This is a genomic window from Plantibacter sp. LMC-P-059a, assembly GCF_030209505.1.
In the GTDB taxonomy this organism is placed as follows: domain Bacteria; phylum Actinomycetota; class Actinomycetes; order Actinomycetales; family Microbacteriaceae; genus Plantibacter.
The window spans coordinates 283,337-506,970 of sequence record NZ_JARVRZ010000006.1 but is presented as its reverse complement, the minus strand read 5'-3'; the positions used below and the strand labels follow the sequence as shown (position 1 = coordinate 506,970).

The 223,634-nt window shown below is 69.5% G+C and carries 214 protein-coding genes and 3 tRNA genes (2 of these 217 running past the window's edge); 111 read left to right on the top strand and 106 right to left on the bottom strand.

The genetic code is table 11. The features are described from left to right. From QRN27_RS15705 to QRN27_RS15690, 4 genes are all read left to right on the top strand, one after another. A protein-coding gene (locus QRN27_RS15705) for an Ig-like domain-containing protein (RefSeq protein WP_285043042.1) crosses the window boundary here: on the top strand, window positions 1-1,274 show its 3' portion. Its footprint begins 1,867 nt before the window's first position; the window shows 1,274 of its 3,141 coding nt (coding positions 1,868-3,141); the start codon falls outside the window, past its left edge; the stop codon is at window positions 1,272-1,274. Between the two features lie 212 nt (window positions 1,275-1,486). Beyond that, window positions 1,487-3,451, top strand: a complete 1,965-nt coding sequence (locus QRN27_RS15700) for an Ig-like domain-containing protein (protein ID WP_285043041.1) — start codon at window positions 1,487-1,489, stop codon at window positions 3,449-3,451. A 121-nt stretch (window positions 3,452-3,572) separates the two neighbouring features. Then, window positions 3,573-4,571, top strand: coding sequence for a DNA-3-methyladenine glycosylase family protein (locus QRN27_RS15695; RefSeq protein WP_285043040.1), 999 nt, complete (start codon window positions 3,573-3,575; stop codon window positions 4,569-4,571). A 121-nt stretch (window positions 4,572-4,692) separates the two neighbouring features. Further along, the gene (locus QRN27_RS15690) at window positions 4,693-8,448 is read left to right on the top strand and encodes a proline dehydrogenase family protein (RefSeq protein ID WP_285043039.1); all 3,756 of its coding nucleotides are present in this window, start codon (window positions 4,693-4,695) and stop codon (window positions 8,446-8,448) included. Window positions 8,449-8,605: 157 nt separating this feature from the next. Here the strand turns inward: QRN27_RS15690 and QRN27_RS15685 are convergent, their stop codons facing one another. Together QRN27_RS15685 and QRN27_RS15680 are read right to left on the bottom strand one after the other, a co-directional pair. After that, the gene (locus tag QRN27_RS15685) at window positions 8,606-8,962 is read right to left on the bottom strand and encodes a GntR family transcriptional regulator (RefSeq protein ID WP_285043038.1); all 357 of its coding nucleotides are present in this window, start codon (window positions 8,960-8,962) and stop codon (window positions 8,606-8,608) included. Continuing rightward, a complete protein-coding gene (locus QRN27_RS15680) occupies window positions 8,962-9,399 on the bottom strand; it encodes an Lrp/AsnC family transcriptional regulator (RefSeq protein ID WP_056010729.1) in 438 nt (145 codons plus the stop codon). The genes QRN27_RS15685 and QRN27_RS15680 overlap by 1 nt, the downstream gene beginning before the upstream one ends. Before the next feature lie 247 nt (window positions 9,400-9,646). Between QRN27_RS15680 and ddaH the strand changes: the two genes are divergently transcribed. The 3 genes from ddaH to QRN27_RS15665 all read left to right on the top strand — a co-directional run bounded on the left by ddaH (window position 9,647) and on the right by QRN27_RS15665 (window position 11,708). Further along, on the top strand, window positions 9,647-10,444 hold the full coding sequence (gene ddaH / locus QRN27_RS15675; RefSeq protein WP_285043119.1) for a dimethylargininase: 798 nt from the start codon (window positions 9,647-9,649) through the stop codon (window positions 10,442-10,444). Between the two features lie 158 nt (window positions 10,445-10,602). After that, entirely contained in the window at window positions 10,603-10,836 is a 234-nt protein-coding gene (locus QRN27_RS15670) for a hypothetical protein (RefSeq protein WP_056782217.1), read from the top strand. Between the two features lie 113 nt (window positions 10,837-10,949). After that, the gene (locus QRN27_RS15665; RefSeq protein WP_285043037.1) at window positions 10,950-11,708 is read left to right on the top strand and encodes a polyprenol monophosphomannose synthase; all 759 of its coding nucleotides are present in this window, start codon (window positions 10,950-10,952) and stop codon (window positions 11,706-11,708) included. Between the two features lie 9 nt (window positions 11,709-11,717). Here the strand turns inward: QRN27_RS15665 and QRN27_RS15660 are convergent, their stop codons facing one another. The 8 genes from QRN27_RS15660 to QRN27_RS15625 form a co-directional block, all read right to left on the bottom strand. Next, window positions 11,718-12,386, bottom strand: a complete 669-nt coding sequence (locus QRN27_RS15660; protein WP_285043036.1) for an NAD(P)-dependent oxidoreductase — start codon at window positions 12,384-12,386, stop codon at window positions 11,718-11,720. A gap of 233 nt (window positions 12,387-12,619) precedes the next feature. Then, on the bottom strand, window positions 12,620-13,960 hold the full coding sequence (locus tag QRN27_RS15655; protein WP_285043035.1) for an alpha-hydroxy acid oxidase: 1,341 nt from the start codon (window positions 13,958-13,960) through the stop codon (window positions 12,620-12,622). Further along, window positions 13,953-14,771: a FadR/GntR family transcriptional regulator gene (locus QRN27_RS15650; protein ID WP_285043034.1), complete on the bottom strand. Its 819-nt coding sequence runs from the start codon at window positions 14,769-14,771 to the stop codon at window positions 13,953-13,955. The genes QRN27_RS15655 and QRN27_RS15650 overlap by 8 nt, the downstream gene beginning before the upstream one ends. A 113-nt stretch (window positions 14,772-14,884) precedes the next feature. Then, the gene (locus QRN27_RS15645) at window positions 14,885-15,817 is read right to left on the bottom strand and encodes a 2-hydroxyacid dehydrogenase (protein ID WP_285043033.1); all 933 of its coding nucleotides are present in this window, start codon (window positions 15,815-15,817) and stop codon (window positions 14,885-14,887) included. Between the two features lie 9 nt (window positions 15,818-15,826). Beyond that, window positions 15,827-17,314: a rhamnulokinase gene (locus tag QRN27_RS15640; RefSeq protein WP_285043032.1), complete on the bottom strand. Its 1,488-nt coding sequence runs from the start codon at window positions 17,312-17,314 to the stop codon at window positions 15,827-15,829. Further along, window positions 17,311-19,350 (bottom strand): bifunctional aldolase/short-chain dehydrogenase, encoded by a 2,040-nt coding sequence (locus tag QRN27_RS15635; protein ID WP_285043031.1) that lies wholly within the window; start codon window positions 19,348-19,350, stop codon window positions 17,311-17,313. The genes QRN27_RS15640 and QRN27_RS15635 overlap by 4 nt, the downstream gene beginning before the upstream one ends. Window positions 19,351-19,535: 185 nt before the next feature. After that, on the bottom strand, window positions 19,536-20,294 hold the full coding sequence (locus QRN27_RS15630) for a DeoR/GlpR family DNA-binding transcription regulator (RefSeq protein ID WP_285043030.1): 759 nt from the start codon (window positions 20,292-20,294) through the stop codon (window positions 19,536-19,538). A 69-nt stretch (window positions 20,295-20,363) separates the two neighbouring features. Next, window positions 20,364-20,963 (bottom strand): TetR/AcrR family transcriptional regulator, encoded by a 600-nt coding sequence (locus QRN27_RS15625; protein ID WP_285043029.1) that lies wholly within the window; start codon window positions 20,961-20,963, stop codon window positions 20,364-20,366. 128 nt (window positions 20,964-21,091) lie between these two features. On the opposite strand from QRN27_RS15625, the gene QRN27_RS15620 reads away from it, so the two are divergent. Beyond that, window positions 21,092-21,925 carry an alpha/beta fold hydrolase gene (locus QRN27_RS15620; RefSeq protein WP_285043028.1) on the top strand — a complete coding sequence of 278 codons (834 nt, stop codon included), beginning with the start codon at window positions 21,092-21,094 and terminating at the stop codon, window positions 21,923-21,925. A gap of 161 nt (window positions 21,926-22,086) precedes the next feature. On the opposite strand, the gene rhaI is transcribed toward QRN27_RS15620, so the two are convergent. Both rhaI and QRN27_RS15610 read right to left on the bottom strand, forming a co-directional pair. Further along, a complete protein-coding gene (rhaI, locus tag QRN27_RS15615; RefSeq protein ID WP_285043027.1) occupies window positions 22,087-23,253 on the bottom strand; it encodes an L-rhamnose isomerase in 1,167 nt (388 codons plus the stop codon). A gap of 181 nt (window positions 23,254-23,434) precedes the next feature. Next, window positions 23,435-23,824 carry an L-rhamnose mutarotase gene (locus QRN27_RS15610; protein ID WP_285043026.1) on the bottom strand — a complete coding sequence of 130 codons (390 nt, stop codon included), beginning with the start codon at window positions 23,822-23,824 and terminating at the stop codon, window positions 23,435-23,437. 174 nt (window positions 23,825-23,998) lie between these two features. Here QRN27_RS15610 and QRN27_RS15605 point away from each other — a divergent pair, with 174 nt between their 5' ends. Then, window positions 23,999-24,901 (top strand): alpha/beta fold hydrolase, encoded by a 903-nt coding sequence (locus QRN27_RS15605; protein WP_285043025.1) that lies wholly within the window; start codon window positions 23,999-24,001, stop codon window positions 24,899-24,901. A 75-nt stretch (window positions 24,902-24,976) separates the two neighbouring features. Next, window positions 24,977-26,299 carry an MFS transporter gene (locus QRN27_RS15600; RefSeq protein ID WP_285043024.1) on the top strand — a complete coding sequence of 441 codons (1,323 nt, stop codon included), beginning with the start codon at window positions 24,977-24,979 and terminating at the stop codon, window positions 26,297-26,299. Window positions 26,300-26,327: 28 nt separating this feature from the next. Here QRN27_RS15600 and QRN27_RS15595 read toward each other — a convergent pair whose 3' ends face one another. Next, the gene (locus tag QRN27_RS15595) at window positions 26,328-27,182 is read right to left on the bottom strand and encodes an NAD-dependent epimerase/dehydratase family protein (RefSeq protein ID WP_285043023.1); all 855 of its coding nucleotides are present in this window, start codon (window positions 27,180-27,182) and stop codon (window positions 26,328-26,330) included. Between the two features lie 39 nt (window positions 27,183-27,221). Between QRN27_RS15595 and QRN27_RS15590 the strand changes: the two genes are divergently transcribed. Beyond that, complete coding sequence (locus QRN27_RS15590; RefSeq protein WP_285043022.1) at window positions 27,222-27,830, top strand: DNA alkylation repair protein; 609 nt, start codon at window positions 27,222-27,224, stop codon at window positions 27,828-27,830. A gap of 317 nt (window positions 27,831-28,147) precedes the next feature. On the opposite strand, the gene QRN27_RS15585 is transcribed toward QRN27_RS15590, so the two are convergent. The 3 genes from QRN27_RS15585 to QRN27_RS15575 form a co-directional block, all read right to left on the bottom strand. Further along, entirely contained in the window at window positions 28,148-29,587 is a 1,440-nt protein-coding gene (locus QRN27_RS15585; protein ID WP_285043021.1) for an L-fucose/L-arabinose isomerase family protein, read from the bottom strand. Between the two features lie 89 nt (window positions 29,588-29,676). After that, window positions 29,677-30,738 carry a LacI family DNA-binding transcriptional regulator gene (locus tag QRN27_RS15580; protein WP_285043020.1) on the bottom strand — a complete coding sequence of 354 codons (1,062 nt, stop codon included), beginning with the start codon at window positions 30,736-30,738 and terminating at the stop codon, window positions 29,677-29,679. A 159-nt stretch (window positions 30,739-30,897) separates the two neighbouring features. Further along, the gene (locus tag QRN27_RS15575) at window positions 30,898-31,827 is read right to left on the bottom strand and encodes an aldo/keto reductase (RefSeq protein WP_285043019.1); all 930 of its coding nucleotides are present in this window, start codon (window positions 31,825-31,827) and stop codon (window positions 30,898-30,900) included. A 47-nt stretch (window positions 31,828-31,874) separates the two neighbouring features. Here QRN27_RS15575 and QRN27_RS15570 point away from each other — a divergent pair, with 47 nt between their 5' ends. Beyond that, window positions 31,875-32,309 carry a PLD nuclease N-terminal domain-containing protein gene (locus QRN27_RS15570; protein WP_285043018.1) on the top strand — a complete coding sequence of 145 codons (435 nt, stop codon included), beginning with the start codon at window positions 31,875-31,877 and terminating at the stop codon, window positions 32,307-32,309. A gap of 168 nt (window positions 32,310-32,477) precedes the next feature. Here the strand turns inward: QRN27_RS15570 and rhaS are convergent, their stop codons facing one another. The 4 genes from rhaS to QRN27_RS15550 all read right to left on the bottom strand — a co-directional run bounded on the left by rhaS (window position 32,478) and on the right by QRN27_RS15550 (window position 37,300). Next, window positions 32,478-33,539, bottom strand: a complete 1,062-nt coding sequence (rhaS, locus tag QRN27_RS15565) for a rhamnose ABC transporter substrate-binding protein (RefSeq protein ID WP_285043017.1) — start codon at window positions 33,537-33,539, stop codon at window positions 32,478-32,480. A gap of 68 nt (window positions 33,540-33,607) precedes the next feature. Then, on the bottom strand, window positions 33,608-34,708 hold the full coding sequence (locus tag QRN27_RS15560; RefSeq protein ID WP_285043016.1) for an ABC transporter permease: 1,101 nt from the start codon (window positions 34,706-34,708) through the stop codon (window positions 33,608-33,610). Further along, window positions 34,701-35,768, bottom strand: coding sequence for an ABC transporter permease (locus QRN27_RS15555; protein WP_285043015.1), 1,068 nt, complete (start codon window positions 35,766-35,768; stop codon window positions 34,701-34,703). Before QRN27_RS15555 ends, QRN27_RS15560 begins: the two co-directional genes overlap by 8 nt. Then, window positions 35,765-37,300 (bottom strand): sugar ABC transporter ATP-binding protein, encoded by a 1,536-nt coding sequence (locus QRN27_RS15550; protein WP_285043014.1) that lies wholly within the window; start codon window positions 37,298-37,300, stop codon window positions 35,765-35,767. The genes QRN27_RS15555 and QRN27_RS15550 overlap by 4 nt, the downstream gene beginning before the upstream one ends. 198 nt (window positions 37,301-37,498) lie before the next feature. Here QRN27_RS15550 and QRN27_RS15545 point away from each other — a divergent pair, with 198 nt between their 5' ends. The 5 genes from QRN27_RS15545 to QRN27_RS15525 all read left to right on the top strand — a co-directional run bounded on the left by QRN27_RS15545 (window position 37,499) and on the right by QRN27_RS15525 (window position 43,672). Beyond that, the gene (locus tag QRN27_RS15545) at window positions 37,499-38,206 is read left to right on the top strand and encodes a response regulator transcription factor (RefSeq protein ID WP_285043013.1); all 708 of its coding nucleotides are present in this window, start codon (window positions 37,499-37,501) and stop codon (window positions 38,204-38,206) included. Between the two features lie 4 nt (window positions 38,207-38,210). Further along, entirely contained in the window at window positions 38,211-39,671 is a 1,461-nt protein-coding gene (locus tag QRN27_RS15540; protein ID WP_285043012.1) for a sensor histidine kinase, read from the top strand. Window positions 39,672-39,859: 188 nt separating this feature from the next. Then, window positions 39,860-40,891, top strand: a complete 1,032-nt coding sequence (locus tag QRN27_RS15535; protein WP_285043011.1) for a LacI family DNA-binding transcriptional regulator — start codon at window positions 39,860-39,862, stop codon at window positions 40,889-40,891. A gap of 244 nt (window positions 40,892-41,135) precedes the next feature. After that, window positions 41,136-42,122, top strand: coding sequence for a C40 family peptidase (locus QRN27_RS15530; protein WP_285043010.1), 987 nt, complete (start codon window positions 41,136-41,138; stop codon window positions 42,120-42,122). Between the two features lie 134 nt (window positions 42,123-42,256). Then, window positions 42,257-43,672, top strand: a complete 1,416-nt coding sequence (locus tag QRN27_RS15525) for a carboxylesterase family protein (protein ID WP_285043009.1) — start codon at window positions 42,257-42,259, stop codon at window positions 43,670-43,672. 16 nt (window positions 43,673-43,688) lie between these two features. Here the strand turns inward: QRN27_RS15525 and QRN27_RS15520 are convergent, their stop codons facing one another. Together QRN27_RS15520 and QRN27_RS15515 are read right to left on the bottom strand one after the other, a co-directional pair. Next, the gene (locus QRN27_RS15520; RefSeq protein WP_285043008.1) at window positions 43,689-44,225 is read right to left on the bottom strand and encodes a hypothetical protein; all 537 of its coding nucleotides are present in this window, start codon (window positions 44,223-44,225) and stop codon (window positions 43,689-43,691) included. Window positions 44,226-44,247: 22 nt separating this feature from the next. Further along, a complete protein-coding gene (locus QRN27_RS15515) occupies window positions 44,248-44,865 on the bottom strand; it encodes a TetR/AcrR family transcriptional regulator (protein WP_285043007.1) in 618 nt (205 codons plus the stop codon). A 44-nt stretch (window positions 44,866-44,909) separates the two neighbouring features. Between QRN27_RS15515 and QRN27_RS15510 the strand changes: the two genes are divergently transcribed. Next, a complete protein-coding gene (locus tag QRN27_RS15510) occupies window positions 44,910-45,278 on the top strand; it encodes a DUF952 domain-containing protein (protein ID WP_285043006.1) in 369 nt (122 codons plus the stop codon). Window positions 45,279-45,311: 33 nt separating this feature from the next. Here QRN27_RS15510 and QRN27_RS15505 read toward each other — a convergent pair whose 3' ends face one another. Both QRN27_RS15505 and QRN27_RS15500 read right to left on the bottom strand, forming a co-directional pair. After that, the gene (locus tag QRN27_RS15505; RefSeq protein ID WP_285043005.1) at window positions 45,312-45,572 is read right to left on the bottom strand and encodes a Txe/YoeB family addiction module toxin; all 261 of its coding nucleotides are present in this window, start codon (window positions 45,570-45,572) and stop codon (window positions 45,312-45,314) included. After that, entirely contained in the window at window positions 45,569-45,820 is a 252-nt protein-coding gene (locus QRN27_RS15500; RefSeq protein WP_285043004.1) for a type II toxin-antitoxin system Phd/YefM family antitoxin, read from the bottom strand. The genes QRN27_RS15505 and QRN27_RS15500 overlap by 4 nt, the downstream gene beginning before the upstream one ends. A 595-nt stretch (window positions 45,821-46,415) precedes the next feature. Between QRN27_RS15500 and QRN27_RS18380 the strand changes: the two genes are divergently transcribed. Beyond that, a complete protein-coding gene (locus QRN27_RS18380) occupies window positions 46,416-46,610 on the top strand; it encodes a YjzC family protein (RefSeq protein WP_502929532.1) in 195 nt (64 codons plus the stop codon). 740 nt (window positions 46,611-47,350) lie between these two features. On the opposite strand, the gene QRN27_RS15495 is transcribed toward QRN27_RS18380, so the two are convergent. Continuing rightward, entirely contained in the window at window positions 47,351-48,370 is a 1,020-nt protein-coding gene (locus QRN27_RS15495) for an LLM class flavin-dependent oxidoreductase (protein ID WP_285043003.1), read from the bottom strand. A gap of 5 nt (window positions 48,371-48,375) precedes the next feature. Further along, window positions 48,376-51,069 (bottom strand): family 78 glycoside hydrolase catalytic domain, encoded by a 2,694-nt coding sequence (locus QRN27_RS15490; protein ID WP_285043002.1) that lies wholly within the window; start codon window positions 51,067-51,069, stop codon window positions 48,376-48,378. A gap of 248 nt (window positions 51,070-51,317) precedes the next feature. Here QRN27_RS15490 and QRN27_RS15485 point away from each other — a divergent pair, with 248 nt between their 5' ends. The 6 genes from QRN27_RS15485 (at window position 51,318) to QRN27_RS15460 (ending at window position 55,876) form a co-directional block, all read left to right on the top strand. Further along, window positions 51,318-52,622 (top strand): Tm-1-like ATP-binding domain-containing protein, encoded by a 1,305-nt coding sequence (locus tag QRN27_RS15485; protein WP_285043001.1) that lies wholly within the window; start codon window positions 51,318-51,320, stop codon window positions 52,620-52,622. Between the two features lie 2 nt (window positions 52,623-52,624). Then, a complete protein-coding gene (locus tag QRN27_RS15480; protein WP_285043000.1) occupies window positions 52,625-53,449 on the top strand; it encodes a phosphoenolpyruvate hydrolase family protein in 825 nt (274 codons plus the stop codon). 47 nt (window positions 53,450-53,496) lie between these two features. Beyond that, window positions 53,497-53,955, top strand: a complete 459-nt coding sequence (locus QRN27_RS15475) for a cupin domain-containing protein (protein ID WP_285042999.1) — start codon at window positions 53,497-53,499, stop codon at window positions 53,953-53,955. Continuing rightward, window positions 53,955-54,350 (top strand): AraC family ligand binding domain-containing protein, encoded by a 396-nt coding sequence (locus QRN27_RS15470; protein ID WP_285042998.1) that lies wholly within the window; start codon window positions 53,955-53,957, stop codon window positions 54,348-54,350. The genes QRN27_RS15475 and QRN27_RS15470 overlap by 1 nt, the downstream gene beginning before the upstream one ends. A 10-nt stretch (window positions 54,351-54,360) precedes the next feature. Beyond that, window positions 54,361-55,224 (top strand): NAD-dependent epimerase/dehydratase family protein, encoded by an 864-nt coding sequence (locus QRN27_RS15465; protein WP_285042997.1) that lies wholly within the window; start codon window positions 54,361-54,363, stop codon window positions 55,222-55,224. 136 nt (window positions 55,225-55,360) lie between these two features. After that, window positions 55,361-55,876 carry a hypothetical protein gene (locus tag QRN27_RS15460; RefSeq protein WP_285042996.1) on the top strand — a complete coding sequence of 172 codons (516 nt, stop codon included), beginning with the start codon at window positions 55,361-55,363 and terminating at the stop codon, window positions 55,874-55,876. Window positions 55,877-55,898: 22 nt separating this feature from the next. Here QRN27_RS15460 and QRN27_RS15455 read toward each other — a convergent pair whose 3' ends face one another. After that, window positions 55,899-57,260: an HNH endonuclease signature motif containing protein gene (locus QRN27_RS15455; RefSeq protein ID WP_285042995.1), complete on the bottom strand. Its 1,362-nt coding sequence runs from the start codon at window positions 57,258-57,260 to the stop codon at window positions 55,899-55,901. Between the two features lie 38 nt (window positions 57,261-57,298). Next, on the bottom strand, window positions 57,299-58,003 hold the full coding sequence (locus tag QRN27_RS15450) for a helix-turn-helix transcriptional regulator (RefSeq protein ID WP_285042994.1): 705 nt from the start codon (window positions 58,001-58,003) through the stop codon (window positions 57,299-57,301). 73 nt (window positions 58,004-58,076) lie between these two features. On the opposite strand from QRN27_RS15450, the gene QRN27_RS15445 reads away from it, so the two are divergent. Continuing rightward, window positions 58,077-58,862, top strand: a complete 786-nt coding sequence (locus QRN27_RS15445; protein ID WP_285042993.1) for an alpha/beta fold hydrolase — start codon at window positions 58,077-58,079, stop codon at window positions 58,860-58,862. Here QRN27_RS15445 and QRN27_RS15440 read toward each other — a convergent pair. Together QRN27_RS15440 and QRN27_RS15435 are read right to left on the bottom strand one after the other, a co-directional pair. Then, window positions 58,859-59,533: an NADPH-dependent F420 reductase gene (locus tag QRN27_RS15440; RefSeq protein WP_285042992.1), complete on the bottom strand. Its 675-nt coding sequence runs from the start codon at window positions 59,531-59,533 to the stop codon at window positions 58,859-58,861. The two genes, QRN27_RS15445 and QRN27_RS15440, sit on opposite strands and share 4 nt — an antisense overlap. Continuing rightward, window positions 59,530-60,573 carry an LLM class flavin-dependent oxidoreductase gene (locus QRN27_RS15435; protein ID WP_285042991.1) on the bottom strand — a complete coding sequence of 348 codons (1,044 nt, stop codon included), beginning with the start codon at window positions 60,571-60,573 and terminating at the stop codon, window positions 59,530-59,532. Before QRN27_RS15435 ends, QRN27_RS15440 begins: the two co-directional genes overlap by 4 nt. Window positions 60,574-60,675: 102 nt before the next feature. Here QRN27_RS15435 and QRN27_RS15430 point away from each other — a divergent pair, with 102 nt between their 5' ends. From QRN27_RS15430 to QRN27_RS15415, 4 genes are read left to right on the top strand one after another with little or no spacing between them, the layout of a single operon-like run. Further along, the gene (locus QRN27_RS15430) at window positions 60,676-61,164 is read left to right on the top strand and encodes a MarR family winged helix-turn-helix transcriptional regulator (protein ID WP_285042990.1); all 489 of its coding nucleotides are present in this window, start codon (window positions 60,676-60,678) and stop codon (window positions 61,162-61,164) included. A 13-nt stretch (window positions 61,165-61,177) separates the two neighbouring features. Next, window positions 61,178-61,621, top strand: coding sequence for a VOC family protein (locus QRN27_RS15425; RefSeq protein ID WP_285042989.1), 444 nt, complete (start codon window positions 61,178-61,180; stop codon window positions 61,619-61,621). 26 nt (window positions 61,622-61,647) lie between these two features. Beyond that, window positions 61,648-61,953, top strand: coding sequence for a DUF3072 domain-containing protein (locus tag QRN27_RS15420; protein ID WP_285042988.1), 306 nt, complete (start codon window positions 61,648-61,650; stop codon window positions 61,951-61,953). 14 nt (window positions 61,954-61,967) lie between these two features. Further along, window positions 61,968-63,224, top strand: a complete 1,257-nt coding sequence (locus tag QRN27_RS15415) for an NAD(P)/FAD-dependent oxidoreductase (RefSeq protein ID WP_285042987.1) — start codon at window positions 61,968-61,970, stop codon at window positions 63,222-63,224. On the opposite strand, the gene QRN27_RS15410 is transcribed toward QRN27_RS15415, so the two are convergent. The 5 genes from QRN27_RS15410 to QRN27_RS15390 form a co-directional block, all read right to left on the bottom strand. Next, the gene (locus QRN27_RS15410; protein WP_285042986.1) at window positions 63,202-66,360 is read right to left on the bottom strand and encodes a glycoside hydrolase family 2 TIM barrel-domain containing protein; all 3,159 of its coding nucleotides are present in this window, start codon (window positions 66,358-66,360) and stop codon (window positions 63,202-63,204) included. The two genes, QRN27_RS15415 and QRN27_RS15410, sit on opposite strands and share 23 nt — an antisense overlap. A gap of 154 nt (window positions 66,361-66,514) precedes the next feature. Next, window positions 66,515-67,519, bottom strand: a complete 1,005-nt coding sequence (locus QRN27_RS15405; protein WP_285042985.1) for an aldo/keto reductase — start codon at window positions 67,517-67,519, stop codon at window positions 66,515-66,517. Window positions 67,520-67,553: 34 nt separating this feature from the next. After that, the gene (locus QRN27_RS15400) at window positions 67,554-68,498 is read right to left on the bottom strand and encodes a carbohydrate ABC transporter permease (protein WP_228507330.1); all 945 of its coding nucleotides are present in this window, start codon (window positions 68,496-68,498) and stop codon (window positions 67,554-67,556) included. A 4-nt stretch (window positions 68,499-68,502) separates the two neighbouring features. Then, window positions 68,503-69,384, bottom strand: a complete 882-nt coding sequence (locus QRN27_RS15395) for a carbohydrate ABC transporter permease (RefSeq protein WP_056010829.1) — start codon at window positions 69,382-69,384, stop codon at window positions 68,503-68,505. Window positions 69,385-69,510: 126 nt separating this feature from the next. Further along, window positions 69,511-70,827 carry an ABC transporter substrate-binding protein gene (locus tag QRN27_RS15390; RefSeq protein ID WP_285042984.1) on the bottom strand — a complete coding sequence of 439 codons (1,317 nt, stop codon included), beginning with the start codon at window positions 70,825-70,827 and terminating at the stop codon, window positions 69,511-69,513. 301 nt (window positions 70,828-71,128) lie between these two features. On the opposite strand from QRN27_RS15390, the gene QRN27_RS15385 reads away from it, so the two are divergent. The 3 genes from QRN27_RS15385 (at window position 71,129) to QRN27_RS15375 (ending at window position 73,433) form a co-directional block, all read left to right on the top strand. Next, window positions 71,129-71,878 (top strand): SDR family NAD(P)-dependent oxidoreductase, encoded by a 750-nt coding sequence (locus QRN27_RS15385; RefSeq protein WP_285042983.1) that lies wholly within the window; start codon window positions 71,129-71,131, stop codon window positions 71,876-71,878. Window positions 71,879-71,895: 17 nt separating this feature from the next. Continuing rightward, window positions 71,896-72,333, top strand: a complete 438-nt coding sequence (locus QRN27_RS15380) for a carboxymuconolactone decarboxylase family protein (RefSeq protein WP_285042982.1) — start codon at window positions 71,896-71,898, stop codon at window positions 72,331-72,333. Between the two features lie 77 nt (window positions 72,334-72,410). Beyond that, entirely contained in the window at window positions 72,411-73,433 is a 1,023-nt protein-coding gene (locus QRN27_RS15375) for a LacI family DNA-binding transcriptional regulator (RefSeq protein ID WP_285042981.1), read from the top strand. A gap of 12 nt (window positions 73,434-73,445) precedes the next feature. On the opposite strand, the gene QRN27_RS15370 is transcribed toward QRN27_RS15375, so the two are convergent. From QRN27_RS15370 to QRN27_RS15360, 3 genes are read right to left on the bottom strand one after another with little or no spacing between them, the layout of a single operon-like run. Beyond that, window positions 73,446-74,354, bottom strand: a complete 909-nt coding sequence (locus QRN27_RS15370) for an SMP-30/gluconolactonase/LRE family protein (protein ID WP_285042980.1) — start codon at window positions 74,352-74,354, stop codon at window positions 73,446-73,448. Between the two features lie 29 nt (window positions 74,355-74,383). Beyond that, window positions 74,384-74,815 (bottom strand): hypothetical protein, encoded by a 432-nt coding sequence (locus QRN27_RS15365; RefSeq protein WP_285042979.1) that lies wholly within the window; start codon window positions 74,813-74,815, stop codon window positions 74,384-74,386. Window positions 74,816-74,867: 52 nt separating this feature from the next. After that, entirely contained in the window at window positions 74,868-75,311 is a 444-nt protein-coding gene (locus QRN27_RS15360; RefSeq protein ID WP_285037607.1) for a GNAT family N-acetyltransferase, read from the bottom strand. 155 nt (window positions 75,312-75,466) lie between these two features. On the opposite strand from QRN27_RS15360, the gene QRN27_RS15355 reads away from it, so the two are divergent. The 7 genes from QRN27_RS15355 to QRN27_RS15325 all read left to right on the top strand — a co-directional run bounded on the left by QRN27_RS15355 (window position 75,467) and on the right by QRN27_RS15325 (window position 82,023). Next, a complete protein-coding gene (locus QRN27_RS15355) occupies window positions 75,467-76,408 on the top strand; it encodes an aldo/keto reductase (protein WP_285042978.1) in 942 nt (313 codons plus the stop codon). Between the two features lie 154 nt (window positions 76,409-76,562). Next, window positions 76,563-77,081, top strand: coding sequence for a hypothetical protein (locus QRN27_RS15350; protein ID WP_285042977.1), 519 nt, complete (start codon window positions 76,563-76,565; stop codon window positions 77,079-77,081). Continuing rightward, window positions 77,071-77,484, top strand: a complete 414-nt coding sequence (locus QRN27_RS15345; RefSeq protein WP_285042976.1) for a hypothetical protein — start codon at window positions 77,071-77,073, stop codon at window positions 77,482-77,484. Before QRN27_RS15350 ends, QRN27_RS15345 begins: the two co-directional genes overlap by 11 nt. A 207-nt stretch (window positions 77,485-77,691) precedes the next feature. Then, on the top strand, window positions 77,692-79,407 hold the full coding sequence (locus tag QRN27_RS15340) for a circularly permuted type 2 ATP-grasp protein (RefSeq protein ID WP_285042975.1): 1,716 nt from the start codon (window positions 77,692-77,694) through the stop codon (window positions 79,405-79,407). Next, window positions 79,401-80,330 carry an alpha-E domain-containing protein gene (locus tag QRN27_RS15335; RefSeq protein WP_285042974.1) on the top strand — a complete coding sequence of 310 codons (930 nt, stop codon included), beginning with the start codon at window positions 79,401-79,403 and terminating at the stop codon, window positions 80,328-80,330. The genes QRN27_RS15340 and QRN27_RS15335 overlap by 7 nt, the downstream gene beginning before the upstream one ends. Next, a complete protein-coding gene (locus tag QRN27_RS15330) occupies window positions 80,327-81,172 on the top strand; it encodes a transglutaminase family protein (protein ID WP_194671313.1) in 846 nt (281 codons plus the stop codon). Before QRN27_RS15335 ends, QRN27_RS15330 begins: the two co-directional genes overlap by 4 nt. Before the next feature lie 38 nt (window positions 81,173-81,210). Then, on the top strand, window positions 81,211-82,023 hold the full coding sequence (locus tag QRN27_RS15325; protein ID WP_285042973.1) for a CPBP family intramembrane glutamic endopeptidase: 813 nt from the start codon (window positions 81,211-81,213) through the stop codon (window positions 82,021-82,023). Between the two features lie 10 nt (window positions 82,024-82,033). Here the strand turns inward: QRN27_RS15325 and QRN27_RS15320 are convergent, their stop codons facing one another. Next, window positions 82,034-82,327: a DUF4287 domain-containing protein gene (locus QRN27_RS15320; protein WP_285042972.1), complete on the bottom strand. Its 294-nt coding sequence runs from the start codon at window positions 82,325-82,327 to the stop codon at window positions 82,034-82,036. A gap of 128 nt (window positions 82,328-82,455) precedes the next feature. Between QRN27_RS15320 and QRN27_RS15315 the strand changes: the two genes are divergently transcribed. Both QRN27_RS15315 and QRN27_RS15310 read left to right on the top strand, forming a co-directional pair. Further along, the gene (locus tag QRN27_RS15315; protein WP_285042971.1) at window positions 82,456-82,836 is read left to right on the top strand and encodes a DUF3054 domain-containing protein; all 381 of its coding nucleotides are present in this window, start codon (window positions 82,456-82,458) and stop codon (window positions 82,834-82,836) included. A gap of 7 nt (window positions 82,837-82,843) precedes the next feature. After that, a complete protein-coding gene (locus QRN27_RS15310; RefSeq protein ID WP_285042970.1) occupies window positions 82,844-83,770 on the top strand; it encodes a methyltransferase family protein in 927 nt (308 codons plus the stop codon). Between the two features lie 115 nt (window positions 83,771-83,885). On the opposite strand, the gene QRN27_RS15305 is transcribed toward QRN27_RS15310, so the two are convergent. The 3 genes from QRN27_RS15305 to QRN27_RS15295 form a co-directional block, all read right to left on the bottom strand. After that, window positions 83,886-85,292: an MFS transporter gene (locus QRN27_RS15305; protein WP_285042969.1), complete on the bottom strand. Its 1,407-nt coding sequence runs from the start codon at window positions 85,290-85,292 to the stop codon at window positions 83,886-83,888. 5 nt (window positions 85,293-85,297) lie between these two features. After that, on the bottom strand, window positions 85,298-85,750 hold the full coding sequence (locus tag QRN27_RS15300; RefSeq protein ID WP_327078820.1) for a MarR family winged helix-turn-helix transcriptional regulator: 453 nt from the start codon (window positions 85,748-85,750) through the stop codon (window positions 85,298-85,300). A gap of 120 nt (window positions 85,751-85,870) precedes the next feature. Further along, window positions 85,871-86,929 carry a magnesium and cobalt transport protein CorA gene (locus tag QRN27_RS15295; RefSeq protein WP_285042968.1) on the bottom strand — a complete coding sequence of 353 codons (1,059 nt, stop codon included), beginning with the start codon at window positions 86,927-86,929 and terminating at the stop codon, window positions 85,871-85,873. Window positions 86,930-87,276: 347 nt separating this feature from the next. Here QRN27_RS15295 and QRN27_RS15290 point away from each other — a divergent pair, with 347 nt between their 5' ends. The 4 genes from QRN27_RS15290 (at window position 87,277) to QRN27_RS15275 (ending at window position 91,493) form a co-directional block, all read left to right on the top strand. Then, on the top strand, window positions 87,277-88,167 hold the full coding sequence (locus QRN27_RS15290; RefSeq protein WP_285042967.1) for an alpha/beta hydrolase: 891 nt from the start codon (window positions 87,277-87,279) through the stop codon (window positions 88,165-88,167). Window positions 88,168-88,355: 188 nt separating this feature from the next. Continuing rightward, window positions 88,356-89,774 (top strand): NAD(P)/FAD-dependent oxidoreductase, encoded by a 1,419-nt coding sequence (locus QRN27_RS15285; protein ID WP_285042966.1) that lies wholly within the window; start codon window positions 88,356-88,358, stop codon window positions 89,772-89,774. A 56-nt stretch (window positions 89,775-89,830) separates the two neighbouring features. Further along, window positions 89,831-90,880, top strand: a complete 1,050-nt coding sequence (lplAB, locus tag QRN27_RS15280; RefSeq protein WP_285042965.1) for a lipoate-protein ligase LplAB — start codon at window positions 89,831-89,833, stop codon at window positions 90,878-90,880. Between the two features lie 67 nt (window positions 90,881-90,947). Continuing rightward, window positions 90,948-91,493, top strand: coding sequence for a HEAT repeat domain-containing protein (locus QRN27_RS15275; RefSeq protein ID WP_285042964.1), 546 nt, complete (start codon window positions 90,948-90,950; stop codon window positions 91,491-91,493). 13 nt (window positions 91,494-91,506) lie between these two features. Here the strand turns inward: QRN27_RS15275 and QRN27_RS15270 are convergent, their stop codons facing one another. The 3 genes from QRN27_RS15270 to QRN27_RS15260 all read right to left on the bottom strand — a co-directional run bounded on the left by QRN27_RS15270 (window position 91,507) and on the right by QRN27_RS15260 (window position 93,352). Beyond that, window positions 91,507-92,007: a hypothetical protein gene (locus QRN27_RS15270; RefSeq protein ID WP_056010879.1), complete on the bottom strand. Its 501-nt coding sequence runs from the start codon at window positions 92,005-92,007 to the stop codon at window positions 91,507-91,509. Between the two features lie 57 nt (window positions 92,008-92,064). Further along, the gene (gene ppk2 / locus QRN27_RS15265; RefSeq protein WP_502929531.1) at window positions 92,065-92,994 is read right to left on the bottom strand and encodes a polyphosphate kinase 2; all 930 of its coding nucleotides are present in this window, start codon (window positions 92,992-92,994) and stop codon (window positions 92,065-92,067) included. A gap of 64 nt (window positions 92,995-93,058) precedes the next feature. Beyond that, window positions 93,059-93,352 (bottom strand): GNAT family N-acetyltransferase, encoded by a 294-nt coding sequence (locus QRN27_RS15260; protein ID WP_285037617.1) that lies wholly within the window; start codon window positions 93,350-93,352, stop codon window positions 93,059-93,061. 69 nt (window positions 93,353-93,421) lie between these two features. Here QRN27_RS15260 and QRN27_RS15255 point away from each other — a divergent pair, with 69 nt between their 5' ends. Then, window positions 93,422-94,291, top strand: a complete 870-nt coding sequence (locus QRN27_RS15255; protein ID WP_285042963.1) for a DNA-methyltransferase — start codon at window positions 93,422-93,424, stop codon at window positions 94,289-94,291. 74 nt (window positions 94,292-94,365) lie between these two features. On the opposite strand, the gene QRN27_RS15250 is transcribed toward QRN27_RS15255, so the two are convergent. The 4 genes from QRN27_RS15250 to QRN27_RS15235 form a co-directional block, all read right to left on the bottom strand. Beyond that, entirely contained in the window at window positions 94,366-95,376 is a 1,011-nt protein-coding gene (locus QRN27_RS15250; protein WP_285042962.1) for a LacI family DNA-binding transcriptional regulator, read from the bottom strand. A gap of 141 nt (window positions 95,377-95,517) precedes the next feature. After that, complete coding sequence (locus QRN27_RS15245) at window positions 95,518-96,966, bottom strand: GH1 family beta-glucosidase (protein ID WP_285042961.1); 1,449 nt, start codon at window positions 96,964-96,966, stop codon at window positions 95,518-95,520. 293 nt (window positions 96,967-97,259) lie between these two features. Next, complete coding sequence (locus QRN27_RS15240; protein ID WP_285042960.1) at window positions 97,260-99,056, bottom strand: MDR family MFS transporter; 1,797 nt, start codon at window positions 99,054-99,056, stop codon at window positions 97,260-97,262. 109 nt (window positions 99,057-99,165) lie between these two features. Beyond that, on the bottom strand, window positions 99,166-100,260 hold the full coding sequence (locus tag QRN27_RS15235) for an alpha/beta hydrolase (protein ID WP_285042959.1): 1,095 nt from the start codon (window positions 100,258-100,260) through the stop codon (window positions 99,166-99,168). An 81-nt stretch (window positions 100,261-100,341) separates the two neighbouring features. Between QRN27_RS15235 and QRN27_RS15230 the strand changes: the two genes are divergently transcribed. Further along, on the top strand, window positions 100,342-101,199 hold the full coding sequence (locus QRN27_RS15230) for a M15 family metallopeptidase (protein WP_285042958.1): 858 nt from the start codon (window positions 100,342-100,344) through the stop codon (window positions 101,197-101,199). 210 nt (window positions 101,200-101,409) lie between these two features. On the opposite strand, the gene pgm is transcribed toward QRN27_RS15230, so the two are convergent. Both pgm and QRN27_RS15220 read right to left on the bottom strand, forming a co-directional pair. Next, window positions 101,410-103,029, bottom strand: coding sequence for a phosphoglucomutase (alpha-D-glucose-1,6-bisphosphate-dependent) (pgm, locus tag QRN27_RS15225; RefSeq protein ID WP_285042957.1), 1,620 nt, complete (start codon window positions 103,027-103,029; stop codon window positions 101,410-101,412). A gap of 79 nt (window positions 103,030-103,108) precedes the next feature. Continuing rightward, a complete protein-coding gene (locus tag QRN27_RS15220) occupies window positions 103,109-104,656 on the bottom strand; it encodes an alpha/beta hydrolase (protein ID WP_285042956.1) in 1,548 nt (515 codons plus the stop codon). Window positions 104,657-104,947: 291 nt separating this feature from the next. Between QRN27_RS15220 and pheA the strand changes: the two genes are divergently transcribed. Beyond that, entirely contained in the window at window positions 104,948-105,910 is a 963-nt protein-coding gene (gene pheA / locus QRN27_RS15215) for a prephenate dehydratase (protein WP_285042955.1), read from the top strand. 14 nt (window positions 105,911-105,924) lie between these two features. Here pheA and QRN27_RS15210 read toward each other — a convergent pair whose 3' ends face one another. After that, window positions 105,925-106,593: a GntR family transcriptional regulator gene (locus tag QRN27_RS15210; RefSeq protein WP_285042954.1), complete on the bottom strand. Its 669-nt coding sequence runs from the start codon at window positions 106,591-106,593 to the stop codon at window positions 105,925-105,927. 91 nt (window positions 106,594-106,684) lie between these two features. Between QRN27_RS15210 and QRN27_RS15205 the strand changes: the two genes are divergently transcribed. The 4 genes from QRN27_RS15205 (at window position 106,685) to QRN27_RS15190 (ending at window position 112,147) form a co-directional block, all read left to right on the top strand. Continuing rightward, window positions 106,685-107,974: an MFS transporter gene (locus QRN27_RS15205; protein ID WP_502929530.1), complete on the top strand. Its 1,290-nt coding sequence runs from the start codon at window positions 106,685-106,687 to the stop codon at window positions 107,972-107,974. 76 nt (window positions 107,975-108,050) lie between these two features. Further along, window positions 108,051-109,307, top strand: coding sequence for an NAD(P)/FAD-dependent oxidoreductase (locus tag QRN27_RS15200; RefSeq protein WP_285042953.1), 1,257 nt, complete (start codon window positions 108,051-108,053; stop codon window positions 109,305-109,307). Continuing rightward, window positions 109,304-110,470 carry an FAD-dependent oxidoreductase gene (locus tag QRN27_RS15195; RefSeq protein ID WP_285042952.1) on the top strand — a complete coding sequence of 389 codons (1,167 nt, stop codon included), beginning with the start codon at window positions 109,304-109,306 and terminating at the stop codon, window positions 110,468-110,470. The genes QRN27_RS15200 and QRN27_RS15195 overlap by 4 nt, the downstream gene beginning before the upstream one ends. Window positions 110,471-110,572: 102 nt before the next feature. Continuing rightward, a complete protein-coding gene (locus QRN27_RS15190; RefSeq protein WP_285042951.1) occupies window positions 110,573-112,147 on the top strand; it encodes an ABC transporter substrate-binding protein in 1,575 nt (524 codons plus the stop codon). Window positions 112,148-112,447: 300 nt separating this feature from the next. On the opposite strand, the gene QRN27_RS15185 is transcribed toward QRN27_RS15190, so the two are convergent. The 6 genes from QRN27_RS15185 to QRN27_RS15160 form a co-directional block, all read right to left on the bottom strand. Continuing rightward, complete coding sequence (locus QRN27_RS15185) at window positions 112,448-113,065, bottom strand: HutD/Ves family protein (RefSeq protein WP_285042950.1); 618 nt, start codon at window positions 113,063-113,065, stop codon at window positions 112,448-112,450. Then, window positions 113,062-114,255, bottom strand: coding sequence for an imidazolonepropionase (gene hutI / locus QRN27_RS15180; protein WP_285042949.1), 1,194 nt, complete (start codon window positions 114,253-114,255; stop codon window positions 113,062-113,064). Before hutI ends, QRN27_RS15185 begins: the two co-directional genes overlap by 4 nt. Next, the gene (locus QRN27_RS15175) at window positions 114,252-115,721 is read right to left on the bottom strand and encodes a formimidoylglutamate deiminase (RefSeq protein WP_285042948.1); all 1,470 of its coding nucleotides are present in this window, start codon (window positions 115,719-115,721) and stop codon (window positions 114,252-114,254) included. Before QRN27_RS15175 ends, hutI begins: the two co-directional genes overlap by 4 nt. Further along, window positions 115,718-116,935 carry an allantoate amidohydrolase gene (locus QRN27_RS15170; RefSeq protein ID WP_285042947.1) on the bottom strand — a complete coding sequence of 406 codons (1,218 nt, stop codon included), beginning with the start codon at window positions 116,933-116,935 and terminating at the stop codon, window positions 115,718-115,720. The genes QRN27_RS15175 and QRN27_RS15170 overlap by 4 nt, the downstream gene beginning before the upstream one ends. Further along, complete coding sequence (gene hutU / locus QRN27_RS15165; RefSeq protein ID WP_285042946.1) at window positions 116,932-118,602, bottom strand: urocanate hydratase; 1,671 nt, start codon at window positions 118,600-118,602, stop codon at window positions 116,932-116,934. Before hutU ends, QRN27_RS15170 begins: the two co-directional genes overlap by 4 nt. A 104-nt stretch (window positions 118,603-118,706) precedes the next feature. Further along, window positions 118,707-119,675 carry a diacylglycerol/lipid kinase family protein gene (locus tag QRN27_RS15160; RefSeq protein ID WP_285042945.1) on the bottom strand — a complete coding sequence of 323 codons (969 nt, stop codon included), beginning with the start codon at window positions 119,673-119,675 and terminating at the stop codon, window positions 118,707-118,709. A 57-nt stretch (window positions 119,676-119,732) separates the two neighbouring features. Between QRN27_RS15160 and serS the strand changes: the two genes are divergently transcribed. The 6 genes from serS (at window position 119,733) to QRN27_RS15130 (ending at window position 125,188) form a co-directional block, all read left to right on the top strand. Beyond that, complete coding sequence (gene serS, locus QRN27_RS15155) at window positions 119,733-120,998, top strand: serine--tRNA ligase (protein ID WP_194671286.1); 1,266 nt, start codon at window positions 119,733-119,735, stop codon at window positions 120,996-120,998. After that, a complete protein-coding gene (locus tag QRN27_RS15150; RefSeq protein WP_285042944.1) occupies window positions 120,995-121,834 on the top strand; it encodes an HAD family hydrolase in 840 nt (279 codons plus the stop codon). The genes serS and QRN27_RS15150 overlap by 4 nt, the downstream gene beginning before the upstream one ends. Window positions 121,835-121,981: 147 nt before the next feature. Beyond that, window positions 121,982-123,211, top strand: a complete 1,230-nt coding sequence (locus tag QRN27_RS15145) for an LCP family protein (protein ID WP_285042943.1) — start codon at window positions 121,982-121,984, stop codon at window positions 123,209-123,211. 96 nt (window positions 123,212-123,307) lie between these two features. Next, window positions 123,308-123,392 (top strand) — tRNA-Ser (locus tag QRN27_RS15140). A 114-nt stretch (window positions 123,393-123,506) separates the two neighbouring features. Next, on the top strand, window positions 123,507-124,844 hold the full coding sequence (locus tag QRN27_RS15135; RefSeq protein WP_285042942.1) for an LCP family protein: 1,338 nt from the start codon (window positions 123,507-123,509) through the stop codon (window positions 124,842-124,844). A gap of 255 nt (window positions 124,845-125,099) precedes the next feature. Further along, window positions 125,100-125,188, top strand: a tRNA-Ser gene (locus QRN27_RS15130). A 203-nt stretch (window positions 125,189-125,391) separates the two neighbouring features. Here QRN27_RS15130 and QRN27_RS15125 read toward each other — a convergent pair. Further along, window positions 125,392-125,640, bottom strand: coding sequence for a hypothetical protein (locus QRN27_RS15125; RefSeq protein ID WP_285042941.1), 249 nt, complete (start codon window positions 125,638-125,640; stop codon window positions 125,392-125,394). 102 nt (window positions 125,641-125,742) lie between these two features. On the opposite strand from QRN27_RS15125, the gene QRN27_RS15120 reads away from it, so the two are divergent. From QRN27_RS15120 to QRN27_RS15110, 3 genes are all read left to right on the top strand, one after another. After that, window positions 125,743-126,633, top strand: a complete 891-nt coding sequence (locus QRN27_RS15120) for a hypothetical protein (protein WP_285042940.1) — start codon at window positions 125,743-125,745, stop codon at window positions 126,631-126,633. A gap of 108 nt (window positions 126,634-126,741) precedes the next feature. Then, window positions 126,742-127,710, top strand: coding sequence for a putative RNA methyltransferase (locus tag QRN27_RS15115; RefSeq protein WP_285042939.1), 969 nt, complete (start codon window positions 126,742-126,744; stop codon window positions 127,708-127,710). Between the two features lie 89 nt (window positions 127,711-127,799). Continuing rightward, a complete protein-coding gene (locus tag QRN27_RS15110; protein ID WP_285042938.1) occupies window positions 127,800-128,543 on the top strand; it encodes an RNase H family protein in 744 nt (247 codons plus the stop codon). Between the two features lie 178 nt (window positions 128,544-128,721). Here QRN27_RS15110 and QRN27_RS15105 read toward each other — a convergent pair whose 3' ends face one another. Then, window positions 128,722-129,432 carry an endonuclease/exonuclease/phosphatase family protein gene (locus QRN27_RS15105; protein ID WP_056010962.1) on the bottom strand — a complete coding sequence of 237 codons (711 nt, stop codon included), beginning with the start codon at window positions 129,430-129,432 and terminating at the stop codon, window positions 128,722-128,724. 102 nt (window positions 129,433-129,534) lie between these two features. Further along, entirely contained in the window at window positions 129,535-131,769 is a 2,235-nt protein-coding gene (locus QRN27_RS15100) for a HelD family protein (RefSeq protein WP_285042937.1), read from the bottom strand. A 179-nt stretch (window positions 131,770-131,948) separates the two neighbouring features. On the opposite strand from QRN27_RS15100, the gene QRN27_RS15095 reads away from it, so the two are divergent. Beyond that, the gene (locus QRN27_RS15095) at window positions 131,949-132,443 is read left to right on the top strand and encodes a DUF4190 domain-containing protein (protein ID WP_285042936.1); all 495 of its coding nucleotides are present in this window, start codon (window positions 131,949-131,951) and stop codon (window positions 132,441-132,443) included. A 42-nt stretch (window positions 132,444-132,485) separates the two neighbouring features. Here the strand turns inward: QRN27_RS15095 and QRN27_RS15090 are convergent, their stop codons facing one another. Continuing rightward, entirely contained in the window at window positions 132,486-133,370 is an 885-nt protein-coding gene (locus tag QRN27_RS15090) for an alanyl-tRNA editing protein (protein WP_285042935.1), read from the bottom strand. Window positions 133,371-133,496: 126 nt separating this feature from the next. Between QRN27_RS15090 and QRN27_RS15085 the strand changes: the two genes are divergently transcribed. After that, window positions 133,497-133,862 (top strand): hypothetical protein, encoded by a 366-nt coding sequence (locus QRN27_RS15085; protein ID WP_194671274.1) that lies wholly within the window; start codon window positions 133,497-133,499, stop codon window positions 133,860-133,862. A gap of 131 nt (window positions 133,863-133,993) precedes the next feature. Here the strand turns inward: QRN27_RS15085 and QRN27_RS15080 are convergent, their stop codons facing one another. The 7 genes from QRN27_RS15080 to QRN27_RS15050 all read right to left on the bottom strand — a co-directional run bounded on the left by QRN27_RS15080 (window position 133,994) and on the right by QRN27_RS15050 (window position 141,163). Next, entirely contained in the window at window positions 133,994-135,022 is a 1,029-nt protein-coding gene (locus QRN27_RS15080; RefSeq protein ID WP_285042934.1) for a YdcF family protein, read from the bottom strand. Between the two features lie 61 nt (window positions 135,023-135,083). After that, window positions 135,084-136,664, bottom strand: a complete 1,581-nt coding sequence (locus tag QRN27_RS15075) for a Na+/H+ antiporter (protein WP_285042933.1) — start codon at window positions 136,662-136,664, stop codon at window positions 135,084-135,086. Window positions 136,665-136,807: 143 nt separating this feature from the next. After that, window positions 136,808-136,978 carry a hypothetical protein gene (locus QRN27_RS15070; RefSeq protein ID WP_285042932.1) on the bottom strand — a complete coding sequence of 57 codons (171 nt, stop codon included), beginning with the start codon at window positions 136,976-136,978 and terminating at the stop codon, window positions 136,808-136,810. 579 nt (window positions 136,979-137,557) lie between these two features. Next, a complete protein-coding gene (locus tag QRN27_RS15065) occupies window positions 137,558-138,397 on the bottom strand; it encodes a class II fructose-bisphosphate aldolase (RefSeq protein ID WP_285042931.1) in 840 nt (279 codons plus the stop codon). Next, complete coding sequence (locus QRN27_RS15060; RefSeq protein WP_285042930.1) at window positions 138,394-139,407, bottom strand: 1-phosphofructokinase family hexose kinase; 1,014 nt, start codon at window positions 139,405-139,407, stop codon at window positions 138,394-138,396. Before QRN27_RS15060 ends, QRN27_RS15065 begins: the two co-directional genes overlap by 4 nt. Further along, window positions 139,404-140,282: an ROK family protein gene (locus QRN27_RS15055; protein WP_285042929.1), complete on the bottom strand. Its 879-nt coding sequence runs from the start codon at window positions 140,280-140,282 to the stop codon at window positions 139,404-139,406. The genes QRN27_RS15060 and QRN27_RS15055 overlap by 4 nt, the downstream gene beginning before the upstream one ends. Next, window positions 140,279-141,163 carry an SIS domain-containing protein gene (locus tag QRN27_RS15050; RefSeq protein WP_285042928.1) on the bottom strand — a complete coding sequence of 295 codons (885 nt, stop codon included), beginning with the start codon at window positions 141,161-141,163 and terminating at the stop codon, window positions 140,279-140,281. Before QRN27_RS15050 ends, QRN27_RS15055 begins: the two co-directional genes overlap by 4 nt. A gap of 176 nt (window positions 141,164-141,339) precedes the next feature. Between QRN27_RS15050 and QRN27_RS15045 the strand changes: the two genes are divergently transcribed. From QRN27_RS15045 to QRN27_RS15025, 5 genes are all read left to right on the top strand, one after another. Next, on the top strand, window positions 141,340-142,128 hold the full coding sequence (locus QRN27_RS15045) for a DeoR/GlpR family DNA-binding transcription regulator (protein ID WP_285042927.1): 789 nt from the start codon (window positions 141,340-141,342) through the stop codon (window positions 142,126-142,128). Between the two features lie 284 nt (window positions 142,129-142,412). Continuing rightward, a complete protein-coding gene (locus tag QRN27_RS15040) occupies window positions 142,413-143,663 on the top strand; it encodes a Gfo/Idh/MocA family protein (RefSeq protein ID WP_285042926.1) in 1,251 nt (416 codons plus the stop codon). A gap of 23 nt (window positions 143,664-143,686) precedes the next feature. After that, window positions 143,687-145,021: an ABC transporter substrate-binding protein gene (locus QRN27_RS15035; protein WP_285042925.1), complete on the top strand. Its 1,335-nt coding sequence runs from the start codon at window positions 143,687-143,689 to the stop codon at window positions 145,019-145,021. Window positions 145,022-145,032: 11 nt separating this feature from the next. Next, window positions 145,033-145,962, top strand: coding sequence for a carbohydrate ABC transporter permease (locus QRN27_RS15030; protein WP_285042924.1), 930 nt, complete (start codon window positions 145,033-145,035; stop codon window positions 145,960-145,962). Next, entirely contained in the window at window positions 145,955-146,884 is a 930-nt protein-coding gene (locus QRN27_RS15025) for a carbohydrate ABC transporter permease (RefSeq protein ID WP_194671264.1), read from the top strand. The genes QRN27_RS15030 and QRN27_RS15025 overlap by 8 nt, the downstream gene beginning before the upstream one ends. Before the next feature lie 81 nt (window positions 146,885-146,965). Here QRN27_RS15025 and QRN27_RS15020 read toward each other — a convergent pair whose 3' ends face one another. The 6 genes from QRN27_RS15020 to QRN27_RS14995 all read right to left on the bottom strand — a co-directional run bounded on the left by QRN27_RS15020 (window position 146,966) and on the right by QRN27_RS14995 (window position 153,773). After that, window positions 146,966-148,162, bottom strand: coding sequence for an acyl-CoA dehydrogenase family protein (locus QRN27_RS15020; protein WP_285042923.1), 1,197 nt, complete (start codon window positions 148,160-148,162; stop codon window positions 146,966-146,968). Further along, on the bottom strand, window positions 148,159-149,373 hold the full coding sequence (locus QRN27_RS15015) for an acyl-CoA dehydrogenase family protein (protein WP_285042922.1): 1,215 nt from the start codon (window positions 149,371-149,373) through the stop codon (window positions 148,159-148,161). The genes QRN27_RS15020 and QRN27_RS15015 overlap by 4 nt, the downstream gene beginning before the upstream one ends. Then, window positions 149,370-150,035 carry a methionine ABC transporter permease gene (locus QRN27_RS15010; protein WP_056011000.1) on the bottom strand — a complete coding sequence of 222 codons (666 nt, stop codon included), beginning with the start codon at window positions 150,033-150,035 and terminating at the stop codon, window positions 149,370-149,372. The genes QRN27_RS15015 and QRN27_RS15010 overlap by 4 nt, the downstream gene beginning before the upstream one ends. After that, window positions 150,028-151,224 carry a methionine ABC transporter ATP-binding protein gene (locus tag QRN27_RS15005; RefSeq protein WP_285042921.1) on the bottom strand — a complete coding sequence of 399 codons (1,197 nt, stop codon included), beginning with the start codon at window positions 151,222-151,224 and terminating at the stop codon, window positions 150,028-150,030. Before QRN27_RS15005 ends, QRN27_RS15010 begins: the two co-directional genes overlap by 8 nt. 60 nt (window positions 151,225-151,284) lie before the next feature. After that, window positions 151,285-152,265 carry a MetQ/NlpA family ABC transporter substrate-binding protein gene (locus QRN27_RS15000; RefSeq protein WP_285042920.1) on the bottom strand — a complete coding sequence of 327 codons (981 nt, stop codon included), beginning with the start codon at window positions 152,263-152,265 and terminating at the stop codon, window positions 151,285-151,287. 236 nt (window positions 152,266-152,501) lie between these two features. Beyond that, window positions 152,502-153,773: a coiled-coil domain-containing protein gene (locus tag QRN27_RS14995; protein WP_285042919.1), complete on the bottom strand. Its 1,272-nt coding sequence runs from the start codon at window positions 153,771-153,773 to the stop codon at window positions 152,502-152,504. 142 nt (window positions 153,774-153,915) lie between these two features. Here QRN27_RS14995 and QRN27_RS14990 point away from each other — a divergent pair, with 142 nt between their 5' ends. Next, window positions 153,916-155,292, top strand: coding sequence for an MFS transporter (locus QRN27_RS14990; RefSeq protein ID WP_285042918.1), 1,377 nt, complete (start codon window positions 153,916-153,918; stop codon window positions 155,290-155,292). Window positions 155,293-155,318: 26 nt separating this feature from the next. Here the strand turns inward: QRN27_RS14990 and QRN27_RS14985 are convergent, their stop codons facing one another. Beyond that, window positions 155,319-155,813, bottom strand: a complete 495-nt coding sequence (locus tag QRN27_RS14985) for a MarR family winged helix-turn-helix transcriptional regulator (protein ID WP_285042917.1) — start codon at window positions 155,811-155,813, stop codon at window positions 155,319-155,321. A 38-nt stretch (window positions 155,814-155,851) separates the two neighbouring features. On the opposite strand from QRN27_RS14985, the gene QRN27_RS14980 reads away from it, so the two are divergent. Both QRN27_RS14980 and QRN27_RS14975 read left to right on the top strand, forming a co-directional pair. Beyond that, window positions 155,852-156,094, top strand: a complete 243-nt coding sequence (locus tag QRN27_RS14980; protein ID WP_285042916.1) for a hypothetical protein — start codon at window positions 155,852-155,854, stop codon at window positions 156,092-156,094. A 104-nt stretch (window positions 156,095-156,198) separates the two neighbouring features. After that, window positions 156,199-157,209, top strand: coding sequence for a DUF418 domain-containing protein (locus QRN27_RS14975; RefSeq protein ID WP_285042915.1), 1,011 nt, complete (start codon window positions 156,199-156,201; stop codon window positions 157,207-157,209). Window positions 157,210-157,246: 37 nt separating this feature from the next. On the opposite strand, the gene QRN27_RS14970 is transcribed toward QRN27_RS14975, so the two are convergent. Continuing rightward, complete coding sequence (locus QRN27_RS14970) at window positions 157,247-158,050, bottom strand: NAD(P)H-binding protein (protein ID WP_285042914.1); 804 nt, start codon at window positions 158,048-158,050, stop codon at window positions 157,247-157,249. Between the two features lie 79 nt (window positions 158,051-158,129). On the opposite strand from QRN27_RS14970, the gene QRN27_RS14965 reads away from it, so the two are divergent. The 5 genes from QRN27_RS14965 (at window position 158,130) to QRN27_RS14945 (ending at window position 163,552) form a co-directional block, all read left to right on the top strand. Continuing rightward, window positions 158,130-158,543: a winged helix-turn-helix transcriptional regulator gene (locus tag QRN27_RS14965; RefSeq protein WP_285042913.1), complete on the top strand. Its 414-nt coding sequence runs from the start codon at window positions 158,130-158,132 to the stop codon at window positions 158,541-158,543. Window positions 158,544-158,582: 39 nt separating this feature from the next. After that, a complete protein-coding gene (locus QRN27_RS14960) occupies window positions 158,583-158,984 on the top strand; it encodes an MmcQ/YjbR family DNA-binding protein (protein WP_285042912.1) in 402 nt (133 codons plus the stop codon). Window positions 158,985-159,068: 84 nt separating this feature from the next. Beyond that, the gene (locus QRN27_RS14955) at window positions 159,069-160,583 is read left to right on the top strand and encodes a hypothetical protein (protein ID WP_285042911.1); all 1,515 of its coding nucleotides are present in this window, start codon (window positions 159,069-159,071) and stop codon (window positions 160,581-160,583) included. Between the two features lie 72 nt (window positions 160,584-160,655). Next, entirely contained in the window at window positions 160,656-162,146 is a 1,491-nt protein-coding gene (locus QRN27_RS14950; RefSeq protein WP_285042910.1) for a hypothetical protein, read from the top strand. Window positions 162,147-162,169: 23 nt separating this feature from the next. Continuing rightward, window positions 162,170-163,552 carry an LLM class flavin-dependent oxidoreductase gene (locus QRN27_RS14945; RefSeq protein WP_285042909.1) on the top strand — a complete coding sequence of 461 codons (1,383 nt, stop codon included), beginning with the start codon at window positions 162,170-162,172 and terminating at the stop codon, window positions 163,550-163,552. A 264-nt stretch (window positions 163,553-163,816) separates the two neighbouring features. On the opposite strand, the gene QRN27_RS14940 is transcribed toward QRN27_RS14945, so the two are convergent. The 3 genes from QRN27_RS14940 to QRN27_RS14930 form a co-directional block, all read right to left on the bottom strand. Further along, window positions 163,817-165,073, bottom strand: a complete 1,257-nt coding sequence (locus QRN27_RS14940; RefSeq protein ID WP_285042908.1) for an acyl-CoA dehydrogenase family protein — start codon at window positions 165,071-165,073, stop codon at window positions 163,817-163,819. A gap of 127 nt (window positions 165,074-165,200) precedes the next feature. Then, the gene (locus tag QRN27_RS14935; protein ID WP_285042907.1) at window positions 165,201-166,463 is read right to left on the bottom strand and encodes an acyl-CoA dehydrogenase family protein; all 1,263 of its coding nucleotides are present in this window, start codon (window positions 166,461-166,463) and stop codon (window positions 165,201-165,203) included. Then, window positions 166,460-167,914 (bottom strand): LLM class flavin-dependent oxidoreductase, encoded by a 1,455-nt coding sequence (locus QRN27_RS14930; RefSeq protein ID WP_285042906.1) that lies wholly within the window; start codon window positions 167,912-167,914, stop codon window positions 166,460-166,462. Before QRN27_RS14930 ends, QRN27_RS14935 begins: the two co-directional genes overlap by 4 nt. 193 nt (window positions 167,915-168,107) lie before the next feature. On the opposite strand from QRN27_RS14930, the gene QRN27_RS14925 reads away from it, so the two are divergent. From QRN27_RS14925 to QRN27_RS14905, 5 genes are all read left to right on the top strand, one after another. Further along, window positions 168,108-168,644 (top strand): TetR/AcrR family transcriptional regulator, encoded by a 537-nt coding sequence (locus tag QRN27_RS14925; protein WP_285042905.1) that lies wholly within the window; start codon window positions 168,108-168,110, stop codon window positions 168,642-168,644. Then, the gene (locus tag QRN27_RS14920) at window positions 168,641-169,003 is read left to right on the top strand and encodes a DMT family transporter (protein ID WP_285042904.1); all 363 of its coding nucleotides are present in this window, start codon (window positions 168,641-168,643) and stop codon (window positions 169,001-169,003) included. Before QRN27_RS14925 ends, QRN27_RS14920 begins: the two co-directional genes overlap by 4 nt. Then, entirely contained in the window at window positions 169,000-169,326 is a 327-nt protein-coding gene (locus tag QRN27_RS14915; RefSeq protein WP_194671247.1) for a DMT family transporter, read from the top strand. Before QRN27_RS14920 ends, QRN27_RS14915 begins: the two co-directional genes overlap by 4 nt. Before the next feature lie 47 nt (window positions 169,327-169,373). Further along, the gene (locus tag QRN27_RS14910) at window positions 169,374-169,985 is read left to right on the top strand and encodes a GNAT family N-acetyltransferase (RefSeq protein WP_285042903.1); all 612 of its coding nucleotides are present in this window, start codon (window positions 169,374-169,376) and stop codon (window positions 169,983-169,985) included. Between the two features lie 120 nt (window positions 169,986-170,105). Beyond that, entirely contained in the window at window positions 170,106-170,621 is a 516-nt protein-coding gene (locus QRN27_RS14905; RefSeq protein WP_285042902.1) for a hypothetical protein, read from the top strand. A 105-nt stretch (window positions 170,622-170,726) separates the two neighbouring features. Here the strand turns inward: QRN27_RS14905 and QRN27_RS14900 are convergent, their stop codons facing one another. The 7 genes from QRN27_RS14900 to QRN27_RS14870 form a co-directional block, all read right to left on the bottom strand. After that, window positions 170,727-171,410 (bottom strand): DUF3226 domain-containing protein, encoded by a 684-nt coding sequence (locus QRN27_RS14900; protein ID WP_285042901.1) that lies wholly within the window; start codon window positions 171,408-171,410, stop codon window positions 170,727-170,729. After that, a complete protein-coding gene (locus tag QRN27_RS14895; RefSeq protein ID WP_285042900.1) occupies window positions 171,407-172,483 on the bottom strand; it encodes an AAA family ATPase in 1,077 nt (358 codons plus the stop codon). The genes QRN27_RS14900 and QRN27_RS14895 overlap by 4 nt, the downstream gene beginning before the upstream one ends. A gap of 127 nt (window positions 172,484-172,610) precedes the next feature. Next, on the bottom strand, window positions 172,611-173,417 hold the full coding sequence (locus QRN27_RS14890) for an ABC transporter permease (RefSeq protein WP_285042899.1): 807 nt from the start codon (window positions 173,415-173,417) through the stop codon (window positions 172,611-172,613). Window positions 173,418-173,426: 9 nt separating this feature from the next. After that, window positions 173,427-174,281: an ABC transporter ATP-binding protein gene (locus tag QRN27_RS14885; protein ID WP_285042898.1), complete on the bottom strand. Its 855-nt coding sequence runs from the start codon at window positions 174,279-174,281 to the stop codon at window positions 173,427-173,429. A 293-nt stretch (window positions 174,282-174,574) separates the two neighbouring features. Beyond that, window positions 174,575-174,937 (bottom strand): DUF1048 domain-containing protein, encoded by a 363-nt coding sequence (locus QRN27_RS14880; protein WP_285042897.1) that lies wholly within the window; start codon window positions 174,935-174,937, stop codon window positions 174,575-174,577. Window positions 174,938-174,939: 2 nt separating this feature from the next. After that, window positions 174,940-175,269: a PadR family transcriptional regulator gene (locus QRN27_RS14875; protein WP_285042896.1), complete on the bottom strand. Its 330-nt coding sequence runs from the start codon at window positions 175,267-175,269 to the stop codon at window positions 174,940-174,942. A gap of 222 nt (window positions 175,270-175,491) precedes the next feature. Then, complete coding sequence (locus tag QRN27_RS14870; protein ID WP_285042895.1) at window positions 175,492-177,192, bottom strand: hypothetical protein; 1,701 nt, start codon at window positions 177,190-177,192, stop codon at window positions 175,492-175,494. A gap of 340 nt (window positions 177,193-177,532) precedes the next feature. On the opposite strand from QRN27_RS14870, the gene QRN27_RS14865 reads away from it, so the two are divergent. After that, a tRNA-Arg gene (locus QRN27_RS14865) sits at window positions 177,533-177,605 on the top strand. A 143-nt stretch (window positions 177,606-177,748) separates the two neighbouring features. Here QRN27_RS14865 and QRN27_RS14860 read toward each other — a convergent pair. After that, on the bottom strand, window positions 177,749-178,531 hold the full coding sequence (locus tag QRN27_RS14860; protein ID WP_285042894.1) for an HNH endonuclease family protein: 783 nt from the start codon (window positions 178,529-178,531) through the stop codon (window positions 177,749-177,751). Between the two features lie 179 nt (window positions 178,532-178,710). On the opposite strand from QRN27_RS14860, the gene fdhA reads away from it, so the two are divergent. The 9 genes from fdhA (at window position 178,711) to QRN27_RS14815 (ending at window position 185,368) form a co-directional block, all read left to right on the top strand. Beyond that, window positions 178,711-179,931, top strand: coding sequence for a formaldehyde dehydrogenase, glutathione-independent (gene fdhA, locus QRN27_RS14855; RefSeq protein ID WP_285042893.1), 1,221 nt, complete (start codon window positions 178,711-178,713; stop codon window positions 179,929-179,931). Window positions 179,932-180,224: 293 nt separating this feature from the next. Next, entirely contained in the window at window positions 180,225-181,262 is a 1,038-nt protein-coding gene (locus QRN27_RS14850) for a helix-turn-helix transcriptional regulator (RefSeq protein WP_285042892.1), read from the top strand. 172 nt (window positions 181,263-181,434) lie between these two features. Continuing rightward, window positions 181,435-181,854, top strand: a complete 420-nt coding sequence (locus QRN27_RS14845) for an Asp23/Gls24 family envelope stress response protein (RefSeq protein WP_056011060.1) — start codon at window positions 181,435-181,437, stop codon at window positions 181,852-181,854. Continuing rightward, entirely contained in the window at window positions 181,851-182,039 is a 189-nt protein-coding gene (locus QRN27_RS14840) for a DUF2273 domain-containing protein (protein ID WP_056011063.1), read from the top strand. The genes QRN27_RS14845 and QRN27_RS14840 overlap by 4 nt, the downstream gene beginning before the upstream one ends. Continuing rightward, on the top strand, window positions 182,036-182,389 hold the full coding sequence (locus tag QRN27_RS14835) for a hypothetical protein (protein ID WP_285042891.1): 354 nt from the start codon (window positions 182,036-182,038) through the stop codon (window positions 182,387-182,389). Before QRN27_RS14840 ends, QRN27_RS14835 begins: the two co-directional genes overlap by 4 nt. Continuing rightward, window positions 182,386-182,961 carry an Asp23/Gls24 family envelope stress response protein gene (locus tag QRN27_RS14830; RefSeq protein ID WP_285042890.1) on the top strand — a complete coding sequence of 192 codons (576 nt, stop codon included), beginning with the start codon at window positions 182,386-182,388 and terminating at the stop codon, window positions 182,959-182,961. The genes QRN27_RS14835 and QRN27_RS14830 overlap by 4 nt, the downstream gene beginning before the upstream one ends. Beyond that, window positions 182,961-183,563, top strand: coding sequence for a hypothetical protein (locus QRN27_RS14825; RefSeq protein ID WP_285042889.1), 603 nt, complete (start codon window positions 182,961-182,963; stop codon window positions 183,561-183,563). The genes QRN27_RS14830 and QRN27_RS14825 overlap by 1 nt, the downstream gene beginning before the upstream one ends. A gap of 94 nt (window positions 183,564-183,657) precedes the next feature. Continuing rightward, window positions 183,658-184,926 (top strand): Asp23/Gls24 family envelope stress response protein, encoded by a 1,269-nt coding sequence (locus tag QRN27_RS14820; RefSeq protein WP_285042888.1) that lies wholly within the window; start codon window positions 183,658-183,660, stop codon window positions 184,924-184,926. Between the two features lie 25 nt (window positions 184,927-184,951). Then, complete coding sequence (locus tag QRN27_RS14815; protein ID WP_285042887.1) at window positions 184,952-185,368, top strand: hypothetical protein; 417 nt, start codon at window positions 184,952-184,954, stop codon at window positions 185,366-185,368. A gap of 71 nt (window positions 185,369-185,439) precedes the next feature. Here QRN27_RS14815 and QRN27_RS14810 read toward each other — a convergent pair whose 3' ends face one another. From QRN27_RS14810 to QRN27_RS14800, 3 genes are all read right to left on the bottom strand, one after another. Beyond that, complete coding sequence (locus tag QRN27_RS14810) at window positions 185,440-185,730, bottom strand: DUF1905 domain-containing protein (protein WP_285042886.1); 291 nt, start codon at window positions 185,728-185,730, stop codon at window positions 185,440-185,442. Window positions 185,731-185,980: 250 nt separating this feature from the next. Further along, complete coding sequence (locus QRN27_RS14805; RefSeq protein ID WP_285042885.1) at window positions 185,981-187,516, bottom strand: CoA-acylating methylmalonate-semialdehyde dehydrogenase; 1,536 nt, start codon at window positions 187,514-187,516, stop codon at window positions 185,981-185,983. A gap of 109 nt (window positions 187,517-187,625) precedes the next feature. Continuing rightward, window positions 187,626-188,984: an aspartate aminotransferase family protein gene (locus tag QRN27_RS14800; protein ID WP_285042884.1), complete on the bottom strand. Its 1,359-nt coding sequence runs from the start codon at window positions 188,982-188,984 to the stop codon at window positions 187,626-187,628. 26 nt (window positions 188,985-189,010) lie between these two features. Here QRN27_RS14800 and QRN27_RS14795 point away from each other — a divergent pair, with 26 nt between their 5' ends. Next, window positions 189,011-190,573 carry a PucR family transcriptional regulator gene (locus QRN27_RS14795; protein ID WP_285042883.1) on the top strand — a complete coding sequence of 521 codons (1,563 nt, stop codon included), beginning with the start codon at window positions 189,011-189,013 and terminating at the stop codon, window positions 190,571-190,573. Window positions 190,574-190,987: 414 nt separating this feature from the next. On the opposite strand, the gene QRN27_RS14790 is transcribed toward QRN27_RS14795, so the two are convergent. From QRN27_RS14790 to QRN27_RS14780, 3 genes are all read right to left on the bottom strand, one after another. Continuing rightward, window positions 190,988-192,367 carry an NAD-dependent succinate-semialdehyde dehydrogenase gene (locus tag QRN27_RS14790; protein WP_285042882.1) on the bottom strand — a complete coding sequence of 460 codons (1,380 nt, stop codon included), beginning with the start codon at window positions 192,365-192,367 and terminating at the stop codon, window positions 190,988-190,990. A 145-nt stretch (window positions 192,368-192,512) separates the two neighbouring features. Further along, window positions 192,513-193,946, bottom strand: coding sequence for an NAD(P)/FAD-dependent oxidoreductase (locus QRN27_RS14785; protein WP_285042881.1), 1,434 nt, complete (start codon window positions 193,944-193,946; stop codon window positions 192,513-192,515). Window positions 193,947-194,008: 62 nt separating this feature from the next. Then, a complete protein-coding gene (locus QRN27_RS14780) occupies window positions 194,009-195,478 on the bottom strand; it encodes an APC family permease (RefSeq protein ID WP_285042880.1) in 1,470 nt (489 codons plus the stop codon). A 242-nt stretch (window positions 195,479-195,720) separates the two neighbouring features. On the opposite strand from QRN27_RS14780, the gene QRN27_RS14775 reads away from it, so the two are divergent. The 7 genes from QRN27_RS14775 (at window position 195,721) to QRN27_RS14745 (ending at window position 202,041) form a co-directional block, all read left to right on the top strand. Further along, a complete protein-coding gene (locus QRN27_RS14775; protein WP_056013552.1) occupies window positions 195,721-197,178 on the top strand; it encodes an aldehyde dehydrogenase family protein in 1,458 nt (485 codons plus the stop codon). A gap of 189 nt (window positions 197,179-197,367) precedes the next feature. Then, window positions 197,368-197,820 (top strand): Lrp/AsnC family transcriptional regulator, encoded by a 453-nt coding sequence (locus QRN27_RS14770; protein WP_285042879.1) that lies wholly within the window; start codon window positions 197,368-197,370, stop codon window positions 197,818-197,820. 54 nt (window positions 197,821-197,874) lie between these two features. Further along, window positions 197,875-198,225 carry a cupin domain-containing protein gene (locus QRN27_RS14765; RefSeq protein ID WP_285042878.1) on the top strand — a complete coding sequence of 117 codons (351 nt, stop codon included), beginning with the start codon at window positions 197,875-197,877 and terminating at the stop codon, window positions 198,223-198,225. Between the two features lie 317 nt (window positions 198,226-198,542). After that, the gene (locus QRN27_RS14760; RefSeq protein WP_285042877.1) at window positions 198,543-199,811 is read left to right on the top strand and encodes a GNAT family N-acetyltransferase; all 1,269 of its coding nucleotides are present in this window, start codon (window positions 198,543-198,545) and stop codon (window positions 199,809-199,811) included. A gap of 52 nt (window positions 199,812-199,863) precedes the next feature. Continuing rightward, window positions 199,864-200,409: a CPBP family intramembrane glutamic endopeptidase gene (locus QRN27_RS14755; RefSeq protein ID WP_285042876.1), complete on the top strand. Its 546-nt coding sequence runs from the start codon at window positions 199,864-199,866 to the stop codon at window positions 200,407-200,409. 174 nt (window positions 200,410-200,583) lie between these two features. After that, the gene (locus QRN27_RS14750) at window positions 200,584-201,261 is read left to right on the top strand and encodes a hypothetical protein (protein WP_285042875.1); all 678 of its coding nucleotides are present in this window, start codon (window positions 200,584-200,586) and stop codon (window positions 201,259-201,261) included. A 27-nt stretch (window positions 201,262-201,288) separates the two neighbouring features. Next, entirely contained in the window at window positions 201,289-202,041 is a 753-nt protein-coding gene (locus QRN27_RS14745) for an SDR family oxidoreductase (RefSeq protein WP_285042874.1), read from the top strand. 3 nt (window positions 202,042-202,044) lie between these two features. On the opposite strand, the gene QRN27_RS14740 is transcribed toward QRN27_RS14745, so the two are convergent. Together QRN27_RS14740 and map are read right to left on the bottom strand one after the other, a co-directional pair. Beyond that, window positions 202,045-202,545 carry a hypothetical protein gene (locus tag QRN27_RS14740; protein WP_285042873.1) on the bottom strand — a complete coding sequence of 167 codons (501 nt, stop codon included), beginning with the start codon at window positions 202,543-202,545 and terminating at the stop codon, window positions 202,045-202,047. A 61-nt stretch (window positions 202,546-202,606) separates the two neighbouring features. Then, window positions 202,607-203,383: a type I methionyl aminopeptidase gene (map, locus tag QRN27_RS14735; protein ID WP_285042872.1), complete on the bottom strand. Its 777-nt coding sequence runs from the start codon at window positions 203,381-203,383 to the stop codon at window positions 202,607-202,609. Between the two features lie 111 nt (window positions 203,384-203,494). Between map and QRN27_RS14730 the strand changes: the two genes are divergently transcribed. Then, complete coding sequence (locus tag QRN27_RS14730) at window positions 203,495-203,776, top strand: helix-turn-helix domain-containing protein (protein ID WP_285042871.1); 282 nt, start codon at window positions 203,495-203,497, stop codon at window positions 203,774-203,776. Between the two features lie 131 nt (window positions 203,777-203,907). Here QRN27_RS14730 and QRN27_RS14725 read toward each other — a convergent pair whose 3' ends face one another. Both QRN27_RS14725 and QRN27_RS14720 read right to left on the bottom strand, forming a co-directional pair. Continuing rightward, complete coding sequence (locus QRN27_RS14725; protein ID WP_285042870.1) at window positions 203,908-204,366, bottom strand: hypothetical protein; 459 nt, start codon at window positions 204,364-204,366, stop codon at window positions 203,908-203,910. A 29-nt stretch (window positions 204,367-204,395) separates the two neighbouring features. Next, window positions 204,396-205,028: a hypothetical protein gene (locus tag QRN27_RS14720; RefSeq protein ID WP_285042869.1), complete on the bottom strand. Its 633-nt coding sequence runs from the start codon at window positions 205,026-205,028 to the stop codon at window positions 204,396-204,398. 109 nt (window positions 205,029-205,137) lie between these two features. Here QRN27_RS14720 and QRN27_RS14715 point away from each other — a divergent pair, with 109 nt between their 5' ends. From QRN27_RS14715 to QRN27_RS14705, 3 genes are all read left to right on the top strand, one after another. Further along, a complete protein-coding gene (locus QRN27_RS14715) occupies window positions 205,138-206,094 on the top strand; it encodes an alpha/beta fold hydrolase (protein ID WP_285042868.1) in 957 nt (318 codons plus the stop codon). Window positions 206,095-206,341: 247 nt separating this feature from the next. After that, window positions 206,342-206,821 (top strand): GNAT family N-acetyltransferase, encoded by a 480-nt coding sequence (locus tag QRN27_RS14710; RefSeq protein ID WP_285042867.1) that lies wholly within the window; start codon window positions 206,342-206,344, stop codon window positions 206,819-206,821. A gap of 9 nt (window positions 206,822-206,830) precedes the next feature. Further along, window positions 206,831-207,193: a hypothetical protein gene (locus QRN27_RS14705; RefSeq protein WP_285042866.1), complete on the top strand. Its 363-nt coding sequence runs from the start codon at window positions 206,831-206,833 to the stop codon at window positions 207,191-207,193. A 99-nt stretch (window positions 207,194-207,292) separates the two neighbouring features. Here the strand turns inward: QRN27_RS14705 and QRN27_RS14700 are convergent, their stop codons facing one another. Beyond that, the gene (locus tag QRN27_RS14700; protein ID WP_285042865.1) at window positions 207,293-207,940 is read right to left on the bottom strand and encodes an NADPH-dependent F420 reductase; all 648 of its coding nucleotides are present in this window, start codon (window positions 207,938-207,940) and stop codon (window positions 207,293-207,295) included. Between the two features lie 209 nt (window positions 207,941-208,149). Here QRN27_RS14700 and QRN27_RS14695 point away from each other — a divergent pair, with 209 nt between their 5' ends. Further along, entirely contained in the window at window positions 208,150-208,908 is a 759-nt protein-coding gene (locus QRN27_RS14695; RefSeq protein WP_285042864.1) for a hypothetical protein, read from the top strand. Window positions 208,909-209,056: 148 nt separating this feature from the next. Here the strand turns inward: QRN27_RS14695 and QRN27_RS14690 are convergent, their stop codons facing one another. Continuing rightward, window positions 209,057-210,166: a DNA alkylation repair protein gene (locus QRN27_RS14690; RefSeq protein ID WP_285042863.1), complete on the bottom strand. Its 1,110-nt coding sequence runs from the start codon at window positions 210,164-210,166 to the stop codon at window positions 209,057-209,059. A 57-nt stretch (window positions 210,167-210,223) separates the two neighbouring features. After that, window positions 210,224-211,147 (bottom strand): ketopantoate reductase family protein, encoded by a 924-nt coding sequence (locus tag QRN27_RS14685; RefSeq protein ID WP_285042862.1) that lies wholly within the window; start codon window positions 211,145-211,147, stop codon window positions 210,224-210,226. A gap of 86 nt (window positions 211,148-211,233) precedes the next feature. On the opposite strand from QRN27_RS14685, the gene QRN27_RS14680 reads away from it, so the two are divergent. From QRN27_RS14680 to QRN27_RS14665, 4 genes are all read left to right on the top strand, one after another. Next, window positions 211,234-211,782, top strand: coding sequence for a TetR/AcrR family transcriptional regulator (locus QRN27_RS14680; protein ID WP_285042861.1), 549 nt, complete (start codon window positions 211,234-211,236; stop codon window positions 211,780-211,782). 192 nt (window positions 211,783-211,974) lie between these two features. Then, window positions 211,975-212,502, top strand: a complete 528-nt coding sequence (locus QRN27_RS14675; RefSeq protein ID WP_285034960.1) for a cytochrome C5 — start codon at window positions 211,975-211,977, stop codon at window positions 212,500-212,502. Window positions 212,503-212,560: 58 nt separating this feature from the next. Continuing rightward, window positions 212,561-212,902 (top strand): hypothetical protein, encoded by a 342-nt coding sequence (locus tag QRN27_RS14670; RefSeq protein ID WP_285042860.1) that lies wholly within the window; start codon window positions 212,561-212,563, stop codon window positions 212,900-212,902. A gap of 120 nt (window positions 212,903-213,022) precedes the next feature. Next, complete coding sequence (locus QRN27_RS14665; RefSeq protein WP_285042859.1) at window positions 213,023-213,580, top strand: OsmC family protein; 558 nt, start codon at window positions 213,023-213,025, stop codon at window positions 213,578-213,580. Between the two features lie 96 nt (window positions 213,581-213,676). On the opposite strand, the gene QRN27_RS14660 is transcribed toward QRN27_RS14665, so the two are convergent. Continuing rightward, a complete protein-coding gene (locus tag QRN27_RS14660) occupies window positions 213,677-214,180 on the bottom strand; it encodes an MmpS family transport accessory protein (RefSeq protein WP_285042858.1) in 504 nt (167 codons plus the stop codon). 130 nt (window positions 214,181-214,310) lie between these two features. Between QRN27_RS14660 and QRN27_RS14655 the strand changes: the two genes are divergently transcribed. Beyond that, window positions 214,311-216,143, top strand: coding sequence for a DUF4209 domain-containing protein (locus QRN27_RS14655; RefSeq protein ID WP_285042857.1), 1,833 nt, complete (start codon window positions 214,311-214,313; stop codon window positions 216,141-216,143). A gap of 213 nt (window positions 216,144-216,356) precedes the next feature. On the opposite strand, the gene QRN27_RS14650 is transcribed toward QRN27_RS14655, so the two are convergent. After that, window positions 216,357-217,064, bottom strand: coding sequence for an MmpS family transport accessory protein (locus tag QRN27_RS14650; RefSeq protein WP_285042856.1), 708 nt, complete (start codon window positions 217,062-217,064; stop codon window positions 216,357-216,359). Between the two features lie 167 nt (window positions 217,065-217,231). Here QRN27_RS14650 and QRN27_RS14645 point away from each other — a divergent pair, with 167 nt between their 5' ends. Continuing rightward, window positions 217,232-217,846, top strand: a complete 615-nt coding sequence (locus QRN27_RS14645; protein ID WP_285042855.1) for a suppressor of fused domain protein — start codon at window positions 217,232-217,234, stop codon at window positions 217,844-217,846. Between the two features lie 182 nt (window positions 217,847-218,028). On the opposite strand, the gene QRN27_RS14640 is transcribed toward QRN27_RS14645, so the two are convergent. The 3 genes in view from QRN27_RS14640 to QRN27_RS14630 are tightly spaced (at most 60 nt apart) and all read right to left on the bottom strand, a layout consistent with a single transcriptional unit that may run on beyond the window. Further along, window positions 218,029-221,010 carry a restriction endonuclease gene (locus QRN27_RS14640; RefSeq protein WP_285042854.1) on the bottom strand — a complete coding sequence of 994 codons (2,982 nt, stop codon included), beginning with the start codon at window positions 221,008-221,010 and terminating at the stop codon, window positions 218,029-218,031. Continuing rightward, a complete protein-coding gene (locus QRN27_RS14635) occupies window positions 221,010-222,890 on the bottom strand; it encodes a site-specific DNA-methyltransferase (RefSeq protein WP_285042853.1) in 1,881 nt (626 codons plus the stop codon). The genes QRN27_RS14640 and QRN27_RS14635 overlap by 1 nt, the downstream gene beginning before the upstream one ends. Window positions 222,891-222,950: 60 nt before the next feature. Then, window positions 222,951-223,634: the end of an SNF2-related protein gene (locus QRN27_RS14630; protein WP_285042852.1), read on the bottom strand. The gene runs 2,229 nt beyond the window's last position; only the last 684 of its 2,913 coding nucleotides appear in the window; its start codon lies off the right edge, out of view — the gene reads right to left on this strand; its stop codon occupies window positions 222,951-222,953.

The window sequence follows — 223,634 nt, the reverse complement described above, 5'->3', positions numbered from 1 at the left end:
CGCTGCTCGGTGAGACCGAGGTCCTGTCCGACGGCTCCTGGTCGCTGACCTGGAACACCTCGCTCACCCCGGGTCGCTACTCGGGTGGCACGGTGCGTCAGTACGTCGGCGCCAAGCCCTACACGAGCGTGACGTACGACTTCACCGTCAAGGCCACTGAGGTCGCACCGCTCGTCGTGACCTCGCCGAAGGTCGGCGAGACGATCGAGGAGACCACCCCGGTGTTCACCGGGACCGCCCAGCCGGGCGCACGGGTGGAGATCCGTGGCGGCTGGGGTGACGTTCTCGGCAGTGTCGACAGCGTCGCGTCCAACGGTCAGTGGAGCATCACGTGGAACAAATCAGTGATGCCTGGTCGCTACTCGGGTGGCACGGTGAAGCAGTTCGTCGGCGACGTCGAGCGTGGCAAGTTCGTCTACGACTTCACAGTCGAGTCCGCCGAGGTCGCGCCGCTGGTGGTGACGGCGCCGAAGGTCGGTGCGACGATCGAGGAGCGGACGCCGGTGTTCACCGGGACCGCTCAGCCGGGTGCGAAGGTCGAGATCCGTGGTGCGTCGGGGAGTCTCCTCGGCAGTGTCGACAGCGTCGCCTCCAACGGTCAGTGGAGCATCACCTGGAACAAGACGGTGGTGCCTGGCCGCTACTCGGGCGGCACGGTGAAGCAGTTCGTGAACGGTGTGGAGCGTGGCAAGTTCGTCTACGACTTCACCATCGGTAGCGCGAACGTGGCACCGCTCTTGGTGACGTCGCCGAAGGTCGGCGAGACGACCCACGAGACCACGCCGGTGTTCACCGGTTCGGCGCAGCCCGGTGCGAAGGTCGAGATCCGTGGCGCATCGGGTGCGATCCTCGGCAGTGTCGAGAGCGTCGCGAGCAACGGTCGGTGGAGCATCACGTGGAACAAGACCGTGTTGCCTGCCCGCTACTCGGGCGGCACGGTGAAGCAGTTCGTGAACGGTGTCGAGCGTGGGAAGTTCATTTACGACTTCACCATCGTCGCGTCCCAGCTCGTGGTGAGCTCGCCGAGGGTCGGCGAGACGATCTCGGGCACCCGCCCGGTGTTCACCGGCACGGCGATCCCGAACGCGGAGATCCAGATCCGTGGTGCGTGGGGGACCGACCTCGGTCACACGACCGCGAACGAGCACGGTGAGTGGACGATCACCTGGCCGAGCGACTACAAGCCGGCCCGCTACTCCGGTGGCACCGTGACGGAGTCCGTGAACGGCAAGGTCATCGGCACGTTCACCTACGACTTCATCCTCGAGAAGTAGCGGTCAGCACCACCGTTCAGCCGCCGGTCCCACCCCTGGGGCCGGCGGCTGCTGCTGTCCGCCGGGGTTGCGAGTTGTCCACAGTTTCGACATAGCCAACAGATGATCAACTGGTATATCTGTAGGCTCACGGAGTTCAGCTGAACGCTCTTGCGTGCCCCGACGGTCTTCCAGCCGGCGCACAGATCACCGTGAAAGGTCGACTCCCGCCTATGAAACGCTTCGCCCCCTTATCCGCCATCGGGCTCGTCGGTGTCCTCGCCGCCAGCCTGTTGAGTACCTCGGCCTCAGCGGCCACGGCCCACGCCGACGCACCCGACATCAGTATCGCCGAGTCGGTCTCCGGCCGGTTCGTCGGGCAGGCCCGTGCCGGCGGTGTCGGTTCGTACTTCGCCGTGGGTTCATCCGGGAACACCTCGAACCCGATACCCGCGTCCGTATACGGCTCTGTCGGCGAAGCGCTCGTCGCTGCCACGGAGTGGACGTTCCCGGCGATCGACGGCGTCGGCCCGATCCGGGGTGTCGTGAACGGGTGGGAGCGCTGCCTCGAGCCCAATCCGTTGCAGCGGTACAAGTACGTCTACCCGGCGAGCTGCAACGGCTCGCTCGCCCAGGAGTGGGCATGGCAGGACATCGAGACGTCGGAGCTGTCCGGCTCCGGTCTCGTGTCGAGTGGCGGCCAGGGCGGCTTCCTCCGGCAGTTCGCCGGCATGCTGGCCGTCGGCGGCATCGGCCTGCCTGCGGAAGGCGCGGTCATCCTGCCGGACGGACATGAGCCCCAACCGGACATCGAGCCACTCGTGCTCACCGATCCTGCTGTCGGCTCGACCATCCGTATCCCTCAGCCGACCTTCAGCGGCACCGGGCACCCCGGCTCGGCGATCGAGGTCGTCGAGGCTCGTGGCGGTGTCATCGCTTCCGGTGTCGTGAACCCGCAGGGGTCGTGGACCGCGCCGGTGTCGGCGGCACTGGCCGCCGGTGCGCACGCCGGCACTGTCCGGCAGGTGGCCGACGACACGACGGTGCCCTGGTCGCTCACCTACGCCGCGGTCCGCGCGATCACGGTGGAGTCACCGGCACTGGACAGCACGGTCGAGGTCGACCGCCCGATCTTCTCCGGTCGCGGAGAGCCCGGGGCGTCCGTCACCGTCGTGGACGACCGCGACGGTGTCACACTCGTGGACACGGCGGTCGGCAGCTCGGGCACCTGGGAGCAGCAGTCGCTCCGCGCCCTGGAGGAGCGCGACTACGTCGCGACCGCGACGCAGCTGTTCGAGCAGCAGCGCACCACAGCACCGGTGCGCTTCACCTACCGTGAACCCACGCCGGAACCGGGTCCGGTGGTCGACGTGACCCTCGAATCGCCCGCCATCGGTGCCGTCATCACCACGCCGGTCCCGGTCTTCACCGGGCGTGGCGAGCCCGGCGCCACGGTGCGGGTCATCGGCTCCTGGAACTCCGAGCTCGGCAACGGCCTCGTCACGAAGGAGGGCACCTGGCGCGTAGAGTGGAACAAGTCGATCACCCCTGGCACCTACCGTGGCGGTCGCGTCGTGCAGGAGATCTCGGGCGTCGAGCAGTCCCGAGTGCCCTACGACTTCGTCATGCGCCCGGAGGCAGGGGCCGCGCCGCTCGTCGTGACCTCGCCGAAGGTCGGCGGTGCGCTGCTCGGTCCCGTCCCCGTGTTCACTGGTACCGCTCAGCCCGGCGCGCGCGTCGAGATCCGCACCCAGTGGGGGCGCGTGGCCGGTGCGGTCGAGCACGTCGACAGCTCCGGCGTCTGGTCGATCACCTGGAACCAGGCACTCCTGCCCGCCCGCTATGTCGGCGGCACGGTGAAGCAGTACATCGGAGGCGTCGAGGCCGGGCGCGTCACCTACGACTTCACGATCGCCAAGCCGCTCGTGGTGACCTCCCCGACGGTCGGCGAGACCATCTCGGGCACCCGGCCGGAGTTCACCGGCACGGCGACGCCCGGCTCGACCATCTCGATCGTGGGCGCTTGGGGCACCGACCTCGGTTCCGATGTCGTCCGTCCCGACGGGACCTGGAGCATCCTGTGGCCGACCGACTACCAGCCCGGGCGGTACGCGGGCGGGCACGTCAAGCAGGCGGTGAACGGGACGGTCATCGATCAGTTCGCGTACGACTTCATCCTCCACGGCAGCAGCGACTAGCCGTCGAGCCCTCGCGCCCGGGTGGCGACGCGGCACCGGATCCATCCGGTCCGCGTCCGCCACCCGGGCGTCGTCGTGCGGTGCGCTCGGATGTCGGTGGTCACCACGTAGGGTGAGCGGCATGTCAGCAGTCGCACCATCCATCCAGCAGGCCCCGAGACCCTCGGCGCCGCCGCTGGCCGTCGTGCCGAGCGAGGGGGCGACGACGTCGACGAGCGTCCGGACGGTGTACCGGCCGACCGGGCCACTGGATGTCCACGCGACGCTGCGCCTGATCTCCCGCGGTGGCGACGGCCCCTGCTACCGCAAGACCCCCGGCGGTGTCTGGTTGACGGCGCGCACACCCCAGGGTGGGGCGACCCTGTACGTGTCGACCATGCGTGACGGCGAGGTCGAGGCGACGGCCTGGGGACCCGGCTCCGAGTGGATGATCGACGGCGTGCCCGAGCTCCTCGGTCGCGACGACGACTGGAGCGGGCTCGACGTCAGCCGAAGCCCACTGCTGACGGAGGTGCTCCGCCGGAACCCGGGCATGCGCCTCAGCCGCAACCGGCTCGTGTTCGAGATGCTCGTGCCGTCGATCATGGAGCAGAAGGTGACCGCCATGGAAGCCTGGCGGGCGTGGCGGCAGCTCGTGCGGCGGCACGGCGAACCCGCACCGGGCCCGGCGCCGGAGGGCATGATCGTCGCCCCGGCGGCCGACACCTGGCGCATGATCCCGAGCTGGGAGTGGCACGAGGCCGGGGTCGGGCCGCAGCGCTCCGAAACGGTGGTGCGGTCTTCCCGTCTCGCGAGCGCGATCGAGCGGACGGTCGACGAGCACCCGGACGACGCCTCCCGGCGGCTGCGCAGCCTCCCCGGCATCGGGGTGTGGACGGCCGCAGAGGTGACCCTCCGCGCGCACGGCGACCCGGACGCCGTGAGCGTCGGCGACTACCATCTGGCGGCGTCCGTCGGTCAGGCCCTCACCGGTGCGCCCGTGGACGACGACGGCATGCTCGAACTCCTCTCGCCGTGGAACGGGCAGCGGCAGCGAGTGCTCCGGCTCATCGGCCGGAGCGGGATCCACAAGCCGCGCCGAGGGCCGAAGATCACGATCCAGGACCACCGCCGACACTGAACGGACGCGGGTCGCCTCATCGGCAGCCTCGGGGGCCGACATGGGAGCGGGCGTGCCACACACGCACGACCCCTCGCGAGCCTCGGGAGGGAACGCCGGATCCGCGAATAGGCTGAGCGGCATGGCGAACGAAGCGTACGAGGACCCCACCGAGACGGTCGGCCTCGCGGATCGTGCGGTCGCCCTCGCCGCGAAGTGGGTGGACGAGGGGGCGAAGGAGCCCGTGTACCCGGCGGCCGCTCGGCTCGCCGGTGTGCTGCGCGATCCCAATGGGCTCGAGTTCACCGTCGGCTTCGTCGACGGGGTCATGCGGCCGGAGGACGGCTTCGTGGCCGGTAACGCCCTCGCGGCCCTCGCCTCCCGGACGCCGAGTTTCCTCCCCTGGTACGAACAGGCCGCCATCCGCACCGGCGGCCTCGTCGGGCCGGTCCTACCGTGGGTCGTCGTCCCGGCTTCCCGTCGAGTGCTGCGCGGCATGGTCGGCCACCTCATCGTCGACAGCCGTCCGCGTGAACTCGGTGCGGCCATCGCGAAGTTGCGGGCCGACGGCTCTCGACTCAACCTGAACCTCCTGGGTGAAGCCGTCCTCGGCGAGGGGGAGGCCGCCAAGCGACTCGCCGGCACCCGCGAACTCCTGCAGCGGCCCGACGTCGACTACGTGTCGATCAAGGTGTCGTCCATCGCCAGCCAACTCTCCATGTGGTCGTTCGAGCAGGTCGTCGACCGCATCGTCCGGCGCCTGGTCCCGTTGTACGAGGAGGGCCTGGCGACCGGCACCTTCATCAACCTCGATATGGAGGAGTACCGCGACCTCGACCTGACCATCGCGGTCTTCACCCGCCTCCTCGACCACCCTCAGCTGCTGCGGTTCGAGGCCGGCATCGTCATCCAGGCGTACCTGCCGGACGCCCTCGAGGCCATGATGCAGCTCACCGCCTGGTCGAAGCAGCGCGTGGCCGCCGGCGGAGCGCCCATCAAGGTCCGGCTGGTGAAGGGCGCGAACCTCGCGATGGAACGCGTCGACGCGGCGATCCACGGGTGGCCCCTCGCGACGACCGCCTCCAAGCGGGAGACCGACACCAACTACAAGCGCGTCCTCGACTGGGCACTCACCCCCGCGCGCACCGACGTCGTGCGGGTCGGCGTCGCCGGGCACAACCTGTTCGACATCGCCTACGCCTGGCTGCTGGCGGGCGACCGCGGCGTGCGCGACCGCGTCGACTTCGAGATGCTCCTCGGGATGGCCACCGGCCAGGTCGAGGCCATCAAGCGCGACGTCGGCGCAGTGCTCCTCTACACGCCGGTCGTGAACCCGAAGGAGTTCGACGTCGCGATCTCGTACCTCGTCCGGCGGCTGGAGGAGAACGCGAGCGAGGAGAACTTCATGTCGGCGGTGTTCGATCTCGCCGAGAAGCCGACCCTCTTCGCGCGGGAGCGGCGTCGCTTCCTGGCCTCGGTCGAAGCGCTGCACGAGACCCCCGGACATGTGCCGGCCCCCAACCGGACGCAGGATCGTTCCCAGGAGGCGGTCGAGCCCGCCCGCGACGACAGCGAGGTCGATGAACGGTTCCGCGACCCCGCCCAGGACTCGGACGCCGGCCTCACCCAGCAGGTCCTCGGCCTGGATCGCGGATCGGACCGCGAGGACCGGTTCCGTACCGAGTCGTCGAGCTACGTCGAGACCGCGGTCTTCTCCCGCTCGGAGCGCGGCGGCATCGTGGACGGCGCACCCGGCTTCGAGAACACCCCCGACACCGATCCGTCCCTCGCGGCGAACCGTGCCTGGGGCGCGGCCATCCTCTCCCGGGTGCCGGCGTCGACCCTCGGGAACACCGCCGTCGCCGCGGCCGCCCTCACCGACGAACGCGTCCTCGAGCGCACGATCACGATGGTGCAGGCCGCCGGAACCCGATGGGGTGCCCGTCCGGCCGCCGAGCGCGCGGCCGTCCTCCACGCCGCCGGGCGCGTGCTCGCCTCCCGCCGAGCCGACCTCATCGAGGTCATGGCCAGCGAGACGGGCAAGACGATCGCCGAGGCCGACCCGGAGGTGAGCGAGGCGGTCGACTTCGCCCACTACTACGCGAGCACGGCGCCGGACCTCGAGCGGGTGCGCGGCGCACGCTTCGTCCCCTCCCGCCTCACCGTCGTGACGCCGCCCTGGAACTTCCCTGTCGCCATCCCGGCGGGCGGTGTCCTCGCGGCGCTCGCGGCCGGCAGTGGCGTCATCATCAAGCCGGCCCCGCAGGCCAAGCGTTGCGCAGCGGTGGTCGTCGAGGCCCTCTGGGACGCCGGCGTCCCCCGCGACCTGCTCGTCCTCGCCGACGTGGAAGAGGGGGAGCTGGGTCGCCGACTCATCTCGCACCCGGCCGTCGACCGCGTCATCCTCACCGGTGCATACGAGACCGCGCAGCTGTTCCGCAGTTGGCGGGCCGACCTCCCGCTCCTGGCCGAGACGAGCGGCAAGAACGCCATCATCGTCACGCCGAGCGCCGACCTCGACCTCGCGGTCGCCGACATCGTCAAGAGCGCGTTCGGGCACGCCGGTCAGAAGTGCTCCGCCGCGTCCCTCGTGATCCTCGTCGGGTCCGTCGGCCGCTCGGACCGCTTCCTCAGGCAGCTGGAGGACGCCGTCCGTTCGCTCCGCGTGGGATGGCCGTCCGACGCGCGCACGCAGATGGGGCCGATCGTCGAGCCGGCGGGGGCGAAGCTGCTCGCGGGGCTCACCGAGCTGCGGCTCGGCGAGAAGTGGCTCGTGGAGCCGAAGCTGCTGGACGACTCCTCGGTCAACTTCGGTGCGCCGAGCGAGCGCCTGTGGTCGCCGGGGGTGCGCACGGGGGTCCAGCCCGGTTCGCCCTTCCACCTGACCGAGTACTTCGGTCCGGTCCTCGGTGTCATGCGGGCCGCGACCCTCGCTGAGGCGGTCACCATGCAGAACGCGACGCCGTACGGACTGACGGCCGGACTGCACACCTTCGATACCGCGGACCTCGACGAGTGGCTCGACACGGTCGAGGCTGGCAACCTCTACGTCAACCGGGGGATCACGGGTGCGATCGTCCAGCGGCAGCCGTTCGGCGGGTGGAAGCGTTCCTCCGTCGGCACCGGCGCGAAGCCCGGCGGACCGAACGCGCTGTTCGGGCTCGGCGACTGGCAGCCCGATCCCGGTTCCGCCAGCCAGAGTCTGCATCTCCGCGGCCTCGACACCCGCATCGTCAAGCTCATCGAGGCGGCGCAGCCGTCCCTCACCTACGAGGCCTTCGACGTCCTGCGGCGCTCTGCGCTGAGCGACGCCGTCGCGTGGGGGAACGAGTTCGGCGAGGTCACGGACGTGTCGCAGCTCGGCGTGGAGCGGAACCTCCTCCGATACCGGTCGGTCGCCGTCTCCGTGCGCGTGGCGGCGGGTGCCGACCTGGGCGACGCGCTCCGGGTGCTCATCGCCGCGGTGCGGTCACGGTCGCGGTTCACCGTGAGCCTCGGTGGGCGGTTGCCGCGTGAGGTCCGCGACTGGTTGTCGGAGCTGAACATCCCGGTCTCGCTCGAGACCGACGACCAGTGGCTCACCCGCATGGCAGCCCGTGGCTCGATCGACACCGGCGAACTCGGCCAGGAGGCCCCGTTCGCGACGCGGGTGCGGATCGTCGGGCCACGCCCGGAGACCGTGGCTGAAGCCGAGCCGGGCTCGGAGGTCTCGGAGCCCGAACCGTTGGCGAAGCGACTCGCGGAGGCGCTCGGCGGCGACCCGGACATCGCGATCTGGGCAGGGCCGGTCACCCAGGCGGGGCGGGTGGAGTTGCTGCCGTTCCTGCACGAGCAGGCGATCTCGATCACCGCGCACCGGTTCGGCACGCCCGACCCGTGGTCCCACGGCGTCATCTGAGCCCGAGGCCCTCGGTCCCTGAGCGCGGATCCGGTCCGTGAGCGAACCTCTGGTCCCTGAGCTTGTCGAAGGCATTTCGACAGGCTCAATGACCGGGGTGCGGCTCAATGACCGGTGGATGGCTCCATGACCGGGGCGCGGCTCGATGGCGGAGCGCTCAGGCCCGAAGGGCCGCGACGACGAGCTCCAACGCCTCGTCGGCCGGCACGCCGAGCGCTCGGATCCGGTCCGCGTACGCGGCCGCCGCACGCTGCGCCTGTTGCTCGACCGCGTCGCCGTGCGCCGACACGAACGTCCCGGCGCGGCCGCGGGTCTCGATGATCCCGTCGGCCTCCAGGAGCCGGTAGGCCTTCGCGACCGTGTTGGGCGCGATGCCGAGCTCGTCAGCGAGCCCACGCACCGTCGGGAGCTTCGCCCCGGCCGGTGTCGAGCCGTCGCGCACCCCGTCGATCACCTGGGTCCGCAGCTGCTCGAACACGGCGACCCCGGACGTCGGTTCGATCCGGAACCGCATCAGTCGACGTGCCGGTGGATGAGGCGGGTGAGGACGATCGCGCTGCGCGTGTGGTCGACGTTGGGCGCGATCCTGACCCGCTCCAGGGCGTCCTCGAGGGCGGGGATGTTGCGGGCGCGCATGTGGACGATCGCGTCGGCGCTCCCGGTCACGGTGCCGGCATCGACGACCTCCGGCACCCCCGACAGGATCCGCAGGAGTTCGTTGGGGGAGACCGTGCCGCGGCAGAAGAGTTCGACGTAGGCTTCTGTCTGCATCCCGTCCACCGTGGGGTCGACCTGGATCGTGAACGACTGGATCACACCGTCGGCCACCAGGCGGTCGACGCGTCGCTTCACCGCGGAGGCCGACAGCCCGACGACCGCGCCGATGTCGCCGTAGCCGGCGCGTGAGTTCTGCCGGAGCAGGTCGATGATGCCGCGGTCCAGGTTGTCCATGGAATCAGTGTAAGCGCAATCATTGCGTGAGAATCTGCCATTTCGCAGCAATCCTGCGCCAAAGTCCGTGAAAACGCTGCGAACCGCGTGCCATGATGAACGTGGCGTGCCTCCGGGCCCCTGGACATCGTCCGCCGTTCCTCGCTCACATCTGGAGGCCGACGTGTCGTCGACGCTCAACCACCCCACCCCCGCGCCGCTGGCATCCGCGACCACGGATCGGATCGCGAATCGCCGCCGGTACCTCATGTGCCGCCCCGACCGCTTCACGGTCAGCTACCGCATCAACCCGTGGATGAACCCGGAGGACCCCACCGACACCTCGCTCGCCGTCTCGCAGTGGGAGCAGCTGCACCAGGCGTACCTCGACCTCGGGCACACGATCGACCTCATCGACCCCATCGACGGCCTGCCCGACATGGTGTTCGCGGCGAACGGCGGGTTCACCCTCGACGGTGTCGCCTACGGCGCGAAGTTCACGTACGACGAGCGCATCCCCGAGGGTCCCGCCTACATGGACTGGTTCGAGGCCAACGGCTTCCGCGTCGAGCGCCCCGAGTTCGTGAACGAGGGCGAGGGCGACATCATGCTCGTCGGCGACACGATCCTCGCGGGGACCGGCTTCCGCACCGACCCGCGCAGCCACGACGAGGTGCGACGCATCTTCGACCGTGAGGTCGTCACGCTGAACCTCGTGAACCCGAGTTTCTACCACCTCGACACCGCGATCGCCGTGCTCGACCCGGTGACCCCCGCCGACGGTTCGCCCGCGAACATCGCCTACCTGCCGACCGCATTCGACGAGGCGAGCAACCGCATCCTCGAGGAGCGGTACCCGGACGCGATCCACGTCAGCACGGAGGACGCGGCCGTGCTCGGCCTCAACTCCATCTCGAACGGCCGCGAGGTCGTCATCGCCGCTCGCGCCGTCGGGTTCGAGCGCCAGCTGCGGGAGCGCGGCTACCGCCCGATCGGCGTCGACCTGTCCGAGCTCCTGCTCGGTGGTGGCGGCGTGAAGTGCTGCACCCTCGAGCTCCGCAGCTAGGCCCTTCGACAAGCTCAGGGACCGGAGTCGGTCTCAGGGATCGGAGTCGGGCTCAGTGACCGGAGTCGGACTCGGGGACCGGCTGTCGAGGGGTTGCGGGTCACGCGCGGCACCGCGTATACCTGCTGTGAACGATCGACCGCCGACGGAGGGCACCCATGGACGCCGCAGAACGACGTGACCACGAACGAGACAAGTCGGGACGGACGAGCACCCTGGGGGACGCGACCGGATTCTGGGTCGTCATCGCCCTCGCGCTCTTCGCGGGCGGCATGTGGTCGTTCGGTGAGGCGTTCCGCAACGAGGCCTTCCAGACGGTGTGGTTCCTCGGCGGCATCCTCATGATCGCGCTCGCACTCTTCGTGCCGGCGCACTTCGCCAGCCGGAACTGACGCTCCGCCGCACGTTCGCCGATGGTTGGCTGAGCGTTCGATCGACCGCCCCGTACCGCCGATACCGTCCTGTCCAGCGCGCTACGCTGACTGAGCAGACACGAGGACGGCACATGGATTCCACGGTGGTCATCATCCCCACCTACAACGAACGCGAGAACCTGGAACGGATCGTCGCGCGCGTCCGCGTCGCCACCCCCGACGTCCAGATCCTCGTGGTCGACGACAACTCGCCCGACGGCACCGGCGACATCGCCGATCGCCTCGCCGCAGCCGACAGCGCCGTGCACGTGCTCCACCGGACGGGCAAAGAGGGCCTCGGCGCCGCTTACAAGGCCGGCTTCGCCTGGGCGCTCGGGCGCGGGTTCGGCAGCGTGGTCGAGATGGACGCAGACGGTTCGCACGCCCCGGAGCAGCTGCCGTCGCTCCTCGCCGCCGCCGCGACCGCCGATGTCGTCCTCGGATCGCGCTGGGTGCCGGGCGGCTCGGTCGTGAACTGGCCCAAGCACCGCGAGGCCATCTCGCGGGTGGGCAGCGGCTACGCCCGATTCGCGCTCCGGCTCCCCGCACGCGACGTGACCGGCGGCTACCGCGTGTTCAGTGCGGATGCGCTGCGCAGGCTCCAGCTGGACGAGGTCCACTCCCACGGCTACGGGTTCCAGGTCGACATGCTGTGGCACGCGAACCGGGCGGGCCTCAGCATCGTCGAGGTGCCCATCACCTTCACGGAGCGGGCGCTCGGAGCGTCGAAGATGACGGGTGGCATCGTCGTCGAGGCCATGCTGCGCGTCACCTGGTGGGGGATCTGCGAGGCGACCGACCGGGTCATCGGCCGACACCCCGAGGCATCGCGCGCCGCCGCCCGTTCCTGAGCCGAGGCGTCAGACGCGGGAGGGGCCCGAGGAGATCACGGGCGCGGAGCGGATGAGCGTCTCGTCGTCGATCGCGTCGACGAGGTAGCCCGCGACATCGGTGCGGCTGATCCGCACCGAGCTCGGCCAACGGCCGGCGGGTGAGGTCACGACCGGTCGGCGACGGTCGCTCGCGGACAGCATCGTCGGGCGCACGATCGTCCAGTCGAGGGTCGAGCTCCGCAGCGAGGCGTCGGCGCGTTCGTGGTCGGCGTAGACGGTGCCGAGTCGCAGGAACCGGGTCGTCCACCGCAACGGGGACGGCACGTTCCACCGCGACTCCCCGGTGCCGAGGGCGGAGAGCAGCACGATCCGCCGGAGGCCATGCGCGCGCATGGCGGCGGTGACCGTGTCGACGGCGCTCGTGATGAGGTCCGGCGGGCTCACCTGGCGAGCCCACGGCCAGTCGGAGGTGCCGAGATTGGTGAGCGCGACCACGACCGCCTGGGTGCCGCGCATGGCCGCCTCGACGTCGTCCATCCGCAACGGTGATCCCTGGGTGATCGTCAGTCGATCGCCCGGGACGACCCGTGTGGGGTCGCGGACGAGGGCGGTCACCGAGTGGCCGGTGCGCAGCGCCTCCGTGATGACGAGTCGGCCGGTGCGTCCGCTGCCGCCGATGACGAGGAGGTGGGCCACAGCGCTCCTTCCGGGAGTCGGGCCCGGCTGGACGCGGGCGGCTCGGACCGAGGGATGCTCCCATCGTGGACCAGAGCACGCCGGGCGGGCATCGGGGACAACCCGCGACGTGACAGCGCCGCAGGAGCGCACCACCACGATGATGCGCATGCCGCCGCGGTGGACGCCCGTCCTCTGCCGGAACGAGGAAGCCCCGGACCGTGGTGGTCCGGGGCTTCCTCGTGTCGCTCGGGCTAGGCCTTCGCTGCGGAGGCCGGCTTGCGGGCCGGTGCCTTGCGCGGCGCCGGAGCCGCCTTGGGCGCGGCCGGCCGAGGCGTGCTCAGCGTCGACTGCTCCGGCAGCGGCTGCAGCGTCGTGAACCGCGAGAGCTGAGTCACGTGGTGCGGCTGCAGCTCCTCGAGGGAGGCGACGCCCAGGAGCTTCATCGTGCGCACGATCTCGCCCGAGAGGATCTGGATCGCGCGGTCCACGCCCTCGCGCCCACCCGCCATGAGTCCGTAGAGGTACGCACGGCCGATGAAGGTGAAGCGGGCACCGAGGGCCACGGAGGCGACGATGTCGGCACCGTTCATGATGCCCGTGTCGAGGTGCACCTCGGCGTCCTTGCCCACCTCGCGGACGACGCTCGGCAGCAGGTGGAACGGGATCGGCGCGCGGTCGAGCTGACGACCGCCGTGGTTGGACAGCTGCACGGCGTCCGCACCGAGGTCGACGGCGAGCTTCGCATCGGCGACCGACTGGACGCCCTTGACGATCAGCTTGCCCTTCCACTGCTCGCGGATGTACTTGACCTCCTCGGGCCCGACGGTCGGGTCGAACATGGTGTCGATGAGGGCCGCCACCGTGCCGGACCAGCGGTCGAGGCTCGCGAACGCCAATGGCTCGGTCGTGAGGAAGTTGATCCACCAGGCAGGCCGGGGCAGGGCGTCGACGATGGTCTTCGGGGTCAGCGACGGCGGGATCGTCATGCCGTTGCGGACGTCACGCAGGCGAGCGCCACCCACCGGGGTGTCGACCGTCACCACGAGCGTGTCGTACCCGGCCGCGGCTGCGCGGTCGACGAGGGCCATCGACCGCTCGCGCTCGCTCCACATGTAGAGCTGGAACCAGTTGCGGCCGCCGGGAGCCGCCGCCTGCACGTCCTCGATCGACGTCGTGCCCATGGTGGAGAGGGTGAACGGGATGCCGGCCGCCGCGGCCGCCGACGCACCGGCGCGCTCGCCCTCCGTCTGCATCATGCGGGTGAAGCCGGTCGGTGCGATGCCGAACGGGAACGCGACGCGCTCACCGAGGACGTCCCAGCCGGTGTCGACGTTCGCCACGTTCTTGAGGACGGCCGGGTGGAACTCGATGTCCTGGAAGGCCTGACGGGCGCGGGCCAGCGAGATCTCGCCCTCGGCTGCGCCGTCGGTGTAGTCGAACGGGGCCGTCGGCGTGACCTTCTTCGCGATGGTGCGGAGGTCGCTGATGGTCGTCGCCGCGGCGAGACGGCGGCGGCGCGTGTTGAACTCGGGCTTCTTGAACTGCATGAGGGGCAGCAGGTCGTGGGGCTTGGGGATGCGGCGTTCAACCATGGGTCTGTTCTTCCTTCTCACGGGAGGGTGCGGGGTTCAGGGCGTCGTAGTAACCGGTGATGTGGGAGCGCACGGACTGGCGGGCCAGGTCCGGATCGGCGGAGCGGATCGCCTCGACGATCCCGCGGTGCTCGGCTCGGAGCCGGTCCGCGGTCGCGGACCAGGACGACAGTTGAGGTACACCGGCGAGGACGTAGCGTTCGATCGAGTCGCGGAGACCGGACATCGTGGCGACGAGGACCTGGTTGCCCTCGGCCTCGGCCAGCGACAGGTGGAACTGAGCGTCGAGCGCGAGGAACTCGGCCTCGGTGAGTGTCGGCTGGTCCATCGCGTCGAGGAGCGATTCGGGGTGCTTGAGGTCTGCTGCGCGCTCGCCGGCGCGCGTGGCGAGGCTGTGGACGACGGCGGTCTCGATCACGAGTCGGGTGTCCACGACGTCCTGCACGGCGAACCCCTGCGCGGCGACCTGCAAGCGCATGAGCGTCGCCATGCCACCGGAGGGCGTGGCGACGATGATCGCCCCGGCGGTGGGGCCGGAACCGGTGTGCGTGCGGATGAGGCCGAGGACCTCGAGGACGCGGATCGCCTCACGGACGCTCGACCGGCCGACGCCGAGGTCGATCGCGAGCTGACGTTCGCCGGGCAGGCGGTCGCCGGGCTTCAGGACGCCGCTGAGGAGGTCCGACTCGATGCGGGCGAGGACGACTTCCCACGCACGGGGCTCGGGACGCTGGGGTGTGGACGCCGGTGCCGCCGGAGCAGCGGGCCCCGGTGCGGCCTCCGTCGTCGGTGCGGGTGCTGCTGCGCTCATCGGTCCTCCTTCGTCACCTCGATGTGGTCAGACCACAAACCATACCTCTTGAACCGATTCAAGGCGAGCCCTGACGGCAACTTTTCCGATCCGGGTTCCGCCGCTGGACCGGGTCAGGTGCGGAGGACGATGTTCTCGGGTTCCTCGCCGGCCTGCAGGTGCTCGATCTGCCGACGCAGCAGCCGCGCCATGCGGGGGAGCATCGCGCTCGTCGCGCCACCGATGTGGGGCGAGACGAGTACGTTCGGCAGCGACCACAGCGGGTGGTCCGCCGGCAACGGCTCGGGATCGGTGACGTCGAGGGCGAGGCGGATCCGGCCGCTGCTCGCGTGCCGGACCAGTGCCTCGGTGTCGGCCACCGGTCCCCGGGCGACGTTCACCACGAGGGCGTCGTCGGGAAGCGCCGAGAGGAACGTGTCGTCCACCAGACCGCGGGTGCCGTCGGTGAGCGGGACGACGACGATGACGATCTCCGCTTCGGGCAGGAGCGCCGGCAGCTCGTCGATGCCGTGGATGTGGCCGCGCTCGTCCTCGCGAGCCTTCGACGCCACGCGGGTCACCTCGACCTCGAACGGCAGGAGCCTCGCCTCGATGGCCGCTCCGACGCCGCCGTAGCCGATGAGGAGGACCCGACGGTCTGCGAGGCTCGGACGCTGGCTCTGCAACCACTCGCCCGTCCGCTCGGCGCGCACGAAGTCGGGGAGACCACGCTGCGAGGCGAGGATGAGGGCCACCGTGAGCTCCGCCGTCGATGCCTCGTGCACGGTCGCCGCGTTCGCCAGCACGACACCCTCGGGGAGGAGGTCCTCCAGGCCGTCGTAGCCGATCGACTGCACCTGAACGAGCTGCGGCGTCACGGCGGCCACGTTCGCGAGCGGCTTGTTGGAACCGAGGTACACGGGCACCACGAGGTCGATGTGTTCCACCGGCGGCTCGGTCCGGAGGTCCCACTCGATGAACTCGACCCCCTCGGGGGCCGGACCCTGCGACAGCACCTCCTCGCGGAGGTCGGAGGGCAGGCTGACGATGAGCGGAGAAGCAGTCATGCTGCGACGCTACCGGGTGACCGCGCCGTGGCCCGAAGACTTGCGCGGCTCGTAGCGGGTCGGCTCGAAGCTCCGCGCGACGAGGGCACGTAGGGTCTCGAGGTCGCCGTCGATGATCCCGACGGCACGCGCCTGCACGAGCACGTTCCCGAGGGCGGTGGCCTCGACCGGGCCCGCGACGACCGGGATGCCGGCGCGGTCGGCCGTGAGCTGGCAGAGCAGGGCGTTCTGGGATCCGCCGCCGACGACGTGGATCGTGCGGACCCGGACGCCAGACAGCTCGGAGGCCGTGTGCACCGCATCGGCGAACGCCTGCGCGAGGCTCTCGACGATGCACCGGACGAACTCGGCGCGCGACTGTGGCACCGGCGAGCCCTGCTCGACGAGGGCCTCCGCGATGCGGGCCGGCATGTCGCCAGGGGCGAGGAAGCGCGGGTCGTTCGCATCGAACACGGAGACCGCGGTGTCGACGGCGGCCGCCTGGGCGATGAGCCCGGGGAGGTCGATGGTCTCGCCACCCCGCTCCCAGGTGCGCACCGACTCGCTCAGGAGCCAGAGCCCCATCACGTTGTGGAGGAAGCGGGTGCGGCCGTCGACCCCGCCCTCGTTCGTGAAGTTCGCGGCGCGGCTCGCCTCGGTGAGCACCGGACGCTCGAGCTCCACCCCGACGAGGCCCCAGGTGCCGCAGGAGATGTACGCGGCGTCCTGGCTCGTCATCGGGACGGCGACGACCGCCGACGCCGTGTCGTGCGAGCCGATCGCCGTGACGGGCGTCGAGGACGACAGGCCGACCTCGGCGGCGACGCCCGGCAGCAGTGTCCCGATGCGATCGCCGGGCTGGACGATGGGCGGCAGGATCGCGGCCGGGATGCCGAGTCGGGTGAGCAGCTCCGTGTCCCAGTCGGTCGATCCGCCGGCGCGGACGAGTCCCGTCGTCGACGCGTTGGTCGCCTCGGCGACGCGTGCACCGGTCAGCCAGTGCGCGATGAGGTCCGGGACGAGGAGGGCCGTGTCGGCGACCTCGAGCATGCCGGCGTCGCGCTCCGTCGCCAGCTGGTAGACGGTGTTGAACGGGAGGAACTGGAGCCCGTTGCCCCGGTAGAGCTCGGCGAACGGGACGCGCGCGTGCACCGCCTCGACCCCGGCCGCCGTCCGATCGTCGCGGTAGTGGAACGGTGCGCCGAGCAATCGCCCCTGCCGCAGGAGGCCGTAGTCCACCGCCCACGAGTCGATCCCGATGCTCGCCAGGTGCGGTTCCTGCCTCGCCGCCCCCGACAGTCCGGCGACGACCGAGCGGTACAGCTCGAGGATGTTCCAGTGGAGCCCGTCCGGCGTGCGGACCGGGGTGTTCGGGAACCGGGCGACGGGCACGAGGCGGAGCTCGCCCGGACCGACGTGACCGAGCATGACCCGACCGCTCGTCGCCCCGAGGTCGACCGCCGCGACCGTGCCGCTGGAGCCGACGGCGCTCGCCGCACCCGTCGCCGTGGCGCTCATCGCAGGAAGGCCGCAGCGACGCCCGCGTCGACGGGGATGTGCAGGCCGGTCGTGTGGCTGAAGTCGCTCGTGCAGATCGCGAAGACCGCGTTGGCGACGTTCTCCGGGACGACCTCGCGCTTGAGGATGGTGCGCTGCGCGTAGAACTTGCCGAGGTCCTGCTCCTCGATGCCGTACGTCTTCGCCCGGTTCGCGCCCCAGCCGGAGGCGAAGATGCCGGAGCCGCGCACCACGCCGTCGGGGTTGATGCCGTTCACCTTCACGCCGAACTCACCGAGCTCGGCGGCGAGGAGGCGGACCTGGTGTGCCTGGTCGGCCTTCGTCGCGGAGTACGCGATGTTGTTCGGTCCGGCGAAGACGGAGTTCTTCGACGAGATGTAGACGATGTCGCCGCCGAGCTTCTGATCGATGAGGACGCGCGCCGCCGCCTTCGAGACGAGGAACGAGCCCTTCGCCATGACGTTGTGCTGCAGGTCCCAATCGGCCTCGGTGGTCTCCAGCAGCGACTTCGAGAGCGAGAGGCCGGCGTTGTTGACGACGAGGTCGAGCCCGCCGAACGCCAGGACCGTCTCCTCGATCGCGGCCTGCACGGCTGCCTCGTTCGAGACGTCGGCGGCGATCCCGATCGCGACGTCGGTGGTGCCGAGTTCCGCAGCGGCCGCCTGTGCCTTCTCGAGGGAGAGGTCGGCGATGGCGACGACCGCGCCCTCGGCGACGAGGCGGGTCGCGATGGCCTTGCCGATGCCCGACGCGGCGCCGGTGACGAGCGCGATGCGCGTGGCGAGCGGCTTCGGCTTCGGCATGCGCTGCAGCTTCGCCTCCTCAAGTGCCCAGTACTCGATCGCGAACTTCTCCGCCTCGTCGATGGGTGCGTAGGTGGAGAGGCCCTCGGCGCCGCGCATGACGTTGATGGCGTTCACGTAGAACTCACCGGCGACGCGCGCGGTCTGCTTGTCCTTGCCGAAGCTGAACATGCCGACACCGGGGACGAGGACGATGAGCGGGTCCGCGCCGCGGATGGCCGGGCTGTCGGCGGTCGCGTGTCGGTCGTAGTAGGCCTGGTAGTCCTCGCGGTATGCCGTGTGCAGGACGCCGAGTCGCTCGACGACCTCCTCGATGCTCGCCGCGGCCGGCAGGTCGACGGTGAGTGGCTTCACCTTGGTGCGGAGGAAGTGGTCGGGGCAGCTCGTGCCGAGCGCGGTGAGGCGAGGGTGCTCCGCTGCAGCGAGGAAGTCGAGGACCTCGGGGCTGTCGGTGAAGTGCCCGACGACGGGGCGGTCGGTGGAGGCCAGTCCGCGGATGGTGGGGGCGAGGGCCGCGGCCTTCGCGCGTCGCTCCGCCTCGGGGAGGGCGGCGTAGCCGTCGAGCGCCGGACCGAAGGGCTCGGGACGCGAGTTCGCCTCGATGTAGGCGGCCGCGGTGTCGATGATCCAGAGCGAGTTGGCCTCGGCCTCGTCGGAGGTGTCGCCCCACGCGGTGATGCCGTGGCCGCCGAGGATCGTGCCGATCGCCTCCGGGTGTTCGGCCTTGATGGCCGCGATGTCGAGACCGAGCTGGAAGCCGGGGCGACGCCACGGGACCCACACGACCTTGTCGCCGAAGATCGTCGCGGTGAGCTCGGGGCCGTCGGTGGCGGTGGCGATGGCGATGCCGGAGTCGGGGTGGAGGTGGTCGACGTGTGCCGCATCGACGAGGCCGTGCATGGCGGTGTCGATCGAGGGAGCCGCGCCACCCTTGCCGTGAAGTGTGTAGTCGAACGCCGCGACCATCTCGTCCTCGCGGTCGAGGCCGGGGTAGACGTCCTGGAGGGCGCGCATGCGGTCGAGGCGGAGGACGGCGAGGCCCTCGGGCTTCAGCGTGCCGAGGTCGCCGCCGGAGCCCTTCACCCAGAGCAGTTCGACCGGCTCGCCCGTGACGGGGTCGATCTCGGTGCCCTTGGCGGAGGTGTTGCCGCCCGCGTAGTTGGTGTTCTTCGGGTCGCTCCCGAGGCGGTTGCTGCGGGCGATGAGCTCTGCAGCTGTCGGGTTCACGGACATTCGCACTCCTTCGTCGGGGCACGTCCGTGCCCGATGTTCATTCGTGTTAAGTATGACAAGAAGTGACAGGCGACGCAATGGCGGAAGTCCGTTCGCAATTCAGGAACGCTCCGGCGTGTCGCCCCCGGTGTCCGTGGGGTCACGCGTGGCGCGCAGCAGTCGTCCTGAATTGTGGACGGGGAGGGTCAGAGGAGGTCGACGGCGTCGCGGTAGGCGTCGAGGCGAGGATCGGTCGGGTCCAGCTCGGTGACGAGGAGGTCGATGTCGGCCAGCGCGAAGCCGGTCGCCATCGCCCGCTGGTCGAGCTTGGCGGAGGCGGCGACGAGGATCGTCTCGTCCGAGGCGCGAGCGAACGCCTGCTTCACCTGCGCCTCCTCGAGGGTGACCTCCGAGCTGCCGATCACGGGATCGACCGCCGCGGCGGAGAGGAAGAACCGCCGGTACAGGAGTGACGACGCCGCCTGGCAGGCGATCGGGCCGATGAAGCTGTCGGTTCGCGACTCGGCCTGTCCGCCGACGAGGATCGCCGAGATGTCGCGGTTCGCCGAGGCCAGCAGGAAGTTCGGGTAGGAGTTCGTCGCGACCGTGAGACGCGAATCGCCGAGCAGGCGACTGACGCCGCCGGCGGTGCTCGACGCGTCGATCGCGATCGCGCCGTCGGTCGGGAGCAACGCGCGGAGCTTCTCGACGATGACGCCCTTCTCCCGGACGCCCGTTGCGGAACGCTCGGTGAAGGTGCGCGGTCGCAGGGTCGGGATGGCTCCGCCTCGAACGCGACGGACGATGCCGGCCTGTTCCAGGTCGGCGAGGTCGCGGCGGACCGTCATCGACGAGACGTCCAGCTCGGTGGCCGCGTCGTCGAGTCGGATGCTGCCGTCGCGCTCGAGGATCGCGGTCAGGCGGGCGCGTCGCTCCTCGGCGCCGAGCGTGCCCGTCGTTGCCATGCAGTCCCCTGTCCACTCGCGTCGGACGTGTCCGTTCCTGTCCGTCTCAACAGGATGTCACAGCGGGTGTCAGGTGGAGGCATCGATCAGCGTCTCGGCCGCACGTCGGGCGTGCAGGGCCGCCTCGGGGGAGCCGGTGATCGCCGCGGTCGTCTGGGCTCCCTCGGCGAGGATCGCGAGTTGAGGTGCGAGTGAGGCTGGAGCGCCCGCGTCGGCGACGAGGTCGGCCACGTAGGCCTGGAAGGAGGCCTTGTGCTCGCGGGTGATCGTCGCGACGGCCGGGGAGACGCCGCCGAGTTCGCCGAAGGTGTTGATGAAGCCGCAGCCACGGAACGAGTCCTCGCTGAACCAGCCGGCCAGGTAGTCGTACACGGCGAGGATGCGGTCGCGCGGGGTGTCTGCGTCGTCGACGAGGGCGCTCACGCCCGTGGTCCAGAGGCGGTGCCGGTGGTCCATCACGGCGAGGACGATGTCCTCCTTGCTCGGGAACTCGGCGTACAGGCGCTTGAGGGAGACGCCGGCCGCGGCGCGCAACTCGTCCATCCCTACGGCCTGGATGCCCTTGGCGTAGTAGAGGCGGTCGGCCGCGTCGACGATGGTATCGCGGACGAGCGCGGGTGCGGCGGCGGCGGTCGGGCGGGCCGCGGTCGTCGGCTGTTCGGTCGTCATCCCCTCAGTCTACTTGCATTGAGAACGATCGTTCCCTATGCTGGTGTTCATCGAAGAGAACGAGCGTTCTCATTCGAGGCGCGGGACCGGGCGATCAGCTCGGGCGTCGAGACGAAAGGAATCGAACCATGTCGTTCATCACCGTCGGAACCGAGAACAGCGGCTCAGTGGAGCTCTACGTCGAAGACCACGGCACCGGTCAGCCGGTCGTCCTCATCCACGGCTACCCGCTCGACGGCTCCTCGTGGGAGAAGCAGACCGCCGCACTCCTCGACGCCGGCTACCGCGTCATCACCTACGACCGTCGCGGCTTCGGCAAGTCCTCGAAGCCCACGGTCGGCTACGACTACGACACCTTCGCAGCCGACCTCAAGGCCGTCGTCGACGGACTCGAGCTGCAGGACGCCGTCCTCGTCGGCTTCTCGATGGGCACCGGCGAGGTCGGCCGCTACCTCGGCACCTACGGCTCCGAGCGGATCGCCAAGGCCGTGTTCCTCGGCTCGCTCGAGCCCTACCTCCTGCAGACCGACGACAACCCGACCGGCGTGCCGCAGGACGTGTTCGACGGACTCCTCGCGGCTGCCACCGACGACCGTTACGCGTTCTTCACGAGCTTCTTCGAGAACTTCTTCAACACCGACGAGAACCTCGGCTCCCGCCTGAGTGAAGAGGCCCTGCGAGCCAACACCCAGCTCGCGTACAACGCCTCCCCGTTCGCCTCGCTCGCCGCGCAGCCCACCTGGCTGACGGACTTCCGAGCCGACGTCGCGAAGATCGACGTGCCCTCGCTGATCGTGCACGGCACGGGCGACCGCGTCCTCCCGATCGACTCGACCGGCCGCGTGTTCGCGAAGGCGCTGCCGTCGGCCGAGTACGTCGAGATCGAGGGCGCGCCGCACGGCATGCTGTGGACGCACTACCGCGAGGTCAACGAGCAGCTGCTCGCCTTCCTCGCGAAGTAGGCGGCGCTGTCGGTTCGCAATTCAGGACCGCTCCGGCGCGTCGGCGACCTCGGCCGGCGCGCCGCGCGTGACACGCCGCGCGCGTCCTGAATTGTGAACGTCTGGATGCACATGAAGCCCCGCGACCGGGATGGTCGCGGGGCCTCGTCGTACTCGGGTGCCTACGCGCCCCAGCCGGCCTGCGTGCCGCCGACGCGCTCCTCGGCGATCCGCTGCTGGTAGCCCGAGGCGAGGTAGGCGGCGAAGGGGTCCGCCGGCAGTCCGCGGCTCTCACGCCACGCGGCGAGCGGGCCGCGGACGTCGGTGTAGAACGCGTCCATGAGGATCCCGTTCGCGCCGAGGACGTCGCCGGCCTCCTGCGCCGTGGTCAGGGCGTCGCGGTCGACGAGCAGCGCGCGGGCCGTCATCTCCTGCACGTTCAGCACCGAGCGGATCTGACCGGGGATCTTGTCCTCGACGTTGTGGCACTGGTCGAGCATGAACGCGACGGGGGAGTCGTCGTCCAGACCGCCGCCGCGCACGACCTCGTAGAGGATGCGGAACAGCTGGAACGGGTCGGCCGCGCCGACGATGAGGTCGTCGTCGGCGTAGAACCGGGAGTTGAAGTCGAAGGAACCGAGCTTCCCGAGGCGAAGCAGCTGCGCGACGATGAACTCGATGTTCGTGCCGGGCGCGTGGTGTCCGGTGTCGAGGCAGACGAGCGCCTGGTCGCCGAGCTCGACCACCTGGGCGTAGGACGTTCCCCAGTCGGGGACGTCGGTGTGGTAGAACGCCGGCTCGAAGAACTTGTACTCGAGCACGAGGCGCTGCTCGTCGCCGAGTCGCGCGTAGATCTGCTGCAGCGAGTCGGCGAGGCGGTCCTGTCGGCCGCGGATGTCCTGCTGGCCCGGGTAGTTGCTGCCGTCCGCGAGCCAGATCTTGAGGTCCTGCGACCCCGTCGCGTGCATCACGTCGATGCACGCGAAGTGGTGGTCGATCGCCTTCTGGCGGATCTTCGGGTCGCTGTGCGTCAGGCTGCCGAACTTGTAGTCCTCGTCCTGGAAGGTGTTCGAGTTGATCGTGCCGAGGGCGACGCCGTGATCCTCGGCGTACGTGCGCAGGGCGCCGAAGTCGTCGACGAGGTCCCACGGGATGTGCAGGGCGACCTTCGGCGCGAGGGCGGTGAACTCGTGGACCTTCGCGGCGTCGGCGATCTTCTCCTCGGGGGTGCGCGGGGTGCCGGGCGTCGTGAACACCTTGAAGCGCGTGCCGGAGTTGCCGAACGCCCAGGAGGGGAGCTCGATGGCCTGCTTCTCGAGCAGGGGGGTGATGGTGTCGAAACGGGTCATGATCACTTCTCTGTGGGTGTTCCGGTGGTCGGTGTGCGCCGCGATGGCGTCGGTTGCAGCATACGTGAATCGTTTCAACGTCGCTACTCGTGCTGCCTGTTCTGCCCTAACTCAGGACGGGTGCGGCGTGTCGGGTGCCGCGCTCGCCGCGTTGGGGGCGACACGCCGATCGCATCCTGAGTTAGGGAAGTGGTTCGGGCTCGGCGATGGTGGCGGTGGGGAGGGCGGCGAGTTGGTCCTCGAGGTGGAAGACCTCGGTCAACTGCAGGAAGCCCTGGTCTGGCGGGAGGTCGAGGTCGACGAAGAACTCACCCATCTCGGCCTGCCAGCGGGTGTTCACCTCGGTCGCGGCCATGCCGGCCTGGGCCGCCTCGAGCGAGGGCGTCTCGAGGTACCCGATGAGGAGCCCGTCGTCTCTGATGAACAGTGAGTAGTTCCGCCAGCCGGTGTCGGCGAGGGCTCGCAGCATCTCGGGCCAGACGGCCGCATGACGCTCGCGGTACTCGGGGAGCCGTTCCGGCTTGACCTGCAGTTGGAAGCACACGCGGTGCAGGGGCTCGGTGCTCGTCATCGAGGCTGGCCTTTCGGTTAGGGTGCCACGCGCCCATGAATCGATTCATCGACCGCTCGTTCAGGCTATCGACGGCGTCCCTCGCGGTCAATCACTCCGCCGATGGTGGTGCGGGCGCCCGGTCGGCATCCGACGGCTCTGGTGTGCCCGCCGCCCGCTGTCTACGGTGAGTGCATGGATGCTCACGGCGGCACGACACCCGTCACCATCGCCCGTCTCAACGGCGTCGGCCTCGCCTTCCAGTCGTTCGGCGACGAGGCGGCGCCGACGATCGTGCTCGTGGCGGGCGCGTCGAGTTCGATGGACTGGTGGGACGAGTCGTTCTGCGCCCTGCTCGCCGCGGGGGATGCGGGTTCGGGTCCGCGACGGGTCGTCCGCTACGACCTCCGCGACACCGGCGAGTCCGAGACGGTCGCGCTCGGCGAAGCCGCCTACACGGGCGACGATCTCGTCGACGACCTGGCCGCGTTGATCGAGCACCTCGACGCCGCACCGGCGCACGTGGTCGGCCTGTCGATGGGCGGAGGTCTCGCGATGCAACTCGCCCTCCGCCGCCCGGAGCTCCTCGCATCGATCACGCTCATGTCGACCTCGCCGGGCGGGCGCACTGGTCAGGGCGACGAGCTGCCACCGCCGATCCCTCGGCTGCAGGCGGCGTTCGCTTCGATGGGGGCGGCGTCCGGCGATGCCTCCGACGGCGCGCCTGTGGACGTCGATCCCGTGGCGGCCATCGTCGACTCCGAGCGGCTGTTCTCCGGTTCCATCCCGGTCGACGAGGAGCGGGTCGCCCGCATCGGCCGGGCCGTGCTCGCGCGGACGCCGTCGCCGCGCTCGTCCGAGAATCACTGGACCCTCGAGTCGGGGCCGGGTGCGCGTGAGGACCTGGAGTCGATCGCGGTGCCGACGCTCGTCGTCCACGGATCCGAGGATCCGCTGTTCCCGCTCGCACACGGCGAACGGCTCGCGGCGCGCATCCCAGGGGCGAGCCTGCTGGTGGTCCCCGGCATGGGGCACCAGAACCCGCCGCCGCCGACATGGGCACAGCTCGTGCCGGCGCTCCTGGCGCACACCGGCTGAGTCGACGCCGTTGCGGCCACCCGTGCCCACCGACTGGGTCTGGACAGGCGAGCCGTCGATGTATACGGTGTCCACATGACTCCCGACGACGGGCAGGCGGACCGGCCGACGACCGCGGGTCCGTCGGCGCCTGATCCGACCGCGTCGACCGACGATCTCGCGGTCGACGCCTTCGACGCGGCCGACCACCCGCGCTGGCGACGCGACGTCGCCGTCTTCCTGTCCGGCCAGACCGTCTCGCTGTTCGGCTCGATGCTCGTGCAGTACGCGATCATGTGGCACCTCACCCTCGAGACGAAGTCCGGGGTGGTGCTGGCGTTCGCCGCGGTCGCCGGGTTCCTGCCGCAGGCCGTCGTGTCCATCTTCGGCGGGGTCTGGGCCGACCGGATGAACCGCAAGCTGCTGATCATCGTCGCCGACGGCTCCATCGCGATCACGACGCTCGCCCTCGCGATCTTCCTCATCACCGGCGCCGCCGACCTCTGGCTCATCTTCCTCACGCTCGCGATCCGCTCGGTCGGCGCCGGCATCCAGATGCCGGCCGTGTCCGCGCTCATCCCGCAGATCACGCCGACGGACAAGCTCATGCGCGTCAACGGCATCAACGGTTCCATCCAGTCGGCGATGATGCTCGTCGCCCCCGCGGCAGCCGGCGCGCTGTACGCGAGCGCGTCGCTCGTCGCGATCTTCTTCGTCGACGTCGTCACGGCGGCGATCGGGATCGGCCTACTGCTCCTCGTCCCGGTGCGCACGCTCGTCCGGAGTGGCGAACGTCCCGGCTACTTTGCCGACCTCACCGAGGGCGTCCGCTACGTGTGGCGTCACGGGTTCGTGCGGTGGCTGCTGATCCTCTTCGCGATCGTGTTCCTGCTGATCGTCGCTCCGTCCTATCTGACGCCGCTCATGATCGCGCGCTCGTTTGGCGACGAGGTGTGGATGCTCACCGTGAACGAACTCGCGTTCAGCGTCGGCATGGTCGCCGGCGGCGCGATCATCGGGATCTGGGGTGGCACGAAGAACCGGGTGCTGCTCCTCGTCGGCTCGTCGGTCGTGTTCGGGGTGCTCTCGATCGGCCTCGGGCTGTCGACGAACCTCTGGGTGTTCTTCGGCTTCATGCTCCTGCTCGGCCTCGCGGTGCCGTTCTTCTCGACGACCTCCATGACGCTGCTGCAGGAACGCGTCGAACCGGAACGTCAGGGCCGCGTCTTCGGCTTCGTCGGCATCGTCATGGCGGTGTCGATGCCACTCGGGATGATCGTCTTCGGACCGCTCGCCGACGTGGTCTCGGTGGAGCTGCTCCTCGTGGTCGCGGGCGTGCTCACCTTCGTCGTCCTCGCGGTCGCCGTGCTCGTGCCGTCCGGTCGTCGTGCCATGGCCGAGGTGTCGAAGCCGGCGTGACCGGCGTGACCGGCGTGACCGGCGTCGATCAGGGGAGCTGCGCCGCGTAGCCCTCGCGGTACGTGGGGTAGCGGTAGGAGAACCCGGTGTCGCGGAGCGCGGCGGCGACGATGCGCTTGCCACGATGCGCTTCCTCGGGCGTGCGGCCGGCGTCGTCGAGGACCGGTGGGGCGACGCCGAGGCGCTCGGCGATGAAGTCGGCCGCCGTCGACAGGAGGACCGGCTCCTCGTCGATGCCCGCCACCACCGGACGCAGGGCCGTCGCCGGTAGGTCGAGGAGGTGCAGGATCACGGCTGCGGCGTCGTCGCGATGGATGCGGTTGGTCCACCCGGACGGCCTGGTCACGCGGCCGTCGCGGACCTGGTCGACGAACATCGTCGACGTCGGCCCGTAGAGACCACCGAACCGGATGAGACTCACCTCCGGCACGGCGGCACTGACGGCCTCCTCCGCGGCGACCAGTGCTCGTGCGGTCCCGGTCGTCGGGACGGCGGGCGTGGTGTCGTCGATGCGCTCGCCGCCGTCCTCGCCCCACACGGCGGTCGACGAGACGAAGAGGATCCGCGGTGGGGTGCCGGGGAGCGCCGCGACGGCGGCCAGCAGGTGCGCGATCCCGTCACGGTAGAGGGCGTCGTAGGCCTCGACGGACCGCTGGTGTGGAGCGAGGGCGATCACGATCGCGGCCGTGTCCGTCGGGAGCTCGGGGCTCGTGGTGGTGAGATCGCAGAGCTGGAGGGTGAAGTGCCCCGAGGTGGTCTCGGTGGCCGGGATCGCGGTCGTCGGGGCCGTGCGCTTCACGCCGACCACGTCCTCGCCGCGGGCCAGGAGCCTCCCGGCGACGTCCGAGCCGAGCTGTCCGAGTCCTACGATCACGATGGTCATCGCCCCACCGTACCCGGCACCAGGAGGGAGAATGGTGGGATGGGTGCTGCCGGGGAGTTCATCGACGCCGCGCTCCAGTACGAGGGCGACGGGTACCGTGCCGCGGACGTCGTCGAGCGGCTCGGCGGCGGGCTCGAGTCCTACGGATCGTCCGTCGGAGCGGTCCGCGGCACCGTCCGGGACGCCCTGCGGAAGTTCCGCGGGATGGAGCACGACGAGCTGACGGCCCTCGCATCCGAGCTCTGGTCGGTGCCCGTCTTCGAGCGTCGGCTCGCGACGGTCGTCCTCCTGCAGGCGAGCGTCGCCGTCCTCAAGCACACGGATCTCACGCGCATCGAGGGCTTCGTGCGCAGCGGTCGCCATGCCGAGCTGGCCGATCCGCTCGCGACCGACGTCGTCGGCCCCCTGCTCGACCACCTCGACGGCACGGCGCGGGCGAAGGCCGAGACCGTGCTCGACCGGTGGATGCAGGATGAGCCGTGGTTGCGACGGGCTGCCCTGCTCGCGCCGATCCGTGAACTGGGTGCGGGCGGTGGCGACGTCGATCGCGCGGCCCGTCGCCTGTCGGTTGCACTCGACGGGCTTCAGCGACCGGCGCCGATCGCGGTCGTGGAGCCCGCGGCGGAGCGGCTGCGCGCCGTGCTCTGAGGCGGTCGGTCCGTGAGCCCTTCGACAGGCTCAGGGACCGGGGTGTGGTTCGGATGCGAGGTTCGTTCGGTCACTGAGCTTGTCGAAGTGCTCCTGAGCGGCGTCGTGTTCCGGGACTGTCCGCTGCCTGGCTGCCCTTCGACAGGCTCAGGGACCGGGGTCGGCTCGGGGATCGGAGCGGTTCGGATGCGAGGTTCGTTCGGTCACTGAGCTTGTCGAAGTGCTTCTGCGGGGCCTGGGGTTCCGAGGGTGCATCGGCCTGGCTGCCCTTCGACAAGCTCAGGGACCGCGGGGTCGGCTCAGGGACCGGCGCCGCGTCACACCTGGCGGAAGTCGATCCCGAGGAGACTGGCCGCCGCGCGGTAGTCGGCCGCCCGATGCCCGAGCGACAGCGACCAGTGGTGGCCGATGCCGGTCGCGCTCCACTCGTCGACCCAGACGCCGGGGTCCCGACCGAAGTCCACGCGGCTCGTCGTGTTGCCGATCGCGAGGAGCGGGCCCGGCACGACCGTCCCCTCCGACGCGACGAACGCGAGTGAACCGTCGCGGTCCTGTCCGAGTCCCAACAACGTCACCGGACCGTGGCGCACGTCGAACTCGACGCTCACGCCCCAGCCGCGCTTGCCGTGGTACACCCCGAGGCCGCGCAGCAATGGGTCGCGGGAGCTGACCGCGAGGTGCGCCGGTCCGTCGTGGCCCATCTCGACGACCCCGTCGACGAAGTCCAGCGCCTGGATCTCGCAGAACGAACCACCGGCCCCGACGACCTGGGTCGCGAGTTGCGCGACCGTCGTCCGCAGCTCGTACTCACCGGTCGTCGGGACGCCGCGCGCGGTGAGCAACGAGGCGCCCAGGATCATGCCGGCACCCAGTCGTTCGTGCTGCTCGCCGTCGCGACCGCGGTGGTAGTAGGCGAGGCTGTCGAGCGCGAACTCCTCGACGAGGCGGTCGAGGCCCACCGAGACCTTGGCGCCCCACGCGAAGTCGTCCTCCACCACGGTGTCGTCGAGCGTGAAGACCTCACGGGCGAGGGCCATGCGGTCGGCCACCTGGGCGTCGGTGACCTCGTCGACGAGGACGCGGAGGTCGTCGAACTCGAGCACCTCCACGTGCGATCCGAACGTGGTGGGGAGCAGGGTGAGGTCCGTCGAGACGTCGAGCATGCCGGGATAGACGTGACCCATGAGCCCGTGCCGTGCGTGCCGGAGAGCGGCGCGGACATGGGCCGCCTGGATCCACCGACCGATGCGCTCCCAGGCCGACTCCTGCTGCAACCACCCCGAGACCGAACGGAAGGGGATGCCGGCGCGGCGGAAGACATTGCCGACCTCGGGTACCGGGCACTGTCCGCAGTAGGCGAGCCAGGCGCCGGTGTCGAAGTTCGCGTGGTCCATGCGCTCGGTCGGCTGCAGGTCGATGACGAGTACCGGGGTGCCGGTGCGCTGGGCGATGGGGAGGACCATCGACGACGTCAGGTAGGTGGTGAGGAAGAGGACGATGAGGTCGCAGTCGCCCTGGCGGAGGCGCTCGGCGGCGACCTCGCCTTCCTGGGCGTCGGAGATGAATCCGACGTCGACGACCTCGGCGTCCATGCCTTGGAAGCGTTCGGAGACGACGCGCGCCGACGCCTGGAGCTGGGGGAGGAGGTCGGGGAACTGTGGCCAGTACGTCCCGAGTCCGCCGGCGACGAGGCCGACGCGGGGCTTGCGGCGTGCCTTCGGCGCGAGGAGCGGGTGCGCGGCGGGGGTGTGGGTCATCGGTGATCCTGTTCGTCCGGCGGCGATGCCGTTTAATCGATTAAATCCGTGATCCGACTGTAGCGCCAACCGCCTCGCCGCGTCGAGGATCAGGAAGCGGAAATCGACTCGTGCCGAGTCATCGGAGCAGATTCGCGCACGACGATGCGCGGCTCGAGGGTGCGCGCCACATGCGTGTGCGAGGAGCGATCGGTTCCGAGCTCAGCAAGGAGTTCGGCCAACAGGATCTCCACGGCGACGCGTCCGAGCTCATCCTTCGGCTGCTCGACCGTGGTGAGCGGCACCCGCCCGTCGGCCGCGAGCGGCAGGTCGCCGTAGCCGACCACCGACACGTCGCCCGGCACGTCGAGACCGCCGTCGTTCAGGCCGCGGATGACGCCGAGGGCGAGCTGGTCGTTCGTGCAGAAGACCCCGGCGGCGTCCGGTGTGCGGGTCGCGATGCCTCGGCCGGCCTCACGTCCGGCATCCACGGTCATCTCCCGGGCGGTGACCTCCACCAGCTCGTCGGGATCGATCCCCGCCGCGACGAAGGCGTTCCGTGCCCCAGCGCGACGGTCCTCGCACTGGGGGATCGCGCGGTCGCCGTTCACGAGCACGATCGGTCCTCGCCCGCCCGTCGTCGCCAACAGGTGGGCCACCGCCAGCTCGCCGCCGCGGACGTCGTCGATCGCCACGGAGCACCCGGTTCCCTCGGGGGCGGTGCGGTCCATGAGCACGAGGCGGCTGCCGACCCGGCGGAGCTGGGCGAGGCGCGAGGCGTCGGCCGTCAACGGAGCGACCAGGGCGCCGGCGGCCCGGTGCTCGGCGAGCATCTCGAAGTGCTGCAGCTCGAGGTCCGGGTCGTCGTGGCTGACGCAGAGGGCGACCGTGTACCCGTGCTCGGCGGCCGCCTCGGTCACGCCGCGGGTGATCGCCGAGTAGAAGGGGTTCACGATGTCGGGGATCACGAGGCCGATGAGCCGGTTCGTGCCCTGGCGGAGTGTCGCCGCAGCGCGGTTGGGCACGAAGTCGAGTTCGGCGATCGCCGCGAGCACCCGTTCACGCGTGGCCGGGGCGACGATCTCGGGGCGGTTGAGCGTGTTCGAGACGGTCGCGTTCGAGACCCCGGCGAGCCTGGCGACGGCGGCGAACCCGATGTCGTGCTTCGCCATGTCCGTCCTCCCGGTTCCCTCCACGAGCGTACCCGTCCACAACTCAGGACGACCGCGGCGTGTCGACGCGACAGCCGGCCCGGCGGACGCGCCACGCGGGGTCGGTCCTGAGTTGTGGACGGTGCGGCCCGCCGATGGCGACCCGCGAACCGCGAGGGTCTACGGCAGGGTGTGACCGGCCGCGGTGAACAGGCGGTACCACTCCTGGCGCGACAGCGTCACGTCAGAACCCGCAGCAGCCTCCTCCACGCGCGACGGCTTCGTGGTGCCGAGCACCACCTGGATGTTCGCCGGGTGACGCGTGATCCACGCCGTGGCGATCCCCGTCGGCGTGACGTCGTGCGTCGCGGCCAGCTCGTCGAGCACGTCGTTGAGCTCCGCGTAGTGCTCGCGGTCGCCGAGGAAGACACCGGTGAAGAAGCCGGCCTGGAACGGCGACCACGCCTGCAGGGTCATGCCGGTGAGGCGGCTGTAGTCGAGGATGCCGTTGTCGCGGTCGATCGACTGGTCGAGGCCGGCCATGTTCGTGGCGATCCCCGACGCGATGATCGGCGCGTGCGTGATGCTCAGCTGCACCTGGTTCGCGATGAGCGGCTGCTCGACCGAGGCCTTGAGGAGCTCGACCTGCGCCGGCGTGTGGTTCGAGACGCCGAAGTTCCGGACCTTGCCCGACGCCTGCAAGCTGTCGAACGCGGACGCGACCTCCTCGGGCTCGACGAGGGTGTCGGGCCGGTGGAGGAGCAGGAGGTCGAGGTAGTCGGTCTTGAGCGCGGCCAGCGACTCGTCGACCGTGCGGAGGATGTGCTCCTCGGAGAAGTCGAAGAAGCCCGGGCGGATGCCGACCTTCGACTGGATGACCACCTGCTCGCGCTCGGCGGCGGTGAGGGTGACGGCGTCGCCAAACCGGCGCTCGCAGCCGTGGCGTTCCGAGCCGTAGATGTCGGCGTGGTCGAAGACGGTCACGCCGGCGTCGCGAGCGGTGTGGAAGAGGGTGCGGATGGCCTCGTCGTCGAGGGGCTCGATGCGCATGAGGCCGAGGACGATGCTGGACGCGGTCAGGTCGGTCTGGGGCAGGGGGATGGTCTTCATCGTCCCATCCTGGCCGAACGCACCGACAGCCTGCCTAGGATTGACGCATGTTCGTGTTGTCGTTGTTGCTCATCGTCCTCACGATCGTCGCGCTCATCGATGTGGTCGGCCAGCCGGAACCCGTCGTCCGCAACCTGCCCAAGATCGTCTGGGTCCTGCTCATCGTCTTCATCCCCCTCATCGGCGTCGGCCTGTGGTTCCTCCTCGGCAAGGACTGGTCGAACAGTCGCATCAAGCTCCCCGAACGCCGCGGCCGGAAGCAGCCGCGGACGTCCGGCTCGTGGGGCCCGGCCCGTGGGTCGTCGTCGACCACGCCGCCGTCGCCGTCGCCGTCGCAGCCCGACCGCGCCGTCAGCAGCACCGAGGAGCAGCTCGCCGCCCTCGAGCGCGAGATCCAGGCGGCCGAGGACGCCGAGCGCATCCGCAAGCTCGAACTCGAGATGCAGCGATCCGATCCCCCCGCCGACGACAAACTGCCCTGACGACCGACTGCCCGAACCACCGACTGCCCGAACGACCCACTGCCCTAACTCAGGACGCCGTCGGCGTGTCGGCGGTGGCGCGGGCCCCGGTGAGGCGACACGCCCAGCCGCTCCTGAGATAGGGCAGTGGTGGTGGTTCGTGTGGTGGTGCGTTGACGCGGGTGACTCCTAGAAGTCGTAGTCGTCGATGTTGTCCGCGGTGAAGGTGGTCGGCGGGCCGACGATGACGGTGCCGTCGGCGCCGACCTCGCGGTCTCCGAGGTCGCCGGCCTTGAAGGTGTCGCCCTCCTTGCCCGTGATGGTGCCCTCAGCGAGTGCCTTACCGGCGTACGCGGCGACGTAGCCGAGCTGAGCCGGGTCCCACAGCGCGAACGCGGTGACGGTGCCGTCCTTCACGAACGGACGCATCTCGTTCGGGAGACCGAGGCCGGTCAGTGCGACCTTGCCCTTGTACTCCGAGGTGGAGAGGTAGCGGGCGGTCGCGGCGATGCCGACCGTCGTGGGCGAGATGATGCCCTTGAGGTTCGGGTGCGCCTGGAGCAGCCCCTGGGCCTCCTGGAAGGACTTCGTGTCGTCGTCGTCGCCGTAGACCTTGGCGACGAGCTTGATGTCCTTGTACTCGGGGTTCGACTTGAGCTCCTCCTCCATGAAGGCGATCCACTCGTTCTGGTTCGTCGCGTTGGCCGTGGCCGAAAGGATCGCGATCTCGCCGGATCCGCCGATCTGCTCCGCGATGAGCTTCGTCTGGATCAGCGCGACGTCCTTGGCGACGACCTGCGAGATGAAGACGTCGCGGCAGTCCTTGCTGGTGTCGGAGTCGAACGCGACGATCTTCGCGCCGCCCTCGCGAGCCTCCTTGAGGGCGGGGCAGACGGCGTCGGGGTCGTTCGCCGCGATGACGATGACGTTCGTGCCGGCCTGGGTCTCCGCGTTGATGAAGGACACCTGGCTGGACGCGCTCGCCTCGAGCGGACCGACGACCTCGGTGGCCGAGAAGCCGGCCGCCTTCGCGCCGTCCTCACCGCCGCCGAGCACGACGTCCGTGTAGGGGTTGTTGAGCTGCTTCGGGATGAACGTGATGCTCTCGGCGCCGCCCGCGCCACCACCGGAGCCGGCGGAGTCGCCGGTGGCGCACCCCGTCGCGATGAGGGCGAGTGATGCTGCTGCGGCGATGAGGGCCGCTGCTCGACGGGCCGGACGGCCTGTCGCGTGGTTTCGAATCGACTGCATTGTCTGTTCCTTTCTGGATACGCCTGGTGCTGTGGCGTGGGATCGCCCGGGTGCGCGCTGATCGGGGATCAGTGCTGGGGCAGGCTGCGTCGGATTCGTCGGTGGTGGTTCCACTGCTTGACGGATTCGAAGATACTGGGGCCGACCACCGAGGCGATCAGCAGGGTGCCGGTGACGATGATGAGCACGACGTCGGAGACGCGACCGAGTCGGAGCGCGTAGTTGATCGTGCCGATGAGGAGGACGCCGGCGACGACGCCGGGGATCGATCCCTTGCCGCCGAAGATGGAGACACCGCCGAGGAGGACCGCCGCGATGACGGCGAGTTCGAGGCCCGAGGCGTTGTCGCTGCGGGCGCTGGAGTAGCGCAGCGTCCAGAAGATCCCGGCCAGGGCCGAGACGCCGCCGGTCGCGACGTACAGCCAGAACTTCGAGCGGGCCACCTTGATGCCGACGAAGCTCGCCGCCTCCGAGCTGAACCCGAGGGCGTAGAGGCCGCGACCGAACGGGGTGAGGTGCAGGACCACGCCGAAGAGGATCACGACGAGGAGCACGCCGACCATGACGACCGGGATACCGGTGGAGCCGATCTTCGAGGTGAAGAACGCGGTGAGTTCCGCGGGGAAGTTCGCGACGGCGTTGTCGCCGATGACGACGAGCGCGAGCCCGCGGAACAGGGCGAGGGTACCGATGGTCACGGCCAGCGAGGGGAGCCCGACCACCGCGATGAGGAAGCCGTTGAACGCTCCCGCGACGACGCCGACGAGCAGGCCGATGAGGAGGACCACGCCGATGTCCATCCCGCCGCCTGCCCACAGCACACCGATGACGGCGCTCGTGAGGCCGGCGGTGCTCGCGACGGACAGGTCGATCTCGCCCGTGATGATGACGAGGGTCATCGGCATGGCGATGAGGAGGATCGGGATGACGTCGAGGAGGAGGAAGCCGACGGTGACGGGCGAGGCGAAGCGCGGGATGAGCAGGCAGGCCCCGATCACGACCACGAGCAGGGCGTAGATCATGATCGCGTCGCGACCGAGCAGGATGCGGGAGAGTCCCGTGCGTCCCTTCGGCTCTGCGACGAGCACGCCGGTGGTGTCGGTGCCGAGCGGGCCGGAACCCTTCGTGAACGGCGCCTTCGCCGGTGCCGGGGTCTTCAGATCAGACATCGCGTGCCTCGCTCATTCGCAGTTTCTTGGCCGTACGGAGGCTGGCGACACGATCGATGATGATCGCGGCCAGGATGAGGACACCGACGATCGCCTGCTGCCAGAACTTGTCGACGCGCAAAGCGGTGAGGGCACTCGTGATCGTGGTGAGGAGGATCGCGCCGATCGCTGCTCCGGCGACCGAGCCGCTGCCGCCGAAGATGGCGACACCGCCGACCACCGCAGCGGCCACGACGTCGAGTTCCATGCCGGACCCGGTGGTCGCACCGACCGAGTTGAAGCGGGAGGCGTAGAGCACCCCGGCGAGCCCGGCGAGCACCCCGTTGGCGAGGAAGGCGAGGAACACCCGGCGGCCGACGGGGATGCCGAAGAGCTTCGCGGCGTCGGGGTCGGACCCGATCGCGTACAGGTCGCGGCCCGAACGGGCACCGGCCATGAACACGGCGACGACCACGACGACGAGGATCGCGATGAGGGTGATGACCGGGAACCCGAGGACCGTGTCGACGGAGAGGTTGCCGAAGGCGTCCGGCCGGTCGTCGGCGAAGTACTGCGTGCCGCCGGCCCAGGCGTTGTTGAGGCCGCGGTAGATGTACAGCGTGCCGAGCGTGATGACGAGCGCCGGCACCTTCGCGATCGTGACGAGCGCACCGTTGATCGCACCGAGGACCGCGCCGAGCAGCATCGCGATGAGGAACACGGCGACGATCGGCAGCTGGGGCATCGTCGCGAACATGGTGCCGGTCGCGAAGGCGACGAGTCCGAGGATCGATCCGACGGAGAGGTCGACGTTGCGGGTGATGATCACGAGCGCCTGGCCGACGGCGAGGATGATCATGATCGTCGCGTTGAGGAGGAGGTCCTTCACCCCCTGCGCCGAGAGGAAGAGCGGGTTCGCGAGGTACGTCACGAGCACGAGGACGACGAGGGCGACCGTCACCGGTAGCTCCCGGAGCCGCACGATCGACGCGATCGGGTTCGTCGTGCGCTCGGTCGCGACGGTGACGGGGGTGCCGCCGGGTCGCGTGCCGCCGCCCGGCTTGGTGGTGGTGTTCGTCATCGTGCGCCTTCCAGGGATCCGGTCGCCGCGTGCATCACGGTCTCCGGGGTCGCTTCTTCGCGGGTGAGCTCGGCGGTGATCCGGCCCTCGTGCATGACGAGCACGCGGTCGGCCATGCCGAGGACCTCGGGCAGTTCGGAGGAGATCATGAGGATCGCGATGCCACGGCCCGCGAGTTCGGAGATGAGGCGGTGGACCTCGCTCTTCGTGCCGACGTCGATGCCGCGGGTCGGTTCGTCGACGATGAGGAAGCTCGGCTCGGTGGCGAGCCACTTCGCGAGCACGACCTTCTGCTGGTTGCCGCCGGAGAGGGTGGAGACCGCGTACTCCTGCGAGCCCGTCTTCACCTGGAGTCGGGTCGACCACTCCTCGGCGGCCTGTCGTTCGCGGCGGCCGGAGATGAGGCCGAACCGGGCGAGCCGGTGGCGGAGGGTGAGGGTCGCGTTCCGGGCGACGGAGAGGTCCATGACGAGGCCCTGCTTGCGGCGGTCCTCCGGGACGAAGCCCATGCCCGCCGTGATCGCGGCCTGCGGGTCGCCGGCCTTGACCGGTGCCCCGCCGAGCGTGACGCGGCCGGAGTCGTACGGGTCGATACCGAAGACCGCGCGGGCGACCTCGGTGCGTCCCGCGCCGACGAGTCCGGCCAGAGCGACGATCTCGCCCGATCGCACGGTGAAGGAGATGTCGGAGAAGACGCCCGCCCGCGACAGGTGCTCGACGGTGAGGACCGCGTCGCCGATCTCCGCGTCCTGCTTGGGGAAGAGGGTGGCGATGTCCCGTCCGACCATCTGGCGGACGATCGCGTCGACGGTCGTCTCGGCGGTGACGTGGGTGGCGATGTAGCGGCCGTCGCGCATGACCGTGATGCGGTCGCACAGCGCGAAGACCTCCTCGAAGCGGTGGGAGATGAACAGGATCCCGGCGCCCGCGTCGCGCAGGGAGCGGGCGACCTGGAAGAGGCGGTCGACCTCGACACCCGAGAGGGCCGCGGTGGGCTCGTCCATGATGAGGACCTTGGCGTCGAGGGAGATGGCCTTGGCGATCTCGATGATCTGCTGGTCGGCGATCGACAGGCCCTCGGCGACGCGGTCGGGGTCGATCTGGACGCCGAGGCGGTCGAAGAGGCCCTTCGCGGCCTTCCGCATGGCGCTGGTGCTGATGAGGCCGAGGCTGTTCTTCGGCTGGCGGCCGATGAAGATGTTCTCGGCGACGGTGAGGTCGGGGAAGAGGGTCGGCTCCTGGTAGATCACGGAGACCCCGGCGGCCTTGCTGTCGGCGACGCCGCGGAAGGCGACGGGCTTGCCGGCGAGGGTGAAGTCTCCGGCGTCCGGCGTGTAGAGGCCGGCGAGGATCTTCACGAGCGTGGACTTGCCTGCGCCGTTCTCGCCGACGAGGGCGTGGATCTCCCCGGCCTCGACCTGGACGGTGCCGTCGGCGAGTGCGACGACGGGGCCGAAGGTCTTGGCGGCTCCGATGAGGGAGAGCGCGGGCTGCGCTGAGCGCGCGGGCTGCGCTGGCGGGTCGATCGTCATTGAGGGTCCGTTCCTCCACGGTGAGGGGTTCGTCTCCGACCGGCTTCATGAATCGATTCATGGTCGGGAGCACTGCACTGTACGGCCGGCTTCTCGCGAGCGGCAAGACGCACAGGCCGTTCCTGACAGGACCTTCAGAAACACCGTCGGGGTCGGCTCGCCTAGGCTGTGGATGCTCGATGGCGAAGGAGGACGACCGTGCGGATCCTCGTGGTCGACGACGAACGCGAGATGGCGGCCCTCCTCTCCCGCGGCCTCGGTTCCGACGGACACGAGGTGACGACCGCGTTCGACGGCCCGAGTGCGCTGGCCCTCGCCAGGCAGGCGGTCGCGAACCCGGCTGCGGGTGGCGAGACGGGGTACCAGGTCGCCGTCGTCGACGTCATGCTGCCCGGGCGCTCCGGCTTCACCGTCTGCCGCGAACTCAAGGACCTCGACCCGACGCTCGCCGTCATCCTGCTCACCGCCCGTGACGCCGTCGACGACCGGGTCCGCGGCCTCGACGCGGGAGCCGACGACTACATGATCAAACCGTTCGCGTTCGCCGAGCTCGCCGCCCGCATCCGCGCCGTCCGGCGACGCGACGCCCTCACCGCGCAGCCGCGCTTGGACGTCGGCGGGCTGACGCTCGACCTGCACCGCCATCGGGCACGCGTGGGGGAACGCGACGTGCCGCTCAGCGGGACCGAGTTCGACGTCCTGCGCGTCCTCGCGAGCGAGCCTGGGGTCGTGGTGTCCCGTGCGGCCATGCTGCGCGAGGTCTGGGAGACCTTCGACAACATCGACCCGAACGTCGTCGACCAGTACATCAGCCGGCTCCGACGGAAGCTCGAGCTGGCCGAGGCAGGTGTCCGCATCGTGACGAGCCGGGGCGTGGGGTTCTCCGTCGTCCCCGCGGAACGGTGAGCCGATGACGGGTGGGCCCGGCGGGGATGAGCGCGGCGGACGGGCCCGCGGCGGACGCGGGCGGCACCACGGCATCCGCACCCGGATCGCGGGCGGCAGCCTCCTCATCGCGGTCGTCGTGTCGCTCTTCGCGGGCCTCGCGATCAACGCCCAGTTGGAACGCATCGTCCGCGACGGCACCGTCCAGGCGCTCCGCAGCGACGGCGCGCAGTACGTGTTCGCGCTGCAGGCGAGGCCCGACGACCCGTTGCAGGGTCCCGGCCTCGGTACCCGGATCGCGGTGATCGCCCCCGACGGCTCGATCCCCGTCTTCAGCCTCCCGACGACCTTGGCGGGGCAGCTCCCCGCGCTCGCGGCGACCCGCGAGGTCACCATCGTCGACGCCGGCCGGGCCACGTACGTCCTGCTGTCGCAGCCCGTGACCGTCGGCGGCGACACCTGGTACGTCATCGCCGGGCGGGACGAGGCCGAGGAGACCACCGTGCTGGTCCAGATGCGGCTCCTGCTGGTCGGATCGTTCGCGCTCCTCGTCCTCGGCGTCGCGGCCGGGGGCTGGATCCTGACGACCGTGTCGCTTCGCCCGGTCACGCGGCTGCGGGTGAGCGCTCAGCGCCTGAGCGGTCGCTCGACGGCGGAGCTGCTTCCGGTGGGGCGGGCGGACGACGAGATCGCGCAGCTCGCGATCACCCTCAACGACCTCATCGAGCGGCTGCGGGCGTCCGCCGACCGCGAGCGACAGCTCGTCTCCGACGCGAGCCACGAACTCCGGACGCCGCTCGCGATCCTGCGGACGCAGCTGGAACTCGCGAGGCTCGAGGACTCGTCGCGGGAGCAGCTGCTCGCCGACATCGAGGGTGCCGAACGGAGTGCCACCAGGCTGTCGGCGCTCGTCACCTCCCTGCTCGAACTCTCGCGGATCGAGGCCGACGCGCCGGTCGGGCGGTCGACCGCGGCCGCCCTCGACGCCGAGGCGCTCGAAGCGGTCGAGCGGGCCAGGTTCCGCGTCGCTTCGGACGACACCCTGGCCGGTGTGGAGGTCGAGGTCGTGAGCGCGCTCGCCGACCGTGCACCGGACACTGCGGCCGCATACGCCGTCCGCGCCGACGACTTCGGCCGACTCGTCGACAACCTGCTGGGGAACGCGCTGCAGGCGTTCGCCGATCGCGGCACCGCTCCGCGCCGGGTGTCGGTCCTGCTCGACGACGCCGGCGACCTGCTCACCCTGCGGGTGTCGGACACCGCGGGCGGGCTCGATCCGGCCTTCGAACCACGCGCCCTCGAGCGGTTCAGTCGTTCGGACGCGACGCGGTCCTCCGGGCACGGATCGGGACTCGGGCTGGCGATCGTCGCCGCCATCGCGCGCAACGCCGGGGGAGCGATCCAACTGCTGAACCGTCCCGGTCACGGCCTGGAGGTCGTCGTCACCCTGCCCATCGCCCAGGTCCTGCCGACCGATCCGGTGTGAGCATCGCCCGTTCTCAGGGGTCGGTCGGTGTGTCGGTCTCGGGTGAGTGCGCCGCGCCGGGGGACTCCTGAGAACGGGACAGGGGTGGACGTCGGCGGTGGGCTGGGCGGGCGGGCGCAGTCGCTGCGTGCAACAATGAGCCAGCCCGACCGGCGTCACCTGGCGGGACCGACCGGCAAAGGGGAACCGTGAGTGCGAGCGTGAAGGACGTCGCGGCGAGGGCCGGCGTCTCGGTCGGAACCGTCTCCAACGTCCTGAACCGCCCCGAGAAGGTGTCGCCCGTCACCGTCGAACGCGTGCACGCGGCCATCGACGAGCTCGGTTTCGTGCGGAACGACGCGGCCAGACAGCTCCGCGCCGGCCGGAGCCGCAGCATCGGCCTCGTCGTGCTCGACGTCGGCAACCCGTTCTTCACCGACGTCGCCCGTGGTGCCGAGGACCGCGCCGACGCCGAAGGACTGTCGGTCCTGCTCGGCAACAGCGACGAGAGCCTCGACCGCGAGCGCGCCTACCTCGACCTCTTCGAGGAGCAGCGCGTCGCCGGCGTCCTCATCACCCCGCTCGGCGACGACCTCGACCGCCTCGCCCGACTCCGCGACCGCGGGACGCCCACGGTGCTCGTCGACCGGCAGACCGACGACGCGAGCTTCTCCTCGGTCGCCGTCGACGACGTAGCCGGCGGCCGGCTCGCGGTCGAGCACCTCGTCTCGCTCGGCCGTCGTCGCATCGCCGTCGTCGGTGGCCCCGCGTCGCTGCGGCAGGTCCGCGACCGACTCGCGGGGGCGACCCAGGCGGTCGAGGCGGCGGTGGCGGGTGGGGTCGACGTGCAGTTCGAGACGCTGGAGACCACGTCGCTCACGGTGTTGCAAGGGCGCGCGGCCGGCGAGGCGATCACGGGACGTCCTCGTGACGAGTGGCCGGACGCGGTGTTCGCGGCGAACGACCTCCTCGCCATGGGGGTCCTGCAGGCGTTCAGCATGCTCGGCTCGGTGCGGGTGCCGGAGGACATCGCGCTCATCGGATACGACGACATCGACTTCGCGTCGGCTGCGGTCGTGCCGCTGTCGTCGATCCGCCAGCCGAGCGCCCTCATGGGGCACACGGCCGTCGAACTCCTGCTCAGCGAGGCCGCCGCCGGGGTGGGAGGCGTGCCGGAGCAGATCGTGTTCCAGCCGGAGCTCGTCGTCCGGCAGTCGACGGTCGGCGTCCAGGCCGACTGATCCGGCGGGTGCTGCGAGGGCGGTGACGCCTCGTGCTCCGTCGTTCATCGCCCGTCCACAGGGCGTCCCAAGCGGAGGTTCCTCTCAGGGAAGCCCACGTAGGGTGGCCGTTTCGTCTCCCTCGGACCGGGCAACCGGTCGACCGCGGTCATCGAGGGAGGGGCTTCCCCGGCCCAGCGACACCCACCGAGCATGAACCGAGCGCACCCCCGACGCGCACGAGACCCAGGACGGTACCCCACTCATGACCAGCACCACGCCCGCGCGCGCCGTCGAACGACTGCACGTGGACACCCCGGCCACCACTCTCGCGCAGACCTCCGGCGCCGCGCCGACCACTTCGGCGTCGACGCCGTCCCGGCCGTCCCGCGGCGGTGGCGGCCGTCACGTCGCCCTGAGCCCTCGCGCCGCGCGTCGGGCCGCCCGAATCGAGGACGACCGCTGGACGGCGTCCGCCGAGGACGAGCGACGCCACGTCGACCTCGTGCCCGTGAAGCGCCCGTCCGCCAAGCGCGGCAAGGGCTCGTTCGCGAAGCGTGCGAAGCCGTTCGCCACGCTCGGCGTCATGACCCTCGCCACCGGCTTGTTCGTCTCGGTCTCGATGCCTGCCGCCGCGGCCGGAGTCGACGTCGACGCCGCGACGGGTGGCGCGATCCCGTCCGCCGCGACCATGCAGTCCGTGTCCTACTCGGTGCCGTCGACCGCCACGGCCGCGCCGTTCACGCGCGACGGCTACGGCGCGACGAGCCAGGAGGAGCTCGACGCCTCCGCAGCGGCCGCCGCTGCAGCAGCCGCGCAGGCCGCCGCCGCCGCCGAGACCGCCTCGGCCTCCGCGTCCTCGTCCGCCTCCGCGTCGTCCGGCCGTACCTTCCCGGCACCGAACGTCGCCCGCTCCGGCGAGGCGATCCTCAACTACGCGGCGCAGTTCGTCGGTGTCGTGCCCTACGGCAACGGCAACGACCCGTCGGACAGTTTCGCGTGCGACGGCTACGTCCAGTACGTGTTCGCGGCCTTCGGTGTCTCCCTGCCGCGCGGGGCCGGTGCGCAGGCGGCGTCCGGCGTGCAGATCTCGGCGTCCGAGGCCGTGGCCGGCGACCTGCTCTACTGGCCTGAGGGGCACATCGCGATCTACGACGGCAACGGTGGCATGTACGACTCGCCCGACTGGGGTCGGTACGTCCAGCACCGCCTGACCATCTGGGGCGACCCGGTCTACATCCGCATCCCGTAGGCAGGCCCGTCGTCCACAACTCCTGCTCGACCCGCCCTCGGCCGGCAGCTCGGCCCGGTTCGGGCTGCCGTGTCTTCGGTGTGAGCCCGTCGGGCAGGAGTTGTGCACAGGCCGCTCGGGGATAGCGTGGACAGATGACCGAGTTGCACGCGAGCCCGACCTCCGACGCACCAGGTGCGGAGGCGTCCGCGCCTCCGGTGTCGCCGGCGGACGAACGTGGCTTCGAGACCTCGCTCGGAACCATCTTCGCGAAGGTCGACGGCCCGGTCGTGCGGGCGCTCGGCATCCCCTACGCCCGTGCGGGTCGCTTCGAGGTGCCGGTTCCGACCGGTCTGCCCGTCGCCGCCGACGGCGATCCAGTGCCGTTCCGGGCCTTCGAGCGGGCACCGGCCTCGCCGCAGCGGCCGTCACGGGTGCTCGAGGCCGTCCTCGAGGGGGCAGGCGAAGGGATGGTCGACTCCGAGGACTGTCAGGCGCTCTCGATCACGATGCCCGCCGACGTGCAGCCCGGCGAGGCGCTGCCCGTGATGGTCTGGATCCACGGCGGGGCGTACGTCACGGGCGCCGGCGACCTCGACGTGTACGACCCGAGCGCGCTCGTCCTCGAGCAGCGGGTCGTCGTCGTGTCCGTCACCTACCGGCTGGGCATCCTCGGCTTTCTCGGCGACGGCGAGACGCTGCCGGCTAACCTCGGTCTCCTCGACCTCGTGCTCGCGCTCCGCTGGATCCACGAGCACATCGCGGCGTTCGGCGGCGACCCCGGCCTGGTCACCCTGTTCGGGCAATCGGCGGGTGCCGACGCGATCGCCCACCTGATGATCAGTGACGGCACCGCCGGGTTGTTCCGCCGGGTGATCCTGCAGAGTGCGCCGCTCGGCATCAGCAGCGGCCGGGCGAAGATGGCGAGCGCCATGATGCGGGCTGCCGGGGCGCCGGGCCGCGAGACCCCGGTCGTCGAGCTGATGGCCCTGGAGGAGCGGGTGGAACGTGCCGCGAGGCGCTTCGGGCTGCGCGGTGGCATGGCGTTCGGCACCCAGTACGGGCACGCGCCGCTCCCGGCGGAGGCCGATCGCGACGCGGCTTGGCGGGAGGCCGCATCGCACATCGACGTGCTCATCGGTTCGACGACCGAGGAGACGCGTCTCTACGTGCCGCTCATCCCGGTGTTCGCGCGGCTCACCGCCATGCCGCTCGTCGGGGTCCCGATCCGACGGGCGCTCGTCGGCGCGACGACGCACCTGACCTACACCCGTGACGCGAAGGCGTTCGTCGAACGGCACCGGGCGTCCGGCGGTCGGGCGACCCGGTACGAGCTCAGCTGGGCACCGCCGGGCAGTCCCTACGGTGCTTCACACGTGACGGATCTGCCGCTCCTGCTCGGCACCGAGCGGGCCTGGAGCCGGACGGCGCTCATCGGCACGTCGAGCTGGTCGGAGGTCGACCGTCGTGGTCGGTTCCTGCGTCAGATGTGGGCCGACTTCGCCCGTGACGGCTCGCTCGCAGCCGACGCGACCGCCGGCGTGAGCGACATGGTGACGCTCGACCGCTGAGCGTGCGGCCGGGTGGCTACTCCTGGAGGGCCTTCACGGAGGGGAGCAGGTTCGCGACGCTGGCGTAGTAGACGACGCCATCCCGGTAGGTCACGACGGGCAGGTAGTCGGGGTCGTTCCCGTCGGGGGCCTGGAGGGCACCTGCGACCGACGCGTCGGTCTCGGTCCATCCGGCGCCGATGAGCGACTGCTTCTGGGTGTCCCACTCGGCACTGGTCTTGGCTCCCTGCGCGTACCAGACGCGGATGTCGCCGCCGGAGCGGGCCCAGTAGCAACCGAGGCCGCCGGCGTCGATGATCGACTGCATCGTGTCGTCGAGGACGTAGATGTCGGGGTCCAGGACCAGCCCGTCCTCCGCGAGGCTCGCGTACTCCTCGTCCGTCAGGACGGTTTCGCAGCTCGCGTCGCTCATGGGCTCGGAGGTCGCCGAGGGCGTGGCCGTCGGTGCCGCGGTGGTCGCGGAGGGGGCGGACGTCTGAGTCGGGGTTCCTGCCGAACAGCCCGCGAGGGCGAGGAGGACGACGGCGAGGGCGGGGAGAGTGGAACGCTTCATGATCGTAAGTGTGTCAGACGACTTACACGGTCGGAATCGGGGTCGTCCCGGGTTGTGTGGCCGATGGGTCGTGGACTAGGTCCTCGTCGACGACCAGTGCCAGGCACGCGCGGGCATGCGCCCGTGCTTCGGCCGGCGTCGGCGCAGCGGACAAGCCGAGCAGCCTACGTCGATGCGGTTCGCCGAGGAGCAGGGTGTAGAGCTGCTCCGCCTGCTCGCCGACGTGGCCGGACAGGAAAGCGATCGAGCGAGCCGGACCCGCGGCGTAGAACCCGGCGGCGACCTCGGGGAAGCGCGGAGACTCCGCGATCACGAGGCGGTGCAGCGCGACCGAGACGTCCGAGTGCAGCGCCAGGACCAGCCGGGTCGCGGCGTCCTCGAGGGACTCGGCGTCGGACCCAGGGGTGTCGACCGCGATGAGGTAGGCGTGCTGCCGCTCGACGGCGGCCGACAGCACGCCGGCGAGATCGCCGAACCAGCTGTAGATCGTCCGCTTCGTCACGCCCGCGTCCGCGGCGATCGCCTCAATGGTCGTCCCGCCGTACCCGTGCGCAGTGAAGCGTCCGATGGCCGCGTCGAGGATCGCATCGCGGCGGCGGTCCCGTTCGGCAGCCGTCGGGCGACCTCGTCTCGTGTCCATGCTCTAATGATACGGTAGCGTCTCATTCAAGCGAAAGGGTGGAGATGACGAAGATCCTGCACGTGGCGATCGTCGACGACTGGGAGGCCAGCAGGCCGTTCGGCGAGTACGAGGTGTCGACGAGGGCGGTGCCCTTCGTGGACGCCGGGTTCGTCCACGCGACGACCGCCGACGGTCTGCTCGAGGTGCTCGACCGCGTCTACGGCTCGCTCCAGCTCCCACTGCTGCTCATCGTGCTGGACGCCGAGGAGTTGCAGGCGGCGGGCATCGAGGTCACCTGGGCTCCGACGCCGCACGTCATCGCCCCGCTCCCGACCGCCGGCCCGGCGATCACGGCCGAGCTCCCGCTCGAGCGCGATGCGGCCGGCGCGTGGCAGGTGCCCGCGGCGCTCGCCAGACTGACGGTGGACTAGGCGGTCATCACCTGGCTCGGTGTGTACCCGCGGTTAGTAGTGGTCGCGTGCCTGCAGGATGACGATGTGGGTGTCGGTCACCAGGTATACGAGTCGGTTCGCGTCGTCGATCCGCCGGGACCAGGCTCCCGACAGGATGTGCTTCAACGGCTCGGGCTTCCCGATGCCCACGAACGGATCCCGGATGATGTCCTGGATGAGCAGGTTGATCCGCTTGAGTGTCTTGCGGTCTTGGCTCTGCCAGGAGGTGTAGTCCTCCCAGCCGCTGCGGTCGAAGGCCAGCTGCCGGGTCACGCGTCGAGCAGCTTGTGGGTCTCGAACTCCCCGTTCCGAGCGCGTTCGAGTGCAGCGAGGAGGCGTTCGGCGCCCTTGGCGTTGCGGAGCAGGTACGCCGTCTCGACCATGGCGTCGTAGTCGTCCTTCGAGACGAGGACCGCGTTTCCCCGCTTCGAGACGACCTCGACCGGGACGTGGTCGTCGTTCACCTGTTGGATGAGACCGAACAGGTTCTTGCGTGCATCGGTCGCGGTGATCGCTGACATGAAGAGCCTCCTGGAGTGGTACATAAAAGCGTACCACTCCAACTGGCCGACGACCGCCTTGGACTAGCCGAGCGCCGACTTTACGTCCTTCGTGATCGACTCCAGGATGCGGGGGTTAAAGACCGCACCCAGCTGGTTTGGCACTCCCAGGCATATATGTTCCTTTCCGACACGCCGGGACGACACTCTCCCTCGGGCCGGTTTGGAAATATTCTGGAACGGAACATCTTTCTAGCAGACCTGTGGATAACTCACCTGGATTATTGCGAGTTCCCTGGATTCCTGCGGATGTTGTCAACGTCCCTCCGCTGCTCGCCTGTGGATGAGTCGGTGGAAAAGCTGTGGATAAGCGCGTCGGCGCTACGCCGGAACTACACGGCTGTAACTACCCCCGATGCCGAACCCTCAGAATGTCGGGCACCCGCGGTAGAATTGGTTCACCGAGGGCAGTACACGGAAAAAGCCCCTCAAGCCAGTTAGCGCTGGCCGAGGGGCGGGAGCATCCTTGTTGAGGGGAGACTTCCTCCAAGGTACGCCCCTCGGGCGCGTTCACCAAACCGTTGGGCGTGTCGCACAAAGGGCCTTGGAGGCTTTTATGACAAACAGCAACAGCCGGGCGCTGCGCCCGGGCCAGACAGCGCCCCGGTCGGGGCAGTATGAGCAGATCGGCCCGCGTGGCGGACGCACTGGGGACGAACGGTCCGTGACCCGAGGGGAACCGCTTCCCCCGACACCACGGGCTGGCATGAGCTACGAGCTCGTGGACGCCACGAAGCACGGGAAGCGCTGATGGCGACCAGGCGGGTCAGTGGCCCGATCTATGTGACCTGTCCTTACTGCCGCGCACAGTACGGTCCGTTCCAGAAGGTGATGCTCGGCGCTCGGTCGTGTTCACGCTGTGGGCGGTCCTTCAACCTGCGGTAGTCGGCCCAGCATGAGCATGAGGGCACCGACCTAGGTCGGTGCCCTCACTTGCGCGTGCGACCTTCCGCTTCCGGTCCAAGGTGTCTCCCCGTGAATACCACACGCAGGACAGGCGCCAATCTGTCTCGCCTGCATTCCGCGTCGCCCAACACTTACAGCGGCATCACCGAGCGGCGATGACATTGATTACGAGCCCCAATACAACAACGAGCAGCGCCTCGCACGATCGGAGCCGCAGGGCCGGTCGAGCTTCGTGGCCAGCAGCGTGAGCTGACGGTTGTGGGGAGTGTTTTCACCGCTTCCAAACTCATCCACGCGTCCAGGAGTCACGCCCGTGGCATTGGCGAGCTCGGCGTTGCTCAGATGGCTGACCTCGCGGGCCCAGACTAGAGCGGGGGGTCTTGCCATCGCTCAACCCCTGGTCCACGGTCGCGCAGAGTGCCCGCCGAACGTCTGTCAATCTAGGGTCTTCCCCAACCAGCCGTCGCGAACGCCGGCATAGGTGTGTTTAGCGCTCTGTAACTGCGATCTAAGACCGATTCGTGCTTTCCACACAACCAGTCGAGAATCGGCTAGGAACGCGTCAGATCTCGGTGCTTGCGCGGATCATCGCCATGCTGCTGCTGGCGCAACATCCTTCACGATCGCCTCGAGGATGCGGGCGTTGAATTCGACGCCCAGCTGGTTCGGCACGGTGACGAGGACGGTGTCCGCCGCCTGGACGGCCGCATCGGCCGCGAGCTCGGCGGCGATGACGTCGGGTTCACCGATGAAGCTGCGACCGAAGCGCGCGAGCCCGCCGTCGAGGTGACCGACCTGGTCCTTCGAGTCGGCCTGCGCGCGCAGCCCGAAGTAGCGTCGCGTCTCGTCGTCGATGAGCGGGAGGATGCTACGGCTCACCGAGACCCTCGGCTGCCACTCGTGCCCGGCCTCGGCCCACGCCGCACGGAACATCGCGATCTGCTCGGCCTGCAGCTCGTCGAACGGCACGCCGGTGTCCTCGGTGAGGAGCGTCGACGACATCAGGTTCATGCCCTGCTCCGCCGTCCAGACAGCCGTCGACCGCGAACCGGCACCCCACCAGATGCGCTCGCCGAGGCCCGGCGACTGCGGCTGGATCGCCAGCAGGCCGTTCGTCCCGGTCATCTGCGGGTTCGCCCTGGCGACCCCGGCTCCGGCGATCGCCGCGCGGAACACCTCGGTGTGCGCGCGGGCGACATCGGCGTCCGTCTCGTCATCGCCGGGTGCGTACCCGAAGGACTCCGAACCGCGGAGCGCCGTCTCGGGTGATCCCCGGCTCACACCGAGCTGCAGTCGCCCGTCGCTGATGAGGTCGGTGGCCGCAGCCTCCTCCGCCATGTAGAGCGGGTTCTCGTACCGCATGTCGATGACACCGGTGCCGAGCTCGATGCGCGAGGTCTTCGCCGCCATCGCTGCGAGCAGCGGGAACGGCGAGGCGAGCTGCCGGGTGAAGTGGTGCACGCGCACGTAGGCGCCGTCGACACCGACCTCCTCCGCGGCGACCGCGAGGTCGATGCTCTGCAGGAGCGCGTCGCGCCCAGTGCGCACGCTGGAGCCCGGAACGTCTTGCCAGTGTCCGAAGGACAGGAACCCGATCTTCTTCACGCTGGCTACAGCGTCGCGCGCGCCGGTTCTATTCCGGTGAATGGATCTGTCGTGCCGGTGGTGGACGGCTGCGCATCGACCCCGACCGCGAAGCGATGTGTCCCGCTCGTCACCGACACCGGCTCGGCACCCGGGAGGTCGACGACCGCCGAGGTCCCCGTCGGCACCTCGACCTCGACCTGCAACGTGCCGTCGGCGATGGTCCAGGCGATCGACGCGCGCCCGTACGGCGTCAGGTGCACCGCCGAGGCGTGGGTGAGCCCGCCGCCGGGCCGCGGCTTGAACAGGATCGAGCGGTACCCGGGCGCGGCCGGCGCGATGCCGGCGACGACCCGGTGCAGCCAGTCGGCGACCGCCCCGAGCGCGTAGTGGTTGAACGAGGTCATCTGCCCGGGGTTCACGGTGCCGTCCGGCAGCATGCTGTCCCAGCGTTCCCAGATCGTCGTCGCCCCCTGCTCCACCGCGTACAGCCACGACGGGCACTCGTCCTCCAGCAGGAGGTCGTACGCGCGATCGAGATGACCCGACGAGGTCAGCGCGTCGCTCACGATCGGGGTACCGACGAAGCCCGTCGCGATCCGGTTGCCCGCGCCGGCGACGAGGGCGCTCAGCCGGTCGCCTGCGCGGTCCACCGCCGCCGGATCCGGCAGGAGTTCGAAAGCGATCGCGAGCGAGTACGCGGTCTGGGCGTCACTCGTCATCACCCCGTCCTGGCCGACGTACTCCGCCAGGAACGCCCGCCGGGTCGCCTCGGCGAGGTCGGCGTAGTGCTCGGCGTCGTCGGAGCGTCCGAGCACGGCGGCGGTCTTCGCGAGGTGCGCCGTCGACCAGGCCGAGTACGCGGTGGCGACGAGGTACCGGTCGGTGAGCGACTCGGCAGGCCGGTCCGGCGGGGCGGCGGGATCGAGCCAGTCGCCCAGCTGGAAGCCTTCGTTCCACAGGTGGCCAGGGCCCGAGAGGCGGTGCACGAGGTCGACCCACCGCTTCGCACTGTCGTACTGGGCCGCGAGGACGCCGAGGTCGCCGAAGCGCTCGTAGAGGACCCAGGGCGTGAGGACGGCGACGTCGCCCCACACCGCGCCGGGCCGGTTCGGCGTCCACTGCCCGTCGTCGGGGATGAACGGCACGTACCAGGGCACGGTGCCGTCCTCGTGCTGCTCGACCGCGACATCGCGCAACCAGGAGCCGAGCATGCCCGACACGTCGTAGAGGAAGGAGGCGGTGCGCGCGAACACCTGAAGGTCACCCGTCCACCCGACGCGTTCGTCGCGCTGCGGACAATCGGTGGGGAGGTCGACGAAATTGCCACGCATGCTCCAGAGCACGTTCTCGTGGAGCCGGTTCACGCGCTCGTCGGAGCTCTCGAACCAGCCCGTGCGTTCGAGGTCCGAGTGGTAGACGCGCGCGACGACGTCGCCGTTCGCGATGGCCGCGTCGAGGTCGCCCGGCCACCCGCTGATCTCCGCGTACCGGAACCCGTGGATGGTGAACCGCGGCTCCCACACTTCGGCGGCACCACCGTCCGGCGGGACCGGTCGGCCGGCGAGCGTATAGCTGTCGGTCGCCTTCGCCTCCCGCAGCGGACGCGTGTAGATCTCGCCCGCCTGCATGACCTCGGCCGTGCGGATCACGACCGTCTCGCCCGCCGTCCCCGAGAGTCGGATCCTCAGCCGACCGACGAGGTTCTGCCCGAGGTCGAGGATGCGTCTCCCGCTCGGGCTCGTGAGGACCGCGATGGGCGCGACCTCCTCGACGGCGCGCACCGGCGGACCCTCGGGGGCGACGAAGGTGGACGGGTCGCGGGTGCCGATGCGGACGCCCGTCCACGCGCTCGCGTCGAAGCCTGGCGACGACCATCCCGGCCGTTCCTCGCGGGCGTCGTAGTGTTCGCCGTCGTAGTTGCCCGAGCTGATGATGGGACCGACGGACGCGCGCCACCGCTCGTCCGTCGCGATCGTCTCGACGCGGCCGTCGTGGTACCGCAGCTCCAGTTGGGCGATGAGCGACAGGTCTGAGCCGAACAGGTTCCGGAAGCCGCCGCGCCAGCCGAGGCGCCCCCGGTACCAACCGTCGCCCATCCACGAGCCGATCGTGTTGTCGCCGGCCTGCAGGAGTGCGGTGACGTCGTGCGTCGCGGTGCGCAGGCGATTGGCGTAACTCGTCCAACCCGGGGCGAGCGCTTCGTCACCGACCCGACGACCGTTGATCTCCGCCTCATAGACGCCGTGCGCCGTGACGTACAGGCGGGCGGACTCGAGGCCCGCGCCGACGGTGAAGTCGCGCCGCAGCAGGGGTGGCCGACGCGTGTCGCTGTCGGGATCCTCGTCCCAATCCGCGGCGATGGGCTTCGCGACCCAGTCGCCCGGCGACAGCAGACCGGCCTCGACCGTCGCCGCCGGCCCCCAGTCGGCCACGTCGGCGGCGTGGGTGTCAGCCCTTGCGGCGCCCCATACCCGGACGCGAACGGAGGCCACCTCGCGGGAGCGGAGTGGTTCACCCGGCCAGGCGACGAGGACCGATTCGCCGGTGGCCATCCGTCCGGTGGTGGTCACCCGATCGCCTCGCGTGATCTCGATCTCGGCGGCGCGCTGCTCCCAGCCGGCAGGGCCGAGGTTCGTCCAGCTGAGCCGGGGCTTCGCCACACCGATACCGCGGGCCTCGCGGAGATGCTCGAATCGGGGAGCGCTCGTGGTCACCATCGTGGCTGCTGGTCCTTTCGTCAGGCAGGGCGCGTCGCAGCTCGCGAGGCGATCAACTCTGACACGTTTCAAAAACCGATCGTACAACGCGTGCAAGCGCAAAAGCGAGAGCTGCAGGCCACTTCTTGACACGTTTCAAAACCTGGAGCAGGATGGAGGCGCTGGCGGGGTCGGAGCGGATCCGCCAGGTGGGACAGGCCCGGAACGAGGCCGTCCCGCGCTCACGACGACGACGATGGAGAGCGACGATGACCACACCCGAGGAAGCCAGCGGAACCGAGACGGGCGGAGCGGGACGACCTGCCGTCGCGCTCGTCGGCACGCTCGACACCAAGGGGGTCGAGTACGCGTGGATCGCCGAGCGGCTCGGGGAACTCGGTGCCGACGTCGTGGTCGTCGACGCCGGGACGCGCGAGCCCCACGGCTACCCGGCAGCCGTCGATCACCCGAACCACGAGGTGGCGGCTGCCGCGGGGACGGACCTCGAGACCTTGCTCGCAGCGGAGGATCGCGGCGCGGCCGTGAGCGCGATGGGCGAGGGTGCCGCGGCCGTGGTCGGCCGACTGCACGCCTCGGGGCGCATCGACGCCGTCCTCGCGCTCGGCGGGAGCGGTGGATCGGCCATCGCCGCCCGGGTCTTCCGCGATCTGCCGATCGGGACGCCGAAGCTCCTGGTCTCGACGATGGCGTCCGGCGACGTCGCTCCCTATGTTGGAGCGAACGACGTGACGCTCATGTACAGCGTGGTCGACATCGCCGGGATCAACCAGATCTCGCGCGCGGTCCTCGGCAATGCGGCCGCCGCCGTCGCCGGCATGGCCGCGGCCGCGAAGACACGCGGTCTGGCCTCCTCCGCCGAGCGCACGGACCGGCCGCTCATCGGGGCGTCGATGTTCGGGGTGACGACCCCGGCGGTCGACGCGGCCCGGGAGCGTCTCGACGAGCTCGGCTACGAGGTGCTCGTCTTCCACGCCACCGGGTCGGGCGGGCAGGCGCTCGAGTCGCTCGCCCGCAGCGGCATGCTCGCGGGGGTGCTCGACCTCACGACCACCGAGCTCGCCGACGACCTCGTCGGCGGCGTCCTGACCGCCGGTCCCGACCGCCTCACCGCAGCCGGCGCGGTGGGCGTGCCACAGCTCGTCAGTCTCGGCGCACTCGACATGGTCAACTTCGGACCGCGCGACACCGTGCCGGAACGCTTCGCCGATCGCGACTTCTTCATCCACAACGCGACCGTCACCCTCATGCGCACCACGGTCGACGAGAACCGCGAGCTGGGTGCCCGCATCGGCCGGAAACTCGCCGCTGCGACGGCCCCGACGACGCTGCTGATCCCGCGCGGCGGGGTCTCGGCCCTCGACGCCGACGGCCTGCCCTTCCACGACCCGGAGGCCGACGCCGCGCTCGTCGAAGCGGTGCTCGCCGGCCTGAACGGTAGTGCGGTCACCGTCGTCGACCGCCCGGAGCACCTCAACGACCCGGCGTTCGCGAGACTCGCCGCCGACACCCTGCACGCGCTCATCGAGGACAGCAGCACCACGGAGGAGGACTGACCATGGACAGGACCATCGCACTCGAACGGCTCCGCGCCACCGTCGCGCGAGGGCAGGCCGTCATCGGTGCCGGAGCGGGCACCGGCATCTCGGCGAAGTCCGCGGAGGCCGGCGGCGTCGACCTCATCATCATCTACAACTCGGGGCGGTACCGGATGGCCGGTCGCGGCTCGCTCTCCGGGCTGCTTGCGTACGGGGACGCCAACCAGGTCGTCGTCGAGATGAGTCGCGAGGTGCTGCCGATCGTGCGCGACACCCCTGTGCTCGCGGGCGTGAACGGCACCGACCCGTTCCGCATCATGGAACGCTTCCTCGACGAGCTGAAGACCATGGGGTTCACGGGCGTCCAGAACTTCCCGACCGTCGGTCTGTTCGACGGCGTGTTCCGCCAGAACCTCGAGGAGACGGGCATGGGCTACGACCTCGAGGTCGACATGATCCGACTCGCGGCCGAACGCGACCTCCTCACCGCCCCCTACGTCTTCGACATCGAGTCGACGGTCGCGATGACCGAGGCGGGAGCCGACGTCCTCGTCCCGCACATGGGCCTGACGACCGCCGGCACGATCGGTGCGACCACGGCGCTCTCCCTCGAGGAGTCCGCGCACCGGGTGCAGGAGATGCGGGATGCTGCCGTCGCGATCAATCCGGATGTCATCGTGCTCTGCCACGGCGGCCCGATCGCGGAACCCGAGGACGCGGCCTTCATCCTCGCCAACACGACGGGCGTCGCCGGCTTCTTCGGCGCGTCCTCGGCGGAGCGGCTGCCGACCGAGCGCGCGATCAAGCGCCAGATCGAGGACTTCAAAGCCATCCAGACCCGCTGACCGACCCGCGGCACCTGCCGCACCACCCACTCGACGAGGAGCACCCCATGACCGACACCCAGAACACCGCTGCACGACCCATCACCCCGGCCACCGCCGGTCGCCGGCCGGACGAGGTCCCCACGCGGGTCTTCGACTGGGGCACCATCAAGTGGCTCGTCACCCCGCACCTCGACGAGGGTGCCGGCCTCACGGTCGGCGAGGTCATCGTCTACCCCGGGCAGGGCCACGCACCGCACCAGCACCCGGGCGAGGAGGAGGTCATCACGGTCATCTCCGGCGAGGGGGTCCAGACGGTCGGTGACGGCCCGGCCTTCCCGATCCGCGAGGGCGACGCCGTCTACATCCCGAAGGACACGGTGCACTCCACCTACAACACGACGTGGCGTCCCCTGCGGCTGTCGGTCGTCTACACGCCTGGTGGGGCCGAGACAGGTCTCGACGGGCTGCCCGATGCGCGCATCCTCGACGCCGGTGAGGCCCCGAGCTGGAAGCAGGACCGCTGATGCCGGTGATCGAACCGGGTTCCTGGGTGCATTCCGGCTCGAAGCCGGACTGGAGTGAGATCGGCACGATCGGTCGCTTCGCGGTGTCGGTCGACGGTGGCCGCTTCGACCGGCACCACCACGACGACCATGAGATCTGGTTCATCGCCGAAGGCAAGGGCAAGGTGTTCGTCGACGGCGCGGAACGCTATGTGCAGTCGGGCGACATCGTGCTGACGCAGGCGGGCGACACCCATGACATCGTCGAGGTGTACGAGACGATCCGCGGGTTCTTCACCGAGACGGGACTGCCGACGGGTGGTCGTGTCGGTCATCTGCACGCGGACGAGTCGGACGCCGCCGGGCACGTGGTGACCGCGCTCCCGCTGCCGGCCGACTTCCCGGCCCGAGCCTAGGATCGTCGGTATGCGCATCGCCGTCACCGGGAGTTCGGGCAAGCTCGGGTCCGCCACCGTCGAACGCCTGCGCCGGGACGGCCATACGGTGCACGGGCTCGACCTCGCGGGTGCTGCCGGGCCCGGGTTCACGCGCGTGGACCTGACCGACTACGGGCAGACGATCGACAGCCTGCTCGGTGTGACGGCCCGGTTCTCCGGCCTCGACGCCGTGGTGCACCTGGCGGCCATCCCGGTGAACGGGCTCGTACCGGACGCGGCGACGTTCCACAACAACCTGACGGTGTCGTTCAACGTGCTGCATGGGGCGTTGCGCGCGGGGATCCGGACGATCGTGACCGCGTCGAGCATCACGGCCATGGGCTTCCCGTTCGAGGAGGCGCCTGAACTCCTGCCGATCGACGAGACCGTCAGCCGAGCCAACAACACCTATGCGCTGGGGAAGGTCGCCGAGGAGGCGATGGCGGCGCAGCTCGTGCGGTGGGCCGAGGGCACGTCGATCACGGCGCTGCGGTTCACGAACGTGGTCGCGCCGGGGGAGTACGGGACGTTCGCCCGCGCGTCGGAGCCCGGGTATCGGCGCGATCTCCTGTTCAGCTATGTCGACGCGCGTGACGGTGCGCAGGCGGTCGCGCTCGCGCTGGCCGGGGCGGAACCCGGCTTCGAGGTGTACGACGTGTGCGCCTCCGACACCGGGACCACGGTTCCGTCGGCGGAGCTCGCGGCGACGCACTTCCCCGGGGTCCCGCTGCGGGAGGGGCTCGGGGAGTTCGAGACGCTCATGTCCATCGACAAGGCCCGTGCGCGCCTCGGCTACGAGCCCGAACATCTCTGGCGGGACGAGTTCGAGCGCGAGCAGATGGCGCGGGGCTGACCTGCGGCCTCGAATCCGGTGCGAGGTAGGGTGAGTGGGCGGCGGTCCGGGGGTGGGCCGCAGCTTTGGGGGAAGTATGACCGGGTCACCGAGCGAACCGCTGCCGGGGGAAGCCGGGCCGGATGAGGTCGAGTCCGTGGCTGATGGGTTCTTCCGCGAGCGGGAGTATCCGAGGACTCCGTTCAGGCAGGCTGCTCGCCGGTTCGCAACCACGCTCGCGATGCTCGTGGCCGGTGTCGCCGCGGTGATCGCGGTGATCGGGTTCGGTATCGGATCATTCCAGGGCACCTACCCGACTCTCGACGGGCAGGTCAAGACGTGCGGTTACGCGTCCGTCGAGTCCGAATGCCAGGTGGAGCTGCGATCGTCGGTCGAGACGGTGTTCGGTGTCGGCCTGGGCGACGACGTGCGGGTCAGTGAGTTGCGGAGATCGGGCATCCTGTCCATCACCTATACCGCCAGGCTCGAGTTCGCCTCCTCCGCCGAGGTGCCGACGGCCGCGACCGCAGTGACGGCCTCCGAGGGCTTGAACGCCAAGCTCGGGCATGAAGGAGCGACCGGCGTGGGCCCGATCCGCTTCGGGAGGGGACAGGCTGCGCGTGGCGACATGGCGGACGGTACCGTCGTCGTCTACCTCAGGACGATCGTCTGAACGCCGCGCGGCGTTCACCGCGTCATCCGGTCTCGGCGAACGCCGGTCTGGTCTCATGTTGGCGTCCGTCAGGTGTCGTCCAATGGAGTGTGCCGTCCGGGCGATGCTCGACCTCCCACCTGGGTAGGTGTTTGAGTCGATGATGATGTCGGCAGAGGGCGGCGAGGTTGTCGATACTCGTGGTGCCACCGTGCTCCCACGCCGTGGTGTGGTCGAGGTCGCAGTTGCGCGCCTGCGGGCCGCATCCCGGTGCCCGACACGTGACGTCGCGCAGACGCACCGCGCGCTGGAGATCGGCCGGCACCCGGTACTGCTCGCGGCTGACGGAGAGGACGGCGCCGGTCTCCGGTTGGGTGAGCACTCTCGTCATGGACGGGGCTGCGACCGCGAGCCGGGCGGCGGTGTCGGGGTCGATCGGCCCGTAACCGTCGAGGGTGCTGGGCTCATCGGTGACGCCGAGGAGTGAGAGGACGGGGACATCGAGCTGGACGGTGGGCCGGATGTGCGCTTCGACGTCGACGGGGCGCTCGATGAGCACGCCCTGCTGGGTCGATCTGGCAGACCAGTCCCTCGGGGCACCCGAACCCCCGAGCCATACCACCTCCCCGCCAGTCTCCGGGTCGGCGGAAATCGCCTTGTCGTCGGCGCTGACGGTGCCCGCCACGGCGAGCGAGGACAGCGCGTCGGCGCGCAGCTGCGCGAGCGTCCGGTCGTCGCCCGCGGCGCGAGCCGGCACGGCAACACCGTCGAGCCGGGACATGATCGCGTACGCGATGGGCGCGGTCGTCATGAGGTTCAGCCAGGCCATGCCGTCTGCGGCGGGCTCGATCGTCACGCGGCGGTCGGCTTGGGAGCGGCGCGCTCGTACGGTGATCGACTCGGGGTGCAAGCGTTCGCGCAGCACCCGGGCGCGTCGCTTGAGGAGCGCCGGCGTGGTCCGCTCGGCGATCGGGAGCACCTGCTCCACGAACATCTCGCGCCCGACGGCCGGCACGTCGCGCAACTGGTCGGTCACGACCCTGGCGTGACCGACGCTGATCGTGCCGCGTTCCAGCGCCTCGAGTACCGACGGCGCCTGGTGGACGAGGGTCTCCGCCTCACCGATGCGGTGCTGCAGCGTCGGCTCGGACATGCGCGTCGCCATGGCGAGCGATGCGCAGATCGAACGCCGTGCGAGGTCGCGTCCTTCCGACTCGGACATGCGCGATGACATCACTGCGGAGGTGGTCGCGTCGGCGTATGCTGCCGCCTCCGCGAGGAGTCGGGCTTCCTCGGCATCGAGCGCGGCTCGTCGCCGGGCGAGCTCCGCGAAGCGGTCCGAGAACGAGGCGAGGCGCGCTGCGAAGACGTCGCTCGGGTGCTCGCGGCGCTCTGTCGTGGTCATGACTTCAGTCCATCACGGACCACTGACATTCGAGATGGTCAGTACTGATTTCCGCGGCCGTGGACCGGGTTCGCGTGCGCCGGAGGCTCGCCGACCTCCGCCACGGTGTGGCCGCTGCAGCTCACCGAGGTCACGCTGGCCCGCTCGACCCGCGACACGGTGAACCACCGCATCGCGTCGCGCATCCGGCACCACCCGACGAGGTACCACTGCCCGTTCGTCGACGCGAACAGCACCGGCTCGACGTCTCGGGTGGTCGTGCTCCCCGTTCCCGAGGTGTACCGGATGCGCATGACCCGTTGGTCCGCCATCGCCTCCTCGAGCGCGGACCGGACGACGCGCGAGGTGGTCGGCGGTGCATCGACCCAGATGCGGTCGGCCAGCGCGTCGGCCCGGGCGCGGGTCCTGGGGTCGAGGACGTCGAGGATCTTCGCGACGCCGGCCGTCGCCAGGTCGGCGTAGGGGGCGTCGGGTGCTGCCGCCGCTGCCGCCATGAGCGCCACCGCCTGCACCGGGGAGAGACTGACCGGCGGGAGCGTGGTGCCGAGGGCCAAGCCGTACCCGCCGCCTGGACCCGGGCGGGACCAGATGGGCGCGCCGCTCCGCTCGAGCGCCTGGAGGTCCCGCTTGACGGTGCGCACGGAGACCTCGAAGTCGCGTGCGAGTCGCTCGGCGGAGGTTCCTCGCGATCCGCCTCGACGCAGCGCCTCGGACAAAGCATGCAGCCGCTCGGCTCGCTTCATCGGTCGACGGTTTCAAGATTCATGACAGAAATAGTGACACACACGTGCCGAGGGAGCGCGTCAGGCTGGAGACATGACCACACCGAACACCACCCCCGCCATCATCCTCATCGCCGGCCACTGGCTGGGCGCCTGGGCCTGGGACGAGGTCGTCGAGCAGCTCGACCTCGACCACTCGCGCGTCTTCGCGATCACCCTGCCCGGCGTCGACGACGCCGATCCCGACCGCGCGACGAGGACCCTCGACGACCAGGCCACCGCGATCCTGGACACCCTCGATCGGACGGACGTGTCCGCGGAGCATCCGGCGGTCATCGTCGCGCACAGTGGAGCGAACGGACCCGTCAGCCTCGTGCTCGACCGGCGCCCCGATCTCGTCGGCCGGGTGGTGTGGGTCGACTCCGGGCCGATGGCCTCCGGAACAGCCTTCGCCCCGGACCTTCCGTTGGAGGTGATGGAGCTCCCGCTGCCCGCCTTCGACGTCCTCGCGCAGCAGGCGAGCCTGGACGGCCTGAGCGCCGAGGTCCTCGACCGGTTCCGGGCCAGGGCGGTCCCTGAGCCGGGGCCCGTCCTGCGTCAGAGCATCGAGCTGACGAACGCCGCCCGCAACGCCGTGCCGACGACCCTGGTGTGCTGTTCGATCTCCAGCGCGCAGGTGCTGGACATGGCTCGTGGTGGACACCCGATGTTCGCCGCGGTCGCCGAGCTCGAGACCGTCGACGTCGTCGACCTCCCCACGGGGCACTGGCCGATGTGGAGCCGTGCCGGCGACCTCGCGGAGGTGATCCGGTCGGCAGCGCTCAGCCCCAGTCCGGCTCGTCCTGGGTCGTCGGAGACCGCGTCGGACGGGACCGCCTAGCTGACGCCCTGGCCGGCCGTCGCGAGCGCCCGCACCTCGGGGACCTCGCGGATCTCGTCGGCGCCGATGTTCGCGCCGAAGAGTTCGTGCCCCGGCTCGAGGACGACACCCGCATGCAGCGGCCCGATCTCGACCGGGTCGAAGCCGAGCGCGTCCACGACCGCGGCGACGGCCAACCGGTCCTCCGGGGCGTCGCCGGCGATGGCGATGCCCTTGCGTCCCGGCGCGCCGGCCGGGCGGGGCTCGCCGTCGAGGTCGTGGTAGCCCATGTGGTTGAACGCCTTCACGACGCGCGACTCCGGCAGGAATCCGGCGATCAGTTCGCTCGTGGAGGTCGCCGGACTGCTGAGGTCCTCGCGGTGCCCGTCGACCTCCCACCAGTAGTTCATGGCGTCGAGCACGAGCTTGCCGCGCAGCTCCTCGACCGGCAGCGTCCGGTACTTGCCGAGCGGGAGGGCGAGGATCACGAGGTCGGCCCGTGCTGCAGCGTCCGCCGAGGTCGTGGCGACCGCACCCGGAGCGAGCACGTCGATCGTGAGAGCGATCCGGGCGGGGTCGCGCGAGCCGCTGATGAGCACGCGGTACCCGGCTCCGACCGCGAGCCGAGCCAGGACCGTGCCGACCTTGCCGGCCCCGAGGATGCCGATCGTCGGCGTCGTGAGCGCGCTCATGCCGCGACCCGCTCGGCCAGGAGCTCGCGCACCATCGGGATGACCTCGGTGCCGTACAACTCCACGGTGCGCAGGCGGTCGGCCATGGGGATGGTCCCCGCCGAGTAGATGAGGTCGAACCGGCCGACCCCGAGTGCGGTGATGGCGTCGGCCATGCGGCGTGCGACGGTCGTCGGCGAGCCGACGTACATCGACCCGTGTTCCACCTCCTGGTCGAACTCCGCGCGAGTGACGGGCGGCCATCCGCGGAGCGCGCCGATCCGGTCACGCATGACCTTGTACCGCGGGAAGAAGATCTCGCGCGCCGACTCGTCGGTGTCGGCGATGAAGCCGGGGGAGTGCATCCCGATGGGGTGCGCGGTCGTGCCGAACTGCTCGGACGCCCGGCGGTAGAGGTCGGTGTACGGGGCGAAGCGGGCCGGCGCGCCACCGATGATCGCGAGCATGAGGGGGAATCCGTACTTCGCGGCTCTGACGACGGACTGCGGTGAGCCGCCGACGCCCACCCAGGTCGACAGGTGGCCGGAGGCGGTCTTCGGGAACACCTCGGCCTCGCGCAGGGCGGGCCGCATGGTGCCGCTCCAGGTGACGGGACCCTCCGTCAGGAGCTGGGCGAACAGGTCGATCTTCTCCTCGAACAGGATGTCGTAGTCGCTCAGGTCGTATCCGAAGAGCGGGAACGACTCGGTGAAGGAGCCGCGGCCCAGGATCACTTCCGCGCGGCCGTTGGAGAGCGCGTCGACGGTGGCGAAGCGCTGGAACACGCGCACCGGGTCGTCGGAGCTGAGGACGGTGACGCCCGAGGCGAGCCGGATCCGCTCGGTCTGCGTGGCGATGCCCGCGAGGACCGTCTCGGGGCTGGAGATCGCGTACTCGGGTCGGTGGTGCTCGCCCACGGCGAAGACGTCGACGCCGAGCCGGTCTGCGAGGACCGCCTCGGCCACCACCTGCCGGATGGCCTCCGGGTGCGTGGCGAGGTCACCGGACGCCGTCTCGGGGAGGTCTCCGAAGGTGTCGAGTCCGAATTCGAGGTCAGGCATGGGGTCTCTTTCGTATGCGATGCGGCCACTCGACCGCGGGACGGCGGTGGTGTCCGTGACCCGTGGTTGAATGTAGTTGACATGTCAAACAGGAGGTGGCCCATGGCTATTCCCGACGCCCGCGACCGGCGCAGACGATCTCCCACGCACGACGAACTCCGCACCTGGCGGTCGTTCATCGAGACGTCCGAGCGCGTCAAGCGGGTGGTGGCCGACCGCCTCCAACAGGACTCCGGCCTCTCCACCGGCGACTACGCCGTGCTCCTCGCCCTGTCCGAGGCGCCGCAGCGGCGCCTGCGGTCGTCGTTCCTCGCGACCGAGGTCGGCTGGGAACGCAGCCGACTCTCCCACCACCTGGGCCGCATGGAACGCCGCGGCCTCGTCCGACGGGAGCCGGTGCCGTCCGACAGTCGCGGGGCGGAGATCGTGCTGACCGAGGAGGGGGCGCGACTGTTCCGCGCCGGGTCGGCACCCCATCTGCGCGCCGTCCGGGCGGTGTTCGCCGAGGCCCTCTCCGCCGGGCAACTGGCGGCGCTGGAGGACGCGATGGGCTCGCTCGATGCCCACCTGCGCCGGGAGGACATCGGCTGATAGCGTCTCGACTATGACCCGCATCGCGCTGGAAGGCATCACCCTGCTCGCCGACGACGTGGCGGCCATGGGGGCGTTCTTCGAAGACGTGCTCGGGTTCGAGGTCGCCGTCCGTGAGTCGGACTATCTGGCGTTGGCCACCGACGGTGTCCGGCTGGCGGTCTTCCGTCGCGCGGGGCTGGCCGACCACACCAACGGACATCCCTCCTTCACCAGCCCGCGAGGCGGCCAAGCCGTGGAGCTGAACTTCGAGTGCGACAGCCCCGCCGAGGTCGCCACCGAGTTCGACCGCATCATCGCCGCGGGCGGCACGGAGATCGCCTGCCCGACCGTGCAAGCCTGGGGCCACTTCACCGGGTTCTTCGGCGACCCGGCAGGCAACATCCACTCCTTGTTCGCAGTGATCCCCGTCGAGGAACGACCCGCTCCGGGTGAACGCGCAACCCCTCCTGCCTGAGCCGTCCGGCGACGTACCGTTGCCGCATGACTGACGCAGAATCCACCGACCAGGCGACCCCCGACACCACGGGCACCGGCGCCCCCGAGACGATCGGCGCGACCGAGGACACCCTCGGAGCCCGCGGCGACGACAGCTCCACCAGCGCGAGCAAGGACCCTGAGGACTGGGTCACCGGCGACGAGCCGATGACCGGACCGCAGCGCAGCTACCTCGACACGCTTGCCCGCGAGGCCGGCGAGGAGCTCCCCGCCGACCTCACGAAGGCGCAGGCTTCCGAGAACATCGACCGGCTCCAGAACGCGACCGGCCGCGGCCAGTCCGCATCCTGAGCGCCGCCGCCGCCATGAGCGACCACAGCACGGCACCGCTCCATCATGAGGTGGTCGTCATCGGCGGCGGCAACGCCGGTCTCTCCGTCGCGGGCAGGCTCCGCCGCTACGGTGTTGACGACGTCGCGGTCATCGAACCGCGCGAACACCACCTGTACCAGCCGATGTTCTCGCACGTCGCGGGAGGTACGGCGGCCGCATCGGTCGCGACGCGCCCGCAGGGGTCTGTCACGCCGAAGGGTGTGACCTGGATCCAGGACCGGGTGCAGACGATCGACCCCGTCGCGAAGACGGTCCTGCTCGAATCCGGCACCCGGGTCGAGTACGAGCAGCTCGTCGTCACCCCCGGCATCCAGAAGGACTGGGACGCGGTGCCCGGCCTCACCGAGGCGATGGCGACGCCCGTGGGGATCTCCAACTACGAGTTCGAGTTCGCGCAGAAGGCCTCACGCGTGCTCCGCGAGGTCCGCTCCGGCACCGTCGTGTTCACGCAGCCGGCCGGCCCGGCGACGTGCTCCGGTGCGGCGCAGAAGCCAATGTACCTGGCGTGCGACTACTGGCGGCAGACGGGCGTCCTCGACGACATCCGGGTGATCCTGGTCGTCCCCACGCCGACCATGTTCGGGATGCCGATGATCGACGCCGAACTCGACCGGAAGGTCGCCGAGTACGGCATCGAGGTGCGGTTCTCGCGTGAGCTCGTCGCCGTCGACCCGGAGCGGCGCGTCGTGACCATCGCGGAGACCGCCCCGCAGGACGGCCCCGACCGGGGTCAGGACGGTTCGACGGGCGGGCAGCACGAGGAGATCGCCTACGACGTCCTCCACGCCGTGCCGCCGCAGTCCGCACCCGACTGGTTGGCCGCCACCGCGCTCGCCGACCCCGGCAACCCGGGCGGATTCGTCGAGGTCGACTCCCTCACCCTCAGGCACCCGCGGTTCCCCGACGTCTGGACCCTCGGCGACGCCGCCGCGGTCATGAGCTCCAAGTCCGGTGGGGCGCTCCGCCAGCAGGCGTTCACGCTGGTGAAGAACCTGACCGCCGTGCGCGCGGGGAAGTCTCCGAGCCACGTCTACAACGGGTACTCGGTGTGTCCGTTCACGGTGTCACGCGGGACGGTGGTGTTCGCCGAGTTCGACGACCGCTACCGGCCGATGCCGACCATCCCGTTCTGGAAGGGGCTCGCGAAGGAACGACGCTTCACGTTCCTCGCCGACCGCTACCTGCTGCCGTGGGTGTACTGGAACCTCATCCTGCAGGGTCGGGCGTGACCGTCCGCAGGCGAACGCCGAACGTCGTCTCGGTGACCGGCACGCGATAGCGCTCCGGGAGGGCCGGACCGCAGGAGGAGCTGCCGAGCCCCTGCTGCGCGTGGTCGAGGTTGAGCCAGACGCGGCCGGAGTCGCGGAGGTCCTGCGGGTGACGGGCCTCCTCCAGTGCTTCGCTCGTCCAGCGTCGCGCGGTGAAGTCGAAGCCGGCGGGGTCCAGCTGCTCGGCTCGTAGGGTCGGCACCTCCTCGCCCGCCAGCTCCAGCCATCTCGTGCCGACGTGGTTGCCGTTCTCCTCCGGCACCGGGTAATCGGTCTGCAGCGCGTCGATGCTGCTGGTGAACCGGCCGAAGCGCGCCGCGGCGAGGCTGTCGACGTACGACTCGCCCGGGCCGCGGCCGAACCACGTCGCATCCGCGTAGCTGCGCGGGAGTCCGAGACGGAGGCCGAGTCGCGGGAGGGTCAGCAGGTGGTCGCCGATCGGCGTGTGCTCCCACACCCCCTCCGGGACGACGGTGACCAACAGCTCCAGGGCGTCGCCGAGCGTGGTCCAGTCGAAGGTCCAGCGCAGGCCGAGGCCGTGGGCGGCAGGGGCGCTCCTGCCCCGCACGCGGAGACCGGTGCCGCCCAGCCCGTCCTCGACGCGTTCGACCGCGTCGGTCCGGTGCAGGAAGCGGTCGAGCCCCGTGAGCTTCCAGCTCGCCGCCGCCGTGTTCCGTGGCCCCTGACCGCGGTCGTTCTCGGTGGGTGCCCGCATGATGTCGAGGACCGGCCCGTCGAGGTCGAGCCCACCCAGGGAACGGAGCCGACCCGTGCGGGCGTCGAAGGACGCCGGCCCGAGGGCGATGCGCTGTCCGGCCGTGCGGTCGACCGGTGCGAGCACGCGGCGAGCGTCGTTCGGCGGAACCGCGCCTCGGTGTGGTTCTGGCACCGGGTCGCCGGGGATGAGCACCTGACCGAAGGCGACCTCGTGTCCCGCACCTGCCCACGGTTCGTCCGTCGCGAGGACCGCGCGCACCGTGAGCCAGCGCTCCACCGGCGCGCCGGAGACGGGGTCGGTGCCCGTGACTGCCATGAGCGCGTCCGACGGCAGGTCGACGGTCGCCTCGCTCCGGGCGCCCACGTCGGGCGTCGCCAGCTCGCCGTTCGCCACGACCTGGCCGTCGTCTTCCAGCTGCCAGCGCAGCGCCAGGTGGCCGAGCGACCGCACGTCGTGCTTGTTCCGGACGGTCAGCGTGCCCGCGGTCTGGTGTCCACAACTCCTGTTCGCCGTCCCGGCCCTCGTGTCCGCCCGCGGTGAGGCCGGGCCGGAATCTCGGTTTGATGGGCAGGAGCAGGAGTTGTGGACGTCGAGGCGGAGCTCGACCGGGCTGATCGCGGCGCACAGCTCCGCGAGTCCGGGCGACGGGGTGCGGTCGGCGAACACGAGTCCGTCGAGGCAGTAGCGCCCCCCGTTCGGACGGAACGCCACGTCGCCGCCGTGCATCACGAACTCGCGACCGGCGGCGTCGGTGCTCCGGAAGCCGTGGTCGATCCACTCCCACACGAAGCCGCCGCAGAACCGGTCGGACGACTCGAGGATGCGCTGGTAGTCGACGAGCGATCCGGGTCCGTTGCCCATCGCGTGGGCGTACTCGCAGAGGAGGAACGGGAGGCGGCGTCGGCGCACGTCGTCCGGTGACCCGGGGACGACGCCGGCGGGGGTCGGCTCCTCGCGCCGACCGATGGCCTCCAGCAGCTCCTGGTCCGGGTACATGAGGCTGGAGAAGTCGGAGTTCCGGTACGACGGGTCGCGCTCGTACATGATGGGGCGGGACGGGTCGCGCTCGCGGATCCACTGCTCCAGCACGTCGAAGTTCTCGCCGACCCAGCTCTCGTTCGCCATCGACCACACGACGATCGAGGGATGGTTCTTGTCGCGCTCGACCATCCGCTGGACGCGGTCGAGCATCGCGTCGCGCCAGACCGGCTCCGTCGGCGGGTTGCCGGCCCAGTCGGTGTAGATGAAGCCGTGGGTCTCGAGGTCGCACTCCTCGACCACCCACAGCCCCAACTCGTCGCAGAGGCGCAGGAAATCGGGGTGCGGCGGGTAGTGGCTGGTGCGCACGGCATTGAGGTTGTGCTGCTTCATGAGCAGGATGTCCTGCCGCATCGTCTCCGTGTCGAGCGAGCGACCGCGGTCCTGGTCGTGCTCGTGGCGGTTCACCCCGCGGAACAGGATCGGCACGCCGTTCACGAGGAGCCGGCCGTCGTCGATGGCGACGGTGCGGAAGCCGATCCGCAACTCGATGGTCTCGGGGACGCCGGGCGCGGCGTCGGTCGGCCGCGGTCTGAGCCTGGCCGTGTAGAGGCGCGGTTCCTCGGCGCTCCACGGTTCGACGGGCAGGGCGGTCGCCGTGCCGGTCGGGAGGTCGCGGATGCCCAACTCGGGGACGTCGACGAGGCCGGGGATGTCGGTGTCCACGCGGAGCACGCCGACGCCGTCCCGGTGGTCGTATCGCGCCGTGACCTGGACGTCGTCGATCGATCCCTGCGGGCGTTCGAGGAGGTCGACGTCGCGGAAGATCCCCGGCAGCCACCACATGTCCTGGTCTTCCAGGTAGGTGCCGCTCGACCACCGGTGCACGCGCACGGCGAGGACGTTGTCGCCGGCCACGAGGTGCTCGCCGACCTCGTACTCGACGGGGAGCCGACTGCCCTTGCTGTGCCCAAGGAGCACGCCGTTCAGCCAGACGGTGCCGCAGGAGTCGACGCCCTGGAAGCGCAGCACCGTGTCGTCGTGCCGCCAACCCTCCGGCAGGGTGAAGTGGCGCCGGTAGTCGCCCGTCGGGTTCTCCTCCGGGACCCGGGGCGGATCGATCGGGATCGGGAACGCCGTGTTCGTGTACAGCGGCTGCCCGTGGCCCTCGAGGACCCAGTGTGCCGGGACGCGGATCCGGTCCCAGCCGGAGTCGTCGAGGTGTGGATCGCCGAACGTGTCGCCCGTGCCGTCCGCCGTCGGTGCGAGCGTGAACGCCCACTCGCCGTTGAGCGACAGTCGACGCGCGTCGCTCAGCTCGTCGGCACGGGGTCGCCGCCGCCCGGTCCCGGGCATCGGGTCCTCCACCCACGAGGCCGCGAGTCCTGCTGAGTCGTTCATCGTCGTGCAACCTTCATCGTCGTGTGGTGTTCACCCCGTCGCGTTCCCCCATTTCCCTAACTCAGGAACCGCTCTGCGTGTCGCGGGTCACACGCCGCGCCGCGGACCCGACACGCCGGAGCAGTCCTGAGTTAGGGAGAAGAGGTGCCACCGCTCAGTCGGTGAGGGTGCTCGGCGGGGTGCCGAGGGCGTCGAGGTCCGACCAGAAGTCCTCGGGGATCGTCGTCGTCCGCAGGACCTCGACCTGCTCGAGACGCTCGAGCCGGTTCATCCCGACGACCGTCGAGTCGACGAGCTCCGAACGCGTCGAAAACGCGAGCGCCGCCGCGGCGAGCGGGATCCCATGCCGTGCGGCCACCTCGTCCGCGCGCGCCACCCAGTCCAGCAGCTCCGGCGACCCCGCCTGGTAGGCGTACGTCGACGGCTTGCCGCCCGTGCCGCGGCGCCCGGCGAGCAGTCCGCCACCGAACGGAGCCGCATTGAAGACACCCATCCCGCGGGAACGCGCCTCCTCCAACAACGTCGTCGCCGAACGATCGACGAGGGTGAAGCGGTTGTGCGTCAGCACCACGTCGAACGCCCCGCTCTGCACGTACGGCAGCATGACGCTCAGCGGACCGGCCGCGATCCCGATCGCATCGACCACGCCCTGCTCCTTGAGCGCCAGCATGCCCTCGATCGCCCCGCCCGGTGCCGACGCCTCCTCGAACGACACCGAGTACGGGTCGTGCAGGTGGAAGATCGGGATGCGGTCCACCCCGAGACGTTCGAGGCTCTCCTCGAAGGAGCGCAGCACCCGGTCGCGGTCGAACACCGCCGTCGACGGATCCTGGTCCGCCTTCGTCACGACGCCGCGCCCCGCAGGCAAGCCGCTCGCACGGATCGCGTCGCCCAGGGCGGTCTCGCTGCGTCCGTCCGAGTAGTTGTTCGAGGTGTCGACGAGCAGGTTCGGTCCGCGCAGCGCCGCGGTGGCGAACGCCGTCGACCCCGGCCCGGGCGATCCGTCGGCGCTCGCCGGGGTGCCGAGCCCCGAGGTGCCGACCGTGACCGGGCTCGCGAGCAGGCCGGTCGAGCCGAGGGGGCGCAGGTCGGCTGGCGCCGGAGCGCCGGAGGTCGTGGAGTCGCTGTGGTCCGTGTGGGTCGTGTCGTCGTGGGTCATGTCGTCCATCCTGCGCCCGCCGTGTCGTCCCGCGTCACCCCTTGAGTGCACCGGACGCCAGCCCCTTCATGATCCGTTGGTTGAGGAAGACGAACACCACGAGCAGTGAGAACACGTTGATGCAGATGCCCGCGAAGAGCGGCCCGTAGTCCACCTGGCCGAACTCGCCGCTGAAGTTCAGCAGGCCCGCCTGGATGGTGCGGAGGTCCGCGTTCGTCGTGAAGGTCAGGGAGATGAGCAGGTCGTTCCAGATCGACAGGAACTGCACGAGCCCGATGGTGAAGAGCGCGTTCCGCACCATCGGCAGCCCGATCGACCAGAACGACCTGATGATGCCGGCGCCGTCGATCGTCGACGCCTCGAACACCTCGCGAGGCACGGCCCGGAAGTAGGCCGTCATCATGAACACCGTCAGCGGCATGCCGAGCGCCGTGTAGGTGATGATCATGGGCCAGTAGGTGTTCGTCAGGCCGAGGTTGAAGTAGGCGACGAAGAGCGGCACGAGGATCATCTGGCCGGGGATCATGATGCCCGAGATGAACAGCAGCAGGGTCAGGTTCCGGCGCTTCCACACCATCACCTCGAGGGCGAAGGCCGCGGCGACCCCGAAGATGAGGATGAACACGAGCGACGGCAGGGTCACGATGACGCTGTTGAGCAGGTTCTGGGAGATATTCCCGGTCGTCCAGGCCGTGACGTAGTTGTCGAAGCTCCACGACTCGGGCAGCGAGAAGGTGGACTCCTGCAGGAACTCGCGCTGGTTCTTGAACGAGGACAGGAACAACCACACGATCGGGTAGATCTCGATGACGAGCAGGAGGCCGATGAGGATGACCGACGGCAGCTTGCGCAGGTAGTAGGCGCGCGAACGTGGAGCGCGACGCATCTTCGGTCGGCGGACGGCGGTGCCGGATCCGTCGCCGCTGCCGCTCGATGCCGGGGTGGTGGCGCCGGGCGCCGGGGTGATGGCGGTCGTCATGGCGTCAGTCCTTCGTCAGGTCTCTGCGGGAGGTCTTGAAGATCAGGAGCGTCACGAGGAAGCACATGATCGTGAGCACGAACGCGAGCGTCGAGCCGTATCCGTAGTTCTGGTACGTGAATGTCGTGTTGTACATGTACAGCGTCAGTGGGGTCGTGGCCGTCCCCGGCCCGCCGCCCGTCAAGGCGAGCACCGAGTCGAACACCTTGAGGGTCGCGTTGAAGCTGAAGATCACCGCCGACAGCAGGACGGGGAGGGACAGCGGCACGATGATGTAGCGGACGAGCTTCAGCCCGCGGGCGCCGTCGATGCGGGCCGACTCGATCACCTCCTCGGGGATGTCGAGGAGCCCGGCGTAGAGCAGCACGGCGTAGAAGCCCATGGACCGCCAGAGGTCCATGATGATGATCACGACGAAGGCGCTGTCCGGCGAGCTGAACCAGTCGACCGAGTCGATGCCGAAGCCGTTCAGGATCGCGTTCACCGGGCCGGTCTGCGGCGCCACCTCGAACAGCCGCTTGAACAACAGGCCGACGGCGACGGTCGGCAGCACGACGGGGAAGAACACGAGCGTGCGGACGAGCGTCGACGCCTTCTTGAGGACGAAGACGTAGAAGAGGGAGAGCCCGTAGCCGAGGGCGATCTGCGCGACCGTCGCGATGAGCGAGTACTTGATGCTGAAGAAGATCGCCTCGGGGGCGGTCGGGTCGGCGAACAGCTGGGCGAAGTTGTCGAGGCCGACGAACTCGAAACCGCGCAGGTCGCCCTGGAAGAAGGTGAGGCCGAACGACCACATCACCGGCACGAGCTTCACCAGGGTGAAGATGAGCAGGGCCGGGCCCAACAGGATGGCGATGGCCTTCCTGTCGCCGAGGACGTCTTTCATGCTGTGCTCCTGAGTCGGTCGGGGGACCGTGAGGCTGGGCGGCGGGGTGCGTGACCCGCTGCGGGGAGGTGTCCGCGGACGGACGGATCCGGTCGCCGGGCGGGTGCCTGGCGACCGGATCGCCGGTTACTTCTTGAGGCCCGCGTCCACGCCGGCCTGGACGAGCGCCGCGAAGTCCTCGGGGGAGATGCCGCCGGTGAGCAGCGGGGCGGCGTTCGTCTGCGCGTCGACGCCGGCCTTTTCGGGGAGGAAGGTCTCGAACCAGGTGACCGTCTCGTCGGTGTCGGCCATGATGCCCTGCACCTCGGCGGTGAGCGCCGGGACGTCGGTGACCTCTTCGTTGAGCTTGAAGCCGGAGATGACGCCCTGGTTCTTCAGCACGCTGGAGCCGTAGTTCTCGGCGATGCAGCTGAGCCAGCCGCCGACCTTCTCCTCGTCGTACCCCTTGGTGGAGAACGAGGTCGCCGCGCCGGTGTTGGCCGGGTACTGGTCGATCGAGCCCTTGCCGCCCTCGACGGTCGGGAACGGCATGAATCCGACGGCGTCCTCACCGATCTGGTTGAGCTCGGTGTTGTAGACGTCGGCGAGCATCCAGGTGCCGTTGTACATCATGGCCGCGTTGCCGGTGAAGAACTCGCTCGTGGCGGTCTGCATGTCCATCGTCGTGATGCCTGGGCCGAAGTACTTGCCGAGGTTCGCGACGGCGGTGATCGCCTCGACGTACTCGGGGTCGGTGAGCTTGGCGTCGCCCGAGGCGATGTCGTTCATCGCCTCGGTGCCGAGCGACCGGAAGAGGTAGGTGCTGATGTAGCGCGTGATCGTCCAGCCCTGGGCGCCGGAGACGGTGAACGCCGACTTGCCGGACGCCTGGACCGTGTCCGCCGCGTCGAGGAGCTCGTCCCAGGTCTGCGGGATCTCGATGCCGAGGTCGGTGAACATCGTCTTGTTGTAGAAGAAGCCCTCGACGTTGTACTGGTACGGCATCGAGACGAAGCGGTCGCCGTAGATGTTCTTCACGGTGGCGACGGCCGAGGGGAGGATGTCGTCCATGACGCCCAGCTCGGTGAGGGTGTCCTCGAGGTCGAGGACGGTGTCGTCGTCGCCGAGGGTGCCGCCTGGCCGCAGCGGTGCGGTGGGGGCGGTGAAAGTGGTGGGCAGGGCGTTCTGGCTGGCCAGCAGGGTGACGCGCTGGAGCACGTCGGCCTGGGGCAGGGTCTCGACCTTGAGCGGGAGCGCCTTCTCGTTCGCGGAGCAGGCGCCCTCGCCGAGGGCGGTGAGTTCGTCGCGGACGATCGAGTTCTCGACGGCCGCGAGGTAGTCGAACGAGGTGGCGCTCGTCGCGCCTCCGTTCCCTGCGCAGGCGGTCAGGGCGAGAGCGGTGACGCCGAGAGCGGCGATGGCGGTGGCCGACCGACGTTTCGGGGCCCGGTGCGCTGTGGACACATTTCCTCCTTGAGATGTGGCAGTGATGGTGAGACGCGAGCGATGACCGTCGCGAGCAAAGTTGAAGCGTTTCAATGGCCGAGGCTAACCGCGCTCAGCTTGCATGTCAAGCATCGGATCGGTCCCAATCGCGGCGGCGGTTCGGAGGCGATGACGTGAAGCGGGAGTGGACATTGACACGTTTCAAGTCTGGGGCGACAATGGGGGCGGTCGCCTCGTGGTCTCGATACCGCGCGGACGGTCCAGATCAACGACGATGCACGGCGCCTGAATGCGCCGGACGAACGGAACGGAACCGCACATGAGGTTGCAGGGCAAGCGAGCGATCATCACCGGAGCAGCGGGAGCGCTCGGCCGGGTGATCGCCCAGAAGCTCGCCGCCGAGGGCGCCGACGTCGCCGGCCTCGACCTCAACGCCGCCGGCCTCGAGGAGACCGCGGAACTCGTCCGGGCGCATGGGGTGCGCGCCGCCTCGGCCACCGCCGACCTGACCGACTTCGACGCCGTGCAGGCCGCCGTCGGGGGCATCGTCGACGAGTGGGGTGGCGTCGACATCCTCCTGAACGGTGCCGGTGGCGGGGCCGTCAGCTTCTTCCACGAGATGACCTCCGAGACCTGGACGACGCAGATCGACCGCAACCTCAACTCGGTCTTCAACGTGACCCGTGCCGTCCTGCCCTCGATGCTCGAGCAGCGCTCCGGTCGCATCATCAGCATCGCGTCGATCGCCGCCGTCAGCGGTGGCCGTCTCGTCCGCGGGGCGACCGCCTACGCCGCAGCCAAGGCCGGCGTCGTCGGGCTCACGAAGGCCCTCGCGATCGAGGTCGCCGAGCAGGGCGTCACGGTGAACGCGCTCGCGCCCGGCGCGCAGGCGACGCCCGGCCGCGACAACGACACCCCGGAACGCCGCGAGGCCCTCCTCGCGCAGATCCCCACGCGGCTGCTCGGCGAACCGGAGCACCTCGCGGAGACCGTCGTCTTCCTCGCCTCGCCCGCCGCCGTGAACATCACCGGCCTGATCCTGCCGCTCGACGGCGGACACTCGATCTAGGCGACGGGGCGACGACGATGACGACGGGAGACGACATGACGCGGCTCGAGCGCGGCAAGGCGAAGTTCGACGAGGTGTATGGCGAGGGGAAGTCGGAGGGGCTCGTCGCGATGCAGACGGGCCTCGCGCAGGACCTCGCCCGCTTCGGGATCGAGTTCAACTTCGGGGACATCTACTCGCGCCCCGGCCTGTCGCTGGCGCAGCGGGAGCTCATCACCCTGGCGGCGCTCGTCGCGCTCGGCGGCTTGGAGCCGCAGCTTCGCGGGCACACGCGCGGTGCGATCAACGTGGGGTGCTCGGCCACGGAGATCCTCGAGACGGTCATCCACACCGTCCAGTACGCCGGGTTCCCACGTGCGCTCAACGCCATCCGGGTCGTCACGGACGCCCTCATCGAGTACGGCGTGGAGATCCCCGAACCCCTCGGACCGGAGCCGCACCGCGGTCAGGACTGACCGAGACGGGGCGATCTAGACTGAGCCGGGCCGCGGGAACGCTCCCGGGGCACGCAGCACGAGGGCAGGGGTGAAGCATGGGACGAGTCGGCATCCGCGAGGTCGCGACGCTCGCCGACGTCTCCATGGGCACGGTCTCGCACTACATCAACCACCCCGACCGCGTCTCGCCCGAGAAGCAGGAACGCATCCAGCGCGCCATCGACCAGCTCGGGTTCGTCCGCAACAACGCCGCCTGGCAGCTGCGTCTCGGACGCAGCGGCACCATCGCCTATATCGCGCCCGACGTCAGCAACCCGTTCTTCGCGACGATCGCCGAGGGGGTCGAGCAGCGCGCCGCCGAGGACGGGCTCTCCGTCTTCATCGCGAACTCCAACCGCAGTCGTGAGCGCGAGGACGCCTACCTCGGCATGTTCGAGGCGCAGCGGGTGCAGGGCATGCTCGTCGCCTCGCACGAGTCGGTGGAGGAGCGGCTGACGAGCATCCGGCAGCGGGGCATCCCCTCGGTCCTCGTCGGGCAGTTGGCCTCCTCGCCGGACCAGCCTTCCGTGTCCGTCGACGACGTGCGCGGTGGGTTCCTCGCGGCCGAGCACCTGCTGGCGACCGGCCGTCGCCGACTCGCCTTCGTCGGTGGTCCACTCGGCATCCGTCAGGTCGCCGACCGGTTCGAGGGGGCGAGCTCCGCCGTAGCCGCCGTGCCCGGGGCGACCCTCGAGGTGATCGCGGGCACCGAGCGCACGATCGCCGAGGGCCGCGAGCTCGGCCGGGCCATCGCCGCCCGCCCGCCCGAGGCTCGTCCAGACGCCGTGTTCGCGGTGAACGACCTGCTCGCGCTCGGCATCATGCAGACGCTCGTCGTCGAGCACGGCCTCCGCGTCCCGGACGACCTCGCGATCGTCGGCTACGACGACATCGAGTTCGCCGAGTCGTCGATCATCCCGCTCACCTCCGTGCGCGCGCCGCACGAGGGGTTCGGCGTCGCCGCGGTGGAGCTGCTCCTGGGCGAGTTCGCCGTCGCGGAGGGGGCGCCGACCCCGCCGCCGTCCTCGCGCCACCTCGTCTTCCAGCCCGAGCTCGTCGTCCGGGCCTCCTCCGTCTGAGCGGCGCGACCGTCAGGGCCGCGGCGCCTGCCGGGTGGCCGTGCGGATGCGGTACAGGGAACTCGACGCGGTGATGTAGAGCGTCATGCCGTCCTCGCCGCCGAAGCAGACGTTCGCGGTGCGCTCCGGGACCGGGATGCGCAGGATGGTCGCGCCGGTGGGGTCGAAGACCTCGACGCCGTCGCCGGCCGACGACCACAGGTTGCCGTCGACGTCGATGCGGAAGCCGTCCGAGGCGGGGACGGCGGTCGCGGCGAAGGTCCGGCCGGGGGTGTCGCCGTGCTCCACCGAGACCCCGTCGGCGGCGACGTCGTACGCGCCGATGCGCTGCGCCCCGTCGCCGGTGTCGGAGACGTAGAGGACGGATTCGTCGGGGGAGAACGCGAGCCCGTTCGGGTGCACGAGCGCGGTGATCACGGGTTCGACCACACCGGTCGACGGGTCGAGGCGGAAGACGAAGCAGCCGTCGTACTCCTGCTCGCCGGGGTGACCCTCCCGGCCGCTCGCGTCGATCCCGTAGGGCGGGTCGGTGAACCAGATCGACCCGTCGGAGTGCACGACGACGTCGTTGGGTGAGTTGAAGCGCACGCCCGCCCACCGGTCGACGAGCGTGACCGGGCCGTCGGAGCCCTCGATCTCGACCGCGCGCCGCCCGTGGCTGCACTGCACGACGCGACCCTCTCGGTCGATCGTGCGTCCGTTCGTGTACTCGGCGCCGTCCCGGAACACGGCCGTCTCGCCGCTCGCCGCGTCGAACTCGAGGATGCGGTCGTTCGGGATGTCGCTCCATCGGAGGCGTCCGGTTTCGGCGATCCACGCCGGTCCCTCGCTCCAGATCGCGCCCGTGTAGAGGTGTTCGAGCTCGGCGCCCTCCGCGAGCAGCGGCGAAGGATCGGTCATCGTGACATCGTCGTCGGTCATGACATCCAGCCTATTCGGCAGGTGCCGGTTTACGCCGGATCGATGGGGGAGGAGCCGAGGTTGCGGGCGGTCGGGCGCGTGACGGGCGGTTCGACGATCGACTCGAGGAACGCCCACGCGTCCATGCGCCAGCGGTCGCCGGCGACGTCGATCGCCTCGATCCGGAACGGCGGGGTGAGGATCGCGTCCCAGTCGATGGAGTCGAGCACACGCCGCGGGATCATCTCGTCCACGTAGGGGGCCTCGCGCTCCGGATCCGGAGCCACCTCGGGTGCGTCGCCGTCGACCAGGCCCTCGAGCCGGTCGATCATCGCGTCGTCGAACGCCTGCATGCGGGTGACGAGGGTGTGGAGCTCGTCGGATTCGAGCCCGGCGACGAGTTCGAGGAGGTACGCGCGCCCGGGATAGGCGTCCGCCGGCACATCGACGATGTTGTACCGGCCGTCATCGGAGATCCACATGCGTCAACGGTAGCCCGTCATCGCTGGGGGCCGGGCGAGAGTGCGCCGTCGCTCAGGATTCCGGCGGCCGCTGCGTCGGGTGCACCGGGAGCTCGGCGGCCGGCCTGACGAGGGCGGTCCGGCCGGGTTCCGCGAATCCGAACTGCTCGTAGAGCCCGTGCGCGTCGCTCGTGAAGAGCGTCCAGCGGAAGTGCGCGCCGGGCCCGTCGTCGATCATCGCCTGCACGATGCGTTTGCCGAGACCGCGACCGCGGTGCGCTTCGAGCACGACGACGTCCGCGAGGTAGGCGAAGCCGAGTCCGTCCGAGACCGCGCGGGCGAAGCCGACCTGCGCGCCGGTCTCCTCCTCGTACACGCCGATGACCCGCCACGCGTCGTCGATCTGCGCCTCGACCTCGGCTCGGCTTCGCCACTTCGCCCAGTAGACCTCGCGGAGCGCGCCCCACACGGCGTCGCGGTCGATGCGGTCCTTCGAGTCGTCGACGAGGTAGCCCATCCGCCAACTGTATGGCGGCGTGGAGCGGGGTTTCGAGTGCCGATCCGGGGTCGGTGGACCGACCGTCATCCGACGACACGAGGAATAGCCGCGCGGCCCTCCGCCTTACCGTGAGAGAGGCATACGCCTGAACCGAACCTCTGGAGGATCATCAGATGACTCACGCCCGCACCACCCTCGGAACGTCCGACCTGTCCGTCTTCCCGCTGAACCTCGGCGGCAACGTGTTCGGGTGGACGGCCGACCGGCAGACCTCGTTCGACATCCTCGACGCCTTCGTCGCGGGCGGCGGCAACTTCATCGACACCGCCGACGGCTACTCGGCGTGGGTCCCCGGCAACACCGGTGGCGACTCGGAGCGCCTCATCGGCGAGTGGCAGGAGCTGCGCGGCAACCGCGACGAGCTCGTCATCGCGACGAAGGTCAGCCAGCACCCCGACTTCCAGGGACTCGCCGCCGACAACATCCTGAAGGCCGCCGACGCGTCGCTCGAGCGCCTCCGCACCGATCACATCGACCTCTACTACGCGCACTTCGACGACGAGTCCGTCCCACTGGAGGAGACGGTGACGGCGCTGTCGTCGCTCGTCGACGCCGGCAAGGTCCGCTACCTCGGCATCTCCAACTACTCCGCCGCCCGCATCGCCGAGTGGTTCGAGATCGTCGAGGCCAAGGGGCTGCATCGCCCGATCGCCCTGCAGCCGCACTACAACCTCGTCGAGCGTGACTTCGAGGGGGAACTGCGCACCATCGCCGAGCGCGAGCAGCTCGCCGTGCTGCCCTACTTCTCGCTCGCGAAGGGCTTCCTGACCGGCAAGTACCGCGAGGGTGCGAGCGTCGACAGCGTCCGCGCCGAGGGCGCCCAGGCGTACCTCGCCGACCACGCGGCGCTCCTGCCCGTGCTCGACGAGGTGGCGTCCGCCCACGGAGTCTCGGTCGCGACCGTGTCGCTCGCGTGGCTCCGTTCACAGCCGACCGTCGCCGCGCCGATCGCGAGCGCCCGCACCGTCGAGCAGCTGCCCGACCTCCTCGCCTCGGCGACCCTCGAGCTCTCCGACGACGAACTGGCCGCCCTCACCGCCGCCTCGGTCGCGTAGGGCATTCGATGGCGCACGTGGCGCGCACGAGTGCCGGTGCGAGCCGGATCGGTCCGGACATCGCCGCCCTCAGCTGACGGTTGAGTCAGCCCGAGTCGCTTTAATTCGCTGATTGTCGGCTATTCTCATAGCACTTATGCAGGGATGGAGCGGGATGTTCGATATACAAACAACCTTCGGGTGGTTCGATGTCGTTGGTCTCGTATTGACTCTGGTTGGCTTACTCCTGGCGTGGCTGCAAGCGCGCCGAGCTCGGAAAGCTGCCGAGGCCGCTGAAGACGCAGTGGAAGCCACAGAGCATAAGCTCAGTTTGAGTCAACTACTCCTAGTTCTCGGCGCCGTTCAGCAAGTAATTGGCGACCTGGAAAACGCGGCGGATAACGAGAACAAGCCTGTTGCGCAGTTTCTGCTGCTGCGTTTCGGCATGCTGGCTGCTGAAGCGGCTACGCTGCTAGCAAGGCAGGAGCGGGACGTTGGAAACCTGACCGATGATCTGCGCAAGTTTAGTGAGCAGGCGTTGGACGCAAAAGCGCTGCTCGCACGAAGCTCGAGCCCTAAGGTGGCTCGAGCCACCTCAGAAATCCGCAGTGATCTGGGGAGGGTTGGGCTTCAGATTGCCACTGCGGTGACAGAACTTCGATTTAGAACGGGAGCTAGCAGCAATGCTCAATGATGAAGAGTGGCAAACGATCGTGCGCCGATTGGTTGATCTGACCAAAGCGCAGAAGCTTCAGTGGTCCGTGTTGCAGCCCGAGATCGAGACGGACCCAACCTATTTCGCTGAGGTTGGTGCTGAAACGCAGTACCGCGTTTGGGCGGACGACGACGACGGTCGGCTGCCTTACAGGTTCACGATCAGTCGCCGAAGTGAATCGAGTGGCGCCTACCATGCCGTTGAGTCATTCCTCACGGACGAGTTTCAAGACAATGATGGGTCGACGTCCGACTGGATTAATGACCTGTACACCTTGGCGGCCAGATCCGCCAGTGGAAGCCCGCAGCTGGTCTCCACGCTTCTCGAAGAGCTCAACCTCCTAGGCGGCTCCGAGGATGGTCAGAGCATTATTCGCTTCTAGTATCTTCAGCCTGGTGGGTTGGTTGATTGCGGACGCCATCACATCTGCGACATCGGAGCTTTCCGACGATGTGGTCCTCTCACCAGGATGCCGGTAGCCTCGGCGCTCTCGAGCGGGCTGCGGATCCGCAGCCTCGGCGCTCTCGAGCGGGCTGCGGATCCGCGCTCCGAAACACCCCGGCAACATGTGTCCCGGTAGAGTCGGCCCATGGGTGACCTGTTCAACGGCTATGGCGGCACGCTGGCCCCGCGCAAGACGGCTAGCGGTGTACCCGCGTTCGACGAGATGTTCGGCGAGGCGGCGGAACACGCCGGTGGCGCGACGGCCAGGCGGGCGTATCAGGAGATCTACACCTCCCTCGCACGCATGACCCAGGAGGAGCTCCGCGGGCGCACCGACGCCCTCGCCAGCTCCTATCTCGCGCAGGGTGTCACCTTCGACTTCGCCGGTGAGGAGCGCCCGTTCCCGCTCGACGCGGTCCCCCGGGTGATCGAGCAGCAGGAGTGGACGCAGGTCGAGGCCGGCATCAAGCAGCGGGTCAAGGCGCTCGAGGCGTTCCTCGCCGACGTCTACGGCCCGCAGCTCGCCGTGCGCGACGGCGTCATCCCCGCCAAGCTCATCTCCTCGTCCTCCCACTTCCATCGGCAGGCCTACGGGATCCAGGCGGCGAACGGCGTCCGCATCCAGGTCTCCGGCATCGACCTCATCCGCGACGAACACGGCCAGATGCGCGTCCTCGAGGACAACGTGCGCGTCCCATCGGGCGTCAGCTACGTCATCTCCAACCGCCGGGTCATGGCGCAGACCCTCCCGGAGCTCTTCGTCTCGATGCGGGTGCGTCCCGTCGGCGACTACCCGAACAAGCTCCTGCAGGCGCTCCGTGCTTCGGCCCCGCCCGGTGTCGAGGACCCGAACGTCGTCGTGCTCACCCCCGGTGTGTACAACTCCGCCTACTTCGAGCACACCCTGCTCGCGCGCCTCATGGGTGTGGAGCTCGTCGAGGGCCGCGACCTCTTCTGCTCCGGCGGCAAGGTGTTCATGCGCACCACGGCCGGCCCGACCCGCGTCGACGTCATCTACCGTCGCGTCGATGACGAGTTCCTCGACCCGCTGTCGTTCCGCGCCGACTCCATGCTCGGCTCGCCTGGCCTCATGCTCGCGGCCCGCCTCGGCAACGTGACGATCGCGAACGCGGTCGGCAACGGCGTGGCCGACGACAAGCTCGTCTACACGTACCTGCCTGATCTCATCAAGTACTACCTCGCCGAGGACGCGATCCTCCCGAACGTCGACACCTGGCGTCTCGAGGACCCGCTCGCCCTGGAGGAGGTGCTCGACCGGCTCGACGAGCTCGTGATCAAGCCCGTCGACGGCTCGGGCGGCAAGGGGCTCGTCGTGGGGCCGGACGCCTCGAAGGAGGAGCTCGCGACCCTGAAGACGAAGCTGCAGGAGGACCCTCGCGGCTGGATCGCGCAGCCGGTCGTCATGCTGTCCACCATCCCGACGCTCGTCGAGGACGGCATGCGCCCACGTCACGCCGACCTGCGGCCCTTCGCCGTCAACGACGGCAACGACGTCTGGGTCCTGCCGGGTGGCCTGACCCGCGTCGCGCTGCCGGAGGGGCAGCTGGTCGTGAACTCCAGCCAGGGTGGTGGCTCGAAGGACACCTGGGTCGTCGGCCGCGCCTACGACCCGAACGCCGCTCCCGAGGCGTCGTCGCACGACATCCAGGGCCTCGTCGCCGAGCAGGCCACGACGGAGACGACGTCGATCCCGATCATCTACGACCACGGCACGACCCCGGAGCACTCGCCCCAGGACCGGCCCACGGGCAATCAGGACCAGCAGGAGCAGCAGCAGCAGCAGGCGCGTGCGGACGCACCGTCTGAGCGGGTCGACGGGCAGGAGGACGCAGCATGCTGAGCCGGATCGCCGAGAGCCTGTTCTGGATCGGTCGCTACATCGAGCGGAGCGACGGCACCGCCCGCATCCTCGACGTCCACCTGCAGTTGCTGCTGGAGGATCCGTGGATCGACGAGGACACCGCCTGCCGTTCGCTGCTGTCCGTGATGGGGAGCGACGCACCGGCCGACCATGAGCTCACGCGCCAGGACGTCCTCGCGCAGCTCGCCGTCGACCGCACCCACCCGGCGTCGATCGCCTACTCCCTGGGTGCCGCGCGGGAGAACGCCCGTCGTGCCCGCGAGATCGTGTCGACCGAGCTGTGGGAGTGCCTCAACACCACCCGGGCGCGGATGCCGCGACGGGTCGCGAGCGACAAGGTCCACGAGTTCTTCGGCTGGGTCCGCGAACGCTCGGCGCTCGCCGTCGGCATCGTCGACTCGGCCACCAGCCGTGACGACGCCTGGCGGTTCTTCACCCTCGGCCGCAGCCTCGAGCGTGCCGACATGACCGCCCGCCTGCTGGCGACGCGGTCGCTCACCGAGGCCAGTGGTCCGTCGTGGACGACGATCCTCCGCTCCTGCGGCGCGTACGAGGCGTACCTGCGTACCTACCGCGGCATGCCGAGCGCGAAGAACGCCGCCGAGTTCCTGCTGCTCGACCAGCTGTTCCCGCGCTCCGTCATGTTCTCGATCAGCCGGGCCGAGGAGTGCATGCGCGACCTCGAACCGCGGCGCGGTCGCGTCGGCACGGTCGACTCCGCCCAGCGGTTGCTCGGCCAGATCCGCAGCGACCTCGAGTACCGCCCCATCCAGGACACCCTCGGCGACCTCCCCGGCCGGATGGACGCCGTGCAGAACGTCACGAGCCAGGTGTCCGAGGCGATCCGCGAACGCTACTTCCCCACGCATGCGGTGCCCGCGTGGATCGGAGAGAACTCATGACCCGTCTGCACATCAAGCACAGCACCGGCTTCTCGTACGGCGGCAAGGTGAACGCCTCCTACAACGAGGCGCGCATGCTCCCCGTCACGACCGAGGACCAGTACGTGCTGTACTCGCACATCGACATCCAGCCCGGTGCGTCGCAGTCGACCTACACGGACTACTGGGGCATGAAGGTGTCGGCCTTCGAGGTGCTCACGCCGCACGACGAGCTGTCGCTCACGGCCACGAGTCTCGTGGAGGTGCGCCCTCGGAAGCACGAACCGCACCCGACCGGCTGGGAGCAGCTCGACATCGCGACGCAGGCGGCCGTCACCCGGGTGGAGCACCTGGAGCAGACCCGCCGCACGACCCCGCCGGACGACCTCGTCGAGCTCGCCCGGACCATCGCCGACCGCCACGAGAGCCCGTGTGAAGCCGCGATGGCGATCAGCCGTGAGATCGGCGAGCAGATGGACTACGTGCAGGGCGTCACGAGCGTGTACTCGACGGCGGCCGAGGCGTGGGCCAACCGCAAGGGGGTCTGTCAGGACATCACGCACATCGTCCTCGGGGCGTTGCGGTCCGTCGGGATCCCTGCGCGGTACGTGTCCGGGTACCTGCACCCGAAGCCGCACGCGGCGATCGGTGAGACGGTGACCGGGGAGTCGCACGCCTGGGTGGAGTGGTTCTGTGGTGACTGGCGCGGGTTCGACCCGACCAACATGGTCGACGTCGGCGAGCGTCACGTGCTCATCGGGCGTGGTCGTGACTACGGCGACGTGTCCCCGCTCCGTGGTGTCTACGCGGGTCCGTACCGGTCCAAGCTCTTCGTGAAGGTCGAGATCACCCGCGAGGCCTGACCCGGGGCGGTGTCACGCCGCCCCGTAGGATCGTCGGCATGCAGACCGAGATGATCGTCCCGGCCCGCCGCCCGATGAAGCTGATCCCCGCGGTGCTGCTGGCGGCGTCCGCGTTCTGCCTCTTCGGCCTCATGCAGCCCCTCGCCGGGTACCCGTTGCTCGTCGCCGCGCTGGTCACTGCGATCCTCATCGATCGCGCGCTCGCGCAGGATCTGTTCCTCATCGCGATCGGGATCGGCATCGTCTCGACCACCTCGGTGGAGGCGGACGTCTCCTGGCCGAGCTTCTTCCGCATCGGCACCGTCCTCCTGCTGGCGGTCGGCGTGCCGTTCCTCATCGACCGCTTCGTCTACCGGCGGAAGGCGATCATCTTCCCCTGGCGGAGCCGCGAGAAGAAGACGAAGGGGGAGATCGCCTACCTGTTCGCGGTCCCGCTCCTCGGGTGGGCGATCCTGCCGTTCTACTTCATCCGATCCGGTGCCTACGAGAACTGGCCGGTGATCAGCGACGCCGGCGAACTCGGGCGGTTCTTCGTCGGGGTGAACGCGGTCGGCACCTGGGACGAGCTCTTCTTCGTCTGCACCTGCTTCGCGCTGCTGCGACGGCACTTCCCGGTCTGGCAGGCCAACCTGCTGCAGGCCGTCATCTTCGTCTCGTTCCTCTGGGAGCTCGGCTACCGCTCGTGGGGTCCGCTCCTGACGTTCCCCTTCGCGCTCCTCCAGGGGTACCTGTTCTCGAAGACGCGCTCACTCGGCTACATCCTCGCCGTGCACCTGCTCTTCGACGCGATCGTGTTCCTCGCGATCGTGCACGCGCACCACCGCGACTGGATCCCGATCTTCTGGTACTGACCCGAGCGGGTCAGGGGGCGGCGGGCTTCGAGGCCTTGCCGTCGAGCCAGAGCTCCGTCGATTCGTCACGGTGCACGCCGTCGGTGCCCACGTGCTTCTCGCTGATCGTGGGACCGTTCTTGATGACGTGCACGAGCGCCATGCCATGACCTCGGCCGAGCTCGTAGTCGGTCTTCAACCACTCGAGGATCTCGCCGGCCTTCGTGGACCCGTCGAACCCACGGGCGCGCGCCTCGTCCACGAGCTCGCGGGGGGTCTTGCCGGTCTTGGCTTCCGCCGCGTCGAGGTAGGCCTGGAACGACATGACTGCTCCTTCGTCGGTGGGATGTCAGCGACATCGTACCCAGCACCGGTGGCGCCGCGACAGACCCGGTTCCGCGCCAGACGGCGACCCTCCAGGATGGGCGCCCGGCGCGCCAATAGGGTGAGGGGATGGAACGCCCCCGCAGGACCCCAGCAGGTTTCGCCGCGACCGTCGGCATCGACCTCCTCGCCGTCATCGTGTTCGTCCTCATCGGCCGGGCCAGCCATGGCGAAGGGGTCCTCGGCATCCTCGTGACCCTGTGGCCGTTCGCCGTCGGCTTGCTCGTGGGCCACGTGCTCGCCCTCGTCCTCGGCCAGCGGGAGACCCGCGCCGTGCGCTGGGCGGGCGTCATCGTCTGGGTGTCGACCGTCGTCGTCGGCATGGTGCTGCGAGCGGTCTCCGGCCAGGGCGTGCAGCTCAGCTTCGTCATCGTGACCGTCATCGTCCTCGCCGTCCTGCTCCTCGGCTGGCGCCTGGTCGCCTGGCTCATCGCTCGCCGGCGCCACTGATGCGCGCATGAGCGCCGTCGCCTGGGGGCGCTGGTACTTCGGCGTCCAGGCCGTCGCTGGCGCCGTCTGGTGGGTGTCGGTGTTCCTCGTCCCGTTCGTGCGCGACGCGACCCTCGGTTCCCTCGATCCGGTGATCATGGCGATCTTGGACGTGCCGCTGTTCGTCGTCGCCTCGGCGCTCGCCGCGATCGGGATCCGCTGGGCGGCGATCCTGGCGACGGGATGGACGCTGCTCGTCACCATCGCACTCGGCGTGTTCGCCGCGGTGACCGGGGAGGCGGGCATCGGAGCCCTGCTGATGGTCGGTGCAGCCGTCGGATCGGTCACGGCACTCGCGCTCGTCCTCACCGGCGGGATCCCGAGGGCGTGGATCGCGATCGGACCGTTCGCGTTCCGCCCGGCGGACCCGACGGCGTCGACCGGCTCGCAGCTCCGGCGGACGGCGATCGAGATCGTCGCGTTCTGGGGCGTCTTCCTCGCGGTCATCCCGGCCGTGCTGCGGTTCTTCGAGCTGCGGTGGCAGGTCGCGATCACGCTGCCCGGTGCTGAGCCGTTGGCCGTCGTCGCCGGGGTCATCGTCCTCGTGCTCGGCAGCATCGTCGGCCTGTGGTCGGCGGCGGCGATGGCGACCACCGGAGGTGGGACACCGCTGCCGGCCGCGATGCCGAACCGCCTGGTCGTCGCCGGACCCTACCGCTTCGTCCGCAACCCGATGGCGGTCGGCAGCATCGTCCAGGGGATCGGGGTCGGCCTGCTGCTGTCGTCGTGGATCGTGGTGGTCTACGCCGTGTTCGGCGCGGTCGTCTGGAACGTGCTGGTCCGTCCGGTCGAGGAGGCCGACCTCGAAGCCCGCTTCGGCGAACCGTATCGTCGCTACCGCGAGGAACTGCGGTGCTGGGTCCCGAGCCTTCGGCCGGTGCCGGCTCGTTCGTAACTCCTGCTGACCGGGACGACCGGCCGAGTCACCCGCCGCTCCGCGCGACCGGTGGCCTCGGCGGTCGCAGGATGCAGGAGTTGCGATCGCCGAGTGGATCGGAGCGGAGAGCCGCCTAGCGGCGGGAGCCGCTGAGTGAGCTGCGATCGTCGACCGGCGACGGCTCCGGACGGGGTTCGGCTGCTGCTGTCGCGCGCGGCTTCGCCTTCGGCAGTGGGATCGGCGAGGTGAGCGCGATCTGCTCCGAGAACTCCTCGGGAGTGACCGGTGCGACGACGCCGTCGTGGGTGAACTGCAGCCGCCAGCGGGAGTCCGGGGCGACGCGCAGGCGCAGGTGGTGCCGCACGACCCCGTAGAGCAGACCGGTGGCGCAGGCGACGAAGCCCGCCAGGGCCCCGAGTCCGAGCGCCCACCGCGGCCCGAGGGTGTTCGCGACCCACCCGACGATCGGCGCACCGATGGGCGTGCCACCCATGAGGATCGCCATGTACAGCGCCATCACCCGGCCGCGCACAGCGGCCTCCGTGGTGGTCTGGACGAGTCCGTTCGCGGTGGTGAGCAGGGTCACGGTCGAGAAGCCGACGAGGATGAGCACGGCGGCGAACGTCCAGTAACTCGGCATGAACGCGGCCGTCAGGGCGGCGACGCCGAAGAGCCCGGCCGCACCGACGATCATGCGCATCTGCGCCTGGGCCCGCCGCGCGGCGAGCAGCGCTCCGGTCAGTGAACCGATCGCGAGGACGGAGGAGAGGATCCCGTACTCACCGGCGCCCTTCCCGAACTCGACCGCCATCGTCGAGGCGAAGATCGGGAAGTTCATGCCGAACGCGCCCATGATGAAGACGATCACGAACACGACCATGAGGTCGGGGCGTCCGCGGACGTAGCGGAAGCCCTCGACGAACTGCCCGCGGGCGCGCGGTGCCCGCGGCGGCCTGCGGAGCTTGCCCGTGCGGAGGGCGAGCAGCGCCCCGATGACGCCGAGGAAGGTGAAGGCGTTGACGACGAAGACCCACCCGGACCCGATCGCGACGATGAGGAGACCGGCGATCGCCGGGCCGACCATACGGGCCGCGTTGAACGACGCCGAGTTGAGGGCGACCGCGTTCGACATGTTGTGCTCGTCGACGAGCTCCGAGACGAAGGTCTGGCGGGCCGGGCCGTCGACCGCGTTGATGATGCCGAGCGCGAGCGCGAAGAGGTACATGTGCCACAGTTCGGCGTGCCCGAAGATGAGCAGCGCGCCGAGGGCTGCGGCCAGGAGCATGAGGCTCGACTGGGTGAGGATGAGGATCTTGCGCTTGTCGAAGCGGTCCGCGATGAGGCCGGTGATCGGCACGAGCACCAGCTGGGGCCCGAACTGCAGGGCCATGGTGGCGCCGACGGCCACGGCGTCGTTGTCGGTCAGGTCGGTCAGGACGACCCAGTTCTGGGTGGTGGCCTGCATCCACGCGCCGACGTTCGACACGAGGGCGCCGATGAACCAGATGCGGTAGTTGACGCTGGACAGGGAACGGAACATTGCACTCACTGGGTGGCGAGTCTCCTCATGATCTCGGCTGCGCGGGCGAGGGTGTCGCGTTCGTCCGGGGTGAGCGCGCGCAGCTGCTGGGTGATCCACGCGTCGCGTTTCCGGACGGTCTCGGTGACGGTGGTGTGGCCCGCTTCGGTGAGGGCGATGGTGACCTTGCGGCGGTCGGCCGTGTCGGTCTCGCGGGTGACATACCCGGCCTCTTCGAGGCAGTTGACGGTGCGGTTCATCGATGGCGCGGACACGCGGTCGCGTTCGGCGAGCGCACTGAGGGTCGCGGAGCCCTCTTTGTAGAGCCCTCCGAGCACGGAGAACTGTGGATCGCTGAGGTCGTCGACGCTCTTCTCGCCGCGCAGGCGCCTCGCCAATCGGAAGGTGCCCATGCGGAGTTCGGAGGCCTGCTCCGCGATCGTCCGTGCTGTCGTCTTCGGTGCCGCTGTGCCTGCCACGAATGCTTAGCCTAGCTCATTAGTGAGGCTAAGTAAAGAGGTGGGCCCTTCGACAGGCTCAGGGACCGGAACCCCCTCCGGTCCCTGAGCTTGTCGAAGGGCGGCCAGTGACCAGCGCCGTCACAACCAGCGACGGAACCGGAAGATCGCGTACAGCGTGCCCGAGAGGGCGAGCATCGCACCGATCGCGACGGGGTAGCCGAACTGCCAGTGCAGCTCGGGCATCGCGTCGAAGTTCATGCCGTAGACGGTGCCGATGAGCGTCGGTGCGAAGAGGATCGCCGCCCACGAGGAGATGCGCTTGATCTCCTCGTTCTGCGCCAACGCCGTCTCGCTCATGCGGCGCGACTCCTCGTTCTGCGCGAGGCTCGCCTCGGAGAGTCGCCGCATCTCCTCGTTCTGCTGCTGCGTCATGAGGGTCGCGTGCACGGTCAGCGCGTTCCGGAGCAGGTGGCGGAACGAGTCGACGCGCTCGGCGATCCGGAGGACGTGGTCGAGCACGTCCCGGAATCCGTTGCGCAGTTCCTCGTCGAGCCCGTACTTGTCGGCCCCCTGCAGGAGTCCGTGGAGGACGGCGCGGAGTGGGGCGGTCGCGCGCTGGAACGCCATCACCTGGCGCAGCAGTTCGTAGATGCGGCGCGAGACGTCCGCAGCGTCGCCGAAGAGCTCGTCCTCGATCTCGTCGATGTCGTTCTCCAGCCCGGCGACGACGGGTCCATAGCCGTCGACGACCTGGTCGACTACGGCGTGCAGGACGGCGTCGGGGCCGAGCGCGAGGATGTCCGGCCGTGCCTCGAGCCGCCGACGCACCTGGCCGAGGTCGGGCTTCTCAGCGTGCCGGACCGTCACCACGAAACCGGGGCCGACGAACAGGTGCACTTCGCCGAATTCGACCCGCTCCTCGGCGTCCAGGTAGTGGGCGGGACGCAGGACGACGAAGAGGGTGTCGCCGTAGCGCTCCAGCTTTGCCCGCTGGTGGCCCTTCAAGGCGTCCTCGACGGCGAGCGGATGCAGGTCGAACTCCTGCGCGACGGAACGGATCTCCGACGGTTGCGGGCGGTACAGCCCGATCCAGGCCATGCCGCGCTGCTCGTTCAGGAGTTCGTACGTCGCGTCGAGGGAGCGCGGGCTCGCCGACCGTCGCCCGGTCACGTAGATGCCGTTGTCGATGAGTGCCATGAGGTCTCCGTCCGTCGATGGACGGGAGCGTGCGGCGGCCGCGCGGGTGCGGACGATCCTGGGGGACCGCACCCGGGGAGGTGTGAGTGGGCGCCTCGGCGCCGGCGGGGCAGCGCCTACCGGGTGGGGGAGGCGGAGCGGTTCGTCGACGCGATGGCGCGGGTACTGTCACCAGCCATGGCCGCTCACCTCGCTTCCGTCGATCCCTGCGGCCCGCCGTTCGGGCCTCGATCACCGTACGCCTGCCGCTGACGAACCGCAAACCCGCATCTGTGGGCTGATCGGGACCTGCCGCGCGGTGTGGAGGAGGCGAGGCGTCGAGCGTGCGGAAGGCCTACGCTGGCGGGATGAGCGAGCAGACCCCGCCACCTGTCGACGCCGACGACGCGAACCGGCCGTTCGAGCCGAGGCCGTACACGACCGAGACGATCGTGGACGACGACGGCGTCACGATCTACCTCTACATCTGGGAGGTGGCGAACCCGAAGGCCGTCGTACACATCGCGCACGGCGCCGGCGAGCACGCCCTCCGCTACGGCCGCCTCGCCGCGGCACTCAACGACGCCGGCTACACGGTCGTCGCCGACGACCACCGGGGCCACGGCCGGACCGGCCTCGAACATCTGGGTCTCGGCAAGCTCGGACCCCGCACCACCTGGGGTGCGATCGCCTCGCTCGCCGCCGTCGGTCGCCACCTCCGCACCCGGTTCCCCGAGTCGGCGTTGGCGCTCCTCGGCCACAGCTGGGGCTCGCTCATGGCGCAGAAGGTCGCCGCGCACCACGACCTCTACGAGTACCTCATCCTCTCGGGGACCTCGCTGGCCATGCCGGGCGTCATCAACGCCGGCGACCTCAACAAGCGGTGGCGGAAGACCGGCACCACCGGCCTCGAGTGGCTGAACCGGGATCCGGCCGCCTGGGCCGCCTTCGCCGCCGACGAGCGCAACTTCGACATCGGCGTCACGCCCGTGTGGAACCCGATCCAGGCGTTCGCCTTCCTCGGCCGGCCGCCCCGCCACATGCCGCGCAAGCTGCCCGTGCTCATCATCGGCGGCTCCGACGACGCGCTCGGCGGCGTCCGCGGGCTCACCCTCCTGCGCGACGCCTACGTCAAGCGCTCGAAGCTCACCGACGTGACGCTCATCATCTACCCCGACGCCCGACACGAGATCTTCAACGAGCTGAACCGCGAGGACGTCGAGCGCGACGTCGTGCAGTGGCTCGACAAGCGCACCTGAGTCGGCGCCCCGGTGCCTGAGCCAACCCCCTCCCGGCCCCTGAGCCGACCCTCTCCCGGTCCCTGAGCACGCCCCCTCCCGCTCCCTGAGCCCACCCCTCGCGGTCCCTGAGCCTGTCGAAGGGCGGGACAAGCGCGACGCCCACGGGGTACAGTCGCGGCATCCACTCTCGACGCGGAGGAGACCCGGTGACCTCGGACGGCCCCACCTACAGCCATCGTCGGCGCAACCCGGCCGAGCGCATCGCGCGGTCCCTCGCCGGCGCGAGCACCGTCCCGTACTGGCTCGACACCCCGGAGCGTCCGACACCCGAGCCCCGCCTCGTCGGCCACGTCGACACGGACCTGCTCGTCGTCGGTGGCGGCTACTCCGGGCTCTGGACGGCGCTCATCGCGAAGGAGGCGGACCCCTCGCGTGACGTCGTGCTGATCGAGGGCAAGGAGGTCGGCTGGGCGGCGAGCGGCCGCAACGGTGGCTTCTTCGAGGCGAGCCTCACCCATGGCGAGGACAACGGGGAACGCCATTTCGCCGAGGAGTTGCCGCAGCTCGAACGGCTCGCGGACGAGAACTTCGACGAATTCGTCGCCACGCTCGACCGCCTCGGGATCGACGCCGAGTTCGAGCACACGGGCGTGCTCACGGTCGCGACCGAGCCGCACCAGGTGGACGCCCTGCGCGAGGTCTCCGGCGACGGCGTCTTCCTCGACTGGGAGGCGGTCCAGGAGCTCGTGCACTCCCCGGTGTATCTGGCGGGCCAGCGCGAGTGGAAGAGCACCGCGCTCGTCCACCCGGCGAAGCTCGCCTGGGGCTTGAAGCGCGCCTGCATCGAGCTCGGCGTTCGCGTCTTCGAGCACACGCCGGCGATCGGTCTCCGACGCTCGGGCGACGGCGTCGCGGTGACCACGCGGCAGGGGAGCGTGCAGGCCCGCCGGGTCGCGCTCGCCACCAACGGCTTCCCCTCGCTCCTCAAGCGCACGGAACTCCTCACCATCCCGGTGTACGACTACGTCCTCATGACCGAGCCGCTCACCGCCGAGCAGCTCGCGAGCATCGGCTGGACGGACCGGTTCGGCATCGCCGACTCGAGCCGCGAGTTCCACTACTCCCGCCGCACGGCCGACGACCGCATCCTCTACGGCGGCTTCGACGCCGTCTACCACCGCGGTGGCCGGATCCGCCCTGAGCACGACCAGCGCCGCGAGACCTTCGAGACGCTCGCCGACCACTTCTTCACGACCTACCCGCAGCTCGACGTGCGGTTCACCCACGCCTGGGGCGGCATGATCGACATGTGCTCCCGCCTCTCGGCTTTCCAGGGCTCGGCACTCGGCGGTCGTGTCGCCTACAGCGCGGGGTTCACCGGTCTCGGGGTCGGGGCGACCCGGTTCGGGGCGAAGGTCATGCTCGACCTGCTGAGCGGTGAGTCGACGGAGCTGACCCGGCTGCGGATGGTGCGGTCCAAGCCGATCCCCATCCCACCCGAGCCCATCGCGAACCCCGCCATTCAGCTGGTCCGCCGCGCCGTCGCCCGCTCCGACGCGAACGAGGGCCGCGACGGCCTGCTCCTGAAGGTCATGGACCGCTTCGGCATCGGGTTCGACTCCTGAGCCGATCGGCACCGCTTCCGGGGAATCCGGACGCCGTCCAGGAATAGGCTGGGGGCATGCATGGTGAGTACAAGGTCCCGGGCGGCAAGCTCGTCGTCGTCGATCTCGACGTGGTCGACGGTCGGATCGCCGACTTCCGCCTGGCGGGCGACTTCTTCCTCGAACCGGACGACGCGCTCGCGCTGATCGACCGCGCGGTCACCGGCCTGCCGGCCACGACCGACGCCGCCGGGCTCGCCGCCGCCATCCGCGGCGCACTGCCGGAGAACGCCGTGCTCCTCGGCTTCACCCCGGAGGCCGTGGCGACCGCCATCCGCCGCTCGCTCGCGAAGGCCACCGGCTGGGGCGACTACGACTGGCAGCTCATCCACGACGGCTCCGTCTCCCCGCAGCTCCACCTGGCGCTCGACGAGGTCCTCACGAACGAGGTCGGCGAGGGCCGTCGCGGTCCGACGCTGCGCATCTGGGAGTGGGACCAGTCGGCCGTCGTCATTGGCAGCTTCCAGTCCCTCAAGAACGAGGTCGACCTCGACAACGCGAAGGCGAACGGCTTCGAGGTCGTCCGCCGGGTCTCCGGTGGCGGCGCGATGATGATGCAGCGCGGCGGGATCATCACCTACTCGCTCTACGTGCCGGCGGAGCTCGTGAACGGCATGACCTTCGCCGACTCCTACGCCTACCTCGACGACTGGGTGCTCGTCGCCCTCCGCTCGCTCGGCATCGAGGCGACGTACCAGCCGCTCAACGACATCACGAGCCCATCCGGCAAGATCGGCGGGGCGGCGCAGAAGCGCCTCGGAAACGGCGCGGTGCTGCACCACGTCACGATGAGCTACGACATGGACGGCGAACTCATGACGCAGGTGCTCCGCATCGGGCGCGAGAAGCTCAGCGACAAGGGCACCACCTCGGCGGCCAAGCGCGTCGACCCGCTCCGCAGCCAGACCGGACTCTCGCGTGCCGAGATCATCGACCGCATGAAGGACACCTTCGTGGAGATCACCGGCGCGACCCCCGGCCACGTCACGGAGGCGGAGCTGGCGGCGGCCGAGTCGCTCGTCGAATCGAAGTTCGACACCGAGGCCTGGCTCACCCGCGTCCCCTGACCCGGCCCTGCGTCGGTCGCCACGCGACCACCACGCCCCGGAGCCCGCGGACTAGGGTGGGGGAACGATGACAGCGCAGAACGAGACACCCGACACCCCGGTCCCCGCCACCCAGGCCTCCCTCGAGCAGCGACTCGCCGACGCGGTCGCCGCCGAGAGCGAGCCCCGCGTCGTCGAGCGCTGCGTCTCGCTCCTCGCCGGCCGGTACGAGGGTGAGGACTTCCTCCGTGTCGTCGGTGGTCACCACGCCGAGGGCATCCTCGGTGGCGCGCCCGCGTTGTACTGGCCGGAGCTCTGGGGCACCCGCGCCCTGCTCCACGTCTGGGACGACTCCGCGACCTCGGCCGTCGTCGCCGCACTCGGCAACCAGGCCTGGCGTGTTCGCGAGATGGCCGCACGGGTGTGCGCCGAGCGTCGCATCGGTGACGTCGCCACGATCGCCCCGCTGCTCAACGACGACCACGCGCGCGTCCGTGCCGGTGGCGCCAGGGCGCTCGCCGCTGTCGGGGGCGACGAGGCCAAGCCGCTGCTCGAAGGTCTCCTCCGCGACCCCGACCGCGAGGTCCGTCGCGCCGCCCAGCAGTCGGCGAAGGCGCTCAGCACTCGCAGCTGAACCGCGGACGGCGCTAGTGGGTCGCCGCTTCCAGCACGATGATGACGACGCCGAACAGGGCGGTCGCCACGCCGCCGAGGAGGCACCACCACCAGCGTGAGCCACGCACCACGAAGGCCGCGCACCCGAGCACGAAGAGCATCAGCGTCGACACCTGCAGCGCGAGGTTGACCGCCTGCTCATGGGCGAGGCCGCCGGCGACGCCCACGATGAGCGGGATGGTGGGCAGCACGGCGGAGAGCAGCATGCCGAACGACTCCTCGAAGCCGTGCCGGATCGACGCACCGAGGGTGACGGTGCCCTCGTGCCGGTCGTCACCGTGGTGGGCGAGCGCCGCCGAGTAGACGTGCGCCAACCAGAACACGACGAGGGTGATCGCGCTCGTGAAGAGCACCTGCTCGACGTCGTCCTCCTCGTACACGCTCGACGCGCCGACGAGGCCGGCGTAGACGATGGTGCCGTAGATCGCGCTCGACGACGTGAGGCGACGCAACGGTGACGAGTTCGGCTGCATGGTCCAGAGGATAGCGGGCCGGACGGCACCGCGTCCGGCTTCCGGCGACGCCCGGGATCAGACCGTGTCGCTCCGCTCGCCGCGCTCGCCGCGCTCGTAGACCGAGGCCGCCGGTCCGACGATGTTGGTGTCCGGGGTCCCCACCACCTCGTGGTCCTTGTTCGCGTAGTCGAAGCGGTGCAGCACGTGCCGCATGGCCTCCACGCGGGCGCGCTTCTTGTCGTTGCTCTTCACGATGGTCCACGGGGCGTCCGGCGTGTCCGTCGCTTCGAGCATCGCCTCCTTCGCCCGCGTGTAGTCGCCCCACTTGTCGAGCGAGGCGAGGTCCATCGGCGACAGCTTCCACTGCCGGACGGGGTCCACCTGGCGGATCGCGAAGCGGGTGCGCTGCTCGTCCGCGGAGACGGAGAACCAGAACTTGACGAGGTCGACGCCGTCGCCGACGAGCATCTGCTCGAACAACGGTGCCTGGCGCATGAACTCGTCGTACTGCGCCGGCGTGCAGAAGCCCATGACCCGTTCGACGCCCGCACGGTTGTACCAGGAGCGGTCGAACAGCACGATCTCACCGGCGGCCGGCAGGTGCTGCACGTAGCGCTGGAAGTACCACTGGGTGGACTCGCGGGCCGTCGGCTTCTCGAGCGCGACGACACGGGCACCGCGCGGGTTGAGGTGCTCGGTGAACCGCTTGATCGTCCCGCCCTTGCCGGCGGCGTCACGCCCCTCGAACACGACGACGAGGCGCCGGTCGTTCGCCTTGATCCAGTTCTGCAGCTTCAGCAGCTCGATCTGCAGCAGCCGTTTGTCGCTCTCGTACTGCTCGCGCGACATGCGCTCCGCGTACGGGTAGCCCTCGCGCCACGTGTCGATGTGGGAGCCGGCGGCGTCGAGCAGGATCGGGTCGTCGTCGTCGACGTCGATCACCTGGTAGCCGTCCATCCGGTCGAGCGGGGGCGGCGGAGCGTAGTGCGAGACGAGTTGCTGCATGGTCGGGACGCTAGTCCCCGTGCGTAACCGTCAGGTGGACGGTGGATGACGCGTGGGGGTCCGGTCAGCTCGCCGAGCGGGTGAGGAGGTCTTGGCGCTCCGGGTGGGCGTCGAACCACTCGCCGACGTACCAGCACATGGGCACGATCCGCCGCTCGCTGTGCTGCTCGACGTCGTCGACCGCGTAGGCGACGAGCTCGCCCGCGTAGCCCTTGCCGCGGAACGGCGGCGTCGTGAAGGTGCGGGGGAACGAGATCGAGTCGCCGGAGATCCGGTAGTCGACGACGCTCACCAGCTGGCCGTCGACGTGCATGGTGTAGCGCTGGGCGTCGGTCTCGTTGGCGAACTCGGTGGTCATACGGGGTGCAACGCGCGGGCCGGGTCGTTCCTTCCCGCCGCCACGGGGCCGGACTGCCAGAATGGGCACATGTCCCTCGCCGCCGCAGCTCCCGACGGGCCGCCGCTGTGGACGCCGGACGGGCCGGACCTCGTGCTCGAAGGCGACAACCTCGACGTCGTGGCGCAGCTGCCCGACGAGGCGTTCACGCTCATCTACCTCGACCCGCCGTTCAACACCGGTCGCGTGCAGCGTCGCCACTCCTCGACCTCGGTGCGCACGGCCGAGACGGGCGTGAACCGGTTCGCCGGGTTCAAGGGGCAGGCCTACGAGCGCATCCGCGGGGACCTCCGACGGTTCGACGACGCCTTCGACGACTACTGGGGCTTCCTCGAACCACGGCTCGTCGAGGCCTGGCGGGTCCTCGCCGCCGACGGCACGCTCTACCTCCACCTCGACTACCGCGAGGCCCACTACGCCAAGGTGCTGCTCGACGCCCTCTTCGGCCGCGAGTGCTTCCTCAACGAGATCATCTGGGCGTACGACTACGGCGCGAAGGCGCAGAGCCGCTGGCCGACGAAGCACGACACGATCCTCGTCTACGTGAAGGACCCGAAGGGGTACCACTTCGACAACGCGACCGTGGACCGCGAGCCCTACATGGCGCCCGGGCTCGTCACGGCGGAGAAGGCGGCGCGCGGCAAACTACCGACGGACGTCTGGTGGCACACGATCGTGTCACCGACCGGCCGCGAGAAGACCGGCTACCCGACGCAGAAGCCGGAGGGGATCCTCCGCCGGATCGTGCAGGCGTCCTCTCGCGAGGGCGACTGGGTGCTCGACTTCTTCGCCGGCAGCGGCACGACCGGTGCGGTGGCGAAGGCGCTCGGGCGTCGGTACGTGCTCGTCGACGAGAACCCGCAGGCGCTGGAGATCATCCGGGCCCGCCTGGCCCGGTAGGGAACCCGACCCGGTCCCTGAGCCCCACTCCGGTCCCTGAGCCCCAGCTCCCGGTCCCTGAGCCTGTCGAAGGGCTACACCGAGGCGCGCGACACGAGCCGGGTCGGCATCACGGTGACGCGCTCGACCGGCTCGCCCGCGAGGCGTCGCACCAGCACCCGGGCCATCTCGGTGCCGAGGTCCACGGGCGACTGCGCGACGGTCGTGAGCGGCGGCGCAGCCGTCTCGCCGTAGCGGTCGTCGTCGTACCCGACCACGGCGATGTCGCCGGGGATCGTCAGCCCTGCTTCGCGGATGACGGAGTAGGCGCCGGCGGCCATCTGGTCGTTCGCCGCGAAGAGCCCGTCGATCGGGACGCCGCGCGCGAGGAGACGGCGCATGGCGGCGGCGCCGTCGGCGGGGGAGAAGTCGCCCACCTCGATGAGGTCGGCTGGCAGGCCTGCCTCGGTCAGTTCGGCGCGCCATCCCGCGAGGCGGTCCACGCCGCCCGGCATGTCCTGCCGGCCGGCGATCGTCGCGATGTGCGTGCGACCCGCGTCGATGAGGCAGCGCGCCGCGCTCCGCGCACCCGCCACGTTGTCGACGTCGACGTAGGTGCTGTCGACGACGTCGGCCCCCATGGGGCGACCGCCGAACACGATCGGCAGCTCCCGGCCGAGTCGCGTGTACGAGTGGTCGCCGCTGTGGTGGGAGACGACGAGCGCCCCGTCGACGTTGCCGCCGAGCAGGTAGCGACGGGTCTTCTCGGAGTTCGCCTCGGAGGCGATGAGGAGGTTCAGCGTGTAGTCGGTCTCGGCGAGCTCGAGGGCGACCCCCTGCACGACGGAGGCGAAGAACGGGTCCGAGAACACGCGGGCGGTCGACTCCGGGACGACGAGCGCGATGACCTGCGTCCGGCGCGAGGCCAGCGATCGGGCGGCGCGGTTCGGCACGTAGTCGAGCGCCGCGATGGCCTCGTTCACGACGGCGACGACCTCCGGCGTGACCTTCGGGGAACCGTTGACCACCCGGGAGACCGTGGCGCGCGAGACACCCGCGCGGGCGGCGACCATCTCGAGCGTGGGGGCTCCTCGACCGGACAGCATCATCGTCCCCTTCCGAGCGGGTGTGCGTGGCCGAGTGCAGTGTATCGCCGCCCGTCTGGACGGCAGCGGCCGGTGACCGTTCTCAGGAGGTGACCGGCGTGTCGCGGCCTCGCGGGCGCGACACGCCGGGTCGCTCCTGCGTCAGGACAGTTTGGCGACGGCGGGTGCCGTGCGTGAGGCGGCGATGCGACGCGCGTAGGCGAGTCCGCTGTCCTTGATCGTCCGCACCTGGGTGTCGTAGTCGACCCGCACGATGCCGAAACGCTTGTCGTAGCCGTACGCCCACTCGAAGTTGTCGAGCAGCGACCAGACGAAGTATCCGCGCACGTCCGCGCCGTCGGCGATCGCCAGCTCCACCTGGTCGATGTGGTCCTGGATGAAGGCGTCGCGGTCGACGTCGTGGATGCGACCGTCCTCGGCGACGACGTCGTCGTACGCCGCACCGTTCTCGGTCACGTACAGCGGCGGCAGCGTCGGATACTCCCGGCCGAGCCGGACGAGGAGGGTGCGGAGCCCGGCGGGGTGCACCTCCCAGTCCATCGCGGTGCGCGGCAGGCCGCGGCTCGGGAAGGAGATCCCGGTGGAGGCGAGCCAGGGGGAGCCGACCTCGCGTTCGGTCGCGCCCGAGTGGCCGCCGTCGGCACCGGAGTCGTCGGGGTGACCGGAGACGAGGTCGTCGTGGTAGTGGTTCACGCCGAGGAAGTCGATGGGCGCTGAGATGGCCTCGAGGTCGCCGTCGTGGACGAGTTCCTCGAGGCCGAGGCCGGCGAGGTCCTCGGTGACGTCGGCCGGGTAGGCGCCGAGGACGATCGGTTCGAGGAAGATGCGGTTCATGATGCCGTCGACGCGGCGCGCGGCGTCGACGTCGGCCGGGTCCGTCGGGTCGGCCGGGATCGCGTTCGTGAGGTTGAGGGTGATGCCGATCTGCTCGGCGCCCAGCTCGCGGAGGCGGGTGGTCGCCAGCCCGTGCGCGAGGTGCTGGTGGTGGATGGCGGCGAGGGCGGCTGCCTCGTCGCGACGGCCGGGGGCGTGCACGCCGACCGCGTAGCCGAGGAGGGCCGAGCAGAACGGCTCGTTGAACGTCGTCCAGTGCTGGACCCGGTCGCCGAGGGCGGCGTAGGTGGCCTCGGCATAGTCGACGAAGCGGAGTGCCGTGTCCCGGTTGGCCCAGCCGCCCTGCTCCTCGAGGGCCTGCGGCAGGTCCCAGTGGTAGAGCGTCAGCCAGGGGAGGATGCCCGCCTCGAGCAACTGGTCGACGAGGCGGCTGTAGAAGTCGAGGCCGGCGGGATTGACCTCGCGGTCGCCCGGCTTGATGCGCGCCCAGCTCGTCGAGAAGCGGTAGGCGTCGAGGCCCAGCTCGCTCATGATCGCGACGTCGCCGGCGGAGCGGTGGTAGTGGTCGACGGCGACCTCGAGGTCGTCGCCGTTCGCGATCGCCCCCGGCACGCGGGCGAAGGCGTCCCAGATGGAGTCCTCCTTGCCGTCCTCGTGGGCGGCGCCCTCGACCTGAGCGGCGGCCGTGGCCGAACCCCAGAGGAACGGCGGCAGGATCAGGGCCGGGCGGCTGGTGGGCTGGGGGGCGTGCGTCATCGGAGCTCCTCGTGGCTGGGTGCTAGGCCATGCTATCGCCCCCTGAGAGCGCTCTCATGCACGGCGGGGTGCTCGTGCCGGCGCGGTGCGCTGACGTGAGCGCGGTGCACACGCGTGAGCGCGCCCCTCCGGAGGGGCGCGCTCACGTGCTGGGATCGCGGTCACGCCGAATCGGCAGCACTCGTGTCGGCGCACCGCGCCGGCACCGGGGTGACCACGTCAGCGCGGTGCGCCGGCGCCGGTCACCCCGCGGTCACGTCAGCGCGGTGCGCTGGCGAACCGACGAACGACGGTCAGCGCCTGGTGCTCGGGTCGACGACGCGGTTGCTCGCGGTGTCGGGCGACAGCTGCGACCCGGCCAGCTCGGCGGCGCGCTGCGCGGAGAGCGACAGCTCGTCCTCCGCATCCACGGCGGCCTGGGCGTCGGTCCGCTCCTGCAGGGCCGACTTCGCCCGCAGCGGCGGTGCCTTCAGGAACCAGCTCAGGACGAACGCGACGGCGACCACCGCGAAGCTCACCCAGAAGACCGTGACGGTCGCGTCGGCGAAGCCGGTCAGGAACGGCGCGGCCAGATCGTGGTTCGCGCCGACGAGGAACGAGGTGTCGCCGTCGAGCGCGGTACCCGCCGAGCCGCTGTTCTCCTGCGCCTGCTGCAGCACCTTCAGGATGCCCTCGTTCGCCGGATCGGACAGCACGGCCGGATCCTGCGCCGCGGTCCGGACGCGCTCACTGAGCGTCGGGTCGGCGAAAGCCGCCGCGATCGTCGTCGGGATCCGCGTGTAGAGCACCGAGAAGATGACCGCCGTGCCCAACGTTCCACCGATCTGACGGAAGAACGTCGACGAGCTCGTCGCCACACCGATGTCCCGCGCCTCGACGGCGTTCTGGCTCGCGATGGTCAGCGTCTGCATGAGCTGACCGAGGCCGAGGCCGACGAGCAGCATGCCGCCCATCATCCACCAGACCGGCTTGTCGGCCGTCGCGAAGCTGAAGTAGAAGAATCCGCTCAGCAGCAGGAAGGTGCCGACGATCGGGAACGCCTTGTACTTGCCCGTCCGGGCGATGATCTGGCCGCTCGCGATGGAGGAGATCATGAGGCCGAGGATCATCGGCAGCATGAGCAGACCGGACTCGGTCGGCGTCGCGCCCTCCACCAGCTGGAGGAACAGCGGCACCGTCATCATCGCGCCGAACATGCCGAACCCGACGAGGACGCCGAGGATCGTGGCGACCCGGAAGGTCGAGTTCTTGAAGAGCTTCAGCGGGATGAGCGCGTCGTCGCCCATCGCCCGCTCGACGAGGATGAACCCGACGATGCCGGCGACGCCGATCGCGTAGCAGGCGATGGAACCGGCCGAAGCCCAGCCCCAGATGCGGCCCTGCTCCGCGACGAGGAGGAGCGGCACGACGGCCAGCACGACCGTGGCGGCACCCCACCAGTCGATGCGGACACTGTGACGCGTGTGCGGGATGTGCAGGAAGCGCAGCACGATCGCGAGCGCGATGACGCCGATCGGCAGGTTGATGAGGAACACCCAGCGCCAACCGGTGATGAACAGCAGCTCGGGCGCACCGGCGAACAGGCCGCCGATCAGCGGGCCGATGACGCTCGAGACACCGAAGACGGCGAGGAAGTACCCCTGGTACTTCGCGCGCTCGCGAGGAGCGAGCATGTCGCCCATGATCGTCAGCGGCAGGGCCATGAGCCCACCGGCGCCGAGTCCCTGGATGGCGCGGAAGATCGCGAGCTCGTACATCGAGCCCGACATGCCGGCGAGCAGCGAGCCGATCAGGAAGATCGAGATCGCGATGATGAACAGCGGGCGACGGCCGAAGATGTCGGACAGCTTGCCGTAGATCGGCGTGGAGACCGTCGAGGTGATCAGGTAGGCCGTCGTGACCCAGGCCTGCAGGGCCATGCCGTCGAGGTCGTCCGCGATGGTGCGCATCGAGGTGCCGACGATGGTCTGGTCGAGGGCGGAGAGGAACATGCCGGCCATGAGGCCGAAGATGATGAAGAGGATCTGCCGGTGACTGAGGACGGGCGTGGATCCCGACCGCTCGGTCGAGGCGGGGGAGCTGGATGACATGCGGTCTCGTTCGACTCTGGGCGCGCCGGTTCACAGGCGCACCGACGTTGGGGATTTTGCGTAGTGTGCAAACTTACACCCGGCGCAAGTTCCGCGGCAACCGACCCGGTCAGGGCGCCGTGGTCGCCGCCGCGTCGAGCCCGGCGTCGAGCGCCGAGAGGTAGTCGAGGGTGGCGGTGAGCGCCACGTGCGCGTCGTCCAGGTCGAGGTGGAACTGGTACTCGTGCGGCAGCGCCGGCTCGTGGTCGGCGGCCCAGAACAGCTTCGTGACGGGGACCTCGGCGGCTTCGAGGGCCTGGCTCATCGGCACGGACTGCAACCAGGTGAGGGCGTCGCCGTTGCCGCCGGTGATGAAGGTGGGCGGGAAGTCCGCGGTGATGAAGTCGATCGTGGACATGAGGGCGCCGGTCGAGGTCTCCGACCAGTCCTTCGTCCCCGCATAGGCCCAGAGCGCGGTCTGCAGGCCCCAGGCGCCGATGCCGTCGAGCTCCGCCATCGCCGTCATGTCGTAGACGCCGCAGTTGAGGATCGCCCCGACGAGCTGATCCGCGCGGATCCCGGGAGTCATGCCGCTGAGGGCGGCGTAGTCGGGGTTCGTCGTGAGGACCGCCAGCTGACTCGCGAGCTGCGACCCGGCCGAGTCGCCGGCCAGGACGATGCGGTCGGGATTCCCGTTCCACTCCGACGCGTGCTCGGAGATGTACGCGAGCGCGTCGTTCAACTGGTCCACGGCCGTCGGGTAGATCGCCTCCGGGGCGATCGTGTAGTTGACGGCGATCGTCGTGTAGCCCTCGGCCGCGAGGATCCGCAGGTACGGTTCGACGTTGCCCTTCTCGCCGGAGATCCACGCCCCGCCGTGGATCCACACGATCGTGGTCAGCGGCTCCGTGCCGTCGGCCGGGGTGAAGACGTCGAGGGTCGTGTCCACCTGGGGGCGCCCGCCACTCGGCGCGGCGTAGGCGACGTCGCGGTACTCGGTGAGCTTCGTGTCCGGGACATACGGCTCCATCTCGGCGACCGTCGCGGCCCCGCCACGCTCGAAGACCGAGCGGATGAGCAGGGCGGACGGCCACGGGGTGATCGCCGCGACGACCGCCACCACGAGCCCGAGACCGACCACGACGGCGACCGCGGTGAGCAGCCGGCGGAACCGCGGACGCCTGCGGTGCGTGGGCGCGTGGTGTGCTGGCGTCGCTGCAGTCATCGTCGGGCCCCTCGTCCGGTGTGCGTGCCTGTCGACAGTGTGGCAGAGGCGGACTCGGCGTGTCACGGTTAGGCTCGACGGGTGACCGCAGCCCACCAGCCCTCCCACCGACGCCCGGTCTCGCCGCGCGTGCGTCGCAACCGCGTGATCGCCTTCGGGGTGCTCGCGGCCGCGCTCGCGATCCTGCTGGTGGTGCTCGTCGTCAACATCGCCGGGGGAGCGACGCCCACTCCGGTCGCCGCCACGAAGACGCCGAGCGCAACGCCGACGGCCACACCGACACCGACTCCCACCGCCACGCCCACCCCGACCGAGACCACCCCGGTCGCCCCGCCGGCGCCGCCCGCGTTCGACAAGGCGGCGTTCTCGATCGACGACCCGCTGAGCCCCTGGGTGGTCGTCAACAAGACCCGGCCGCTCAACCCCGTCGACTACACCCCGCCGGACCTCGTCACCGTGCCCGTCGCGCACACCTGGGACCCGCTGCTGCGTGCCGAGGCCGCCGCGGCGATCGTGCAGATGTTCGACGCCGCATCGGCCGAGGCCGGCCTGTCACTCGCCTCGAACAGCGCGTACCGCAGCTACTCGAGCCAGGTGTCCGTGTACGACAGCGAGCCGGATGACGCGACGACCGCGCGACCCGGCTACAGCGAACACCAGACCGGCTGGACGATGGACATCGGCGCCGCGAGCGGGAACTGCTCGCTCAACACCTGTTTCGGCGACACGACCGAAGGGCAGTGGTTGGCCGCGAACGCGTACCGTTTCGGCTTCCTCCTGCGGTACCCGGCCGACAAGGTCGACGTCACCGGGTTCTCCTTCGAGCCGTGGCACTACCGCTACATCGGGGTGTCGCTCGCGACCGAGATGCACAATACGGGCGTCACGACACTCGAGGAGTTCTTCGGACTCCCGGCCGCGCCTGGATACCTGAACTAGCCCTTCGACAAGCTCAGGGACCGGGGCGGGGACGACTCAGGGACCGGGACGACTCAGGGCCGGGACCGCGCACGAAGCCGACCACCGGTCACTGAGCCTGTCGAAGTGCGCCCTTCGACAAGCTCAGGGACCGGGGATGGCTCAGGGACCGGGAGGGTGCGGCTCAGGGACCGAGGGTACGGCTCAGGGACCGGTCGGACCGGCCAGCGCCTACGCGCCGAGGGCGTCGTCGACGATCCGCTTCGCCTCGGCCTGCACGAGCTTCAGGTGCTCAGCGCCCTTGAAGGACTCGGCGTAGATCTTGTAGACGTCCTCGGTGCCGGAGGGGCGGGCCGCGAACCACGCGTGCTCGGTCACGACCTTGACCCCGCCGATGGCGGCGTCGTTGCCCGGTGCGTGGCTGAGCTTCGCGACGATCGGGTCGCCCGCGAGTTCGGTCGCCGTGATCGCGTCGCCGTCGAGCTTGCCGAGGCGTGCCTTCTGCTCCTTCGAGGCCGCGGCGTCGACACGCTCGTACACCGGGTCGCCGAAGCGCTCGGTGAGTTCGCGGTACAGCACCGACGGGGTCTTGCCGGTCACCGCGAGGATCTCCGCGGCGAGCAGGCACAGGAGGATCCCGTCCTTGTCGGTCGTCCACACTGAGCCGTCGAAGCGCAGGAAGCTCGCGCCGGCGCTCTCTTCGCCGCCGAAGCCGACGGAGCCGTCGACGAGACCGGGGACGAACCACTTGAACCCGACCGGGACCTCCCACAGGCGACGCCCGAGCGACTCCGCCACGCGGTCGACGACCGACGACGACACGAGGGTCTTGCCGACCGCGGCGTCCTCGCGCCAACCCGGACGGTTCGCGTACAGGTAGTCGATCGCGACGGCGAGGTAGTGGTTGGGGTTCATGAGCCCGGCGTCGGGGGTGACGATGCCGTGGCGGTCGGCGTCCGCGTCGTTGCCGGTGAGGAGGTCGAACTCGTCACGACGGGCGACGAGCGCGGCCATGGCCGACGGCGACGACGGGTCCATGCGGATCTTGCCGTCCCAGTCGAGCGTCATGAACGCCCACGCCGGGTCCACGTGCGGGTTCACGACCGTGAGGTCGATCTCGTAGCGGTCGGCGATCGCCTGCCAGTAGTGCACGCTCGCGCCACCCAAGGGGTCGGCACCGATGCGGATGCCGCTGCGCTTGATGGCGTCGAGGTTGATGATGTGCTTCAGGTCGTCGACGTAGTTGCCGCGGAAGTCGTACGTCTCGACGGCCGACGGCTCGGCCATCTTCACGTCCTGCAGGCCGCCCGCGATGAGCTCGTTGGCGCGGTTCGCGATCCACGAGGTGGCGTCGGAGTCGGCCGGCCCACCGTGCGGCGGGTTGTACTTGAAGCCGCCGTCGGCCGGCGGGTTGTGGCTCGGCGTGACGACGATGCCGTCGGCCTGGTCGCCGTTGCCCTCCGCGTTGTACTTGAGGATCGCGTGGCTGAGGGCCGGCGTCGGGACGAAGTCGTCGAACTCGTCGACGAGCACGCGGACCCCGTTCGCGACGAGGACCTCGAGCGCGGTCGTCTGCGCCGGGCCGCTGAGCGCGTGCGTGTCGGAACCGATGAAGAGCGGACCGGTGATGCCCTGGCCGGCGCGGTACTCGACGATCGCCTGCGTGGTGGCGGCGATGTGGTCCTGGTTGAACGCCGTGTTCAGCGAGGAGCCGCGGTGTCCGGACGTGCCGAACACGACCCGCTGCTCCGGGATCGAGACGTCCGGCTTGAGCGTGTAGTACGCGTCGATGAGCGACGGCACGTCGATCAGGTCGGCTTCGGTGGCGGGGGTCCCAGCGCGATCGTTCATCGCCCCAGTCTGGCAGCAACCGATCGGGTCAGGAAGGCGCTTGACCTCCGGATGTCGGGCACCTGTGGATCGGCGACGGTCAGCGGGTGGCGAGGACCGCGGCGGCGCTCGCCGAGGCCGACGTGGTGGTGGCGGGGTCGGTCGTTCCCGAGGCCGCGGTCGCACCGGGGTGCCGCGCGCCGGTGGGGGTCGTGAGGTCGGGCAGGGCGTAGGCCTTGCCGGTCACGATGCGCTGGATCGCGTAAAGGCTCTCGGTCGCCGGCCCGAGGTACTTGCCCCGGTCGTCGGCGTTGCTCGAGCCGACCGCGTTGTGGCCGTCGACGGCGCCGAGGTGGTCGCCGTCGCCGAGCGTCAGGCCGTCCGAGCCGAACACGGTCGCTCCCCAGGTGTCACCGGTCGGGTTCGCCCGCCCGGACAGGACCTGGCCGAGGCCCGCGAGGGTGTCGGCACTCGCCTGCGAGGCGTACACGCGACTGGCGGGGACATGGAGGTCGGTGATCGCGATCTCGGAGGGGATGCCAGCCGAGCCGAGCATCACGAAGTCGTCGACGTGGTAGTCGCCGGAGGCCAGCGCGAGCGAGGCCGTCGCCGTGCCGTAGGAGTGCGCCACCACGCTCAGCTGCGAGGAGAGACCGTGCGTCGTCCGGTAGGCGTCGTAGCCGGCCAGCACGCCGGCGAGCAGCGGTGCCCCCTCGATGGCGCGGTCGTTGGACGGCACTTCGAGGGCGGTCGGGCTGTGGCCGCCGATCCAGAGGATCACCGCGCTGTCCGCCGCGGCCGTCTGGATGCGCTTCGCGCCGCGCAGGTAGTCGTCGAGCTCGAGAGCGCTGCTGTTCATCCCCGGGACGAACACGGTGACGTAGGCGGCGGTGTCGACGTCGCCCACCGCGACCGCGACGCGAGGAGGACCGGCACCGGCCGACTGCAGCGTGATGAGGTACTCGGGCTGGAGTCTGGCGGCGACCGCCTCCGGGGAGTACCGGTCGACGAGCAGTTTGATCGCGTCGAGTCGCGACACGGTCGTCGCGAGGGCCGTCGAGGCCGCCTCACCGTCGACCTGGTCGGAGCCAGCCGTCATCGCCCGGTAGCTCTCCTCGGTGTCGGTGAGGAGTCCGGCGAGGCGGGACACGTTGGCGGTCGCGCGGTCCGTATAGGTGACGCCCTCGAGGTTGCCGATGATCGCCGGGTAGCCGGTCATGAGCAGCGCACGGTATCCGGGCGGGAAGGCGGTCCAGAGCTGGGCGACCTGGATCGACGACATCGTCGTGAGGGCGGACGCCGCAGCGGCGAGGTCGCCCACGTAGGTCGCGGTGAAGGCCGCTGCGCTCATGGTGGGGACTGTGGACGCCGCCGGTGCGAAGTCGGAGGCGGCGATCGCGCTGGCCCCGGCGGTCGAGGTCTGCGTCACGGTGACGACGCCGGCGAGGATCGCGGCGATGGCGACGGTCATGACGACCGACTTGACGAGCGTGGCGCGCGCTGCGGAGAGCGGCCGCCCGACCCACGTCGGGAGCCGCCAGGCCGGCAGGGTCCAGGAGGGTGCGATGTCGAACGCGGCCTCGGCACCCGCCGCGAGGTTCAGTCGAGGAGTGGTCCGCGAGGCGGCGTCGGTGAAGACACTCGTCACGTCACTCCTGTTCGTCGTCTCAGGCCATCGGGTGGAGCCTCGCGCGACGTCGGATCACGCATCGAGATCGGGGAGACGAACGGCCGTGAACTCGCATCCCGAGACGAGCGGCAGCGCCCAATACACCCTTGTATCCATTGTGACGGGTATTGGCGTGTTTTGAATAGCTCAAAACGGGGGGTATCCGGGCTGAAACAGCCCGTTTTTCCTGAATATCAGCCGGATGTGACCTGGATGGGAGTCAACACGACGTCGGAGGCGTGTCGCGAGCCACGCGGTACGCTCGGAGGCATGTCTGCCGCACCCCCCGAAGACGCCCGTCGGAGCTACAGTTTTCTCGGTCCGAGCGGGACCTTCACCGAGGTCGCCCTCGGTCAGGTCGAGGAGGCGAGAGGCCAGATCTGGAAGCCGGTCAGCAACGTCGGCGAAGCCCTGGGCGACGTGCTCGACGGGCGCAGCACGGCCGCCGTCATCGCCATCGAGAACTCCGTCGACGGCGGGGTGTCCGTGGCGCAGGATGCACTGGCCACGATGCCCGGTCTGCGCATCGTCGGCGAGGTGCTCGTCCCCGTCAACTTCTTCCTCGTCGCCCGCCCCGGAACCCGCCTCGAGGACGTCGCGGTGGTGAACGCGCACCCCGTCGCCTACGGGCAGTGCCACCTGTGGCTCGACGCGAAACTGCCCTCGCACGGGCACATCCCGGCATCCAGCAACGTGGCGGCCGCGGCGTCGCTGCTCGACGGCACCTCGACCGCGGACGCCGCCGTCGCCCCGCCCGGCATCGTCGACCACTACGAGCTCGACGTCCTCGCGGAGAACATCGGTGACAACCCGAACGCCGTGACGCGCTTCGTCGTCGTCAGCCGCTCCCGCGAGATCCCGGCGCGGACGGGTGCCGACAAGACGAGCCTCATCGTGGAGCTCCCGAACGACCAGGCCGGATCGCTCCTCGACATGCTGGAGCAGTTCTCCACCCGTGGCGTGAACCTGAGCCTCATCGAGTCGCGACCCATCGGCGACGCCCTCGGGCGCTACCGCTTCGTGATCGACGCCCTCGGGCACATCGAGGACGAGCGGATGGCCGACGCGCTGCTCGGGCTCCGTCGGTTCAGTCCGAACGTGATCTTCCTGGGCTCCTACCCGAGCGCGGACCGCACCGCCGTCGACTACCACTCGCGGTACAACGACGAGGTGTTCATCGAGGCGCGCGACTGGCTGCGCGGGTTGCTCTCGGCGGAGCCGCTCGAGGACTGAACCGTGGCGGTCGCTCAGGCGACGATGTCGACGCCGTGACCGCGGAGGCGACGCTGCTCGGCGGTGAGCGAGGCGATGAGTCGTTCGTTCGTGCCGCGGATGTGGTCGGCGACGAGCTCGGCCGCGCGCGTCGCGTCGCCGGCCACGACTGCATCGAGGATGGCGTGGTGCTCTCGGGAGGCCTGGTCGCGGGCCTCCGGTGTGCGGACCTCGAGCCAGCGGGTGCGGGCGAGTCTGACCATCGCCCCGTGCACGCCCTCCGCCAGCATGCGGTTCCCGGAGAGCGCCGCGAGCTCCTCGTGGAAGTCGCCGCCGACCCGCAGCACGGTGCGCTCGTCGTCGGGGCGCGGTTCGTCGAGGAGGGCGCGGACGGCGGCGAGCTGTGCCTCGGTGGCGCGTTCGGTCGCGAGCCGCACCGTCGCCGTCTCGAGGGCTTCGCGGTACTCCGCGATGAGGCCGATCTCCTCGAGGTCGATGGGGGCGACGATCCACCCGCGCCCGTCGCGCTTCGCGAGCCCTTCGGACTCGAGCCGGGTGAGCGCCGCGCGCACCGGTGTGCGTGAGGCGGCGAACCGCTGCTCCAGTCCTCGCTCGGTGAGTGATTGACCGGGTGCGAGGTCGAGCGTGAGGATGGCCGCTCGGAGGCGGTCGTAGAGCTGCGTCGTCTGCGTCGGGGTGCTCATCCGTGCCCTGTTCTCGTCGGCTATTTTGGTATACCAAAATGGTGTACCGTCATGCTAGCAGCCGGAGGGACCGGTCGCAGGAAGCGGTTCGATGACCGGAACGACCCCGCCCACGACGGCCCCTGCGGCCACCCGCGGAGGCCGCCCACCGATGCCGAACGCCGGCCGCGCCTGGACGGTCCTCGGGCTCGGTGTGGCAGCCCAGACCGCCGGGACGCTCTTCGTCAGCACACCGGCGTTCCTCATCCCGCTCCTGCACGCCGAGCGGGGCATGTCGCTCGCCGAAGCCGGCGTCCTCGCCGCAGCGCCCACCCTCGGCATGGTGCTGACGCTCATCGCCTGGGGCTGGCTGGCCGACCGCATCGGTGAACGGGTCGTCATCGCCGGAGGCCTCGCCCTCACCGCGCTGGCGGCCGCCGGAGCGATCGCGGCGGACGGGCTCATCCCCTCGCTCGGCTATGGTCCGCTCGGGATCCTGTTGCTCCTCGGTGGCGCCGCATCCGCGAGCACGAACTCGGCGAGCGGTCGGATCGTCGTCGGCTGGTTCCCGAAAGACCGTCGCGGGCTCGCGATGGGGATCCGCCAGATGTCGCAGCCGCTCGGGGTCACGGCCGCAGCGGTGACGGTGCCGTCGGTCGCTGCGGCGTCCGGCATCTCCGCGGCACTCACGATCTCGCTCGTGGCGACGGGCGTCCTCGCGGTGGCGTGTGCGATCGGGCTCCGCAACCCGCCACGGACCGTCGCTCCGAAGCCGGTGCCGACCGGGACGACGCCGAACCCGATCGCCGTACGACCACGCAACCCGTATCGCGGCGACGCCTTCCTCTGGCGCATCCACGCCGTGTCGATCCTGCTCGTCGTGCCGCAGTTCACCCTGACGACCTTCGCCCTCGTGTGGTTGGTGTCCGACCAGGGGTGGAACGCGCTCGCCGCGGGCGTCCTCGTCGGCGTCTCGCAGTTCGTCGGGGCTGTCGGACGGATCGGTGTCGGCGTGCTCAGCGACCGGGTCGGCAGCCGGGTGCGTCCGCTGCGCTGGGTCGCCGTGTCCGCGGTCGTCGTCATGCTGCTCCTCGCCGGGGCCGGGTTCCTGCAGTGGCCGGTCGTGGTCGCCGTGGCGCTCGTGGTGGCCAGTACGGTGACGGTCGCCGACAACGGGCTCGCCTTCACCTCCGTTGCGGAGATGGCCGGTCCCGCCTGGGCGGGCCGTGCGCTCGGGGCGCAGAACACCGGACAGTTCATCGCCGCGTCCGTCGTCGGTCCGGCGGTGGGCGCGCTCATCGGCCTCGTCGGGTATCCCGTCGCGTTCCTGGTCGTCGCGGTCCTGCCGGCGGTCGCGATCCCGATCATCCCGAGCGAGGCCGCCGAGCACGACCACCTGTAGCCCGAGGTCGGCTTCACGGGTGTCGGAAAACGACGGCGTGGTCGGTCCGCGGGTGAGGAGTGAGTAGCCTCGAATGATGACCGACTCCCGCCCTGCGACCACCGTCATCGTCGGTGCCGGCCTGTTCGGCCTGTCGACCGCCGTCCACCTCGCCCGCGCCGGACGACGCGTGACGGTCCTCGAGTCGGGTGAGGCCGCCGACGCGACCACCGCCGCGGGAGCGGGCTTCGTCGGGCTCTGGGCGGCCGGGTACGCCTGGTACTGGAACGAGTCGGAGCTGGCCCTCGAGCAGGCCGGCATCGACTTCTACCGCGGCCTCGACGCGGCCGGGTACGACATCGCCCTCCGCGACACCGGCAACGTCTGGCTCGCCCTCACCGAGCAGGCCGTGCTCGACCACCTGCTGCCGTTCGCCGAGCACCCGCTCCGTCCCGAGGACGCCCGCCTCCTCACCGCCGTGGAGACCGCCGAGCTCGTGCCTGGGCTCGACCCGGAGGCGATCGTCGGCGCGTTCATCCACCCGGACGGCATCCAGATCAGCGCGCCGGACGCCGGGCTCGCGCTCGCGGAGCTCGCCCGAGCGGAGGGCGTCGAGATCGTCGAACACATGCCGGTCGTCGAGCTCCTCATCGAGGACGGCCGGGTGGTCGGCGTGCTGACCGCGGCGGGCGATCGGGTGCTCGGCGACGAGGTCGTCCTGGCCGCCGGCTCCTGGACGAACGAGCTGCTCAGCACGACCGGACGCGAGCTGCCGTTCGCCCGCGTGATCGCGAGCCGACTCACCACCGCGCCGTTCGGCCTCGGCGAACTGCCGACGCTGATGATCCCGGAGCTCGGCGGCCTGTGGATCAGGGAGCACCTCGGCGGTCTCACCTACGGCAACGGCGTCGGCTATGAGGCGCTCGCGGTGCATGACAGCCCGGCCGACCGCCGCCCAGACCGCCCGGACCTCATCCAGGCGATGCGCGAGCACCTGACCCCGATCCTCACCGAGCTGATCCCCGCCGCCGCACCCGTCCTCGACGCCGCGGAGGCCGTCCAGGGCGTCGTGTCGTACACGGCCGACCGACGGTTCATCGCCGGGCCGGTCCCGGAACTCGCCGGGCTGTACGTCGTCGCCGGAGACAACGAGTCGGGCGTCACCCACGGTCCCGGCCTCGGCCGCATGCTCGCCGAACTCATCGTCACCGGCGAGAGCCCCTTCGTCGACGCGTCGCGATACGCGCCCGATCGCTTCCCGACCCGACCGTTCGCCGACGAGGCCGCGGTGGCGGCCGCCATGCCTGCACGCCGGGAAGTGGACGCCCGAGCCAGGGCGGAGCAGGCCCGATGAGCGACCCCTCGCCGACGTCCGGACCGACACCCCTGCCCGAGCGGGTCGAGGTCGTCGTCATCGGAGCCGGCGTCGTCGGTGCCGCCGCCGCGCGTGCGCTCGCCGAGCGTGGCCGGGAGGTGCTGCTCGTCGAACGCTTCGAGCGCGGTCACGAGCGCGGCTCCTCCCACGGCGCGACCCGCATCTTCCGCCAGGGGTACGACGTCGACGACTACGTCGCCCTCACTTCGGAGGCCCTCGCCGGCTGGCGCGAGCTCGAGGAGCGGAGCGGCCGGACCCTGCTCGAACTCACCGGCGCACTGGACCACGGCCGCCCGGAGATGCTCCGCGGGATCGAGGCCGCGATGACCCGAGGTGGGATCGCCTCGGAGCGTCTCTCCCCGGAACAGGCCGCGGAACGTTGGCCCGGGCTCCGGTTCGAGCAGGACGTCCTCCATCACGCGACCGGCGGGCGACTGTCGTCGGCCGAGGCGATCGAGGCGTTCCTCGACCTCGCCGTGGTCGCCGGGGCGACGCTCCGCTTCGGCGTCCGGGTCACGGGGGTCGAGCCGATTCCGGCGACCGGGACGACCGGTGCCGGTGCCGTGATCCGCACCGAGCTGGGAGACGTCACAGCCGACCACGTCGTCGTCGCCGCCGGATCGTGGACGCCGGACCTCGTCGGAGCGCTCGCAGCGAGCGTCGGTCGCCCGCTCCCCGAGATCGTCGTCACCCAGGTGCAACCCGCCCACTTCCCGACGGCGCTCGCCGCAGAGGCCTGGCCGAGCTTCGTCCACTACCCGGACGACGGCTCGAGCGTCTACGGCCTCCTCACCCCCGGCGAGGGCGTGAAGGTCGGTCTGCACGGTGGTGCGGTGCACGTGCACCCCGACGCGCGTGACGGCCTGGCCGAACCGGAGGAGCTCGCGCGCCTCACCGCCTACGTCGCCGAGTGGGTGCCAGGGGTCGACGCGTCGGCGCCGCATACCATCAGTTGCCTCTACGACCTGAGCCCGAGCGAGGATTTCGTGATCGACCGGATCGGCCGGATCATCGTCACGACGGGATTCTCCGGTCACGGGTTCAAGTTCGGACCCGTGCTCGGGCGACTCGTCACCGATCTCGTCGACGGCGACGCCCCGCACCCGCGGTTCGCCCTCGCAGCCCACACCCCACCCGCGTAACGCCGCCTCCCTCGGGCGGACCTCCCGCCCAGCGCCACAGCACCCGGCGCCACCCACCCGCACCAGCACCCGCACCCGCAGCCACCCGAAGGACCCCCCCCCATGAACCGATCCACCCGATTCGCGGCCATCGCCGTGAGCCTCGGCGTCGTCGCAGCCCTCGCCGGTTGTACGGCCCAGGGCGGCACGACGACCACGACCGCGCTCGTCATCGGGACGACCGACCAGATCGTCTCCCTCGACCCCGCCGGAGCCTGGGACCGTGGATCGTTCACCCCCCAGAACCAGATCTACCAGCACCTCCTGAGCTACGACGAGGGTGACGTGGCGCCTGCGCCCGATGCTGCGGAGTCCTGCGACTTCACCGAGGCGACCACCTACGTGTGCACGGTCAAGGAGGGTCTGACGTTCTCGAACGGGCACGCGCTCACGGCCTCCGACGTCGTCTTCTCCTTCACCCGCGTCCGCGAGATCGCCGCCGACAACGGCCCGTCGCCGCTGCTCGCGAACCTGGAGAGCGTCGAGGAGGGTGACGACGACCAGGTGGTCTTCACACTCAAGGTCCCGAACGACCAGACCTGGCCGTACGTCCTCACGAGCATGGCCGGACCGATCGTCGACGAGGAGGTCTTCCCCGCGGACAAGCTGCTGAGCGATGACGACGTGATCGGCTCGGGTCCCTACGAGGTCGACAGCTACCAGTCCGGCGGGCTGCTGTCGCTCGAGGCCAACTCGCGCTACGCCGGCGACCGGGCGAAGACGCAGCACGTGGTGCTCAAGCCGTACACGACGGCGTCGAACCTGCGACTCGACCTGGAGAAGGGCGACATCGACATCGCCTACCGCTCGTTGACCGCGACGGACGTTGCCGATCTGCGTGGCAATTCCGATCTGCAGGTCGTCGACGGTCCCGGTGGTTCGGTGCGCTTCCTCACCTTCAACCTGAACACCCAACCGGGCGCGAACGACGCGCAGAAGCTCGCGATCCGGCAGGCGGTCGCTTTGCTCGTCGACCGGAAGGAGATCGCCGACCAGGTCTACAAGGGCACCTACGCGCCGGCCTATTCGGTGGTGCTCGACGGCCAGACGGGCGCGACGCCCGCGTTCCAGACCGCCTACGGCGACGCCCCGGACCGGTCGAAGGCCGCCGCCATCCTCGCCGCCGCCGGGGTCAGCACCCCGGTCGCCCTGCCGATCCAGTACACGAGCGACCACTACGGCCCCGACTCCGATCAGGAGTACGCGCTCATCAAGTCGCAGCTGGAGGAGTCGGGTCTGTTCTCCGTCGACCTGCAGTCGACCGAGTGGACGAGCTACGTGAAGGAGCTCAACCCGGAGTCCGGCTACCCCGCCTACCAGCTCGGGTTCTTCCCCGACTACCCGGACCCCGACAACTTCATCCGCTCGGCCTACTCGACGACCGGTGCGTCCGTCGCCAACGGGTACTCCGACCCGGCCGTCGACGCGCTCATCGACACCGAGGCCACGGCGACGGACCCGGCGGCGCGCATCGCCGCGATCGAGCAGATCCAGGCGCTGACCGCGGAGGCGGCACCGATCATCCCGCTGCTGCAGGGCACGGAGACGGTCATCGCGCAGAAGAACGTGACGGGGCTCGAAGAGACGCTCGACGCGACCTACGTCTTCCGCTTCGCCGTCCTCGACCGCACGAAGTAGTCCGCCAGCTGGGGTGTGCGTCAGCGCGGTGCGCTGACGCGAGCGCGGGTCTGTGAGGTGAGCGCGCCCCTCTGGAGACCCGCGCTCGCGCGCCTGGGGAGCGCTCACGCCGGGTGTGCGTCGCTCACGCGGACGCACCGCGCTGGCACCCCGTGGCGAGGTCTCATGCCAGCGCGGTGCGCTGACGCGAGACCTGTCGAATCGGCTTGAGCGCGGGTCTGTGAGGTGAGCGCGCCCCTCCGGAGACCCGCGCTCGCGGCTATGGGGCGCGCTCGCGTCAGCGCACCGCGCTGGCGCCCATCACCGGCGGGGGTGGATTCTCGCGATCGCGATCGTGGCGGCACCGGTCAGGGACAGGGAGCCCGTTTCGAGGCGCAGGGTGTCGTACTGGGCGAGCGAAGAGCGGTCCAGGCCGGGGCCTTCCGCCGACACCGCGCCGTCGAGCAGCACGACGAACGTGGTGGCACCCGGCGGGGTCGTGACCGTCGATGAGCCCGAGACGACGACCGCCTCGAGCGATCCACGGAACCGGTCCCGCGACACCATCAGGTTGAGATCGAGCGTCGGACCCACCACGCCCGTCGATGCCACCGCCGCAGCACCGTCGAAGGCGGCGACCTGCCACCGGTCCAACTCGACCGGATCGCCGTCGATCACGAGCCCGAGGCCGCCGGCCGACAGCGCCATCAGCTGTCGGTCGACGCCCGGGAATGCGGAGAAGGCGACGTCCGACTCGACCGTCGCGATGCTCAGCGTCCAGCCCGGGCCGTCAGGCACGTCGACGTCGCCCTCGGCCTGGCGCCGGACGGGCTCGGCGGCGATCTCCGTCGCAGTACCGAGCCCGTTCCGCCAGCGATAGCTCCGATGCCCCGCGGCCGGCAGCAGCACGACGCCCGGTGCCTCGGCGGCATCGCTCACGGTCGGGCGCCCGACGCGACGCGCTCACCGCGCTGCCACACGCCGACCGTCAGCGGCACCCCGGGTCGGTAGGCGAGATGCGAGACCGAAGGGGCGTCGAGCACCTGCAGATCGGCGAGACCGCCCACGCGGAGCGATCCGACGGCGTCGGCACCGTGCTCGCGCCCGACCGCCACCGCGGCACCCCGCGTCGCCGCCCAGACCGCCTCGGCGATCGTCAGCCGCATCTGCAGCACGGCGGTCGCCACGCAGTACGCCATCGACGTCGTGTACGAGGTGCCCGGGTTGCAGTTGGTGGCGAGGGCGATCGCGGCACCGGCGTCGACGAGCGCGCGTGCCGGGGGGAACGGTTCGCGGGTCGACAGGTCGCAGGCGGGCAGCAGGGTCGCCACCGTCGACGAGCCGGCCAGGAGGTCGACGTCGGCGTCGGACAGGTGGTTGCAGTGGTCGACGCTCGCCGCCCCCAACTCGACCGCGAGCCGCACCCCGCCGCTCTCGCCGAGCTGGTTGCCGTGCACGCGGACCCCGAGGCCCGCCGCGCGACCGGCGAGGAGCACCTCCCGCGACTCCTCGATGTCGAACGCGCCGACCTCGCAGAACGCGTCGACGTACGACGCGAACGGCGCGACGGCGTCGAGCATCGGGCCCGTGACGAGGTCGAGGTAGTCGCGGCGATCGACGCCGGCCGGCACGAGGTGGGCGCCGAGGAAGGTGACGACGTCGGCGACCTCGGCCGCCGCCCGAGCGGACCGCGCCTCGCCTTCGACGTCCAGCGCATACCCCGTCTTCGCCTCCAGGAAGGTCGTCCCCTGGGCGAGCGCCTCCGCCCGCAACCGCTTCGCGCCCGCGACGAGCTGCTCCTCCGAAGCGGCGCGGGTGGCGGCGACGGTCGTGGCGATCCCGCCCGCCGCGTACCGGCCGCCGGCCATCCGCGCCTCGAACTCCGCAGAGCGGTCGCCCGCGAACACGAGGTGCGTGTGGGTGTCGACCCACCCGGGCAGCACGGCGCGTCCGCCCACGTCGGTCCGCGCGTCGGCGTCGGGGGCATCGGACGCCGAGCCCAGCCAGGCGATCCGACCGTCCTCGATGACGAGCGCCGCGTCGGTGATGCGGTTGCCGTCGGTGTCGCCGGGCCCGGAACCCGCGTTGGTCGTGAGCTCGGCGATGCCGGTGATGAGTTCGGTCGTCATGGCTGCATCTCCTGCGAGGGGTGATCAGGTGTCGGGGACGAGGTGGCGGCTCGGGGCGTCCCTGTCGATGCTGCCAGCTCGGCGAGCGCCGCCGTGAGGAGCTGTTCCGGCGTGGTCTCCTGCGTGGTCGCGAGCAACCGGCCGCGTTCGGCCACGAGTCGCCCGCCGACGATCACCCGCTCGACGTCGGACGCGGTCGCGACGAGGGCGAGCTGGGCCGGGTCGGCGCCGGTCGTGCGCGGACTCGACGTCGACACCTCGACGAGGTCGAGCGGGTCGCCGACGGCGAGCGTGTGGCGCCCGAGTCCGAGCGAGCGGTAGCCGCCGGCGGTCCCGGCCTCGAAGAGCTCCGCGGGCGAGAACCGACCGCGTCGGCCGGACGCGAGCCGTTCACCGGCCTCGAGGCCGCGCAGTTCGAGCAGGGGGTCGACGACGGCGTTCTGGTCGGATCCCACGGCGATCCGGGCGCCGGCATCCGCGAGGCGGCGTGCCGGTCCGATGCCGTCGCCGAGGTCGGCCTCGGTCGTCGGACACATCACGACGGTCGCGCCCGACCGCCCGATCGCCGTGATGTCGGCGTCGGTGAGGTGGGTGGCGTGCACAAGGCTGATGCGCGGGTCGAGCGCTCCGAGGGCGGCCAGCACGCCCGTCGGTGTCCTACCCGTCTTCGCGAGGGTGTCGACGTTCTCCTGCGGTTGCTCCGAGAGGTGGACGTGTAGAGCGACGTCCTCCGGCAGTCCGGCGAGGATGGTGCGCATCGCTTCGACGGGCACGGCCCGCACCGAGTGCAGGGCGGCACCGAGGGTGACCAGTCCGCTCGTGCCCAGGGACGTGGAGAGCGCCGTGCGGAGTCCGTGCCAGCGGTCGAGCCAGCCGGCCGCGTCGCCGTCGCCGAACGCGCGCTGCTCCGGGAGGAGCGGCGCGGCCGGACCACCGGCGGGTCCGAGACCGCTCGCGAGGTAGGCCGTGTCGAGGAGGGTGAGCCGGATGCCGATCTCGGCGGCGGCCTCGGCGACCGCGAGTTCCATCGCGTGGGCGCTCGGGTACGGGGTGCCGTCGGCCTGGTGGTGCACGTAGTGGAACTCGCCGACCGCCGTCCAGCCGCACACGAGCATCTCGCCGAACACGGCGCGAGCGACCCGACCGTAGTGGTCCGGGTCGAGGCTGGCGGCCGCCGCGTACATCGCCTCGCGCCACTGCCAGAAGTCGCCGCCGTCGGCATGGGTGCGTCCGCGGAGCAGACGGTGGAACGCGTGCGAGTGGGCGTTCCCCATGCCGGGGACCACGGTTCCGAGGCGTCGGTCGTCCGCCTGCGGGTCGACGTCCCGCTCGACGGTGGCGATGCGTCCTGCGTCGTCGGCGGTGAACCGGACGCGGTCGATCGGTCGGCCGTCGATGATCGCGGTCGCGGCCCAGACGGGAGCCCGCACGGCCGCTGCGCCGGGATCGACGCTCGCGCCCGTCACAGCACGCTCCGCAGCAGGGTCTCGAGCGCTTCGACCCCGGCGACGCAGTCGGCCGTCTCGGCGAACTCCTCCGGCGAGTGCGAGACACCCGTCGGGTTGCGGACGAAGACCATCGCCGTCGGCACCGCACCGTTCAGGACGCCCGCGTCGTGACCGGCTCCCGTCGGCAGCAGCGGGACCCCGCCGAGCGTGCCGGCGAGCCGGGCGGCGAGCTCGGGGTCGAACTCGACGACCCCCGACCACGACTCCTCGATCAGCTCCGCCGCACATCCGGAATCGGCGACGGCCTCCTGCACGCGGGCGCCGATGTCCGCGACGAGGGCGCGTGTCTCGGCGTCGGTGGCCGCGCGGGCGTCCACCCAGGCGTCGACCTCCGAGGCGATGACGTTGGTACCCCCGGGCACGATCCGCATGCGGCCCACGGTGGCGCGGGCGTCGTCCGTCGCGAGGGCGGCCTGCTCGACCGCGAGGATCGCGCGGGCTGCGGCGACCACCGGATCACGGCGCTCGCGCATGCCCGTGGCGCCGGCGTGGTTGCCCTGGCCACTCACGCGGAGCCGCCACCGGCCGTGGGCGAGGATCGACGACGCGACGGCCGTGGGCGAGTCCAGGTCGATGAGGCCGCGTCCCTGTTCCACGTGCAACTCGATGAAGAGTCCGATGCGCGCGAGGGCCTCGTCGTCGCGACCGAGGTGCTCGGGAGCGAGCCCGGCGGCGGCTGCCGCTTCGGCCACGGTGATCCCGTCGGCATCGGTCAGCGCCCGGGCGGCGTCCGCGGTGATCGCCCCGGACAGGAGCCGGGATCCGAGGCAGGCGACACCGAACCGCGATCCCTCCTCCTCGGCGAACACCACGACGGCGACGGGACGGGACGGCTGGAAGCCGGTGGCCTGCAGGCGTGCCACGGCGTCCAGGGCGGAGACGACGCCGAGCGGCCCGTCGAAGGCGCCGCCGCCCGGGACGGAGTCGAGGTGGCTGCCGGTGACGACCGCGTCGGGCCCCGGGGTGCCCCACCACGCCCAGAGGTTGCCGTTGCGGTCCGTCTCGACGTCCAGACCGAGCCGGGCGGCGCGGGCCGTGAACCACTCGCGCAGCTCGAACTCGACCGGTGTCCAGACGTGCCGGGAGTATCCACCGCGTGCCGGGTCGACCCCGACACCGGCGATCTCGTCGAGTCCCGCGAGCCGGCCGTGGGCGAGCAGGCCGTCGGTCACTCGCCCTCCCACATCGGCACCCGCAGGCCGCGTTCGCGGGCGACCTCTGCTGCCCGCTCGTAGCCGGCGTCGACGTGCCGCATGACGCCGGTGCCCGGGTCGTTCACGAGCACGCGCGCGATCTTCTCGGCGGCGAGCGGTGTCCCGTCGGCGACGATGACCTGACCGGCGTGGATGGAACGGCCGATGCCGACGCCGCCACCGTGATGGATCGACACCCAGGTCGCGCCGGACGCCGTGTTGAGCAGGGCGTTGAGGAGCGGCCAGTCGGCGATCGCGTCGGAGACGTCGGCCATGGCCTCCGTCTCCCGGTAGGGCGATGCGACGGAACCGGAGTCGAGGTGGTCGCGGCCGATGACGACGGGCGCGCTCAGTTCACCCGAGGCGACCATCTCGTTGAACTTCAGACCGGCCAGGTGGCGCTCCTGGTAGCCGAGCCAGCAGATGCGCGCCGGCAGCCCCTCGAAGGCGATCTTCTCGCCGGCGGAGGTGATCCAGCGGCGGAGCTTCTCGTCCTCGGGGAACAGCTCGAGGATGGCGCGGTCGGTCGCGGCGATGTCGGCCGGGTCGCCGGAGAGCGCGGCCCAGCGGAAGGGCCCCTTGCCCTCGGCGAAGAGGGGGCGGATGTACGCCGGGACGAAGCCGGGGAAGTCGAATGCGCGTGCGTAGCCGCCGAGCTTCGCCTCCGCACGGATCGAGTTGCCGTAGTCGAAGACCTCGGCACCGGCGTCCTGGAAGCCGACCATCGCCTCGACCTGCTTCGCCATGGCGAGGCGGGACCGCGTCGTGAAGTCGGCGGCGTCGGTGGTGGACTCGCTCTGCCAATCGGCGAGCGCCGTGTCCTCGGGGAGGTAGGCGAGCGGGTCGTGTGCGCTCGTCTGGTCGGTGACGATGTCGATCGCGACGCCGCGACGCAGGAGTTCGGGGAAGACGGTCGCCGCGTTGCCGACGAGGCCGACCGACAGCGCACGGCGCTCGGCCTTGGCGGCGAGCACCCGGGCGACGGCGTCGTCGAGGTCGTCGGTCATCTCGTCGAGGTAGCGGTGTTCGACGCGACGCTGCAACCGGGACGGGTCGACGTCGACGATGAGGACGACGCCCTCGTTCAGGGTGACGGCGAGCGGCTGCGCGCCGCCCATGCCGCCGGCGCCGCCCGTGAGGGTGAGGGTGCCGGCGAGGGTCCCGCCGAAGCGCTTGTCGGCGATCGCGGCGAAGGTCTCGTAGGTGCCCTGGAGGATGCCCTGCGTGCCGATGTAGATCCACGAGCCGGCGGTCATCTGTCCGTACATCGTGAGGCCCTCGGCCTCGAGCTTGCGGAACTCGGGCCACGTCGCCCAGTCGCCGACGAGGTTGGAGTTCGCGATGAGGACGCGCGGTGCCCACTCGTGCGTGCGGAAGACGCCGACGGGCTTGCCGGACTGCACGAGCAGGGTCTCGTCGGACTCCAGGCCTTCGAGGGTGCGGACGATCGCGTCGTACGCCTCCCAGTTGCGGGCCGCCTTGCCGGTGCCGCCGTAGACGACGAGGTCCTCCGGGTGCTCGGCGACCTCGGGGTCGAGGTTGTTCATGAGCATCCGGAGCGGGCCCTCGGTCTGCCAGCTCTTGGCGGTGAGGGTGGTGCCGCGAGCGGCGCGGATGGTCCGGGGAGCGTGTGCCGAGTCGGTCATGCGCTCAGTCCACTCCGCCGGGGGCCGCCCGGCGAGTGCCGACGACGACGAGGTGTCTGGGGGACCAGACATCGGGTCGGCACCGGGTGGGCCAGGGATCGCGGCTACGGCAGGGTGACGAGCAACCCGCCGCGGTGCGCGTCGAACGCGACCATGGTCGCCATCCCGAAGGCGTCACCGTCGAGTTCGAGGTCCTGTGCCTCCTCCACCCGCAGGGTCAACGCCTCCGCCCGCAGGTTCGTCACCGTGTTCGCCCCGCGACCCTCGGTGAACCGGATCATCCGACGCCCGACCGCCGTCCGTCGCAGCACCCGGTTCTCCCACGTCACCTTCCGCCACACGAGCAACCAGCCGAACGCGCCCTTCGGCTGCAGCACCGCCACGTCGAGGAAGCCGTCGTCGAGTTCGGCGTCCGGCATGAGCTGCACCCCGCCCTGGAGCGTGCCGCAGTTGCCGACGAGCACGGAGCTCACGGTCGCCGCATGCTGCCGGTGCCCGCGCAGCTGGTAGTGGATGCGGAACGGCGCCGCGGTGATGATGGAGCGGAGTCCGGACTCGACGTATGCGAGCCAACCGAGCGACTTCTTCAGGTCCGGGTTGGCGGTGGAGATCATCATCGCGTCGATCCCCATGCCGGCCATCACGACGAACGCGTGCTCCTCCTCGGATCCGTCCGGGCGCGTGATCATGGCCACGCCGATGTCGATGGCCCGCGTCTCGCCCGTGAAGGCCGTCGCGATCGCGGCCGCCTGGTCGCCGAGCGGCAGCTTGAGGTTCCGCGCCAACAGGTTGCCGGTGCCCGAGGGGATGAGGGTCAGCGGCACCCCGCTCCCGCGCAGTCCCTCGGCGACGGCGCGCACCGTCCCGTCGCCACCGGCCACGAGGACCACCCGTGCGCCGTCGAGGACTGCACGTCTCGCCTGCCCGACGCCGGGATCTTCGACACTCGTCTCGTAGAGGTGCGGAGCCGCCCACCCCGCCTCCTGCGAGCGGGCCTCGAGGGCGCTCCGCAACCGGGTGGCGTCGACCTTCACCGGGTTGTACACGAGCGCTGCGTGCGGGGGAGTCGGCATGGCCCAACGGTACTGTCCCGGGGCCCTGGCGCCGACCTCGATCGCTAGACTTGCCGGGTGATCGATCCCGTACTCCTCCGCGAACAGCCAGAAGTCCTCCGAGCGTCGCAGCTGAAGCGAGGGTCCTCCGTCGACCTCGTCGATCAGGCGATCGACGCCGACACCGCACGCCGCTCCGCGATCACCGGGTTCGAGGAGCTCCGCGCCGAGCAGAACGCCTTCGGCAAGCAGGTCGCCAAGGCCCCCAAGGAGGAGAAGGCGGCACTCGTCGCCCAGGCGCAGCAGCTCTCCGCCCGCGTGAAGGAGGCCCAGCAGGTCGCGACGGAGGCCGAGGCCTACTTCGCCGATGTCGCCGGGCGCATCCAGAACCCAGTCCTCGACGGCGTGCCCGCCGGTGGCGAGGCCGACTTCATCACGCTCCGCGAGGTCGGTGAACGCCCCACCTTCGACTTCACCCCGCGCGACCACCTCGAGCTCGGCGAGCTCCTCGGCGCCATCGACATGCAGCGCGGCACCAAGGTCAGCGGCTCGCGCTTCTACTTCCTCCGCGGCATCGGCGCGCGTCTTGAGATCGCCCTCATGAACCTGGCCCTCGACCGCGCGATCGAGGCCGGCTTCGTCCCCCTCATCACCCCGACGCTCGTGCGCCCCGAGATCATGAAGGGCACCGGCTTCCTCGGCGAGCACGCCGACGAGGTCTACCAGATCGCCGGCGAGGACCTCTTCCTCACCGGCACGAGCGAGGTGGCGCTCGCCGGGTACCACTCCGACGAGATCCTCGACCTGGAGCAGGGTGCGCTCCGGTACGCCGGCTGGTCCACCTGCTACCGCAAGGAGGCCGGCTCGTACGGCCGCGACACCCGCGGCATCATCCGCGTCCACCAGTTCAACAAGCTGGAGATGTTCGTCTACACCAAGCCGGAGGACGCTGCGGCGGAGCACGAGCGCCTGCTGTCCTACCAGGAGGCCATGCTGCAGTCGCTCGGCCTCAGCTACCGGGTCATCGACACGGCCGCCGGCGACCTCGGGTCGAGCGCCGCCCGCAAGTTCGACGTCGAGGCCTGGGTGCCGACGCAGGACGCGTTCCGCGAGCTCACCAGCACCTCCAACTGCACCACGTACCAGGCTCGCCGTCTCGACACCCGGTACCGCACGGAGTCGGGCAAGACGACCCCGGTCGCGACGCTCAACGGTACGCTCGCGACGACCCGGTGGATCGTCGCGATCCTCGAGACGCACCAGCAGGAGGACGGCAGCGTCGTCATCCCCGAGGTGCTCCGGCCCTACCTGGGTGGGCTCGACGTCGCGCGGCCGATCCGATGACGTTCGAGACGACGCCTGAGCAGCCGGTCGCGACCTCGCCCCGACTCCTCGTCGCGCTCGACATCGACGGCACCGTCCTGCACGAGGACGGCTCGCTCAGCCTGTCCGTCGCCGACGAGGTCCGCCGCGTGGTCGCCCTCGGCCACGTCGTCACCCTCGCCACCGGCCGGAGCTGGGAGAGTACCCGTCCCGTCCTCGAAGACCTCGAGTTGACCCCGCAGTACGTCGTCTGCGCGAACGGTGCGCTCATCATGAAGCGCGACGAGTCGAAGCCCGACGCCTACGAGCGGTTCTTCATGGAGACCTTCGACCCCACGGAGGTGCTCGGCCTGATTCAGCCGCACCTGTCCGAGGGCAGCTACATGGTCGAGTACCCCGACGGCTTCCGGAAGTACACGGTCGGCATGGAGGACTGGAACCTCGAGAACGCCGTCGAGGTGCCGTTCGAGGAGCTCGTCACGAGCCCGGTCACCCGCGTCGTCGTGGTGTCGCCGAGCCACGACGAGGAGGAGTTCCTCCGCATCGTCGACCGCATCGGACTCAGCCAGGTGAGCTACGCGATCGGCTGGACGGCGTGGCTCGACATCGCTCCGAAGGGCGTCAACAAGGCGACCGCGCTCGAGCGGGTCCGGCAGTGGCTGGGCTTCGAGCGTTCGCAGATGGTCGCGGTCGGCGACGGCCGCAACGACGTCGACATGCTCGGCTGGGCTGCCGACGGTGGCCGCGGCGTCGCCATGGGTCAGGCGCCCGAGGAAGTACTCGCCGTCGCGTCGGAGGTCACCGGCACCGTGACCGACGACGGTCTCTCTCAGCTCCTGAGGAGCATTTCGGGTTAACATCGTCCAAAGCTCTGTGCCTGCACGTCGTTTCCGGTGCGCATGGGGCGTCGGGTCGTGCCGGTTCCATCGGTCGCCTCCCGCGTCGCTGCAGCCCGGTCCGCCCGGGTTGGGGCCAGCCCTGTTCCTGAGATGAGAGCGAGATCCATGACCCGCCACGCCGACGCGTCCAAAGCGCGCGCCGCCGTCCGTCACGGCAGGCTCCGCAAGTCGAACCCGTTCGCCACGGTCGCGAAGGTGATCGCCGCGACGGCCGCCGTCGTGGGCGTGAGCGGCATCGCGGTCGCCGGTGTGGCCGCCCTCGACCTGGCCAACAGTGTGAAGCCGGTCGCGCACCTCGACAACGAGACGCCCGGCGCCCCGCCGCCCAACATCGGCGCGATCGAGGGTGGCGTCAACCTGCTCCTCGTCGGCAGCGACTCGGGCGACGGCAACGAGGCGTACGGCGAACGTGACGAGAACCTCAACGACGTCACGATCCTCATGCACATCTCCGCCGACCACTCGAGCGCGACGGTCGTCAGCTTCCCGCGCGACATGTACGTGCCGATCGGCGACTGCGCGAACGGCGGCAACGGCCGCGACAAGATGAACACGGCCCTCATGTACGGCGGTGCCGACGGCGGGCTGGCCTGCGCCGTGTCCACCGTCGAGGGCATCACCGGCCTCTCCATCCCGTTCGCCGCGCAGATCGGCTTCGACGGCGTCATCTCGATGTCGAACGCCGTCGGCGGTGTCCCGGTGTGCGTCACCGAACCGCTGAACGACGCCTGGAGCGGCATCAACCTCGACGTCGGCACCCACGACCTCTCGGGCGCCTCCGCGCTCGCCTTCCTCCGCTCGCGTCACGGCGTCGGCGACGGCAGCGACCTGTCGCGCATCTCGAACCAGCAGGTCTTCCTGTCCTCGCTCGTCCGCACGCTGAAGAGCAGCGAGACGCTGTCCGACCCGATCAAGCTCTACTCGATCGCCCGGGCCGCGCTGAAGAACGTGACCCTGTCGAACAGCCTGAACAACATCGACACGATGGTGTCGATCGCGGCGGCGTTGAAGGACATCCCGCTCGACCGGGTGGCGTTCGTCCAGACGCCGACCGCCACGGTCGAGGGCGGTGTCGAGGCGACCTCTGACGCCGACGTCCTGTGGACGGCACTCCAGAGCGACCAGGCGGTCGCGCTGTCGGCGACCGGCAAGTACGTCGTGACCGACCCGAACGCCCCCGTCACGCCCGACCCCGCGGCGACCGATGCGGCGGCCGATCCCGCTGCGCCGGCCGACCCGTCGGCGGCCGGTCCGGTGGCGCTGCCCGACACGATCACGGGCCAGAACGCGGCACAGAACACCTGCACGGCGGGTCGTCCCGAGGAAGACCAGTAGTCACCGGGTGATCGGATGGGGCCGCTTCGCCGTTGGCCCCATCCGATACACTCGATCCTGGTCGGCCGCAGCGTCATCGCGGGCGATCGACCATCAGGAGGGCTGTCCGAGCGGCCGATGGAGCCAGTCTTGAAAACTGGTGGGCAGAAATGTCTCGTGGGTTCGAATCCCACGCCCTCCGCACTGTTCGCCACACCGTTTTGCACCGCCCTCCACACCCGGATCGGTTGGCCTCGCCGTCGGTTCCGGGGTATCCGGCTGTGCGCTGCACATGCTCCCGTGGTTGAATCGACCAATGCCCCCGCATTCGCCCGACATCGACGAGCCCGCCGGCGACCCCGCGGCTCGACGCACGGCAGCTCGTGGGCCACGCCCGAAGAAGCTCGCGACCATCGCCAGACACGGCCGTCTGAAGCGCTCGAACCCGGTGGCGACCGGCCTGAAGATCCTCGCCTCGACCCTCGCCGTCGCACTCGTGAGTGGTGGCATCGTCGCCGGCATCGCGCTGTGGGACGTCGCCGCGACGGTGAAGCCCGGTGTCGCGCTCGTCGACGCACAGGGTGAGACGGTCACCGACCTCCCCGCGATCGGCGCCTACCCGGGCGGCGTGAACCTCCTCATCGTCGGCAGTGACTCCCGTGCCGGCCAGGACCCGGTCTTCGGCGACGCCGAGGAGGAGACCGGCAACCTCAACGACGTCACCATGCTCGTCCACATCTCCGAGGACCACAGCAACGCGACCGTCGTCAGTTTCCCGCGCGACATGTTCGTCTCCATCCCCTCCTGCCCCGACCCGACCGGCGGGTCGTTCGACTCGATGAGCCGGCAGAAGATCAACACCTCGCTCAGCTACGGCGGCCTCGCCTGCACCGCGTTGACGGTGTCGCAGCTCACCGGCCTCGAGATCCCGTTCGCCGCCGAGGTGCAATTCAGTGGGGTGATGGCGATGTCGACCGCGCTCGGCGGGGTGACGGTGTGCGTCGCTGACCCGATCGAGGACGAGTACACCAACACCTTCCTATCGGCGGGCGAGCACACGCTCGAGGGCTATGAGGCCCTGCAGTTCCTCCGGACCCGTCACGGCGTCGGCGACGGCAGCGACCTCAGCCGGATCAGCAACCAGCAGGTGTTCCTGTCGGCGATGATGCAGCAGGTGAAGAGCGCCGAGACGCTCACGAACCCCGCCATCCTCTACTCGCTGGCCAAGGCGGCGGCGCAGAACATGCAGCTGTCCGACAGCCTGACGAGTCTCGACACGATGATCGCGATCGCCATGACGCTGCGCGAGGTCGACCTGTCGAACATCGCGTTCGTGCAGTACCCGAACGAGGCCGTCGAGGGCGGGGTCGAGCCGATCGACGACGCCGCGACCGCCCTGTTCGCAGCGCTCGCCAACGATCAGCCCATCCAGCTCACGGGTGCCACGGGTGCCGGCGCGGTCGCGAACCCGGCCGACCCTGTTCCCGCGGACCCGGCGGAGGGTGCCGATGCCGGTGCCGATCCTGCGGCGACGGCTCCGCCCGCGGATGCGACCGACACCTCGGCCGGCGCCGTCGTGCTGCCCTCGTCCGTGCAGGGGCAGACCGCCGACCAGCGGACCTGCTCGCGCGGCCGGACCCTCGAGAACCAGTAGTCCGCGCAGACTGCGGTCTCTGGGGTGACTCCGGTCCCTGTCCTTCGACAGGCTCAGGAACCGATGCCCCGGTCCCGGCCGCGCGACCACTCCGGTCCCTGAGCTTGTCGAAGGGCGTCGCGTCTTCGGTGCCTGTCCTTCGACAAGCTCAGGAACCTGCGTGCGACCGTCCCGCCCTCGATTGAATCGGGGGATTCGTCTCCACGCCCATCTCCGGTTATGCTGGTCGTCGTGCGTCCGTTCGCGAGCGCACATGGAGACGTCGCATAGTTCGGCCTAGTGCACCACCCTGCTAAGGTGGAGTCCCCGTAAGGGGACCGCGGGTTCAAATCCCGCCGTCTCCGCGCTAGATCTTCAGCTCGAAACCCTCGCCTCGGCGGGGGTTTCTGCGTTGCACGGCATCTGTCGGGGTTGTCAGCGCGGTGCGCTGGCGTCGCCGCGCCCCTGGCGCGTGAGCGCACCCCTCCGGAGACCCGCGCCCACGCGTGTGGCCCGCGCTCACGTCAGCGCACCGCGCTGGGCAACCCGGCAGGTGCCGGGTGGTGGGTCAGGCGGAGTGACGGAGCTCGCCGTGGTGACGCAGTTCACGGAGGATCGCGAACGACCCGGCGTACCGCTCTTCGGTGAGCGTGCCGAGTGCAGCGATCGTCCCTCGGTCGAGGCCGGAGCGGACGGCGATGGCCTGCAGCTCACGACGGGAGAGGGGGAACTCCACCGTCCTGAGGAGGCTCTTGAGGTCGGTGCAAGCGGCGGTTTCCGGCGGCTCCACCGTGTCTGGGTAAGGTCTGGCATCCATGTCCACATTGTCTGCACGACCCCCCGAAAAGGCGACAGCGCGGCTCGGTTCTGGCGCGAGAGGGCGCTAGCCTGACGTGAAATGATGCGAGGGAGCCGCGCCATGCCTGAGGATCGCGACGACACGCCGCCGCCGACCGACCTCGTCGCCGCCGCGGTCGCCCTCCTACGCCGACCGCTCCCGACCTTCGTCGCCGAACGGAAGAGGCTCGCCACCGCAGCGCGCGAGCACGGCGACACCGATCTCGCCACCGCGATCCTCGCGCTCCGGAAACCGTCGGTCGCCGCCTGGGCGCTCAACGTGCTGGCTGCCCACCAGCCGACAGCCCTGGACGAGCTCGAGCAGCTCGGTGCGTCGCTCGCCACGGCCCAGAGCGCAGGCGATGCAGCAGCACTCCGATCGCTCGGCGCCGACCGGCGCGCCCTCGTCGCGCGGCTCGTCGACACCACCGTCGCCGCGGCCGCCGAGGAGGGGGCGACGCTCTCGCCGACCGTCGTCGAGACGGTGCGCCAGAGCCTGCAGGCCGCGAGCGCCGATGCGGACTTGGTCGCGCAGCTCTCATCCGGCCGGCTGACCGACGCTCCGACCTCGAGCGGCTCGGGATGGGGCGGCGTCGTCGGCGGGCCAGGCGCGCGACGCGATGATGCCCAGGCGACATCGGAGCGCGATCGGCAGACGCAGGATGACCCGGCGGAGGCCGATGATCGCCGCCGACGGCTCCTCGCCCGCCTCGACGCGGCCGAGCGCGAGGCGGGCACCGCGGAGGGAGCGAGCGAGGAGGCGAACTCGCTCCTCGACGACGCCGCGGTCCGCCGGGCAGGCCTCCTCCGCGATCGCGAGGACCTCGCCCGGCGGCTGGAGGAGCTGGATGCCGAGCTCACCGACGCCGCTCGCGAACTGGCTCGTCGACAGCGCGAGGCCGATCGCGCGCAGCGTTCCCTGGACGCGGCCCACGAGGAGACGGAGCGCCTCCGCGCGGCACTCGACGAGTGACCCCGCCGGGCTTCGGTCAGTCGACGCCCGGTGGTCCGCCGGGAAGCGTCTCGCGCACCGCGACATCCCGGCGACCACGGACACCCGACACGCGCCTAGACTCACCGTGTGGGTGAAGTGCGACAACCGGAAGCCGTCTGGCAGCAAGGGACACAGCAGTTGGAAGCGGAGCGTTCCGAGCGGATGCCGGTCCTCGGGGACGTGCAGCAGCACGATCGCCTGACGCTCGTTGCACCGGATCTCGCGTGCACGATCTGCTCCGCCGCGCTCGCCCTCGGCGACCGGGTGCTGCGCTGCCCGGCCGGACACAGTTTCGACATCGCGCGCCAGGGGTATGCGTCGCTCGTCGTCGGTGGCCGGACGCCCAAGACCGGCGACACGCAGGAGATGGTCGCCGCCCGCGCGGCCTTCCTGGAGGCGGAGCACTACGAGCCGATCGCCGACCACGTCGCCAGGACGTTGCCGCTCGCCCGCTTCCTCCCGGACGGCTCCGTCGACGACGACAGCGTCCCGCTCGTCGTGGACATCGCCGGAGGGACCGGCTACTACCTCGGTCGCATTCTCGATGCGCGGCCCGCCTGGCGCGGGTTCGGCTTCGACCTCTCGCCCCTCGCCGCTCGTCGGGCTGCGCGCGCTCACGGCCGGGCCGCCGCCGCGACGGCTGACGCGTGGGCGCCGTTCCCCCTGCAGACGGCGTCGGTCGACCACCTGCTCAGCATCTTCGGTCCACGCAATGGCGCTGAGATGCGCCGCGTGCTGCGGCCCGACGGACTGCTCACCGTCGTGACACCGCAACCCGGCCACCTGGCCGAACTGCGCGACCGACTCGGCATGATCGGGATCGCCGAGCGCAAGGACGCCCGACTCGACGCCCAGCTGGACGGCTTCGAGCTGCGCTCCCGCGAGACCCTCGACTACGCCGTCGAGTTGATGCCCGAAGAGGTGCGCGACGAGGTCCAGATGGGGCCGAGTGCCCACCACCTCGACGACGACGTCTTCGAGCAGGCCATCGCCGACCTGCCCGGATTCACCCGCGTCACCGTCGCCGTCACCGTGAGCGTCTTCGCCCCCGCCTGATCGTGGCCGCGGCGACCGATGACAGCGGCCGGCGGCCGGGCCGTCGGTGGTGCGTCGATACGATGGAGGGCACTCATCGAAAGGCGCTCATGACGATCACCGCTGCCGCAGACGGCTCCGCCCTCGGCAACCCCGGACCCGCAGGCTGGGCCTGGTATGTCGACGACGACTGCTGGGCGGCTGGCGGGTGGCCGCACGGCACGAACAACATGGGTGAGCTCCGCGCCGTCCTCGAACTGTTCCGGGCGACCGAGCACGTCGACGACGACCTCCACATCCTCTGCGACAGCAAGTACGTCATCGACTCGATCACGAAGTGGATGCCGGGCTGGAAGAAGAAGGGCTGGAAGAAGGGCGACGGCAAGCCGGTCATGAACCTCGAGCTCATGCAGGAGATCGACGCCGCCATCGCCGGCCGGCGGTACCGGTTCGAGTGGGTCAAGGGACACGTCGGTCACCGGCTCAACGAGGCCGCCGACATCCGTGCCCGCACCGCCGCCGAGGCCTACCAGCGCAAGACGCCGGTGCCGGAGGGACCAGGATGGACCGGTGCCGGGGCTGCGGAGACCTCGTCGACCCCCGAGGCCGACGCCGTCGCTGACGCCGCCTCCGAGACGACCGAGCCGGAGCTGTTCGCCGACCTCGAGGTGGAGGAGGAACGCACCGCCCCCGTGTTCGACGCCGAGGACGACGGTGCGCTGTTCTCGCTCGACGTCGAGCCGACGTGGCACACGCTGACCCTGGAGGTCACCGCCGATGAGCACGAGCGTCTCGTCCGCCGCGCCCGCGAGGCCGGCACGAGCGTCGAGGACCTGCTCCGCAGCCTCATCTGACCCGGCCCGCGGGTCCGCGTCGGGCCCACGGCTGGGTCCCTAACTCAGGAATGCCTCGGCGTGTCGGAGCGATATACGGCGCCGACCTCGCGACACGCCGACGTCGTCCTGAGTTAGGGAACGAGGAGAAGAAGGCGTGAGGAGACGGACGAGGCGCGCACAGGGGCAGGCGACCGGATCAGCGGGCGGCGGACTCCGGTGCGCCGTCGTCCTCGGGCACGGCGAAGCCGTAGCTCGCGTCGACGAGGATCGGCAGGTGGTCGGAGATGCCGCGACGCAGCGTCTGCACGCGGTCGATCTTCAGGCCGACGGACGTCGCGAAGTCGAAGTGTCCGCGGAACATCTTGTAGCGCGTGTAGGTGCTGCGGTCGCTCAGGCTGAGGTCGTAGCCGCTCTCCTGCATCTTCGTGCCGAGCCCCTTCTGGAAGAGGGGGTAGTTGTAGTCGCCGACCATGAGCGTCGGGACGTCGCCCATGGCGTGCAGCTGCTCGTGCGCGGCCTTGATCTGGTGGCGTCGTAGTGAGTTGAGCGCGGTGAGGGGCGCGGCGTGGAAGGACGCGACGATGAGTTCGCGGCCTGCCTCGACGTCGGTGAGGCGCGTGCCGATGAGCCGCTCGTGCGCGGGTGCCAGCACCATGTCGTGGAGTGACTTCTTCAGCGCGAAGGTCTGCGTCGACTCGGCGGTGAACCGGTCGCGGCGGTAGTAGATCGCGAGGCCAAGCCGGTTGCGATGGGTGCTGTCCGCGAGGTGCAGGCTGCCGAGCTCGGCAGGGAGCTGCAGGGTGTCCGCCTCCTGCAACGCGAGGACGTCCGGCCCGAACTCTTCGGTGAGCGCGACGAGTTCGCCGCTGGCCTTGTTCTTGCGGAGGTTGTAGCTGATGACCTTCATCCCAGCCTCACATTCTGTTGGCAGAGCTCAAGACTACGGTCCTCACCGCCGTCGGATGCTCTGGACGGGCCCGGACGACGGTGCGTCGCCGGACGAGGGCGGTCAGGAGGGGGTGTCGACGACCGTGAGTCGTTGGGTGGCGCGGGTGAGCGCGACGTAGCGGAGCGACAACGCGGACCGACCGGAGCCGCCCAACTGCTCCGGCTGGACGAGGACGACGCTGTCGAACTCGAGGCCCTTGCTCTCGCGCGCGGTTCCGCTCCACACCCGGCTGCGATCGGCTCCCGCGTCGGCGAGCAGGGCGTCGATGTCCGCCAGCAGCGGGCGGGGCGCGATGACGCCCGCGATCCCGACGTGCGCGGTGATCGCCTCGATCGCCGCCCGCACGGCCGTCGCTGCGAGCTCGTCGGGGCCGACGGTGAGCTGTACGGGCTCCTCCTCGCCGCGACGGATCGACACGGGGGCGGGGGACTCCGGGTCGAGTTCGAGACGCACCGGGTCGGCGAGCTCCATGATCTGCTCGGGCGTCCGGTAGTTGACGGTGAGGAGCTCCTGCGTCCACCGGGGGAGCTGCGGGCCGAGCAACTCCTGCCAGCTGGAACGCGTGGCCGAAGTGCTCTGCTGGTTGATGTCGCCGACGAGCGTCATGGACCGGTTCGGCCCGCGGCGCAGGATCGCGCGCAGGAGCATCGGGGTCAGTTCCTGCGCCTCGTCGATGATGACGTGGCCGTAGACCCAGGTGCGGTCGGATGCCGCGCGGTCCGCCGGGCTCCGGTCGTCTTCGATGGTCTGCCGGTCGGCGAGGTCCTGCGCGGAACGCAGGTAGTCGTCGTCCTGAGCCTCGTCGTCGATGCTGATGTCGCCGATCATCTCGAGCACGCTGCGCGCGTACTCCACGTCGTGGCGGCGCTCGTAGGCGGCTCGACGCTGGCGTTCCAGCTCGGGCCGCTGGTCTTCGCCGATGAGTTCGGCCGCCTCGTCGACGAGGGCGATGTCGCCGGGGGTGAGGCGGTCGGCCCAGGCGGTCTCGCCGGCGGCGCTAGGGTCGGCGGGCGCACGGAGCAGGAGTCGACGCTCTTCGTCCGTGTGGTCCGGCGTCACGCGCGCGAGCAGCTCGGCATCGGTGAAGAGGCGGTCGACGATCTCGGCCGGCTCGAGGATCGGCCACATCGTGTCGAGCAGCTCCTCGACCTCGGGTTCCTCGCTCAGCTCCTGGCGACGCTCGTCGGCGTCCTCGCCCGTGCGGGGTTCGAAGCCGTCGCGCTTCGCCTCGAGGCCGATGAGGTGCGTCAGGACGGCCCGGTCGAATCGCAGCTTGGCCTCGTTGTGGGGCGTGCCGGAGCGTTCGATGCCGGCCTTGATCCGGCGCAGGACCCCCGGGGTCACCCGCAGCGGGCCGTCGCCGGCGATGCGGATCGTCACCGCTTCGTCGAGCGGCACCTGTCGTTCGCGGACGGCGCGGGCGACCACATCGGCCATGCGCAGCTGACCCTTGAGCTCAGCGACGTCGAGCGAGTCCTCGGCATGTGCGTCGAGGCCGGGGACGAGCGTGGCCGGCGTGACGAGCACGACGGCCGTCTCACCGAGCGAGGGCAGCACTCGACTGATGTAGTCGAGGAAGGTCGAGTTCGGCCCGACGATGAGCACGACGCTCCGCATGAGGCGCTCGCGGTGCTCGTAGAGGAGGTAGGCGGCGCGGTGGAGGGCGACGGCGGTCTTGCCCGTACCCGGCCCGCCCTGCACGAGGAGGGTGCCGGGCAGGGGTGCGCGGATGATCGCGTCCTGCTCCGCCTGGATGGTGTCGACGATGTCGGCCATGTGCTTGGTCCGTGCACGACCGAGGGCGGCGAGCAACGCGCCGGACTCGCCGATGCCGCTCGGCTCGTCCTCGCTGAGCAGCGTGGTGTCGAGGACCTCGTCATGCACCTCGGTGACCCGGCGACCGGCCGTCCCGATGCGTCGACGCAGGCGCAGCCCCTCGGGACGCAGGGGCGTCGCGGTGTAGAACGGTCGCGAGGCCGGGGCGCGCCAGTCGAGCAGCAACTGGTCACCGCTCTCCGGGTCGCGCAGGCCGATGCGTCCGATGTGGTGACGTTCCTCGGTCTCGCGTTCGAGCAGGCCGAAGAGCAGACCGTAGCTGGACGACCGCAGCTCGACCATCCGCTGACGGTGGTGGGCGACCAGGGCGTCGCGTTCCGAGAAGCTGGAGTCGTCGTCGCCGTCGAAGGCCCGGAGGGCGAGCTCGGAGCGCCGTTCCTCGAGGTCCGACTGCGTCCGGATCACGTCGTGCAGCCGATCGAGGTGGTCCTGTTCCTCGGCGATCGCGTCGTTCTGCACGGTGCTCCTTCTGGGTGTGGCGCGGTCCGTGTTCCGGGTTCCCTGCGAGGACCGCACGAATACGGTAGTCGCTTTCCAGCGCCTCGCCGTCCCTGGAGGCGAAGCTCCCAGAGAGCTGACGGGTGCAACCGGCCCCAGGCATCGGCCCCGGATCGCGGCGCATCGGTAGGCTGGCGGGCATGAGCGCACCGGACGGATGGAAGCCGCAACCCCCTGCACCGCACGAGGCGTACCCGCAGCAGCCCGCTCCGCCGCAGTCCGGCGCCGTGCAGCCGTACGTCCAGCCGTATCCGGTGCAGCCGTACGCCCAGCAGTACCCGGTGCAGCAGTACCCCGTGCAGCCCTACGCACAGCAGCCGTATGCGCAGCCGATGTACCCGGCTCCCTACCCCTACCCGCAGTCACCGCCGCGTGGCCTGAGCATCTCCAGCATGGTGATCGGCCTGGTCTCGCTGTTCTTCGGGTTCACCTTCGTGCTCCCGATCGTCGGGTTCGCGCTCGGACTCATGGCGCTCAAGCGGGAGCCGACCGGTCGGGCCATGGCGATCACGGGTGTCGTCCTCAACGGACTGTTCCTCCTCGGGTGGGCGGCGCTCGTCGTGCTCTGGGTGTTCGTCATCGGCGGTCTGCTGGCCGGCGTCGGCGGCGCGGCCTCAACCGGCATCAGCGCGTAGCGGCATCAGCGCGTAGCGGGACCGCTCCGGTCGGCGGCGCGGTCAGCCGGCGGGGACGACCGTGCTGACCATCGAGAGCACCACGGCGCCGTCGACCTCTTCGCGTTCGAGCCAGACCGCGATGCTCGAGAACTCGGTGAGCGAGGCGGCGTGCGTCCCGCCGCACGCGAGGACCGCAGGCCCGCCCGGCACCTCGCAGTGCCACCGGCGGCGATCCGTGAGCCCGTCGCCGTCACGGTCGATCCGGACCGCCGCACCGCTGTCCAGCCAGCCGTCGAGGGTCTCGCGGATGCGAGAGCCGAGGGCCTCCAGGTCGTCGAGGGCGGCCGGGTCGAAGCCCTTCCGCCGGAGTGACTTGCCGATGCGGTAGCGGTCGGTCGACGCGTGCGGCGCGATCCTGGAGGACTCGCAGGCGAGCGCGTCGAAGTCAGGTGCGCCCAGGGTGTCGAGGGCGACCTCCTTCCGCCAGGCGCCGACGAGCGCCGCGTTCAAGGCGAGGGAGGCGAGGTGGCAGCCGGTGTGCCCGGCCGACAAGGCGTGACGGGTGGCGGCGTCGACCTCGACGCGTGCCGTCGCGCCCTCGACCGCCGCGGCTGCAGCGTCGCCGGCCACCAGGTGCACGACGAGGAATGCCCAGCCCTCCGTGCCCTTCTTCACGGGGACGGCGTCGCCGAGGTACAGCTCGGTGCCGTCCGTCGCGCCCACGACACAGTCGAGCACCGTGACCTCGCCGTCACCGTCGCCGAACCGGATGGTGGCCTGGTCGGCGGGCTGGTCGGGCCAGGCGGCGTCCACCGGGTGGCAGGCCGTCTCGTCGAGCACGACGGCGAGGCGGTCGCCCACGGGTTCGACGTGCAGCACCGTGCCCGTCGAGACGAGGGCTCCTGCGGGGTAGGTGACGCGAGTGTCCGAGGTGGGAAGGGTCATGCCTCCACGCTAGCGCGAGCATCTCCGATGCCCGGAGCCCACTGTCAACCCCGGGAAACCGTGGAGGGTCCCCACGTAGAGTCACGGGACACGGAGCGCGACGCGCTCCGCGGAGAGGAGTGCATCATGACGGATCAGCAGGACCAGCGTTCAGACGACGACCTCGCCACCGGAGAGGCCGGAGCCGACCAGGAGGCCTGGGAAGGCGCCGACATCGACACGGCCGAGCTCGTGAGCTCCGACCAGACGACCGCCGGCTCGGGCTCGGACGGCTCGAGCCAGACCGTCGACGGCACGGGCTCCGAGGACGCCGCTCCCGCCGAGGAGCAGGCGACCGAAGAGGCCGTCGAGACCCCGGAACCGTCGACCGAACTCGACGAGCCGCTGGGCGACGCCGACGCCGACGGTTCGACCGATCACCAGCCCGACTCGGGGCCGGCCTCCGAGGTCACCGATGACGCGCGTGAGGTCTACGACACCGCTCCCGACTGAGCGACCACCGGAACGACGCCCGACGGGCCGTCCTCGTGCCATGCACGATGGCGGCCCGTCGTCTCGTGTCGTGAGCTCGTGGCGTGGGCGTCCGGGCCTGCGTGAGCGGGTGCTCCCCGCAGAGGCCCCGCTCAGATCGGGAGCAGCGACCAGACGACGGCGAGCGCGACGAGGCCGGCGACCCCGGCGATCGCCAGCGCGTTGAGCATGCGGTGCTCCACCATGATCGCGATGTACTCGCGCAGGAACGCACTCGGCACGTAGTATGCGGCCGTCGGCGACCCGATCACCTGCGCGTCACTGCCGATGGAGCGGGCGAGGAGTGCGGCCCGGAGCACGTGGTAGTTGTTCGTGACGACCAGGGTGTCACCGGTCCGGCCGCTCGACTCCTGCAGTTCGCGCGAGCGCAGCAGGTTCTCACGGGTGCTCGTCGACTCGGTCTCGGGGAGCACGTCCGCCGGCTCCGCGCCGTTCGCGATGAGGTACTCCGCCATGGCGACACCCTCGGGCCTCGGCTCGTCGTCCCCCTGGCCACCGGAGGGGATCAGCAGGGGGCGGCGCGTGCCCGGACGCGCTGAGCGGTGGATGCGGAGCGCGAGGTCCAGACGGCTGCGCAGCAGGGGAGGGACCTGTCCGTCGATCAGACCGGAGCCGAGGATGACGACCACGTCGGGGGCGACGGTGTGTCGGAAGCGGCTGTAGACCAGCGAGTACACGCCGAACGCGGCGAACGTCGCCGCCGCGTACAGGCAGGCGAAGCCGAGGAGGACCCCCACCGCGACGAGGAGGATCGCTGCCCAGGACGGCAGGGGACTCAGATCGAGTCCGAGGACGAGCAGGACGGCGAGCACCGGGAGGACGAGGATCGCGACGCCGGCGAAGAGGGAGAGCAGGTTGCCGAGACTTCGTCCCTCGAGGCGGATCATGGTGATGCCGTTCCCGACGAGGAGCACGGCGAGGACCCCCACCAGCACGACCGCACCGAACGTCGCCAGCAGGACGGTGAACGGCGTCGTTCGGGCAGCCTCCGTGAGGAGGGCGCCCAACGCGCAGGCGATGGCGGCGACGAGGAAGACCCCGTTGCGCAACCGACGTGCGTCGCGGCGTCGACTCGCGAGGTACAGCACGGCGAAGACGGCGGCCGGGAGCAACAGGATCATGTCCTCATCCTGCCCGACCGCCGGTCGGGACCTGACCCTCGGCGTCCGATCGCGTCGACCGCTACGATCGCGGTGGTTTCGGCGTCATCGCCTTGAGGGTCGCCTCCTCGGCGTCGATGGCCGCCAGGACCGCGGCGACGGCCGGCTCCTGGTAGCGGCCCTCCGCGCGCGCGGCGAGCAGCGCCTCCCGCTCGGCGGCGATCATCTGTCGTCGGAGGCGTGCGAATGCGACGGTGCGGAGCTCCGAGCCCTCTCCGGTGTACTGCTCGAGCGCGTTGGCCACGAAGCTCGCGTTGGTCCGCAGCCGGGTGAGGACCTGTTCCTCGTCGTCCTCCGTGGTCAGCTCGTCGAGGCGCGACAGACCGGCCGTCTGGACCTCCGCCATGAGCATCAGCTGCTCGACACGCTCCTGGCTGTGGTTCGGTGGCGGCAGGTGGAGCGCCCGGATGATCGCCGGTAGAGCGAGTCCCGAGAGGAGGGTGCCGACGACCACGACGAACGCCAGGAACTGCAGGAACTCCCGGGACGGGGTGTCCTCCGGCAGCAGGAACACGGCGGCGAGGGTGACGACGCCACGCACCCCGGCAGCGGAGACGGCGATCCCGTTGCCCCACGACCAGCTCCGCTCCCGGAGCCGTCTCGGCCCGAGGCGGTAGATCGCCGTGACCGCCATCTCCCACACGAAGCGGGAGACGATGAGTGCCGCGAGCACCCCGACACTGATGAACACGGTCGGCCAGAGCCCCGGCCCGGTCTGGATCGCGCCCTCGAGGATCCCCGCCAGGTTGAGGCCGATGAAGAGGAATACGGCGTTCTCGAGCAGGAACTGGATGGTGCGCCAGTTGAGCGACTCGGCGATGCGCGCTTCGGCCGACTGCACGATGGGCGCCCGGTAGCCGAGCAGCAGGCCCGCCGAGACGACGGCCAGCACGCCGGAACCGTGGATCGACTGGGCCAGGAGGAACGCGAGGAACGGGGTGATCAGCGACAGACAGGTGTCGAGCACTGGCGCGCGCAGGCGTCGGCGGACCTGCGAGAGGACCCAGCCGACCGCGAGCCCGACGCCGACACCGGCGACGACCTCGATGACGAACTCACCGGCGATCATCACCGGATTGACGACGCTCGTGATCGCCAGGATCGAGGCGTTGAGCGCGACGAGCGCCGTGGCGTCGTTCAGCAGGCTCTCACCCTCGAGGATGGTGAGCACCCGTCGGGGGAGTCCGAGACGGCCGGCGATCGCGCTCACGGCGACGGCGTCGGTCGGGGCGATGACCGCCGCGAACGCGAAGGCGGCGGCCAGGGTGATCGAGGGGATCAGCAGCCAGCTCGCGAAGCCCACCGAGACGACGGTGAAGGCGACGGCGCCGACGGAGAGCAGGATGATGCCGTCGTTGCGGGCGCGGATGTCGATGAAGGAGATGCGGATCGCGGAGGCGAACAGGAGCGGTGGCAGCAGGCCGTAGAGGATGAGGTCCGGTTCGATCTCGACGGTCGGGACAGCGGGGATGAACGACGCGACACCGCCGACGAGCACCAAGGCGACCGGGGCGGAGACGCCGGCTCGGCCGGACAGACCCGACACCGTGACGGTGACGACGACGAACACGACGATCCACGAGATGAGGGCGACCGGATCCATGTGGGGATTCTCCCACCTGGTGACGCGTCAGGACCCGTCCGATCGTCCGGACTCATGCCGGTGTCGGCTGCGCTGCCGGGGACACGACGAAGCCCCCGCGCGGTCTCACCGTGCGGGGGCGTCGGGTGAAGCGGTGCGGCGGCTCAGCCGCGACGGTTCGAGGCGCTGCTCGAGGTGCGCGACGCGGAGCCGGTCTCGGGCGTGCGGAGGCCGAAGCGGTAGGTGAGCTTGTCGGTCGAGTGACCGCGGCCGTGGACGCCGGTACTCGAGGAGCGGTTGGAGGACGCGGGGGTCCGAGTCTGGGTGATGGACATGGTGGATCTCGTTTCTGATGTTGCGGATGATGGATGAGCCGGATCCAGAAGGGGAATGCGACGACGATCGCGGCTGGTCGCATGGATGAAGCGACGAGACCGTCCGGAGTGCAGCTGGGCCGTCATGCGGCCGTGCTGGTCGGCTGGGGCCGTCCGGTGGATCGTTGTTCGCCCTTCTGGGAAGCGGCAGGTGGTGTAGATGTCGGGAGCATCGGCGGATCCGTGGAGGTGTGGACTCTGCACACGGAAGCCGGTTGTGACATCGGCACTCAGGGAAGAACATTACGTCTCGAAGCTGTGAAAGAGCTGCGAGCGCGGATTCCGGACCGGTGCCGGTGTCGATGCCCGAGCCCGGACTCGGGCATCGACAGGCGACCGACGGTGTCGCGAAGCTTCGGGTCACCGAACCTAGGGGAAGGGGTGACCCTATCTCCCGCGCGCTCGAAAGGGTATCGAGCTCGGGAGGCCGGAGGGTGATCGCGGGGGGTCGATCGGTTACCGGCGGGCTGTTGGAAGAACTCCAACAGCAGATATATTAACACCTCAGCAGGGTGGTCTACTGTGCGTTGGCTGGGAGCCTCAGTCGGACGCGAGGAGCCGCAGGATCCGAGCAGTCTCGTCGGCCACCGCCTGGCGTCCGGCCCGGACGTATGTGCGCGGGTCGACCAGATCCGGCCGCTCGTCGAGGACGCCTCGGACGGCCCGCGTGAACAAGCCGTTCAGGTGCGTGGACAGGTTGATCTTCGTCATCCCGGACCGCACGGCGGCACGGAGCTCGTCGTCGGGGAGGCCGGAGGATCCGTGCAGGACGAGCGGCACGGCGACCGACTCGCGGAGTCGGCGGATGAGGTCGTGGTCGACGGCCGCCTCCCGGCTGGTCATGGCGTGCGACGTCCCGACGGCCACCGCGAGGGCGTCGACGCCGGTCGCGGCCACGAACGCGGTCGCCTCGGCCGGCACCGTGCGGGCACCGGGGGCGTGGACGCCGTCCTTCCCGCCGACCTCTCCCAGCTCGGCCTCGACGGCGACGCCCCGCTCGTGGCAGAAGTCGACCATCTCCTTGGTGGCCCGCACGTTGTCCTCGTAGGGGAGGGTCGAGGCGTCGAACATGACGCTGTCGACGCCGAGCTCGACGCCCTCGCGGATGAGCTCCGCCGACTCGACGTGGTCGAGGTGGACGAGGACCGGCACGGTCGCCGCCCGCGCGATCGCCAGCGAGGCGAGGGTGATGGGGGCGAGGGAGCCGTGGTACCGCACACAGTTCTCGCTGATCTGCAGGATGACCGGGAGCCCCGCTTCCTCGGCTCCGGCGACGATGGCCTCGGCGTGCTCGAGCAGCACGACGTTGCACGCCGCGATCCCCGCGTTCGACGTCGATGCGTGGCCGAGGAGGGTGGTGAAGTCGATGGCGGTGGTCATGGGGTCACTCCCGAGTGGTCTGAGGCGGCTTCGGACGGTGTGGTGGACGACGGTGTCGGCACCGTGGACGGTCCGGTGGTGGAGCGGGCGGGTGGGGCGAGGAAGCTGCGGAACGCGTCGAGGTCGATCGAGCCGGCGACGGGCTCCAGCACGGCCGCTGCTCCGGCGGCCGCGGCGGTCCGGAGTGCCTCGGGGAGGGTGTCTCCGGCGCGGAGGGCTGCGACGAGTCCGGCGGTCGCGGCATCGCCGGCCCCCGTCGGATTGCCGCTCACGCCGGGGACGGCCGGCACCTCGTGCTCGGCCGTCGCGTCGCCGGCGGTGAGGCCGTCGGCGCCGCGCGAGATGACCACGGTGCCGGCGCCGAGCGCGAGGAGGGCCGCGCGCGCGTCGGTGAGCGTGGACGTACCGGTCGCGTCGAGAGACTCCTCGAGGTTGGGCTTGAGGATCGTCGCCCCCGCTCTCGCCGCGGCGAGCAACGCCGGTCCGCTGACGTCGACGACGACGGGGACTCCCGCATCCAGACCCACCCGCACGATCGACTCGACGACGGTGTCGGGGGTGTTCGGCGGCAGGGAGCCCGAGAGGACGAGCATGCTCGCGCCCTGGACCGCGTGCGCGAGTTCGGTCGTCACTGCGGTCCACTCCTCGGGCGTCACCACCGGCCCGGCTTCCGCGAACAGCGTGGGGTGATGGTGGCCGTCGACCACCGCGACCGTCGAACGCGTCTCACCGGCGAGTTCGACGACACGGGTCGGAAGGCCGTCCGCCTCGAGGGCGGTCCGGAGCCATGAGCCGGACGGGCCACCGAGGGGCAGCACCTGCACGGTCGGGACGCCCAGCGCGGCGAGGACCCGAGCGACGTTGACGCCCTTCCCTCCGGCGCGGCGGACGACGGAGTGCACGCGCTGCGTCACGCCGATCTCCTGCTGTGCGACCTCGTACGTGATGTCCACGGCGGGGTTCGGCGTCACGATGACGACCTGACCGCCGTCGCGGCTCAGCGTCGTCATCGTGCCGACACCAGGCGTCGGGCGAGGATCCCGGCGCCGACCGTCGCCGCCTCGTCGCCATGACGGGCGGGCAGGATGGCGGGCACACGCACGATCGCGAGGCGGTCCCGCAGGGCGCGTTCGAGTGGTTCGAAGAGGGCTGGGCCGGCGAGGGCGAGTCCGCCGCCGACGACGATGGCGGCGGGCGCGGCGACGACGGTGATGCCCGCCAGCGCCTCCGCGAGCGCCTCGACGGCGTCGTTCCAGATCGCGACGGCCGGAGACTCACCACGAGCGGCCGCATCGGCGACGGTCTTGGCGTCACGGGCACCCGCACGCCGCGCGATGCCGCCGGCCGACGCGAGTTCCTCGACGCGGAGTCCGCGGTGCGGTCCGTCCTGGATCACCCGCTGCCCGATCTCGCCCGCCCAGCCGCCGCCAGCGAAGGGGAGGCCCCCGATGACGAGCGCCGAGGCCAGGCCGGTGCCGACGGGGACGAACGCGATGGTGCCGTCGATCCCTGCCGCGGCCCCGGACACCGCCTCGGCGAGGGCGCCGGCGCGGACGTCCTGACCGAATGCGAGCGGGACGTCGAGCGACGGGCGGAGCAGCTCCGGGAAGGCGAGGTCGCGCCAGCCCAGGTTGACGGCGTGGATACAGACGCCCTGTTCCTCGTCGACCACGCCGGGGACGACCACGCCGACCGCGACCGGTGGCGAGACGGCGTGCGCGGTCTCGACGAGGCGGAGGACGACGTCCCTCGTCCGGCTGCCGGACGGGTCGTCGACCGGGGTCGCTTCGCGCCAGCGCCCGAGGACCGTGCCGTCGGCCGCCGTCAGTGCAGCTTTGACGCCCGTCCCGCCGACATCGACCCCGAGGGCCGCTCCGGCGGTCACGGCGTCAGGATGACGGAGCGCGTGAGCGAACGGGGGTGGTCCGCGTCGAGACCGCGGGCCTCCGCCAGGGCGATCGCGAACCGCTGGGCGACCACGAGCCCTGCGATGGGGTCGAGGTCGTGCTGGACGAACGTCGCGCCGGTGGCCGCGACGTCGTCGGGCAGGCCGGCGGGGGTGGGGCCGAGCGACCAGACGAGTCGGCCGGGCTGTGCGATGGCGATGGGGCCGTGGCGGTAGTCCATCGCCGGGTAGGACTCCGCCCAGAACTGGGCCGCCTCCCGCGTCTTGAGCGCGGCCTCGAAAGTGAGGCCGACCGCGTGCCCGAGCCCGATGAACGACACCTGGTCGGCCGAGAGGTAGTCGTCGATCGGGATCGTCAGGGCCTGTTCGGCCTCGACGGCGAGGGCCTCGACGTCGTGACCGAGCGAGCCGCGGAGGAGCGCGAGCGTCGTCGTGGCGAAGCGGGTCTGCACGACCGAGCGTTCGTCGGCGAAGGGGAGCGCAACCACGTGGGCTGCCGGGATCGTCGCCGGGGAGTCGTCGACCGCCGTGATGACGACGGTGGTCACCGACTCGCCCACGGCCTCGAGCAGCTGTACGATCTCCGTCGTCGTGCCGGAGCGCGAGATGGCGACGATGCGGTCGTAGTCGCGCACACCGGGGAACTCGGAACCGGCGAACGCATCGGTGATGCCGAACCCGGCCTGCTCGCGGAGCACGGCGTAGCTCATCGCGATGAACCAGCTGGTGCCGCAGCCGACGACCGCGACGCGCTCGCCCGGCTGCGGCAGCACGGCGGAGAACTCCGGGACGAGGGCGGCTGCGGTGCGCCAGGATGCGGGCTGCGACGCCAGCTCGGCGGCGACGAAGGTGTCGGGCATGAAGTGCCTTTCGCGTGGAGGGACGCGATCGCGACGGGGCGATGCGTTGGGAGCAACCATACCGGATCGAATCTGATCGATACCAGAGCAAATCATCAGAATCGATCACACAGGCGCTCGCCGAGCGCCCATATGATGGTCACAGTACGCCCGACTCGATCCGGAATGCAGGACAGATGACGCAGCAACAGCGACTCAACGCCCTGCTCGAGCTCGTGAGCGAACGCGGCAACGTGACGATCGCCGAGATCGGTGAAGCGCTCGGCATCTCCGCCGCGACCGCGAGACGCGACCTCACCGCACTCGCCGAGCAGCGTCTCGTCACCAGGACCCACGGCGGCGCCGCCGCGCTCGGCACCGGCTACGAGCTGCCGCTGCAGTACAAGATCGCGCGGCAGGCCGACGCGAAGCGGGCCATCGCGAAGGCGGCGGCCACCCTCATCAACGTGGGTGACGCCGTTGGACTGAACGGTGGCACCACGACCAGCGAGGTCGCGCGGGTGATCGGTCGGAGCGAGCACCTCGTCCGTTCCGACGGCGACGCGTCCGTCACGATCGTCACGAACGCGCTGAACATCGCCTACGAGCTCTCCGTGCGGTCGCACGTGAAGATCGTCGTCACCGGTGGTGTCGCCCGTCGGCAGTCGTACGAACTCGTGGGCTCGCTCGTCGCCGGTGCGCTCGCGGAGATCGCCCTGGACGTGGCGATCCTCGGCGTCGACGGGCTGAGCGCGCAGTTCGGCGCCACCACCCTGCACGAGGGTGAGGCCGCTGTGAGCCAGGAGTTCGTGAAGGTGGCGAAGCGGGTCATCGTGGTCGCCGACAGCACGAAGATGACCAAGGCGACCTTCGCCCGCATCTGCCCGCTCGACCGCATCGACGTGCTCGTCACCGATGCGGCGGTGGATCCCGCCCTGGCCGAGGCCCTTGCCGTGGCCGGCGTCGAACTCATCATCGCCGACTGACCGCAGCCGGTCCGCCCGTTCCCGGGTCCCGCAGTTTCCCGGTTCCCTCCGGTCGCTGAGCCTCCTTCCGGCCACCGAGCCATCCCCTCCTGGTCACCGAGCGATCCCCTCCTGGTCACTGAGCCTGTCGAAGTGCGACCCCGCTCCACATGTTTCGGCGCGGTAAAACCTCCGCACCCCATCCGCCGAGCCCCTTGCGTGATCGCTGTGATCGCCTATTGTCATTTCATGATCGTTTTGGCATCATATGAATCAACTTCACGCAAGGAAGCGGATGTGATCGAGTGAGCAACGCACCAGCCACCACCCCCACCGGGCTCCGGGTCGCCGTCATCGGCACCGGTCAGCGCGCGTACATCGCGGAGCACGTGGCCGCGAGCCCGACGCCGGCGGCAATCGTCGCAGCGGTCGACACCACCGAGATCGGTCGCAGCCGCGCGCGGCAGATGTTCGGCGACGACCTCGACGTCTTCGACTCCCACCAGGCGCTCATCGCGCAGGGCGGTGTCGACGCCGCGATCGTCACGACGCCGGACTGGACCCACAAGGAGATCGCGGTCGACCTGCTGCGCGCCGGTATCGCCGTGTACCTCGAGAAGCCGCTCGCGATCACGCTGGACGACGCCGATGCCGTGCTCCAGGCCGCCTACGAGTCGCGGACGCCGCTCTACGTGGGCCACAACTTCCGGCACGCGGCCGTCGTCCGGCTCATGCACGAGATCATCGAGCGTGGCGAGATCGGCGCGGTCAAGTCCGTCTGGGTGCGCCACTTCGTCGGCAACGGCGGCGACTACTACTTCAAGGACTGGCACGCCGACCGCTCGCGCGTGAACACCCTCCTCCTGCAGAAGGCGAGCCACGACATCGACGTGGTCCACTTCCTCGCGGGGGCCTACACCCGGCGCGTCGTCGCGATGGGCGACCTCGCGGTGTACGGCGAGGTCGAGGACCGCGAGGACCGCAGCGGCCAGACCATGGCCGACTGGTTCTCCTACGACAACTGGCCGCCCGAGGCACAGCGCGGACTCAACCCGGTGGTCGACGTCGAGGACGTCTCGATGATGCTCATGACGCTCGAGGGTGGGATCACCGCCAGCTACGAGCAGTGCCACTTCACCCCCGACTACTGGCGGAACTACACGGTCATCGGCACCCACGGCCGGCTCGAGAACATCGGCGACACCGCCGGTGGGACGGTCAAGGTCTGGAACCGCCGACGCACCTGGAGCACCGAGGGCGACGCCGAGTACCCGATCGCGGGCGTCGAGGAAGGGCATGCCGACGCCGACGTCGACACGATGAACGAGTTCCTCGCCTTCGTGGCCGACGGGACCCCGACCACGCTGTCGCCGATCGCCGCACGGCAGGCGGTCGCCGCCGGTGCGCTCGCCGCGCACTCGCTCCGGAACGGTTCGATCCCGCTCGACGTGCCTCCCCTCGACCCGACGCTCGTCGAGTACTTCTCCTCCCTCACCACCAGCACCGCGACGCCTTCCAGCACTGCACCGCACTCCCTCGACGCCGCCACCCGGTAGCGCACCTCGAAAGGACTCCCGTCATGCCTTCGTTCTTCACGAACCGCACCTCATCACCCGGTGGCCGCGCCCGTCGCCGAGCGGTCTTCAGCGGCATCGGCCTGCTGGCCGCCGCAGCCCTCACCGCGGGATGCAGCACCGGCGGTGGCGGCGCCACTGGCGGCGAGTACGCCGCAGCCCCGAAAGACCTCAAGGCCGAGATCACCTACGGCGTGTGGGATCAGGCCCAGGTCGCGGCGATCGACGCCAACATCGAGGCGTTCAACGAGGTCTACCCCGACATCACCGTCAACGTGAACGTCACGCCGTGGGCGTCCTACTGGTCGAAGCTCCAGACGCAGGCCTCGAGCGACACGCTCCCCGACCTCTTCTGGTTGAACGGCCCGAACTTCCAGGTCTACGCGGCCAACGGCAAGATCGAACCGATCACCGGCGCCGTGAAGGCGGGGGACATCGACCCGAAGAACTACCCTGAGGCCCTGAACGAGCTGTATTCGCTCGAGGACACGCAGTACGGCGTGCCGAAGGACTTCGACACCGTGGGCGTCTGGGTCAACACGGCCCTGTTCGAGCAGGCCGGCGTGCCCCTGCCCGCTGACGACTGGACCTGGGACGACTTCGACACCGCAGCACAGACGATCTCGACGAACCTGAAGGACCAGGGCGTCTACGGGGCCGCCGGCGGTATGGACGGCCAGACCACGTACTACAACACCATCCTGCAGGCGGGCGGGGAGGTCATCAACGCCGACCAGACCGAGTCCGAGTACGACAGCCCCGAGGCACAGGCCGGACTCCAGTTCTGGACGGACCTCATCGCGAACGGTTCCTCGCCCAACATGCAGCAGCTGACGGACACCCCGGCCGACCAGTGGTTCACCTCCGGCAAGGTCGCCATGTACTGGGGCGGCAGCTGGCTGCGGCCCCTCGTCGGTGAGTCCGACGTCGCCGCCACCACGCAGGCCTTCCCGCTGCCGATCGGCAAGGAGCAGGCGACGGTCATCCACGGCGTCTCCAACGTCGTGGCGTCCGCCAGCAAGAACAAGCAGGCCGCCCAGGCGCTGCAGGTCTTCCTGGCGAGCGAGGAGGCGCAGCAGCAGCAGGGCGACCTCGGTGCTGTCATCCCCGCGTTCACCGGTACCCAGCAGTCCTTCGTCGACTCCTACCCCACGATGAACCTGCAGGTCTTCCTCGACGCCCTCGACTACGCCAAGCCGCTGCCGGTCTCGGAGAACACCGCGGCCTGGAACGCGCTCGAGGTCGAGCTCCTGCCCGACGCATTCAGCGGCGACAAGCCCGTCTCCGACGTGGCGAAGGACATCGCCGAGCAGATGAACGCCGCCCTGGCCAAGAAGTGACCGGTCAGACCGTGACGCGCACCCCGTCGGCGCCGCTCTCCTCATCGAGAGCGGCCCGGCGGGGTGCCGCCCGCGGCGACGGCGCCTGGCCGTGGGCGTTCGTCCTCCCGCTCCTCACCGGCATCGGCGTCTTCTTCATCTGGCCGATGATCCAGACCGCCTACTACTCGTTCACCGAGTGGGGCGTCTTCGGCGGGACCACCTTCACCGGTGTCGAGAACTACGTGCGACTGTTCGCCGACCCGCGGCTCTACGCCTCGCTCGGCAACACCCTGATCTACACGGCCGTCGTCCTCCTCGGCATCCCGATCGCCGTGTACCTCGCCAGTCTGCTGAACCTCCCGGGCCTCCGCTTCGCGAGCTTCTACCGGGTGCTCTTCTTCCTGCCGTACGTGGCGATGCCGACCGCCGTCGCGATCGTGTGGCGCATCATCTTCAACGGCGACTTCGGCATCCTCAACTACACGCTGTCGCTCGTGGGCATCGACGGTCCGTACTGGATCAGCACGCCGGGGACCGCGATGTTCGCCGTGGCCATCGTCGGTCTGTGGTCCTCGCTCGGCTTCTCGATGATCATCCTGGCCTCCGGTCTCAAGAACATCGCGCCCGAACTGTACGAGGCGGCCGAGCTCGACGGGGCGACCCGGTGGCGCCAGTTCCGCTCCATCACGGTGCCGTTGCTCACCCCGAGCATCTTCTTCGTCACGATCATCACGGTCATCTCGAGCTTCCAGCTCTTCGACCTGCTGTACGCGATCCTCGGCAGCACGAACCCGGTGCTCTCGAAGAGCATGTCGCTCGTCTACTTCTTCTACGACCAGGGCTTCGTCCAGAACGACAAGGGCTACGCCTCGGCCATCGCGATCGTGATCTTCCTGATCATCGGACTGGTCACGCTCCTGCAGTTCCGGCTCCAGAAACGATGGGTGAACCATGACTGAGCAACTCACCGCGACGGCGCCGCTCACCACCCGCGCCGTCACCGTCCCGGGATCCGGCCGCCCGACCGCCGCCTCCGCCCGCCGCCGCGACGCCGGTCGCCCCGGCCAACGGCGCGGGTCCCACGTCGTCGCCCACATCGTCCTCGGTGTCGGCGGGCTCATCATGGCGTTCCCGTTCATCTGGCAGATCATCATGTCGCTGTCGACGAACGCGGAGGTGCAGAGCGTGGTCCCCACGTTCTGGCCGGCGGAACTGCAGTGGCAGAACTACGCCGCCGTGTTCGAACGGCTCCCGTTCCTCGACCAGCTCCGTACCTCGATCCTCATCACGGTCATCAGGACGATCGCGCAGATCGTCCTCTGCACCATGGCGGGGTACGCGTTCGCCCGCATGCGGTTCCGGGGGCGCACGATCCTGCTCGCCGTGACGCTCTCGATCCTCATGGTGCCGTCGCAGGCGTACCTCATCTCGCAGTACCAGATCGTGCAGGGCTTCGGCTGGTTGAACACCACCCTCGGCATCGTGGCACCGGGCCTGTTCAGCGCGTTCGGCACCTTCCTCATGCGGACGGCGTTCCTGAACCTCCCGACGGAACTCGAGGAGGCCGCCCGGATCGACGGGGCCGGACCGTTCCAGATCTTCTGGAAGATCATGCTCCCGCTCGCGAAGCCGAGCATCAGCGTGCTCGCCATCACAACGGTGCTGTGGTCGTGGAACGAACTCCTCTGGCCGCTCGTGGTCTCGACGTACGCGAACTCCATGCCGCTCGCCGCCGGGCTCGCGACGCTCTCGAGCGACAAGACCACGGACTACCCGGTGATGATGGCGGCGTCGATCCTCGCCATGGCGCCGGTACTGATCCTGTTCATCGTGCTGCAGCGCCGGGTCATCGACGGGCTGGCGTTCTCCGGGCTGAAGTAGTCCGCCCCGGTCCCGGGCCGCAACCCGCTCCCTGAGCCTGTCGAAGGGCCACCCTTCGACAGGCTCAGGGACCACCTGGCGTCAGGCCTCGCCGGTGCTCCACCAGGAGACGATCGGCGTGCCGTTGACGAGGTGGTCGCCGATCGCCCGCGCCTTGAATCGGGCCGGGTTGTGCGAGGCGATCGTGCGCGCGTTCCGCCAGTGCCGATCGAGCGCCAGGTGTGTCTCGACGGCGCTGGCGCCACCCACGTCGAACAGGGCGGTCGCCGCGTCGAGCACCGCGGGCAGGATCACGAGCTGTGCCCGGGCCGTGGCGAGCTCGACGGCAGCGAGCTGCACCGGGATCCGTTCCGGGTCTCCATCGAGGATCGCCCTCGACGAACGCTCGAGCGCGGTCGTCGCCGCAACCAGCGCCGCGTCGGCCGCGAAGGACTTCGCCGACAGCTCGCCGACGACCTCCTGCACGATCGGATCGCCCTGTGCGGTGGCGGCAGCGCCGTGGCTGTACGTCCTCGTTCGCGCCCGGACGAACGCGGCGGCGTCATCGACGATCGCTCGCCCGATGCCGGTGACCGCGGCGAGGAGGACCAGCTGCACGAACGCGCCACCGTGTGACGGCCGGTCCGGTTCGCGTCTCACCACGGTCGACGGATCGACTGCGACATCGGTGAACACCGTCGTGCCGCTGCCCGTCAGGCGTTGACCGAATCCGGTCCAGTCGTCGATCCGATCGACGCCCGGGGCGCCCGTGTCCACGAGCACCGAGACGAACTCGCCGTCCTCTTCGGCCGCGACCCCGACGAGGTCGGCGAACAGCGTGCCCGTGCTGTAGAACTTCGTCCCGTTCAGCCGCAGTCCCTCCGGCGTCCGGGTGAGCCGCGTGGCGAGCGACCCGACCTTGGCGGTCGAACGCTCGTGGCTCGCGTTGCCGACGATGGCTCCGTCGGAGAGGCGGGCGAGGCGTGCCTCCCGGTCGTCGGACGACGGCGCATGGAGGGTGCGGTCGATGTAGGAGAAGTGGGAGCGGAACAGCTGCGCGAGGTTCGGGTCGCGTCTGGCCAGTTCCGCGAGCAGTTCGAAGAACTCGCCGTGCGTTGCACCCTCGCCGCCGTGTTCATGCGGCAGGGTCACCCGGGTGAAGCCGGCCGCGCGAAGCGCTTCGACCTCGGCATACGGCAGGCGGCGCTCGCGCTCCCGCTCGACGGCGTCACGCCCGAGTTCGTCGAAGAGCGGAGCGAAGCGCGACACCAGATCCCGGTCGACGGTCGTCGCGCTCATGACGCCTCTCCGTCCACCGTGACCGCCGCCGAAGCCGGCACCGGGGCCGTCGTCGTCGGTTCCGCGTCCGACCGGGCGCCGGGGGCCTCCCACTCGGGCAGGGTTCCGAGGAGTTCGAACTGCCCGAGGGCCGCCGCTCGTTGGACGGCCGGGTTGTGCGAGGCGATCGTGCGGACGTTCCGCCAGTGCCGATCGAGCGCCGACGCCCGACCGACGGCGGAGGCCCCGCCGACCTCGAAGAGTCGGCTGAGCGCGTCGAGGACGAGCGGCAGGACGATCTGCTGGACGCGGAAGACCTCCAACAGCGTCTCGCGGGCGGCATCCGGACCGCTGTCCGGCTCGCCGAGGGTCCTGGCGGCGGCGAGGACCAGTGCGCGGGCGGTGTGGACGACGCTGCTCAGCTGACCGACGATCGCCTGCACGAGCGGATCCCGGCTGGGAAGGTGCTCGCCAGCGTGCCCGACCGTGCGCCGCCTGGCGCGCACGTAGTCGACGGTGTCCTCGAGCGCGCGCTGCGCGATCCCGGCGACCACGCCGAGCAGGATGAGCTGCTGCAGGGCGCCGGTGCGGTGCCATGCCGTCGCATCGCCGCGGTGGACGACGAGGTCCCGAGGGTCCACCGGCACCCGGTCGAACGTCGTCGTGCCGCTCCCGGTCAGCGGTTGGCCGAAGCCGTCCCAGTCGTCCACCGAGCGGGTTCCGGGGTCGTGTGCCGAGACGGTCGCGCCGACCCGGTCTGCGCCGTCGAGGGCGGACAGGTGGATCCAGTCGGCGTAGATGCTGCCGGTCGTGTAGTACTTGGTGCCCGTGATCGTCAGGCCGTCGCCGTCGCGGTCGAGGACGGTCTCGAGGTGGGCCGTCGCGTGGCGCTCGGACTGCGCGTTCCCGACGAGGTCGCCGTCGCGCAGTCGGGCGAACCAGAGTTCGCGGTAGGCGGCGTCTGGCGAGGCGAGCAGGGACTCGACGAACAGGATGTGCCCGCGCCAGACGTGCCCGAGGCTCGAGTCCGCGGCGGACAGGGCGATGAGCCGGGCGAAGAGCTGCTCAAGGGTGAGCCCCGCGCCACCGGACTCCCGCGGGACCCGGGCGGCGGCGAAGCCGAGCCGCCGGAGCTCGGTGACCTCGTCGAACAGGAGGCGTCGGTCGGTCTCGCGCGCCACGGCGCCGCCGCGGAGTCCGGCGAGGAACGCGTCGAAGTCGGTGTCGTTCATCGGTGCAGCACCCGCTTCGCGAGGACGTTGCCGAGCAGTTGCGCGAGCTGCACGAGGACGACCAGGGTGATGACGACGAGGCCGACGACGATCCAATCGAACCGCTGGTAGCCGTAGGTCATGGCGAGGTCGCCGAGCCCACCGCCACCGAGCACGCCGGCCACGGCGGTGGCGTCGACGAGGGCGACGAGGATGTACGTGAGTCCGAGGATGAGCGGCCCGAGCGCCTCGGGGACGACGATCGTGAAGAGCACCCGCGCGGGGCTCGCCCCCATGGCGGCTCCGGCCTCGATGGCGCCCGGCGAGACGGCGACGAGGTTCGACTCGGAGACGCGCCCGATCGCGACGCTCGCGACGAGGATGAGCGGGATCGTCGCGGGCAGCGGGCCGAGGCCGGTGCCGAACACGAGCCGCGTGAGCGGGATGAGCGCGATGGCGACGATGAGGAACGGCACCGGCCGGATCACGTTGATGATGAAGTTCAGGACACCGAACACGAGGCGGTTCTGCAGGAGGTTGCCGGGACGGCTCGCGTAGAGCAGCAGGCCCAGCAGGATCCCGATGACGGTCGCGACGGCGAAGGCGACGGAGACCATCAGCCCCGTCTCGCCGATGGCCTTGAGGAGACGGGGGAAGAACGCCTCCGGGTCGAAGTCACGCATGGGTGTGCTCCTTCAGGATGGTGGGGTCCTCGGTGCGTGGCCCTTCGACAGGCTCAGGGACCGGGGTGTGGGCGTCAGGGACCGAGGTGAGGGCGTCTGGGACCGAGGCGAGGGCGTCCGGGGCCGTGATGTTGGCGTCAGGGACCGCGTGGTGCGGCGTCGGCCCCGGGTCGATGGCGGTGACGGTCGCCGTGGCACGGAGCCCGTCGATGGCGGCGTCGACGCGGTCGTCCGGGCCGAGGAGTTCGACCGTGAGACTGCCGAACAGTCGACCCTGGAGTTCGTCGACCCCACCGAACACGACGTTGAAGTCGATGTCGTTGTCGCGGGCGACCCGCGAGAGGAACGGGTGGTTGGTGTCGCGATCCTCGACGTGCAGCTGCACGAGCCGACCGTGGTGCACGGCCCGGATCTTCGTGAGCACCTCCTCGGAGGGGATGTGGTGCAGGACGGAGGAGACGAACCGGCGCGCGGTCGCCGTGCGCGGTGCGGAGAACACTTCGTAGACGCTGCCCTGTTCGACCACCTCGCCGTCCTCCATGACCGCCACCCGGTCGGCGAGCTCGCGGATGACGTCGATCTCGTGCGTCACCAGCAGGATCGTCACCCCGTACTCGGCGTTCACCCGTCGGAGCAGCTCGAGGACCTCGCCGGTCGTCTGCGGGTCGAGAGCGCTCGTCGCCTCGTCGGAGATGAGGATCTCCGGGCGCGTGGCGAGGGCACGTGCGATGCCGACGCGCTGCTTCTGCCCACCCGAGAGCTGCGAGGGGTAGGCGAGCGCTTTGTCGCTCAATCCCACGAACGCCAGGAGTTCCTCCACGCGGTCGAGGATCTCGGCGTCCGGCACCTTCGCGAGCTTGAGCGGGTACGCGATGTTCTTGTAGACGGTGCGTGACTCCAGGAGGTTGAACTGCTGGAAGATCATGCCGATCCGTTGGCGTGCCGTGTAGAGCGCCGATCCCGTGAGCGCCGAGATCTCGAGTCCTTCGACGATCACCCGCCCGGTCGTCGGGCGCTCGAGCGCGTTGACGGTGCGCAGGAGCGTCGACTTGCCGGCGCCGGAGTAGCCGACGATGCCGAAGATCTCACCTCGCTCGACCGTCAGGTCGACGTTCCGAAGCGCCTCGAAGGCGCGGCCCTGCACCTCGAACGTCTTGCTGACGTCCTCGAAGGTGATCGCGGTACTCATAGCTGCTCCTCTCGCGGGAGGGCCGCCCGGGAGACCCCGGGCGGCCACTGCGTGGTCGTCCTATCCGGCTTCGGTCTGGAGCTCGGCGAGCTTGTCGCGGAGCTCCTTCACCGGCACCTGGACGAGGATCGAGTTCCCGGCGAACTCGTCGTCGAGGGCCTCGGCGACGCGCGGGTCGGCGTAGGTCTCCTCGAGGATCTTCCAGGCCGGGTTGTCCTTGTCGTCCTCGCGGGTGGCGACGACGTTGACGTAGGGCAGGTTCTTCTCGGAGAGCGAGTCGTCGAGGAAGAGCGCGTCGTCCTTGGTGATGTTCTGGCTCGGGTCGAAGTACGAGGTGCCGACGACGACGGCGGCGAGCGACGGGTCGTCGAACTGCTGCGGGATGCTCGTCGCCGGCAGCGGCACGAACTGGAGGTTCCGCTCGTTCGCGGTGACGTCCTCGACGGTCGGGAAGTTGCCGGCGTCAGCGGCGATCTCGATGAGGCCGGCCGCAGCGAGGATGTTCAGCGCACGCCCACCGTTGGACGGGTCGTCGGGGATCGCGATGCGGGCACCGTCGGCAAGGTCCTGCACGTCGCCGAGCGTCTTCGAGAAGATGCCCCACTGCGTGATGACGGTTGAGAACACCGGCGTGAGGTCGGCGTCGTTCTCGGCGTTGAACGCTGAGAGGTAGAGGATGTGCTGGAACGCGTTCGCGTCGACGGTGCCGGCGACGAGCTCGGTGTTCGGGAGTACCCAGTCCTTCACGTTGACCCACTCGACGTCGAGCCCCTTCTCGGCGGCGACCTCCTTCACGGCGTCCTGGAACTGGGTGTCCTCGGAGACGGCGATCTTCACGCTGAGCCGTTCGGCGGGTGCGCCGGATCCGGTCGCGGCGTCGGCGGCGCCGTTCTGTCCGCCGACGACGACCGACACGGCGATCGCGATGGCGGCGACGGCGACGGCCGCGATCCCGCCGATCAGGAGGGTTCGACGCTTCCGTTTGCCGGCGGCGATCGACTCCCGCAACTCGCTCGGTCCTGGTCCGGTGTGCTCGGTCATGAGTGGTCCTCGAATCTGTCTGTGGGTGCACTGGTGCGTGCACGGGGACAGTCTTCACAGGAGTTCGAGACGACGCTCGTCACGTTACCGAGGGAGGGTCACAGTTCGAGATGAAACGTAAACGCCGGGCGCTCGACGACGGAACGACCTACACTGCGGCGCGACGACGAGCCCGGCGGCGGCGGCCTTCGGCGACCCGGTCTTGTCGGCCGCGGCAGTGTCGGCTGCGGCCGCCCTCAGCTGAGGTCGTACCGTGCGAGGGCGTCCGCGTCCTGGGCGATCCTCGATGCCCGGCGAGCGGCGTCGAGCGCCTCGACCGGATCGTGCGCCGCAGCCGCCTCGGCCAGCGCGAGTTGGCGCTTCGCCTCGGCCAGCCGGGTCCTGGCGTCGGCGCCCACCCGGTCACGGTGCGCCGAGATGACGTCGGCCGCGATACGCAGGTTGCTGTCGGCCGTGAACATCGCCCCACGCATGGCCTCACGGGCGTTGTCGAGGCGCCGTCGTTCACTCCGAGCCGTCGCGAGGGCGGCGTCCAGCTCGATGTCGGCGGCGCGCACCGAATCGAGGCGGCGAGCGGGATCCGGCAGGATGCGTTCGCCGTCCGGTGAGGTCGAGGACTCGGCAAGGAGGAGGGCACGGTTCGCGCGATCGATCGCTCCGGCGATGACGTCGGCCGTCTCCGGTCGCTCCGCCGACGCGCGGAGCTCCGCCGCCTCGACGACGACCGTCCGGAGTTCCCGCGCCGCTGCGGTGAGCTCGGCCTCCGCGGCACCGATGCCCGCGAGTGCACGTTCGACGGCGTCGAGCCGGTCCTCCGCCTGCTGCAGCTCCCGACCGAGGCCGTGGAGTGCCGCAGCCGTCGGGCGCCCGTCCGTGATCCGCTCGGCGGCGTGCCGCGCGTCCTCCGCCGCCTGGTCGACCGTCGTCTGCGCTGTGCGCCGGAGCACCCGGGCGTCCTCGACGGCGCTCGCCGCGTACCGTTCGGCGGCCGACGCGATCGCGAGCCCGGTCGTGGTCAGTCGTTCGCGCGCTCGGTCGATGCGTCGCTCGAGGTCTCCGAGGAGCTCGGGGGCTGAGCGCTCGGCACCACGCCGTTCGGCGAAGCCGCGCAACCGGGCGGTGAGGGTGCGTTCGACGTCCTCGCAGAGGTGGACGATGCGTTCGTTCCACTCACGCCGCTGCCGCTCGGTGTCGGCGACCTCGTCCTCGAGGGCCTGGCGCAGGCGGAAGGCCTCGCCGAGTGCGGCCCGCGCCGCGGCGACGTCGGCGGCGTATCCGCGTGCGGCCTCGCGTCCGAACTCGGCTTCGGCAAACCCGACCTCGTCTTCGGCCTCACGGACCGCGTCGTCGGTGCGGACGAGCGCGATGCCGGCGCGTCGGTGGAGGTCGTCGATCGACGCGATCGGGGTCTTCGGGGTGCGTCGGCGCAGGAACGCGAGGAGGAGCCAGACGATGATGCCGACGCCGCCGAAGACGATCAGCGAAGGGAGCCACCACAGGTCGACCATGGTCTCCAGTCTACGAACGCGGGGCGGAGGATGGGCTGGGAGGGGGAGCTGCGGACGGCGGGCCGAGCGGGTCGTTCCGACGACTGTCGAGCTTCCTCGCGCTGGCGGCTGGAGCGTCGGAACCCGGGTCTACGCTGAGGCCATGACCCGCCAGCAGCGCCTCGTGCTCACGATCGCGATCCTCTCCTCGTTCGTGGCGTTCCTCGACGGCTCGGTCGTGAACGTCGCACTGCCGGCCATGACGAAGGAGCTCGGCGGTGGCCTCATCGTGCAGCAGTGGGTCGTCGACGCCTACCTCATCACCCTCGGTTCGCTGATCCTCCTCGCGGGGTCCCTGTCCGACGCGTTCGGGCGCATCCGCATCCTCCGCATCGGGCTCATCGGCTTCGGCGTGACGTCGATCCTCTGCGCGGTCGCGCCGTCCGCCGAGGTGCTCATCATCGCCCGTCTCCTGCAGGGCGGCGCGGCGGCCCTGCTCGTGCCGAGCTCGCTCGCCATCATCATCTCCACCTTCAGCGGCGTCGCGCAGGGCAAGGCGATCGGCACCTGGACGGCGTGGACGGGGGCCGCCGGCATCACCGGTCCGCTGCTCGGCGGGGTGCTCGTCGACACCCTCTCGTGGCGGCTCATCTTCGCGATCAACATCATCCCGATCCTCGTCACGCTGTTCCTCATGATGCGTGCCGACCGGGTGCCGGAGCCGGAGCGGCGTCCGCGCATCGACGTCGTCGGTGCCGTGCTCGGGGCGGTCGGGCTCGGCGGTCCGGTGTTCGCCCTCATCGAGCAGGAACGCTACAGCTGGGACAGCCCCATGCTCCTCGTGCCGCTCATCGTGGGCGTCCTCTCGTTCATCGCCTTCCTGTGGTGGGAGCGCCGGCACCCCGATCCGATGCTGCCGCTGTCGTTGTTCCGCGTGCGCAACTTCGGGTTCGGCAACATCGCGACGGTCTTCATCTACGGGGCGTTGTCGCTCGGGTTCTTCGCGATCGCCGTGTTCATCCAGCAGACGGCCGGCTTCAGTGCGACCCTCGCGGGGATCGCGACGCTGCCGCCGACGCTCGTCATGCTCGCGTTGTCGTCCTGGTTCGGGAAGCTCGCCGGGACGCACGGACCGCGCCTGTTCATGACCCTCGGGCCCATCGTCGCGGGTGTCGGCTTCCTCCTGATGATGGGTGCCCAGCAGGATCTCGACTACTGGCTCCAGTTGTTCCCGGGCATCCTCCTCGTGGGACTGGGGCTCGCGATCACGGTCGCGCCGCTCACCGCCGGCATCCTCGGGTCGATCGACCCGGCCCATGCCGGCATCGGCTCGGCCGTGAACAACGCGGTGTCGCGGGTGGCCGGGCTCGTGACGATCGCGCTCGTCGGCATCATCGCCGGTGGTGCGCTCGGCGTCGGCGGATTCTCGCGGGTGGTGCTGGCCACGGCCGTCTTCATGTTCGTGGGCGGCCTGGTCTCGTTCGTCGGCATCCGGAACCCGAAGGCCGCGGCGGAAGCTGCGCCGGTGCCCTCGGCCTGACGCGCTCCGACGGCTCGCCGCGTCGCTCAGCTCGGTTCGACGGTGGTCCCCGTGACGGCCGGGGCTGTGGTGGCCGCACCGATGACGGCGTGGAGCATCTCGCGGAGCTGTGTCAGATGGTCGGCGTCCATCCGTAGTTCCTGCATGACCCGGTGCGGGATGGCCTCCGCCTGTGTGCGGAGCTCGCGGCCGGCGGTCGTGAGGGAGACGTCGAGGACGCGCTCGTCCAACCGGCTGCGATCGCGACGGACGAGCCCGGCCGCCTCGAGTCGCTTGAGGAGCGGCGACAGCGTGGCCGGCTCGAGCTGCAGCGCACCGCCGAGGTCCTTGACCGACCGCGGGCTGTGCTGCCACAGCGCGAGCATCACGAGGTACTGCGGATGGGTGAGCCCGAGAGGCTCGAGGATCGGTCGGTAGAGCGAGATGACGCTTCGTGACGCGACGGCGAGGGCGAAGCAGACCTGGTTCTCGAGCTGGAGGAGGTCGTCGGGCGTCGTGGTGGAGGATTCGGTGGCGGTCACGGTCCCATCGTACCCAAATGATTAGTACACTTATCAATATGAGTGAGAAGCGATCGTTCCGGGAGTCCGTCCGAGAGGCGGGTGGCCTGTACGGCTGGGTGAACGGACGGATGTGGAAGGTGCTCGGTCCGCCGCCGCTCGGTCCGTACAACGAGGAACCCCTGCCGCCCGCGGCCCAGTCGGGGTGCCCGATCTGCGGGCATGCCATGTCCGAGCACATCGTCGACCGCACCACCGGCCCGCGCACGCAGCTGCACTGCCCCAAGCCGCCGATCGCCTGACGCCCGCCTCCGGATGGACCGAAATCATCCTCCGGTCGCATGCGCCTCCCGGGGTGAGCTGGTGTACTACTGATATGTCTCATACGTCTTCCGGTAGCTCCACCATGCCCAGTCCATCCGCGGCCCCGACGGTTTCACCGGCTCGTCGGTGGCAGCTCATCGACGCACTCCGCGGCTTCGCGCTCGCGGGCATCCTCTTCGTCAACGTCCCCGACATCACCCGGCTCGGTCAGGACATCCCCTTCGACGAGCGCCACACGACCACCATGGACCTCGTCCTCGAGTTCGCCGTGCAGACCCGGTTCGTCCCGATCTTCGCCTTCCTCTTCGGCATGAGCGCCATGTTCGTCATCGAAGGTGCGCGCCGACGTGGGGTGCACCCGCTCCTCCCGATGCTGCTCCGCTACCTCGCGCTGTTCGCGATCGGCTTCGCGCACGCCTACGTCTACCCGGGCGAGATCCTCCGCGAGTATGCGATCTGCGGTCTGCTCGTGCTCCCGATCGTCCTGTGGGTGCCGCGCCGGGTGACGCTCGGCCTCGGCATCGCCCTCACGGTCGCCGCCTACGCGCTCACCGGTGGTGGGCTCGCCTCGCTCCCCGGTCTCCTCCTCGCCGGTGCCGGCGCGGCCGCGTACGGGCTGCCCAAGCTGCTCGACGCGGGCCGACGCCCGGTGTGGATCGCGTTCGCCGCCGCAGTGGCGCTCGCCGTCCCCGCGCTGTGGTGGCAGACGACGCAGCCGGGCGATCCCCGCTTCACGAACGCCGGCGGCATCGCGGGCGGCGTCCTCGCCGTCGTGTATGTGACCGGGTTCGCCCTGCTCTGGCAGACGCTGGTCCGTCGCGCACTCGCCCTCGTCTTCGAACCGCTCGGGCGGATGGCACTCAGCAACTACCTCGGTGCCTCCGTCGTCCTCGCCCTCGTCGCGCTGGTCGTGCCCTTCCGCGACTCCGACGACCTCGCACTCGTCAGCCTCGGCGCGCTCGTCCTCATCGCCATCCAGTCGGTGCTCAGCCGCCTCTGGCTGCGCCGGTTCCAGTACGGTCCGATCGAGTGGCTCTGGCGGATGGCGACCTGGCGTCGCGTGGTCCCGTTCCGCAAGCCGGCGCTCGTCTGAGGCACCCCCTGTTCGGTGCCGCCCCGAGAATCGGGTCTCACGGAGAGGGCACCGCGACGGAGGCCGCTGCCACCGGCACGGTGTCGGCCGGTTCGCGACCGAGGAGGTCACGGAGATCGTCGCCCGTTCCCGCGAGGAACCCGTTTCGGACCGCACTGAAGATCGACAGCAGCATCGGTGGCTGGAACGGTTTGAGCGGAGCGTGCCTGAGCGCTTCCCGGCGTTCGGCGAGCGAGGTCGAGTGGAGCCCGACGCCCAGGCGATCGGCCACCTGACCGGCGGTGATGGGGTCGCTGACGAGGTCGTACCGGCGTCCGACGTGGTCGCCGGGCGTCATCGCGACGATAGCAGCGGCCTCGGCGAGGTCGGCTCGGGTGACGGCGGCGAGCGCCCCGTCACCGAAGGCCGAGTGGAGTGATCCGCCGGACCACTCCAGCAACGAACCGAAGAGCTCCGCGTACAGGCCGTTCCGCAGGATGGTCCAGGAGAGCGGGCTGCGTTCCAGCCGCCGCTCCGTCCACCGGTGTGCGAGCGCGAAGGCGAGGTGGTCGCCGGCCGTCGCGAGGCTCGTGTAGACGACGTGTCGGACCCCGTCGCGTTCGGCCGCGGCGATCGCCGTCTCGTGGCGGGCGATCACGACGTCGTCTTCGGCTTCGCCGGCCGAGACGAGCACGAGCGTGTCGACGCCGAGGAAGGAGACGCTGCCGGGGTCGTCGAAGTCGATCCGCCGGGCACCGTCACGCCCGCTGCGGTTGCCCGCCAGTGGCGTAGTGCCCCGAGCGGTGAGCGCGTCGAGGATGGCGCTGCCGAGTTGGCCGGTGGTTCCGGTGACGAGGATCATTTCAGGGCCTTTCGGTGTTCACGATGATGACTCGGACGAGTCTGCGACCCCCGCCGAACACCCACAAGAAGGCACTTGCATGTCACTCACGCACACCGCGGTAACCGCCGACCTTGAGCCCTGCGGCAAAGAGGGTCATCCGGATTGCGGCATCCGCGACGTCCTCGACCGCATCGGCGACACCTGGTCCGTGCTCGTCGTCGTCGAACTCGCGTCGGGTGAGCGGCGGTTCCGCGAGCTGCAGCGCGCGATCGACGGGATCTCCCAGCGGATGCTGACGCTGACCCTCCGTCGACTCGAACGGGACGGGCTCGTCGAACGGACGGTCTTCCCGACCGTGCCGGCGCAGGTGTCCTACGCGCTCACCTCCGCCGGCGCCGCACTCTCCCACCTCGTCAAGACGCTCGCCGACTGGTCGCTCGAGCAGCGGCCGGCGATCACGGCGTCCCGCGCCGCCTACGACGCGGCGCACCCCGGTCACCGCATTCGATGACCGCTGTCGTGGGACGCCGGTGAGGAGTAGCGTCGGCGCATGGAGCATCCGATCGTGCACGACGCCGACGACCTCTTCGTCGAACGCGTCAGGCGGATCTGCCTCGCCTACCCGGAGGCGGTCGAGACGTTCGGCCACGGCCGCCCGCGGTTCAAGGCAGGGTCGCGGGTCTTCGTGACCGTCGGGTCGGAGATGCGCATCCCACACAGCATCACGTTCACCCCGGCCGAAGAGGAGCGAGGCGCCTGGCTCGAGGACGAGCGGTTCTGGTCGCCGAAGTACGACGGGCCGTCGGGGAAGCTCGCGTTCGACGCGGGACTCGACGGCGACGACGGAAGCACGCTCGACGACGTCGACTGGGCGCTCATCGCCGAACTCATCGACACCTCCTACCGGCAGGTCGCCCTCAAGCGGCAGCTGCGCGCGCTCGACGCCCGCTGACGGCGGAGACCTCGCCCCACGGACGGCACCATGCCAGACTGACGACCGGGGGAGCCGTGCGCTGCGGTTCGAGGACGGGGAGCTGTGAGCGACGACGGATCCGGGACGCGGATCGCCGATCCCGAGCCCGACGCGGCGTCGTCCGGGAGTCTGACGCCGGCCGGTCGAGCCGGAGCCGGAAGCCTCGCCGTGTGGCTCTCGCGCATGAGCGCCTACCTGCGACGCAGCGCCGTGCTCGCCGCATCGACGACCGTCGTGGTCTCCGTCGTCGTCGGTGGTATCGCCGCGTGGGGGATCCTCGACCGGCAGATGGATTACCGCGACGGCGACGGGTACCGGATCACGGGAGGTGGCAACCCTGCGTCGTGGTCCGACGCCGTCTCCTTCTCACCCGCGGGCGAGTGGTACAGCGTCCTCGGCACCATCGGCGCCACCCTCTGGCTCGCCCTCGCGGTCGTGCTCCTCCTCGTGCAACCGGCGGCCGAGCTCGGCGGACGATGGGCCAGGTCCCGCGGATTCGGTGCGTTCTTCGGACTCGTTCCGGTGGCCGTCGTCGGCCTCGTGATCTGCGTCATCGCAGCGCTCCGGATCGACGGGATCAATTCGACCGGCTGGCTCGTGGCTTGGACCTCCTTCGGGACCGTCGTCTGGTTGGCGGTCGCCTACGGGCTGCCGATCCTGCTCGTCGTCGCGGCGATCGTCGGCCTCGCGAAGTTCGCCGACCGCGGGAGGCGGCGTCGGTTCCTGCTCGTCATCGGAGCCGTCCTCGCGGTCGCGGTCATCGCCGGATCACTCGGGCTCTTCCGCCCGCCCCCGCTCGAGCCGGTGGCCGGGCCACCCGTCGGCGGGGAGGCTGCGGCGTTCACGGAGGCCCTCGAACCCCTCGACGGCGTGGCGTCCGTCGACGTCGTCGGCGCGGGGGCCACGGTCCTCATGGACGCCGACGCCGGTGCCGGGGAGGTGCTCGCCGCCGCCCTGGCCGCGCGGCAGGTCTCGGAGGAGCAGGCCGCCGCAGCACAGGCCGCCGAGGTCCAGCCCGCCATCGTCATGGTCGTCCTGGCCCGCGAGCCGAGCGGCACCGATCAGGCCGCCGACGACCCGCAATCGGCGCCCTGGCGGCTGCAGCTCGTCCCCTCCGAGTTCCCGGCAGACACCCTGCCCGTCCAGGTGGATCGGGTGCTGCGGGCGGAGGCGCTCGGGATCCAGATGGTCATCACGGGCGATCGGCCGGCGATCACCGTCCCCTCGATCACCGCGTTGCCGGGCGTCGTCGCCACCTTGGCCGAGATCGCTCCCGACGGAGCCTACGTCTCGGTCCCGGAGCGGTTCTCGATGGTCTTCGACCCGCTCGACCTGAGCCCGGCGATGGTCGACGCGATCGTCGGTGTCGTCGTCGCGAACCCGAACGCCGAGTTCGAGCTCACCGCGCAACCGAAGCTCTACGTGAACCATGTGACCCCCGAGGCCGCGGCCGCGATCGACGCGATCCTCCGGGACCCGGCGCTCGCCGAGACGAGCCCCTCCGGGTACCCCGCCGAGTACCAGATCCACACGATCGGCCCCGACGGCGACGTGTACCTCGAGGGCACCTTCGGCTGACGGCCTGCCGGTGACGGCATGCCAGACTGACCGCCAGGGGAGCGCCACGGCGGCGTGTTGAAAGCGGGGACCATGGACGACCGAGGAGCGACGGGCGACGAGCCGAGCGTCGCCGGAACCGACGTTGCGACGTCGAGCACGTCGTTGACGGAGCCTGGCCGTCCGCAGGAGTCCGCCCGCCGACCGTCCCGCCGCTCGCTTCTGCTCAGCTACCTCTCCCGCTCGCTCGACCTCGCGTTGTCGGCCGTCCTGATCGTCGCCGTCGCCGGCGTCGTCACGACGCTCATCTCCATCATCGGAACGGCGATCCCAGCCGATCAGGCCACCGGCTCGTATGGGCTGGAAGCGCCCATCGTGGCGAACGGGCCGTCCGAGGCGGAGCTCTGGTACCAGATGCTCGGTTCGCTCGGCGGCTGGAGCCTCGTCGCCGTCGGGGTCATGTTGCTGCTCGTCCAACCGGTGATGGAGGCGGTCCGGCGGGCGACGCCGTCGCGCGGACTCGCCGTGCTTGCTGCGGTGGCTGCGGTCGCTGTCGCGGGGGTCGGGTTCGGCGTGCTGGCGATGCTCGGGAACCTGCCCTGGATGGTGGTGACGGGAAGTGTGCCGAACACCACCGGGTCCGCGTTCGTGTTCCTCGTGTTCGGCCTCGCCGTCTACGGCATCCCCGTCCTGATCGTCGCCGCCGTCATCGTGCTCCTGACGTTCGTGATCGGTCGCCGTGGGGTGCGGATCGTGACCACGGTGCTCGCCGGTCTGGTCGTCGTCGCCGTCATCGTGGCGTCGACCGGAGCGTTCCGCCCACCGCCCGCCCAGGCCGTTGCCGCGGCACAACGCGCGGAGGCCGTCGACGGCTTCACCGACGCCCTCGCCGACGTCGACGGGATCGCCGACATCGACGTCGAGGGTCACGGCGCGACGGTCACGATGTCGCTCGACGCCGGAGTCGGCCAGGTGCTGGCTGCCGCCAGCGCGGCGAAGCGCGTCGGCGACGACCTTCGGGGCATCGCCATCGTCGTCATCCAGAGCGAGCCCGACCCGACCTCGCCGGCCCAGCAACAAGACCCACCGCGCGGCCCCTGGCGCGTGCAGCTCGTACCGAGCGACCGCAGCATCGACGAGATCGCCGATCAACTGCAACGGCTGATGCTGACGGAACGGTTGCAGGTCGACATCGACATCGATGTCGCCGATGGGACGCCGCGCGTCACCGTCTTCTCCATGGAGGCCTTGCCGGCCGCGGTGCGCGAACTCCGGGAGCTGTATCCGGACGGCGCGTCCTACAGCGTGCAGGACCGCTTCTCGATGGTGGACGATCCGAGTGAGCTGAGCCCGGCGATGGTCGACGCGATCCTCGCCGTCGTCGAGGCCTACCCGGGCGTCGAGATCGAGGTGACGACACAACCGAAGCTGTGGATCACCGACGTCACGCCCGAGCAGGGCGCGGCGATCGTCGCCATCCTGCAGAACCCGGCGCTCGCCGGGACGAGCCCGTCGGGGTACCCGGTCGACTACTCGATCAGCACCTCCGGCCCCGACCAGGACCTCGAGGGCACCTTCGGCTGACGGCCTGCCGGTAGCGTGAGGGGATGACCTCCGAGCAGCCCACCCGTCTCCAGTTCGGCGCCTTCGTGATGGACACGGGGTCGCACATGCAGCACGGGCTGTGGCGGCACCCGGACGCCCGACAGCACACCTTCGACGACGTGCAGCTCTGGGTCGACCTCGCGAAGACGCTCGAGCGCGGACGCTTCGACACGATCTTCTTCGCCGACGTCGTCGGGGTCTACGGCGGCGCCGGTGCGTCGTTCGACGTGAACGCCCGCGAGGGCATGCAGCTGCCGAGCAACGACCCCTCGATGCTGCTGGCGGCGCTCGCGATCAGCACCGAGCACCTCGGCCTCGCCTTCACCTCGTCGATCCTGCAGGAGCACCCGTTCACGTTCGCGCGGAAGATCTCGACGATCGACCACGCGTCCGGCGGTCGGGTGGGCTGGAACATCGTCACGAGCTTCCTGGAAAACGCCGCCCGCAACTACGGCCTCGACCGCCTCGTCGACCACGACGAGCGGTACGCGTGGGCGGAGGAGTACGTCGAGGTCGTCGGCAAACTGTGGGAGGGATCGTGGGACGACGGTGCACTCCTCGCCGACAAGGCCAGCGGCGTCTTCGCCGACCCGTCGAAGGTGCACCGCATCGACCACGTCGGCGAACGGTACCGCGTCGAGGGTCCGCACCTGTCGTCGCCGTCACCACAGCGCTCGCCGTTGCTGTTCCAGGCGGGCTCGTCGGGCGCCGGCAAGGCGTTCGCCGCGAAGGTCGCCGAGGTGCAGTTCATGATGGCGCCGAGCATCGAGGCAGCCCGCGCGTCGGCGGAGTCGACGCGCGCCCTCGTCGCGTCGACCGGCCGCGACCCGCGCGACGTGAAGTTCTGGCAGGCGATGTCGTTCATCGTCGGCAGCACCGAGGAGGAGGCGAAGCGCATCGAGGCCGAGTACGACGAGTACCTCTCGGCGGACGCGTTCCTCGCCCACTCCAACCTCGGGACGGACCAGGCGACCGGGAAGCCGATCGACCCCGAGACGCCGCTGAAGGACGTCGAGACGCAGGGCGGCCACAGCATGCTCGAAGCGCTCAAGGCCCTGTCGCCCGATCGCGAGCCGACGGTGCGCGACCTCGCGAAGCTCACGGCGAAGCTCCGCGGCCGCGTCGTGGGGACACCGGAGCAGATCGCCGATCACCTCGCCGAATGGCGGGCCGCGGGGATCGACGGCATCAACGTCGCCAACTGGATGATCCCGTCGAGCTACGAGGTCTTCGTCGACGAGGTCATGCCGGTGCTGCAGGAGCGTGGGCTCGCGCAGCGCGAGTACGCCCCGGGGACGCTCCGGGAGAAGCTGTTCGGCGCCGAGCCGACGCTGCCGGAGACGCACCCGCTGCGCGCGTACCGCGGGGCGTTCGCCGGGCGCTGAGGCCGGCGGCCGCTCGGCGCGGGAGCAGGATATTTGCACGAGAGCCGGACGTTTCGGATGATTGCGTCCTGCTCTCGCGCGAATGTCCGCCTCCCGTGCGCCGCTCCCCGAGCGAGTCGCGGGTGGCGGGCCGGACGAGCATGGGCCCTTCGACAGGCTCAGGGACCGGTGGGTTGGGTTTGGAGGCAGGGCGGCGGTTCGCCAGGTGGGCCCTTCGACAAGCTCAGGGACCGGGGACGTGGGCTCAGGACCGCGTGACTCGGGTCAGGGAGCGGCAGGCGCGTCCGGCTTCGCCGTACCGACCGCCCAGACGAAGGGCGGCGGGGTGCCGTTGATCGACCAGTCGCCGACGATCCGCGTCTTGTAGATCACCGGGTTGTGGGAGGCGACGGTGCGCGCGTTCCGCCAGTGCCGGTCGAGCGCGTTCGTGCGGCTGACCGCAGAAGCGCCCAGGGTGTTGAAGAGCAGCGTCGCCGATCGCGGAACGAGCTCCGACAGCACCACCTGCGCCTGAGCCGAACGGATCTCGGCCTCGATGTTCGCGTGCAGGTCGTCCGCGGAGTCACGGTCGGCGGCGGTGACGGATGCCCGCTCGATGGCCGCGGCGACGCCGAGGACCGTCTGCTTCGCGACGAATGCGATGGACGAGATCTCGCCGACGACCGCCTGGATCTGCCCGTCGTCCTTCACGAGCGGCGCGAGCCCGTGGCTGTAGACGCGGGTGCGGGCGCGGATCTGCTCGCCGGCCTCGCGCTCCACCGCGGCAGCGATGCCCGCGTGCACAGCGATGAGCACGTGCTGGTAGAGCGCCGTCTGGTACCGGAAGCGGTCGCTGAACGCGTGCACCTGGTCGGCGTCGATGACGGCGTCCTCGAACACGATCGTGCCGGTGCCGGTGAGCTGCTGGCCGAAGCCGTCCCAGTCGTCGGCGATCGAGACGCCCGGCTGGTCGGTGCGCACCAGGACGGTGACCTCGGTGTCGGGCCGCCCCTCGACGACGAGGCGCGCGGTCGCGTCCGTCCAGTCGGCGTAGATGCTGCCCGTCGTGTAGAACTTGCGGCCGTTCACGACAAAGCCGCCGTCGCGCTCGGTCACGACCGTGCCGGACACGCCCAGCGCGCCGGAACCGACCTCGCTCCAGGCGTTCCCGACGATCTCACCGGCGACGAACCGTTCGAGCCACGCCGTGCGCCGGTCGCTCGGCGCTGCGACCAGCTGGTCCTCGACGAGGGCGATGTGGCCGCGGAAGATCTGCGGCAGGTTCGAGTCCGCGGCGGCGAGTTCGATGAGCAGCTCGGTGAACTCGGGGAAGGTGAGGCCCGAGCCGCCGAACTCGGTGGGGACGCGGAGGGCGCCGAAGCCGGCGGCGGCGAGCTGTCGTACCTCCTCGCGCGGGAGCCGGTGCTCGAGCTCGCGCTCGACGGCACCCGCCTGGATCTCCGCGAACAGCGGGAGGAGGCGCTCGCGGGCGGCCGCGAAGCCGACCGGGCGGGCGGTGGAGGTGGTGGGTGCGGAGGACATCTGGTTCCGTTCCGTTGGCGGCTGGTGGCCCTTCGACAAGCTCAGGGACCGGGTGTGGGGCGTGCTCCGGGAACCGGCGGTCGTCCGGTCCCTGAGCCTGTCGAAGGGCGGGGGAGGAGCGGGCGACCTAGGTGTACAGCGAGATGGGCTGCAGCTCGCCGTTCAGGTGGTTGGCCCCGACCTCGAGCTTCTTGTAGTCGACCGGGTCGTGGAGGGAGTGCGTGCGCACGTTGCGCCAGAACAGGTCGAGGCCCACGGACGCCTTCGCCGAGCTGGAACCGGTGACCTCGAAGATGCGGTTCGAGACCTCGATGCCGAGCTCGGTCGACACGACCTTCAGCTTCGCGATCTCGATGGCGATCGCACCGCGGTCCGCGGCCGTCACCTCGGCACCGCGGGCGATGATGCGGTCGAACCGGGCGTTGGTCCGGTCTGCGAGCGCTTCGACGGCGGCGATCGAGGAGACGAACTCACCCACGACGCGCTGCACGAACGGATCGTCGCGGTAGGTTTCGGCGTGGCTGAGGAACCAGGCGTTCTTGCGGGCGCGGACGAGCTCGGTGCCCTGCGCCAGCGCGCCCTCCGCGATGCCGAGGTAGAGGTTGCCGAAGGCGAGCTGGATGCCGGGCGTCACGAGTGAGGAGAACGGTTCGTCGCCGACGGTGCCGAGGATGTCGGCCTGCTCGACGAGGACGTCCTCGAACCGCACCGAGCCGGAAGCCGACAGTCGCTGCCCGAGTGCGTCCCAGTCGCCGAGGTAGGCGATGCCGTCGCGGTCGTGGTCGAGGACGAACTGGAAGATCGTGCCGTCGAGGTCGCCGCCGCGGACCACGGCGTTGACGAGGATGACGTCGCCCGCCGAGGCGCCTGTGGAGAAGCGCTTGAGACCGTTGAGGCGGAAGGCGTCGCCGTCCTGCGTGAGCGAGAGGTCGGGGTCGGTCGGGTTGACGGAGTCGCCCCAGATCCACCGGCCGGCGACCGTCTTCCGGTGCCACTCGGCCTGGGCGGCCGGCTCCGCGGTGAAGCCGATGTTGCCCGCGTTGATGTAGTGGTACGCGAGCAGCTGGCCGATCGAGGCGTCCACCCGGGAGAGGATGCGGATGACCCGGAAGGCGCTCTCCCAGTGCCCGCCGCCTCCACCGAACTCGGCCGGATCGAGGAGGTTGACGAGGCCCGCGTCGCGGAGGAGGTCGAGCTCGTTCGTGGGGTCGAGGTTGGCGCGGTCGCGCTCGAGGACGTCGACGGCGAGCCGGGTCGCGACCTCGGTGGCGACGGCGTCCCAGTGCGCGAGCTCGGCCTCGTCGGCGTTGCCCGACCAGAAGGTGCGCCCCCCGGGGACCTGCCGCCCGGTCACTGAGCCTGTCGAAGTGCTGATCGTGTCGATGCTCATGCTGAAGCTCCTTCAGTGGCGTACGCGGTGTCGGTGTCGAACAGGGAAGGTGCGGTGTCATCGGCGGCACTCGGCAGGCCCGCGTAAGCGCCGCGGTACCGGTGGGCGGGGTGCCACTCGGGGATCACGGGCGAGCCGGTGCCGTTGAGGCGCCCGCGGAGGGTGCCCTCCGGGTACTCGTCCCACACCCGGCCGCGGCGGCGGAGTTCCGGCACGAGGAGGTCGACGACGGCCTCGAACGTGCCCGGCGTGATGACGTAGGCGAGGTTGAACCCGTCGGTGCCGGCCACGTCGATCCAGCGCTCGATCTCGTCGGCGACCGTCGCCGCGCTGCCGACGAACACCGGGCCGATGCCGCCGATGCCGATGTAGTGGGCGATGTCGCGTGGCGTCCACTCGCGGTCCGGGTCGGCGAGCGTGAAGATCGCCAGCGCGGACCGGGCGGCATCGGTGTCGACGTACTTGAGCGGCTTGTCCGGGTCGAAGGAGGAGAGGTCGAGGCCCGACCAGCCGCCGTACAGGGTGAGGGCGCCGTCGAGGGAGACGTACTGCTGGTACTCCTCGTACTTCGCCTGGGCCTCCTCGTCGGTCTCGGCGACGATCGCGGTGGCGAGCGTGAGGATCTTGACGCTGTCGCGAGGGCGCCCGAGGGCTTCGGCGCGGTCGCGGATGTCGTCGGTCGTCTTGCGGGTCAGCTCCGGGACGAGCCCGTTGATGAAGACGGCCTCGCCGTGGGTCGCGGCGAACTGGCGGCCGCGGGCGGAGGCGCCGGCCTGGAAGATGACGGGCGTGCGTTGCGGGGAAGGCTCGGAGAGGTGGATGCCGGGCACCTGGAAGTGCTCGCCCCGGTGGTCGATCGGGTGGACCTTCGTCGGGTCGGTGTAGACGCCGTTCTCCCGGTCGATGACGACGGCGCCGTCCTCCCACGACCCCTCCCACAGCTTGTAGGTGACGTCGAGGAACTCCTCGCCGATGCCGTAGCGGTCGTCATGCCCGATCTGCTGGGTGAGGCCGAGGTTGCGGGCCGCCGAGTCGAGGTAGGAGGTGACGACGTTCCAGCCGATGCGCCCCTTCGTGAAGTGATCGAGCGTCGAGAACCGACGGGCGAGTGCGTAGGGGAGTTCGTAGGTGGACGCGACCGTGACGCCGAAGCCGAGGTGCTCGGTCGCCTTCGCCATGGCGGACACCTGGATGACCGGGTCGCCGACGGGGAGCTGCGCGGAGTCGATGAGCGCGGGCGCGGAGGAGTGCCGGTAGACGTCGTAGATGCCGACGACGTCGGCGATGAACAGGGCGTCGAAGGTGCCGCGCTCGAGGAGTTTGGCGAGGTCGATCCAGTAGTCGATGTCGTTGTACCGGTGGGCCTCGTTGGCCGGGTGCTTCCACAGGCCGGGAGCCTGATGGGTGACGCAGCTCATGTCGAACGCGTTGAGGATGATGCGCTTGCTCACAGGGATACCACCGGGTCGTCTCGTCGAGGCTGGGTCCGGCGGCCGGTCACGGCGCCGTCCAGCACGACGGTACTCGCGGGGTCCGAAGCTCGCGAGGGGCCCGAAACAGTGCGTCACATGGTGCGTCGGAACCGCCTCGGCGCTCGGCTGCTTCCCAGCATTACTTTACCTTACGTAAGCTAAAGTAACTCGCATGAGACCCAGTGCACGGAACGAGATCCTCGACGCGGCCGTCCGCGTCGTCGACGCCTCAGGCGAGGCGAACATCACCTACGAGGCGGTCGCCCAGGAGGTCGGCCTGACGAAGGCCGGACTGCGATACCACTTCCCCTCGCGCGACGCGATGATGATCGCGGTCATCGAGCACGTCGTCGGCCGCTGGCAGCGGGAACTCGTCGAGGAGCTCGGCAGGCCGCTCGAGGAGTCCACGCTCGAGGAGCGGGTGCGGGCCTTCGTCACCTTCGCCGGCGACGGCGGTGCGAGCCAGGGCGAGTTCGTCGTGTTCGCGGAAGCGGTCCGTCGGCCGGAACTCGCGGCTCCGTGGCTCGAGTACCTGCGCACCTGGTTCGGCTTCGGTGAGGACACCGACGCCACCACCCTGCTCCTCGTCTGGCTGGCGGCGAACGGCCTCTGGATCGCCGAGGCGACCGGCATCATCGACGTCGGACGCGAGCAGCGTGCCGAGCTCGTCTCCCGGCTCCTCGCGCTCGCCGGAGGTGGTTCACGATGAAGAAGTGGCTCATCCTCTCCGGCGCCATCCTGCTGGAGGTCATGGCGACGCTCTCGCTCCGTGGCGCGATCGACGACCCGCGGTGGGTGATCCTCGCGGTGGTCGGCTACTCCGGTTCCTTCGTCGCGCTGTCCCTGCTGCTCCGCATGGGCGTGCCGATCGGTGTCGTGTACGGCATCTGGGCGGCCGCCGGCGTCGCGCTCACCGCGGTGCTCGCCTCCGTCGTGTTCGGTGAGCAGTTCACCCTCCCGATCGGGATCGGCATCGCGATCGTGATCGCCGGGGTCGTGCTCGTCGAGACCGGCCACGGGCCGGACGCGGCCAAACCCGCCGCATCGACCGAGGAGGTCGGCGCATGATCTGGTTGCTCCTGGCCGGTGCCATCGTGACCGAAGTCACCGCGACGCTCTCCCTGCGCGCCTCCGAGGGTTTGCGGAAGAAGCGCTGGATCGCGCCGGTCGTCCTCTCCTACCTGACGGCCTTCGGGCTCCTGACGATCGCCCTCGCGAACGGGATGCCCGTCGGGATCGCCTACGGCATCTGGGCCGCCTGCGGTGTCGCGCTCACGGCGATCGGTGCGCGTGTGCTGTTCAAGGAGAAACTCACCCCGCGCATGATCGTCGGTATCGGCCTGATCGCCGTCGGCGTGCTCGTCATCGAACTCGGATCGCAGGCCCACTGACCTGCACCGCTCGTCGCTCCCCACCCCTCCCACCCGAACGGAGTCCCATGTTCACCATCGCCCCCGCCTCGCCCGCCGACCTGGAGGAGGCCGCGGCCGTGCTCGCGACCGCCTTCCGCCAGGACACGGTCACCTCCACGCTCGTCTCCGGTGCCGACCGGGGGCGACGGCTCGCTCTTCTATTCCAGGCGATGCTGCGCTCGGGGGCCGCGTCGAGCAGCCGGGTCGACCTGGCTCGACGCGACACCGACGGCGTCGTCCTCGGTGTCGCCGTGTGGGAGATGCCGGACGCCCGTCACTCCCTGCTCGACCAGGCGCGGCAGCTGCCGATGTTCGTCCGCGCGCTGGGCCTCCGCGGACTTCCCCGAGCCATGCGCCTGCAGCGGACGCTCGCGGCGCACCGCCCGGCCGAACCGCACTGGTATCTCGCACAGATCGGTGTGGGCGACGGCGCTCGCGGAGCCGGTGTCGGGGGTGCGCTGCTCGAATCGCGGCTGCGTGCCATCGACGCCGCCGCGCTCCCCACGTACCTGGAGTCGTCGAACGAGCGCAACCGCGCCCTGTATCGGCGGAGCGGGTTCCGGAGCATCGCCTCGATCACGGGCATCCCGGGCGTAGCGCCGGCCGCGATGTGGCGGGACGTCGTGCGGCCTGCCTGAGCGGCTTGCCTGAGCGCGGTCGGGCGGGGTGGGGACCGCTCCCCATTGAGTCGGTGGCCGGTCTGCGCCATCCTCGTCGTGGGTGGAACAACCTGCAACCAACAGCCTTGGGGGGCTCCTGTGGACAGCAACACGCTCGCGATCATCGCCATTCTCGTCCTGCTCGCCATCGTCGGGTTGGGGGTGTTGAAGGGGCTCGGGCGTCGGAAGATCCGCGAGGCCGGCGAGAGCAAGCAGGCCAGGATCCCCGCAACCCTGCAGGAGTTCGGCCGCTCCGTCATCCTCGGCACCGACGCTGCGAGGGCCGTCGCGCTCGTCGGGGGTCTGCCGAAGAGCCGGTTGAAGTCACTGCGTCCGGGCGTCTGGGGACTGAATCAGATCTCGAAAGAGGACGCCGTCATCGAGGTGTGGCCGGCAGGCTCCGGATCCGAGGTGCTCGTCACCTCGCTCGAGGAGAACTTCGGGTTCCCGCAGGGCCTCGACGGGTGGCAGAAGTTCGCCGCGCAGCTGGAGGCCGCCGCGACCGCGCAAGGCGTCTCCGTCCAGCGTGGTGCGCGTGCCTTCCGCTACCAGCCGGCGCCCGCCAACAGTCTCGACCGCGCGCACTGGGTGCTCGAGAAGGTCGTTGCGCGATAGGGGGCCAGTAGTAGCGCCAGAAGTTCCAGGTACCTGGCAGGGCCCCGGTTAGAAAATGAGGGCTTCAGAGTGTCGCGCGCGGTCCGAGTGCCTACTGCGCTGGGTTCATTCGGCCAGCTTGAGCAAGAAGTCTCGATATAGCTTGAAGGCGTCGCCGTCATGATCGAATACTCCGGTGATCTGCACGGCCAACGGAACGTGACTAACCATCTGAGCTTGCCCGTGACCAGCAAAATATGCCAAAAGTAGACTTTTGTTTTTCCACTTCATTTCCCCAAACGTATCTGCTACTGCATCGATATACGCCTCAGCGGCTTCGAGTCGGGCGGTGTCTGCTCCGTCGATAAGCAATTCCTCGAGCGCACCACGGCGAGCGCCATCGGGCATGATGAATGCACCCACTGCCCACCGGCCATCCCGCACGACCGTCCCGTGTGCTGTTGGCACTGGGAGCCCGTTATTTGTGCACCACAGTGCGACGCGGGCTAACGCGGCGTCTGGATCGTCATCGGCGTCGAGAACGAAGGCGATTGATCGACCCTGTTCGTGGAACCAGTCGTCATCTAATGCGACCTCCAGCATGTCGGCCCAGGGGGTTCGGTTTCCCCCCATCTCATGTATCTGCCAATCCAGCGGCTTTCCAAATCGCGCAATAGTTGCAGCTGTGAAAGCTTGATCATCCGCGCCCTCGACGAACACTAGCAGGGGCCGGTCGAAGCGGCCGGACTTATCGTCGAATGGAGTGCGTTTCACTTGCTTGACTAAAGTCCGAATATCTGGCTTCTTCATCTCAGCTCAGTGTGGTACTGGAGGGCGGTAGCCAACTTACTGCCGCCATACCTGGCAACTCGGATGTCAGCACTATCGGACGCGCGCCTCAGACGATAGACAGCCAAGTCGTTCGGGCGTGTCAACGCAGAATTTGCGGCGATCACAGACTCTTGGCTATGGGTTGTGGCAAAAAGCTGCACATTATTGTGCTCAGCCGCCCGATTTAGGATGGCCCACATTTTTTCGAGGAAGCTAAAGTGCAAGCCGCTGCCTACCTCGTCAAGTAGGACAATTCCGTCGTGGGCATCACCGATGGCCACCAGATAGCGCGCCAGCATAACTGCGCCGTCACCAAGCAAATTGAACGGTATTAGAACGTCGTCAATCTCCGCATGTAATTGAGTCCTGCCGTCGCTAACGAGCACCTCTAGGCCCTGGATTCGAGAGTCGAGCATCTTCAGCGCATCGATTAGATGTTTTCCGTGCGAACCTCTCTTTCGAAGAGATGAATATCCGCTTGCTAGGTCGGGACCCAAGGTGCCACGAACTAAGGAGCCGCGAGAGAAAGGTGTATCCACTGGTGGATCAAGACGAAGGTCAACTGTGACGGATTCGGTCGACCCGGAGACTGAACGAACGTTAATGGATTGCGTGTACGAACGCTCAGGTCCGCTGCCTGCCCGAGTTGTCAATTTGACCGCGGAAGACTGGTGTGCGCTGTTATCCGAGCGGGCTCCCGAGGCTTCGAGCTGGACGCTTCCGGGCGCCTCCTCAATTGCGACGGAGTACTTGCCCAATTTCGTCGATGCTGACATCTGAATGGGCAACTTCATGTCCATATTGCGAAAAAGGGAGGCCCAGGGGGTTTCCATTTCCGCCCCGAGCGCTATTTCCGATTGGCCGCGGCCGGCTCGCAGCGTCTGGACTGCCGAAATGCCTGCTAGCGGGCCGCTGGCATGAAGAAAGATGGCTTCAAGCATCGAGGTTTTACCGGCGTCATTCAGGCCCGTGAAGATGTTGATCCTTGCCAGATCGTCAAGCTCGGCAGAGACGATGCCACGGAAGTTTGAGACCGAGAATGACCTGTACACGGTTCTCAGCATAGAGGAGAGGTGCCAGTTCAATACAGAGTAAGTTGCGCTAGCAAAGAGTAGGCAGTCCGAGGCTGGTAGCCAGAATCAACTGCGAGATCGTGCGGTGTGATGGTCGCGCCACGCGCTACCGCATCCGGCGGCGATAGACGATCATCGCGAACCCGTAGGCCACCACGAGGATCCCGACGCACCAAGCGAGGGCGATCCAGATGTCGCCACCGATCGGGCCCGAGGCCAACAGTTGCCGGATGGTGTCGACGATCGAGGTCACCGGCTGGTATTCCGCGAACCAGCGCACCGGTCCTGGCATCGTCTCGGTCGGGACGAACGCCGAGCTGATGAACGGTAGGAAGATCAGGGGATAGGCGAACGCGCCGGCACCGTCGGGGCTCTTGGCCGCGAGCCCCGCGATGACCGCCACCCACGTGAGCGCGAGGGTGAAGAGCGTCAGGATGCCGGCGACGCCGAGCCAGGCGAGCGGACCCGCCGGTGAGCGGAAGCCCATGACCAGCGCGACCGCGACGACGATGACGAGCGACAGCCCGTTGGAGACGAGCGAGGTCAGCACGTGTGCCCAGAGGATCGACGACCGCGAGATCGGCATCGAGTGGAACCGCTGGAAGATCCCACTCTGCAGGTCGGTGTAGAGGCGGAGCGCCGTGTACGCGATGCCCGACGCGATCGTGATCAGCAGGATGCCGGGCAGGAGGTAGGTCACATAGGTGTCGGTGCCTGTCGCCAGCGCGCCGCCGAACACGTAGGTGAACAACAGCATGAGCGCGATCGGGGTGATCGTGACGGTGACGATCGTGTCGAGGCTGCGCGTGATGTGCCTCATCGAACGGCCGGTGAGGATCCAGGTGTCGGCGAAGAAACGGGAGGGCCGAGCCGCGGTGGACGGGTGGGCTGCGGATGCTGCGAGGGTGGTCATGATCGCTCCCTAGTCGGTGGTGGGGTCTGCGTTACCGGTGGTGGATGAGGTGGTGTCCGACGCGGCGGCGTCCGTCGTCGTCGGCGAGCTCGGAGCGCCGTCGCGGCGGCCGATGATGGCGAGGAACACGTCCTCGAGGCTCGGCTGCTTCTCGACGTACTCGACGGCAGCCGGTGGGAACAGCTGCTTGAGCTGGGCGAGGGTGCCGTCGGCGATGATGCGGCCCTCGTGGAGGATCGCGATGCGGTCGGCGAGCTGTTCCGCCTCGTCGAGGTACTGCGTGGTGAGGAGCATGGTCGTGCCCAGACCCGCGAGCTCCCGGACGACGTTCCAGACCTCGAGTCGAGCCTCCGGGTCGAGCCCGGTGGTGGGTTCGTCGAGGAAGATGACCGAGGGGCCGCCGACGAGGCTCATCGCGATGTCGAGACGCCGTCGCATGCCGCCGGAGTAGGTACCGGCGCGGCGAGTCCCAGCCTCGGTCAGGGAGAAGCGGGCGAGGAGCTCGTCTGCGACCCGTTTCGGGTCTGCGACGTGCCGGAGTCGCGCGACGAGGATGAGGTTCTCGCGACCGGTGAGGGTGTCGTCGACGGCCGCGAACTGGCCCGTGAGGCTGATCGCCTCGCGGATCCGGGCAGCCTCGATGGTCACGTCGAAGCCGTCGATCGTCGCCTCGCCGGCGTCCAGGCGGAGCAGTGTCGAGAGGATGTTGACGATCGTCGTCTTGCCGGCGCCGTTCGATCCGAGGAGCGCGAGGATGCTGCCGCGTTCGACGTCGAGGTCGACGCCGCGCAGCACGTCCACGGTGCCGAAGGACTTCGTGAGTCCGCGCAGGCGGATGGCCGGAGGGGGTGCGGTGACGGGCATGGTGAGACCTTTCAGGGTCGCTGAGGAGCGCCCTCGGTGGGGCGCGGGGTGCTGGTGTGCGGCGATCGACGGGAAGGTCGGACGCCGTCGGTGGGCGCGCCGAACAGCGCTGGTCAGGCGTGCTGGGGCGCTCGGCGGACGTGGTGTCGGCGCTCGCCGGATGAGGCAGCAGCGGCGACGAGGCGCGACGGAGGGCGTCGGCCAGCCGTCAGGGACGGGTCGGTCGGACGCGAGGGTGGGCTGGAGCGGTGGAGATGTCGAGCGGAGGCCTCGCTGCGCTCAACGGAAGGGGGTCAGCGCGGGTCGCTGCCGGGACCGGCGCTGCGGATGGCATCGTCGATCGCACGGGTGAGGCGGGTGCGTTCCTTGCGGATCCACTCGCCGGGCGGGTAGTTGAGGATGAGCTGCTCGACGAAGTCGACCGGATCCTCGCCGACGATGCTGCGGATGGGCATGTCGTTCGCGGCGGCCTCCTCGAAGATCTCGACGAGGTTGTCGAGCAGCGGGAGCAGGTTGGTGCTGCGGGCCGAGGCGAAGTAGTAGACGTAGTGTTCGAGGGCTTCGACGGTCGTCCGGTAGTTCGGCGGCAGTGCGCGCACCCGGGCGCGGAACCGCTTGTACTGCCGTTTCTCCTCGATCATGCGGGTGAGGAACATGGTCAGGACCTTTCGTCTCGGAGCTGTTCCAGCCGTTCGGACAGGAAGCTCCAGGTGTTCCAGAATTCGGCGAGGTAGCTCTCGCCGTCGGTGTTGAGGGAGTACACCTTGCGGGGTGGACCCTTCTCCGAGGGGCGCTTCTCGATGTTGACGAGGCCCTTCTGCTCGATCCGGACGAGGATCGCGTAGATGGTGCCTTCGGCGATGTCGGAGAAGCCCTTGTCGCGCAGTCGTGCGGTGATCTCGTAGCCGTACGCGGGTGCGCCAGCGAGGAGCGCCAGGACGATGCCCTCGAGCGTGCCCTTGAGCATTTCGGTCATCTGTTTCGCCATGGCGCTCCTACCGGCTACTGAGTGTCACTAGGTACTGGTAGATAGTAACACTGAGTACCGTTTGCGCAAGAGGGGATTCCGTCTCTCTCGGTGAGCTGTGCCCCTTTGGTCCCTGAGCTTGTCGAAGGGCGGCCCGGTGCTGCTCGGTCCCTGAGCTTGTCGAAGGGTGGCCCGGTGTTGCTCGGTCCCTGAGCTTGTCGAAGGGCTAGCCCCTGCCCCCGCCTACAGGTTCCCGAGGTACGCCAGCCGCTCGCCGCCGAGCTCGACCGCGAGCGTCCGCTGCCGCGTCACGCGTCGCCACCGCACGATGAACAGCACCGTCCCGATGCCCGCGAGTACGACGCTGACGCCGAGCATGATCGGTCCGGTGGCCCCGAGCTCCTCCGGGTCGACGGACAGCAGAGCGCCCGCAAGGATCCCGACCCCGCCGAGGCAGGTGCCGGCGTAGGCTCCCGCCGCGAACAGGCGTGCCGCGGGGATCGGTCCGAGGAAGTGCTGCAGCAGCACGGGCGGGAGGCCTCTGCGGCGTTGTTCCGGACCGCGGCTGTCGAGCCACTCGAGGGAGAACCGCTGGGCGATGCTGATCTCGCGGGCGCGAGCGATGCCGCCGACGATCCACGCGACGAACGCGAGCAGCGCCGATCCGACCACCGCGACCCCGACGAGGGCATTGGCGTCGCTCGGGAGACGGTCGAGGAAGCCCTCCGCGATGGCCGCCCCGAAGATCGCGAGCAGGGCGACACCGGCGAGGCCGAAGAGGATCCGGTCGCAGACCTTCCGGAGGGTGCGCGCGCCGAGCGTCGCCGGGATGGGTTGCAGGTGGACGACGTCGTCATCGTCGGCGAGCCACGACCGCATCCGCCCTCGGTCCTGCGGCGGGACCCACGACGGGAGCTCGCGCTCGTCGTCCGGGTCGAAGCGCTCCGCGTCCCGATTGCCGAGTGATCCGTTCCGGTTGCCGTGCGCCCCACCGCGGTCACCGAGCTTGTCGAGGTGCACCCGGTCGACGACCTGTTCCGCGGCCAGTCGGGCGGGGTCGTCCGGTCGTCGGAACCGGTCGTCGTCGCTCGCGTCGTCCTCGGCGTCCAGCGGGCCGGACTCGTCTTCGACGACCGAGCCGTATTGCGGAGCGGGCGGGACGAACGGGGCCGGGTCCGAGTCCGGGGCGTCGGTCGTCGCCTGCGGTGCGGCATTTTGTGCGAGGTCGGTCGCCGTGCCCTGCGCGATCCGCGTCGCTTCCTCCCGGATACTCCGGCCGAGCGGCCCGGCAGCCTGCACCACGGCGTCCAGCAGCTTCACGTCGCCCGATGCCTCCGCCGCCGTGATGCAATCGGTGATGAACGCGCGTCGACCGATCGTGACGTTCGAGCCCTTCCCGGCGAGCGAGCGGGAGATGCGTTCTCGGCCGACGTCGAGCGGATCCTGGCCGGTGTCGTCGGGGATGCCGCTGCCGGCGATGAGTGCGACGAGTGGCACGAGGTCGGAGGTGGGGAGGCTGCGGAGCCAACCGCCGTTCATGATGATGCGTGCCCGCGCGCCGGTGTCGGTCGTGATGCGGAGGCTGAGGACCGGGGTGGTCGCGGCGGGATTGCGGGTGAGGAGTTCGCCGCTCACGATGGAGCGGAGCGGGACCGCCTGGCCGCCGAGGAGCGCGGTGCCGCGGACGGCGTCGACGCCGACGGGGCGGAAGGCGCTCGCGAGGTAGAGCAGGCAGATGCCGGCGGTGATGACGAAGAAGACCGGAATGGTGACGAGTGCCGTGGGTGCGATGTCGAAGATGCTGTCGACGACGCTGCCGGTGATCCAGCCGAGGACGGCGGCGAGGATGCCGGACAGGACCAGGATGAGGACGAGGTTCGATCGGACCGGAGGACGGCCGATCATCGTGTAGCCGTCGACGGTCGGTCCTGATGCTGCGTGCACGTGTCTCCTCCAGCGGGTGGTCGCATCGACTGTTCCATGCCGGTGTCGTTCGTGTCGAGCGGGACGGCCTGGTCCCTGTGCCTGTCGAGGGACCACCCACTTCCGATCGTGAGCAGGACGCTGCACCCATCCACCCCGGTCCCTGAGCCTGTCGAAGGGTCACGCCGCTCTGGTCCGCAACCCGTTCCGCGGACCCGGCCACTCCGGTCCCTGAGCTTGTCGAAGGGCAGCCCACCCCAGCTCCCTGCCCCCGCTGAGGCTCGATTGGCGTCTGGGGCCTCCGTGTTGTAGGCTCTACTTCGGCCTGCCGAGCCGAAGTTCTCTTCTCTCAGCAAGCAATGCGCCCGTAGCTCAACGGATAGAGCATCTGACTACGGATCAGAAGGTTGGGGGTTCGAATCCCTTCGGGCGCACGTTTTGAAAAGCGGTCCACTTCGGTGGGCCGCTTTTTTCGTGCCGCGTGACAGCAGGATATCTGCACGAGAACCGGACGGAATCGAGCGAATCGTCCGGCTCTCGTGCATTCGTCCTGCTCTTGTGCTGTGGGCGGGTGCGACTACGCGCCGCAGGTGCCCAGCGTGCTGGTCAGCTCCTGGCGATCGGCGTCGTCGAGCGTGAGGTCGTAGGCCATCAGCACGAGCACGAACCTGGCCGCGTATTCGCAGTGCGAGGCGGCCGAGGGCGGCATCCAGTCGCCGGGGCCGGAGTCCGACTTCGACGAGTTCGTGGCGCCGTCGACGGCCTGCAGGTTGATCGGGTCGTTCGCGAAGTGCTCCCGCTGCTCCGGCGTCCACGCGTTCCCGCCATGCCGCCAGCCCCACGCCAACGGCACGACGTGATCGATCTGCACCAGCTGGCTCGACCGCTCGCCACGCTGGAAGTCGATCGTCGTCCCCGTGTAGAGGTCATGGAGGACACCCGTGAGGACGACGCAGTCGCCGGTGCCCGGCTTGAACGTGACCCCGACGAGGTCGCGCGCGAGCACGTCATTACGGGTGTCGCAGCCGTTGCGGTCGACGTCGGCCCAGCGCTGACCGAACAGCTCCCGGTCGTAGCCGGTCGCCACCCGGGACGCGGTGTCGACGTCGGCGAGCGCGTCTTCGACCGCGGAACCCGAGACGACGAGCTGCCCGGACGCATCGACGATGGCGAAGCCTGCCGCTTCGAGGGAGGCACGGGCGCTGGGGCTGACCGGCGCCGGGGTCGGCGCCGCGGACGAATGCGACGGCGATGGCGACGCGACTCCGCCGAACACCGTCCCGCCGCCGAGCTGCGTGGCCACGAGGACCACGACTGCCGCCAGCAGGGCGACGAGCAACGCCACAGGAGTCTTCTTCATGCTGGGTGTTCTCCTCGGGGTTGCGCCTTCTCAGCGTAGAGGTGGGCGCTGACATGGATGGGTGGGCGCCCTTCGACAGGCTCAGGGACCACGGGGCCTGCCGCTTCGGACGAGAGCGGGATAGGGTCATGCAGACACAGGGTGCCCCACACCGGGCGCCCGCGATCAAGGAGGATCACGTGTCAGGTAACAGAGCCGTCGCCTACAAAGCAGCCGGAGTCGTCGAGGTCATCGACATCGACTACCCCACCTTCGAACTGAAGGACGGACCGGGGGTGAATCCGGCCAACGTCGGTCGGAAGGTCCCTCACGGTGCGATCCTGCGAACGGTCGCGACGAACATCTGCGGCTCCGACCAGCACATGGTCCGCGGTCGCACCACCGCACCGCCGAACCTGGTCCTCGGACACGAGATCACCGGTGAGGTGGTCGAGGTCGGGCCCGACGTGGAGTTCATCAAGGTCGGCGACATCGTCTCGGTGCCGTTCAACATCGCCTGCGGCCGCTGTCGCAACTGCAAGGAACGCAAGACCGGCATCTGCCTCAACGTGAACCCCGACCGTCCCGGCAGCGCCTACGGCTACGTCGACATGGGTGGTTGGGTGGGCGGCCAGGCCGAGTTCGTCCTCGTTCCCTACGCCGACTGGAACCTCCTGAAGTTCCCCGATCGCGACCAGGCACTCGAGAAGATCATGGACCTCACCATGCTCTCGGACATCTTCCCGACCGGCTTCCACGGTGCCGTCACGGCAGGCGTCGGCGTCGGATCGACCGTCTACGTCGCGGGTGCCGGCCCCGTCGGACTCGCAGCGGCGACCGGTGCGATGCTGCTCGGTGCCGCAGCCGTCATCGTCGGAGACATGAACGCCGACCGCTTGGCCCAGGCCCGCAGCTTCGGCTGCGAGACCGTCGACCTCACCAAGGGCGAACCCGCGGAGCAGATCGAACAGATCCTGGGCGTGCCCGAGGTCGACTGCGCGGTCGACGCCGTCGGCTTCGAGGCCCGCGGCCACGGCGGTGACGCAGAGCACGAAGCTCCGGCCACCGTACTGAACTCGCTCATGGACATCACGGCGGCCGGTGGAGCCCTCGGCATCCCCGGGCTGTACGTGACGGGTGACCCGGGCGGCATCGACGAGGCCGCGAAGAAGGGTGCGCTCTCCCTGAGCCTCGGCACGGGCTGGGCGAAGTCGTTGTCGTTCACCACCGGCCAGTGCCCGGTCATGAAGTACAACCACGGCCTCATGATGGCGATCCTCCACGACAAGGTGCACATCGCGAAGAACGTGAACGCCACCGCGATCACCCTCGAGGACGCCCCACGCGGGTACGCGGAGTTCGACGCGGGAGCCGCGCAGAAGTACGTGCTCAACCCGAACGGCTACCTCGACGCCGCGTAGCCGCCCTGGCCGCGACCGCTCCTGAGCGAGAGCGGTCCGCCGCCTGCACACCCGATCCGCCCTCCGGCCACCACGCCGGAGGGCGGATTCGCGTTGTCACCGGGAGGTCTCGAGGACTGGTTTTTCACCGAGACACGTCCAGCAGGGCATCCGGAACAGCGTTGTCTGACGAACAGCTGTGTGAACCGTGAGATTCCCTCCTCACGGTCCGTCTCTCCAATGACGCGGAACACCGGCGGGGCCTTGGGGCCCGTCCCGCGGCGAAGAGACCCCCAACACGCACAAGGACGACCATGCAGCACTCCTTCCTCGCACCAGAAGCAGATCCGGAGCGCGAACCCGACATCACCGGCACCATGCTCGGCAGCACGAGCATCTCGGTGTCGACGGTTCCGATCCGCAAGGTCACGGTCAGCGGCGACGACCCCGCGACCGCACGTCAGAACTACGAGCGCGCCTACGACGGCAGCCGCTTCACCGTCACCCGCGGCACCGAGCCGTTCTCGTTCCAGTGGGTGTCGATCGGCGACGACCGCGTCTCGCTCCGCACCGCGACGATGACGGGCCACGTCACGGGGGAGACCCCTGGGTTGACGGACTACGTGGTCTCCTGGGTGCAGACCGGCGGCGGCTGGATCGTGCGACGTGACGGGCAGCGGATGGAGATCCCGCGATCCCCGTTCGTCCTCCCGTTCCACCGGCCGTACACGGTGCATCTCACCCCGCACCGGCAGAACTCCGTGTTGTTCGCCGCCGACTACCTGGAGGACCTCGCGACCGAGATCCACGCCGGACCGAGTCAGCAGCTGTCCTTCGACCTCGAGTCGATGCCGACCACCGCGGCGATCGAACGCTGGCGGACCGCGCTGAACGCCTCCACCCCGGTGCTCACCGACGAGGCCGCCCCGCCGTTGTTGCGGATGAACGCGCAGCGACCCCTCGCGCTCGCACTCCTGCAGCTCGCTCCGTGGGCGGTGTTCGACCTGCCTGACACGCTCCGCGAACCCTCCATGGCGCGCACCCGACTCGCGGTCGAATACCTGCATCACCACGCGGCGGAACCGATCACGCCCGCCGATGCCGCGAGGGCCGCTGGCCTCCACACCCGCACCCTGCAGTTGCACTGCCGCCGAGAGCTCGGCATGTCGCCGACCGCCTACCTGCGCGACATCCGGCTCGGCCGGACGAGGAGCGACCTGGCCGCGAGCGCCCCGCAGGAGACGACCGTCGGTGAGGTGGCCCGGAAGTGGGGTTTCTCCCACCTCGGACGCTTCTCCTCGGCGTACCGCACGCGGTTCGGCGAGAGCCCGAGCCAGACCCTCCGCGGCTGAGCCAGGGCCCAGCCGCCCGAATATCCAGAAAATGAGTGCTTCGCTCGGAAATCGCCCGTGACCGTGAGCTTCGGGCGTGACGAGCAGTCTCATTGATGTCGCCCGGCACACGGGCACCGCGGCCGAACCCCGGACCGCGAAACCGCACCACCATCCTCGAAGGAGCAACACCATGTCGAACACCACCGACACCGCCACCCACGCCGCCACCACCTCCACCGGCAAGAACGTCATCGCCGACGGCGTCGTCCAGAAGGTCGCCGGGATCGCCGCCCGTGAGGTCCCCGGCGTGCACGACCTCGGTGGCGGAGCAGCCCGTGCGATCGGCGCGATCCGCAACGCGATCAACGCACAGGACCGCGGCCAGGGCGTCAACGTCGAGGTCGGCGAGAAGCAGGTCGCTGCCGACATCGTGATCGTCGCCGAGTACCCCGTCGACCTCCAGCGCGTCGCCGACGACGTCCGTCGCAGCGTCACCGACGCCATCGCGAACGTCGTGGGCATGGACGTCACCGAGGTCAACGTGACCGTCTCCGACGTCCACATCCCGTCCGACGACGACAACGACGCTGACGAGAGCCGCGTCCAGTGAGCACGACCGACCGTGGCATCCTCGTCGGTGCCGTCCTCGCGCTCGCAGCGGTCGCCTTCGGCTTCTGGGCGATGATCCTCGTCGCCCTGTTCATGCTGATCGGTTTCGGCATCGGACGCGTCCTCGAGGGCAAGCTGGACCTGCGCGGCGTCGCCGACGCGCTCCGCGGGCGGCGGTCGTCGTGACCGCGGCGGTGGCGGCCGAACAGGCCGTGCATGGTCGCAACACGATCAGCTCCCGCGCCGTGCGTCGCGTCGTGTCTGCCGTCACCGCGGAGGAACTCGGTGTGCGGGCGTCGGAGGTCTCGGTCGAGCTCTCCGACGCCCACGGGGCCCTCACGGTCACCGCGAGCACGCCCATCCACGTGTCGCCGCTCGGCACCGACGCCCGCACCTCGGGAACGGTGCTCGACCGCCTGGCACGCGCACAGACCAGCATCCGTGAGCGGTGCCTGAGCCTGACCGGATCGACCATCGGACGCGTCGATCTCCACATCACGGGCGCGAAGCTCGAAGAACGAAGGAGGGTGTTGTGAGCACCCAAGCCCTGTACCGCCGCGCGGTGCGTCGTGAGACACACTCGCCGAGGTCCGCCCTCGCGATCACGATCGCCATCGTGCTCGCGCTCGTCCTCGCCTGGCTCGGCACCGAGTCGGTGCTGGCCGCGATCGGGCAGCAGCCGCTCCTCGTCGCACCGAAGGACATCGTCACCGCGGTGTTGACGGCGGCGACGGCTCCGGCCCCGCTGCTCGTCGCCATCGGTGTCGTCGCGGCGATCGTCGGGTTCATCCTGATCGTCCTGTCGCTGGCACCCGCCCGCCAGGGCCGTCGTGGATCGATCGCCGAGCGCACCGCGACCGTCGTGGACGACCGTGTGATCGCCCAGTCGCTCGCTCGCGCCGCCTCGTACGCCGGCGACATCGAACCCGCGCAGGTGAAGGTCAGCGTCGGTGCTCGCAGCGCCCGCGTCGACGTGACACCGACGAGCGGTCGACGCGTCGATCAGCGGGAGATCCAGCAGGCGGTGGACGCGGAGGTCGCGTCCTACGACTTCCGGCCCGCCCTCCGGGCGAAGGTCAAGCTCAACGAACAGGGAACGGTGGCCTGATGAACTCGACGAATCGCTTCCTCAACCGATTCTTCATCCTCGTCGTCGGACTCGTCGTCCTCGCGGCAGGCGCGGCACTCTCCGTCGGTGCACTCCTGCCGGACGTGCAGCGCACGATCAGCGAGAACGCCGAGCGCGCCGTCGGCCCGACCACCGACACGATGGACGCGCAGCCGTGGATCCTCTGGGTCGCCGCGGTGGCCGCCGTGGTGCTCATCGTCATCCTGCTGTGGTTCGTGCTCCGTCAGGGTCGCGGCCACACCGGGACGCTGCTGCAGGTCGACGAGCAGCCCACCAAGGGCACCCCGACGGGCGGTCGCGTCATCCTCGACGTGAAGCTCGCCGAACAGGTGCTCGAGGAGGCCATCGGGCGGAACCCCGACGTCGTCGCGGTCGACGTGACCGGCTTCCGGATCCGCAAGCAGTCCACCCTGCGACTGACCGCCCACGCCCGCCGTGGGGCCTCGCCGATGGAGCTGCGCCGCGACATCGAGGCCGCGATCCACGAGTGGGACGCCGCCCTCGGGACGTCCACCCCGGTGGTCGTCCAGATCGTCAGCGGACTCCGCACCCGCCTCGCCAGCACCAACCGGGTCGTCTGACCCACCGCTCCGCGGCACCGCCGTGGCAGCCCGAACCGACAGCAAGCATGACCGTAGGACCGATGCGCCGCCGACGCGGCGCGAGGAGGATCGCATGAGCGACGACACGAAGCACCCGGATCAGCAGCACATCCCCACACCGGCCGAGGTCCGTGCCGAGCACCCGACGGTGCTCGTGCCCGCACACGGTGACGATGAGGTGCGCCGCATCGAGTCGCACGACGGTGAGCCTCCGGTGGCGGCGCAGCCCGCGTCGACCTCGGTGTCGGTCCCCGCGGTGGAGCCCACGGCCGAGCAGGTCGCTCCGGTCGAGGTGGCCGAGCCGGCCGAGCCGAGTGCACCGGTCGTGGAGATCGACTCCGGTCGCCGACGTGAGCAGGAGCAGGACGAGCTCGCGCAGGTCATCGCCGCCACCGCGGAGACGGTTCCCGGTGTCCACGCGCTCGGGTCCCCGACGGCTCGTGCCGTCGACAGCGCCAGGACCCGACTGCTCGGACGCACCTCCGTCCCGGGCGTCAACGTGCTGGCCGACGACGACGTGCTGAACGTCGAGGTCTCGTTGGTCGCCGAGTACCCGGCGAGTGTCGAGGAGGTCGCGGACACGGTCCGTGCCGACATCGCCTCGGCGCTGGAAGCGCGTCACGCAGGGCCGGTCGACATCGACATCACCGTCACCGACGTGCACGGCCCGTTCGACCCGGCCGACCCGGACCCAGGCGAACTGATCGACGGCGCGACCGCCGCTCTCGACGACGCGAAGGCGAAGACGGGCGAGGCGATCGGTGCCGCTGGCGACGCCGCCGGGAAGGCGTTCGACTCGGCGAAGGCGACGGCCGCCGACGCGGCCGACGCCGCCCGAGCAGGCGCTGCGAACGCGGCCGATGCGGCTGGTGACGCGCTCGAGGGGCTGTCGAAGCGTCAGGAGTCGGCGGACGGTGAGGTTTCTGCCGTAGACGGCCCGACGGACACCGCCGCGGTCGCCGTTCCGGTCGAGGACGCAGCCGCAGTGGATGACGATGCGACCGTCGCGGACGAGCCGGCTGTCACCGACCCGACGGAGCCGACGTCCGACGGCGATCTGCCAGAGGACCTCTCCGACGCCGCGCAGAAGCTCGCTGAAGCGGCCGACGCGCTCGCCGTGGTCGCCGAGGAGGTGACGCACGGCGTCGATCCGAACCCCGCGGACGCGGCCTCCGACGAGGCTGACGCTGACCTCGACGACGCTGCCGACCTCGCCATCGACGACGCTGCCACCGCCGACCCCGATGCTGCTCCCGAGGGTGCCGCCGAGGCTGATGATGCCGCCGCCGACACCACATCGACGCCGGACCCGGAGCAGCCCTCCGACTCCGCCCAGCACTAGCGGAACCAGCGAACGGAGAACCGTCATGCCCCTCTTCAGCCGAACCCGTTCCTACGGCGTCAGCCGCCCGCGTCCGCGCGCCGTCTGGGCCGCAGCCATCACCGGTGTCGTCCTCGTGGTGCTCGTGGTCGTCGGAGTGCTCCTCCCGATCCTCGGCCTCATCGGCGCTGCCGACGGTGCGACGGTCGGGGCCCTCAACGTCCCCGTTGGGAGCATCATCGCCGCACTCCTCGTCGGCTACCTCCTCGCGCTGCTGCTGCTTCTCGGCTGTGTCCGCAGCCGCAACGGCGCCCTGTCGTGGGTGCTGGCCGTCGCCGCGGTGATCTCGGCACTGGTCGTCTCGCTCTGGCCGCTGCTCGCGGTTGCTATCGCCGGTGTCGATCAGGCGTCCGACATCGTCCCCTTCATCCAGGACCTCATCGGGCGGGTCACCGGCAACTGATCACCGGAGATCCGCGCGGCAGCAGGAGGTTCTCCCTCGGAATCTCCTGCTGTCACGCGGATCTCCTGGTTTCAGCTCAGGCGGCGGCTGAGGTGCACCTCGACCGCGTCGCCGATCTCCTTGCCGAGCCGCTTGCGGAGCTTGGCGCTGACGGAGAGCATGTGCCCGCCGGTACCGGTGGGCATGAGGCCGACGTTCGGGACCTCGATGCCGTCGACGGTCGCGTCGACCCGCACGGTCTTGCCGGTGCCGAAGAACTCGGCCGAGCCCGGCATCTCGACGCACGACCAGACGTCGCCCTTCACGTCGACGCCGATCGGCGCAGTGAAGGTGTGTTCGAGTTCGATCGGTTCGAAGGCCATCGGTGGTGCTCCCCGCTCCTGGTGACCCGGCCATTGTCCCGGCTCTCGCGCCGCCCAGGCAAGGCCGGTCCTACGTCACCACCGGTCCCTGAGCTTGTCGAAGGGCGACTCGAGCTGCCTGCCAGTCCCGCCCTTCGACAGGCTCAGGGACCGCCCTTCGACAAGCTCAGGGACCGCGCATCGACGGGCCTCCGGAAACGATCGACCCCTCGGCAGGCTCGTGGTGAGCGCTGCCGAGGAGCCGGGATCCTCAGTTCTGGGGGAAGCCGAGGTTGATGCCGCCGTGGGAGGGGTCGAGCCAGCGGGCGGTGATGGCCTTCTGCTGCGTGAAGAACCGGACCCCTTCGGAGCCGTGGGCCTTGGTGTCGCCGAAGAGCGAGTCCTTCCACCCGCCGAACGAGAACGTCGCGACGGGGACGGGGATGGGCACGTTGATGCCGATCATGCCGACCTGGATCTCGTTCTGGAACCGGCGTGCGGCCCCGCCGTCGTTGGTGAAGATCGCGGTCCCGTTCCCGAACGCGCCACCGTTGATGAGCGCGACGCCCTCATCGTAGGACTGCACGCGGACGACGGCGAGGACGGGTCCGAAGATCTCCTCCGTGTAGACCTTCGAGGTCGTGGGGACGTTGTCGATGAGGGTGGGGCCGAGCCAGAACCCGTTCGGGTCGCCGTCGATGGGGGTGTTGCGGCCGTCGACGACGATCGTCGCGCCGTCCTGTTCGGCGATGTCGAGGTAGGAGGCGACCTTGTCGCGGTGCACCTTCGTCACCAGCGGTCCCATGTCGCAGTTCCGACGACCGTCACCGATCCGCAAGGTGGCGGCGCGTTCGGCGATCTTCGCGATGAGTTCGTCCGCGACCGGCTCGACGGCCACGACCACCGAGATCGCCATGCAGCGTTCCCCGGCGGAGCCGAAGCCGGCGTTGATGGCGGAGTCGGCGACGAGGTCGAGGTCGGCGTCGGGCAGGACGAGCATGTGGTTCTTCGCCCCGCCGAGCGCCTGGACCCGCTTGCCGTGCGCGGTCCCGGTCTCGTAGACGTACTTCGCGATGGGCGTGGAGCCGACGAAGGAGATCGCGCGGACCTCCGGGTGGGTGAGGAGCCCGTCGACGGCCTCCTTGTCACCGTTGAGCACGGTGAACACTCCATCGGGGAGCCCTGCCTCCTTCCAGAGCTTCGCGAGCCAGATCGCCGCGGACGGGTCCTTCTCGCTCGGCTTCAGCACGACCGTGTTGCCGGCCGCGATCGCGATGGGGAAGAACCACATCGGCACCATCGCGGGGAAGTTGAACGGCGAGATGATGCCCACGACCCCGAGCGGCTGCTTCGTGGAGTACACGTCGACGCCGGTGGAGACCTGCTCGGAGAACTCGCCCTTCAAGTGGTGCGCGAGGCCGGTCGCGAACTCCACGACCTCCTGCCCGCGGGTGATCTCGCCCAGCGCGTCCGAGACGACCTTGCCGTGCTCGGCCGTGATGATCTCCGCCAGCTCGCCCTTCTTCGCGTCCAGCAGCTCACGGAATTTGAAGACGATCTGCTGACGCTTCGCGAGCGGCAGGTCGCGCCAGGCCGGGAACGCCGCGGCGGCGGACGCGACGGCACGGTCGATCTCGTCCTGGTTCGCGAGCGCGACGTGCTTGGTGGCGACACCGAGCGCCGGGTCGTAGACGGGGGCGGTCCGGCCCGAGTCGGACGGGGCCTCGGCGCCGTCGATCCAGTGCGGGACGACCGGCAGCGAGCCAGACTCGGTGGTCGTGGTCTCGGCGGTTGTGGTGGTGGTCATGCGGAGTGCTCCTGGGGATCGTGGGGTGCAGCGGTGGGGGCGTCGTGGGGGACGGGGGTCGGTGCGGGGAGTCCCGACACCGAGTCCCAGAACGGTTCCGGTTCGCCGGTCATGCGCGCAGCTCCGTGAGTGCGCTGTCGATGATCGCGACGCCGGTGGCGACCTCGTCAGGGGTCACGACCGCCGGCGGGACGACGTGGATCCGGTTCTCGCTGATGAACGGCAGGAGGCCCGCGTCCATGAGCGAGGACTTGAATCGGCCCATGTCGGCGGCGGCGAGCGGCGCACGCGTCTCAGGGTCCTCGACGAGCTCCACCGCCCAGAACACCCCGCTGCCGCGGACCTCGCCGATGACGTCGTGTCGCTCGGCGAGGGCATGCAGGGCCGGCCCGAGGTGGTCGGTGCCGATCGTCTTCGCGTGCTCGACGACGCCCTCCTCGGCCATCGCCGTGAGGGTCGCGACGACACTCGCTGACGCAAGCGGGTGGCCGGAGTAGGTGAGGCCACCGGGGAACACCTGGTCGTCGAAGCGGTGCGCGATCTCCGCCGACACGATGACGCCGCCGAGCGGGACGTAGCCGGAGTTGACGCCCTTCGCGAAGGTGATGAGGTCCGGTCGCACGTCGAAGGCGTCGAACGCGAACCACTCGCCGGTGCGGGCGAAGCCGGCCATGACCTCGTCGAGGATGAGCATGATGCCGTAGCGGTCGGCGATCGCACGGACGCCCGCGAGGTAGCCGGGCGGCGGGGTCAGGATGCCGGCCGTGCCGGGGATCGTCTCGAGGAGGATCGCGGCGATCGAGCCGGGGCCCTCGGCCTGCACCGTGCGCTCGAGGTGACGCAGCGCGCGCTCCGACTCCTCCTCCGGCGTCGTCGCCCAGAACTCGGTGCGGTAGAGGTATGGGCCGAACACGTGCACGTGACCGCGTGCGTACTCGTTCGGGATGCGGCGCCAGTCGCCCGTCGCGACGATGGCCGCGCCCGTGTTGCCGTGGTACGAGCGGTAGGTCGAGATGACCTTGTCGCGACCGGTGGCGATGCGGGCCATGCGGATCGCGTTCTCGTTGGCATCGGCACCGCCGTTGGTGAAGAAGACCTTCTCGAAGCCGTCGGGTGCCCGATCGAGGATGAGCCGAGCGGCCTCGGCACGGGTCGCGTTGGCGGCCGCGGGGGCGATCGTCGTGAGCTGGGCGGCCTGCTCCTGGATGGCCGCGACCACCTTCGGGTGCTGGTAGCCGAGGTTCACGTTGACGAGCTGGCTGGAGAAGTCGAGGTACCGTCGGCCGTCGTGGTCCCAGACGGTGCTGCCGAGCCCGCCCGCGATGGGGAGCGGGTTGAGCGTGCTCTGGGCGGACCAGGAGTGGAGGACGCGCTGGGTGTCGGCGTCGCGCACGGTGGCGTTGTCGAGGCCTGCGAGGAAGTCGATGATCACCCCTGCAGCCTGGCAACCGGCGACGCCCGTGTACATGTCGGATCCAGTGATAGGTTCGGCTCATGTCCACGCAACCCGTGATCGGCGGCGAGGTCGGTCGCGTCCACACCGGCGTCACGCTGCGCACCCTCATGGCCCAGCCGGTGTTCAAGCTCACGCTGCTCGTCGAGGGCGACGCCGCCGACCTCGATCGCGAGATCGCCTGGGTCCACAACTCCGACCTCGGCGACCCGACCCCGTGGCTCGAGGCCGAGCAACTCCTGCTCACCGACGGCGCCCAGTTCGCCGGCTCGATGAGCGAGGAGCTGGCCGACCGCCGGACCGACGAGTATGTCCGTCGCCTGGTCGCCAGAGGAATCGTCGCGCTCGGCTTCGCGACGGGGATCATCCACGCCGACATCCCGCAGCGCCTCATCGACGCCTGCATCCGGCACCGGTTCACGCTGCTGGAGGTGGGCGAGCGGACGCCGTTCATCGGGATCATCCGCTTCGTCGCCGATGCGGTCGCGGCCGCTCGGGTGGCGTCGCTGGAGTGGTCGCTCGCCGCCCAGCGTGCGGTCGCGAGGGCGGCGCTCCGGCCCGACGGGCTCACCGCGATCCTGGAGGAACTCGGGCAGCAGCTCGACTGCTGGGTCGCCCTCTACGACGCGCTCGGCAACCGGGTGGTGACGAAGACGCGGGAGCTGGTGCCCGAGGGCGTCGAGGCCGCGGTGGCGGACGTGCTCCGGCGCGGATCGCGCGCTGGCCTGCATCTCGGCGAGGGCGCGGACGGCGCGACCCTGCTGACGCTCGGTCGGCGGGGCGAGCTGCGGGGCATCCTCGCCGTCGGGTCCCGCGTGCCGCTCGACAACGCCGAGCACGACCTCGTGTCGAGCGTCATCGGCCTGGCGAGCATCGCGCTGGAACAGCACAGCGCTCTCGACCTCGCCCGCCGTCAGCTGCGCTCCGGGCTGCTCGAACTCCTGCTCTCCGGCGACCATGCCGTCGCCGAGCGCACGGCCGCGCGGCTCTGGGGGCCGCTCCCACCCGACCCGATCCGCGTCGCCGTCGTCGACATCCCGCCGGGGGAGCTCGGGTTCCTCTCCGAACTCGACGTCCAGGCCGCCGCCCACGGGGGCAAGCTGTTCTTCGCCGAACAGGACGCACGCATCGTCATCGTGTCGAGTGACGCGGACACCGGCCTGTGGAGCGGGGTCGTCGGACGGCACGGGCTGACTGGCGGGGTCTCGGCGGTGACCACGTGGGCGGCGGTGAGCGACGGACTCGCCGAGGCGACGCGCGCTCGCGCTTCGGCCGGGGAGACGCCGCGACTCGTGCGGTACGAGGCGCTCGCGGAGCAGGGGTTGCTCGGACTGCTGAGTGCCTCGGGCGGTTCGGTGCTCGCGAACCGGTTGCTCGAACCGCTCGGACGGCTCGGCGAGGATGCGCGCGCGACGCACCTCGAGACGGCACGCGTGTGGTTGGAGGCGAACTGCGTCACCGACCAGGCCGCCGGCCGACTCGGTGTCCACCGGCAGACGCTGCGTGCGCGCATCGCGACGCTCGAGCGGCTGCTCGACCTCGACCTCTCGCGCTTCGCCGACCGCACCGAGCTCTGGAGTGCCCTGCAGCTCGCCGAGCGCTGACGCAGCCCTTCGACAGGCTCAGGGACCGGAGGTGGTCGGGTGTCGGGACCGGCCACCGGTCTCTGGGGCGCTACCCCTCGGTCCGTGAGCTTGTCGAAGGGCAGTACCGAGGACGGGGTTGCCCTTCGACCGGCTCAGTGACCGGAGGTGGTCACGTGTCGAGACTGGTCGCGGGACCCTGGGGCGCGACCCACTCGGTCCCTGAGCTTGTCGAAGGGCAGCGCCGAAGACGGGGTCGCCCTTTGACCGGCTCAGTGACGGAGGTGGTCGGGTGTCGGGACCGGCTGCGGGCCCCTGGGGCGCTACCGCCTCGGTCCCTGAGCTTGTCGAAGGGCAGTGCCGAGGATGGGCCGCACTTCGACAAGCTCAGTGACCGGGTTGGGGGTCTCAGTGACCGGGGTGCTCGGTGACCGATTACGCGATGCGGATGAGCTTCTTGTTGACGAACTCGTCCATGGCGGGCTTGCCCATCTCGCGGCCGGTGCCGGAGCGCTTCACGCCGCCGAAGGGCAGTTCTGCGGCGTCGCCGAGGACGAGGTTGATCCACACCATGCCGGCGTCGATACCGTCCGCGACCCGCAGCGCCTGCTCCTGGTCGGTCGTGTACACGTAGGAGCCGAGGCCGAACGGGGTGTCGTTCGCGAGGCGCACGGCCTCCTCCTCGGATGCGACGCGGTAGAGCGCGGCGACGGGGCCGAAGAACTCCTCGTGGAACGCGTCCATCTCGGGCGTCACATCGGTGAGGACCGCGGGCGGGAAGAAGTTCCCGTCCGGTTCGCCCGAGGCCAGGATCGTCGCGCCCTGCGACTTCGCGCGGCCGAGCTGCTCACTGAGGCGCTCGGTCGCGGCGCTCGACGACAGCGGGCCGAGCTGGGTGCTCTCCGCCATCGGGTCGGCCGGTGCGTTGCCGGTAAACACGGCGGTGAACTTCGCAGCGAACTCGTCGAACAGTTCGTCGATGACGATGAACCGCTTGGCGGCGTTGCAGGACTGTCCGTTGTTGTCGATGCGCGCGTTCACGGCGTCCTGGACGGCGGCGTCGAGGTCGTCGGTCGACAGCAGGATGAACGGGTCGGACCCGCCGAGTTCCAGCACGACCTTCTTGAGGTGCTTGCCTGCCAGCTCGGCGACCGCGGACCCGGCACGCTCGGAACCGGTGACGGAGACACCCTGCACGCGCGGGTCGGCGATGACCGTCGCGATCTGCTCGTTCGTGGCGAAGATGTTCACGTACACGGCGTCGTGGGCGCCGAGCTCGTCTTCGGCGTCGTCGAAGATCTGTGCGATCGCGAGCGCCGACTCGGGGCACTGCGGGGCGTGCTTGAGGAGGATCGTGTTGCCGTTGACGACGTTCGGGCCGACGAACCGGGCCACCTGGTAGTAGGGGAAGTTCCACGGCATGATGCCCAGCAGCACGCCGAGCGGGGCGCGGCGGATGAACGCGGAACCGGTGCCGTCGGAGAGTTCGATGGGCTCGTCGGCGGAGAAGGCTTCACCGTTGTCGGCGTAGTACTGGTAGATCGCGGCGGCGAAGTCGACCTCGCCGAGCGCCTGCTCGTAGGTCTTGCCCATCTCGCGGACGGCGATCTCGGCGAGCTGTTCGCGGCGTTCGGTGTGGAGGGTGGCGACGCGGGCGATGAGTGCTGCACGGTCGGCGACGGGAGCCTTGCGCGACCACTCCTCGTGAGCGGCGGACGCGGCGGTGATCGCCTGCTGCAGCTCCTCGTCCGTGATCGTCGGGTAGTCGCGGAGGGTCTCTCCGGTCGCGGGGTTGACGACGGCGTAGTCGCTCACTGGTGTGCTCCTTTGTCTGAGGTGCTGCTGGTGCTGGCGCGGTGCCCGGCTCGGGTCGACGCCGTCGGGGCGGGTCGGACGCGAATGCGGAGCACCACCTGCACCGTATCGAACCCCGCCCCGCCTGTCAGGAGTGGAAGCCGCTTCAGGAGTCGAAGCCCAGACCCACAGCGTCCATCGTGCGCAGCCACAGGCCACGCTTGCCGCGGTTCCGGTCGGCGCGGGCCATCTCCGAGAGGGAGATGCGAGCGCCGATGAACGCGAGCGGGTCGGGCGGGAACGGCGTCGGCTTCTTCGTGACGAAGTCCATGGTCGTGCGCTCGGTGGGGGTGCCGCTGAGGAGGTCGAGCATCACGTTGGCGCCGTACCGGGTCGCGCCGACGCCGAGGCCCGTGAAGCCCGCGGCGTGTGCCACCTTGCCGCCGTGCGCGGTCTCGAAGAAGGAGAAGAACCGTCCGCAGGTGTCGATCGCGCCGCCCCACTTGTGGGAGAACCCGAGGTCGGCGAGCTGCGGGTAGGTGTGGGCGAAGTGCGCGGCGAGCTTGAGGAAGGACTCCTCGCGCTGGTCGAACCGCGGCTCGACGCGGCCGCCGTAGTTGTAGACCGCGTCGTAGCCGCCGTAGAGGATCCGGGTCGACCCGTTCGCGTCGGTCGTGAGCCGCGAGTAGTGGAAGCGGTTGTCGAGGTCGGAGATGCCCTGCCGCCCCTTCCATCCCAGGGCTTCCAGCTGCTCGGCGGAGAGCGGGTTCGTCATGAGTGCGTAGTCGTACACCGGCACCGTGTACTTCCGCGCCTTCGGGATGAGCGCCTTGAAGACGTTGGTGCCGAGGGCGACGCGCTTCGCGACGACCGAGCCGTGCGTGGTCGTGAGGGTGACGGACGTCGCATCGGAGCGGATGGAGCGGACGTGTGTGTACTCGTGGATCTCCACCCCGAGCTCGAGGCAGGCGCGCCGCAGCTCCCAGGCGAGCTTCGCCGGGTTGACGAGCGCGGCGCCGGTCGGCTCGAACAGGCCGGCCTGGAAGATCGGCGAGTGGACCTCCGCCTGCATCGCCTCGCGGTCGAGGAACCGGGCCCCGTGTTCCTCGGCGCTCTCCCGCAGCCACTCGACGTGGTGCGGCGCGGTCGCCGCCTGCAGCAGCCCCGTCTCCTCCCAGTCGCAGTCCATGCCGTACCGCGCGATGGTCTCGCCGATCTCGCGCAGGTTCTCGCGCCCCAGCTCCTCCAGGCGGTCGAACTCGTGCGGGAGGCGGCTCTTGCCGTTCGAGGACCCGTGGGTGAGGCTCGGCTCGCAGAACCCGCCGTTGCGACCGGACGCCGCCCACGCGATCCGCCGCCCCTCGAGGAGCACGACCCGGCGGTCCGGGTCGCGCTCCTTGGCGAGGAGGGCCGTCCACAGCCCCGAGTACCCGCCACCGACGATCGCCAGGTCCGTCTCGACGTCCGCTTCCAGCCGGGGGAGCGGGGCCGGCCGGGTCGGGTCGTCGAGCCAGTACGGCTCCGGGTCGGCCGCTGCAAGCTGTTCCCGCAGGCGTGCGGTGTCGGCGAGCTCTTCGGCCAGTTCGTAGGTGGTTCTCATGGTGTGGTGTCCCTTGTGGTGCTCGGTACTCGGTGCGTGGTGCTGCGGGGCTGGTTGTGTGCCTACTCGGTGCGTGCGGGGTCGGTGCGTTCGGCCGTGGCCTTCGGGCCCCCGGATCCGCTCGCCGCGGCTGCCGCGTCACGCTTGGTGCTCCGCTGGACGAACAGCCAGATGACGACGCCGAGGGCGAGGAGGCCGAGCGCGATGCCGAGCTCGAGGAAGCCGCCGTAGCCGGTGGTGGAGAAGCCGGTCGCGCCGACGATGAGGATGATCGCGAGGAGCACCGAGAGCACGACCGACAGCGGCACGAAGAAGCGCGGCAGACGGATCGGGCGGACGGCGTCGGGGCGGTCCTTGCGCAGCAGGAAGAAGCCGGAGACGGCGAAGAAGTGCGTGAGGATGTAGCCGAGGTTGCCGGTCACGATGATCGCCAGTGGGTTCTGCAGCACCACGAGGATGACGACGTTCATGACGAGCATCACGTTGAGCGAGCGGATCGGCACCCCGCGACGGTTGAGCACGCCGAGCGAGGGGACGGTGACCCGCTCCTTGCCCATGTTGAACAGCACGCGGGAGGCGTCGGCCACCGAGGTGGTCATGATGAGCAGCAGCGAGGCGATGAGGCAGAGCACCATGACGTCCGCGGCACCGCCGACGAGGGAGGCGAAGCTCGCGACGAAGAAGGTGGCCGGGTTGTCGGCGATCGCCGCTTCACCCGCGTAGCCGCCGAGGGTCAGCGGGATGACGAAGAAGACACCGAGGCAGAAGAGGACGGACGCCTTGATGGCCTTCGTCGTGTCCTTCACCGAGTCGCGGTACTCCGGGGCGAAGGTCGCGCAGACCTCGATGCCGAAGGTGGTCCAGGCCATGATGTACAGCCAGACGATCGCGGTGTGGAGGCCCTCGATGCCCTCGAGCTTCCAGGTGAGGTCGAGCGGTGCCCAGTCGGCGCTGAACAGCGGGAAGACGATGAACACGAACAGCGGGATGAGCAGGATGCCGGCCGTGATGTAGACGAACGCCATGGTGACGCGGACGCCGATGACGTTGATGAGGTACATGACCCCGATGACGCCCAGGCCGATGAGGATCGGGAAGGTGATGGAGATCGGGCCGAGCTGGATCACCCAGTCCTCGTTCGGGAACCACTGCGCCTGGATGAGCGCACCGGTCACCGCGCCGTAGGTGGCGAGGTTCGTACCCCAGGGGAGCCAGTAGCCGACGCCGGTGATCGGTGCGACCCAGGGTGCGCGCGACTTCCAGGCTTCGGCCGCGTAGTGCGCGATGCCGCCGGAGGAGTTCGGGAACATGGTCGCGAGCTCGGTGTAGATCCAGTTGACGCCCATCGCGAGGATCATGGAGATCGCCCACAGCACGGCGGCCCCCCAGCCGCCGAGGCCGGTGATCGAGGCGCCGAGGGTGGCGATGAGGGCGGCGGGCATGGTCATCGCCATGGCGAAACCGTCGAACCAGCGCATCCGTTTCGGCAGGTGCGTGGTCTCGTCGGTGCTGGTGACGTGTTCGGTGGACATGGGCTCTTCTCGATTCGTGGGGGACGAGACGTCGCTGTCTCGCTGCTGATGCACTCAATGTGCCGAAAGATTGTCGCTACGACAAGATCGGGTCGTTTCAGTTGTTGTAATCGTAACTTTGACGAAACAATACTGCTTGTTCGAGGAATCGCAAGGTCCTAGGCTGATCCCACATTCTCCCGACGACATCCGCACGACGCTGTTCGGCGTCGTCGACCAGCCACGACACCAGGAGGTCCGGAATGACCACGTTGCCGACACCCACTCGCACCCAGCTCTTCATCGCCGGCGAGTTCACCGACGGAACCAGCTCGGAGCGCACGGAGGTGATCAGCCCCGTCACCGGTGACGTCGTCGCGTCGATCCCCGTCGCCGGCACGGCCGAACTGGACGAGGCGGTGCGCCGGGCGCACGAGGCGCAGCGGGAATGGCGGAAGCTCGGCGTGTTCAAGCGTGCGGAGATCTGCCACCGGGTCGGTGACGCGATCAACGCCCGCGTCGAGGAGCTCGCCCGCCTGCAGACGCTGGAGCAGGGCAAGCCGCTCGCCGAGTCCATCGCCGACATCGCCGAGGCCGCGCAGCTCTTCCACCTCCACGCCGAGGACGCCCTCCGCCTCTACGGGGAGACGCTGCCGTCGAGCGACATCGACAAGCGCATGTTCACCTGGCGCGCACCGGTCGGCGTCTGGGGCATCATCACGCCCTGGAACTTCCCGCTCCTCATGTTCAGCGAGTTCGTCGCCCCGGGTCTCGCCACCGGCAACGCCTGCATCGTCAAGCCGCCGAGCAACACGCCGCTCGCCGTCCTCGCCGCGATGGACTGCCTCGTGGAGGCCGGCGTGCCGGCCGGGCTTGTGAGCGTCCTCCCCGGTGACGGCGCCTTCGGCTCCGAGCTCGTCTCCCACGACGGCATCGACGCGATCGGCTTCATCGGCTCGTCCGCGACCGGCGCGAAGATCGTCCGCACCGCCGGTCTCAAGCGTTCGCTCATGGAGTGTTCGGGCAACGGCCCGATCGTCGTTCTCGAGGACGCGAACATCGAGCGCGCCGCGAAGGCCGCCGTCGACTCCGCCTTCTACAGCGGCGGGCAGGTCTGCTGCGCGACCGAGCGGCTCATCGTGCACCAGAACGTCCACGACGTCTTCGTCGAGGCAGCCCTCGCCTACGCCACCGCGAACGTGCGACTCGGCAACCCGTTCGACGAGGGGATCAACCTCGGCCCGCTCAACAACGAGGGCGTCGCCGCGAAGATGGACCGCCACCTCGACGAGGCGCGTTCGCTCGGCTTCGACATCCTGCTCGGCGGCGGTCGTGCGGCCGGCCACCCGACGGACCTCTACTACGACTTCACCATCGTCGACGGCGTCTCCGAGGACAGCCTGCTCTCGCGCGAGGAGTCGTTCGGCCCGGTCCTCCCGATCCTCACGGCGAAGGACGACGACGACATCCTGCGCATCGCCAACGCCGACGCGCTCGGCCTGCAGTCCGCGGTGTTCACCGACAGCCTCTCGAAGGCGTACCGGTTCATGGAGGAGCTCGAGACCGGCCAGGTGATCGTCAACGACTCCAACGGCTGGTGGGACATCAACATGCCGTTCGGTGGCGCGGGCGGCAAGGGCACCGGTTGGGGTCGCATCGGCGGCATGTACACGCTGCACGACATGACCGACCTCCGCACCGGCGCGATCCACATCCGCTGATCGGGCCCGCCGGTCGACGCGGCCTCCCTCGGCCGCGTCGATCGGCGTCACCCCGGTCGACCGCCCGCGTTCGGGTCGGTCGGTCGACCGGGGTTCGCGGCTCGGGTGGGGTGGACACCGCACCCGGGCCGTCAGGTTCCCCTCGCTACGCTTGACCGATGACCGTCCGCCAGCTGCCGGAGGAGCCCCATGAACGACCTTGACGACATCGATCGTCGGCTGATCGCGATCCTGCAGCAGGACGGACGGAAGGCGTTCTCCGAGATCGCCACCGAGACCGGGCTGCCGGCATCGTCCGTCCGCTACCGGATCCAGCGGCTCGAGGACACGGGCATCCTGCAGATCGTCGGCATCGCGAACCCGCTGTCGATCGGCTTCGACCACCTCGCGCTCATCGGCATCCGCTGCGAGCCGGGGACGGCCCGCGGCGTCTGCCAGGAGCTGTCGAAGCATGTGGAGACGAGTTACGTGGTGCTCACGAGCGGTGGTTTCGACGTGATGGTCGAGGCGGTATGCCGCGACATGGACCACTACAAGACCTTCCTCCTCGACACCCTGCAGCCGACGCCGGGCGTCCGCTCCACCGAGACGTTCTTCGTGCTCGAAGCCCACAAGCTCGCCTACGGCTGGGGCGTCGGGTAGGGAGTCGGGCTGTTCCCGATACACCTGTCTCCGTCCCGCTCTGAAAGGCTCCTCATGACCGACGAACTCCTCGCCCCGAACGCCGTGCTCCAGGGTGCCGACCTGGTGCTCGCCGACAACCCGCTCGCGCCGGAGGACGTCGTCTCGGGTTCGCCGCAGAGCGGGATCGCGTCGCTCGCGGCCGTCGACGGCGCCGAGGTGGGCGTCTGGGAGCTCGGCGTCGGCGTCGTGCAGGACACGGAGGTCGACGAGGTGTTCGTGGTGCTCTCCGGTGAGGCGACCGTCGACTTCGCGGACGGCACACCGTCGCTCGAGCTGCGCGCCGGTTCCATCGGCCGCCTCGCCGCCGGCGCCCGCACCACCTGGACGGTCCGCGAGACCCTGCGCAAGGTCTACGTCGCCTGAGTCGGCCGGCGCGTCCGGTCCCTGAGCCCCACCACCCCGGTCCCTGAGCTTGTCGAAGGGCCCCACCCGCACCTCCGGTCCCTGAGCCCCACCGCCCCCGTCCCTGAGCTTGTCGAAGGGCCCCACCGCCTTCTCGTACCGATCCCTAGACCCCACCACCCCGGTCCCTGAGCTTGTCGAAGGGCGCACCCCTCTCGCACCTCCGGTCCCTGAGCTTGTCGAAGGGCCCCACCCGATTCCTCATGCCGATCCCTGGGCCCCACCACCCCGGTCCCTGAGCTTGTCGAAGGGCGCACGCCTCCCCATAGGCTGGTCGCATGAACCTGCGCACCGTCGAGCTCGACCACACGGACCACGCTGCCCTGGACCTCTGGTGGGGCGCGGCCTCGCGTGGCTTCCTCTCGAAGCCGGAGACCGACGTCGCGGTGCGCGCTGAGCGTCGCCAGCTCCTCGTCGGCAGCTCCATCCTCGGCGTCTACGACGACACGGCGGCCGAACCGCTCGTCCCAGTCGCCACCCTCGGGTCCTTCCCGACCGCGTTCTCCATCCCGGGCGGTACCGTCCGTGCGCTGGCGATCACCGAGGTCACCGTCTCCACCTCCCACGAGCGTCGCGGGATCGCCCGGTCGCTCATGGAGAACCGCCTCCACCATGCGCAGGCGACGGGTGCCGCGATCGTCGCGCTCACGGCGAGCGAGGCCACCATCTACGGCCGCTACGGGTTCGCGCCCGCGACGTGGGAGTACACGCACGAGGTCGACCCGAAGCGCGTCGCCTGGCGGGGTGCACCGCCCGCCGGCCGGGTCCACACGCTCGATCCGCGCTCGCTCGCGATCGTCGCCCCCGAGCTGTTCGAGCGCTCGCGTGGCGCGGGCGACATCGACCGCGGGGTCGCCTGGTGGAAGCAGGCCCTGCGCGAGGTGACGATCCGGCACTTCAGCCACGGTGAGGGCGACACGCTCGCGCTCCGCTACGACGATGCCGACGGCGAGCCGCAGGGCTACGCGCTGTACCGCGTGGGCGAGGAGTGGGGGACGATCGTCGTCGACGACCTCATCGCCACCACACCCGAGGCCCGCTACGCGCTGTGGCGGCACCTCACCGGGATCAGCCTCACGACGAAGGTCACCTTCCAGCAGGCGCCGGCCGACGAGGCCATCCCGTGGCGACTGGTCGACCGTCGGGCCGTCAAGACCACGGCGCGAGCCGACTCCCTGTGGCTCCGCATCGTCGACGTGCCGACCGTCCTCGGTGCTCGTCGCTTCACCGTGCCCGGACCGTCGGCGCCGCGCGAGCACGTGCTCGACGTCGTCGACGCGCTCGGCTTCGCGGAGGGCCGCTTCATGCTCCGCATCGACGAGCGCGGGGCTGCGGTCGCCGAGCGCCTCGGCGACGTCCCGGAATCGGACACCGACACCGACGCCGTGCGCCTCACGATCAACGAGCTCTCGGCCATCCTCCTCGGTGGCCCGCGGGTGTCGGCGCTCGCCGAAGCGGGGCTCATCACCGGCTCGGCGGACGCCGTGCGCGCGCTGGATCTCGCGTTCGCGACCGAGCGGGCGCCCTTCCTGCGGACGCACTTCTAGAGGTTTCGGGCGATCGCCTGTGTTCCAGGCAGTCGTTCGTTAGGGTCGGACCATGGTCGAGTTCGTGGTCTTCTGCATCCCGGCCGTCATCTACCTGATCGTGCAGTCGCGCAGAGCGGGAGGCTCCTTCGCCGCGGCGCGACAGCGGCTCGGTGCCGTGTGGGGCGCGCCCTCCGGGTACGCGTGGGCTGCGGTCCTGCTGGTGCCACTGCTGGTCGCGGGCTGGCTGGCGATCGTGGCGATCCCGGCGGAAGTGCTCGACACGCCAGGGGTGTCCGTCGCCCGGCTCACCTCGGTCGCGGTGGGTGTGGGCGTGGTCCTCCGCGCGGTGGGCGAGGAGGTGCTGTTCCGCGGCCTGCTGGGCGGTGTCTTCATGAGACGGCTCGGGTTCTGGTGGGGCAACCTGCTCCAGGCGGTGCTGTTCATCCTGCCGCACCTCCTGCTGCTGGCGGTCGACCTCCGCACCTGGCCGGTCATCCCCGTGCAGTTCGTCGCCGGCTGGTTGCTGGGGTGGCTCCGCCACAAGACCGGCAGCTTCATCCCGGGCGCTGTCGTCCACGCCGTCGCGAACGTGGCGGCCGGGCTGATCGCGGGATAGCGCCGGCGGTGCCCTGGCCCGTCGGCCTCGAGCCCGCTCCACAGGCCGCCTGAGGTTCGGTGCGATCGGGTGACCGACGGGTGTCGGCAACCCGGATAGTCCACCGTCAGTACCGTCGCCTGCAGCATCACGACGGGCTTCGTCGAGGTGCGGAGCCGGCGACAGGAGCAACGCGTGGACATGACCCCCGACGAGACGACGAACGACGGCCCGGGCGGACCGCCGAGAGCGGGCGGACGGGCCCGGCTCGGGCGCCGTCCGGTCATCGCGATCGTCGCTGCCGTGGTGGTGCAGCTCGGAGTGATGGTGTTCCTCTTCGTCTCCTGTGCCGGATGGGTGGGAACGGTCCGGCAGCTGCCGACGAGCGCGCCGCCGAGGCTCACTTCACCGGGAGAGCAGGTCGATCCGCGCGATCCTCAGAGCGACGACGAACTTCCCACCCGAGACGAGGCGTTCGCCAAGGCTGCAGACATCCTCGGGCAGATGGTCAATACAGCGACGCGCGGGCAGCCGTCCGTGTTCTCACCGCAGGCGTCGGAGGCACCCTGCACCAGCCTGGCGCCGTCCGGTCGGGCCACGAAGCTGGCGCGCATGGCCGTTGAGCTCGAGCTGCCGGTCGGAACGAGTCGAGCCGTGCTCGTCGACCTCATCAACGTGTACGCGCAGCCGCTCGAACTCACCGCTGATTCCGACGAATTCCGGTCGGAGCTGATCGTGCACTCCTATGGCGAGCTGGGGCTGCCGGCGCAGCTTCGCGACGACGTCATCATCTTCGAGCGGGAGCTTCGACCCGATACGGACGTGCTGCGGATCACGGTCGAGAACGGCTGTTTCCTCCCGCCGATAGAGTGACATCCGTCGAGCACAGGGGAGAGTCGGATGAAGATCGTCGTCGCCGGGGGCAACGGGATGGTCGGGCGGCACGTCGTCGCCGTGGCCGAGGAACGCGGACACCGGGTGGTCAGCCTGTCTCGTGCGACGGGCGTCGATCTCGTGTCCGGGGCGGGGCTCGCCCAGCAGCTGGAAGCGGCTGACGTCGTCATCGACGTGACGTCGACGGCCACCCAGTCGGCGGCGAAGTCCCGCGAGTTCTTCGGTGGGGTCACCCGCACCCTGCTCGACGCCGAAGGTGCGGCCGGTGTGCCACATCACGTGGCCCTGTCGATCGTCGGGAGCGACCGCGCTCCGTTCGGCTACTACGCCGGCAAGGCCGAGCAGGAGGAGCTGGTGAGCACGGGGCGGATCCCGTGGACGATCCTCCGGGCGACCCAGTTCCACGAGTTCGCGCAGCAGATGGTCGAGCGGTTCCGGTTCGGCCCGATCACCATGGTGCCGACGATGACCTCGCAGCCGGTCGCCGCGCGCGAGGTCGCCGAGCGCCTAGTGGAGCTGGCCGAGGGGGAGCCGCAGGGCCGTCCGGCCGACCTCGCCGGCCCGGAAGAGCTCCGCATGTCCGCGATGGTCAAGGCGTACACGGCGGCCGAGGGCATTCGCGGCCCGGTCGTCGAGATCCCGCTCCCCGGCGGCTTCGGCAAGGCGATGCGCGACGGCACGACGCTCGCCGGACCCAATGCCCAGCGCGGCGCGCAGACGTTCGCGCAGTGGGTCGACGGGCTTCCCCAGGCTCGGTGACCCTCAGCTCCCGAACGCGGCCTGCACATCCTGCATGAGTCGGGGCGTGCGCCACTCGCCGATCCGCTGGAACCACACGGACGGCGGGTAGGCGAGGCGGACCACGAAGTAGTTCACGTACTCGATGACGCCCAGCAGCCAGACGAACGGGATGCCGATCGCCGCGAAGGGGTGGGCGGGGAACCAGACGATGATGCCGACGAGTCCGGCGAGCAGGAGGGCGGCGTCGAGCACGCGGAACCCGCGGTAGACGGAGGCCAGCCCGCGAGGCATCGTCCTCTGCTTGACCCACCGCCGGGCGAGCAGCCAGTAGACACCGGCCTGCGCGAGGATCGCCAGCAGCGGCACGAGCGCCGACCAGAACGCGAGCCCGTCGCTCGGGCGTTCGAGCAGCGGCAGCACCGAGATGAATGCGACGCCGATGAACACGACGGCGGCGAACAGCTCCCCGAATCCGAGGCTCAGGTACCGGCCCCGGAGGACCGTGCGGCGATCGTCGGTCATGTCACCAGCCTAAACACGGTGTACCGGGCCGGTCGAGTGTGCTCGACAGGCCTTCAGGTGCTCAGAACGTGACGGTCGGCAGCGTCATGATCTCGGCGCCGTCCTCGGTGATCGCGATGGTGTGCTCGCTGTGGGCGGTGCGACTGCCGGTGGCGCTGCGGAGGGTCCAGCCGTCGGCGTCGGTGACGAGCTTGTCAGTGTCGACCATCACCCACGGCTCGATCGCGAGGAGCAGACCGGGGCGCAGCTTGTAGCCGCGGCCGGCGCGACCGTCGTTCGAGACGTGCGGGTCCTGGTGCATGGTCGTGCCGATGCCGTGTCCGCCGAAGTCCATGTTGATCGGGTACCCGGCGCCGCTCAGCACGGTGCCGATCGCGAAGGAGATGTCGCCGATCTTCGCACCCGGCTTGGCAGCGGCGATGCCGGCGGCGAGGGCGCGCTCGGTGGTCTCGATGAGCGCGAGGTCCTCCGGCTTCGCGGTGCCGACGACGAAGCTGATCGCGGAGTCCGCGGCGATGCCGTCGAGGAGGACGGCGAGGTCGAGGGTGAGGAGGTCGCCGTCGGCGAGCGCGTAGTCGCGGGGGAGGCCGTGGAGGACGGCGTCGTTGACGGCGGTGCAGATGTAGTGGCCGAACGGTCCGCGTCCGAAGGAGGGGGCGTAGTCGACGTAGCAGGAGACGGCGCCGGCCTCGAGGATCATCGCCTTCGCCCAGCGGTCGATCTCGAGGAGGTTCGTGCCGATCGTGACGCGGTGCTTCAGCGTGTGGAGGATGTTCGCGACGAGCTCGCCGGTGCGACGGGCCTTCGCGACCTCGGTGGGGGTGAAGATCTCGATCATGCGGGGCCCTTCCATCGGTGTGCCGCGCGTGCGGTGCGGCGGTGTTCGTGCCACTCTCGGCACCCGACCAATAACTATACCGGTCAAACTATCCCGTACTACACTGGGCGCATGGTCCGCCTCCCGCTCACCCCCACTGACGTCGAACGTGGTCAGCGCCTCGGCGCGCTCCTGCGTGAGGCCCGTGGCGAGCGGTCGATGCTCGACATCGCCCTCGACGCCGGGCTCTCGCCGGAGACGCTGCGGAAGATCGAGTCCGGTCGCGTCGCGACGCCGGCGTTCTCGACGATCGCCGCGATCGCCGAGGTGCTCGGTCTCTCCCTCGACGAGGTCTGGGCGACGATCAGTCCAACTCCCGCCGGCGACCGCCTCCGCGAGCGTCTCGTCTCCTAGCGTCGACAGATTTCCTCGGTTCCTGAGCTTGTCGAAGGGCCCACCTCTGGGCCCGGCTGCATCCGCCCGACCCGCCCCCTCTGTCCCTGAGCATGTCGAAGGGCACCCCGCGATTGCCGCTCGCCGACCCGCTACTGCGTGTCGCTCGTCGTCGGTTCGACCGGTCGGGTGAAGACGTTCTCGCTGATCTTGGTCCACCCCTCGTCGGGGTCGAGCTGCGTGTCGACGACGGCGTCGGAGAGCACCGTGTACCGGTTGACGCTGTCACTCATGGTCACTTGGTCGCCGTCGCCGCAGGCGCGGAACGGCTCGGTCGCGGCGAACACGATGATGCAGATGCGTGGCTGCCCCTGCTCGGTTGCCGACGCCAGGAAGATCTCCGTGTCGCCCTGCACCGCGACGAGCCGCGTCGAGTCGGCATCGATCGCGAGTGGATCGTCGCTTCCGCCGCCGGGCGTGCTCACCGGGAGTCGGTCCTGATCGGTCTGGTCACGTTCCAGGTCCGCATACGTCTGACCCGAGGCGGCGCACGCGCTGAGCCCGCAAGCCAAGGTCAGCGCGGCGATTCCAGCGGCAATGCGTCGATGCATGACGTCCCCCGAGGTCGATTCCCGACAGCCTACGACTCCTGCTCCCTGCGGGCCGCTGCGACGCCCGCGTCTCGGCTCGCGAGCATGATCGCGATGATCCCGAGGAAGACCGGGGCGACCACTCCGCCGAGTCCGTCGAGGATCGAGAGGAACGGCGCGAACCGCGACGCGTCGGGTCCTGCCGCCACGACGACGACCAGCTGCACGACCCGCACCGCAGCCGCGGCGACGAGCACGCAGAGGGGTGCGAGGTGCCACGGGCGGGGCACGATGCCGGCGCGGGCGATCTGCGTGGTGGCGATCGCGGCCAGCACGAAGCTGACGATCAGATCGACGTGTCCGTACCCGATCATGGAGCCGTGGCCGGGCAGGGCGGCCAGGGCGTCGAGCGCGGGTGTGCCGACCGCGGTCCACACAGCGAGGCCGATCAGTGCCGCGGTGCCGAGCGGTCGCCTCGCGGTCACGCTCGTGGAACGCTCCGAGCCGATCGCGAACATGATCATCGACACGACGATCAGCAGAGTCGAGAGCAGGCTTCCGGTCGGCCCGAGGTACGACCCCACCTGGAGCAGCGGGCCGAGGAGGACCGACCCGATCATCAGTGCTCCGGCGACGATCCACACCTGCTTGGACCCTGGCGTCATCTCGTTCGTCTCCCCCATGGGCGCCCAGTCTACAAATCGGGTACCGACGCGCTCAGGGCGATGCCGGTCTTGAGCTGGTCGACGGGCGTCCCAGCGTTCGCCACCCGGCCTGTGTAGCGTGGCTCGGATGACTGATGAGCAGCCCGGCCCACACGCCACCGGTTTCATCGAGGTCGAGGGTGGTGCGTCGATCTTCTGGGAGGAGTCCGGTGTTCCGGACGGCGTTCCGGCCCTGTGGCTGCACGGAGGTCCTGGCGGTTCGCTCGGCTCCGGCTGGTATCGCTCGCACTTCGACCTGTCCCGGTACCGGCTGATCGGGATCGACCAGCGGGGGAGCGGTAAGAGCGTCCCGAACATCCTCGATGCGCGTGATCGGCTCGACGAGCACACGACCCAGCGGCTGATCGCCGACATCGAGCGGGTTCGCGAGGCGATGGGGGTGGAGCGCTGGGTGGTCGCCGGGGTCTCCTGGGGAACGACCCTCGCGCTGGCGTATGCGCAGGAGCACCCTGACCGCGTGATCGCGCTGGGGCTCATCGCGGTCACGACGACGAGCCGCGAGGAGGTCGACTGGATCACCGAGGGTGTCGGACGCGTGTTCCCGGAGGAGTGGGCGCGGTTCGAACGCGACAGCGGGCGTCGTGATGGCGAGCGCGTCGTCGAGGCCTACGCCCGGCGGTTGCGCGAGGGTGACGCGGCCGAGCGAGCCGCTGCGGCTGCCGCCTGGGACCGGTGGGAGAGCGCGCACGTGTCGCTCGACAGCCCGGAACGTGTCGGCCAGCTCTTCGCCGATGCCCGCACGCGGGAGGCGTTCGCGACGCTCGTCACCCACTTCTGGAGTCGCGACGGCTTCCTCACCGGCGACCAGGCAGTGCTCGCGCGGATGGACCGGATCGCTGACATCCCCGGAGCGCTGGTCCACGGCCGCCGCGACATCAGCGGACCGGCCGTGACGGCCTGGCGCCTCCACCAGCTGTGGCCGGCGAGCGAGCTGACGATCGTCGAGACCGAGGGCCATGGTGGAGCCGAGGAGAGCGCGGTGCTGCGTGCGGCGCTGGACCGCTTCGCGACCCTCGCTCCCTGACGGCGGCTCCTCCCTGAGCCTTCCGGCCCGCCGGTCCCCTGAGCCTGTCGAAGGGCCCCGCTCTGTGACCCTGCCCAATCCCGAAGCCCAACCACCTCCGGTCCCTGAGCTTGTCGAAGGGTGCCCGCTCGCTACAGTCGCGCCCGCTCCCGAAGCCCAACCATCTCCGGTCCCTGAGCCTGTCGAAGGGCACCCCCGGCCCACCCACTTCCCCGCCCATGACACCGGCCCATGCAACACTCGTCGCATGGAACCCGAGGTCGAGATCCGCGTCGCGACGCCGGCCGATGCCGCCGGGCTGGCGGAGCTCAAGCTGGCGATGTCGCCTCCCTCGGCCCCGCTCGCCGACTGGGAGCGGGCCCTGTTCGCCCATGATCTCGTCTCGTGGATCGCCGTCGACCCCGACTCCCGCGTGTGCCTGGTGGCCGTGGTCGACGATCAGGTCGTCGGGATGGCGTGGCTGGTCGTGTTCTCGCGCGCCCCGAACATCGGCGCGCTCCGCCGCCTCACCGGCGACGTGCAGAGCGTGTTCGTCCGCCCAGAGTTCCGCGGCCGGGGCATCGCCGGTCGGCTCGTCGACGGCCTGCTCGACGCGGCCCGTGCTCGCGACATCGGACGGGTCTCCGTCAGCTCGAACGCGGACGGTGCCTCGGTCTACCGCCGTGCCGGCTTCGAGGATGCGCCGCTCCTCCTCGAGTGGCGGGCTGAGCGGGACGGATCCCGATAGGGTCCAGAGGTGGCGCCCCAAGAATTGTTCTGGTTGATCCTGCTCGTGATCGCCGTGGTGGCGATGCTGATCGGCTGGCAGCGGTATCTGCGCAAGCCGCTCTGGAGCGGTGCGGCGTTCAATCTGCTGACCCTCGCGAATCTGCCGACGGTGATCCTGCTCGTGGTGGGTGCTCTCGCCACACTCGAGGGGTGGAAGGTCCTCCCAGCGATCGCGCCGCTCCTCCTGCTCTACGGCGCCCTGCTTCAGGTCGTGCACGCGAGCAGCGACGCCGACAGACTCGATCGCGACGTCCGCGACGCCCTCGCCCTGTCGGGCTGGGTCGCGGTGTTGTTCGGTGCCGGCTGGGCGGCGGTCGACGCGCTCATCTGATGGGTGAGCGGCTCCGCTCCCGTCAACGACGAATCGCCCCGAGTTGTCGCACCAGGAGAACCTGGACGACCACTCAGGGCGATTCGCGATGCGGGTGACTTACATGTCGCGGTAGCGCTTGGCCTCGGCGACGAGTTCGCGCAGCTTGTCGGCGTCGACGTCCGGGCCGTAGCCGGGGGTGTCGCGCTGGATGCGCCATCCTTCGGAGAGCGCGCCGATGTCGAGGGGCTCGAAGCCGAAGGAGTCGATGAGTGCGGCGACGGTGGCCTTCGCGTCGGCGTCGTCACCGGCGATGACGAGTGCGCGGCGGTTGGGGGTGCCGGACGGCTTGCCCTTCGTGGTGAGGTCGTTCGCGTAGATGTGGTTGAACGCCTTCACGACCTTCGACTCGGGGAGGTGCGCCTGCAGCATCTCGGCTGTGGTGGTCGTCTCCTCATCGAGCTCGGCGATGTGGCCGTCGCGCTCGGGGTAGTAGTTGTTCGTGTCGATGACGACCTTGCCGGCGAGCGGTGCGACGGGGACGGTGTCGATCGCGTGCAGCGGGATGGTGACGATGACGATGTCGCCACGCTCGGCCGCGTCGAGGGCGGTGCCTGCGGTGGCGTGTTCGCCGAGCTCCGAGACGAGGTCGCTGAGCGTCTCCGGTCCGCGCGAGTTGGACACGATGACGTCGTGACCCTGCGCCACCGTGAGGCGTGCGAGCTGAGAGCCGATGTTTCCTGAACCGATGATTCCGATGGTTGTCATGCTCAGGGGAACGGTTCCGGCGGGGTGGGGCATTCCTGCGCTCGACGATTCCCAGCGGACGTTCATCCGCGGTGGCCGGGTCGCGTCGGCCGGTCCTGTCAGGGGCTGTGTTGCCGCCGGACCTGGCCGCCGCATGGGCAGCGCTGCCCATCGCCGCGGGGATCGGCGCTCGGTACCGTGCGAGTGTCGGGTCAATCAGAGGAGCAGCCATGCAGATCACACGTCGGAACCAGTCCACCGCTTCGGCCGGTGCGCGCGTGCGTGGTGTCGGGTCAGGCCGAGGCGTGAGCAGGTCGTCTCGAGCACGTCGGCTCGGCGTGGTGACCGCCGGTGCGCTCCTGGCCCTGGCGATGTCGGGTTGCGCGACCCTCCCGTTCGCCCAATCCGCGCCGGATGTCGCGGCCCCGTCTGCGGCCGTCGAGCCATCCGCGACCCCGTCGGTCGACGTGGCGTCGAAGCTCTTGACCATCGACGACCTTCCCACCGGCGGGTGGGCTCTGCAGCCCACGGACTCGAGCGAGCCGGAGACCTCGACCGACAAGGCCGAGACGACCGTCTGCCAGGGCAACCTGGCCAGCGTCCTCGGGACCGAGGAACCACCCACGGTCTCCTTCGAGCGCGCAAGGACGGTGTTCTCCGAGTCCCTGGTCCCGACGGACGATTCGGAGGCGTTGCTCGAAACGGCCGACGCCGCCGTCTCCGCGTGCTTCGGTGAGCAGACGGAGCGGATGGTCAATGGCGAGACGATCCTGATCGAGTGGGAGCCGGTCGACGTGAGCGGAGTCGACGGCGCGGTGAAGGGTTACACGCTGTCCGCGTCGACCGGGTACGTCGTGACGACGTCGATCCAGATGTACCTCGTCGCGGGCGACGGGGCGCTCGTCTCCGTCGGCGTGCTGGCCGGCAGCGTGACCCCCGATGAGCTCGCGCAGCTCACGCAGGCGGCCGTCGACAAGGCCGCGGAGTAGCGGAGCCCCGCGGGTCACTGAGCTTGTCGAAGTGCGCCCTTCGCTAACTGAGGTTCTCTCTGTCACTGAGCCCACCGGTCACTGAGCCTGTCGAAGTGCGCCCGCCGACAAGCTCATGGACTGGAGCTCGCCCGGCCTCGCGTCCGCCTCACTCCACCGGCGGCAACAGCTCGAACGTCAGCGGCTCGGTCGCGATCCCATTCACCTGCAGTGCGATCCCGTGGGCTCCCGGGTGGTACCGGCGGGTGGTGATCGCGCGGAACGAGTGCTCCCGGGAGAGCAGGATGTGCTCGCCGGGGGCCAGCTCGGTCGTCGTGAGCTTGAACGTCTTCGTCGTCTGTGAGCCGTTCGCCTTCTGGTGGTGCACGACGTAGTCGATCGCGAGGCGAGCGGTTTCGGCGCCGGTGTTGCGGACGGTCGCGACGAAGCGGACGGTTCCGCCGAACGGCACGTGCGCACTCTCGAGCCCGAACCCCTCCACCTCGGTCGTCGCAGCTCCGAAGCCGAGGGCCGCCAGCGCGCCCGGGTCGCCGCGCTTCACGAGGGTACGCAGCGCGTGGCGGACGAGCGCAGGCGTGTTGGTGTCCGGCTCGGCGAGCCAGCGGTTCGCGGTCGCGACGACGAGCTCGGGATCGTCGCGGTTGAGGTCGTTGAGGTGGTTGGCGACCGATCGGCGCACGTACTCGCTCCGGTCGCGGTAGAGGGCGTCGAGGATCGGCACGGTCACCCCAGGGTTAGCGACGATCTCCCGCACACGAACGGCCCACGGCAGGTAGGGGCGGGTGCCTTCGCTCGCGAGTCGGCGGACGTGTTCGTTGTCAGAGGTGGTCCAGCCGAGGACGATGGCGAGCGCGCGGTCGAGGTCGTGGCGGAGCAGGATGCGGATGGCGAACTCGGCGCTGAGGCGGTCGGTGAGTTCGGCGAGGAGCCGCATGGCGTCGTCGAAGGCCTCGGGCGTCTCTTCCTCCACCCCGCGGGCCGCGACCGCGCTCGTCACGGGCCAGATGAGCCAGCCGGTGAACGCGGGGTCCGAGGCCTGGGTGGTGCGGACGACACCGGCGAGCGTCGCGTAGTCGCCGGGGACGTCCGCGAGGAGAGCGTCGCGCAGGAGGTCGGCGCGCTCTCGGAGGGCGAGGCCGTCGAGTCGCTCGGCTGCATCGGCGACCGCGTCGAACGGACGGTCTGGAGCGGCCTCCCGCAGCGAGCGGGTGAGGGTGCGGGCGACGGCGGCGCCGAGGAGCTCGTCTGCGAAGGGCATACGGCGATCATGGCGTGTGCCGCTGACAGCTGTGCCCGTCGGGAAGAGTTCAGGTTGCTAGCGTTCGAGGCGAGGGGTGCTGATGTTCAGGCGGCGCGTCTCGCGCAGCGTGTCTTCGAGGACCGCTGAGGCTTCCGGTGTGTGCGGATCCGTATGTGCTGCGAGGCTCCGGCCGGCCATCGGAATCAGCCTCGTCGCCCATGCGGAGGCCGTAGCGATCAGGCCAGGCAGCCGAAACGGCAGCGTCGCGTTGCGGTGCAATCGGAGGTCGACGCCTCGAGCCTCAAGAACGGGCAGCAGCTCACGGGTCGTCAGGAAAGCGTCGCGGAATGCTCGCCGGTCGCCCGTCATGTTCGCCAGCGACCCGCTCCGGATCGCCTGATCGAACATGCCGGCGTCGGCGATGAAGTGCAACCACAGCCACCCTCGGATGTCCTTTTCCCGCCGAACGGCGAGGCCAGCTCGCCGGAAGGCTAGGAGGACTTCCTCCTCCCTCCGGTTGGGCGAGACATCCGGCGTACCGATGATGACCGAGGGCAGCATTGCGCCACTCAGCACCCCGTCGTCCCCGAAACCGCCGCCACTACCAGGGAACCCGAACATGACTTGCTCGGCTGGGAGCGGCGCGACTGCGGTCAGTGGCTCCTCCCAGACATTGCCGAACACCAACACTGTCGCGTCTCCGATGCGGGGAGCCAAGAACGCGGTCGCCTCCGCGAGACGATGGTGTCCGACGCTCAGCACGATCAGGTCGAATCCATCTGTCGGGTCGAGGGCCTCCCGAAACGGCGTCCGGAACGACTCACGAACCCGCCGGCCGAACGGTTTCCGGCGCGCATCGATCCAGTCCAGCTGCACCTCGTCGCCGTACTCCGCGGCGCGCCCGGGACGCACGTAGAACTCGACGTCGTGGCCGGCCGCCTGAAACACCCGACCGTACAGCGTCGCGATCACCCCTCGGCCGAACATCAAGATGCGCAATTGGTGCCTCTTCCGTAAAATGGAGCTTGTCTCCATTTGTGAGTATATATGGAGACGATCTCCAATTGTCAATGAGAGGTGTCGCCATGGCCGAGATCCGAGCACTGAGAGCGGACGCCCGCCGCAATCGGGACGCGATCGTGGCCGCTGCGCGTGATGTCTTCGACCGGGACGAGCAAGTGCGCTTCGATGACTTCGCGGCGCGCGCCGGCGTGGGGGTTGGAACCCTCTACAGACACTTCCCTACCCGTGACGCGCTGGCCGCCGCAGTGTACGAGGGCGAGGTCGCCGCACTCTGCGAAAAGGCCAACGACCCGGCGCGGTCTCCGGGGGTGAACCTCGACATGTTCCTCCGCGGGTTCGTCGAGTACGTGCTCGCCCACACCGGTCTCGCCCGCGCCCTGGCAGCGACGACAGACCCTGCAGTACTGGCCGACGGCGGCATCGCAGTCGAACGTGCCGTCGCCGACCTCCTGGAGCGAGCGCTTGCCGATGGCGCCATCCGCCCCGGCACGCCTGTCGGGGCGGTCATGATCGTGCTACACGGCATCTCGTCTACGATCGATCGCCCCCTCTGGGCTTCAGAGGCGCGCGCAGCCGTCGAACTCCTGCTCGCCGGACTCCGAGAACACTGATCCCACTAGCGCAGGTGGGTGAGGCTTCTTCGGCAAGGACTCGAGCCGATCTGCTCGGTCGTGAAGAATCAGTCCCGGTCTGATCCGTCCTCATCACTGGCAACGAGCTCGCCCGTTTTCGGATACATCCGGGCAACTCAGCGCGACGGCACGTTCCACCTCCGTTCACCCGGGCGCGATAGCCTGGCGCGCATGACTGCATCGCTGACTGCCCTGGCCGAAGAACTCACGCGTCGGGGGCTCGTCGCCTCGCCCGAGGTGGAGGACACGTTCGTCTACGGGCTCGCCCGCTTCGACGCGATCGATGCCGAGGTCATGCTCAACGTCGACCCCGAGCCCGAGGAGCAGGAGGTCGAGCCGGAGCCGGCGGCGCTCGCCGACTTGGCGCAGCGGGTCCTCTCAACGCCGACGGCGGAGTGGAAGGTGCTGCTCGACCGCGTGGTGTCGGAGATCGAAGAGTCCGACGAGTTGGACGAGGTCGTCGAGACCGCCGAGCTGCGCGAAGACCTCGTGTTGCGCTCCGTGATCGTCTTCATCGACGCCGTGCTGCTGTCGTTCGACGCGCCGAAGCAGTTCCCCGACAGCTCGGTGCTCGTGCAGCTCGACGCCGACCTCGCGTTCGAGGCCGTCGAGGTCGAGGCCGACGATGACGACGAAGAGGGTGGCGAGACGATCGAGTTCTCCACCGTCGAGGAGCTGGTCCGCCGCCTCTCGATGTGAGGCGGCTGCCGGTCCCCGAGCGTCCACCCCCGGTCCCTGAGCTTGTCGAAGGGCAGACATGGGCAGCCCGACTCGTGTCGTTCGACAACCCGCCGTCTTGGCGGTCCTCGGCCTGACCGCCCTCTACATCGGGTTCATCCTGCTGCTCGTCGCGACCTGCGACGGCGGTTGCCAGGAGTCCTACCCGATGCACTGTCTCTTCCTGGAACTCGACCTGCCGGGCTTGCTCGTCACGGTGCTCCTGCTTGTGGCCGTAGCGGTCGCCGCGGGTATTTGTTCGACGCGTCGGCGATCGGTCGCGAGGGGCGCGCTACTCGTCGCGCTCGGAGTCGGTGTCGTCGCCATCATGGTCGTCGGTGTCGAGCTGTCGTCGAATCTTGCTCGGGAGTGGCGGTACTGACGACGTGTCGGCGCGCCGGTTGCGACGGTTCCGCGTCGAGCGCCTCGCGTCGTCGGGTTCGTGACGAGTTGTGACACCGGTCGCTGGTCACGAGCGCGCTGCACCGCCGACACTGTCCGCATGACTCTCCTCACGAACGACCTCGCCACCGTCCCGACCGTCTCCGCAACCGAGCGCGCTGAACGCCTGGCCGCTGCCGGCTCATCCTGGTCCGAGCGGATCGCCTCCGCGCCGTCGAGCGCAGCGCTCACCTACCGCGTCTCGGGCACCGGTGAGGGTTCGGTCGCGAGTGCGATCACCGCGGGCAAGCACCGCTTCTTCGTCGACGAGCCGGCCGCGCTGGCCGGCGACGACGTGGCGGCGAGCCCGGTGGAGTTCGCGCTCGGGGCGCTGATCTCGTGCCAGATCGTCGTCTACCGTCTCTACGCGAGTGCGCTGGGCATCCAGGTCGACGACATCAGTGTCGCCGCCGAGGGTGACCTCGATGTGCGCAACCTGTTCGGCATCACCGACGAGGTGCGGGCGGGGTTCTCGACGATCCGGCTGAACATCACCATCACCGGCCCTGAGACCGAGGACCGCTACCAGGAGCTGCGCGCCGCGGTCGATGCACACTGCCCCGTCCTCGACCTGTTCCAGAACCCGACGCCGGTGGAGGTCAGCGTCGTCAAAGCCTGAGGCCTCCGCGCGCTCGTGCGCATCAGCTCGACGACGAGACCCCATCGACCGGCCAAAGCGGATCGATGGGGTCTCGGAGAACGGTGATCGGGCCTGCTACTCGTTGAGGTCCATGCTCGAGGCGGTGCAGGATGCCGACGCGTATGCACCGGTGGAGGTGTGCTCGGCGACGACCTCGCCGTCGACAGTGATTTTGCAGGAGATGTCACCGGCGTCGTCGGCGCCGTTCATCGCCATCAGGTAGAACGAGCTGTAGTCGAAGGTGCCACCGGCCTTGATCGTGAACTCCTTGGTGAAGGGGAGTGCCTGATCCTTGACCTGCTCGGTGCCGCTGTTGCTGTCCGTGTAGGTGGAGTACGTGATCGACGAGCCGGCCGACGTTCCGGTCACCTCGTAGATGACGGCGACGTCACGGTCTGCTTCCGCGGACGACTCGGCCTGCGCGGTCTTGATGCCTTCGCTCACGGCGCCGGCGAATCCGGCGGTGTAGGTGATGGCGAGGATGATGCTGAGGATCATCGCGACGAGCGACAGGACCGTGCCCGCGATGGCGAGGCCCTTGGACTTGTTCTTCAGGAACAGCGCGATGACACCGAGCACGAGGCCGACGAAGGCGATAAAGCCGGAGACGAAGTTGACGATCGCCGTATTCGGGGATTAGAACAGCTTCGCCGGCCGAGCGGGCCTGGAACAGGACCAGCTTTTCCTCTCCGGCCGATAGTGTGCGAGCATGAGCGACGACTCGATTGTCAACTGGGCGGACGCCGTAGCTCGTGCTCACGCGGGTGGGTTGCTCGTGCCCGTGGATTCGAGGTCGGCCGTGCCGGACGACCTGCATGAGCGCGAGGTGGTACTCCTCGTTGACGCGATCCGGGACTTTGTAACTCGCCCTGATAGCTGGGATGAGGCGTACATCCCCACCCGTCAGCACCCCGACGGGCGTTGGGTATCGACCCACACGCTAGAGGATCACGAGGTTGAGATACTCCGCCACCTCGCAGCGCGTGATTTGGACGCGTCGACTCTGTTGAGGGTATTGGATCTGTTGGCTGCACGGACCACTGGATTGGAGAAGGTCCAGACATGGGCGAGTCTCATCGAACACGTGGCATCGGAGTTTGCGAACATCGCTCTCAACTACGACGTCATGTTCGCTATCGGGCGGGCGTTTGCTATTGCGCCTCGGTTCGGACCTCTCACGCAGGCGGCCGGTGACAAGCTGGAGCATATATTGCTTGACCGCATCCTCGCCTCGACGAACCCGGAGGAGGTGTTGCCTCTGGCGGGGAACTTGCGTGCACACAACCGGGCGCGGACACGAGCCGCTGAGGTCGGCGAGCACTTAAGGCTCCTAGCTCCGCCATCAACACACGGCTACATGCGACGGCTGTTGCGTGAGGAAGCGGCGGCATGGCACCTCCTAGCGGGGGACCTGCCGGCACACTATGACGATATCGCCGCGGCCGTTCTGGTCTTGCGAGACCAAGCGAGCGAGCTGCTTGATGAGCATAGGGTCGATTCTGCCGCGCGCGCGGGGAAGGATCTCGAACTCGCTCTTGACCGCCTCGCAATCATTCCCCGCGCCGAACGACCGGCTCGTGGTGTAGATCAGCTTCACAGCGAGCTGACGAGAATGATCCGCCGCGCAGGCACAGCCACGTTGTCGTTTATGAAGTCGACGCGGCACAAGGTTCCCATTCCGCGAGAAATGCCTAATCTCACGGCGCTCATCGAAGGCAAAGAAGTTGGAGATGCTCTAGGACTATTTCTGGGCTGGCTGCCTCTCACCGACTTCGAGCTAGCCAAGGTCAATAACCAGGCGCTGATCGAAAAGTATCCACTCCCCCACGTGTTCCCGCATGTCCAGTTCTCCCCGGATGGGCGTACCGTAGCACGGTCGTCTGCGGACGCCAACGATCTGATCTACGGAGTACCCTCGCACCTGTGGCGCGTGATGACGAGAGATTTCGTGGGCCGTATCGTGTTCTGCGTCCAGCGTTTCCTCGAACCGTCGTGGTCGGCCTTGTCTGCTCAACACCCTCTGAATATCGCGGACTTCACGTTTCTTGCGAATGAGAGCCCTGCTGTCCCTTCTGGCCGACAGTCGCTCGTCGCGAGGGGGCTCCACTACGGATATAACGGCGACTTCCTAACGGCGGCACACCTGCTGATCCCTCAACTAGAGAACATCATTCGTATGAAGCTAATCGCCGCTGGCGTGAGCACGAGTACAATTGATGATGGCATCGAGGCAGAGAAGGGTCTCAGCGCACTGATGAAAGGCGATGAGGTTGAGGCGGTTTTCGATCCCGACATCGTCTTCGAGATCCGAGCGTTATTTTGTAGCTCGCACGGACCGAACCTTCGGAACGAACTTGCCCACGGACTTGCTAACGACAACCACATCAACTCGGTGTCGTCCTTTTACGCGTGGTGGCTCATCTGGCGACTGATATTTTCGGATTTCTCTAACGCACATCGTGATGAAGATGCTTCTGATCTCGGCGGTCCGGTAGTCGTCCCCGACGATGAAGACAATGATCGTTCATGGTCAGATGCATGAATTCGTCCCCTACGGCGGCAGAGTCACAAAGCGCGCGTATGTCTGAATTCCCATCCGGCTGGAGCCGGCAGCATGTCCAAGCGCATGACCTCTTAGACCATCTTGACGGACGGCAGCGGTCCGAGAGCATCTGCCAAAGGTGGTGTTTCGGGGTCTTGGATGAGGCGTCAATAGTGGGAGTGCATGCCCGCCAGCTCCGACGTTGCTGCACTTCTACTTGTTCTCCGTCAGCCCATCCACACCAGACGCGGAGCATGACACCGATGCGTACGCACCCGTCGAGGTCTGCTCGGCGACCACGTCACCGTCGACGGTGATCTTGCAGCTGACGGATCCGGTGTCTTCGGCACCGTTGGTCGCGATGAGTGAGAACGCGGTGAAGTCGGTGTCGCCACCGGCCTCAACGGTGAGTTCCTTGATGAAGGGGAGCGCCTGGCCGGTCGCCTGCTCGGTCCCGTTGGTACCGGCCGTGTAGGTGGAGTAGACGATCGAGGCGTCGGTGGCGGTGCCGTTGACCTCGTAGACGACGGACACCTCCTTGTTGGCACCCTCGGAGGACTCTGCTTTCGCGGTCTTCACGGCGTCGCTGACGAGCCCGGCGAACCCGGCCGTGTAGGTGATCGCGAGGACGATGCTCAGGACGATCGCGATGGCCGAAACGATCGTGCCGGCGACGGCGAAGCCCTTCTTCCGGTTCTTCAGGCACAGGGCGACGATGCCGAGGACGAGGCCGACGAGTCCCACGAACCCAGCGATGTAGTTCAGGATCGGGATGAAGGCCCCGATGAGCGCGAACCCTCCGACGATGAGGGCGGCGATGCCGAGTCCGTTGCCGCGCTTGCCAGTTTTGACGGGAGCCCGGCCTGGTACGGGCAGCGGGTAGGGCTGGTTCTGGGCGGGCGGCTGGTTCGAAGACGACATGCGCGTGGGACCTCTCTGCGGCGTTGGTCCCACCGTACCGATGGCGGGCGGCCAGGGGCAGGGGTGGACGGGCGCCCGATGCGATGGTGTCCCGCCCACAACGCTGTGAGTCGTGCCTGATGAACGGGGACCTCCCCAACGATCATGGGCTTGGCTAGGCTCGCCGCATGAGCAACGATGTCCCTCTCGTCCCGGGCGAAAACGCCTTCCCGCTCCATATCTTCGACGCCCTGGGCTTGGATCCGGTCGTGTTCAAGGACCGCATCGGTGGGTCGGTGATGGTGATCGAGAAGCGGCCTGAGGACGGGCCGGTGACGATCCTCACGTCCGGGGTGTCCCGGCTCGAAACCGATTCCGGTGAGCGGATCGAGCTCGCTGTGGAGGTCATCGACGGACAGCAGGGTGCCGCGATGGTCGCGCTGCGCATCGTGATCAACGAGCTCGCGACCAACCGCCGGGTGCCACCGGTGCTCGCGCCGTGGCGCAATGGGACGCCGTTCCTGAATGGGACGGAGATCTCCGCGCTCCTGGTGACGCCGTCGCGCTGGGGAGCGTCGTTCGACGAGATCCGGAACGAGGCCGGCCAAGTGGTCGGGCACGTGCGAACGCTGCGGTTGCTCACCGACGGCGAGGCCGCGGTCGCGGGGGAGCGTGGGTGGGATGCGCTGGTAGCGGAGGTGGGGTCGGTGGATGCGTTGTTGGACGTGGAGCGGGCGAGCGGTTCTAGCGCTGAGCGGTCGGATGATCGATGGCACGGATCGCCCAATTTGCCCGAGTCGTGAGCGACGCAGGGTGAGCCTTCCGCCGACGCGTTGACTCTAGCCGAGGAGGGGGCCGCCACGAAGCAGCGATCACAAGATTTTCTCGCCCAACCCGCTGACCCTACGGCTTTCGCGAGCGTGCCGGGCAGGCTTCAGCTGCGTATCTTCTATCGCCGCGCCGGCAGCGCGAGTGCGACTGCTGCTCACAAGTTCCATGCTCCCGGTACTGACCGCCCATAGCTGCCAACGCCAATGGCTTCGAAGTGCCGTTCGGCGGACTTGATCTTTGCGAGCTCGGCCGGTCGCAGCTTCGCGTCATCGAGCGTGCTCTTCGTCTCGCGGACCATGTAGATGCGGTCCTCGCCGTCCTCCTGCTTGACGATCGCCCAGTCGGGGATATAAGGGCCGACCGGAGTGTCGATCTTGAACTTCGCAGGCAGCTTCATGAACAGTTTAACGTCCTCGCGAGAGTCGAGCAGCTCCGCGAACTGGCGCTCCACGTCGGAGTCGAAGACGACGTAGTCGAAGTCGGTCTTCTGGGTGTGCTGCACTTTGTACATCTGGTCGAGGAAGCGTTCCTTCTCCTCCTCGCCATCCTTCTGCAGTTCGCGAAGCTCGTAGACGGAGCCCGCAATCCGCTCGTACTGGATACCGTCGACCACGATCTTCGCCAGCTCGCTCTGGAGGGCGCGCTTTGTCATCGCGATGAAGTCGTTCGGGTTGCCGATGAACTCGCCCAGCCTGCCACTGCCGATCAAGATGTCGACAATCGTCTTGCGTGTAAGGGAAGTGGCTTCCTGCAGCTCCGTGATGATGTCGGGCAGGTCGTAGCTGCCCTTGAGATCCGCCGAGCGGGTGCCGAGCTCCTCGCCCTTGGCACCCCCTCGCAGTACCTTGACTCCGGCTCGGGTTACCTGGATGCGCAGCGCGTCAACCTTCGGCGCTTCTCGGATCGCCCGCATGGCGTTCTCGATAAGCTGGTCTCGATCGACTCTGACACGGTAGGTGGTCTTCTGACTAATCGCCTCCCAGAAGTCCTCGAACTCCGGGTTCGAGTAGAGCTGTTTGTTGAGCACGCGCGGCTGACGTTTGCTGATGGGTTTGACGTATTTGCCGATACTGGCGCGCTCGACCAACTCGATGATGGTCGACCCGGCCCATGCAAAGTCAACCGGTAGGTCAAGGTCGAAGCCAAGCTGGTTCGGCTGGAACTTCGAGGTGACCGCGCCGTCCTTGTCGATAAAGCCCTTGTCCTTGAGATGCTCCCACACGAGCACGGAGCGCTGGTAGCCGAACTGGTCGTCGGTGAGCGCACCGTTCTCATCCTGCAGCGGGATCTTCGAGAACTCGGCTCTACGCACCCGGCCGATGTCGACCCCGGCTTCCTTGTACTCACGCTGGAGCGCATCCGCGAACTTCGTGTAGGACTCGTTCGCGATGACCGTCAGCGTCGCGATACTACGGTCAGCGACGCGGGCGTAGCCGTTGTCGGTCTTAGCGACGGGAAGACGCAGGCCGCGTCCGAGGGTCTGGCGACGCTCGGTCTCAGCGCCCATTTCGCGCAGCGTACAGATCTGGAAGACGTTCGGGTTGTCCCAACCCTCGCGCAGAGCAGAGTGGCTGAAGATAAACCGGACAGGCTCGTTCTCGTCGAGCAGGCGTTCCTTCTGCTGCATGATCAGTTCGTAGGCATCGTCATCAGCTTTCGTCGTGCCGGACGAGTCCTGGAAGGTCGTCGTCTTACCGCGTTTGATCTGGGAGAAGTACGCCCGGCGAAGCTCGCTCGGCGCCTGCGGCAGCAGCTCCTGATAGCGCGCCGACTTCGCACGCTCCTCAACGAACACTTCATCGAACCACTGCACGAAGTCACCGCTCGCGTCATCGTTGTTCGTGCCGTCGCCTAGGTAGCTGGCGACCTTGTCGACGAAGAATAGGCTGAGTACCTTGATGCCCTTGCCGCGGAGCATCGACTCCTTGCGGAGGTGCTCACGGACGGTCTCTCGGATCATCTCCTTATAGATCGCGCCGGCCGAGGCACCAACGCTCTCCCCTTCGTATAGGAAGCCGTGCGAGGTGAGGTCGACGTAGGCTGGCTCGATGCTCATATCATTGATGCGCCAGCCCTCGTAGATCGGGTTGTTCGTGAGGCGCGCATCCGACAGCTCCTGGTGCTGCTTCACGCTCACGATGCGCCGCTCAAGCGAGCCATCGGCCTTACGACAGGAAAGCTCCAGTCGGGCCGACCACGACGGCTCACGCCGCACCTCGACCAGCCTGATGTACGGCGTCGCATCGGCACCCTGCTGTGCCACCTCGGCCACAACGATCTGCTTCACCAGACCGAGATCGTAGGCGTCAACGGGGTCGAGCCGGTAGACGACGTTGCGCTGCTTCTTGTGAGTCGCGCTGTAGCGAAGCGTGAATACCGGGTCCAGTTCACCGACCGCTGACTGGGAGAGCTGCGACTCCATATTCTGTGGCTCATCCATGATCACGACCGGGTGCGTTGCCTTCAGGTAGTCGATCGGGCGCAGGCCGTTCAGTTTGTCACGCGTCTGGTGGATGATGCGGGTATTCGCGTTGCCACGGATCGAGTCGATCGTCATGATGAGAATCTGCACGTTCGTCGAGGTCGCGAACGACTGCACCTCTTCGGCGCTCTTGCCGCTGTAGATCGAGGCATCAAAGGTGATGCCGTGCGGCTTGTAGAGGCTCTCGAAGTGCGCGCGCATGAGCCGGATGCTTGTGCTGACACCCTCGCGAATCGCCACGCTCGGCACGAGAATCACGAACTTCGTGAAGTTGTACCGGACGGCCAGCTCGAAGATCGCTCGCAGGTAGACGTAGGTTTTACCTGTACCGGTCTCCATCTCGATATCGAAGTCGAGCGCGTCACTTGTGAGCGACGACGCAACATCAAGACCGTTCCGATCCTGCACACGCTGCAGATTCGCGAGGATCAGGTCACGATCGAGCACGAGGCTGTTGCCGACCGCGCCAACCTCCTGCGCGAGGTCTATGTCGAGCGTCGCCTGATGCGAGTCGGGAGGTACAGCCGCGCCACGCAGTGTCACGACCAGCTTCTCTGCATCCTTCGGCTGCCCGTCGAATAGGTCCACTACCGACGCAACTGCATCCAGCTGATACGGCTGACTAGCGTCGAACTGGAATCCCGACCCGCGCATCACGCGGTCCAGAGCTCAATGCCCTTGCTCTTCGCGAGCTGGGCCAGGTTGGTCTTGAGTTCGTCGTCGCCCTGAAAGGAATCCTCGAGCAAGATAAGCCGCGTCGGCGCCTCATCAACAAGCGCGCGGACCTGCTCAAGCGTCGGCTTGACGTGCTCGTTCAGGTATGCCAACACGGCAACGTCGCCATCACGGTCACGCACAAGCCGAACGTCGAGGCCATCGATCTCCGCAGGTGAGACGACCTCGGTCAGCGAGTAGCCCTGCTTGAGCAGAACCTCAGTGAGCAGCTCATCGGCAGTCGCATCATCGGTCGCACTGTCACGAAGACTGAGCAAGTGCTGCTGTAGCGCGTCCTCCTCAACATCACTAGAATATCGCCATTTTGTGAAATTTGTGTCGGCTAACCGATAAGAGCGAAACCCGAAATCGTGTTGGAGGAGCGTCTCCGAGTAGGACAAGGCTTTACTTGCTCGCTTGACTCGTTCTCTCGAAAGCTCCGCGAGGGTTGCATAACCAGCCCTCCCTGCTTCTGAATCGACCCCGACTGGTTCTGGCAGCTGGACAAGCACCCAGTGTCGCCTGCCACCATCTTCCAGGTTTGCCCGCATGACTCCTTCAGCGAGTGCTCCGGAACCGGCGAAGAAGTCGAGGACAATGTCAGTGCCATCTGGGTTCGTGGCAAGCTGCACAATTCTCTTCATTAGCGACGGCGGCTTCGGGTAACTGAAAAGTTTTCCATTACCAAGAAGTTCACGAATCGCGATTCCACCCGCTTTCGTTGTGCCGTAGTCGCTGGTGATGACAGTGCTCGGCTTTGACCCATCGGCCTCGTCCGCTAGGAATGACTTAACGTACGGGGTTCCCTTGGAGCCCACGAAAAGCTTTCCTACCCGAACGTACTCGTCGATAGTTGATTGCGGAGCGTAGGAGGGCCACGCGAGTTCGTCGCCGTCAGAGAGAGGGATGGTGACGGTGTAGTCCTTCTGCTTACTGAGGTTGATCAGTTGGAACTGCTCGCCATCCCTGTACACCTCGTCGCCAGGTCGAACACGATTTGGCTCCGACAAGGCGACCACGTGCCTAGAAGTGTCCTTGGCGTCAAGACGCACGGACTTGGCGCCCTCGGATGCCCGTTTCGCGTAGCAAAGAATGTACTCATGGTGCCGTCCGAAGCCATCGTTGTCGTTGCCGCCTTCCTTACCCTTGAGCCAAATCAGTGAGGCGAGGAAGTTGCTTTCGCCGAAGACTTCGTCCATCACGGATCGGAGGCGCGACTGCTCGAAATCGTTGATCGAGACGAAGATAAGGCCGTCGTCACGCAACAAGTTCCGTGCGAGTTTTAGGCGCGGGTACATCATGTTGAGCCAATTGGAGTGGTAGCGCCCTTCAGTCTCAGAGTTTGTCGTGACCTTTTTACCCTCTTCGTTGACCTGACGTGTCCACTCTAGGTAATTATCGAGACCTTCCCTATAGTTGTCCGGGTAGACGAAATCCTTCCCCGTGTTGTACGGCGGGTCGATGTAGATCAGCTTGATCTTCGCGTGATAGTGCTTCTGCAGGATCTTGAGCACTTCGAGGTTGTCGCCCTCGATGAAGGCATTCTGCGTCGTGTCCCAGTCCTTCGAGTTCTCGAAGTCGGGCCTCAAAGTCGCCGTGGTCGGCTCCTGCGCTGCACGTAGGGCACGCTTCTTGCCGGGCCAGAACAGTCCGAATCGTTCGCTGGGGTCGGCTGCGTCGGCGTCGAGCAGCTCTCTGAGCTTCTCGACATCCACCTTGCCGTCGGCGATGGCCTCGGGAATCAGATCAGCAAGCTGCGCTGCCAGCTCGGTCTGGAAGTTCGGAGTGGTGGATGGTGTTTCGTAGAAATCGTCAGTCATTCGGGTGATTCTCTTTCATGATTTTGACAAATTGTGTCAGGTTTGTGAACGGCCCGTGGTCTATGTGGCTATACGCCATCGGATCGTGAACAGGTGCTCGCTCTCTTGGGTTCCCTGGAGCGACTGTTCAATCAGTTCGAGGTATTTGTCGGCTTCGGCGCGGAGCTTCTTGCGTGTATCCCGGAAGTCCTCGTCGGCCTCCTCGGCACGCTGCTCCCACTTTCGGGCTTGCTTCTTGAGCCGTAGCTGCTCCATCGGGTCGTCGGCCTGTCGGGCGAGCTTGCGGGCTTCCTTCTCCCTGGCCCGGTAATCGCGGATGGCGCCCTCGTGCGCGGCCTTGCGGTCCTGCTGGTTGCGGTAGACCAGTTCCTCCTGCTGGTCGTAGTAGCGGGAATTGCGGCCCTGGACTTCCTTCTCCAGCTCCGCCCGTCGTGCATTAAGGTGCGACGTGAAGCGTGCCGCTTCGATCGCTACGGACTGCTCTCCGACCGAGATGCAGTCCAGATCGAGGATGTCCGCGACGTACTCCTCATCGAGCCACCGGCCGTCATCGGTGAGTGCACCGGACAGCATGTAGGACTCGGAGACGTCCTCATCGCGAGCCTTCATGCGGAAGGTCGCTAGGTTCACAGTCAACTCGCCGCTGGTCCCCTCGAGTGCCCGAATCGTGCTGCTCACGCGTTCTGACTGTCCGAGCGAGAAGGTCAGCTCACGTGCCGGAGTCTCATGTCCCTTCGACGTGTC

Bases quoted from the DNA above. Each gene is read 5' to 3' on its own strand.
- QRN27_RS15425 (WP_285042989.1), top strand. From the start codon at position 61,178: ATGACCCGCATCGCGCTGGAAGGCATCACCCTGCTCGCCGACGACGTG.
- QRN27_RS15275 (WP_285042964.1), top strand. From the start codon at position 90,948: ATGACAGCGCAGAACGAGACACCCGACACCCCGGTCCCCGCCACCCAG.
- hutI (WP_285042949.1), bottom strand. From the start codon at position 114,255: ATGACGACCGAACTCATCACCGGCATCGCCGAGCTCACGACCAACGCG.
- QRN27_RS14795 (WP_285042883.1), top strand. From the start codon at position 189,011: ATGTCCACGCAACCCGTGATCGGCGGCGAGGTCGGTCGCGTCCACACC.
- QRN27_RS15650 (WP_285043034.1), bottom strand. From the start codon at position 14,771: ATGAGCGCAGCAGCACCCGCACCGACGACGGAGGCCGCACCGGGGCCC.
- QRN27_RS15490 (WP_285043002.1), bottom strand. From the start codon at position 51,069: ATGGTGACCACGAGCGCTCCCCGATTCGAGCATCTCCGCGAGGCCCGC.
- QRN27_RS15105 (WP_056010962.1), bottom strand. From the start codon at position 129,432: ATGAAGGTCATCAGCTACAACCTCCGCAAGAACAAGGCCAGCGGCGAA.
- QRN27_RS15645 (WP_285043033.1), bottom strand. From the start codon at position 15,817: ATGACTGCTTCTCCGCTCATCGTCAGCCTGCCCTCCGACCTCCGCGAG.
- QRN27_RS15540 (WP_285043012.1), top strand. From the start codon at position 38,211: ATGACGGGTGGGCCCGGCGGGGATGAGCGCGGCGGACGGGCCCGCGGC.
- QRN27_RS14970 (WP_285042914.1), bottom strand. From the start codon at position 158,050: ATGATCCTCGTCACCGGAACCACCGGCCAACTCGGCAGCGCCATCCTC.
- QRN27_RS15365 (WP_285042979.1), bottom strand. From the start codon at position 74,815: ATGTGGATCTCCGATGACGGCCGGTACAACATCGTCGATGTGCCGGCG.
- QRN27_RS15110 (WP_285042938.1), top strand. From the start codon at position 127,800: ATGACGATCACCGCTGCCGCAGACGGCTCCGCCCTCGGCAACCCCGGA.
- QRN27_RS15555 (WP_285043015.1), bottom strand. From the start codon at position 35,768: ATGACGAACACCACCACCAAGCCGGGCGGCGGCACGCGACCCGGCGGC.
- QRN27_RS15395 (WP_056010829.1), bottom strand. From the start codon at position 69,384: ATGAAAGACGTCCTCGGCGACAGGAAGGCCATCGCCATCCTGTTGGGC.
- QRN27_RS14845 (WP_056011060.1), top strand. From the start codon at position 181,435: ATGTCGAACACCACCGACACCGCCACCCACGCCGCCACCACCTCCACC.
- QRN27_RS15445 (WP_285042993.1), top strand. From the start codon at position 58,077: ATGACCACACCGAACACCACCCCCGCCATCATCCTCATCGCCGGCCAC.
- QRN27_RS14920 (WP_285042904.1), top strand. From the start codon at position 168,641: ATGAAGAAGTGGCTCATCCTCTCCGGCGCCATCCTGCTGGAGGTCATG.
- QRN27_RS15455 (WP_285042995.1), bottom strand. From the start codon at position 57,260: ATGACCACGACAGAGCGCCGCGAGCACCCGAGCGACGTCTTCGCAGCG.
- QRN27_RS15050 (WP_285042928.1), bottom strand. From the start codon at position 141,163: ATGCCCGACACCTTCGTCGCCGCCGAGCTGGCGTCGCAGCCCGCATCC.
- QRN27_RS14665 (WP_285042859.1), top strand. From the start codon at position 213,023: ATGACTCTCCTCACGAACGACCTCGCCACCGTCCCGACCGTCTCCGCA.
- QRN27_RS14990 (WP_285042918.1), top strand. From the start codon at position 153,916: ATGACCCGCCAGCAGCGCCTCGTGCTCACGATCGCGATCCTCTCCTCG.
- QRN27_RS15255 (WP_285042963.1), top strand. From the start codon at position 93,422: ATGTCCCTCGCCGCCGCAGCTCCCGACGGGCCGCCGCTGTGGACGCCG.
- QRN27_RS15150 (WP_285042944.1), top strand. From the start codon at position 120,995: ATGACGTTCGAGACGACGCCTGAGCAGCCGGTCGCGACCTCGCCCCGA.
- QRN27_RS15595 (WP_285043023.1), bottom strand. From the start codon at position 27,182: ATGACCATCGTGATCGTAGGACTCGGACAGCTCGGCTCGGACGTCGCC.
- QRN27_RS15315 (WP_285042971.1), top strand. From the start codon at position 82,456: ATGGAACGCCCCCGCAGGACCCCAGCAGGTTTCGCCGCGACCGTCGGC.
- QRN27_RS14880 (WP_285042897.1), bottom strand. From the start codon at position 174,937: ATGTTCCTCACCCGCATGATCGAGGAGAAACGGCAGTACAAGCGGTTC.
- QRN27_RS15045 (WP_285042927.1), top strand. From the start codon at position 141,340: ATGACGCAGCAACAGCGACTCAACGCCCTGCTCGAGCTCGTGAGCGAA.
- QRN27_RS15480 (WP_285043000.1), top strand. From the start codon at position 52,625: ATGGACAGGACCATCGCACTCGAACGGCTCCGCGCCACCGTCGCGCGA.
- QRN27_RS14725 (WP_285042870.1), bottom strand. From the start codon at position 204,366: ATGCATCGACGCATTGCCGCTGGAATCGCCGCGCTGACCTTGGCTTGC.
- QRN27_RS15515 (WP_285043007.1), bottom strand. From the start codon at position 44,865: ATGGACACGAGACGAGGTCGCCCGACGGCTGCCGAACGGGACCGCCGC.
- QRN27_RS15575 (WP_285043019.1), bottom strand. From the start codon at position 31,827: ATGAAGACCATCCCCCTGCCCCAGACCGACCTGACCGCGTCCAGCATC.
- QRN27_RS15430 (WP_285042990.1), top strand. From the start codon at position 60,676: ATGGCTATTCCCGACGCCCGCGACCGGCGCAGACGATCTCCCACGCAC.
- QRN27_RS15435 (WP_285042991.1), bottom strand. From the start codon at position 60,573: ATGCCTGACCTCGAATTCGGACTCGACACCTTCGGAGACCTCCCCGAG.
- QRN27_RS15160 (WP_285042945.1), bottom strand. From the start codon at position 119,675: ATGCCGACTCCCCCGCACGCAGCGCTCGTGTACAACCCGGTGAAGGTC.
- hutU (WP_285042946.1), bottom strand. From the start codon at position 118,602: ATGACCGACTCGGCACACGCTCCCCGGACCATCCGCGCCGCTCGCGGC.
- QRN27_RS14640 (WP_285042854.1), bottom strand. From the start codon at position 221,010: ATGCGCGGGTCGGGATTCCAGTTCGACGCTAGTCAGCCGTATCAGCTG.
- QRN27_RS15240 (WP_285042960.1), bottom strand. From the start codon at position 99,056: ATGTCATCCAGCTCCCCCGCCTCGACCGAGCGGTCGGGATCCACGCCC.
- QRN27_RS14700 (WP_285042865.1), bottom strand. From the start codon at position 207,940: ATGACAACCATCGGAATCATCGGTTCAGGAAACATCGGCTCTCAGCTC.
- ddaH (WP_285043119.1), top strand. From the start codon at position 9,647: ATGTGCCGCCCCGACCGCTTCACGGTCAGCTACCGCATCAACCCGTGG.
- QRN27_RS15065 (WP_285042931.1), bottom strand. From the start codon at position 138,397: ATGACCACCGCCATCGACTTCACCACCCTCCTCGGCCACGCATCGACG.
- QRN27_RS15335 (WP_285042974.1), top strand. From the start codon at position 79,401: ATGCTGAGCCGGATCGCCGAGAGCCTGTTCTGGATCGGTCGCTACATC.
- QRN27_RS15525 (WP_285043009.1), top strand. From the start codon at position 42,257: ATGACCGAGTTGCACGCGAGCCCGACCTCCGACGCACCAGGTGCGGAG.
- QRN27_RS15060 (WP_285042930.1), bottom strand. From the start codon at position 139,407: ATGACGACGCTGAGCCGCGACGGCGGTCAGGTCGTCATCGTGACGCCG.
- pgm (WP_285042957.1), bottom strand. From the start codon at position 103,029: ATGAACGATCGCGCTGGGACCCCCGCCACCGAAGCCGACCTGATCGAC.
- QRN27_RS14745 (WP_285042874.1), top strand. From the start codon at position 201,289: ATGAAGATCGTCGTCGCCGGGGGCAACGGGATGGTCGGGCGGCACGTC.
- QRN27_RS14975 (WP_285042915.1), top strand. From the start codon at position 156,199: ATGCCCAGTCCATCCGCGGCCCCGACGGTTTCACCGGCTCGTCGGTGG.
- QRN27_RS14810 (WP_285042886.1), bottom strand. From the start codon at position 185,730: ATGGCCTTCGAACCGATCGAACTCGAACACACCTTCACTGCGCCGATC.
- QRN27_RS15700 (WP_285043041.1), top strand. From the start codon at position 1,487: ATGAAACGCTTCGCCCCCTTATCCGCCATCGGGCTCGTCGGTGTCCTC.
- QRN27_RS15190 (WP_285042951.1), top strand. From the start codon at position 110,573: ATGAACCGATCCACCCGATTCGCGGCCATCGCCGTGAGCCTCGGCGTC.
- QRN27_RS15385 (WP_285042983.1), top strand. From the start codon at position 71,129: ATGAGGTTGCAGGGCAAGCGAGCGATCATCACCGGAGCAGCGGGAGCG.
- QRN27_RS15325 (WP_285042973.1), top strand. From the start codon at position 81,211: ATGCAGACCGAGATGATCGTCCCGGCCCGCCGCCCGATGAAGCTGATC.
- QRN27_RS14910 (WP_285042903.1), top strand. From the start codon at position 169,374: ATGTTCACCATCGCCCCCGCCTCGCCCGCCGACCTGGAGGAGGCCGCG.
- QRN27_RS15320 (WP_285042972.1), bottom strand. From the start codon at position 82,327: ATGTCGTTCCAGGCCTACCTCGACGCGGCGGAAGCCAAGACCGGCAAG.
- QRN27_RS15195 (WP_285042952.1), top strand. From the start codon at position 109,304: ATGAGCGACCCCTCGCCGACGTCCGGACCGACACCCCTGCCCGAGCGG.
- QRN27_RS14915 (WP_194671247.1), top strand. From the start codon at position 169,000: ATGATCTGGTTGCTCCTGGCCGGTGCCATCGTGACCGAAGTCACCGCG.
- QRN27_RS14850 (WP_285042892.1), top strand. From the start codon at position 180,225: ATGCAGCACTCCTTCCTCGCACCAGAAGCAGATCCGGAGCGCGAACCC.
- QRN27_RS14780 (WP_285042880.1), bottom strand. From the start codon at position 195,478: ATGTCCACCGAACACGTCACCAGCACCGACGAGACCACGCACCTGCCG.
- QRN27_RS15680 (WP_056010729.1), bottom strand. From the start codon at position 9,399: ATGGACAACCTGGACCGCGGCATCATCGACCTGCTCCGGCAGAACTCA.
- QRN27_RS15375 (WP_285042981.1), top strand. From the start codon at position 72,411: ATGGGACGAGTCGGCATCCGCGAGGTCGCGACGCTCGCCGACGTCTCC.
- QRN27_RS15585 (WP_285043021.1), bottom strand. From the start codon at position 29,587: ATGACCCACACCCCCGCCGCGCACCCGCTCCTCGCGCCGAAGGCACGC.
- QRN27_RS15440 (WP_285042992.1), bottom strand. From the start codon at position 59,533: ATGAGCGCGCTCACGACGCCGACGATCGGCATCCTCGGGGCCGGCAAG.
- QRN27_RS14825 (WP_285042889.1), top strand. From the start codon at position 182,961: ATGAACTCGACGAATCGCTTCCTCAACCGATTCTTCATCCTCGTCGTC.
- QRN27_RS15475 (WP_285042999.1), top strand. From the start codon at position 53,497: ATGACCGACACCCAGAACACCGCTGCACGACCCATCACCCCGGCCACC.
- QRN27_RS14940 (WP_285042908.1), bottom strand. From the start codon at position 165,073: ATGTCCTCCGCACCCACCACCTCCACCGCCCGCCCGGTCGGCTTCGCG.
- QRN27_RS15520 (WP_285043008.1), bottom strand. From the start codon at position 44,225: ATGAAGCGTTCCACTCTCCCCGCCCTCGCCGTCGTCCTCCTCGCCCTC.
- QRN27_RS15405 (WP_285042985.1), bottom strand. From the start codon at position 67,519: ATGACCCACGACGACACGACCCACACGGACCACAGCGACTCCACGACC.
- QRN27_RS15330 (WP_194671313.1), top strand. From the start codon at position 80,327: ATGACCCGTCTGCACATCAAGCACAGCACCGGCTTCTCGTACGGCGGC.
- QRN27_RS14710 (WP_285042867.1), top strand. From the start codon at position 206,342: ATGGAACCCGAGGTCGAGATCCGCGTCGCGACGCCGGCCGATGCCGCC.
- QRN27_RS14805 (WP_285042885.1), bottom strand. From the start codon at position 187,516: ATGACCACCACCACAACCGCCGAGACCACGACCACCGAGTCTGGCTCG.
- QRN27_RS15420 (WP_285042988.1), top strand. From the start codon at position 61,648: ATGACTGACGCAGAATCCACCGACCAGGCGACCCCCGACACCACGGGC.
- QRN27_RS14730 (WP_285042871.1), top strand. From the start codon at position 203,495: ATGGTCCGCCTCCCGCTCACCCCCACTGACGTCGAACGTGGTCAGCGC.
- QRN27_RS15125 (WP_285042941.1), bottom strand. From the start codon at position 125,640: ATGGATGCCAGACCTTACCCAGACACGGTGGAGCCGCCGGAAACCGCC.
- QRN27_RS14650 (WP_285042856.1), bottom strand. From the start codon at position 217,064: ATGTCGTCTTCGAACCAGCCGCCCGCCCAGAACCAGCCCTACCCGCTG.
- QRN27_RS15655 (WP_285043035.1), bottom strand. From the start codon at position 13,960: ATGGTTGAACGCCGCATCCCCAAGCCCCACGACCTGCTGCCCCTCATG.
- QRN27_RS15410 (WP_285042986.1), bottom strand. From the start codon at position 66,360: ATGAACGACTCAGCAGGACTCGCGGCCTCGTGGGTGGAGGACCCGATG.
- QRN27_RS15310 (WP_285042970.1), top strand. From the start codon at position 82,844: ATGAGCGCCGTCGCCTGGGGGCGCTGGTACTTCGGCGTCCAGGCCGTC.
- QRN27_RS15685 (WP_285043038.1), bottom strand. From the start codon at position 8,962: ATGCGGTTCCGGATCGAACCGACGTCCGGGGTCGCCGTGTTCGAGCAG.
- QRN27_RS14860 (WP_285042894.1), bottom strand. From the start codon at position 178,531: ATGAAGAAGACTCCTGTGGCGTTGCTCGTCGCCCTGCTGGCGGCAGTC.
- QRN27_RS15015 (WP_285042922.1), bottom strand. From the start codon at position 149,373: ATGAACGACACCGACTTCGACGCGTTCCTCGCCGGACTCCGCGGCGGC.
- QRN27_RS14760 (WP_285042877.1), top strand. From the start codon at position 198,543: ATGAACCTGCGCACCGTCGAGCTCGACCACACGGACCACGCTGCCCTG.
- QRN27_RS15635 (WP_285043031.1), bottom strand. From the start codon at position 19,350: ATGTCCGTGAACCCGACAGCTGCAGAGCTCATCGCCCGCAGCAACCGC.
- QRN27_RS15415 (WP_285042987.1), top strand. From the start codon at position 61,968: ATGAGCGACCACAGCACGGCACCGCTCCATCATGAGGTGGTCGTCATC.
- rhaI (WP_285043027.1), bottom strand. From the start codon at position 23,253: ATGACCCGTTTCGACACCATCACCCCCCTGCTCGAGAAGCAGGCCATC.
- QRN27_RS15070 (WP_285042932.1), bottom strand. From the start codon at position 136,978: ATGTCCATCACCCAGACTCGGACCCCCGCGTCCTCCAACCGCTCCTCG.
- QRN27_RS14875 (WP_285042896.1), bottom strand. From the start codon at position 175,269: ATGGCGAAACAGATGACCGAAATGCTCAAGGGCACGCTCGAGGGCATC.
- QRN27_RS14715 (WP_285042868.1), top strand. From the start codon at position 205,138: ATGACTGATGAGCAGCCCGGCCCACACGCCACCGGTTTCATCGAGGTC.
- QRN27_RS15260 (WP_285037617.1), bottom strand. From the start codon at position 93,352: ATGACCACCGAGTTCGCCAACGAGACCGACGCCCAGCGCTACACCATG.
- QRN27_RS15670 (WP_056782217.1), top strand. From the start codon at position 10,603: ATGGACGCCGCAGAACGACGTGACCACGAACGAGACAAGTCGGGACGG.
- lplAB (WP_285042965.1), top strand. From the start codon at position 89,831: ATGCATGGTGAGTACAAGGTCCCGGGCGGCAAGCTCGTCGTCGTCGAT.
- QRN27_RS15135 (WP_285042942.1), top strand. From the start codon at position 123,507: ATGCCCCCGCATTCGCCCGACATCGACGAGCCCGCCGGCGACCCCGCG.
- QRN27_RS15530 (WP_285043010.1), top strand. From the start codon at position 41,136: ATGACCAGCACCACGCCCGCGCGCGCCGTCGAACGACTGCACGTGGAC.
- QRN27_RS18380 (WP_502929532.1), top strand. From the start codon at position 46,416: ATGACAAACAGCAACAGCCGGGCGCTGCGCCCGGGCCAGACAGCGCCC.
- QRN27_RS14720 (WP_285042869.1), bottom strand. From the start codon at position 205,028: ATGGGGGAGACGAACGAGATGACGCCAGGGTCCAAGCAGGTGTGGATC.
- QRN27_RS15000 (WP_285042920.1), bottom strand. From the start codon at position 152,265: ATGACCGAGCACACCGGACCAGGACCGAGCGAGTTGCGGGAGTCGATC.
- QRN27_RS14690 (WP_285042863.1), bottom strand. From the start codon at position 210,166: ATGCCCTTCGCAGACGAGCTCCTCGGCGCCGCCGTCGCCCGCACCCTC.
- QRN27_RS14885 (WP_285042898.1), bottom strand. From the start codon at position 174,281: ATGCCCGTCACCGCACCCCCTCCGGCCATCCGCCTGCGCGGACTCACG.
- QRN27_RS14800 (WP_285042884.1), bottom strand. From the start codon at position 188,984: ATGTACACGGGCGTCGCCGGTTGCCAGGCTGCAGGGGTGATCATCGAC.
- QRN27_RS14925 (WP_285042905.1), top strand. From the start codon at position 168,108: ATGAGACCCAGTGCACGGAACGAGATCCTCGACGCGGCCGTCCGCGTC.
- QRN27_RS15580 (WP_285043020.1), bottom strand. From the start codon at position 30,738: ATGGCGAAGCACGACATCGGGTTCGCCGCCGTCGCCAGGCTCGCCGGG.
- QRN27_RS14775 (WP_056013552.1), top strand. From the start codon at position 195,721: ATGACCACGTTGCCGACACCCACTCGCACCCAGCTCTTCATCGCCGGC.
- QRN27_RS15290 (WP_285042967.1), top strand. From the start codon at position 87,277: ATGAGCGAGCAGACCCCGCCACCTGTCGACGCCGACGACGCGAACCGG.
- QRN27_RS14785 (WP_285042881.1), bottom strand. From the start codon at position 193,946: ATGAGAACCACCTACGAACTGGCCGAAGAGCTCGCCGACACCGCACGC.
- QRN27_RS15355 (WP_285042978.1), top strand. From the start codon at position 75,467: ATGACTCACGCCCGCACCACCCTCGGAACGTCCGACCTGTCCGTCTTC.
- QRN27_RS15600 (WP_285043024.1), top strand. From the start codon at position 24,977: ATGACTCCCGACGACGGGCAGGCGGACCGGCCGACGACCGCGGGTCCG.
- QRN27_RS15380 (WP_285042982.1), top strand. From the start codon at position 71,896: ATGACGACGGGAGACGACATGACGCGGCTCGAGCGCGGCAAGGCGAAG.
- QRN27_RS15605 (WP_285043025.1), top strand. From the start codon at position 23,999: ATGGATGCTCACGGCGGCACGACACCCGTCACCATCGCCCGTCTCAAC.
- QRN27_RS14755 (WP_285042876.1), top strand. From the start codon at position 199,864: ATGGTCGAGTTCGTGGTCTTCTGCATCCCGGCCGTCATCTACCTGATC.
- QRN27_RS15095 (WP_285042936.1), top strand. From the start codon at position 131,949: ATGAGCGCACCGGACGGATGGAAGCCGCAACCCCCTGCACCGCACGAG.
- QRN27_RS14820 (WP_285042888.1), top strand. From the start codon at position 183,658: ATGAGCGACGACACGAAGCACCCGGATCAGCAGCACATCCCCACACCG.
- QRN27_RS15400 (WP_228507330.1), bottom strand. From the start codon at position 68,498: ATGACGACCGCCATCACCCCGGCGCCCGGCGCCACCACCCCGGCATCG.
- QRN27_RS15245 (WP_285042961.1), bottom strand. From the start codon at position 96,966: ATGACGCACGCCCCCCAGCCCACCAGCCGCCCGGCCCTGATCCTGCCG.
- QRN27_RS14670 (WP_285042860.1), top strand. From the start codon at position 212,561: ATGGGCAGCCCGACTCGTGTCGTTCGACAACCCGCCGTCTTGGCGGTC.
- QRN27_RS15005 (WP_285042921.1), bottom strand. From the start codon at position 151,224: ATGAGTACCGCGATCACCTTCGAGGACGTCAGCAAGACGTTCGAGGTG.
- QRN27_RS14980 (WP_285042916.1), top strand. From the start codon at position 155,852: ATGAGTGAGAAGCGATCGTTCCGGGAGTCCGTCCGAGAGGCGGGTGGC.
- QRN27_RS15590 (WP_285043022.1), top strand. From the start codon at position 27,222: ATGGGTGCTGCCGGGGAGTTCATCGACGCCGCGCTCCAGTACGAGGGC.
- QRN27_RS15075 (WP_285042933.1), bottom strand. From the start codon at position 136,664: ATGGATCCGGTCGCCCTCATCTCGTGGATCGTCGTGTTCGTCGTCGTC.
- QRN27_RS14945 (WP_285042909.1), top strand. From the start codon at position 162,170: ATGACCTCCGAGCAGCCCACCCGTCTCCAGTTCGGCGCCTTCGTGATG.
- QRN27_RS15080 (WP_285042934.1), bottom strand. From the start codon at position 135,022: ATGATCCTGTTGCTCCCGGCCGCCGTCTTCGCCGTGCTGTACCTCGCG.
- QRN27_RS14965 (WP_285042913.1), top strand. From the start codon at position 158,130: ATGTCACTCACGCACACCGCGGTAACCGCCGACCTTGAGCCCTGCGGC.
- QRN27_RS15250 (WP_285042962.1), bottom strand. From the start codon at position 95,376: ATGCTGTCCGGTCGAGGAGCCCCCACGCTCGAGATGGTCGCCGCCCGC.
- QRN27_RS15295 (WP_285042968.1), bottom strand. From the start codon at position 86,929: ATGGCACTCATCGACAACGGCATCTACGTGACCGGGCGACGGTCGGCG.
- QRN27_RS15305 (WP_285042969.1), bottom strand. From the start codon at position 85,292: ATGTTCCGTTCCCTGTCCAGCGTCAACTACCGCATCTGGTTCATCGGC.
- QRN27_RS15470 (WP_285042998.1), top strand. From the start codon at position 53,955: ATGCCGGTGATCGAACCGGGTTCCTGGGTGCATTCCGGCTCGAAGCCG.
- QRN27_RS15500 (WP_285043004.1), bottom strand. From the start codon at position 45,820: ATGTCAGCGATCACCGCGACCGATGCACGCAAGAACCTGTTCGGTCTC.
- QRN27_RS15035 (WP_285042925.1), top strand. From the start codon at position 143,687: ATGCCTTCGTTCTTCACGAACCGCACCTCATCACCCGGTGGCCGCGCC.
- QRN27_RS15510 (WP_285043006.1), top strand. From the start codon at position 44,910: ATGACGAAGATCCTGCACGTGGCGATCGTCGACGACTGGGAGGCCAGC.
- QRN27_RS14740 (WP_285042873.1), bottom strand. From the start codon at position 202,545: ATGACCGACGATCGCCGCACGGTCCTCCGGGGCCGGTACCTGAGCCTC.
- QRN27_RS15630 (WP_285043030.1), bottom strand. From the start codon at position 20,294: ATGGCAACGACGGGCACGCTCGGCGCCGAGGAGCGACGCGCCCGCCTG.
- QRN27_RS15560 (WP_285043016.1), bottom strand. From the start codon at position 34,708: ATGTCTGATCTGAAGACCCCGGCACCGGCGAAGGCGCCGTTCACGAAG.
- QRN27_RS15485 (WP_285043001.1), top strand. From the start codon at position 51,318: ATGACCACACCCGAGGAAGCCAGCGGAACCGAGACGGGCGGAGCGGGA.
- QRN27_RS14765 (WP_285042878.1), top strand. From the start codon at position 197,875: ATGACCGACGAACTCCTCGCCCCGAACGCCGTGCTCCAGGGTGCCGAC.
- QRN27_RS15025 (WP_194671264.1), top strand. From the start codon at position 145,955: ATGACTGAGCAACTCACCGCGACGGCGCCGCTCACCACCCGCGCCGTC.
- QRN27_RS15210 (WP_285042954.1), bottom strand. From the start codon at position 106,593: ATGAGCACCCCGACGCAGACGACGCAGCTCTACGACCGCCTCCGAGCG.
- QRN27_RS15340 (WP_285042975.1), top strand. From the start codon at position 77,692: ATGGGTGACCTGTTCAACGGCTATGGCGGCACGCTGGCCCCGCGCAAG.
- QRN27_RS14635 (WP_285042853.1), bottom strand. From the start codon at position 222,890: ATGACTGACGATTTCTACGAAACACCATCCACCACTCCGAACTTCCAG.
- QRN27_RS15550 (WP_285043014.1), bottom strand. From the start codon at position 37,300: ATGACGATCGACCCGCCAGCGCAGCCCGCGCGCTCAGCGCAGCCCGCG.
- QRN27_RS15200 (WP_285042953.1), top strand. From the start codon at position 108,051: ATGACCGACTCCCGCCCTGCGACCACCGTCATCGTCGGTGCCGGCCTG.
- QRN27_RS15085 (WP_194671274.1), top strand. From the start codon at position 133,497: ATGACGGATCAGCAGGACCAGCGTTCAGACGACGACCTCGCCACCGGA.
- QRN27_RS14655 (WP_285042857.1), top strand. From the start codon at position 214,311: ATGAGCGACGACTCGATTGTCAACTGGGCGGACGCCGTAGCTCGTGCT.
- QRN27_RS15620 (WP_285043028.1), top strand. From the start codon at position 21,092: ATGTCGTTCATCACCGTCGGAACCGAGAACAGCGGCTCAGTGGAGCTC.
- QRN27_RS14935 (WP_285042907.1), bottom strand. From the start codon at position 166,463: ATGAGCATCGACACGATCAGCACTTCGACAGGCTCAGTGACCGGGCGG.
- QRN27_RS14900 (WP_285042901.1), bottom strand. From the start codon at position 171,410: ATGAAGAAGCCAGATATTCGGACTTTAGTCAAGCAAGTGAAACGCACT.
- QRN27_RS15235 (WP_285042959.1), bottom strand. From the start codon at position 100,260: ATGACTGCAGCGACGCCAGCACACCACGCGCCCACGCACCGCAGGCGT.
- QRN27_RS15465 (WP_285042997.1), top strand. From the start codon at position 54,361: ATGCGCATCGCCGTCACCGGGAGTTCGGGCAAGCTCGGGTCCGCCACC.
- QRN27_RS14950 (WP_285042910.1), top strand. From the start codon at position 160,656: ATGGACGACCGAGGAGCGACGGGCGACGAGCCGAGCGTCGCCGGAACC.
- QRN27_RS15090 (WP_285042935.1), bottom strand. From the start codon at position 133,370: ATGACCCTTCCCACCTCGGACACTCGCGTCACCTACCCCGCAGGAGCC.
- QRN27_RS14695 (WP_285042864.1), top strand. From the start codon at position 208,150: ATGCAGATCACACGTCGGAACCAGTCCACCGCTTCGGCCGGTGCGCGC.
- QRN27_RS15695 (WP_285043040.1), top strand. From the start codon at position 3,573: ATGTCAGCAGTCGCACCATCCATCCAGCAGGCCCCGAGACCCTCGGCG.
- pheA (WP_285042955.1), top strand. From the start codon at position 104,948: ATGTCTGCCGCACCCCCCGAAGACGCCCGTCGGAGCTACAGTTTTCTC.
- ppk2 (WP_502929531.1), bottom strand. From the start codon at position 92,994: ATGCAGCAACTCGTCTCGCACTACGCTCCGCCGCCCCCGCTCGACCGG.
- QRN27_RS14960 (WP_285042912.1), top strand. From the start codon at position 158,583: ATGGAGCATCCGATCGTGCACGACGCCGACGACCTCTTCGTCGAACGC.
- QRN27_RS15270 (WP_056010879.1), bottom strand. From the start codon at position 92,007: ATGCAGCCGAACTCGTCACCGTTGCGTCGCCTCACGTCGTCGAGCGCG.
- QRN27_RS15350 (WP_285042977.1), top strand. From the start codon at position 76,563: ATGTTCGATATACAAACAACCTTCGGGTGGTTCGATGTCGTTGGTCTC.
- QRN27_RS14645 (WP_285042855.1), top strand. From the start codon at position 217,232: ATGAGCAACGATGTCCCTCTCGTCCCGGGCGAAAACGCCTTCCCGCTC.
- QRN27_RS15570 (WP_285043018.1), top strand. From the start codon at position 31,875: ATGTTCGTGTTGTCGTTGTTGCTCATCGTCCTCACGATCGTCGCGCTC.
- QRN27_RS15360 (WP_285037607.1), bottom strand. From the start codon at position 75,311: ATGGGCTACCTCGTCGACGACTCGAAGGACCGCATCGACCGCGACGCC.
- QRN27_RS15145 (WP_285042943.1), top strand. From the start codon at position 121,982: ATGACCCGCCACGCCGACGCGTCCAAAGCGCGCGCCGCCGTCCGTCAC.
- QRN27_RS15345 (WP_285042976.1), top strand. From the start codon at position 77,071: ATGCTCAATGATGAAGAGTGGCAAACGATCGTGCGCCGATTGGTTGAT.
- QRN27_RS15665 (WP_285043037.1), top strand. From the start codon at position 10,950: ATGGATTCCACGGTGGTCATCATCCCCACCTACAACGAACGCGAGAAC.
- QRN27_RS15370 (WP_285042980.1), bottom strand. From the start codon at position 74,354: ATGACCGACGACGATGTCACGATGACCGATCCTTCGCCGCTGCTCGCG.
- QRN27_RS15120 (WP_285042940.1), top strand. From the start codon at position 125,743: ATGCCTGAGGATCGCGACGACACGCCGCCGCCGACCGACCTCGTCGCC.
- QRN27_RS15020 (WP_285042923.1), bottom strand. From the start codon at position 148,162: ATGAGCGCGACGACCGTCGACCGGGATCTGGTGTCGCGCTTCGCTCCG.
- QRN27_RS14675 (WP_285034960.1), top strand. From the start codon at position 211,975: ATGACTGCATCGCTGACTGCCCTGGCCGAAGAACTCACGCGTCGGGGG.
- QRN27_RS15450 (WP_285042994.1), bottom strand. From the start codon at position 58,003: ATGAAGCGAGCCGAGCGGCTGCATGCTTTGTCCGAGGCGCTGCGTCGA.
- QRN27_RS15640 (WP_285043032.1), bottom strand. From the start codon at position 17,314: ATGAGCGCCACGGCGACGGGTGCGGCGAGCGCCGTCGGCTCCAGCGGC.
- QRN27_RS15010 (WP_056011000.1), bottom strand. From the start codon at position 150,035: ATGCGTGACTTCGACCCGGAGGCGTTCTTCCCCCGTCTCCTCAAGGCC.
- map (WP_285042872.1), bottom strand. From the start codon at position 203,383: ATGATCGAGATCTTCACCCCCACCGAGGTCGCGAAGGCCCGTCGCACC.
- QRN27_RS15610 (WP_285043026.1), bottom strand. From the start codon at position 23,824: ATGACGAGCACCGAGCCCCTGCACCGCGTGTGCTTCCAACTGCAGGTC.
- QRN27_RS14815 (WP_285042887.1), top strand. From the start codon at position 184,952: ATGCCCCTCTTCAGCCGAACCCGTTCCTACGGCGTCAGCCGCCCGCGT.
- QRN27_RS14680 (WP_285042861.1), top strand. From the start codon at position 211,234: ATGGCCGAGATCCGAGCACTGAGAGCGGACGCCCGCCGCAATCGGGAC.
- QRN27_RS14770 (WP_285042879.1), top strand. From the start codon at position 197,368: ATGAACGACCTTGACGACATCGATCGTCGGCTGATCGCGATCCTGCAG.
- QRN27_RS14890 (WP_285042899.1), bottom strand. From the start codon at position 173,417: ATGACCACCCTCGCAGCATCCGCAGCCCACCCGTCCACCGCGGCTCGG.
- QRN27_RS14995 (WP_285042919.1), bottom strand. From the start codon at position 153,773: ATGGTCGACCTGTGGTGGCTCCCTTCGCTGATCGTCTTCGGCGGCGTC.
- QRN27_RS15690 (WP_285043039.1), top strand. From the start codon at position 4,693: ATGGCGAACGAAGCGTACGAGGACCCCACCGAGACGGTCGGCCTCGCG.
- QRN27_RS15625 (WP_285043029.1), bottom strand. From the start codon at position 20,963: ATGACGACCGAACAGCCGACGACCGCGGCCCGCCCGACCGCCGCCGCC.
- QRN27_RS15205 (WP_502929530.1), top strand. From the start codon at position 106,685: ATGACCGGAACGACCCCGCCCACGACGGCCCCTGCGGCCACCCGCGGA.
- rhaS (WP_285043017.1), bottom strand. From the start codon at position 33,539: ATGCAGTCGATTCGAAACCACGCGACAGGCCGTCCGGCCCGTCGAGCA.